General features: G+C 70.4%; 221 protein-coding genes (1 of these 221 running past the window's edge). 60 read left to right on the top strand and 161 right to left on the bottom strand.

All coding sequences use genetic code 11. The annotated features are described in order from the left end of the window. Positions 1 to 285: 285 nt before the first annotated feature. The 8 genes from ABD987_RS22930 to ABD987_RS22895 all read right to left on the bottom strand — a co-directional run bounded on the left by ABD987_RS22930 (position 286) and on the right by ABD987_RS22895 (position 12,326). Positions 286 to 1,575 carry a thymidine phosphorylase gene (locus tag ABD987_RS22930; RefSeq protein ID WP_345397132.1) on the bottom strand — a complete coding sequence of 430 codons (1,290 nt, stop codon included), beginning with the start codon at positions 1,573 to 1,575 and terminating at the stop codon, positions 286 to 288. Between the two features lie 71 nt (positions 1,576 to 1,646). Next, positions 1,647 to 2,051, bottom strand: coding sequence for a cytidine deaminase (locus tag ABD987_RS22925; RefSeq protein WP_345397129.1), 405 nt, complete (start codon positions 2,049 to 2,051; stop codon positions 1,647 to 1,649). After that, entirely contained in the window at positions 2,051 to 3,319 is a 1,269-nt protein-coding gene (locus ABD987_RS22920; protein ID WP_345397127.1) for an ABC transporter permease, read from the bottom strand. The genes ABD987_RS22925 and ABD987_RS22920 overlap by 1 nt, the downstream gene beginning before the upstream one ends. Next, positions 3,316 to 4,413: an ABC transporter permease gene (locus tag ABD987_RS22915; protein ID WP_345397125.1), complete on the bottom strand. Its 1,098-nt coding sequence runs from the start codon at positions 4,411 to 4,413 to the stop codon at positions 3,316 to 3,318. The genes ABD987_RS22920 and ABD987_RS22915 overlap by 4 nt, the downstream gene beginning before the upstream one ends. Then, positions 4,410 to 6,014 (bottom strand): ABC transporter ATP-binding protein, encoded by a 1,605-nt coding sequence (locus ABD987_RS22910; protein ID WP_345397122.1) that lies wholly within the window; start codon positions 6,012 to 6,014, stop codon positions 4,410 to 4,412. The genes ABD987_RS22915 and ABD987_RS22910 overlap by 4 nt, the downstream gene beginning before the upstream one ends. Positions 6,015 to 6,093: 79 nt before the next feature. Beyond that, on the bottom strand, positions 6,094 to 7,233 hold the full coding sequence (locus ABD987_RS22905; RefSeq protein ID WP_345397119.1) for a BMP family lipoprotein: 1,140 nt from the start codon (positions 7,231 to 7,233) through the stop codon (positions 6,094 to 6,096). Between the two features lie 266 nt (positions 7,234 to 7,499). Further along, positions 7,500 to 9,377: a glycoside hydrolase family 97 protein gene (locus ABD987_RS22900; protein WP_345397116.1), complete on the bottom strand. Its 1,878-nt coding sequence runs from the start codon at positions 9,375 to 9,377 to the stop codon at positions 7,500 to 7,502. A gap of 66 nt (positions 9,378 to 9,443) precedes the next feature. Continuing rightward, positions 9,444 to 12,326 (bottom strand): glycosyl hydrolase family 95 catalytic domain-containing protein, encoded by a 2,883-nt coding sequence (locus ABD987_RS22895; RefSeq protein ID WP_345397113.1) that lies wholly within the window; start codon positions 12,324 to 12,326, stop codon positions 9,444 to 9,446. A gap of 468 nt (positions 12,327 to 12,794) precedes the next feature. On the opposite strand from ABD987_RS22895, the gene sdhC reads away from it, so the two are divergent. The 5 genes from sdhC to ABD987_RS22870 all read left to right on the top strand — a co-directional run bounded on the left by sdhC (position 12,795) and on the right by ABD987_RS22870 (position 17,366). Beyond that, positions 12,795 to 13,238 (top strand): succinate dehydrogenase, cytochrome b556 subunit, encoded by a 444-nt coding sequence (gene sdhC, locus ABD987_RS22890; protein ID WP_345397111.1) that lies wholly within the window; start codon positions 12,795 to 12,797, stop codon positions 13,236 to 13,238. 2 nt (positions 13,239 to 13,240) lie between these two features. Further along, positions 13,241 to 13,654, top strand: a complete 414-nt coding sequence (locus ABD987_RS22885; protein ID WP_345397108.1) for a succinate dehydrogenase hydrophobic membrane anchor subunit — start codon at positions 13,241 to 13,243, stop codon at positions 13,652 to 13,654. 32 nt (positions 13,655 to 13,686) lie between these two features. Beyond that, entirely contained in the window at positions 13,687 to 15,441 is a 1,755-nt protein-coding gene (sdhA, locus tag ABD987_RS22880) for a succinate dehydrogenase flavoprotein subunit (protein WP_345397105.1), read from the top strand. Further along, the gene (locus tag ABD987_RS22875; protein ID WP_345397102.1) at positions 15,441 to 16,211 is read left to right on the top strand and encodes a succinate dehydrogenase iron-sulfur subunit; all 771 of its coding nucleotides are present in this window, start codon (positions 15,441 to 15,443) and stop codon (positions 16,209 to 16,211) included. The genes sdhA and ABD987_RS22875 overlap by 1 nt, the downstream gene beginning before the upstream one ends. A gap of 264 nt (positions 16,212 to 16,475) precedes the next feature. Next, positions 16,476 to 17,366, top strand: a complete 891-nt coding sequence (locus ABD987_RS22870; protein WP_345397099.1) for a hypothetical protein — start codon at positions 16,476 to 16,478, stop codon at positions 17,364 to 17,366. A gap of 75 nt (positions 17,367 to 17,441) precedes the next feature. Here the strand turns inward: ABD987_RS22870 and ABD987_RS22865 are convergent, their stop codons facing one another. Both ABD987_RS22865 and ABD987_RS22860 read right to left on the bottom strand, forming a co-directional pair. After that, positions 17,442 to 18,854, bottom strand: a complete 1,413-nt coding sequence (locus ABD987_RS22865) for a S8 family peptidase (RefSeq protein ID WP_345397096.1) — start codon at positions 18,852 to 18,854, stop codon at positions 17,442 to 17,444. Positions 18,855 to 18,945: 91 nt separating this feature from the next. Next, the gene (locus ABD987_RS22860) at positions 18,946 to 19,191 is read right to left on the bottom strand and encodes an SCO4848 family membrane protein (protein WP_345397093.1); all 246 of its coding nucleotides are present in this window, start codon (positions 19,189 to 19,191) and stop codon (positions 18,946 to 18,948) included. 41 nt (positions 19,192 to 19,232) lie between these two features. Here ABD987_RS22860 and ABD987_RS22855 point away from each other — a divergent pair, with 41 nt between their 5' ends. Further along, complete coding sequence (locus ABD987_RS22855; protein WP_345397090.1) at positions 19,233 to 20,489, top strand: D-alanyl-D-alanine carboxypeptidase family protein; 1,257 nt, start codon at positions 19,233 to 19,235, stop codon at positions 20,487 to 20,489. On the opposite strand, the gene ABD987_RS22850 is transcribed toward ABD987_RS22855, so the two are convergent. Both ABD987_RS22850 and trpS read right to left on the bottom strand, forming a co-directional pair. Further along, positions 20,486 to 21,508, bottom strand: coding sequence for a YhjD/YihY/BrkB family envelope integrity protein (locus ABD987_RS22850; RefSeq protein ID WP_345397087.1), 1,023 nt, complete (start codon positions 21,506 to 21,508; stop codon positions 20,486 to 20,488). The two genes, ABD987_RS22855 and ABD987_RS22850, sit on opposite strands and share 4 nt — an antisense overlap. Before the next feature lie 45 nt (positions 21,509 to 21,553). After that, positions 21,554 to 22,582 carry a tryptophan--tRNA ligase gene (gene trpS, locus ABD987_RS22845; RefSeq protein ID WP_345397084.1) on the bottom strand — a complete coding sequence of 343 codons (1,029 nt, stop codon included), beginning with the start codon at positions 22,580 to 22,582 and terminating at the stop codon, positions 21,554 to 21,556. 163 nt (positions 22,583 to 22,745) lie between these two features. Here trpS and ABD987_RS22840 point away from each other — a divergent pair, with 163 nt between their 5' ends. Next, positions 22,746 to 23,489 carry a S1 family peptidase gene (locus ABD987_RS22840; RefSeq protein ID WP_345397081.1) on the top strand — a complete coding sequence of 248 codons (744 nt, stop codon included), beginning with the start codon at positions 22,746 to 22,748 and terminating at the stop codon, positions 23,487 to 23,489. A gap of 44 nt (positions 23,490 to 23,533) precedes the next feature. Here the strand turns inward: ABD987_RS22840 and ABD987_RS22835 are convergent, their stop codons facing one another. From ABD987_RS22835 to ABD987_RS22820, 4 genes are all read right to left on the bottom strand, one after another. Next, positions 23,534 to 23,959 (bottom strand): hypothetical protein, encoded by a 426-nt coding sequence (locus ABD987_RS22835; RefSeq protein ID WP_345397078.1) that lies wholly within the window; start codon positions 23,957 to 23,959, stop codon positions 23,534 to 23,536. A gap of 268 nt (positions 23,960 to 24,227) precedes the next feature. Beyond that, positions 24,228 to 25,046 (bottom strand): exodeoxyribonuclease III, encoded by an 819-nt coding sequence (locus ABD987_RS22830; RefSeq protein WP_345397074.1) that lies wholly within the window; start codon positions 25,044 to 25,046, stop codon positions 24,228 to 24,230. Positions 25,047 to 25,132: 86 nt separating this feature from the next. Beyond that, the gene (locus ABD987_RS22825; RefSeq protein ID WP_345397525.1) at positions 25,133 to 25,426 is read right to left on the bottom strand and encodes an SH3 domain-containing protein; all 294 of its coding nucleotides are present in this window, start codon (positions 25,424 to 25,426) and stop codon (positions 25,133 to 25,135) included. A gap of 229 nt (positions 25,427 to 25,655) precedes the next feature. Further along, positions 25,656 to 26,882 carry an NADP-dependent isocitrate dehydrogenase gene (locus ABD987_RS22820; protein ID WP_345397071.1) on the bottom strand — a complete coding sequence of 409 codons (1,227 nt, stop codon included), beginning with the start codon at positions 26,880 to 26,882 and terminating at the stop codon, positions 25,656 to 25,658. Between the two features lie 216 nt (positions 26,883 to 27,098). Here ABD987_RS22820 and ABD987_RS22815 point away from each other — a divergent pair, with 216 nt between their 5' ends. The 3 genes from ABD987_RS22815 to ABD987_RS22805 are packed head-to-tail and all read left to right on the top strand — an operon-like array spanning position 27,099 to position 28,863. After that, complete coding sequence (locus tag ABD987_RS22815; protein ID WP_345397068.1) at positions 27,099 to 27,461, top strand: DUF2203 domain-containing protein; 363 nt, start codon at positions 27,099 to 27,101, stop codon at positions 27,459 to 27,461. A 20-nt stretch (positions 27,462 to 27,481) separates the two neighbouring features. Then, positions 27,482 to 28,105, top strand: coding sequence for a class I SAM-dependent methyltransferase (locus tag ABD987_RS22810; protein ID WP_345397065.1), 624 nt, complete (start codon positions 27,482 to 27,484; stop codon positions 28,103 to 28,105). 23 nt (positions 28,106 to 28,128) lie between these two features. Then, positions 28,129 to 28,863, top strand: coding sequence for a hypothetical protein (locus ABD987_RS22805; protein ID WP_345397062.1), 735 nt, complete (start codon positions 28,129 to 28,131; stop codon positions 28,861 to 28,863). Between the two features lie 9 nt (positions 28,864 to 28,872). On the opposite strand, the gene ABD987_RS22800 is transcribed toward ABD987_RS22805, so the two are convergent. Further along, positions 28,873 to 29,007: a hypothetical protein gene (locus tag ABD987_RS22800; RefSeq protein WP_345397059.1), complete on the bottom strand. Its 135-nt coding sequence runs from the start codon at positions 29,005 to 29,007 to the stop codon at positions 28,873 to 28,875. 109 nt (positions 29,008 to 29,116) lie between these two features. Then, the gene (locus ABD987_RS22795) at positions 29,117 to 29,539 is read right to left on the bottom strand and encodes a DUF2000 family protein (RefSeq protein WP_345397056.1); all 423 of its coding nucleotides are present in this window, start codon (positions 29,537 to 29,539) and stop codon (positions 29,117 to 29,119) included. Between the two features lie 49 nt (positions 29,540 to 29,588). On the opposite strand from ABD987_RS22795, the gene ABD987_RS22790 reads away from it, so the two are divergent. From ABD987_RS22790 to ABD987_RS22780, 3 genes are read left to right on the top strand one after another with little or no spacing between them, the layout of a single operon-like run. Continuing rightward, a complete protein-coding gene (locus tag ABD987_RS22790) occupies positions 29,589 to 30,362 on the top strand; it encodes a helix-turn-helix transcriptional regulator (RefSeq protein WP_345397054.1) in 774 nt (257 codons plus the stop codon). A gap of 5 nt (positions 30,363 to 30,367) precedes the next feature. Continuing rightward, positions 30,368 to 30,865 carry a hypothetical protein gene (locus ABD987_RS22785; protein WP_345397052.1) on the top strand — a complete coding sequence of 166 codons (498 nt, stop codon included), beginning with the start codon at positions 30,368 to 30,370 and terminating at the stop codon, positions 30,863 to 30,865. A 39-nt stretch (positions 30,866 to 30,904) separates the two neighbouring features. Continuing rightward, positions 30,905 to 31,480 (top strand): HhH-GPD-type base excision DNA repair protein, encoded by a 576-nt coding sequence (locus tag ABD987_RS22780; protein ID WP_345397050.1) that lies wholly within the window; start codon positions 30,905 to 30,907, stop codon positions 31,478 to 31,480. Positions 31,481 to 31,539: 59 nt separating this feature from the next. Here ABD987_RS22780 and htpG read toward each other — a convergent pair whose 3' ends face one another. From htpG to ABD987_RS22765, 3 genes are read right to left on the bottom strand one after another with little or no spacing between them, the layout of a single operon-like run. Next, positions 31,540 to 33,450: a molecular chaperone HtpG gene (gene htpG / locus ABD987_RS22775; RefSeq protein WP_345397047.1), complete on the bottom strand. Its 1,911-nt coding sequence runs from the start codon at positions 33,448 to 33,450 to the stop codon at positions 31,540 to 31,542. 29 nt (positions 33,451 to 33,479) lie between these two features. Continuing rightward, positions 33,480 to 34,133, bottom strand: coding sequence for a spermine/spermidine synthase domain-containing protein (locus tag ABD987_RS22770; protein ID WP_345397044.1), 654 nt, complete (start codon positions 34,131 to 34,133; stop codon positions 33,480 to 33,482). Positions 34,134 to 34,146: 13 nt separating this feature from the next. Further along, positions 34,147 to 34,422 carry a TrmH family RNA methyltransferase gene (locus tag ABD987_RS22765; protein ID WP_345397041.1) on the bottom strand — a complete coding sequence of 92 codons (276 nt, stop codon included), beginning with the start codon at positions 34,420 to 34,422 and terminating at the stop codon, positions 34,147 to 34,149. Between the two features lie 425 nt (positions 34,423 to 34,847). On the opposite strand from ABD987_RS22765, the gene ABD987_RS22760 reads away from it, so the two are divergent. Next, positions 34,848 to 35,036 carry a DUF1918 domain-containing protein gene (locus ABD987_RS22760; RefSeq protein WP_345397038.1) on the top strand — a complete coding sequence of 63 codons (189 nt, stop codon included), beginning with the start codon at positions 34,848 to 34,850 and terminating at the stop codon, positions 35,034 to 35,036. Between the two features lie 6 nt (positions 35,037 to 35,042). Here the strand turns inward: ABD987_RS22760 and ABD987_RS22755 are convergent, their stop codons facing one another. Next, entirely contained in the window at positions 35,043 to 36,254 is a 1,212-nt protein-coding gene (locus tag ABD987_RS22755) for an MFS transporter (protein WP_345397035.1), read from the bottom strand. Positions 36,255 to 36,386: 132 nt separating this feature from the next. On the opposite strand from ABD987_RS22755, the gene ABD987_RS22750 reads away from it, so the two are divergent. Continuing rightward, on the top strand, positions 36,387 to 36,716 hold the full coding sequence (locus tag ABD987_RS22750; protein WP_345397032.1) for an ArsR/SmtB family transcription factor: 330 nt from the start codon (positions 36,387 to 36,389) through the stop codon (positions 36,714 to 36,716). 188 nt (positions 36,717 to 36,904) lie between these two features. Then, positions 36,905 to 38,080 (top strand): MFS transporter, encoded by a 1,176-nt coding sequence (locus ABD987_RS22745; RefSeq protein ID WP_345397029.1) that lies wholly within the window; start codon positions 36,905 to 36,907, stop codon positions 38,078 to 38,080. Positions 38,081 to 38,374: 294 nt separating this feature from the next. Here ABD987_RS22745 and ABD987_RS22740 read toward each other — a convergent pair whose 3' ends face one another. Together ABD987_RS22740 and ABD987_RS22735 are read right to left on the bottom strand one after the other, a co-directional pair. After that, on the bottom strand, positions 38,375 to 38,683 hold the full coding sequence (locus tag ABD987_RS22740; protein WP_345397026.1) for a DUF3017 domain-containing protein: 309 nt from the start codon (positions 38,681 to 38,683) through the stop codon (positions 38,375 to 38,377). Beyond that, a complete protein-coding gene (locus ABD987_RS22735; protein ID WP_345397023.1) occupies positions 38,683 to 39,537 on the bottom strand; it encodes a bifunctional methylenetetrahydrofolate dehydrogenase/methenyltetrahydrofolate cyclohydrolase in 855 nt (284 codons plus the stop codon). Before ABD987_RS22735 ends, ABD987_RS22740 begins: the two co-directional genes overlap by 1 nt. A 187-nt stretch (positions 39,538 to 39,724) precedes the next feature. Between ABD987_RS22735 and ABD987_RS22730 the strand changes: the two genes are divergently transcribed. Further along, positions 39,725 to 42,472, top strand: coding sequence for a glycohydrolase toxin TNT-related protein (locus ABD987_RS22730; protein WP_345397020.1), 2,748 nt, complete (start codon positions 39,725 to 39,727; stop codon positions 42,470 to 42,472). Between the two features lie 55 nt (positions 42,473 to 42,527). On the opposite strand, the gene ABD987_RS22725 is transcribed toward ABD987_RS22730, so the two are convergent. Together ABD987_RS22725 and ABD987_RS22720 are read right to left on the bottom strand one after the other, a co-directional pair. After that, a complete protein-coding gene (locus ABD987_RS22725; RefSeq protein ID WP_345397017.1) occupies positions 42,528 to 43,118 on the bottom strand; it encodes a pentapeptide repeat-containing protein in 591 nt (196 codons plus the stop codon). 79 nt (positions 43,119 to 43,197) lie between these two features. Further along, positions 43,198 to 43,581: a winged helix-turn-helix transcriptional regulator gene (locus ABD987_RS22720; RefSeq protein WP_345397014.1), complete on the bottom strand. Its 384-nt coding sequence runs from the start codon at positions 43,579 to 43,581 to the stop codon at positions 43,198 to 43,200. A gap of 125 nt (positions 43,582 to 43,706) precedes the next feature. Between ABD987_RS22720 and ABD987_RS22715 the strand changes: the two genes are divergently transcribed. Continuing rightward, the gene (locus ABD987_RS22715; RefSeq protein ID WP_345397011.1) at positions 43,707 to 44,507 is read left to right on the top strand and encodes an SDR family oxidoreductase; all 801 of its coding nucleotides are present in this window, start codon (positions 43,707 to 43,709) and stop codon (positions 44,505 to 44,507) included. A gap of 83 nt (positions 44,508 to 44,590) precedes the next feature. On the opposite strand, the gene ABD987_RS22710 is transcribed toward ABD987_RS22715, so the two are convergent. The 6 genes from ABD987_RS22710 to ABD987_RS22685 all read right to left on the bottom strand — a co-directional run bounded on the left by ABD987_RS22710 (position 44,591) and on the right by ABD987_RS22685 (position 53,310). Beyond that, the gene (locus ABD987_RS22710; protein WP_345397008.1) at positions 44,591 to 47,920 is read right to left on the bottom strand and encodes an error-prone DNA polymerase; all 3,330 of its coding nucleotides are present in this window, start codon (positions 47,918 to 47,920) and stop codon (positions 44,591 to 44,593) included. A gap of 3 nt (positions 47,921 to 47,923) precedes the next feature. After that, positions 47,924 to 48,070, bottom strand: a complete 147-nt coding sequence (locus tag ABD987_RS22705; RefSeq protein ID WP_345397005.1) for a hypothetical protein — start codon at positions 48,068 to 48,070, stop codon at positions 47,924 to 47,926. Between the two features lie 2 nt (positions 48,071 to 48,072). Beyond that, a complete protein-coding gene (locus ABD987_RS22700; protein ID WP_345397002.1) occupies positions 48,073 to 49,656 on the bottom strand; it encodes a DNA polymerase Y family protein in 1,584 nt (527 codons plus the stop codon). Continuing rightward, positions 49,653 to 50,369: a hypothetical protein gene (locus tag ABD987_RS22695; RefSeq protein WP_345396999.1), complete on the bottom strand. Its 717-nt coding sequence runs from the start codon at positions 50,367 to 50,369 to the stop codon at positions 49,653 to 49,655. The genes ABD987_RS22700 and ABD987_RS22695 overlap by 4 nt, the downstream gene beginning before the upstream one ends. Before the next feature lie 246 nt (positions 50,370 to 50,615). Next, positions 50,616 to 52,112: an alpha/beta fold hydrolase gene (locus ABD987_RS22690; protein WP_345396996.1), complete on the bottom strand. Its 1,497-nt coding sequence runs from the start codon at positions 52,110 to 52,112 to the stop codon at positions 50,616 to 50,618. 241 nt (positions 52,113 to 52,353) lie between these two features. Further along, entirely contained in the window at positions 52,354 to 53,310 is a 957-nt protein-coding gene (locus ABD987_RS22685) for an SDR family NAD(P)-dependent oxidoreductase (protein WP_345396993.1), read from the bottom strand. A gap of 105 nt (positions 53,311 to 53,415) precedes the next feature. Between ABD987_RS22685 and ABD987_RS22680 the strand changes: the two genes are divergently transcribed. Beyond that, complete coding sequence (locus ABD987_RS22680) at positions 53,416 to 54,015, top strand: TetR/AcrR family transcriptional regulator (RefSeq protein WP_378273080.1); 600 nt, start codon at positions 53,416 to 53,418, stop codon at positions 54,013 to 54,015. A 57-nt stretch (positions 54,016 to 54,072) separates the two neighbouring features. Here the strand turns inward: ABD987_RS22680 and ABD987_RS22675 are convergent, their stop codons facing one another. Then, entirely contained in the window at positions 54,073 to 54,603 is a 531-nt protein-coding gene (locus ABD987_RS22675; protein WP_345396987.1) for a pyridoxamine 5'-phosphate oxidase family protein, read from the bottom strand. A gap of 81 nt (positions 54,604 to 54,684) precedes the next feature. Here ABD987_RS22675 and ABD987_RS22670 point away from each other — a divergent pair, with 81 nt between their 5' ends. Next, on the top strand, positions 54,685 to 55,407 hold the full coding sequence (locus ABD987_RS22670) for an isochorismatase family protein (protein WP_345396984.1): 723 nt from the start codon (positions 54,685 to 54,687) through the stop codon (positions 55,405 to 55,407). Positions 55,408 to 55,412: 5 nt separating this feature from the next. Here the strand turns inward: ABD987_RS22670 and ABD987_RS22665 are convergent, their stop codons facing one another. Next, entirely contained in the window at positions 55,413 to 56,339 is a 927-nt protein-coding gene (locus ABD987_RS22665) for an aminoglycoside phosphotransferase family protein (RefSeq protein ID WP_345396981.1), read from the bottom strand. Between the two features lie 224 nt (positions 56,340 to 56,563). Here ABD987_RS22665 and ABD987_RS22660 point away from each other — a divergent pair, with 224 nt between their 5' ends. Further along, positions 56,564 to 57,433: a poly(ethylene terephthalate) hydrolase family protein gene (locus ABD987_RS22660; protein WP_345396978.1), complete on the top strand. Its 870-nt coding sequence runs from the start codon at positions 56,564 to 56,566 to the stop codon at positions 57,431 to 57,433. Positions 57,434 to 57,486: 53 nt separating this feature from the next. Here ABD987_RS22660 and purH read toward each other — a convergent pair whose 3' ends face one another. The 8 genes from purH to ABD987_RS22620 form a co-directional block, all read right to left on the bottom strand. Next, positions 57,487 to 59,070, bottom strand: a complete 1,584-nt coding sequence (purH, locus tag ABD987_RS22655; protein ID WP_345396975.1) for a bifunctional phosphoribosylaminoimidazolecarboxamide formyltransferase/IMP cyclohydrolase — start codon at positions 59,068 to 59,070, stop codon at positions 57,487 to 57,489. After that, the gene (gene purN / locus ABD987_RS22650) at positions 59,067 to 59,678 is read right to left on the bottom strand and encodes a phosphoribosylglycinamide formyltransferase (protein ID WP_345396972.1); all 612 of its coding nucleotides are present in this window, start codon (positions 59,676 to 59,678) and stop codon (positions 59,067 to 59,069) included. The genes purH and purN overlap by 4 nt, the downstream gene beginning before the upstream one ends. A 74-nt stretch (positions 59,679 to 59,752) precedes the next feature. Beyond that, complete coding sequence (locus tag ABD987_RS22645) at positions 59,753 to 61,420, bottom strand: cell division protein PerM (RefSeq protein ID WP_345396969.1); 1,668 nt, start codon at positions 61,418 to 61,420, stop codon at positions 59,753 to 59,755. Positions 61,421 to 61,590: 170 nt separating this feature from the next. Next, a complete protein-coding gene (locus ABD987_RS22640; protein WP_345396966.1) occupies positions 61,591 to 62,421 on the bottom strand; it encodes a DUF5336 domain-containing protein in 831 nt (276 codons plus the stop codon). A gap of 235 nt (positions 62,422 to 62,656) precedes the next feature. Continuing rightward, complete coding sequence (sucD, locus tag ABD987_RS22635) at positions 62,657 to 63,547, bottom strand: succinate--CoA ligase subunit alpha (protein ID WP_345396963.1); 891 nt, start codon at positions 63,545 to 63,547, stop codon at positions 62,657 to 62,659. Between the two features lies 1 nt (position 63,548). Continuing rightward, complete coding sequence (sucC, locus tag ABD987_RS22630) at positions 63,549 to 64,718, bottom strand: ADP-forming succinate--CoA ligase subunit beta (protein ID WP_345396960.1); 1,170 nt, start codon at positions 64,716 to 64,718, stop codon at positions 63,549 to 63,551. 117 nt (positions 64,719 to 64,835) lie between these two features. Then, complete coding sequence (locus ABD987_RS22625; RefSeq protein WP_345396957.1) at positions 64,836 to 65,216, bottom strand: hypothetical protein; 381 nt, start codon at positions 65,214 to 65,216, stop codon at positions 64,836 to 64,838. Then, a complete protein-coding gene (locus ABD987_RS22620; protein WP_345396954.1) occupies positions 65,213 to 67,303 on the bottom strand; it encodes a hypothetical protein in 2,091 nt (696 codons plus the stop codon). The genes ABD987_RS22625 and ABD987_RS22620 overlap by 4 nt, the downstream gene beginning before the upstream one ends. A gap of 552 nt (positions 67,304 to 67,855) precedes the next feature. Here ABD987_RS22620 and ABD987_RS22615 point away from each other — a divergent pair. After that, positions 67,856 to 68,542: a M23 family metallopeptidase gene (locus ABD987_RS22615; RefSeq protein WP_345397522.1), complete on the top strand. Its 687-nt coding sequence runs from the start codon at positions 67,856 to 67,858 to the stop codon at positions 68,540 to 68,542. 301 nt (positions 68,543 to 68,843) lie between these two features. Here ABD987_RS22615 and ABD987_RS22610 read toward each other — a convergent pair whose 3' ends face one another. Both ABD987_RS22610 and pcrA read right to left on the bottom strand, forming a co-directional pair. Then, entirely contained in the window at positions 68,844 to 69,038 is a 195-nt protein-coding gene (locus tag ABD987_RS22610; protein ID WP_345396951.1) for a hypothetical protein, read from the bottom strand. Positions 69,039 to 69,462: 424 nt separating this feature from the next. Further along, positions 69,463 to 71,880 (bottom strand): DNA helicase PcrA, encoded by a 2,418-nt coding sequence (pcrA, locus tag ABD987_RS22605; RefSeq protein ID WP_345396948.1) that lies wholly within the window; start codon positions 71,878 to 71,880, stop codon positions 69,463 to 69,465. A 107-nt stretch (positions 71,881 to 71,987) separates the two neighbouring features. Between pcrA and ABD987_RS22600 the strand changes: the two genes are divergently transcribed. The 7 genes from ABD987_RS22600 (at position 71,988) to ABD987_RS22570 (ending at position 79,155) form a co-directional block, all read left to right on the top strand. Next, positions 71,988 to 72,413 (top strand): DUF1707 SHOCT-like domain-containing protein, encoded by a 426-nt coding sequence (locus tag ABD987_RS22600; RefSeq protein WP_345396945.1) that lies wholly within the window; start codon positions 71,988 to 71,990, stop codon positions 72,411 to 72,413. 165 nt (positions 72,414 to 72,578) lie between these two features. Next, a complete protein-coding gene (locus tag ABD987_RS22595; RefSeq protein ID WP_345396942.1) occupies positions 72,579 to 72,875 on the top strand; it encodes a chorismate mutase in 297 nt (98 codons plus the stop codon). A gap of 209 nt (positions 72,876 to 73,084) precedes the next feature. Then, complete coding sequence (locus ABD987_RS22590) at positions 73,085 to 73,390, top strand: hypothetical protein (RefSeq protein WP_345396939.1); 306 nt, start codon at positions 73,085 to 73,087, stop codon at positions 73,388 to 73,390. A 326-nt stretch (positions 73,391 to 73,716) separates the two neighbouring features. Continuing rightward, positions 73,717 to 75,018, top strand: a complete 1,302-nt coding sequence (locus ABD987_RS22585) for a hypothetical protein (protein ID WP_345396936.1) — start codon at positions 73,717 to 73,719, stop codon at positions 75,016 to 75,018. Between the two features lie 257 nt (positions 75,019 to 75,275). Beyond that, complete coding sequence (locus ABD987_RS22580; protein ID WP_345396933.1) at positions 75,276 to 76,154, top strand: hypothetical protein; 879 nt, start codon at positions 75,276 to 75,278, stop codon at positions 76,152 to 76,154. A 207-nt stretch (positions 76,155 to 76,361) separates the two neighbouring features. Beyond that, positions 76,362 to 78,026 carry a serine/threonine-protein kinase gene (locus tag ABD987_RS22575; protein WP_345396930.1) on the top strand — a complete coding sequence of 555 codons (1,665 nt, stop codon included), beginning with the start codon at positions 76,362 to 76,364 and terminating at the stop codon, positions 78,024 to 78,026. Positions 78,027 to 78,039: 13 nt separating this feature from the next. Next, the gene (locus ABD987_RS22570) at positions 78,040 to 79,155 is read left to right on the top strand and encodes a serine/threonine-protein kinase (protein WP_345397519.1); all 1,116 of its coding nucleotides are present in this window, start codon (positions 78,040 to 78,042) and stop codon (positions 79,153 to 79,155) included. On the opposite strand, the gene ABD987_RS22565 is transcribed toward ABD987_RS22570, so the two are convergent. Beyond that, entirely contained in the window at positions 79,152 to 80,054 is a 903-nt protein-coding gene (locus ABD987_RS22565; protein ID WP_345396927.1) for a LysR family transcriptional regulator, read from the bottom strand. The two genes, ABD987_RS22570 and ABD987_RS22565, sit on opposite strands and share 4 nt — an antisense overlap. 103 nt (positions 80,055 to 80,157) lie before the next feature. On the opposite strand from ABD987_RS22565, the gene ABD987_RS22560 reads away from it, so the two are divergent. Next, positions 80,158 to 81,105 (top strand): DMT family transporter, encoded by a 948-nt coding sequence (locus tag ABD987_RS22560; protein WP_345396924.1) that lies wholly within the window; start codon positions 80,158 to 80,160, stop codon positions 81,103 to 81,105. Positions 81,106 to 81,287: 182 nt separating this feature from the next. On the opposite strand, the gene ABD987_RS22555 is transcribed toward ABD987_RS22560, so the two are convergent. The 3 genes from ABD987_RS22555 to ABD987_RS22545 all read right to left on the bottom strand — a co-directional run bounded on the left by ABD987_RS22555 (position 81,288) and on the right by ABD987_RS22545 (position 85,192). After that, entirely contained in the window at positions 81,288 to 82,910 is a 1,623-nt protein-coding gene (locus ABD987_RS22555; RefSeq protein ID WP_345396921.1) for an ATP-binding cassette domain-containing protein, read from the bottom strand. Between the two features lie 217 nt (positions 82,911 to 83,127). Beyond that, positions 83,128 to 83,835, bottom strand: a complete 708-nt coding sequence (locus tag ABD987_RS22550) for a response regulator (RefSeq protein WP_378214148.1) — start codon at positions 83,833 to 83,835, stop codon at positions 83,128 to 83,130. Between the two features lie 7 nt (positions 83,836 to 83,842). Beyond that, positions 83,843 to 85,192 (bottom strand): PspC domain-containing protein, encoded by a 1,350-nt coding sequence (locus ABD987_RS22545; RefSeq protein ID WP_378214149.1) that lies wholly within the window; start codon positions 85,190 to 85,192, stop codon positions 83,843 to 83,845. A 116-nt stretch (positions 85,193 to 85,308) separates the two neighbouring features. Between ABD987_RS22545 and ABD987_RS22540 the strand changes: the two genes are divergently transcribed. Both ABD987_RS22540 and ABD987_RS22535 read left to right on the top strand, forming a co-directional pair. Then, on the top strand, positions 85,309 to 86,631 hold the full coding sequence (locus ABD987_RS22540; protein WP_345396915.1) for a PspC domain-containing protein: 1,323 nt from the start codon (positions 85,309 to 85,311) through the stop codon (positions 86,629 to 86,631). Beyond that, on the top strand, positions 86,624 to 86,869 hold the full coding sequence (locus ABD987_RS22535; RefSeq protein WP_345396912.1) for a hypothetical protein: 246 nt from the start codon (positions 86,624 to 86,626) through the stop codon (positions 86,867 to 86,869). The genes ABD987_RS22540 and ABD987_RS22535 overlap by 8 nt, the downstream gene beginning before the upstream one ends. A gap of 82 nt (positions 86,870 to 86,951) precedes the next feature. Here ABD987_RS22535 and guaA read toward each other — a convergent pair whose 3' ends face one another. Further along, entirely contained in the window at positions 86,952 to 88,508 is a 1,557-nt protein-coding gene (gene guaA / locus ABD987_RS22530; protein ID WP_345396909.1) for a glutamine-hydrolyzing GMP synthase, read from the bottom strand. Positions 88,509 to 88,778: 270 nt separating this feature from the next. On the opposite strand from guaA, the gene ABD987_RS22525 reads away from it, so the two are divergent. Next, positions 88,779 to 89,351 (top strand): DinB family protein, encoded by a 573-nt coding sequence (locus ABD987_RS22525; RefSeq protein WP_345396906.1) that lies wholly within the window; start codon positions 88,779 to 88,781, stop codon positions 89,349 to 89,351. A 57-nt stretch (positions 89,352 to 89,408) separates the two neighbouring features. On the opposite strand, the gene ABD987_RS22520 is transcribed toward ABD987_RS22525, so the two are convergent. After that, a complete protein-coding gene (locus tag ABD987_RS22520) occupies positions 89,409 to 90,035 on the bottom strand; it encodes a rhomboid family intramembrane serine protease (protein ID WP_345396903.1) in 627 nt (208 codons plus the stop codon). Between the two features lie 155 nt (positions 90,036 to 90,190). Here ABD987_RS22520 and ABD987_RS22515 point away from each other — a divergent pair, with 155 nt between their 5' ends. Next, positions 90,191 to 91,636: an aldehyde dehydrogenase family protein gene (locus tag ABD987_RS22515; RefSeq protein WP_345396900.1), complete on the top strand. Its 1,446-nt coding sequence runs from the start codon at positions 90,191 to 90,193 to the stop codon at positions 91,634 to 91,636. Here the strand turns inward: ABD987_RS22515 and ABD987_RS22510 are convergent. Together ABD987_RS22510 and ABD987_RS22505 are read right to left on the bottom strand one after the other, a co-directional pair. Continuing rightward, positions 91,633 to 93,108, bottom strand: coding sequence for an FAD-binding oxidoreductase (locus ABD987_RS22510; RefSeq protein ID WP_345396897.1), 1,476 nt, complete (start codon positions 93,106 to 93,108; stop codon positions 91,633 to 91,635). The genes ABD987_RS22515 and ABD987_RS22510 overlap by 4 nt on opposite strands. A gap of 40 nt (positions 93,109 to 93,148) precedes the next feature. Further along, entirely contained in the window at positions 93,149 to 93,793 is a 645-nt protein-coding gene (locus ABD987_RS22505; RefSeq protein ID WP_345396894.1) for a TetR/AcrR family transcriptional regulator C-terminal domain-containing protein, read from the bottom strand. A 79-nt stretch (positions 93,794 to 93,872) separates the two neighbouring features. On the opposite strand from ABD987_RS22505, the gene ABD987_RS22500 reads away from it, so the two are divergent. Next, the gene (locus ABD987_RS22500) at positions 93,873 to 94,322 is read left to right on the top strand and encodes an ester cyclase (RefSeq protein WP_345396891.1); all 450 of its coding nucleotides are present in this window, start codon (positions 93,873 to 93,875) and stop codon (positions 94,320 to 94,322) included. 6 nt (positions 94,323 to 94,328) lie between these two features. Here ABD987_RS22500 and ABD987_RS22495 read toward each other — a convergent pair whose 3' ends face one another. The 4 genes from ABD987_RS22495 to guaB all read right to left on the bottom strand — a co-directional run bounded on the left by ABD987_RS22495 (position 94,329) and on the right by guaB (position 99,723). Beyond that, the gene (locus ABD987_RS22495; RefSeq protein ID WP_345396888.1) at positions 94,329 to 96,038 is read right to left on the bottom strand and encodes an FAD-dependent oxidoreductase; all 1,710 of its coding nucleotides are present in this window, start codon (positions 96,036 to 96,038) and stop codon (positions 94,329 to 94,331) included. Between the two features lie 258 nt (positions 96,039 to 96,296). Next, a complete protein-coding gene (locus tag ABD987_RS22490) occupies positions 96,297 to 97,430 on the bottom strand; it encodes a GuaB3 family IMP dehydrogenase-related protein (protein ID WP_345396885.1) in 1,134 nt (377 codons plus the stop codon). A 212-nt stretch (positions 97,431 to 97,642) separates the two neighbouring features. Then, the gene (locus ABD987_RS22485; protein WP_345396882.1) at positions 97,643 to 98,122 is read right to left on the bottom strand and encodes a DUF3574 domain-containing protein; all 480 of its coding nucleotides are present in this window, start codon (positions 98,120 to 98,122) and stop codon (positions 97,643 to 97,645) included. Positions 98,123 to 98,211: 89 nt separating this feature from the next. Further along, positions 98,212 to 99,723 (bottom strand): IMP dehydrogenase, encoded by a 1,512-nt coding sequence (guaB, locus tag ABD987_RS22480; protein ID WP_345396879.1) that lies wholly within the window; start codon positions 99,721 to 99,723, stop codon positions 98,212 to 98,214. A 144-nt stretch (positions 99,724 to 99,867) separates the two neighbouring features. Here guaB and ABD987_RS22475 point away from each other — a divergent pair, with 144 nt between their 5' ends. Further along, positions 99,868 to 100,263 carry a DUF5319 domain-containing protein gene (locus tag ABD987_RS22475; RefSeq protein WP_345397513.1) on the top strand — a complete coding sequence of 132 codons (396 nt, stop codon included), beginning with the start codon at positions 99,868 to 99,870 and terminating at the stop codon, positions 100,261 to 100,263. A gap of 69 nt (positions 100,264 to 100,332) precedes the next feature. On the opposite strand, the gene ABD987_RS22470 is transcribed toward ABD987_RS22475, so the two are convergent. The 5 genes from ABD987_RS22470 to ABD987_RS22450 form a co-directional block, all read right to left on the bottom strand. Then, on the bottom strand, positions 100,333 to 101,310 hold the full coding sequence (locus ABD987_RS22470) for an anti-sigma-D factor RsdA (RefSeq protein WP_378214150.1): 978 nt from the start codon (positions 101,308 to 101,310) through the stop codon (positions 100,333 to 100,335). Then, positions 101,311 to 101,883: a sigma-70 family RNA polymerase sigma factor gene (locus ABD987_RS22465; protein ID WP_345396876.1), complete on the bottom strand. Its 573-nt coding sequence runs from the start codon at positions 101,881 to 101,883 to the stop codon at positions 101,311 to 101,313. Between the two features lie 376 nt (positions 101,884 to 102,259). Further along, positions 102,260 to 102,856, bottom strand: coding sequence for a response regulator transcription factor (locus ABD987_RS22460; protein WP_003073605.1), 597 nt, complete (start codon positions 102,854 to 102,856; stop codon positions 102,260 to 102,262). A 140-nt stretch (positions 102,857 to 102,996) separates the two neighbouring features. Further along, positions 102,997 to 103,848, bottom strand: coding sequence for a hypothetical protein (locus ABD987_RS22455; protein WP_345396873.1), 852 nt, complete (start codon positions 103,846 to 103,848; stop codon positions 102,997 to 102,999). Positions 103,849 to 103,857: 9 nt separating this feature from the next. Next, positions 103,858 to 104,814 (bottom strand): MerR family transcriptional regulator, encoded by a 957-nt coding sequence (locus ABD987_RS22450; protein ID WP_345396870.1) that lies wholly within the window; start codon positions 104,812 to 104,814, stop codon positions 103,858 to 103,860. Between the two features lie 209 nt (positions 104,815 to 105,023). On the opposite strand from ABD987_RS22450, the gene ABD987_RS22445 reads away from it, so the two are divergent. Continuing rightward, positions 105,024 to 105,326, top strand: a complete 303-nt coding sequence (locus ABD987_RS22445) for a WhiB family transcriptional regulator (RefSeq protein WP_345396867.1) — start codon at positions 105,024 to 105,026, stop codon at positions 105,324 to 105,326. 56 nt (positions 105,327 to 105,382) lie between these two features. Here the strand turns inward: ABD987_RS22445 and ABD987_RS22440 are convergent, their stop codons facing one another. Further along, complete coding sequence (locus ABD987_RS22440) at positions 105,383 to 105,988, bottom strand: TetR/AcrR family transcriptional regulator (RefSeq protein ID WP_345396864.1); 606 nt, start codon at positions 105,986 to 105,988, stop codon at positions 105,383 to 105,385. 94 nt (positions 105,989 to 106,082) lie between these two features. Here ABD987_RS22440 and ABD987_RS22435 point away from each other — a divergent pair, with 94 nt between their 5' ends. Next, on the top strand, positions 106,083 to 106,826 hold the full coding sequence (locus ABD987_RS22435) for an SDR family NAD(P)-dependent oxidoreductase (RefSeq protein WP_345396861.1): 744 nt from the start codon (positions 106,083 to 106,085) through the stop codon (positions 106,824 to 106,826). Between the two features lie 255 nt (positions 106,827 to 107,081). Here ABD987_RS22435 and groL read toward each other — a convergent pair whose 3' ends face one another. The 3 genes from groL to ABD987_RS22420 form a co-directional block, all read right to left on the bottom strand. Continuing rightward, on the bottom strand, positions 107,082 to 108,698 hold the full coding sequence (gene groL, locus ABD987_RS22430) for a chaperonin GroEL (protein WP_345396858.1): 1,617 nt from the start codon (positions 108,696 to 108,698) through the stop codon (positions 107,082 to 107,084). 97 nt (positions 108,699 to 108,795) lie between these two features. After that, a complete protein-coding gene (groES, locus tag ABD987_RS22425; RefSeq protein ID WP_004559922.1) occupies positions 108,796 to 109,089 on the bottom strand; it encodes a co-chaperone GroES in 294 nt (97 codons plus the stop codon). 172 nt (positions 109,090 to 109,261) lie between these two features. Then, entirely contained in the window at positions 109,262 to 109,906 is a 645-nt protein-coding gene (locus tag ABD987_RS22420) for an HAD family hydrolase (protein ID WP_345396853.1), read from the bottom strand. 121 nt (positions 109,907 to 110,027) lie between these two features. On the opposite strand from ABD987_RS22420, the gene ABD987_RS22415 reads away from it, so the two are divergent. Further along, on the top strand, positions 110,028 to 111,950 hold the full coding sequence (locus tag ABD987_RS22415) for an N-acetylmuramoyl-L-alanine amidase (protein ID WP_345396850.1): 1,923 nt from the start codon (positions 110,028 to 110,030) through the stop codon (positions 111,948 to 111,950). Here the strand turns inward: ABD987_RS22415 and ABD987_RS22410 are convergent. Continuing rightward, positions 111,908 to 112,810 carry an alpha/beta fold hydrolase gene (locus ABD987_RS22410; RefSeq protein WP_345396847.1) on the bottom strand — a complete coding sequence of 301 codons (903 nt, stop codon included), beginning with the start codon at positions 112,808 to 112,810 and terminating at the stop codon, positions 111,908 to 111,910. The genes ABD987_RS22415 and ABD987_RS22410 overlap by 43 nt on opposite strands. A gap of 132 nt (positions 112,811 to 112,942) precedes the next feature. Between ABD987_RS22410 and wecB the strand changes: the two genes are divergently transcribed. Then, complete coding sequence (gene wecB / locus ABD987_RS22405) at positions 112,943 to 114,127, top strand: non-hydrolyzing UDP-N-acetylglucosamine 2-epimerase (protein WP_345396844.1); 1,185 nt, start codon at positions 112,943 to 112,945, stop codon at positions 114,125 to 114,127. A 225-nt stretch (positions 114,128 to 114,352) separates the two neighbouring features. Here the strand turns inward: wecB and tsaD are convergent, their stop codons facing one another. The 3 genes from tsaD to tsaB are packed head-to-tail and all read right to left on the bottom strand — an operon-like array spanning position 114,353 to position 116,540. Beyond that, positions 114,353 to 115,399 (bottom strand): tRNA (adenosine(37)-N6)-threonylcarbamoyltransferase complex transferase subunit TsaD, encoded by a 1,047-nt coding sequence (gene tsaD / locus ABD987_RS22400; protein ID WP_345396841.1) that lies wholly within the window; start codon positions 115,397 to 115,399, stop codon positions 114,353 to 114,355. After that, the gene (rimI, locus tag ABD987_RS22395) at positions 115,399 to 115,881 is read right to left on the bottom strand and encodes a ribosomal protein S18-alanine N-acetyltransferase (RefSeq protein WP_345396838.1); all 483 of its coding nucleotides are present in this window, start codon (positions 115,879 to 115,881) and stop codon (positions 115,399 to 115,401) included. Before rimI ends, tsaD begins: the two co-directional genes overlap by 1 nt. Continuing rightward, positions 115,878 to 116,540 (bottom strand): tRNA (adenosine(37)-N6)-threonylcarbamoyltransferase complex dimerization subunit type 1 TsaB, encoded by a 663-nt coding sequence (gene tsaB / locus ABD987_RS22390; RefSeq protein WP_345396835.1) that lies wholly within the window; start codon positions 116,538 to 116,540, stop codon positions 115,878 to 115,880. Before tsaB ends, rimI begins: the two co-directional genes overlap by 4 nt. 205 nt (positions 116,541 to 116,745) lie before the next feature. Here tsaB and ABD987_RS22385 point away from each other — a divergent pair, with 205 nt between their 5' ends. Next, positions 116,746 to 118,176 (top strand): acyl-CoA synthetase, encoded by a 1,431-nt coding sequence (locus ABD987_RS22385; protein ID WP_345396832.1) that lies wholly within the window; start codon positions 116,746 to 116,748, stop codon positions 118,174 to 118,176. Continuing rightward, positions 118,169 to 119,509, top strand: coding sequence for a carboxyl transferase domain-containing protein (locus ABD987_RS22380; RefSeq protein ID WP_345396829.1), 1,341 nt, complete (start codon positions 118,169 to 118,171; stop codon positions 119,507 to 119,509). The genes ABD987_RS22385 and ABD987_RS22380 overlap by 8 nt, the downstream gene beginning before the upstream one ends. Before the next feature lie 220 nt (positions 119,510 to 119,729). Here the strand turns inward: ABD987_RS22380 and tsaE are convergent, their stop codons facing one another. The 8 genes from tsaE to glmS form a co-directional block, all read right to left on the bottom strand. Then, positions 119,730 to 120,194 (bottom strand): tRNA (adenosine(37)-N6)-threonylcarbamoyltransferase complex ATPase subunit type 1 TsaE, encoded by a 465-nt coding sequence (gene tsaE, locus ABD987_RS22375; RefSeq protein ID WP_345396826.1) that lies wholly within the window; start codon positions 120,192 to 120,194, stop codon positions 119,730 to 119,732. Then, positions 120,191 to 121,291, bottom strand: coding sequence for an alpha/beta fold hydrolase (locus ABD987_RS22370; protein WP_345396823.1), 1,101 nt, complete (start codon positions 121,289 to 121,291; stop codon positions 120,191 to 120,193). Before ABD987_RS22370 ends, tsaE begins: the two co-directional genes overlap by 4 nt. Beyond that, complete coding sequence (gene alr, locus ABD987_RS22365; protein WP_345396820.1) at positions 121,288 to 122,406, bottom strand: alanine racemase; 1,119 nt, start codon at positions 122,404 to 122,406, stop codon at positions 121,288 to 121,290. Before alr ends, ABD987_RS22370 begins: the two co-directional genes overlap by 4 nt. A 29-nt stretch (positions 122,407 to 122,435) precedes the next feature. Continuing rightward, positions 122,436 to 123,527 carry an ABC transporter ATP-binding protein gene (locus ABD987_RS22360; protein WP_345396817.1) on the bottom strand — a complete coding sequence of 364 codons (1,092 nt, stop codon included), beginning with the start codon at positions 123,525 to 123,527 and terminating at the stop codon, positions 122,436 to 122,438. Positions 123,528 to 123,531: 4 nt separating this feature from the next. Continuing rightward, complete coding sequence (xylB, locus tag ABD987_RS22355; RefSeq protein WP_345396814.1) at positions 123,532 to 124,965, bottom strand: xylulokinase; 1,434 nt, start codon at positions 124,963 to 124,965, stop codon at positions 123,532 to 123,534. After that, on the bottom strand, positions 124,955 to 125,764 hold the full coding sequence (locus tag ABD987_RS22350; RefSeq protein WP_345396811.1) for a DeoR/GlpR family DNA-binding transcription regulator: 810 nt from the start codon (positions 125,762 to 125,764) through the stop codon (positions 124,955 to 124,957). The genes xylB and ABD987_RS22350 overlap by 11 nt, the downstream gene beginning before the upstream one ends. A gap of 362 nt (positions 125,765 to 126,126) precedes the next feature. Then, a complete protein-coding gene (locus ABD987_RS22345; protein WP_345396807.1) occupies positions 126,127 to 127,563 on the bottom strand; it encodes an NAD(P)H-hydrate dehydratase in 1,437 nt (478 codons plus the stop codon). Positions 127,564 to 127,580: 17 nt separating this feature from the next. Next, positions 127,581 to 129,443: a glutamine--fructose-6-phosphate transaminase (isomerizing) gene (glmS, locus tag ABD987_RS22340; RefSeq protein WP_345396804.1), complete on the bottom strand. Its 1,863-nt coding sequence runs from the start codon at positions 129,441 to 129,443 to the stop codon at positions 127,581 to 127,583. A 240-nt stretch (positions 129,444 to 129,683) separates the two neighbouring features. Between glmS and ABD987_RS22335 the strand changes: the two genes are divergently transcribed. Continuing rightward, on the top strand, positions 129,684 to 130,514 hold the full coding sequence (locus ABD987_RS22335; RefSeq protein WP_345396801.1) for a dienelactone hydrolase family protein: 831 nt from the start codon (positions 129,684 to 129,686) through the stop codon (positions 130,512 to 130,514). Positions 130,515 to 130,743: 229 nt separating this feature from the next. Here ABD987_RS22335 and ABD987_RS22330 read toward each other — a convergent pair whose 3' ends face one another. The 5 genes from ABD987_RS22330 to ABD987_RS22310 form a co-directional block, all read right to left on the bottom strand. Then, on the bottom strand, positions 130,744 to 131,283 hold the full coding sequence (locus ABD987_RS22330; protein ID WP_345396798.1) for a hypothetical protein: 540 nt from the start codon (positions 131,281 to 131,283) through the stop codon (positions 130,744 to 130,746). A gap of 35 nt (positions 131,284 to 131,318) precedes the next feature. Next, entirely contained in the window at positions 131,319 to 133,790 is a 2,472-nt protein-coding gene (locus ABD987_RS22325) for a hypothetical protein (RefSeq protein ID WP_345396795.1), read from the bottom strand. Further along, complete coding sequence (locus ABD987_RS22320) at positions 133,790 to 134,101, bottom strand: hypothetical protein (protein WP_345396792.1); 312 nt, start codon at positions 134,099 to 134,101, stop codon at positions 133,790 to 133,792. The genes ABD987_RS22325 and ABD987_RS22320 overlap by 1 nt, the downstream gene beginning before the upstream one ends. A gap of 138 nt (positions 134,102 to 134,239) precedes the next feature. After that, a complete protein-coding gene (locus ABD987_RS22315; RefSeq protein WP_345396789.1) occupies positions 134,240 to 134,539 on the bottom strand; it encodes an acyl carrier protein in 300 nt (99 codons plus the stop codon). A 66-nt stretch (positions 134,540 to 134,605) separates the two neighbouring features. Further along, positions 134,606 to 136,297 carry a fatty acyl-AMP ligase gene (locus ABD987_RS22310; RefSeq protein WP_345396786.1) on the bottom strand — a complete coding sequence of 564 codons (1,692 nt, stop codon included), beginning with the start codon at positions 136,295 to 136,297 and terminating at the stop codon, positions 134,606 to 134,608. A 9-nt stretch (positions 136,298 to 136,306) separates the two neighbouring features. Between ABD987_RS22310 and ABD987_RS22305 the strand changes: the two genes are divergently transcribed. After that, positions 136,307 to 137,257, top strand: coding sequence for a cytochrome P450 family protein (locus ABD987_RS22305; RefSeq protein ID WP_345396783.1), 951 nt, complete (start codon positions 136,307 to 136,309; stop codon positions 137,255 to 137,257). Positions 137,258 to 137,444: 187 nt separating this feature from the next. Here the strand turns inward: ABD987_RS22305 and ABD987_RS22300 are convergent, their stop codons facing one another. The 6 genes from ABD987_RS22300 to rplM form a co-directional block, all read right to left on the bottom strand. Beyond that, the gene (locus tag ABD987_RS22300; RefSeq protein ID WP_345396780.1) at positions 137,445 to 137,927 is read right to left on the bottom strand and encodes a hypothetical protein; all 483 of its coding nucleotides are present in this window, start codon (positions 137,925 to 137,927) and stop codon (positions 137,445 to 137,447) included. A gap of 33 nt (positions 137,928 to 137,960) precedes the next feature. After that, entirely contained in the window at positions 137,961 to 140,444 is a 2,484-nt protein-coding gene (locus ABD987_RS22295; protein WP_345396777.1) for a hypothetical protein, read from the bottom strand. Beyond that, positions 140,444 to 140,752: a hypothetical protein gene (locus tag ABD987_RS22290; RefSeq protein WP_345397507.1), complete on the bottom strand. Its 309-nt coding sequence runs from the start codon at positions 140,750 to 140,752 to the stop codon at positions 140,444 to 140,446. The genes ABD987_RS22295 and ABD987_RS22290 overlap by 1 nt, the downstream gene beginning before the upstream one ends. Before the next feature lie 151 nt (positions 140,753 to 140,903). Further along, positions 140,904 to 142,238: a phosphoglucosamine mutase gene (glmM, locus tag ABD987_RS22285; protein WP_345396774.1), complete on the bottom strand. Its 1,335-nt coding sequence runs from the start codon at positions 142,236 to 142,238 to the stop codon at positions 140,904 to 140,906. A gap of 258 nt (positions 142,239 to 142,496) precedes the next feature. Beyond that, complete coding sequence (gene rpsI, locus ABD987_RS22280) at positions 142,497 to 142,991, bottom strand: 30S ribosomal protein S9 (protein ID WP_345396771.1); 495 nt, start codon at positions 142,989 to 142,991, stop codon at positions 142,497 to 142,499. 14 nt (positions 142,992 to 143,005) lie between these two features. After that, positions 143,006 to 143,458 (bottom strand): 50S ribosomal protein L13, encoded by a 453-nt coding sequence (gene rplM / locus ABD987_RS22275; RefSeq protein WP_345396768.1) that lies wholly within the window; start codon positions 143,456 to 143,458, stop codon positions 143,006 to 143,008. Positions 143,459 to 143,732: 274 nt separating this feature from the next. Between rplM and ABD987_RS22270 the strand changes: the two genes are divergently transcribed. After that, positions 143,733 to 144,623, top strand: a complete 891-nt coding sequence (locus ABD987_RS22270; protein WP_345396765.1) for a hypothetical protein — start codon at positions 143,733 to 143,735, stop codon at positions 144,621 to 144,623. A 48-nt stretch (positions 144,624 to 144,671) separates the two neighbouring features. After that, positions 144,672 to 145,391 (top strand): DUF4333 domain-containing protein, encoded by a 720-nt coding sequence (locus ABD987_RS22265; protein ID WP_345396761.1) that lies wholly within the window; start codon positions 144,672 to 144,674, stop codon positions 145,389 to 145,391. 87 nt (positions 145,392 to 145,478) lie between these two features. Here ABD987_RS22265 and ABD987_RS22260 read toward each other — a convergent pair whose 3' ends face one another. The 5 genes from ABD987_RS22260 to eccCa all read right to left on the bottom strand — a co-directional run bounded on the left by ABD987_RS22260 (position 145,479) and on the right by eccCa (position 152,875). Further along, positions 145,479 to 145,766, bottom strand: coding sequence for a WXG100 family type VII secretion target (locus ABD987_RS22260; protein WP_345396758.1), 288 nt, complete (start codon positions 145,764 to 145,766; stop codon positions 145,479 to 145,481). Between the two features lie 56 nt (positions 145,767 to 145,822). Next, positions 145,823 to 146,143 (bottom strand): WXG100 family type VII secretion target, encoded by a 321-nt coding sequence (locus tag ABD987_RS22255; protein WP_345396755.1) that lies wholly within the window; start codon positions 146,141 to 146,143, stop codon positions 145,823 to 145,825. Between the two features lie 254 nt (positions 146,144 to 146,397). Further along, positions 146,398 to 146,769 (bottom strand): hypothetical protein, encoded by a 372-nt coding sequence (locus ABD987_RS22250; protein ID WP_345396752.1) that lies wholly within the window; start codon positions 146,767 to 146,769, stop codon positions 146,398 to 146,400. Between the two features lie 12 nt (positions 146,770 to 146,781). Then, entirely contained in the window at positions 146,782 to 148,818 is a 2,037-nt protein-coding gene (locus ABD987_RS22245; RefSeq protein ID WP_345396749.1) for a type VII secretion-associated protein, read from the bottom strand. Between the two features lie 43 nt (positions 148,819 to 148,861). Further along, complete coding sequence (gene eccCa, locus ABD987_RS22240) at positions 148,862 to 152,875, bottom strand: type VII secretion protein EccCa (RefSeq protein ID WP_345396747.1); 4,014 nt, start codon at positions 152,873 to 152,875, stop codon at positions 148,862 to 148,864. A 564-nt stretch (positions 152,876 to 153,439) separates the two neighbouring features. Here eccCa and eccD point away from each other — a divergent pair. Together eccD and ABD987_RS22230 are read left to right on the top strand one after the other, a co-directional pair. Further along, positions 153,440 to 154,804, top strand: a complete 1,365-nt coding sequence (gene eccD / locus ABD987_RS22235) for a type VII secretion integral membrane protein EccD (protein WP_345396745.1) — start codon at positions 153,440 to 153,442, stop codon at positions 154,802 to 154,804. Between the two features lie 26 nt (positions 154,805 to 154,830). Continuing rightward, positions 154,831 to 156,483, top strand: coding sequence for a type VII secretion-associated serine protease mycosin (locus ABD987_RS22230; RefSeq protein WP_345396742.1), 1,653 nt, complete (start codon positions 154,831 to 154,833; stop codon positions 156,481 to 156,483). 245 nt (positions 156,484 to 156,728) lie between these two features. Here the strand turns inward: ABD987_RS22230 and ABD987_RS22225 are convergent, their stop codons facing one another. The 3 genes from ABD987_RS22225 to eccB form a co-directional block, all read right to left on the bottom strand. Then, the gene (locus ABD987_RS22225) at positions 156,729 to 157,850 is read right to left on the bottom strand and encodes a WXG100 family type VII secretion target (RefSeq protein ID WP_425551089.1); all 1,122 of its coding nucleotides are present in this window, start codon (positions 157,848 to 157,850) and stop codon (positions 156,729 to 156,731) included. Between the two features lie 8 nt (positions 157,851 to 157,858). Then, positions 157,859 to 158,173 (bottom strand): hypothetical protein, encoded by a 315-nt coding sequence (locus ABD987_RS22220; protein WP_345396736.1) that lies wholly within the window; start codon positions 158,171 to 158,173, stop codon positions 157,859 to 157,861. Positions 158,174 to 158,243: 70 nt separating this feature from the next. Then, complete coding sequence (eccB, locus tag ABD987_RS22215) at positions 158,244 to 159,896, bottom strand: type VII secretion protein EccB (RefSeq protein WP_345396733.1); 1,653 nt, start codon at positions 159,894 to 159,896, stop codon at positions 158,244 to 158,246. Positions 159,897 to 160,158: 262 nt separating this feature from the next. Between eccB and ABD987_RS22210 the strand changes: the two genes are divergently transcribed. The 4 genes from ABD987_RS22210 to ABD987_RS22195 all read left to right on the top strand — a co-directional run bounded on the left by ABD987_RS22210 (position 160,159) and on the right by ABD987_RS22195 (position 163,562). Next, positions 160,159 to 160,467 (top strand): hypothetical protein, encoded by a 309-nt coding sequence (locus tag ABD987_RS22210; RefSeq protein ID WP_345396730.1) that lies wholly within the window; start codon positions 160,159 to 160,161, stop codon positions 160,465 to 160,467. Then, the gene (gene eccE / locus ABD987_RS22205) at positions 160,431 to 161,666 is read left to right on the top strand and encodes a type VII secretion protein EccE (protein WP_345396726.1); all 1,236 of its coding nucleotides are present in this window, start codon (positions 160,431 to 160,433) and stop codon (positions 161,664 to 161,666) included. The genes ABD987_RS22210 and eccE overlap by 37 nt, the downstream gene beginning before the upstream one ends. After that, positions 161,663 to 162,385, top strand: a complete 723-nt coding sequence (locus ABD987_RS22200) for a hypothetical protein (protein ID WP_345396723.1) — start codon at positions 161,663 to 161,665, stop codon at positions 162,383 to 162,385. Before eccE ends, ABD987_RS22200 begins: the two co-directional genes overlap by 4 nt. A 265-nt stretch (positions 162,386 to 162,650) precedes the next feature. Further along, positions 162,651 to 163,562: a DUF559 domain-containing protein gene (locus ABD987_RS22195; protein WP_345396720.1), complete on the top strand. Its 912-nt coding sequence runs from the start codon at positions 162,651 to 162,653 to the stop codon at positions 163,560 to 163,562. 14 nt (positions 163,563 to 163,576) lie between these two features. On the opposite strand, the gene ABD987_RS22190 is transcribed toward ABD987_RS22195, so the two are convergent. From ABD987_RS22190 to ABD987_RS22000, 39 genes are all read right to left on the bottom strand, one after another. After that, on the bottom strand, positions 163,577 to 164,413 hold the full coding sequence (locus ABD987_RS22190; RefSeq protein WP_345397504.1) for a tRNA pseudouridine synthase A: 837 nt from the start codon (positions 164,411 to 164,413) through the stop codon (positions 163,577 to 163,579). A 72-nt stretch (positions 164,414 to 164,485) separates the two neighbouring features. Beyond that, positions 164,486 to 165,055, bottom strand: coding sequence for a 50S ribosomal protein L17 (gene rplQ / locus ABD987_RS22185; RefSeq protein WP_345396717.1), 570 nt, complete (start codon positions 165,053 to 165,055; stop codon positions 164,486 to 164,488). 41 nt (positions 165,056 to 165,096) lie between these two features. Next, entirely contained in the window at positions 165,097 to 166,173 is a 1,077-nt protein-coding gene (locus ABD987_RS22180) for a DNA-directed RNA polymerase subunit alpha (protein ID WP_345396714.1), read from the bottom strand. 130 nt (positions 166,174 to 166,303) lie between these two features. Next, positions 166,304 to 166,909, bottom strand: a complete 606-nt coding sequence (gene rpsD / locus ABD987_RS22175; RefSeq protein ID WP_345396711.1) for a 30S ribosomal protein S4 — start codon at positions 166,907 to 166,909, stop codon at positions 166,304 to 166,306. Positions 166,910 to 166,932: 23 nt separating this feature from the next. Continuing rightward, positions 166,933 to 167,340, bottom strand: a complete 408-nt coding sequence (rpsK, locus tag ABD987_RS22170; protein WP_004558885.1) for a 30S ribosomal protein S11 — start codon at positions 167,338 to 167,340, stop codon at positions 166,933 to 166,935. An 18-nt stretch (positions 167,341 to 167,358) separates the two neighbouring features. Beyond that, the gene (locus tag ABD987_RS22165) at positions 167,359 to 167,544 is read right to left on the bottom strand and encodes a hypothetical protein (RefSeq protein WP_345396707.1); all 186 of its coding nucleotides are present in this window, start codon (positions 167,542 to 167,544) and stop codon (positions 167,359 to 167,361) included. Next, positions 167,541 to 167,921 (bottom strand): 30S ribosomal protein S13, encoded by a 381-nt coding sequence (gene rpsM / locus ABD987_RS22160; protein ID WP_345396704.1) that lies wholly within the window; start codon positions 167,919 to 167,921, stop codon positions 167,541 to 167,543. The genes ABD987_RS22165 and rpsM overlap by 4 nt, the downstream gene beginning before the upstream one ends. A 205-nt stretch (positions 167,922 to 168,126) precedes the next feature. Further along, a complete protein-coding gene (gene rpmJ / locus ABD987_RS22155; RefSeq protein ID WP_004558882.1) occupies positions 168,127 to 168,240 on the bottom strand; it encodes a 50S ribosomal protein L36 in 114 nt (37 codons plus the stop codon). Positions 168,241 to 168,277: 37 nt separating this feature from the next. Then, the gene (gene infA / locus ABD987_RS22150) at positions 168,278 to 168,499 is read right to left on the bottom strand and encodes a translation initiation factor IF-1 (protein ID WP_005166804.1); all 222 of its coding nucleotides are present in this window, start codon (positions 168,497 to 168,499) and stop codon (positions 168,278 to 168,280) included. 464 nt (positions 168,500 to 168,963) lie between these two features. Beyond that, positions 168,964 to 169,740 carry a type I methionyl aminopeptidase gene (gene map, locus ABD987_RS22145; RefSeq protein WP_345396699.1) on the bottom strand — a complete coding sequence of 259 codons (777 nt, stop codon included), beginning with the start codon at positions 169,738 to 169,740 and terminating at the stop codon, positions 168,964 to 168,966. A 44-nt stretch (positions 169,741 to 169,784) separates the two neighbouring features. Further along, positions 169,785 to 170,339, bottom strand: a complete 555-nt coding sequence (locus tag ABD987_RS22140; RefSeq protein ID WP_345396696.1) for an adenylate kinase — start codon at positions 170,337 to 170,339, stop codon at positions 169,785 to 169,787. Beyond that, a complete protein-coding gene (gene secY, locus ABD987_RS22135; RefSeq protein ID WP_345397501.1) occupies positions 170,336 to 171,643 on the bottom strand; it encodes a preprotein translocase subunit SecY in 1,308 nt (435 codons plus the stop codon). The genes ABD987_RS22140 and secY overlap by 4 nt, the downstream gene beginning before the upstream one ends. Positions 171,644 to 171,936: 293 nt before the next feature. Continuing rightward, positions 171,937 to 172,521, bottom strand: a complete 585-nt coding sequence (locus ABD987_RS22130; RefSeq protein ID WP_345396693.1) for a hypothetical protein — start codon at positions 172,519 to 172,521, stop codon at positions 171,937 to 171,939. Positions 172,522 to 172,959: 438 nt separating this feature from the next. Then, the gene (rplO, locus tag ABD987_RS22125) at positions 172,960 to 173,406 is read right to left on the bottom strand and encodes a 50S ribosomal protein L15 (RefSeq protein ID WP_345396690.1); all 447 of its coding nucleotides are present in this window, start codon (positions 173,404 to 173,406) and stop codon (positions 172,960 to 172,962) included. After that, a complete protein-coding gene (rpmD, locus tag ABD987_RS22120) occupies positions 173,403 to 173,588 on the bottom strand; it encodes a 50S ribosomal protein L30 (RefSeq protein ID WP_345396687.1) in 186 nt (61 codons plus the stop codon). The genes rplO and rpmD overlap by 4 nt, the downstream gene beginning before the upstream one ends. Before the next feature lies 1 nt (position 173,589). Then, entirely contained in the window at positions 173,590 to 174,234 is a 645-nt protein-coding gene (gene rpsE, locus ABD987_RS22115) for a 30S ribosomal protein S5 (protein ID WP_345396684.1), read from the bottom strand. Between the two features lie 43 nt (positions 174,235 to 174,277). Next, complete coding sequence (gene rplR, locus ABD987_RS22110) at positions 174,278 to 174,676, bottom strand: 50S ribosomal protein L18 (protein ID WP_345396681.1); 399 nt, start codon at positions 174,674 to 174,676, stop codon at positions 174,278 to 174,280. 2 nt (positions 174,677 to 174,678) lie between these two features. After that, entirely contained in the window at positions 174,679 to 175,218 is a 540-nt protein-coding gene (gene rplF / locus ABD987_RS22105) for a 50S ribosomal protein L6 (protein ID WP_345396678.1), read from the bottom strand. Between the two features lie 18 nt (positions 175,219 to 175,236). Next, a complete protein-coding gene (rpsH, locus tag ABD987_RS22100) occupies positions 175,237 to 175,635 on the bottom strand; it encodes a 30S ribosomal protein S8 (RefSeq protein WP_345396675.1) in 399 nt (132 codons plus the stop codon). Positions 175,636 to 175,734: 99 nt separating this feature from the next. Beyond that, the gene (locus tag ABD987_RS22095) at positions 175,735 to 175,920 is read right to left on the bottom strand and encodes a type Z 30S ribosomal protein S14 (protein WP_345396672.1); all 186 of its coding nucleotides are present in this window, start codon (positions 175,918 to 175,920) and stop codon (positions 175,735 to 175,737) included. A gap of 4 nt (positions 175,921 to 175,924) precedes the next feature. Beyond that, positions 175,925 to 176,488, bottom strand: a complete 564-nt coding sequence (rplE, locus tag ABD987_RS22090) for a 50S ribosomal protein L5 (RefSeq protein ID WP_345396669.1) — start codon at positions 176,486 to 176,488, stop codon at positions 175,925 to 175,927. Further along, the gene (gene rplX, locus ABD987_RS22085) at positions 176,488 to 176,802 is read right to left on the bottom strand and encodes a 50S ribosomal protein L24 (protein ID WP_345396665.1); all 315 of its coding nucleotides are present in this window, start codon (positions 176,800 to 176,802) and stop codon (positions 176,488 to 176,490) included. The genes rplE and rplX overlap by 1 nt, the downstream gene beginning before the upstream one ends. Then, on the bottom strand, positions 176,802 to 177,170 hold the full coding sequence (gene rplN / locus ABD987_RS22080; RefSeq protein ID WP_004558867.1) for a 50S ribosomal protein L14: 369 nt from the start codon (positions 177,168 to 177,170) through the stop codon (positions 176,802 to 176,804). Before rplN ends, rplX begins: the two co-directional genes overlap by 1 nt. A gap of 76 nt (positions 177,171 to 177,246) precedes the next feature. Continuing rightward, entirely contained in the window at positions 177,247 to 177,525 is a 279-nt protein-coding gene (gene rpsQ / locus ABD987_RS22075; protein ID WP_345396662.1) for a 30S ribosomal protein S17, read from the bottom strand. After that, positions 177,522 to 177,770, bottom strand: a complete 249-nt coding sequence (rpmC, locus tag ABD987_RS22070) for a 50S ribosomal protein L29 (protein WP_345396659.1) — start codon at positions 177,768 to 177,770, stop codon at positions 177,522 to 177,524. Before rpmC ends, rpsQ begins: the two co-directional genes overlap by 4 nt. Next, positions 177,770 to 178,189, bottom strand: coding sequence for a 50S ribosomal protein L16 (gene rplP, locus ABD987_RS22065; RefSeq protein ID WP_004558864.1), 420 nt, complete (start codon positions 178,187 to 178,189; stop codon positions 177,770 to 177,772). The genes rpmC and rplP overlap by 1 nt, the downstream gene beginning before the upstream one ends. Positions 178,190 to 178,192: 3 nt before the next feature. Next, positions 178,193 to 179,044, bottom strand: coding sequence for a 30S ribosomal protein S3 (gene rpsC, locus ABD987_RS22060; RefSeq protein WP_345396654.1), 852 nt, complete (start codon positions 179,042 to 179,044; stop codon positions 178,193 to 178,195). Beyond that, positions 179,044 to 179,454 (bottom strand): 50S ribosomal protein L22, encoded by a 411-nt coding sequence (gene rplV / locus ABD987_RS22055; protein ID WP_345396651.1) that lies wholly within the window; start codon positions 179,452 to 179,454, stop codon positions 179,044 to 179,046. Before rplV ends, rpsC begins: the two co-directional genes overlap by 1 nt. A gap of 31 nt (positions 179,455 to 179,485) precedes the next feature. Continuing rightward, positions 179,486 to 179,767, bottom strand: coding sequence for a 30S ribosomal protein S19 (gene rpsS, locus ABD987_RS22050; RefSeq protein ID WP_345396648.1), 282 nt, complete (start codon positions 179,765 to 179,767; stop codon positions 179,486 to 179,488). Between the two features lie 18 nt (positions 179,768 to 179,785). Further along, positions 179,786 to 180,619, bottom strand: coding sequence for a 50S ribosomal protein L2 (gene rplB, locus ABD987_RS22045; RefSeq protein WP_345396645.1), 834 nt, complete (start codon positions 180,617 to 180,619; stop codon positions 179,786 to 179,788). 15 nt (positions 180,620 to 180,634) lie between these two features. Then, complete coding sequence (gene rplW, locus ABD987_RS22040) at positions 180,635 to 180,946, bottom strand: 50S ribosomal protein L23 (protein WP_345396642.1); 312 nt, start codon at positions 180,944 to 180,946, stop codon at positions 180,635 to 180,637. Further along, the gene (gene rplD, locus ABD987_RS22035) at positions 180,943 to 181,632 is read right to left on the bottom strand and encodes a 50S ribosomal protein L4 (RefSeq protein WP_345396639.1); all 690 of its coding nucleotides are present in this window, start codon (positions 181,630 to 181,632) and stop codon (positions 180,943 to 180,945) included. Before rplD ends, rplW begins: the two co-directional genes overlap by 4 nt. Continuing rightward, positions 181,629 to 182,285: a 50S ribosomal protein L3 gene (gene rplC, locus ABD987_RS22030; protein ID WP_345396636.1), complete on the bottom strand. Its 657-nt coding sequence runs from the start codon at positions 182,283 to 182,285 to the stop codon at positions 181,629 to 181,631. The genes rplD and rplC overlap by 4 nt, the downstream gene beginning before the upstream one ends. 31 nt (positions 182,286 to 182,316) lie before the next feature. Then, positions 182,317 to 182,622 carry a 30S ribosomal protein S10 gene (gene rpsJ / locus ABD987_RS22025; RefSeq protein ID WP_003102098.1) on the bottom strand — a complete coding sequence of 102 codons (306 nt, stop codon included), beginning with the start codon at positions 182,620 to 182,622 and terminating at the stop codon, positions 182,317 to 182,319. Positions 182,623 to 183,036: 414 nt separating this feature from the next. After that, a complete protein-coding gene (tuf, locus tag ABD987_RS22020; RefSeq protein WP_345396631.1) occupies positions 183,037 to 184,230 on the bottom strand; it encodes an elongation factor Tu in 1,194 nt (397 codons plus the stop codon). Between the two features lie 127 nt (positions 184,231 to 184,357). Further along, on the bottom strand, positions 184,358 to 186,457 hold the full coding sequence (fusA, locus tag ABD987_RS22015; RefSeq protein ID WP_345396627.1) for an elongation factor G: 2,100 nt from the start codon (positions 186,455 to 186,457) through the stop codon (positions 184,358 to 184,360). 63 nt (positions 186,458 to 186,520) lie between these two features. Beyond that, positions 186,521 to 186,991, bottom strand: coding sequence for a 30S ribosomal protein S7 (gene rpsG / locus ABD987_RS22010; RefSeq protein WP_003102106.1), 471 nt, complete (start codon positions 186,989 to 186,991; stop codon positions 186,521 to 186,523). Then, a complete protein-coding gene (gene rpsL / locus ABD987_RS22005; protein WP_003102113.1) occupies positions 186,991 to 187,365 on the bottom strand; it encodes a 30S ribosomal protein S12 in 375 nt (124 codons plus the stop codon). Before rpsL ends, rpsG begins: the two co-directional genes overlap by 1 nt. 344 nt (positions 187,366 to 187,709) lie before the next feature. Then, entirely contained in the window at positions 187,710 to 187,865 is a 156-nt protein-coding gene (locus ABD987_RS22000) for a hypothetical protein (protein ID WP_345396622.1), read from the bottom strand. Between the two features lie 160 nt (positions 187,866 to 188,025). On the opposite strand from ABD987_RS22000, the gene ABD987_RS21995 reads away from it, so the two are divergent. From ABD987_RS21995 to ABD987_RS21965, 7 genes are read left to right on the top strand one after another with little or no spacing between them, the layout of a single operon-like run. Further along, positions 188,026 to 188,586 carry a YbaB/EbfC family nucleoid-associated protein gene (locus tag ABD987_RS21995; protein WP_345396619.1) on the top strand — a complete coding sequence of 187 codons (561 nt, stop codon included), beginning with the start codon at positions 188,026 to 188,028 and terminating at the stop codon, positions 188,584 to 188,586. Next, positions 188,586 to 188,942, top strand: a complete 357-nt coding sequence (locus tag ABD987_RS21990) for an ESX-1 secretion-associated protein (RefSeq protein WP_345396616.1) — start codon at positions 188,586 to 188,588, stop codon at positions 188,940 to 188,942. The genes ABD987_RS21995 and ABD987_RS21990 overlap by 1 nt, the downstream gene beginning before the upstream one ends. Positions 188,943 to 188,953: 11 nt before the next feature. Then, positions 188,954 to 190,207, top strand: a complete 1,254-nt coding sequence (locus ABD987_RS21985; RefSeq protein ID WP_345396613.1) for a WXG100 family type VII secretion target — start codon at positions 188,954 to 188,956, stop codon at positions 190,205 to 190,207. Between the two features lie 2 nt (positions 190,208 to 190,209). Continuing rightward, positions 190,210 to 190,932: a hypothetical protein gene (locus tag ABD987_RS21980; protein WP_345396610.1), complete on the top strand. Its 723-nt coding sequence runs from the start codon at positions 190,210 to 190,212 to the stop codon at positions 190,930 to 190,932. A 13-nt stretch (positions 190,933 to 190,945) separates the two neighbouring features. Further along, positions 190,946 to 191,602 (top strand): hypothetical protein, encoded by a 657-nt coding sequence (locus ABD987_RS21975; RefSeq protein ID WP_345396607.1) that lies wholly within the window; start codon positions 190,946 to 190,948, stop codon positions 191,600 to 191,602. Positions 191,603 to 191,618: 16 nt separating this feature from the next. After that, positions 191,619 to 192,239, top strand: coding sequence for a hypothetical protein (locus ABD987_RS21970; RefSeq protein WP_345396604.1), 621 nt, complete (start codon positions 191,619 to 191,621; stop codon positions 192,237 to 192,239). A 32-nt stretch (positions 192,240 to 192,271) separates the two neighbouring features. Continuing rightward, positions 192,272 to 192,790 carry a GNAT family N-acetyltransferase gene (locus ABD987_RS21965; protein ID WP_345396602.1) on the top strand — a complete coding sequence of 173 codons (519 nt, stop codon included), beginning with the start codon at positions 192,272 to 192,274 and terminating at the stop codon, positions 192,788 to 192,790. Positions 192,791 to 192,950: 160 nt separating this feature from the next. Here ABD987_RS21965 and ABD987_RS21960 read toward each other — a convergent pair whose 3' ends face one another. The 22 genes from ABD987_RS21960 to rplJ all read right to left on the bottom strand — a co-directional run bounded on the left by ABD987_RS21960 (position 192,951) and on the right by rplJ (position 222,896). Next, on the bottom strand, positions 192,951 to 193,439 hold the full coding sequence (locus ABD987_RS21960; RefSeq protein ID WP_345396600.1) for a hypothetical protein: 489 nt from the start codon (positions 193,437 to 193,439) through the stop codon (positions 192,951 to 192,953). Positions 193,440 to 193,507: 68 nt separating this feature from the next. Next, positions 193,508 to 193,753: a hypothetical protein gene (locus tag ABD987_RS21955; protein WP_345396597.1), complete on the bottom strand. Its 246-nt coding sequence runs from the start codon at positions 193,751 to 193,753 to the stop codon at positions 193,508 to 193,510. A gap of 37 nt (positions 193,754 to 193,790) precedes the next feature. Then, on the bottom strand, positions 193,791 to 194,003 hold the full coding sequence (locus tag ABD987_RS21950; RefSeq protein ID WP_345396595.1) for a hypothetical protein: 213 nt from the start codon (positions 194,001 to 194,003) through the stop codon (positions 193,791 to 193,793). 54 nt (positions 194,004 to 194,057) lie between these two features. Beyond that, the gene (locus ABD987_RS21945; protein ID WP_345396591.1) at positions 194,058 to 195,815 is read right to left on the bottom strand and encodes a hypothetical protein; all 1,758 of its coding nucleotides are present in this window, start codon (positions 195,813 to 195,815) and stop codon (positions 194,058 to 194,060) included. Between the two features lie 62 nt (positions 195,816 to 195,877). Next, positions 195,878 to 197,677 (bottom strand): hypothetical protein, encoded by a 1,800-nt coding sequence (locus ABD987_RS21940; RefSeq protein WP_345397498.1) that lies wholly within the window; start codon positions 197,675 to 197,677, stop codon positions 195,878 to 195,880. Positions 197,678 to 198,732: 1,055 nt separating this feature from the next. Continuing rightward, positions 198,733 to 200,478: an SdrD B-like domain-containing protein gene (locus ABD987_RS21935; protein WP_345396588.1), complete on the bottom strand. Its 1,746-nt coding sequence runs from the start codon at positions 200,476 to 200,478 to the stop codon at positions 198,733 to 198,735. A 247-nt stretch (positions 200,479 to 200,725) separates the two neighbouring features. Then, positions 200,726 to 201,364, bottom strand: a complete 639-nt coding sequence (locus ABD987_RS21930; protein WP_345396585.1) for a zinc ribbon domain-containing protein — start codon at positions 201,362 to 201,364, stop codon at positions 200,726 to 200,728. Between the two features lie 173 nt (positions 201,365 to 201,537). Beyond that, positions 201,538 to 205,449 (bottom strand): DNA-directed RNA polymerase subunit beta', encoded by a 3,912-nt coding sequence (locus ABD987_RS21925; RefSeq protein WP_345396582.1) that lies wholly within the window; start codon positions 205,447 to 205,449, stop codon positions 201,538 to 201,540. 90 nt (positions 205,450 to 205,539) lie between these two features. Continuing rightward, positions 205,540 to 209,043: a DNA-directed RNA polymerase subunit beta gene (gene rpoB, locus ABD987_RS21920; protein ID WP_345396579.1), complete on the bottom strand. Its 3,504-nt coding sequence runs from the start codon at positions 209,041 to 209,043 to the stop codon at positions 205,540 to 205,542. 668 nt (positions 209,044 to 209,711) lie between these two features. Then, on the bottom strand, positions 209,712 to 210,566 hold the full coding sequence (locus ABD987_RS21915) for a hypothetical protein (protein WP_378214153.1): 855 nt from the start codon (positions 210,564 to 210,566) through the stop codon (positions 209,712 to 209,714). A gap of 364 nt (positions 210,567 to 210,930) precedes the next feature. Next, positions 210,931 to 211,557 (bottom strand): hypothetical protein, encoded by a 627-nt coding sequence (locus tag ABD987_RS21910; protein ID WP_345396576.1) that lies wholly within the window; start codon positions 211,555 to 211,557, stop codon positions 210,931 to 210,933. 36 nt (positions 211,558 to 211,593) lie between these two features. Continuing rightward, entirely contained in the window at positions 211,594 to 212,859 is a 1,266-nt protein-coding gene (locus tag ABD987_RS21905) for an MlaD family protein (RefSeq protein ID WP_345396573.1), read from the bottom strand. Beyond that, on the bottom strand, positions 212,859 to 214,106 hold the full coding sequence (locus ABD987_RS21900) for an MCE family protein (protein ID WP_378273079.1): 1,248 nt from the start codon (positions 214,104 to 214,106) through the stop codon (positions 212,859 to 212,861). Before ABD987_RS21900 ends, ABD987_RS21905 begins: the two co-directional genes overlap by 1 nt. Next, complete coding sequence (locus ABD987_RS21895) at positions 214,106 to 215,290, bottom strand: MCE family protein (protein WP_345396567.1); 1,185 nt, start codon at positions 215,288 to 215,290, stop codon at positions 214,106 to 214,108. The genes ABD987_RS21900 and ABD987_RS21895 overlap by 1 nt, the downstream gene beginning before the upstream one ends. Next, a complete protein-coding gene (locus ABD987_RS21890) occupies positions 215,287 to 216,273 on the bottom strand; it encodes an MCE family protein (protein WP_345396565.1) in 987 nt (328 codons plus the stop codon). Before ABD987_RS21890 ends, ABD987_RS21895 begins: the two co-directional genes overlap by 4 nt. Beyond that, the gene (locus tag ABD987_RS21885) at positions 216,270 to 217,301 is read right to left on the bottom strand and encodes an MCE family protein (protein ID WP_345396562.1); all 1,032 of its coding nucleotides are present in this window, start codon (positions 217,299 to 217,301) and stop codon (positions 216,270 to 216,272) included. The genes ABD987_RS21890 and ABD987_RS21885 overlap by 4 nt, the downstream gene beginning before the upstream one ends. Continuing rightward, positions 217,298 to 218,632 (bottom strand): MCE family protein, encoded by a 1,335-nt coding sequence (locus ABD987_RS21880; protein WP_345396559.1) that lies wholly within the window; start codon positions 218,630 to 218,632, stop codon positions 217,298 to 217,300. Before ABD987_RS21880 ends, ABD987_RS21885 begins: the two co-directional genes overlap by 4 nt. Then, on the bottom strand, positions 218,629 to 219,465 hold the full coding sequence (locus tag ABD987_RS21875; RefSeq protein WP_345396556.1) for an MlaE family ABC transporter permease: 837 nt from the start codon (positions 219,463 to 219,465) through the stop codon (positions 218,629 to 218,631). The genes ABD987_RS21880 and ABD987_RS21875 overlap by 4 nt, the downstream gene beginning before the upstream one ends. Before the next feature lie 3 nt (positions 219,466 to 219,468). Continuing rightward, positions 219,469 to 220,221, bottom strand: a complete 753-nt coding sequence (locus tag ABD987_RS21870; RefSeq protein ID WP_345397492.1) for an MlaE family ABC transporter permease — start codon at positions 220,219 to 220,221, stop codon at positions 219,469 to 219,471. 38 nt (positions 220,222 to 220,259) lie between these two features. Continuing rightward, positions 220,260 to 221,444, bottom strand: coding sequence for an ABC transporter ATP-binding protein (locus ABD987_RS21865; protein WP_345396553.1), 1,185 nt, complete (start codon positions 221,442 to 221,444; stop codon positions 220,260 to 220,262). Positions 221,445 to 221,912: 468 nt separating this feature from the next. Continuing rightward, positions 221,913 to 222,299 (bottom strand): 50S ribosomal protein L7/L12, encoded by a 387-nt coding sequence (rplL, locus tag ABD987_RS21860; RefSeq protein WP_345396551.1) that lies wholly within the window; start codon positions 222,297 to 222,299, stop codon positions 221,913 to 221,915. A 48-nt stretch (positions 222,300 to 222,347) separates the two neighbouring features. Beyond that, positions 222,348 to 222,896, bottom strand: a complete 549-nt coding sequence (gene rplJ / locus ABD987_RS21855; protein WP_345396549.1) for a 50S ribosomal protein L10 — start codon at positions 222,894 to 222,896, stop codon at positions 222,348 to 222,350. Positions 222,897 to 223,291: 395 nt separating this feature from the next. On the opposite strand from rplJ, the gene ABD987_RS21850 reads away from it, so the two are divergent. Next, positions 223,292 to 224,227, top strand: coding sequence for a hypothetical protein (locus ABD987_RS21850; RefSeq protein ID WP_345396546.1), 936 nt, complete (start codon positions 223,292 to 223,294; stop codon positions 224,225 to 224,227). A 73-nt stretch (positions 224,228 to 224,300) separates the two neighbouring features. On the opposite strand, the gene ABD987_RS21845 is transcribed toward ABD987_RS21850, so the two are convergent. The 4 genes from ABD987_RS21845 to nusG all read right to left on the bottom strand — a co-directional run. After that, on the bottom strand, positions 224,301 to 225,101 hold the full coding sequence (locus tag ABD987_RS21845) for an alpha/beta fold hydrolase (protein WP_345396543.1): 801 nt from the start codon (positions 225,099 to 225,101) through the stop codon (positions 224,301 to 224,303). A gap of 81 nt (positions 225,102 to 225,182) precedes the next feature. After that, positions 225,183 to 225,902 carry a 50S ribosomal protein L1 gene (gene rplA / locus ABD987_RS21840; RefSeq protein ID WP_345396540.1) on the bottom strand — a complete coding sequence of 240 codons (720 nt, stop codon included), beginning with the start codon at positions 225,900 to 225,902 and terminating at the stop codon, positions 225,183 to 225,185. Between the two features lie 78 nt (positions 225,903 to 225,980). Next, on the bottom strand, positions 225,981 to 226,415 hold the full coding sequence (rplK, locus tag ABD987_RS21835) for a 50S ribosomal protein L11 (protein WP_013222525.1): 435 nt from the start codon (positions 226,413 to 226,415) through the stop codon (positions 225,981 to 225,983). Positions 226,416 to 226,492: 77 nt separating this feature from the next. Beyond that, positions 226,493 to 226,789, bottom strand: the final stretch of a protein-coding gene (gene nusG / locus ABD987_RS21830; protein WP_345396531.1) for a transcription termination/antitermination protein NusG. It continues 507 nt past the right edge of the window; the window shows 297 of its 804 coding nt (coding positions 508-804); its start codon lies beyond the right edge, outside the window; it ends in the stop codon at positions 226,493 to 226,495.

Raw genomic sequence — 226,789 nt, 5'->3', positions numbered from 1 at the left:
TTGTCCGCGCAACTCTGCGGGAACCCACACGGAGTTCTCAGTGGGTGGCCCGGCCTGGCCGGAGGTGCCGAGGGACGCCTTCGGTGCGCCCGACGCACCGAGGGACGCCCTCGTCGCACCCAACGCACCCAGGGCGTCCCTCGGTGCCCGTCCCGCCTAGCCCTGCCCCGCCGAGCTGAAGGACGCCTTCAGTGCACTGGGCGAGCTGAAGGACGCCTTCGGTGCGGCCAACGCAGTGAAGGACGCCTTCAGCACATCCCGCCGCGCGAGGTGCGCCCGGCGGCCTCAGGAACTACGCACCGTGTCGAAGACCAGCGGCGATCGCTCCGCCACCGCGTCGGCGACGGAGTACGCGCCGTCCAAGGCGGCCAGCGCGGCCGGGACGGCGTCCGGGGTGTCGGTGTGCAGTTCCAGCAGCGGCTGCCCGGCCGCCACCGGCTCCCCCGGCTTCACCAGGCAGCGCACGCCCGCGGCGGCCTGCACCGGGTCCTCCTTGCGCGCCCGCCCGGCACCCAGCCGCCACGCGGCGATGCCGACGGCGTAGGCGTCCAGCGTCGCCAGTACGCCGTCCTCGCGAGCCGAGACGACGTGCATGTGGGCGGGAGAAGGCAACGGCGCTTCCGGGTCACCGCCCTGCGCGGCGATCATCCGGCACCAGGTCTCGTACGCGCGGCCGGAGGCCAGCACCTCCGCGGGGTCCACAGAGGACAGTCCGGCGAGCGCGAGCATCTCACGGGCCAGCGCGACCGTCAGCTCGACGACGTCGGCGGGACCGCCACCGCGCAGCACCTCGACCGACTCCGCGACCTCGATCGCGTTCCCGACCGCCTGCCCGAGCGGCACGCTCATGTCGGTCAGCACGGCCGTGGTCGCGACGCCGTGCGCGGCGCCGATATCGACCATCGTCCGCGCCAGCTCCCGGGAGTCCTCCAGCGTCTTCATGAACGCGCCCGATCCGGACTTCACGTCCAGCACCAGCCCGGCCGCGCCCTCGGCGATCTTCTTGCTCATGATCGAGCTGGCGATGAGCGGGATCGACTCGACGGTGCCGGTGACGTCGCGCAGCGCGTAGAGCTTCTTGTCGGCGGGCGCGAGCCCGGAGGTGGCCGCGCAGATCACCGCGCCGACCTCGGACAGCTGCCGGGTGATCTCCTCGGTCGAGAGCGCGGCCCGCCAGCCGGGGATGGACTCCAGCTTGTCCAGCGTGCCGCCGGTGTGGCCGAGCCCGCGCCCGGACAGCTGCGGCACCGCCGCGCCGCACGCGGCCACCAGTGGCGCCAGCGGCAGCGTGATCTTGTCCCCGACACCGCCGGTCGAGTGCTTGTCGACGGTCGGCCGGTCGACCTTCAGCGCCAGCCGCTCCCCCGAGCCGATCATCGCGCCGGTCCACCGGGCGATCTCGGCGGTGTCCATGCCCCGCAGGAAGATCGCCATCGCCAGCGCGGACATCTGCTCCTCGGCGACGACGCCGCGCGTGTAGGCGTCGATCACCCAGTCGATCTGCTCGTCGCCCAGCCGGCCGCCGTCCCGCTTGGCGCGGATGACGTCGATGGCCGCGAAAGCCTCAGTACTCACGAAATCTCCTCAAAGTCTCTGAAGGCCACCTTGAGGGCACTCAGGTCCCTCAAGGTGGCCTTCAGAGGCGGTCAAGCGGGCAGGTCGGCGGGGCCGAACGCGTCGGGCAGCACCTCGGACATCGGCAGCACGCCCCGCGGCGTGTCCACCAGGCACTCGGCGCCGCCGAGTTCGAACAGCACCTGACGGCACCGTCCGCACGGCATCAGCAGCTCACCCGCGCCGCTGCGGCAGGCGACGGCGACGAGCCGTCCGCCGCCGGACAGCCGCAGCTGCCCGGCCATCGTGCACTCGGCGCACAGCGCCAGCCCATACGAAGCGTTCTCGACGTTGCAGCCGGTGACGATCCGACCGTCGTCGACGATCCCGGCGACACCGACGTGCAGCCCCGAGTACGGCGCGTACGCGTGCGTGGACGCCTCGACGGCCCACCCCCGCAGCGCCTCCCAGTCCACAGTGGACTCGAAATCGGACATCAGTCGCCCTCACCCCGCCGGTACGGGACGCCGTCCGCGCGTGGTGGCCGTAGCCGTTGCGAGGCGACCGCGAGCACGATCAGCGTCACGAAGTGCGCGGTGTAGGGGATCAGGTCGCTCGGCAGCGTGTCGTTCGTCCAGTAGATCGCGTACAGCACCCCAGCACCGACGACGCCGATCGCCGCGGCGATCCACTGCCGCCGGATCAGCTGCACGACCACGATCACGCAGAGCAGGATCACCGCGCCGTAGAGCAGCGCGAGCACCGCCTTGCCGCCGCCGGACAGCTGGAGCCCGTCCGCGTACCCGAACAGCGCGGCGCCGCCGAGCAGCCCGCCCGGCCGCCAGTTCCCGAAGATCATCGCCGCGAGGCCGATGTACCCGCGCCCGTTGGTCTGGTTCTCCAGGTAGTCGGCGCCACCGGAGAGCAGCACCAGCGAGGCGCCGCCCATCCCGGCCAGCCCGCCGGAGATGGCCATCGCGACGTACTTGTGCAGGTACACGTTGACGCCCAGCGACTCGGCCGCGACCGGGTTCTCCCCGCAGGACCGCAGCCGCAGGCCGAACCTGGTGCGCCACAACAGGAAGTAGCTCAGTGGCACGAGCAGGATCGCGATCATCGTCAGCGGCGCGACCTGGGTGACCAGCCCGCGCAGGATCCCGGCGACGTCGGAGATGCCGACCCGCTGCGCGTTCTCCAGATCGCCCAGCCAGTCGCCGAGGCCCGACGCCGAGTAGGTGTCGAACTTCGGCACCGGCGGCGACTGCCGCGGGTTCCCGGAGATCGGCGCGAACACCAGGTTCGACAGGTACTTCGCGACCCCGAGGCCGAGCAGGTTGATCGCCACACCGGAGACGATGTGGTTGACGTTGAAGGTCACCGTCGCGATCGCGTGCAGCAGGCCGCCGAGCGCGCCGAACACGACGGCGGCGATCAGCCCGGCCCAGACGCCGCCGTAGAAGGCGCCCCAGGCCGCGCCCCAGGTCCCGAGGATCATCATGCCCTCGAGGCCGATGTTGACCACGCCCGCGCGCTCGGCCCACAGCCCGCCGAGCGCGCACAGCAGGATCGGCAGCGCCAGCCGCAGCGCGGTGTGCGCGGTGTTGCTCGAGGTCAGCGTGTTGACACCGGTGGCGTAGGAGGCCATGGACAGCACGGCGATCGCCACCACCGCCCAGATGACGCCCTTGAGCCAGCCCGGGATCCGGGTTTTGCGGCGTACCGCGACGGTGACCGGCGCGGCCGAGGGGTTCTCGGTGATCGTCACACCGCACCCCCTTCCGCGACGCTGGATCCCTTGCGGCCGTTGCCGGCCAGCGCGCGTCCGACGCGACGCTGTTCAGCGGCCAGGTCGGCCCGTCGCACGACCTCGTAGGCCACGACGACCGAGAGCACGATGATCCCCTGCATGATCGTGGCGATCTCCTTGGACACGTGGATCTGTTCCAGCGACACCGCGGACTTGTCGAGGAACGCCCACAGCAGCGCGCCAAGCGCGATCCCGCCGGGGTGGTTCCGGCCGAGCAGCGCGACGGCGATCCCGGTGAAGCCGTACATCTGGGTCGAGGTGATGCCGTAGTTGTAGTCGCGGCCGAGCAGCTCGGGCATCGCGATCAGACCGGCCACCGCGCCCGAGACGAGCATCGCGACCAGCGCCATCTTCTTGGCGTTGACCCCGCCCGCCGCGGCCGCCGTCGGCGATTCGCCGCTGGCCTTCAGCTCGAAGCCGAACCGGGTCCGGTTGAGCATGAACCAGTAGCCGACGCCGATCAGCGCCGCGATGACCACGAACCCGAACAGCGTCGCCGAGCCCAGCGGGATGCCGGGGACGTGCCCGGAGGGCGCGATCGGCTTCGTGGCGAGGTTGTTGCCGGTCAGCACCCCGAACATGTCGGGGTTGATCAGGAAGGCGACGATGCCGCCGACGATCGAGTTCAGCATGATCGTCGAGATGACCTCGCTGACGCCGCGCGTCACCTTGAGGATCGCCGGGATCGCCGCGTACGCGGCGCCCGCGACCAGCGCGACCAGCAGGATCACCACGGTGTGGATGACCGGTGGCAGGTCCAGCGCGCCACCGGCGATCGCGGCGGTCACCGCGGCGAACCGGTACTGGCCCTCGACCCCGATGTTGAACAGGTTCATCTGGAAGCCGATGGCCACCGCGAGCCCGGCCAGGTAGTACACCGTCGCCAGGTTCACCGTGTCGACCGCGGTCGACCCCTTGAACAGCTGGCCGACCATGGTGCCGTACGCGGTCAGCGGGTCCGCGCCGGAGATGATCAGCGCGATCGCCGACAGCAGCAGGGCGAACACGATCGCCAGCAGTGGCGGCAGCACCTTCGTGCGCCACGAACTCATTCCGTCGCACCCCCTTCCGCGTCGGTGTCCTTTTCGGACTCTTCGGCACCGGCGCCGGTCATCGCCGACCCCAGCTCCTGCGGGGTCACCGTCGCCGGGTCGGCGCTGGAGACCAGCCTGCCCCGGAGCATGACCCGGATGGTGTCCGAGAGCCCGATCAGCTCGTCGAGGTCGGCGGAGACGAGCACCACCGCGAGCCCGTCGGCGCGGGCCTGCCGGATCTGCTCCCAGATCAGCGCCTGCGCGCCGACGTCGACACCGCGGGTGGGGTGCGAGGCGACGAGCAGCACCGGCTCGCCGGACAGCTCCCGCCCGACGATCAGCTTCTGCTGGTTGCCGCCGGACAGCGCGGCGGCGGGCACGTCGATGCCGGGCGTGCGGACGTCGTACTCCTCGACGATCCGCCGGGTGTCCTCACGCACCGCCGCGATGTCGAGCAGTTGCCCGTTCGAAACCGGTTTGCGCGACTGGTAACCGAGGATCCGGTTCGTCCACAGTGGCTGGGTGAGCAGCAGGCTGTGCCGGGTGCGGTCCTCGGCGATGTAGCCGATCCCGGCCTCGCGGCGGGCGAGCGTGCCCAGCTTGGTGAGGTCGTGCGCGACGCCGTCGTGCTCGACCAGCTCGATCGTGCCGCCGGTGGCCTTGCGCATGCCCATGATGGTCTCGACCAGTTCGGTCTGCCCGTTGCCCTCGACCCCGGCGATGCCGAGCACCTCGCCCGCGTGCACGGTCAGGCTGATGTCGTCGAGGATGTTTCGCTCCGAACCCTCGACCGAGAGCCGGATGTCCTTCAGCCGCAGGACGTCCCGATCGGTCACGGTGGACTCGCGGGTCTCCGGGCTTGGCAGCTCGGAGCCGACCATCATCTCGGCGAGCTGCCGCGAGGTGATCGTCTTCGGGTCGGCGGTGCCGACCGTGGTGCCGCGCCGGATCACGGTGACCGTGTCGGCGATCGCGCGGACCTCGTCGAGCTTGTGCGAGATGAACAGGAACGTGTAGTCCTCGGCCTGCATCGCGCGCACGGTGTCGAACAGCGCGTCGACCTCCTGCGGCACGAGTACCGCGGTCGGCTCGTCGAGGATGATGATCTTCGCGCCGCGATAGAGCACCTTGACGATCTCGACGCGCTGACGGTCGGCGACGCCGAGTTCTTCGAGCAGTGTGTCCGGGGCGGCGCGCAGGCCGGTCCGCTCGGCGAGCTTCGCCAGCCTGGCGCGGGCCGCGCGGCCGATGCCGTGCAGGTTTTCCGCGCCGAGGAAGACGTTCTCGCCGACGGTGAGGTTGTCGGCCAGCATGAAGTGCTGGTGCACCATGCCGATCCCGGCCTTGATGGCGTCCTGCGGGTTGCGCAGTTTCACCGGCTCGCCGTTGATGGCGATGCTGCCCTCGTCCGGCTGCTGCATGCCGTAGAGGATCTTCATCAGGGTGGACTTGCCGGCGCCGTTCTCGCCGCAGAGGGCGTGCACCTCGCCGCGCGCGACGGTGAGGTTGACGTCGGAGTTGGCCACCACACCGGGAAACCGCTTGGTGATCCCGGTCAGCTCGACGGCCGGTACGCCCCGGTCGGGGGCCGCCTCGGCCGGAGACTCGGAAGTACTCATGAGGTGAGGGAGTCCAGTTCTGGGAAAACGGCTCAGGGCCCGGAAGGGGGATTCCCTTCCGAGCCCCGTGCGCGGCGAGCTACTTCTGCGGTTTGTCCGAAACGGTGATCTGACCGGCGACGATCTGCGCCTTGTAGCCGTCGAGGACGTCCTTGATGTCGTCGACCTTGCCACCGGAGGTCGAGTAGCCGACGCCGTCGACCTTGAGGTCGAAGCGCTTCGGCACCGAGCTCAGGTCGCCCTTCGCGACGGCCTTGACGTAGTCGAACACGGCGACGTCGACCCGCTTGAGCATGGACGTGATGATCACGTCCTTGCTGTCGGCGACGGTCTTCTGGTTGTACTGGTCGGAGTCGACACCGATGGCGGAGACCTGCTTGGCCTTCGCGGCCTCGAACACGCCCTTACCGGACGCGCCCGCGGCGTGGTAGATGACGTCCGCGCCGTTGGCGATCTCGGCGGCGGCCTTCGCGTTGCCCTTCGGCGGGTCCTGGAAACCGGAGATGTCGCCGGCCGGGGTGAGGTACTCGTCGTCGATCTTGACCTTGGTCGACGCGGCCTTCGCGCCCTGCAGGAAGCCCGCCTCGAACTTCTGGATCAGCGGGGTGTTGACGCCGCCGACGAAGCCGACGTGGCAGGTCTTGCTCTTGTAGACCGCGGCGACACCGGCGAGGAAGGAGCCCTGCTCCTCGGCGAAGACCAGCGGGGTCACGTTCGGCGCCTTGACCGAGTCGTCGTCGATGATCGCGAACTTGGTGTCCGGGTGCTTCGGGGCCACCGCGCCGACGGCCTTCGCGTAGGCGAAGCCGACCGCGACGATCGGGTTGAAGCCCTGCGCGGCGAGCTGCTCCAGACGCTGCTGCTTCGCGGCCTCGTCCTCGTTCGCACTCGCGGTGCTTTCACTCACCTGGGTGACACCCAGCTCGCTCTTGGCCTTGTCCACACCCGCGGCGGCCGCGTCGTTGAACGAGGCGTCGCCCCGGCCGCCGACGTCGTAGGCCAGGCCGACCTTGAGCTTGCTGCCGTCGACCTTCTCCCCGGTCTGGTTGGCGCTCGACGACGGCGGGGCCGCCGGCGGCTTCGGCGCGGTCACGCAGTTGCCGGCCTGGTTGTTGCCCGAGCCGGCGTTGTTGGTGCTGCTCCCGCCGGAGTCCTTCGCGCACCCGGCCAGGGTGAGCACCCCGGCCATGGCCGCGGCGGCCAGCGCGGTTCCACGCATGCGACGCAACGTGTGTCTCCCTCCCCGCCAATCCAGCGGATGTCCAGGCACGACCCGGCCCCAGTGCCGGGTTCGACCGCCAGACCGTACCTAACGGCCAGGAAGGCTCCATAGGAAAGGCACGCTACGTAACACAAACGTTTACTCGACAGGCGATCTTCGCGATCACTCGTGCACCGACCGTGATCAGCGCAAAGGTCCGTGGGGGCCTCCCCGAGGGACTCCAGCTCCCTCGGGGAGGCCCCCACGGACCGTGAAAACGCGCGCTACCCGCAGGAGGCGGCGCCGGGCGGGGCGTGACAGAACCGCGCCGAGTAGCCGCCGTTCGCGGCGACCGGGACGGTCAGGGTGTTACCCGGCGTGACCCGCTGAGTGGTCTGGACGAGCTTGCCGTCGGCCCCGTCGCCGTAGATCTCGGCCAGCCAGTCGTCCCCCGGCGGCAGGAACGTCAGCGGTGTGTCCAGGCGTTTCGCGGGCCCGGCGGTGATCGCGCCGACGTACCACTCGGCACCGGACCGCCGGGCGAACACAGCCAGCCCGCCGGGGTCGCCCGCGACCAGCCGGGTCTCGTCCCACACCGTCGGGACGTGGCTGAGCAGGCGTTCGGCCACCGGATGCGCCTGGTAGCTCTCGACGCTGTCCGCGAAGTGCTGGACACCCGATTCGTACACCACGGCCAGCGCCAGCTCGCCGCCCTCGCTGTTCGGCCGCACCCCGCTGAAGGTGACCGGCGTGAAGTCCATCGAGCCGGTCAGGTTCCGGGTGAACGGCAGCGTCGCGTAGTGCTCGATCGGGAACGGCTCGCGGCCCGGCTTCGGTTTGGTGCCTTCGGCGCCCTTGACCGCCTCGACCGACATCACCTGCGGCCAGGTGCGTTCGATGCCGCGCGGGATCGGCGCGCCGTGGAAGTTGAGCATCAGGTGGTACTTCGCCGACGCCGCGAGCACGTCGTCGTACCAGCGCGTCCGGTCCTGCCGGTCGGACTCCACGAAGTCGATCTTCAGCCCGACGACGCCCCAGTCGCGGTACTGCTTGAAGTTCTTCTCCCGCTCACTGTCGGTGTCGGTGATCTTCGCGTCCGCCCACAGCCAGATCCCGACGTGCCGATCGGCGGCGTACTTCACCAGTTCGGGGATCCAGCTCGCGTTCCAGCCGGAGTCGACGAGCGTGTACTCCCAGCCCATCTTCGCCGCGTAGTCGACGAACTGCTTCTGCTTCTCCAGGCTGCCCGCGCTGGGCCCGTCCGACCACCACGACCAGGCGCCGACGCCGGGTTTGATCCACGACGTGTCGGCGAGCTTCGACGGGCTCGCCAGGTCGGTCACCAGCGTGCTCTCGGTGACCGTGGCCAGATCGCCGACGATCATCGCCCGCCACGGTGTCCGCAGTGGACCCTTCGCGACTTCGGCCGGGTCGGGCAGGACCAGTCCGAAGCGCTTGGACGCCGCGTCCAGCCTGAGCCGCGAACCGCCGTAGCTGCCGTTGAGGTCCGACTCCAGCACGGTCAGCCACGAGTCGCCGACGTGGAACAGCGACGGGTAGCCGTATTCGACGGGATCCTGCTGCGCCACCGGGCGGTGCGCGTGGATGCTCTCGTAGTCGCTGCGGCCGTTGTCGTAGGGCAGCAGGAACGAGTCGGCGGTCGGCGGCACCGCGAACTCCGAGGCCTCGCGGACCACGGTCGTCCACTTAGGAGTGTCGAAAACGTACCGGTAGGCGACGCCGTCCGCCGACACCCGGAGCACCACCGCGAACGTCTGCCCGCCCGCACCGCGCAGGCTCAGCGTCGTCTCGGCGGCGTCGACGGTGTGGTGCAGCCGCCGCCCGACCTTGGTGTCGTACGTTTCGTGGACGGGCCGCTGGGAGAACCCGGTGACCGACAGTCCGCCGGTCAGGTCCCCGTTCGCGGTCTCGACGCCCAGCGCCGAGGGCTCCAGCACGGTCGTCGCGCCGCGGGTGACCGACAGCGTCAGCCGTCCGTGCTCCAGCGCGAGGTGGGCCTCCGGGGTCGCGCCCGTCCTGGCCGACATCCCGGGCGCGGTCAGCGTCCACCGCGTCGCGGACGACGCCTGGCCCGAGGCGGGCAGCCCGACCACCACCGACGTCACGGCCAGCGCCGCGGCCAGCACAGCTCTCTTCCTCAATGCCGTCCCTTTCTCCGTGGTCCGTGAAGGCCTCCTTCACCGCGCTCAACGCTGTGAAGGAGGCCTTCACGGACCTTTGGGCTTCTCCAAGGTGAGGGCGAACAGGTGGGGGCGGGGGCCGGTCGCGGCGGGCAGGGTCACCGAGACGACCTCGCGCGCGGCGTCGAGCGGGACGCGCTGGTGGAAGATCGCCAGCCGCGTCGCCTGGATCCCGGCCCGGGTGTGCATCTGCGTGGTGACCACGGCCTCGGTCTCCCCGAACGACGCCGCCGAGCGCCAGTCGGTGAGCCGGAGCGGTACCTGCGCGCTGGTTCCGTCCCGATAGGACACTGTCAGCGTCGTGGTGGCCTTGCCGGTGTCGGCCGCGCCGAGGACGTGCAGGGTGGCGTACTTCCCGGCGGGCAGCGGGATCGCCTGTCCGGTCCCGAGCACGTTGTTCGGCGTACCCTCGGCCCCGTTGACGAACAGGAACGGGACGCCGTCGTCGGTGAGCTGCCCGGTCTGCGGCAGCGCCGCGGCCGGGTAGGTGTTGCCCGCGCCGTCGAAGTCGCCGTCCCCGAGGTAGAACTCGCTGGTCACGCCGTCGGAGTTGAGGACACCGGCGAGTTCGACCGTGACCTGCTGCCCGCTCGGCGGCAGCATCGGCAGTCCCCACGGCGGCGCCGGTTCGCCGATCGGGACCGGCGCGATCGTGGTGTCCGGGCGCCGCCCGCGCGGGTACACGAGCACCTCGCCGCCGCGGGCGAGGTCGATCTCGAGTGTCCCGTTCGGACCGTGCCGCCAGCGCCGCGTGCCCTCGACCGTCACCGGCCCGTCGATCGACGTCTTCAGCTTCAGCGGCTCCCCGGCCAGGCTGCGTACCCGGACGAAGGTCGTGGCCCCGGCCCTGCGGACCGCGCTCACCAGGAACGCGCCCTGGGTGCGGAAGTCGTGCAGGGTGACGTCCCGCCACTGCGCGGGAAGCGCGGGGAAGAGCCGGATCTCCTCGCCCCAGCTCTGGCACAGCATGTCGTGCACCGACTGCGCCGCCGAGAGCGGTGTTTCGATCACCGGCCCCGCTTCGTAGTACATGGTGTTGGCCTGGGCGAACCGGGCGACGAACTCGCGGAGGTGCTTACGCGCGTCGTCGCCCCGGCCCAGCGCGGCGGACAGCGACGACGCGCCGGTGAAGCTGAACCCGCGCAGCGCGCCCTCGAAGCTGATCCAGTGATCCAGCGACTTCGCGACGAGCGCGGCCTGCGCCGGATCGTCCACATTGAGCAGATACAGCGGATACGCCGCCAGGATGTGCGAATAGTGCCGGTGCGATTTCGCGAACGGGACGCCGGTGCCGATCATCAGCCCGTGCTCGTCGACCGGGTAGTCGACGAGCTTGGCGAGCACCTCGCGCCACTTCGGCGCGAGCGGGTCGTCGACGCCGAGGGTCTTCGCCGCGTCGAGCAGGGTCCGGCAGCTCCAGCGGATCAGCGCGAGGTCGTAGTTGCAGTCGGGCGCGCGGCCGTACTCGGGCGAGAACGTCGGCGGCAGGTGCAGCCTGCCGTCCGCGCCGTAGGCCAGGAAGTGCAGGTAGTAGTTCATCGCCTTGCGCAGCACCGGGAACAGGTCGTCCCGCAGGATCGCGACGTCCATCGTGTGCCGGTAGCTCAGCCAGACGTTGTGCAGCAGCCACGGCAGGTCGCCGATTTCGGCGTCGCTGTCCGGGTTCGGCACGCCGACGTACCCGGCGTCGGCGAAGCGCGCGTCGGTGCTGCGCCGCAGCCCCATCGAATCGGCGCGGTATTCGGGTCTCAGACCGTCGACGAGCGTCTGCTGGTTTTCACGGACCGTGCGCGGGATCGGGTCGAGTTCGAGGTGGTTCGACCCGTGGACCGGCCAGTACTCCAGCTGCGCGTTGAGGTTGAACCACGCCGAGGGCCACGGCGTCGGCTCCAGCCACGGCCCGGTGGTGGCCATGATCGGCGCCTCGGCGCGAGCCGCCGACGCGAGTTTGTACAGCTGGATCCAGTAGAAGCTCTGGAGCTTCGCGTCCGGGATGGACAGGAAGCCCCGCCGGTAGAACTCGTGCCACCACCGCCGATGCGTCACCCGCAGCGCGTCGACGGTGCCCGCCGCGCCGACCGCCCGCCGCACCGACCGCTCGGCCTCGGTGCCGGGAAAGCTGTGCGCCGTCGAGAGCACGAGCGTGCGGCCGCCGTGCGTGGCCCGGCGCGACCGGTACGCCGTCGCGTTCTGCCCGCCCGCGAACAGTGGCTGGGTCACGAAGGAGACGTCCCCTTCGGTGTGTGTCACCCACGCCGGATTGGGGTCGAAGCCCTTCGGCGGCTGCTCGCGGACGATGCGCGGGCTGACCGCGGGCAGCGGCTCGAAGGTGAGCGAGAAGCCGCGCTCCCCCGCGCTCGGGCGGACGTCGATCACCAGCAGCGGCAGGGTGGAGTGCACGAACGCGTGGATCTCCAGCGTCCCCCGGTCGGTGGAGACCGTTCCGGAGAGTTCCGCGTTCCACAGGTCGAGCCGCAGGTCCGCGCCGGTGAACTCGCCGACGGGAGTGAGCAGCGCCTTGCCGATCGGCAGCCGGGCGACGCCCCACTCGTTGCCGAAGGCCGGCCGGTGGTCCTGGCTCTCGCTGTGGTCGACGGTGAACTTCAGCGCGTCCCTGTTCGACGGCGTCCGCTCCCGGTACACCTGGGTGCCGACGAAGCCGTTGCCGAGGAAAGCACCCTCGTACCAGGTCCGCGGCACGCGCTGCCAGCGGAGATCCTGCCCCGAGAGGAAGCGCGCCCACTGCTCGTCGCTCATCCCCCTGACGCGGGGCGACGCCGCTTCGACCAGGGCGTCCGGCGGTGTCTCGGCCGCCGAAGCGGGCGCCGCGGCGGCGAACGTGGTGGCGAGAATCCCGGCCATCGTGCCGCCGAGCAGGTCGCGCCGAGGGAAACTAGCGGGCTGCGTCATCGTCACCCCATCGTGAGTCCCGACGATTGGTCGGATGTTTGACGTGAAATCAACGTAAGAGTCCGCGAAGAAGCCGTCAACAGCCCAGGGCGCGAAACTCGCCTTTCAGCGGGATAGCTCCCGATGGCCGGGAACGGCCAACCCCGAGGTGATCTCGACCACAGGCAAGTAAAGATCGGATGTACGTCGCTTCACGCGGACCGCACAACCCGCCGTGCGCGTGCCCTGGGCCACACGACCGGGCGATACCCCCTGGTCGAGGGTGTCTGGTCCATCACAGAGACGAACCCGGAGGTGAGCCGCACACCGGTGCCGGGTCTAGCATCCCTTTCATCCACGCTCGATGACCTTTGTGCTCGGCATTGTCGCCGGAGTTGTGTCCCCAGTGGACGCCGATCTCCCGGCGGCGAGCGCCGGCCCCAGTGGTCAGCCGGGCAACACAGCCATGACGTTGGAGGCCGTTCACCGATGTCCACCACGGCGAGCACCGCCCCTGAGGCGGCGGCGAGCGATCGGGCGGGTGCCTCACGCCAAAAGGGAACCTTCTACCGGGGCGACCCCGGTATGTGGTCCTGGGTGCTGCATCGCATCACCGGCGTGCTCACTTTCTTCTTCCTGTTCGTGCACGTGCTCGACACCGCGCTGGTGCGCGTGTCGCCGAACACCTACGACCAGGTGATCGAGACCTACAAGACGCCGCTCGTGAACCTCCTGGAGGTCGGGCTGGTCGGCGCGGTGCTCTTCCACGCGCTGAACGGCCTGCGGGTCATGCTGGTCGACTTCTGGTCGAAGGGGCCGCGGCTCCAGAAGGCCATGCTGTGGGTCATCGGGATCGTGTGGGTCGTGGTGATGGTTCCCGGCGCGTTCTTCATGATGAAGCGCACCGTCGAGACGATGTTCGGGGGTAACTGACGATGGCCGACCTCGTTCTCGACCGCCCGCGCGCGCCGCGGCGTCCGGCCGCGCGGCGCAGCAACTTCGAGCTCTACAGCTGGCTGTTCATGCGGATTTCCGGCCTCGCGCTGATCATCCTGGTGCTCGGCCACCTGCTGATCATGAACATCCTCGACGGCGGTGTGCACCGGATCAACTGGGGTTTCGTCGCCGGCCGCTGGGCCTCGCCGTTCTGGCAGTTCTGGGACCTGGCGATGCTGTGGCTCGCGCAGATCCACGGTGGCAACGGCCTCCGCACGATCATCGACGACTACGCCCGCAAGGACACCACGCGGTTCTGGCTGAAGATCGTCCTCTACATCTCGATGGCGCTGATCCTGGCCGTCGGCACGATGGTGATCTTCACGTTCGACCCGAACATGACCGCCAACTGACGTCCACCACACGCACTTAAGCGGAGAACCTGATGCAGTTCCACAAGTACGACGTGGTGATCGTCGGCGCCGGCGGCGCCGGGATGCGCGCGGCCATCGAGTCCGGCCAGCGCGCCCGCACCGCGGTACTCACCAAGCTCTACCCGACCCGGTCCCACACCGGCGCGGCACAGGGCGGCATGTGCGCCGCGCTGGCGAACGTCGAAGAGGACAACTGGGAGTGGCACACCTTCGACACGGTCAAGGGCGGCGACTACCTCGTCGACCAGGACGCCGCGGAGATCATGGCCAAGGAGGCCATCGACGCGGTGCTCGACCTGGAGAAGATGGGCCTGCCGTTCAACCGGACGCCCGAGGGCAAGATCGACCAGCGGCGCTTCGGCGGGCACACCCGTGACCACGGCAAGGCCGCGGTGCGCCGCGCCTGCTACGCCGCGGACCGCACCGGGCACATGATCCTCCAGACGCTGTACCAAAACTGCGTCAAGCACGGCACCGAGTTCTTCAACGAGTTCTACGTGCTCGACCTGATCACGAGCGAGGACGAGGACGGCAACCCGATCGCCTCCGGCGTCGTCGCCTACGAACTGGCCACCGGCGAGCTGCACGTCTTCCAGGCGAAGTCGATCGTGTTCGCCACCGGCGGCGCGGGCAAGATCTTCAAGACGACGTCGAACGCGCACACCCTCACCGGTGACGGCCTCGGCATCATCTTCCGGAAGGGCCTGCCGCTGGAGGACATGGAGTTCTTCCAGTTCCACCCGACCGGCCTCGCGGGCCTGGGCATCCTGATCTCCGAAGCCGTGCGCGGCGAGGGCGGGATCCTGCGCAACGCCTCCGGCGAGCGGTTCATGGAGCGCTACGCGCCGACCATCAAGGACCTCGCGCCGCGTGACATCGTGGCGCGTTCGATGGTGCAGGAGGTCCTGCAGGGCCGCGGCTGCGGCCCGAACAAGGACTACGTCGTCCTCGACGTCACGCACCTGCCGGTCGAGGTGCTGGAGACCAAGCTCCCCGACATCACCGAGTTCTCGCGGACCTACCTGGGCGTCGACCCGGTCAAGGAGCCGGTGCCGGTGTTCCCGACCTGTCACTACGTGATGGGCGGGATCCCGACCAACGTGCACGGCGAAGCGTTGCGGGACAACGAGAACGTCATCCCCGGCCTGTTCGCCGCCGGCGAGGTCGCGTGCGTGTCCGTGCACGGCTCGAACCGGCTGGGCACGAACTCGCTGCTGGACATCAACGTGTTCGGCCGCCGCGCGGGCATCGCCGCCGCCGAGTACGCGCTGGGACGTGAGCACGTCGAGCTGCCGGAGAACCCGACCGCGATGGTCGAGGAGCAGCTGGCCGGCCTGCTTTCCGAGCACGGTGACGAGCGCGTCGCCGACATCCGCAAGGAAATGCAGCAGACGATGGACTCGCACGCTTCGGTGTACCGGACCGAGGACACGCTGAAGCAGGCGCTGACCGACGTCCAGGCGCTGAAGGAGCGCTACGGCCGGATCACCGTGGCGGACAAGGGCAAGCGGTACAACACCGACCTGCTCGAAGCCGTCGAGCTCGGCTTCCTGCTGGAGCTGGCCGAGGTCCTCGTGGTCGGTGCGATCGCGCGCAAGGAGTCCCGCGGCGGGCACGCGCGCGAGGACTACCCGAACCGCGACGACACGAACTTCATGCGGCACACCATGGCCTACAAGCAGGGCACGGAGCTGTCGTCCGACATCCGGCTGGACTACAAGCCGGTCACCTTCACCCGCTACGAGCCGATGGAGCGGAAGTACTGATGACTGCGGCAACCACCGAAGAGGCCCCTGCTTCGTCGGACGAGCACACCCCGATCACGGTCACGCTGAAGATCCTCCGGTTCAACCCGGAGGTCGACGAGGAGCCGCACTGGGAGTCCTACGACGTCCCGGCGCAGCGGACCGACCGGCTGCTGAACCTGCTGTTCTACGTCAAGGACTACATCGACGGCACGTTCTCCTTCCGCCGCTCGTGCGCGCACGGCGTGTGCGGGTCGGACGCCATGCAGATCAACGGCATCAACCGGCTGGCCTGCAAGGTGCTCATGAAGGACCTGCTGTCGTCGTCCGGCAAGCCGACCGTGATCACGATCGCGCCGATCAAGGGCCTTAAGACGCTTAAGGACCTGTACGTCGACATGGACCCGTTCTTCGAGGCGTACCGCGCGATCAAGCCGTACCTGATCTCGTACGGGAACGAGCCCTCGCGCGAGCGGATCCAGTCGCAGGCCGACCGCGACCGGTTCGACGACACGACCAAGTGCATCCTGTGCGCCTGCTGCACCTCCTCGTGCCCGGTGTACTGGAACGACGGCTCGTACTTCGGGCCCGCCGCGATCGTGAACGCGCACCGGTTCATCTTCGACTCGCGCGACGAGGCGGCCGAGGAGCGGCTGGACATCCTGAACGACTCCGAGGGCGTCTGGCGCTGCCGGACGACGTTCAACTGCACCGACGCTTGTCCTCGCGGCATCCAGGTCACAAAGGCCATCCAAGAAGTGAAGCGCGCCCTCCTCTTCAAACGCGTCTAACCCACTCCGCCGCCTCCCTGCACGCGGCTCCAAGGTCCGTGGGGGCCTCCTCGAGGGACTCTAGCTCCCTCAAGGAGGCCCCCACGGACCTTTTCCCGAGTTATCCACAGCCGAACCGGGCAGCAGCAGTTATCCACAGTTCGCGTTGCGGGCCTGGCAGTGCCCTCGGCGAGGGCACACCATGGGCATATGACCAAACGGGGGAGATGGGCTGAGCACCCCGAACTGCTCAGGAAGAGGAGCCGGGAAGGCATCATCAAAGCCATGACCCTGGAATCCCTTGAGATGGGAAGCAAGGTCATCTACAACAGATGTCTTCCCGGAGGCCCATGGCAGCGCCTGCTTCCTGGAATCATTCTTCTGCACAACAACACACCTACAGCTCGGGAGCGGGCTCTCGCCGCGTTGCTCTACGCGGGACCGATGAGCATGATCACCGGCATCGAAGCTTGCCGTCGATACGGCTTTCGGCTTCCAGCGCTCCCCACCAACGACTTGCTGATGCTGGTTCCACATCATCAGAAGGTGCTGAGTTCCGAGTTCGTGACCATAGAACGCACTAGGCGACTGCCGCCACCGTGGTCCCGGGACGGCCTACCGCTAGCGCCTCCCGTACGCGCGACTACAGACGCGGCCAGACGACTCCGTACGACCGAACCGATAGAGCAACTACTTATTGAGGCCGTACAGCGCGGCCGCTGCTCACCCACCGCACTCGCCACCGAACTCGACCGCGGCACCAAAAAAGGAACTGCGATCCCACGTCGCCTGCTCAGCGACTGGACCAATCTTCGCTCGATCGCCGAAGCCAGAGCAAAGGCGGTCGCCCGTGGATTGCCGGTCTTGCCCAGTCACTGGAATACCGATGTGTACGACTCCAACGGAGACTACGTAGGCTGCCCGGATGCTTGGTGGGACGACATAGCCCTGGCTTGGGAAATCGATTCGATCGAATTCCATTTCTATCGAGAGGGCTACGCGCGAACACTAAAACGCAACACTCGCTACGCCGCCGCCGGTATCACCGTTGTGCAAACACTCCCGTCAAGGCTCAAAGACGATCCGAAGAGCGTCCTCGCCGAACTGCGAGCCGCATACCGCGCGGCTGCCTCCCGCCCGCGCCCTGCCGTCACCCTCACCCGTAACGCAGCCTGATAGGTCCGTGGGGGCCTCCTTGAGGGACTCTAACTCCCTCAAGGAGGCCCCCACGGACCTTGAAAACGGACAGGGTTATTTGACGGCGTGGAGGGCGTTTACTCGGCCGTGGCCGTAGTAGGAGTTGTCGCGGTCCGGGCCCGAGCAGGTCGGGGCGCCGGAGCCGCACGGGACGGCGTCCGAGCCCGCCGCCAGGAGGCGGGTCAGCACCGAAGGCGACGCGCCCCGGTGGGTGGAGGCCAGCAGGGCCGCGACACCGGCCGCGTGCGGCGACGCCATCGAGGTCCCACACTTCGTCCCGTAGGGCCCGCCGAACACGGTCGTCGACAGCGGGCAGCCCGCGCCCTGGCCGGGCGGCGGCGCCTGCGCGGAGTCACCGCCCGGCGCGGTTACCTCGATCGCGTGACGGCCGTAGTTGCTGTACGCCGCCTTCGTCCCGGCGTAGCCCACCGAAGACACCGTCACGACACCGTCGAGCCCGCCCGGCAGGATCGCGCACGAGCGGTCGACCTGGTGCGGCCGGTTCGGGTCGGTGGTCTGCTTCGGGATGTCGAAGCCCGCGTTGCCCGCGGCCGCCACGGACAGCACCCCGCGCCCGGTCGCGAAGGACACCGCGCGCCGCACGGCCTCGAACGCCGCCGCGTCGCCTGGCTCCTTCGCGCAGTAGAACATGCCGGGGTCGATGTAGTAGCTGTTGTTCGTCACCGCGAACTTGTGCTGCGCGGCCCACATGAACCCGCACACCGCCGACTCCGGGAAGATGTACCCGCCGTCGCTGACCACCTTCACCGCCGCCAGCCGGACGCCGGGCGCGATGCCGGTGAACCCACGCGCGGGGTCCTTGCCCGCGATGGTCCCCGCCACGTGCGTCCCGTGGTCGGAGTTGGTCGGCGCCCACGACGCCGGGGCCGGGTCCGCCGCACCGGTGACGCAGCCCGCGGACGCCTTCGGGTCCACCGCCGCGGCGAGCGCCGGGTGCTTCGCGTCGATGCCCGAGTCCAGCACGCCGACGGTCACCGAGCCGCTGCCCGGGTTGACCTTGTTCGCCTCGGGCGCCTTGATCGCCCGCATGTCCCACTGTTCCGCGGAAAGATCGCCCTCGCCCGCGGGCGTGCTCGTGGTCTCCTCCAGCCTGCCCACCGCGGCGCGCGACGCGGCGGCGCCCTTGGCCGCGATGTCCTTACCGCCCGAGTACGCCCGGTTCACGCCGATCCGCTGCGCGAAGTCCGCGTTGCGCGAACTCGCCACCGCCACGCCGATCTCCGGGTGGTACGCCACCTTCGCGCCGCACTTCGCCTTCAGTTCCGAGTCGACCTGCCCCACCGGCTGCCCCGGCTTGTACAGCACGACATACGTGTACGGCGCGCTCGTCGTGTCGCAGGCGGCAGGCCCGGCGGGCGCGGCAACAGCAGCGGCGGGCGCCGCGAGCACCCCGGCGGCCACCGCGACGCCCAGCGCGGGGACGAACCATCGTCGTGAACGGGACATTCCACCTCCAGAAGTCGGTGGCGTGAACGTTAGGGTCCGCCGCGCCCGCCCGCCACCGACCAAAGGACGGTCACCACATGGGGCGAACGGGTCAAGCGCTCGCCCGCTCCTTGGCGTGCGCGCGAAGACCCCGCCAGCCGAGCACGCCGATCGCGGTGCCCAGCAGGAACGACACGACCGTCAGGATCGCGTGCACGACGAAGTACCCGGTGGCCGATCCGTCCGGCGCCCACGCGCGATCGCTCTCCCAGAGGTTCTTGGCGAACGTGATCCAGATGATCCAGGACCACACCCCGAAAGCGAGCAGGAACACCGAGGTACCTCGCGAAATGCGCATGCCCCGAGTATGCGACGGGCCCTCGGCGCTAGCCTGCGTGGGTGCACAGCGCATCACGCCGGTCGCTCAAAGTCCTCGCCACGTCGCTCGCCGCCGTCATCGCCCTCGCGATACCGGCGTCCGCCGCGTTCGCCGCGCCGAAGCCCCCGGCGCCGAACCCCGACGCGGGCTGCGCGAGGAGCGCCACCCCGCCCGCCCCGGTGGACACGTCCGAAAAGCCGGCGCCCGGCCAGGCCTCGCCGGCGCCGCTGCCGGTGCCCACGAGCCCGGTCGGCGGCTCCCGGATGGGCGAGTGCGGGATCGTCGCCCCGGCGGACGCGGCAGCCCCGCCGGAGGGCGTCACCGCCGCGTCGTGGGTCCTGCAGGACCTCGACACCGGTGGCGTCCTTGCCGCGAAGAACCCGCACGTCCGCGAGCGCCCCGCCTCGCTGATCAAGACGCTGCTGGCGCTCGTCGCCGTCACCGAGCTCAAACCCGAGCAGCCGGTCACGATCACCAAGGAGGACGCCGAGCAGGAGTGCACCTGTGTCGGCGTCGAGGCGGGCGAACAGTACACAGTGGACCAGCTGATGCACGGGCTGCTGATGCACTCGGGCAACGACGTCGCGCACGCGCTCGCCGCCACGCTCGGCGGCGTCGACGCGACGCTCGCGAAGATGAACGCGCTTGCCACCCGCATCGGCGCGACCGACACCCGCGCGGCGACGCCGTCCGGCCTCGACGGCCCCGGCATGTCGACCTCGGCGTATGACCTGAGCCTGATCTTCCACTACGCGATGAAGCAGCCGGAGTTCGCGAAGGCCGTCGGCACCAAGCAGTTCGAACTCCCCGGCGCGAACGGCAAGCCGCCGATCAAGATCCTCAACGACAACCGGCTGCTCGGCGTCTATCCCGGGTTCCTCGGCGGCAAGACCGGGTTCACCGACGACGCCCGGCACACCTACGTCGGCGGCGCGCAGCGCGACGGCAAACGGATCGCGGTGGTGCTGGTGCGGACCGAGCAGCAGCCGACTCCCGTGGTCGGCCAGGCCTCGAAACTGCTGGACTACGGTTTCGCGCTCCAGAAGGCCCAGGCCGCCCCGGTCGGGCGGATCGACTACCAGCCGCCCGCCCCGCCCGCCGTGGAAACCCACGGCAAGGCGGGCGGCACCAACGTCGCCAACGCCGCCGGGACCGTCCAGGCGGAGGACGCCTTCGGCACCACCGGCTGGATTCTCACCGTGGTGGTGTTCCTGATCATCGTCGGCGGTTTCGTCGTCGGTTACCAGCGCAAGAGGACGCAGGCGGAGGAACGCTAGGAGCGGCGGCGGCCCAGCCAGCCAAGCAGCGCGCCGACCCCGAAGGCGCCGGCGACCGCGCCCATCCCCGGGCCGGACTCGACGACGACCCGCTGCTCCAGTCGCACCGGCGGGGGCGGCTGGACGACCGTGCGCTGGTTCTCCCGCGCGGTCGCGGTCCACGCGGTGACGAACAGCAGGAACCGCGAGACGAGGTTCGCGAACACGAGCAGGCCGATCACCGGCCCGAGCAGCGCCGCCGCCGGGGACTTGAGGACGCTGTTCAGGTAGATCGTCGCGACCTGTTGCAGGATCACGAATCCGACCGCCGCGAAGATCGCGCCCTTGACCGCGCTGCGCAGGGTCGCTCGTTCGCGGGGCAGCCGGGCGATCACCCAGAGGAACACCAGCGTGTTGGCGGCGATGCCGAGCACGATGGTCGCGGCCGTCAGCAGGAACACCGCCCAGCCCTCGTGCTCCAGCCCCACCAGGCGCAACAGCAGCCGCCCGACACCACTGCCCGCCGCGGTCAGCGCGAAGGACACCACGAGCGCCAGTCCGAGGCCGATCAACGACACCAGGTCCTTGAGCGTGGTGGACACGAGCGGTAGTGACTTCTTCTCCAGGCCCCACTGGGCGGTGAGCGCGTCACGCAGGTTCGACATCCAGCCGATGCCCGAATACAAGGCGAGCAGCAGCCCGAAGATCCCGATCCCGCCACCGGACTCCAGCGCGCCCTTGACGATCCCCATGACGAGGTCCTGCAACCCCTCGGGCACGGACTTCCTGATGCCGTCCTTGATCTGCCCGATGACCACCGGGTCGTTGTTCACCACCTTGCCCACGACGGCGAACGCGACCAGCAGCAGCGGGAACACCGCGAGCACGCTGAAATAGGTGATCGCCGCCGCGTAGTGGTTTCCGTACCGCTCGCCGAACGCCTCGTTCGCGCGGAACAGGTGATCGAGCCAGGGGTACTTCCGCCGCAGGCGGGGGATCAACTTTTCCTTGCCGGGGCTGGTTTCGCGTGCGTTCGCCACCCGGGAAACGCTAACCAGCCCCGGTGACGCCCGCAATGCGAACGCTCAGGCCGGGGGAAGGAACCCGATTCGCTCGTACACCCGCGCCAGCGTCGCCGAGGCGACCTCACGGGCCTGTTCGGCACCGGCGGCGAGGATCTTGTCCAGCTCCGCCACATCGTCCAGATAGGACTTGACCGCGGCCTGCAGCGGGGTGACCCACTCGACGAGCACCTCGGCGAGGTCCTTCTTGAGATCGCCGTAGCCCTTGCCCTCGTACGCCGTTTCCAGCTCGGGGATCGCGCGCCCGGACAGAGCCGAGTAAATGGTGAGCAGGTTGGAGACCCCGGCCTTGTTCTCGGCGTCGAACACGACCTCGCGGCCGGTGTCGGTGACCGCGGAGCGGACCTTCTTCGCCGAACGCTTCGGCTCGTCGAGCAGTTCGACGAGCCCGTTCGCGGTCGCCGCAGACTTGCTCATCTTCGCCGTCGGGTCCTGCAGATCGTAGATCTTCGCGGTGTCCTTGAGGATGTAGGGCTCGGGCACCGTGAACGTCTTGCCCAGCCGGTTGTTGAAGCGCTGCGCGAGGTTGCGGGTCAGTTCGAGGTGCTGACGCTGGTCCTCGCCGACCGGCACCGAATTCGCCTGGTACAGCAGGATGTCCGCGGCCTGCAGCACCGGGTAGGTGAACAGCCCGACGCTGGCGCGGTCGGTGCCCTGCTTGGCGGACTTGTCCTTGAACTGCGTCATCCGCCCGGCCTCGCCGAACCCGGTCTGACACTCCAGCACCCAGCTCAGCTGCGCGTGCTCGGGCACGTGGCTCTGCACGAACAACGCGCTGCGCCGCGGGTCGATGCCGATCGCGAGCAGCTGCGCGGCGGCGACGCGGGTTCGCTGGCGCAGCACCTTCGGATCCTGTTCGACCGTGATCGCGTGCAGGTCGACGACCATGTAGAAGGCCTCGTGCGTGTCCTGCAGCCGCACCCACTGGCGCAGGGCGCCGAGGTAGTTGCCGAGGTGGAACGAGTCGGCGGTCGGCTGGATCCCGGAAAGCACCCGGGGACGGGCGGCGGGCGCGGTCTGTTCTTCGGACACGCCCGGATTCTTCCAGGCCGTCGTGGCCCGCGGACGGCGAGGTCCGGTGGACCATTCGGACGAATCCGTGAAATACCCCATACTTCCGAAGGTTCTCCGCGCACACCTGGCGTTTCTACCCTTCGTGATCACCGGATCACCGGTCGAGACGAAGGAGAACCCGATGAAGGCAAGATCCCTGCTCGCGGGCATGGCCGTGGCCGTCGCGGCAGTCTTCTCCCTGCCCGGCGTGGCCGCGGCGTCGGCGGAGCCCACGGGCGTGCAGCCGAACATCGTGGGTGGCACCAACGCCACCGAGGTCTACTCGTTCATGGCGTCGCTGCAATCGGGCAGCGGCAGTCACTCCTGCGGCGGCTCCCTGATCAAGGCGAACTGGGTGGTCACCGCGAAGCACTGCGGACAGCCCGCGCAGGTCCGCGTCGGCACCACCAACCGCACGAGCGGCGGCACCGTGGCCAGGGTGACGCAGCGGATCGCCCACCCGAGCGCGGACCTCGCGCTGCTGAAGCTCGGCACCTCGGTCGGCCAGGCCCCGATCGCGATCGCGGCGCAGTCCGGCGCCAACGGCACGGCCACCCGCATCATCGGCTGGGGCCAGACCTGTCCGACCCGGGGCGGCTGTGGCGCGCCGATCGCGCTGCAGCAGCTGGACACCTCGATCGTGGCGGACAACCGCTGCTCCGGGATCAACGGCCCCAGTGAGATCTGTACGAACAACCCCGGCGGAAACAAGGGCGCCTGCTACGGCGACTCGGGCGGCCCGCAGGTCAAGAAGGTCAACGGCGTGTGGCAGCTGATCGGCGCCACCAGCCGGGCCGGGAACAACAGCTCCACCTGCGCGACCGGTCCGTCCATCTACGTGGACGTCCCGTACTTCGCCAGCTGGATCGCCTCGAACACCCGGTAGGCATCCCCCGTCGAGCGCGTCCGGCCCACCGGGCGCGCTCGGCGTCAGGGGCGGCGGTGCGGGGTGAGCGCGGGGCGGGTCGGCTTGTCCGCCTGGGCCAGCTCGACCTCGGCGAGGTCCGCTTCGGCGAGGACGGCCTCGGCCATGGCCGTGACGTCCGTGCCCGCGACAGCCGCGTCGGCGACGGCGGTGGGCTCCGGTGCCGCGGCGACCGCCGCGGCACGGGCCTTACGGCGCTGACGAAGGACGCCGAGTGCCATCCCGACGATGCCCAGTGCCACGGCCACCACGCCGACCGGCCCCAGCAGTCCGAACGAGACCACGCTGGTCTCGACCCGCGCTTCGGGGTCGTCGGCCAGCGCCGCACCGCCCGCGGCGAGCAGCAGCGCGGCCGGGACGGCGACGAGCACGGCCGTGACCCGCGTCCCGCGCAGGACGGACCGCGTCAGGGGATGACCTGGGTTGCGCACCGGGGTGCCTCCCACGTAGTAACGGTTCTGAGCGAGCTCTCACCCACACGAGTGAGACTCAACGTGCCACCGGTCAAAAAACTACCGAGCGTGTCAAGACCTGCTGGTATTGATCAACTCGGGGGCAGAGACTAGCGCCCACACGGGGAGCGACGACGCCTACCCCCACTCTGCGCTACTCACCGTGGTAGTGGCCTCACCGCCGGCACGCGCCGTGACCGCGCGGGGCCTCGCCCGCCCTCGCCGGCCGCGGAACCGCCGCCCCGGGTCAGCCGGGGAACTCGATGTCGTAGGCCGCGGTCACCGGAGCGTGATCGGACCAGCGCTGGTCGTAGGACGCCGCCCGCTCGACCTCCACGGAGACGACCTTCGCCGCCAGCCCCGGGGTGGCGAGCTGGCAGTCGATGCGCCAGCCCGAGTCGTTGTCGAAGGCCTGGCCGCGGTAGGACCACCAGGTGTACGGGCCGGGCCCCGCCGGATCGAGCACACGCTGCACGTCGACGTAGCCCGCCTTCTCGTACACCTCGCCGAGCCAGGCCCGTTCCTCCGGGAGGAACCCGGAGTTCTTCCGGTTACCACGCCAGTTCTTCAGGTCCACGGTGTCGTAGGCGATGTTCCAGTCGCCCACCACGACCACCTCGCGCCCGGCCGCCGCGGCCTTGGCCCGCAGTTCGCCGAGGTAGGGCAGGAACGCGGCCATGAAGCGTTCCTTCTCCGCCTGCCGCTCGGTGCCGACGTCCCCGCTGGGCAGGTACAGGCTGGCCACCACGACCCCCGGCAGATGCGCTTCGAGGTAGCGGCCGCTGTTCTCGAACTCGGGCTCGCCGAAGCCGATCCGCACCTCCTCGGGCTCGACCCGGCTGTACAACGCGACGCCGTTGCGGCCCTTGACCTCCGACGGCGCGTGCACGGCGTGCCAGCCCTCGGGCGCGACGACCGACGCGGGCAGCTGCTCCCGCTCGGCACGCACCTCCTGGCACGCGACGACATCGGCCTTCGTCGCGGCGAGCCACTCGACGAAGCCCTTTTTCACGGCGGCCCGCAGGCCGTTGACGTTCACGGTGGAGACGATGAGCACGCCGGGCACGCTACCTCCCGGGACCGACAATCCCGTGGGCGTGGTCCGGCGAAGCGCTCGTCGCCGAGGCGGGGCCAGCCGTCAGGCGCCGGCCGTCAGCACTTGGCGCCCTGTTCGGGCTTGGTGAACTCGGCGGAAACCCATTTGGTGTCCGAAATCTTGCGGAACCCGTTCTGCGCACCGGGAAGCACGTCGACCTTCGCGTCCTTGACGTACTTGCCGACGATCTTCGCGTTGCCGTCGGGCGCCTCGCGGACGTTGAGCACATCCGCGGTGACACCGACCTTGCACCCGGTCGTCGAGCTCGCGTCCGCGGACTGCTTGTTCAGCGCGTAGATGATGACCACCGCGGCGATCACGCCGATGATGATCCACGTCTTCTTCGCCATGCCCAGGATCACGTCAGCTCCTCAGAACAAGAAACCCACCTCGACCAGGTTAGGTAAACCTTGGCGAGGCGGACAGGGCCCGCGGGGCCAACCACCCGGAGGCGCCAGCGCCGTCACTCGGCGGTGACGCCAGGTGACTGTCGGGTGGCGGATCCGAAACAGCGGAAAGCCCCCTTTCCGGGCATTTCGGCCCGGAAAGGGGGCTTTCCGTGAAGCGGCGTCCGGTCGATCAGCCCTGCGAGGCGATCTTCTTCGCCAGGTTCTCGTCCAGTGTGCCGAGGAACTCCTCGGTGGTCTGCCACGCCTGGTCCTTGCCCACGAGCAGGGCGAGGTCCTTGGTCATCTTGCCGCTCTCGACGGTCTCGATGACGACCTGCTCCAGCGTGTTCGCGAAGCCGACCAGCTCGGCGTTCGAGTCCAGCTTGCCGCGGTGCTCCAGGCCCCGGGTCCAGGCGTAGATCGACGCGATCGGGTTGGTCGAGGTCGGCTTGCCCTGCTGGTGCTGGCGGTAGTGCCGGGTGACCGTGCCGTGCGCGGCCTCGGCCTCGACGGTCCTGCCGTCCGGCGTGCGCAGCACCGAGGTCATCAGGCCGAGCGAGCCGAAGCCCTGCGCGACCGTGTCGGACTGGACGTCACCGTCGTAGTTCTTGCACGCCCAGACGTAGCCGCCCTCCCACTTGAGCGACGCGGCGACCATGTCGTCGATCAGCCGGTGCTCGTAGGTGATGCCCTTGGCGTCGAAGGCCGCCTTGAACTCGGCGTCGAAGATCTCCTGGAACACGTCCTTGAACATGCCGTCGTAGGCCTTGAGGATCGTGTTCTTGGTGGAGAGGTAGACCGGGTACTCGCGGTCGAGACCATACTGCAGCGACGCGCGCGCGAAGTCCTCGATGGACTTGCGGTAGTTGTACATCCCCATCGCGACGCCGCCGCCCTCGGGGAACTTCGCGACCTGGAACTCCATCGGCGCGGAGCCGTCTTCCGGCGTGTAGGTCATCGTCAGGGTGCCCGGGCCGGGGACCTTGAAGTTGGTCGCCTTGTACTGGTCGCCGTGCGCGTGACGGCCGATGATGATCGGCTTCGTCCAGCCCGGTACCAGCCGCGGGATGTTCCGGATGACGATCGGCTCGCGGAAGATGACACCGCCGAGGATGTTGCGGATCGTGCCGTTGGGCGAGACCCACATCTTCTTCAGGCCGAACTCCTCGACCCGCGCCTCGTCCGGGGTGATGGTGGCGCACTTGACGCCGACGCCGTGCTTCTTGATGGCGTTCGCGGAGTCGATGGTGATCTGGTCGTCGGTGCGGTCCCGCTCCTCGATACCCAGGTCGTAGTAGTCCAGGTTGACGTCCAGGTACGGGTGGATCAGCTTGTCCTTGATGAACTGCCAGATAATGCGGGTCATCTCATCGCCGTCGAGTTCGACGACGGTGCCCTGGACCTTGATCTTGGCCATGAGCAGCGGTGCTCCTTCCGCGGATCTTCGCGTTACTTCTTTGTCTCGCCGGTAGCGGTACAAGCGTACTGCTTAGCGGAGCTGGATGGTTCCAGTAGTGGTCAGGATCAAGTCTCCACCACTCCCGCCCCGCCCCGCTGACCGGCCACGCGGCGAGGACGGCGCGACGACGCGGGTAGCGGCGGGCGGGCGCGTGCCCGGTGGGACCATCGACCCATGGGACTGTTCACCGTGTCGGAGGCGCGCGCCGAACTCGCCCGGCTGAGACCCGTGCTCAACGAACTGGTGCGGGTGCGGGCCGACGCCGCCGAGCTCGCCGCGGCGCTCCGGGTCGGGGGACGCGACACCGCGCTCGGCGGACTGCCCGAGTGGAAGGCGGCGCAGGCCCGGCTCGACGAGCTGATGACCGCCGTGCAGGTCACCGGCGCCGAACTCAAGGGATTCGCGCCGCTGCTGGTGGACTTCCCGGCCGAGATGGACGGTGTGGACGTCCTGCTGTGCTGGTTGGAAGGCGACCGGGAGCTGGCCTGGTATCACCGCACGGACCTGGGTTTCGCCGGACGCCGTCCCCTGCCCTGAAACCCGGCTAGGGTGAGCGGGTGAGCGACTCCACGATGGCCGCACTGCACGACGAACTGGCCGGGACCTACGACGAAAACACCTTCCACGCCACTGTCGCGGACGCGGTGGTCGACGGGCTCGCCGCCGAACCGGCGCCCGGCCTCCTGCTCGACGTCGCCACCGGCACCGGTCACGCCGCGTTCGCGGCGCTGCGGCTGGCCCCGGCCGCGGTGCTCGCGGTGGACATCTCCCCCGGCATGCTCGCGCGCGCGGAGGCCAAGGCGGCCACCTTGGACCCGGCGGGGCGGATCACCTGGCGCGTCGGCCCGGCGGTGCCGATGCCCGCCGAGGACGGCAGCGCCGACGGCGTGCTCTGCGCGTCCTCACTGCACTTCCTGGGAGCGGCCGCGCTGCGCGACTGGCTGCGGGTGCTGCGGCCGGGCGGCGTCGCGGGCTTCAGCCTGCCGGTGGCGTCGCGGTTCTCCCCCTCCCGGACGTTCACCATGCACGTCCCCGCCGACCTGACGCTCCCGGACTCGGCCGAGGAAGCCGTCGCGGTGGCCACCGGGGCGGGCTTCACCGACGTCGTGGCACGCCGGCTGGACACCGACGACGACCGCCCACGCTCCGCCTTCGTCGTGCACGCCCGCGCCCCACGGTGATCCGGCTCGCCACACTGTCCGATGTGGACCGCTGGCTCGAGCGGCACGACTGGTTCGAAGGCGGGCACCTGGCCCTCGCCGAGCGCGCACCGGACGGCACGGTGACCCTGGAACTGGAGTACTACCGCACCTTCCGGCCCGAACCCGGCGAGTACTCCGCGGTGGAGACCCACCGGCTGACGGCCCGGCCCGCCGAGCTGGCGATGGCCGCGCCCGCTGTCTCCGGCCACGGCCTGGAAGAGGTCGAGAGCGGCACGACCGGCGACGGACGGCTTTTCGTCGAGCTGTACGCACCCGGCACGATCCGGGTCGAAGCCGCCGAATTCACCGCCGAGCGGATCGCGGTGGAGCGCAGGCGGACCGCCGCGGAACCCTTTTTCGCCGAGTTCCGGGTCGAGCTGGCCGTACCGGTGCCCGCGGCGTCGTGGTCGGCCCGCGTCTCGGAGCTGTTCGGCGAGACCGTCGTGTGGCGTGTTCTCGGTTCTCCCACCGGAGACCCGGCGCCCGCCGACCCGGACGGCCGGTTCCTGCAGGAACTGTCCTGTTTGGACAGTACGGACCACGGCGCGCTGTGCCTGGCCTGGTCCGGTGGCACGGCCCTGGTGTTCCGGCACTACCAGGTGGACGACGCGCTGTGGTCGGCCGTCCGGCGCGCCGCGGCCACCTTCGCGACGCGAATCCGGTGCGGGAACTGTGTTTTCACCCCGGACGGCTGGGCGGAGTACCTCGCCACCGGGGTCATCCGGCTCGCGGCCTGAGCGGCCCGGTCAGGCCCGGAACCGGATCTGCGCGCGGAACGCGGGCCTGTCCTGGCCGCCGCAGTGCTGCTCGACGTCCGCGTCGAACGCCGTGACGATCGCGGCGTTTTCCCAGACGTTGATCTCCTGGCGGGCGAAGTCCACCGCGCACTGCGGCCGGGTACCGGCCAGACGCCGTCCTCGGCGGTGAACGACAGACTCGTCGCCGGATCGGCGGAAGCGGCCGGGGCCCTTTCGGCGCAACGGTTTCCGGCTACCGATGCAGGGTGGTGCCCTTGAGGATCTTGTCGACGGCGTTCTTCGGGCCGTGCACCGCCAGCCCGGCCAGCGCGAGCTTCTCCCCCGGCACGGCGCGGACGGCGGCACGGTTGTCGCGATCGTTGCCGGTGTGGAACAGCTCGTCGGTGAAGATCGAGATCCGCAGGCCACGCCCGAGCGCCCGCTGCCGCGCGGCGGCGAGCACGTCGGCGGTCCCGGCGAAGACCAGCACGGGCTGGCCGAACATCGGCAGGTAGCCGGTGTCGTCCCCGTCCTCGTACGGCTCGCCGAGGATCTCGGGGGTGGCGTGCGCGATACCGCTGACCAGGAACGCGGTGACGTTCAGCCGTTGCCAGGAGGCCAGATCGTCCCGCAGCAGCACGGCGATCTTCGTGGGGAAGCGAATCGGTTCGGACATGGGGCAAGACTCACCGACGCACGACCTCGGCGTCTTGTACGTTTTGCACATGGGGATCTCCGCATGGCGGCCACCGGTGCCGGGCATCGCCGAGGTCTTCCACGCCCGCTTCGTCGACCACGCCTACCCGCCGCACACCCACGACACCTGGGCGCTGCTGATCGTCGACGACGGCGCGATCCGCTACGACCTGGACCGTCACCACCACGGCGCGCTCGGCACGGCGGTGACGCTGCTGCCGCCGAACGTCGCCCACGACGGGCGGGCCGCGACAAGTCACGGCTTCCGCAAACGCGTGCTGTACCTGGACACTTCGGTGCTGGGCGAGGACCTGACCGGCGCCGCGGTCGACCACCCGAGCATCGCCGACCCGCTGCTGCGGGATCGCGTCCACCGGCTGCACGAGACGCTGGCGGCCCCGGCGGACACACTCGAAGCCGAAAGCAGGCTCGTCCTGGTCGCCGACCGGCTGCGCGATCACCTGGGCCACCCGGCGACCGGCGCCCCACCCGCCCGTGGCGTCGCCGACGACCTCCGCGACCTGCTGGACGCGCGCCTGCCCGATGCGCTGACCCTGCGGGAGGCCGCGGGCACCCTCGGTGCGCACCCGGCGCACCTCGTCCGCGCCTTCGGCCGCCGGTTCGGCCTGCCCCCGCACCGCTACCTGACCGGCCGCCGCGTCGACCGGGCCCGCCGCCTGTTGCTGGCGGGCACACCGGCCGCGGAGGCCGCCGTGCGAGCCGGGTTCGTCGACCAGGCCCACCTGACCCGGCACTTCAAGCGTTATCTCGGCACGACACCCGGCCGTTTCGCGGCAGGATGAGCGGCATGCCCGACCTCGACTGGTGGCGTGCCGATCCGACCCGCTGGACCGGCCTCGCCTATCTCCGCGACGAATCCGAAGACGGCCCCGGCGATCACCACGCGGACGTGCGGGCCGAGGTGCTCGAAAGGCTCGCCGCCGATCACCGTGCCACCGACGCCGAATTCCTCCGGTTCCTCCTCGCCGAGGAAACCCGCTGGCACGCGGCCTCGTGGGGGATCAGCGAAAGCCTGCGCCTCGCCGCGCTGCTGCTCCACAAGTGCGGGCAGGTCGAAGACGTCTGGGCGATCTGGGACGCCAAGAACACGAACATGGACACCTCACTCGGCATGAACACGAGCGTGCTGTTCATCGCCGGGCTGGCCGGAACGCTCGAGTTCATCCGGAACAGCGCGCACCCCGACCGTGACGAGCTGCTGGAGTACCTGGAGACCGAAACGCCGCCGGACGAGGAGTGGCTCCGGGAATCGCTGGAGTTCGAGCACCGGTACCACCGGATGTGAGCGAAAGCGTCGCGGCCCGGCTCGTGAGATGCTGTGCCCATGGCACGCGCACTGCACCTGACCGGCGACAAGGAAGCCGACGCCCTGCTGTCGAAGGACCCGTTCGCCCTGCTGACCGGGATGCTGCTCGACCAGCAGATCGCGATGGAGGTCGCGTTCATCGGCCCGAAGAAGATCGCCGAGCGCATGGACGGGTTCGACGTCCGCAAGATCGCCGAATCCGACCTCGACGAGTTCGTGGAGCTCTGCGTGACGCCCCCGGCGATCCACCGCTACGGCGGCTCGATGGGCCGCCGCGTGCACGCGCTCGCGCAGCACGTCGTCGAGCACTACGACGGCAAGACCGACCGGATCTGGAAACAGGGCAAGCCCGACGGCAAGGAAGTCCTCAAGCGGCTCAAGGCCCTGCCCGGTTACGGCGACCAGAAGGCCCGGATCTTCCTCGCCCTGCTGGGCAAGCAGCGCGGCGTCCAGCCCGAAGGCTGGCGCGAGGCGGCCGGGGCGTACGGCGACGAGGGGTCGCACCGCTCCATCGCCGACGTCACCAGCCCCGAAACGCTCGCCGAGGTCCGCGCCTTCAAGAAGGCCGCCAAGGCGGCCGCCGCCGCGAAATAACGCCGGTTCCCACGTCCCGCCGGTGTCCACTGTGGACAGCGGCGGGACGCGGGATCAGGTCACAGCGCGTTCTGCAGCCGCTGGGACAGCAGGGTGACGAACCGCGCGGGATCGGCCAGCTCGCCGCCCTCGGCCAGCAGCGCCATCCCGTAGACCAGCTCCGCGGTCTCCTTGAGCCCGGCGTCGTCCGGTCGCGCCTCGTGCGCGGTGCGCAGGCCGGCCACCAGCGGGTGCTCGGGGTTGAGTTCGAGGATCCGCTTGACCGGCGGCAGCTCCTGGCCCATCGCCCGGTACATCTTCTCCAGCGTCGGCGTCATGTCGTAGCTGTCACCGACGATGCAGGCCGCCGAGGTGGTGAGCCGCGAGGACAGCCGCACCTCCTTGACGCTGTCCTCCAGCGCCGAGGACATCCAGGTGAGCAGATCGGCGAAGTCCTTCTGCCGCTGCTCGCGCTCGGCGGTCTTCGACTCGTCGTCGTCGGCGTCCAGGTCGACCTGCCCCTTGGCGACCGACTGGAACTGCTTCTCCTCGAACCCGGAGACGGCGTCGACCCACATCTCGTCGATCGGGTCGGTCAGGATCAGCACCTCGAACCCCTTGGCGCGGAAGGCTTCCAGGTGCGGCGAGTTCTCGATGGCCTGCCGCGACTCGCCGGTGAGGTAGTAGATGTGCTCCTGGCCGTCCTTCATCCGCTCGACGTACTCACGCAGCGTGGTCGGCTTCTCCGCGTCGTGCGTCGAAGCGAACGAGCAGATGTCGAGGATGGCGGTGCGGTTCTCGGTGTCGTCGAGCAGCCCCTCCTTGAGCGCACGGCCGAACTCCTGCCAGAACGTCGCGTACTTCTCCGGCTCGGCCGACATCATGGTCTTGACCGTGGAGAGGACCTTCTTGACCAGACGCCGCCGGATGAGCTGGATCTGGCGGTCCTGCTGCAGGATCTCGCGCGAGACGTTGAGCGAGAGGTCCTGCGCGTCCACGACACCCTTGACGAAGCGCAGGTACTCCGGCATCAGCGCTTCGCAGTCGTCCATGATGAACACGCGCTTGACGTAGAGCTGCACGCCGCGCTTGCGCTCCCGCATGAACAGGTCCATCGGCGCGCGCGAGGGCAGGAACAGCAGCGCCTGGTACTCGAACGTGCCCTCGGCCTGTAGCCGGATCGTCTCCAGCGGGTCCTGCCAGTCGTGGCTGACGTGCTTGTAGAACTCGTGGTACTCGTCCTCGCTCACGTCCGAGGACGGGCGGGCCCAGAGCGCCTTCATCGAGTTCAGCGTTTCCACCGCGGGCTCGGCGCTCTCCTCGCCCTCGGCGGGCTCGCCCGCCATCCGGATCGGCCAGGTGATGAAGTCCGAGTACTTCTTGACGATCTCCCGCAGCTTCGCCGCCGAGGTGTAGTCGAAGAGGTGGTCCTCGACGTCGACCGGCTTCAGGTGCAGGGTCACCGCGGTGCCCTGCGGGGCGTCGGCCACCGGCTCGATCGTGTAGGTGCCCTCGCCCTCGGACTCCCACCGGACGCCCTCGTCGGCCCCGGCCCGCCGGGTCACCAGCGTGACCTTGTCAGCCACCATGAAGCTGGAGTAGAAGCCGATGCCGAACTGGCCGATCAGGTCGCCCGAGGCGGCCGAGTCCTTTGCCTCCTTGAGCTTGGCGAGGAACTCGGCGGTGCCGGACTTCGCGATCGTGCCGATCAGGTTCACCACGTCTTCGCGCGACATCCCGATGCCGTTGTCGCGCACGGTGAGCGTGCGCTGTTCCTGATCGGTTTCGAGCGTGATGTGCAGGTCGTCGGTGTCGGCCTGCAGGTCCTTGTCACGGAACGCCTCCAGCCGGAGCTTGTCCAGCGCGTCCGAGGCGTTGGACACCAGCTCCCGCAGGAACGTGTCCTTGTTCGAGTAGATCGAGTGGATCATCAGCCGCAGCAGCTGCCGCGCTTCCGACTGGAACTCCAGCGTCTCCGCCGACGTCGTCACCTACGTCCCCTCCCAGCACTAACCAGGTATTACCGGCCCGACATCTTAGCGAACCAGACCACGTCCGGTTCGCCGCGCGGGACCGGTACCTCGGTCACCCGGACGTCGGGGAAGCGCGACCGTAGCCGCTCGGTGAACGACGGCGCCGTGCCGGCGCTCCACACCGCGAGCACGCCGCCGGGCCGCAGCCGCTCGGCCAGCCCGTCCACGCCGGAGTCGCCGTACAACGCCGCGTTCCCGTCCGTGACCGTCCATTCAGGACCGTTGTCGATGTCCAGGCACAGCGCGTCGAAGGTTTCGCCGGTTTCCCGGAGCCAGGCGACGAGATCCGCCTCGACGACGGTGACCCTGACGTCGGCGAGCGCGTCGCCGTGCACCGCCCGCAGGGGACCCTCCCGGTTCCAGGCGAGCACCGCGGGCTCCCGCTCCACCACGACGACCTCTCCCACGTTCGGGTGATCGAGGGCCGCCCGCAGCGAGAACCCGACGCCGAGGCCACCGATGAGGATCCGCGCGCCCGGCCCCAGCCGGTCCGCGGCACCGGTCACCAGAAGCCGCTCCGACTCGCCGTTGCGGGTGTCCATGAGGAACACCCCGTTCGCGATGACCTCGAACTCGTCCCCGTCGCGCCGCAGCACCAGTTCCCCGCCGCGGCCGGAAACCACATCGACCACTTCCGCCACGAACCGCACCTTCTCACAGCAGCCCGGTGAGCTTGTACAGCACCAGACTCCCGGCCACCGCGACGTTCAGGCTGGCGCCGGTGCCCGCCATCGGGATCTCGACCACGGTGTCGAGCAGGTCCAGCGCCTCGGGCGGGATGCCCGGCTGCTCGTGCCCGAGCACCGCGATGGTGCGGCCCCTGGCGGCGGGCAGGTCGGCGAGCCGCACCGCCTCCTCGGCCAGCTCGACGCCGACCACGCGAGTGCCCGCCGCGCGCTCCCGCGCCAGCCAGCCGGGCGGATCGTGCACCCAGTGCACACAGGCCGGACGGCGCAGGACGTCTTGTCACGGCGCAGTGCCGCGGCGCAGTGCCTCCGGGACCCACGGAAACCGTGGTACCGCGAGGCAGGCGCCGACGGCGTCGCACGTGCGGAGCAGGCTGCCGAGGTTCGCGCCGTGCAACGGCCAGAGCGGCGCCGCGACCAGATGTCCCCAGCAGGAATGGGCTCGTGTCCGCCGGGACTTCCGCAGTTCCTTTCACGCGCGAGGCACTCTTTCCCGCCGAGAGCGCATCAGCAGAGTCGGACCCGGATCGACGGGCTCACCGGCGTCGAGGCTCGACGCCTCCAAGCTGTTTCGCTGTCATGGAGCCACTCTAACCGGCCAGGCGACCCTTCGGGCCTGTACGGACTCCACGCCCCCTCTTAACCTGGTACACGCGGAGGTGAAGCCCCATGCACGCGATGGTAGGAGACGAGATCCAGGTCCACGGCCGCACCGTGGGATCCGCCGAACAGCGTGGCGAGATCCTCGAGGTGCGGGGCGAGAACGGCGAACCGCCGTACGTGGTCCGGTTCAGCGACGGGCACGAAGCACTGGTGTACCCCGGCCCCGACTGCCAGGTACAGGCGCATACCGGATAACCGGCGTCAGCTCGATACCGCCACCTCCTTCCGGGTGGCGGTACGGGCGCGCCAGCCCACCAGCACGACCGCGGCGGCCAGCGCGGTCAGCACCGCGGCGACCTCGGGCAGCAGCAGCGGGCCGCCGACGTCCAGCACCACGCCGCCGAGGACACCGGACAGCCCGACGCCGAGATAGATCGCCGACGCGTTGAGCGAGAGCGCCAGGCCCGCGTGGACCGGCGAAAGCTCGATCAGGCGATGTTGCACCGGCGGGTTGAACGACCAGGTGCACAGGCCCCACAGGAACATGACGATCCCGGCGCCGACGGCCGTGCTCGCGACCACCGGCAGCACGGCCAGCACCACGGTGAGCCCGGCCACCACCACGAGCAGTGGCCGCCGCGCGCCCCAGCGGTCGGTGACGCGGCCACCGGCGAAGTTTCCGATCGCGCCGCCGATGCCATAGCAGAACAGCAGCACCGTGACGGCCGTGCCGTGCAGCCCGGCGGTGGTGGCCAGCACCTGTGAAATGAACGTGTACACGGTGAACGCCGCGAGGCAGGCGAGCACCGTGGTCACCAGCATCGCGAGGACGCGGGTGTCCCTGGCGACGGAGAACCGCTCGGCGAAACGGACCGGCGGCGGGGGCGCGACCTTGGGCAGGGCGAGCCGGACCGCGACCGCCCCGGCCAGCGAGAACGCCGCGACCAGCGCGAACACCATCTCGTACCCGAGGCGCTGGGACAGCAGGCTGCCCAGCGGCACACCGAGGATGGTGGCGACGGTGAGGCCGCCGAACACGAGCGCCACCGCGCGGCCGCGCCGCTCCGGCGCGGTGAGCTCGGCGGCGACCGCGCTGGCCGCCGGGGTGAACACGGCGGCCCCGATCGCGGTGACGACCCTTGCCGCCAGCAGGGTGTAGTACTCCGGCGCGAGGGCGGCCATCGCGTTGCCCGCCGCGGTGACGACGAGCGCGCCGACCAGCACGGCACGCCGCTCCCAGCGCCCGGTGAGCGCGGCGAACAACGGCGAGCCGATCGCGTACGCGACGGCGAAGGCGGTGACCAGCTGGGCCGCGGTGGCGGCCGAGACGTGCAGCTGCGTGGTCAGCGCCGGGAGCAGCCCGGCGACGACGTAGCCACTGGTGCCGACGGCGAACGTGCCGAGCGCCAGCACGGACGTGCGCGCCTGCTTCGCCGGTGATCCCGGCGGTGCTGCCGCGGAGACGGTGGTCATGAGGTGGATCCCCCAACAGAGAGCGGTGACCGACAGCGGTGGCCGAACCACGTTGTTCGATGGCTGTCGTAATACGAAGATCACCGTACTACGCGGCACCGACAATTTCGACGGCTGTCGTACTATGGGAGCGTGAACAGCGCCGTCCCCCTCACGCCGATCGTCCACCCCGATCGCGGCGAACTGACCATCGAGGCCCTGCTCCGCGCGCTGGCCGACCCGGTCCGCCTGGCGATCGTCCGCCAGGTCGCGAACACCGAAGGTGAGGTCGCGTGCGGCGCGTTCGACGTCCCCGTGACGAAGTCCACACTGACCCACCACCTGGGCATCCTGCGCCAGGCAGGCGTCCTCGCCAGCCGCCAGGACGGCACGACGCGCTACAACTCGTTGCGGCGCAACGATCTTGACGTCGTCTTCCCCGGGCTGCTCGACGCGGTGCTGGCGGCGCCCCACAACGCCTGACTCGGCACGTGGGCGGGCTCACGCGAAACCGGGATGACAAAGGCACCCCGCGTCGGTTGAACTAGGCGAAGGACAGCGAGGCGGCGCCGGAGCCGCAGAGGCTGTCTTCCTTTTTGCCAGCCTACTAAATCGATTCAGACACCGTGGCGAAGCCTGGTCTGAGAAATCGTTTACCCGGAAGGAGAGCCGTGCCCGTCGCGCTGCTCGCGCTCGCCATCGGTGCCTTCGGCATCGGGACAACCGAGTTCGTCATGATGGGTGTGCTGCCCCAGACCGCAGCCGACTTCGGCGTGTCCATCCCGACCGCCGGCTACCTGATCACCGGCTACGCGCTCGGCGTCGTGATCGGCGCGCCCCTGCTCACCGCGGCCGCCGTCCGGCTGCCGCGCAAAACGATGCTACTGGCCATGATGGGCCTGTTCACCCTGGGCAACGCGCTGTTCGCGCTGGCACCGAACCAGGAGTTCGGGGTGGCCTTCCGCTTCCTCGCCGGCCTGCCGCACGGCGCGTTCTTCGGCGCGGGCGCGGTGGTCGCGTCGAGCCTGGCCAAGAACGGCCAGCGCGCCAAGGCGGTGTCGATGATGTTCCTCGGGCTGACGCTGGCCAACGTCATCGGTGTGCCGCTGGGCACCCTGCTCGGCCAGCGGGTCGGCTGGCGGGCGACGTTCGGCGTCGTCGCGGTGATCGGCCTGGTCGCGATCGCCGCGATCGCGAAGCTCGTGCCGCACCAGGGCCGCCCGGCCGAGCCGTCGCTGCGCAACGAGCTCGGCGCGTTCCGCCGCCCGCAGGTGTGGCTGGCGCTGGCGATCGTCATGTTCGGGCTCGGCGGCGTGTTCGCGTGCCTGTCCTACATCGCGCCGATGCTGACCGACGTGGCCGGCTACTCGCCGTCGAACGTCACGGTGCTGCTCGCGCTCGCCGGGGTCGGGATGACGATCGGCAACCTGCTGGGCGGGCGGCTCGCCGACCGCGCGCTGATGCCGAGTCTGTATGTCGCGCTGCTCGCGCTGGCCTCGGTGCTGGGGATCTTCACGGTGACCGCGCAGGGCAAGGTCGGCGCCGCGATCACGATCTTCTTCGTCGGCGTCGCCGGGTTCATGATCGGCCCGATGATGCAGGCGCGGATCATGGAGAAGGCGGGCGGGACGCCGTCGCTGGTGTCGGCGGCGGTGCAGTCGGCGTTCAACATCGCCAACTCGATCGGGGCCTACCTGGGCGGGCTGGTGATCGCGGGCGGTCTCGGCCTGGTCGCCCCGAACTGGGTCGGCGCGCTGCTGGCGGTCCTCGGCCTGTCGCTGGCGGCGGTGTCCGGCGGTCTCGACCGCCGCGAGTCCCGCGCCGCCGCCCCCGCGATGGCCTCCTGACCCGGCGGCTCCCGAACGCCACATTGGGGCGCATGAAGGCTGGGAAGCGCCGCGCGGAACTCGGGTGCCCTACCCCGGAAGTACGCCGTGGTCCGTGAATGCCACATTGAGGGACTCTGAGTCCCTCAATGTGGCATTCACGGACTTGAGGTGGACTCTGCTGGAGCCTTGGGTGCCACCGCCTGAGGCCCGGCATTGGCGCCGGATGACCGAAGGCGTCCCTCGGTGCGTTGAGCGCACTGAAGGCGTCCTTCGGCACGGCGACGGCCACAACGTCGAGGCGCCGCGCGGACGCTAAGAAGAGCCGCCGAAGGGGCCGCCGACGATCGTGAACGCGACGAAGAGGATGAGCACCGACAGCGCGGTGTAGGTAAGGACGTCGACGGGCTTGCCGCGGATGGCCAGCAGCCCCGCCTTCGGCGCGGGCAGGATCGCGCGGAGCAGCCCGGCGAGCAGGAGCGCGCCGCCGATGAGCACCGCGCCCTCCCGCCAGTGGTACTGGAAGATCCGCAGCGCGGCGACCGCGACGACGAGCAGGACCAGCGCGAACGGCAACTGCTCCCGCAGCGCGCGGCGGTCGCTCCGGTGTCCGGCCACGGTCATCAGCCCGCGACCGTACGTTCCGCGGCCTCGACCACGTTGCTGACCAGCATCGCCCTGGTCATCGGGCCGACACCGCCGGGATTGGGCGACAGCCAGCCCGCCACCTCGGCGACGCCGGGGGCGACGTCGCCGGTGAGCTTGCCCTCGACGTGGGAGACGCCGACGTCGAGCACGGCGGCGCCGGGCTTGACCATGTCCGGGGTGATGATCCCCGGCACGCCCGCGGCGGCGATGACGATGTCCGCGCGGCGGACCTCGGCGGCGAGGTCGCGGGTGCCGGTGTGGCAGAGCGTCACCGTGGCGTTCTCGCTGCGCCGGGTGAGCAGGAGGCCGAGGGTGCGGCCGACGGTGATGCCGCGGCCGATGACGGTGACCTGCGCGCCGGCGATCGGCACGTCGTGCCGCCGGAGCAGCTCGATGATCCCGTACGGGGTACACGGCAGGGCGCCCTGCTCGCCGAGCACGAGGCGGCCGAGGCTGACCGGGGCGAGGCCGTCGGCGTCCTTGGCCGGGGCGATCCGGTCGAGCACGCGGCCGGGATCGAGGTGCTTCGGCAGCGGCAGCTGGACGATGTAGCCGTGGCACGCCGGGTCCGCGTTGAGCTCGTCGATGACGGCTTCGAGCTTGTCCTGGGTGACGTCGCCGGGCAGGTCACGGCGGATCGAGTTGACGCCGATCTTCGCGCTGTCGGCGTGCTTCATCTTCACGTACGCGTGGGAGCCGGGATCGTCGCCGACCAGCACCGTGCCCAGCCCGGGGGTCACCCCCCGCGCGGCGAGCGCCGCCACCCGCGGGCGCAGCTCCGCGAAGATGGCGTCCTTGGTGGCCTTACCGTCGAGAACCTTGGCCGTCATGGGCATCATTCTGGCAAAGCGCTCCCGGGGGTGTCCCCGCGCGTCGCTCCCGGCTTTCGGCGGGACTCTCCCGTATCGTGACGCGGACACCACGTTCACCCGGGCGCGATCATGACGTGATGTAGGCCACTCCGCATCCACCGAGGTCAGCGGGCGTGTCGGGTTGGCGGAGGGCGGCAAAACCCACATGCGGGGTGCACGCGCGCGCCCAAGCAGTCAAAATGTCCCCGTGGCACAACCGACGACGCAGTTGAACGCGACGGAGCAGGACACCCTGGTCAAGCAGATCGGCCTCGCCCTGCTCCGCGCCGCCCCGCGCGATTGGCGCAAGGTGACCGCCGAGTACCGGGCTGTCGGCAGGTACCACGAGCTGACCGGGGAGATCATCACCGAGGACGGCACCGCGCAGGAGTGGGTCGCCACCCACGACATCGCGACGCTGTTCGGGCGCCTGCGTGCCGGGATGTACCGCGACGGCCGTGGCACCTGGTTCAACGCGCGCTACCAGCTCGATCACCCGTCCAGTTACAACCTCGAATACAACCGCGACGAACCGCAATGGGGTCTCGCGCCGCCGCCGCAGGCCTACTCCGACGAGCTGCGGATGTTCCCGCGGTCCGAGGAAAACGTGCCGGACTGGCTGATCCGCCGGATGTCGGGCCTCGGCCCCGAGCAGCCCGGCCCGCACTTCCGCATCGCCCGCATCTTCGACACGATCGGCCCGGCGGGCCGCCCGGTGCTCAACCGCCCCGAACTCGAGGTGGAGGAGCAGGACCGGCTGCTGGAGTACCTCGACCACGCGCCGCTGGTGGTCACCGAGCGCGGCTACGACATCGACCGGCTCGCGCAGACCCCGGAGGCCACGGTCCCGGTCGCGTTCCACAGCGACGGGCAGTGGATCTGGCCCGCGGCGGTCAACTTCTACCTGCGCACCTACGGTGTCTCGCCGGAACCGGACCTGATCGAGCACGTCCGGTCCGTCGGCTTCGCACTGCCGCCGGTCGACGACGCGACGCTGCAGGCCGCGGGCGGGTACCTGACCCGGGGCAACCAGCCGCCGCAGCAGCGTCCCGGCGGACCGCCCCCGCAGGCCGCGCCGCCGCCTCCGCCGGTGGCCCCGCAGGCGTTCGCGCCCCCGGCCCCGCCCTCGCCGGACGGCCCGCCGCCCGGTGAGCCGCCCGCGCCGGTCGTCGACAGCCCGCTCGCCGTGCACGCGCCGCCCGCCGAGCCCGCCGCCGCACCGCAGGCCGAGCCGCCGTTCGAAGAGTCCTTCGAGCAGCACCAGTACGCGGAGCCCGCGCACGACGAGCCCACCGGGGACTACGCCGAGCAGCGCTACGAAGAAGACGACGCGTACCGGCACGACGAGTTCGACGACCGGTTCGCCGACGAGCCGGGGCACGAGGAGCAGGCGGAGCCGGTCGCGCACGCGGCACACGGCGCCGAGAGCAACGGCACCTCGCCCGAGCCGGGTCACCACCCGGACCTCGACGAGACCGAGGAGTACTCGCCCGCCCCTGCCCACGAGGACGGGGACACCGGGCCGGTCCAGCAGGTGCCCGCGGAATCCCCGGTGGCCGCGCACGAGGAGCCCGAGCCGTACGAGCCCGAGCAGCAGTACCAGGCCGAGCAGTACGAGTCCGAGGCCTATGAGCCGGAGCCGTACGACCCCGGCCCGCCGACCATGATCGCGACCGAGCCCGGCATCCCCGGGGTGCCGCCGGTGCCCGGCGCGCTGCCGGTGGCCGAGCCGGAACCGCACCAGGACCCGCCGCCCGCTCCCCCGGCCCCGGCGCAGCGCGAACAGCCGTCCGGTCCGCGCCGGGCGCTGCGCGAGGAACCGCGGCGCGAGGACCGTCATCCCGAGCCCGCGCTCGCGGATCTCCAGGACAAGCTGGACGACCTCGGCGTCCCGGCGGAGGGCTACCGGCTGGGCGCGCCCGCCGACCTCGGCTGGAGTGTCGAACAGGTCGACGAGGGCTGGCGGGTCGGCTGGTACGACGGCGAGCTGAGCAACCCGGCGGTCTTCGGGGACGCCGAGGACGCGGCCGCGTTCATGCTGGGCAAGGTCCTGCTCAACCCGCACGGTCACGTGGCCGCCCCGCCGCCGCCCGCCGAGCCGGAGCCCGCGCGGCCGGATCCGGCGGACGCCCCGGCGCCCCCGGTGCTGGCGACGCTCTCGCCGGAGATCGCGACCGGCGCGCACCCGATCCCGCCGCGTGAGCCCGCCCCGGTGCGGGAGTCCGTCCCGCCGCGCGAGCCGGTCCCGCCCCGTGAGGCGATTCCCGCGCAGGAGCAGACGGCGTTCACCACGGCCGAGGAACTGCTCGGCGACGACCCGCTCGACGAGCAGGCGCCGCCCGCGCGTGGCCCGCAGGCGCCCCCGGCGCCGCCGGTTCCCGCGCTGAGCGGCCAGGTGACTCCGCCGCCACCGCCCGCGCCGCCGCGCCGGGAACCGCCCGTGGCGGCACCGACGACGGTCGTCCCGGTGCCCCCGCCGCCCGCGCCGCGCCGCGAGGCACCCGTGCGGGCCGCGCAGGGCGCTCCCGCGTCCGGCGGTGGCGGAGGCGGCGGGAACCAGCAGTGGCCGATCGTGCCGATGTCCGGGGAGCCGCCGCTGACGTTGTTCCGCGGCAAGGAGCTGCGGGAGCTGCCCGCGGGCAGCGAGCTGGACCGGTTCGGCGGGCCGAGCGGCAATCTGACCTACGCCGCGGGCACGCCGTTCGAGGAGCGTTCGCTCGTGCCCGAGTGGGTCAACCGCCCGTACCACGTGTACCGCGTGCAGCGTCCGCTGGAGACGCTCGCCGGTGTCGCCATCCCGTGGTTCAACCAGCCCGGCGGCGGCTCGGCGTACCTGCTGCCCGCGTCCATCGAGGAACTGCTCGCCGAGGGTGACCTGATCGAGCTCGACCCCGGCGAACCCCCGGTGGACTGACCAGCCAGGCGAAAACGGGGCACGCGAGTTCTCGCGTGCCCCGTTTTTCTTTGCCCTACTTGACGATCAGGCCGTGCGCGGCGGCGTAGGCGACCGCCGTCTCGGCGTCGACGTAGGCACCGGCGAGATCGGCCTGGACGAGCCCGTTGGCGTCCAGGACCGCCCCGCGCAGATCCGCGCCGGACAGCTTCGTGCCGCCCAGCCGCGCGCCGGTCAGGTCGGCGCCGCGCAGGTCCGCGCCGGTGAGATCGGTGTCGGCGAGGTTGACCTCGCGCAGCCGCAGCCCGGACAGGCCGAGCCTGCGCAGCCGGGCCCTGGTCAGCGAAGCCAGCGACAGATCGCATTCGGTCAGCGCGATCCCGGTGAACCCACAGTCCACAAAGGACGAACCGAGCAGCGAGCAGGAACTCCACCTGCTCTCGCCGAGCGCCGTCCTGTCGAACACGCACGAGCGGAAGGCCGACGCGTCGTGCCGGGAGCCGCCGAGATCCGCGCCGGAGAAGTCACACTGGTCGAAGGTGCAGCCCCTCGTCCGCAGGCCCCGCAGGTCCGCCTCGGTGAAATCGCATCCGGTGAAGTGGCGTTTTTCCCACCACTGTCCGGAAAGCACGGCCTCGCGGTAGTCCTCGGCGGTTTCGGTGGTCACCCGGCAAGGATGACACACCCGGCTCCGGCGCGGTCAGGCCTTGCGCACCTCGGGTGCCACAGCGGCTCACGAGGCCGCGTCAGCCGGTGCGGGCCCGGTCGTGCCGCTCCTGCGCGGCGAGCACGGCGCTCCCGTTGTCCTCGATCCACCGCACGAGCGCGCCGAGCGGCCGCAGCACCCCGTGCCCGAGGTCGGTGAGCGCGTAGCTCACCTTCGGCGGCGTGGACGGCTCGACGGTGCGTTCGACGAGGCCGTCGCGAACCAGCGTCCGGAGTTTCTGCGCCAGCACCTTTTCGCTGATGCCGTCGATCTTGTCGCGGAGCTCGTAGAACCTTCGCGGACCGTCCCCCAGCGCGGCGAGGATGAGCGTCACCCACCGGCCGGTGAGGTTCTCGACGATCATGCGTCCGGGACACACGCTGTTGAACACGTCACCCACGGGTGTGGCCGGACCCTTGCCCATCTGCGCGCCTTCCTGCCGGTCCCGAGCTTACCTGGAGGTATGCCCTTACAAAAAGTAAGCTTATCTGGTTGCCTGGACCCCGCCGGTGAAAACCGCCGGATTTCCTTGGCACGAGGGAGGAATCCATGAACCAGTCAGTACCGGTCGCCGTGGTCAGTGGGGCGAGCCGCGGGGTCGGCGCGGCGACGGCCCGGGAGCTCGGGCAGCGCGGGTACCACGTGATCGTCAACTACCACAGCAACGCCGAGGCCGCCGACGGTGTCGTCAAGTCGATCGAAGCGACGGGCGGAAGCGCGGAGGCGATCCAGGCGGACGTGCGGGAGGAGGAGCAGGTCGCGGCGATGATCGACCGGGTCACCACCGCCCGCGGTCGCGTCGACGCGCTGGTGTGCAACGCCAACACCGCGCAGCCGCCGCTGGAGCCGCTCCTTTCGCTGCCGTGGGAAACCTTCGCCGCGAAGGTCAACAGCGAGCTGGCCGGCGTGTACTTCCTGACCCAGCGTGTGCTGGCGATCATGCGGGAGCAGCGGTCCGGGCGGATCGTGTACGTGTCGAGCACCGCCGCGGACGTGGTGGGCAGGCTCGCCGCGCATTCCACCGCGAAGGCGGCGCTCAACACCTTCAGCCGGCACGTCGCCGCCGACGCCGCCCAGTACGGCGTCACGGTGAACACCGTCGCCCCCGGCGCCGTGGACACCGACGCGACCGCGGACGTCTTCACCGACGGCGTCCGGCAGTACCTGCGGGAGCGCTCGGTGTTCGGCAGGCTGCTCACGCCCGAGGACCTCGCCCGCACGATCGCGCTGGTGGCCGACGACGGCTTCGGCGCGGCGACGGGGCAGATCATCCGCGTCGACGGCGGCTACAACGTGCTGGAGCAGCAGCTCGGCGGGGTGAGCGTCGCACTGGCGAAGCCCACGGCATGAGACGGGGGCCATCCGGCGCCGGAGACCGGGGGCGATTGCCTGACAGGTAATGGTTCCCGGCCTTCTCCGGCCCGGGGAAACGCTCAGCGGAAGTCCCGGGACTTCGACGGGATCCGCGTCGGCAGCGGCTCGAACCGCTCGGCGAGCACGTTGATCACCCCGTCGACCTTCTCCACCATGCCGTGCACCAGCAGCGCGGCACTGGACCGGGCGACCCGGTGGTAGCGCTGCCAGACGTGGCGGGTACAGACGATGTTGACCATGCCGGTCTCGTCCTCGAGGTTGAGAAAGGTGACCCCGCCCGCGGTCGGGGGCCGCTGGCGGTGGGTCACCGCGCCGCCGACGAGGACGTGACTGCCGTGCGCCTGGTTCGCCAGCCGCGCGGCCGAAAGCACGCCGAGCTCGTCGAGCCGTTCGCGGACGAACTGGATCGGGAAGCTGTCCGGGGACAGTCCCGTCGCCCAGACATCGGCGGCTGCGGTGTCCATTTCGGACATTCCGGGAAGGGTCGGGGCGTGCACGCCGGTCGAGGTGCCGGGGAGCTTCTCCGGCCTGTCCTCGGCCGCCGCGCCCGCCGCCCAGAGCGCCTCGCGGCGTTCGAGACCGAAGCAGGCGAACGCCCCGGCCGTGGCCAGCGCCTCGACCTGTGGCCGGGTCAGCCGCACGCGGCGCGCGAGGTCGGACATGCTGGTGAAGGGGCCGGCGTCCGCGCGTTCGGCCACGATCGCCTTGGCCAGTTCCTCGCCGATCGTGCGGACGGTGCCGAGGCCGGTACGGACGGCGTGGAGATCTCCCCCTTCCGGCAACGGTTCCAGCGTCGCACCGGACAGGCTGAGGTTGATGTCCGGTCCGTGCACGGTGACCCCGTGCCGCCGCGCGTCGGCCACGAGCGACTGCGGCGAGTAGAACCCCATGGGCTGCGCGCGCAGCAGGCCGGCGCAGAACGCGTCCGGATGGTAGAACTTGAAGTAGGCGCTGGAAAACACCAGATGCGCGAAGCTCAGCGCGTGGCTTTCCGGGAAGCCGAAGTTCGAGAACGCCTTGAGTTTCAGGAAGATCTTCTCGGCGAGTTCGAGTCCGACGCCCTTCGCGGTCGCGCCGTCGAGGAACCGCCGCCGCAGCCGTTCCATCTTCTTCTCGGATCGTTTGGCGCCCATGGCGTGCCGCAGCTGGTCGGCCTCGGCCGCGGTGAAGCCCGCGGCGTCCAGGGCGATCTGCATCATCTGTTCCTGGAACAGCGGGACGCCCTTCGTCTTGTTCAGCGCGTTGGCCAGCAGTGGGTGGTCGTGCTCCCACTTCTCCTTGCCGGTCTTGCGGCGGATGTAGGGATGGACCGAGCCGCCCTGGATCGGCCCCGGCCGGATCAGGGCGACCTCTACGGCGAGTTCGTAGAAGTTTTCCGGCTTCAGGCGGGGCAGGGTGGCCAGCTGGGCCCGGCTTTCCACCTGGAACACGCCGATCGCGTCGGCGCGCTGGAGCATCTCGTAGACGCGCTTGTCCTTGAGATCCAGCTGCGCGAGGTCGATGTCCCTGCCCTTGTGGTCCCGGACCATTTCCTGCATGTAGTGCAGTGCCGAAAGCATGCCGAGGCCGAGCAGGTCGAACTTGACCAGTCCCGCGACGGCGCAGTCGTCCTTTTCCCACTGCAGCACGCTGCGGTTCTCCATCCGCGCCCATTCGATCGGGCACACCTGGCTCACCGGTTCGTCGCAGATCACCATGCCGCCGGAGTGGATGCCCAGATGCCGGGGGAAGTCTTCGAGCGCGCAGGCGAGCTGGACGACCTCCTCCGGGATGTCGTGGTCGTGGTCGGATTCGGTGTCGTGCAACGGTCCCCAGCGGTCGATCTGCTTGCTCCAGGCGTCCTGCTGCCCCGGCGCGTACCCGAGTGCGCGCGCGGCGTCCCGCACCGCCGAACGCGCGCGGTAGGTGATCACGTTCGCGACCTGCGCGGTGCGCAACCGGCCGTATTTCCGGTAGACGTACTGGATGACCTCCTCACGCCGGTCGGACTCGATGTCGATGTCGATGTCCGGGTAGCCGTCCCGGTCTGGGGCCAGGAAGCGTTCGAAGAGCAGGCCGTTGTCGACCGAGTCGACCTTGGTGATCCCCAGCGCGTAGCAGACCGCCGAGTTCGCCGCCGATCCCCTGCCCTGGCAGAAGATGTCGTTTTCCCGGCAGAACCGCACGATGTCGTAGACGATCAGGAAGTACCCGGGGAACTCCCTTTCCTCGATGATCTTCAGCTCGTGCTCGATCTGGTCGTACGCCTTTTCCTGGTGGGCCTTTCCCTCGTAGTACTCCTCCGCCCCGGCGGCCACCCGATCCCGCAGGTAGGTCGTTTCGTTGTGCCCCGCCGGGACGTCGAACGGGGGCAGCTTCGGCGCGAGCAGTTCGAGGGCGAAGGCGCATTCCTTGCCCAGCAACGCGGAGCGTTGCACCGCGCCGGGGTAGCGTGCGAAGATCTCCGCCATTTCCGCGCCGGAACGCAGGAACGCCGTGGTGTCCGGGGGAAGCCAGCCCGCCATCTCCTCGATACCGCGCCTGGCCCGGATCGCCGCGAGCGCGGTGGCCAGCTTTCCGCGTTCCGGCCAGGGGTAGTGCGCCGCGGTGGTGGCCACCGTCGGCAGGCCGAACTCCGCCGCCATCCGCCAGAGCAGATCGTTGTGCTCACTGTCCAGCGGGAGCCCGTGATCGGTCAGTTCGACGTAGACGCTGTCCCGGCCGAAGAGGTCGACGAGGCGGGCGAGTCGCTCCGCCGCCGCGGCCGGGCCCTCGGTTTCCAGTGCCGCGCGGACCGATCCCTTGCGGCAGCCGGTGAGCACGACGCAGTTCCCGGCGACCTCTTCGGCGACCGTCTCCAGCCGGTAGACCGGTTTTCCTTTCTCCGCACGGAGTTCCGGGGGCAGCTTCGCGTCGTCGTGCCCGTGGAGCTGGCCGGCGGTGATCGCCCGGCACAGGCTGCGGTAGCCGTCGGTCCCCCTGGCCAGCAGCAGGAGATGCTCGCCATCGGGGTCGGCGATCCCGTTCTGTGGCCCGGAAAGCCCGATGCTCAGCTCCGATCCGTACACCGTGGCCATGCCGAGTTCCTTGGCCGCCTCGGAGAAGCGCACCACCCCGTACATGCCGTCGTGGTCGGTGAGCGCGATCGCGTCCAGGCCGAGCCGGGCGGCCTCCTCCACCAGTTCCTCGGGATGGCTCGCGCCGTCGAGGAAGCTGAAGTTGGAATGGCAGTGCAGCTCGGCGTACGGGACCCGGACCCCGCTGCCCCCGTCCTCGGCCCCGCGCAGGGGCGGCGGATCCTGGGGCCGCCGCCGGTTTTCCCCGCGCCCGGCCGCGCCGTCGACGGTGGTGTCCCCGGAAAGCGCGCCGGCGAGGTCCTTCCAGGGCACGGGCGGGTTGTTCCAGCCCACGGGTCACCGGTTCTCCGGCGAGACCCGGGGCACCGGGATCGGCAACGACGGCGCGGCCTCCTCGGGGAGTTCCCATGCCTGCCACCGCGCCGGTGTCCCCGGCTCCGCCCGCAGCCAGTCCCGCACGCTCCGCCGGTATTCCTCGTCCATGCTCAGTCGTACATCCCTTCCACTGTCCACACGGGATTCTCGGTGCCGACACACAGCGCCAGCACCGCTTCTTCGTTCTCGTCCCGGCCGCCGGCGAGCAGCAGCGGGACCCGCGCCCGGCGATCGCCCGCGTACCACGCGGCCCAGCCGAGGATGTCCCGGTCCTCCCCGCCCAGGCTGATCCGGTGCGGTGGCGCGGTGACCCGACGCCGCGCGGTGACGCCCACCGGATTCCCTTCGGCGTCGAAGACCTGAGCGGGCAACGGGCGTTCCAGCACCGTCGCCGGGGACGGCGAGGGCAGCCTGCCCCGCCACCGCGCCTCCTCCGCCGGGCCCGGCTCGTGCCGGTCTCCCCATGGCACCTTCCTGGCCCGTTCGGCCGGGCCGAAGCCGCCGCCGAGGCCGGCGGTGAGCACGCCCTCCGGGCCGAGCAGGCCCTGCACCCTGGCGAAGGCCCGGCCCGCCCGCTCGGTGGCGACGACGTCGTCCTCTTCCAGCCCGGTGCCCCCGGACCGGCCCCGCCACAGCCCGAGTTGCAGGGAGCGCCCTTCGACGAGTTCCTCCGGCTCCAGCCGCAGCCGTGCCACGCCCGCCGTCGGACGCTCTCCCGGCGCGGCGCGCAGCCAGCTCTCGAACTGCCAGCGCACCCGGTCGGCGACGCCGTGCGGCGTCAGCGGTTCGGCGCAGCGCCACACCCGGCCGAGCTGTTCGCCTTCCTCGGTGACGGCGTAGACGCCGAGCCGGGTGCAGGCGAACCCGCGGTCGGCGAGGCGGGCGTGGAACTTCGCGCCGAGCCCCTTGGCCCGGAACGCGGCGACGTCGATCCGGTCGAGCGGCGGGTCGAAGATCTCCGCCACCGCCAGGTCCTCCGGCGACGCGCGGCGCAGCGGCGGGCGTTCGGACCGCCCCCTGGCCAGCCGGTGCGCGAGCACCCCGTCGAGGCCGAACCGCGAGGCCACGTCCCGCTCGGCGAGCCCGGCGAAGGCGCCGAGTGTCCGGAGGCCGAGCCTGCCGAGCAGGTCGGCCAGACCGGCGCGCTCGGTGCCGGGCTGGTCCAGCTCCCGGATGGGCAGCGGCGCCAGGAACTCCGCGCCTTCGCCGGGTTCGACCAGCTCGCCGTACCGGGCGGCGAGGGTGGCGGCGAAGAGCCCTTCGGAAACACCGACCTGGCACTCCACGCCCGCGTCCGCGGCCACCTTGTCGACCAGCGTCTCGACGAGCCGGTGCTCACCGCCGAAGTAACCGGCCGCCCCGGACACCGGGACCGCGACGACACCGGGCCGCACCACCTCGACGCCGACCACCAGCTCCTCGACCGCGCGCGCCACGGTCTCGAAGAGCCGGGCGTCGCGTCCGTCGTCCGCGGTGAACACGGCAAGGTCCGGGCAGCGGGACTGCGCCTCGCGCCGCCGCATTCCCCGGCGCACCCCACGCCCCCGCGCCACCGCGGAGCAGGCGACGACCCGGTTGGCCGAGAACACCGCGACCGGCCGCACCAGCGGCACCCCTGCGGTGGCGGCCGCGGCGACCGCCGGCCAGTCGGGGCACCACAGCACCAGCATCCGGGCGGGCAGCGGGCCGGTCATCCGGTGGCCTCCTCGCACGCCACCGGCTGCGTGACGGGGGCCGGGGACGCCGCCGTGTCCGCACCGACGACGGCGCCTCCCGGCCCCGGCAGCAGCAGCTCCGCCGATGCCGGGCGGGTGGCCGCGCCCCGGCCACGCACCCGCACCGACATCCGCCGCGCCCGTAAGGAGCCGTGACCGCGAGCCAGCCCCTGCCAGCGGTCACGGCTGCTCGAGAGCTCCACCTCGGCGCCCGGCCAGGGGCCGAGGGAGAGCAGCACCGCACCCCGGTGCCGGGCCCGCGCGGACAGCCGCCGCGCCACCGCGGGCGGCACCACGGTCCCGTTGACCGCGACGAGGTCGACCCCGTCGAGCAGGGCCGCCACCACCGCGGCGAGTTCCGTGCCCGGCCGGGGGACCAGCGCGAGGCGGGACAGGTCCACCCCGAGCTCGTCCGCCGCGGCCAGCCCGAGTGAAGGCACGCCGACCACCGCCGCCCACGACCCGGCGGCGGTGGCCCCGGCGAGCAGGGCGAGCAGCAGCGAGGTCGATCCGTGCACTGCCACGGTGCTCCCGCGCCGGAGCCCTGTGGCGGGGAGGAGACCGGCCAAGGCGGGCAAGACCGGGAGCACCCTTCCCGGCGTTCTCGCCTGCGCACGGCTGGCCGTGCTCACCCCTGGCAGCGCCGCGAGCCGCGCCACGGGCGCGACCGGCGTTTCCACCACGGCCGTCACTGCTGCACCTCCCCACTGCGGACACGCGCCCGCCCGCCACGCCCGGAAACGTGGCGGAGGGCAACGGAGCGCCGCGGGGAAGGCGGCTTCACTCGGTGTTGCACTCTTCCAAAGCATCGAACATCTGTTCGACATGTTCAGTCAACCCGGATCCGCCCCGGTTGTCAAGCGCGGCGTGACGGACAGCCGTGTTTGTCGTGTGTCGGACCGGTTTGTCGTCCGTGCCGGGCACTGGGACGGCGTGGTTCAGGGCATCGACACCGGTTCCGGGACCGGTGCCCCGTCGCAGCCGCCGATGGCGGGCACCCCGGTCTCGAAGAACCGGACCACCTTGCTCGCGCAGGGCAGGTTCGCCAGCGAGCCGTGGACGTCGTCCCGCACGGTCAGCACCGCACCACCGATGCGCTGACGCATTTCCCACGCCCCGGCATAAGGGGTCACGGGTTCGTACTGGTGCCCGATGATCTGCAGGTCGCTGTGGCCGGGGCGGTAGTCGAAGGCCTTCCCGGCGTACGGCCACCGCACGCAACTGCCGGCGTAGACCGGCACATCCGCGGTGGACATCGGGTACTGCTCGCGCAGTGCGCTGAACTCCTGCCACACGCGGTCCAGATCGCGGGTTCCGGTGGTGTCGGCGCAGTTGATTCCGTGCTGCACGAACCGGTTGAGCGTGTACGGGCGCTTCTCGTCCCAGCCGAACCCGGCCGTGGTCGCCGCCTTGGGCTGCCGCGCGGGCGGGTTCTTCCCAGCCCGCACAGCGGCCAGCGCCGAGGCGCCGTAGCCCCAGTCCGGCGAAAGGGACAAGGCCATGTTCTGCACCCAGGTGTCGTTCAGCTCGAGCGTCTGGCCGTTCACCACGACCGTGCGCGGATGGGCCTTGAGTTCGGCACTGAGCGCGAGTTCGGTCGCGTACACCTGGTCCCCGGTCGCGCCGAGGTGGAGCACGGCGTCGCGTTCGGCCATCCAGCCGGCGAACCGGAGCAGGTTGTCGTTCTGGGCTTTCGTCTCGTCCGCCTCGAAGTGGTCGAGATCCAGGTCCGGGGGCAGCACCGAATCGATCGCCATCCGCCCGACATGGTCGTCGAACAGGCTTCGGTAGGCCGCGCCGAGGCCGGTGCCCCAGGAAATGCCGAAGTAGTCGAGCTTCCGCTCGCCGAGGGCTTCCCGGACCCGGTCCAGGTCCCGCGCGATGGTCTCGACGCCGAGGTGGGCGGCGAACTCCGGGTCCTTCGCCGCGCAGCCGCCGTAGAGGTCCGAATGCCACGTGATCCAGGTGGCCAGATAGTCCTTTTCGGACTGTCCGGGCCGCGGCCGCGGTGCACCGCCGAGGCCCTGGCAATCGACCTGCCCGCTGAACCCGGTACCACGCGGATCGAAGCTCACCAGGTCGTAGTACTTGCCCAGCTCGCCGAGCTTGCTGGTGCGGACGAGTTCGGGCATCGACATCCCGGTGCCGCCCGGCCCGCCCGGGTTCAGCATCAGCACCCCGCGCCGGTGCGCCGGATCGGACGCCGGGATCCGGTCCACCGCCAGTTGCAGCGACCGACCGTCCGGCCGGGCGTAGTCGACCGGCACGGTCACCGTCGCGCATTCGGCGCTCGTACCGGCCTGCTTCGGCCACGACGGTGCAAGTTGCGTGCACGGCGTCCAGGTCGGCGACGCCTGCGCCGCCTCGGCCGGCACGGCGAGCCCGAGAGCCGCTACAGCCGCGCCGGCTATCGCCACCATCTCCCGCAGGACCATTTCCATCCTCCTCGACTCGAACCCACCACCGATACGGCACCGCGAACTGCTTGCGCGCCAAGGAACCGGAAATCCGGCAGCCGACCCCGGCCCACGGTTTCGCCGGGGTAGTCGAGGGAGGCAGGGCGCCGGGTTTCCCTCCGGCGAATTCGTGACCGAGGACACATTCACGGTGGTGCGCAGTGGGGCACCCCCGGCATGCTTACGACAAGTAGCAGCGGTGCGACGGCAGGCGTCGCGGTCAGGCGCGGATCGCGGGCCCGGGGTCCGGATCGACCCCGGTGGCGGCGCTCGTGATCCGCCAGAGCTCGTTCGCGAGCCCCCGGTCCCTGGCAGCCGCCGAGCGACGCGCCGGACCGGCCGGGCCGCGGATCTCGAACGGTCCGGCCGGGCCCAGGTAGTCGCCGCCATCAGCCGGTCCCGTGGCGGCGACGAGCTGGGGTGCGATACCGGCGGCGACCGGCTGCGAGAGGTATCGGTCCGGCAGCACGAGAAGGCGGGACCTCCACGTGCTCCCGCGGGCCAGGGCGTTGGCCAGCAGCTGTGACGTCGTCAGTCCCGGGTGCGCGGCGATCGACAGCACCGGGTCGCCGGCGGCGCGCAGCCGGCGATCGAGCTCCGCGGCGAACAGGAGGTTCGCGAGCTTGGAGGCTCCGTAGGCGCGGGTTGGCGAGTAACGCCGGCGCTCCCAATGCAGGTCGGCGAGGTCGAGTCCACCGGTGCGGTGGCCGAGGCTGGACGTCGTCACGACCCGGGCGGGCCGCCCGCGATCTCCGGCCGCCCGCAGCGCGGGCATCAGCAGCCAGGTCAGCGCGGCCGGGCCGAGGTGATTGGTGCCGATCTGCAGCTCGAACCCGTCCGGGGTCCGGCTGTGCGGCCCCAACGACACCGCGGCGTTGTTGATCAGCACGTCGATCCGGTCCCCGGCGCGTTCCCGGATCTCCGCGGCGGCGGCCCGTACCGAGGAGAGGTCGGCCAGGTCGAGCAGAACGGGCTCGGCCGACCCGGTGCCGTCGATCCCGGCGCGCACCTGGTCGACGGCCGCCGCGCCACGCTCGGCGTCGCGAACGGTCATCAGGATCCGGGCACCGGCCGCCGCCAGCGCACCGGAGAGGGCGAGGCCGAGGCCGGAGGTCGTCCCGGTCACGACGATGGTGCGGCCCGTCAGGTCGGGCAGGAGTTCTTGCGGAGACGGCATGGATCGATCCCTCCCGATTCAGTCAGCCGGGCCCAGTGCCCGGCAACTCATATGACACTGTCATATGGAATAGCCTGCCCAGTTCGGATGACACTGTCAACTAGAATGGCCGCTGTGACACGCACCGAGACCGCCGAGGCCACGCGGCAAGCTCTTGTCCGCGCCGCTTCCGAGCTGCTCGACCAGGGCGGTCCCGACGCGGTGACCCTGCGCGCGGTCGGAGCTCGGGCCGGAGTCTCACGAGGTGCGCCCTACGGGCACTTCGAGAACAAGGGACATCTGCTGGCCCAGCTCGCCATCAACGCGTGGAGTTCACTGGCGGACGACGTCGAGCACCTTCGCGCGAACCTCGAGTCCACTTCGGACATACGGCTGGAGCGAGCCGTTCTGGCGTTGATCGACGTCGCTCGCCGGCGGCCACACCGGTACGCGCTGATGTTCAGCGCTCCGGCTGACACGCCTGCGGCGCTGAAGGCCGCGGGCCGTCTCGAGGGCGTGTTCCTGGCCCTGGTCGCGGATGTGGTCGGCGAATCCGACGCGCCTCGGTACGGCGCGCTGCTGATGTCGAGCGCACACGGCATCGCGGGCATGGAACTCAGCGGTCATCTGGCGAAGGACACGTGGCGGGTCAGCGTGGAGCAACTCGTGCACATGCTGATCGACGCGATCCGGCACGGGATCCCCGCGGCAAGGGACAGCCCGTGAGTCGCGGGGTTTTCGCCGGGCACACGAGGGGCCGACCCGCCCGGGTTCCGACGGTGCTCAGCGGCGGAAGTCCCAGCGGGTGGCGCCGTACGGCTCGGCGGTGGCCACGCCGACGGCGGTGTCCAGCGTGAGCCGGTAGAGGTGCCATGGCGCGGGTCCCGCGCTGGGCGCGCTGTAGGAGGCCGTGAGTCCGCCGTCCGCCGCCGAAGCCGGCCAGCCGCCCGAGCGGTAGACGGCGGCCGCTCGCTCCAAAGTGGACACATCGGTGACCCGGTGGGCCGTGCCTTCCAGCACCAGGTCGATGCCGCGCAGGCGCACCGAAACACTACAGGCCGGGTTCGCCGCCAGGTTGCGCGATTTGCGGGTGCCCGGCCCGCTCGTGAAGTACAGCGCGCCGTCCAGCCAGACGGCGCCGACGCCCGCCGAATGCGGCCGTCCGTCGGGGCGCACGGTCGCGAGGAAGAACGTCAGGTCGACGCCGGGGGTGTCCTCGACGAGGACGTCACGCGGGCGGCTCCACGGAAGTTCCGGGGACCCGTATCGGTCGAGGTTGGTGGTCGAGGCCGGTGCGAAATCTTTGTCAGTCATACCAGTGCGTCGAACGGGGTGCGCCCGGTTCGACAACCGGGAGCCGGTTTTTTGTCGGGGTGCCCGGCTACTGTCGCCGACGTGGCAACCGAGGGCGGGACCGACCGGGCCACCGGCGGAAAACAGCACAGCTGGCGGATCGAGCCGCGGGAGTACGCCCGGCACGAGGCGCGCCGCGGCAGGCGGTTCGCGTTCCCCCGGCTCGTCCCGGCGCGGACCGCGCTGGTGGTGATCGACATGATCCCGTTCTTCGTCGAGGAAAACCCGTACTGCCGGGGCACCGTCCCCGTCGTCGACCGTCTCGCGGGCGCGCTCCGCCGGGCGGGCGGCACGGTCGCCTGGGTGGTCCCGGCGGTGCCGGCGCGGGCGACGGCGGCGGCCGTGGCGTTCTACGGCCAGGAGGTGGCCGAGAAATACCGTGCCGGGGGCGGCGCGGGTCCGCCCCCGGCACGGCTCTGGCCGGGTTTCCAGGTCCACGAAGGTGACGTGGTGGCCGAGAAGTCGGCGGCCAGCGCCTTCTTCCCCGGCCGCTGCGTGTTACCGGAAGTGCTCGCGCGGCAAGGGATCGACACCGTGCTGATCACCGGCACCCTGACCAACGTGTGCTGTGAGTCCTCGGCGCGGGACGCGAGCACCCTCGGCCTGCGTGTCGTCATGGTCGCCGACGCGACCGCGGCGGTCGGCGACACCGAGCACAACGCCACCCTGCACACGATCTACCGGTCGTTCGGCGATGTCCGTCCTGCCGAGGAGGTGCTGACGATGATCGCCGACGGCGGTGCCCGCGCGGCCGGTCCGCCGTGAACGGCTCAGCCCGCCCGGTGCTCCAGCAGGGTGGTGGCGATGGCGAGCTGGACCGGTTCCAGCGCGGTCTTGCCGTCCTCGATGTCCCACAACGCGTTCTGCAGCACCCGGCCGAGCGTCCAGCCGGTGGCGCGCCGCCGGTCGAGGTCCAGCGTCTCGGTCAGCAGGTCGAAGCGGCGGAGCACCGCGCGGGGCACGTCGCCGGTCGCGACCACGTCGTCCCAGCGGTTGTCCAGCGCGGGCAGGAGATCGAAACCGGGATCGCCGGCGAGCGGTTCGGGATCGATGGCCAGCCAGGGTTCCCGGTGCCCGGCAAGGATGTTGTCGTAGTGCAGGTCCCAGTGCAGCAGGCGGTCGCCGGGCTCGGTGATCAGCTCGGCCACGGCGGACGCGCAGGTGCGGACCAGGCGCCGCTCGGCCGGATCGCGCAGCGCCGGGACCGCGCGCGGCGCCTGCCGGAGCATCGCCCCGGCGATGTCGGCCAGCCCGCGCAGGCCCGCCGGCGCGGGCACGGCGGTCAGGCGCGTGAGCAGGTCCGCGAGGATCACCATCGCGGCGCCGTCGTCGGGCAGCGCGGACAGCGGGCGGGTCTCGTCCAGCCGTTCGAGCAGCATCACGCCGGTGTCCTGGTCGAGGTCGAGCAGCCGGACGACGCCGTCGCCGTTCCACGTCCGCAGGCCCAGCGGCGCGCCCGCGTTGTCCTCGCTGGCCTGCTGGAGCTTGAGCACCGCGCGGACGCCGTCTGCGCGGATCACCGGCAGCACGAGCGAGGCCATGCCGTGGGTGACGGGGCCGTCCGGGCGCAGCGCCCAACGTTCGAGGAACTCCTCCGCCTGCCGGGGCAGCGCGGCGAGCCACGCGCGGCCGCTGTCGTTCCCGCTGTGGATCGCGGCCAGTGCTTCGGGGACGTCGATGGGTGTCGACGTGTTCATGGGTTCTCCTTCGTGACTTCCGGTTTCGGTGGTGGCACGAAGGAGTGCTGGGGGTGCCCGGCAGCCGGGCAGGCGTCAACGCATGTCCCCGACGGTACCCGAACCGGCCACTGTGCTCCGTCACGATCGATCCGGGGAAATGCCGAGCGGGTTCCCCATGGTGACGAACCGGTCACCGCGCGATCATGGGCTGGTCCGCATCCGCGTCACCAAGGAGTGATGGCATGGCGCGCACGTCGCATCGGGCCCGGTGGTGGGCCGGGCTCCTCACGATCATCACCGCGGTCGCGCTGCTCACCGCGCCGGCCGCGGCCGCCTCGCAGGCCGGGTTTCCCCCGGTCGACGGCCACTGGGCCGATCCTGGCCCGTTCCCGGTCACGACCGAGGCGCTGGACGCGGCCCACACCGTGTACCGGCCAACGATCCTCGGCGAGAACGGCCTGAAGCATCCGGTGATCGTCTGGGGCAACGGCACCGGGGCGACGCCGCCGGTCTACGGCGCGCTGCTGCGGCATCTGGCGTCGCACGGGTTCGTCGTCGCGGCGGCCGACACGATCAACGCCGGATCGGGGCGGGAAATGCTCGACGGCGCCGCCACACTCATCGCGGAGAACGGCCGCGCGGGCAGCGAGTACCACCAGAAGATCGACGTCGGACACGTCGGCGCGACCGGGCATTCACAGGGCGGCGGCGGGGCGATCGCGGCGGGCGCCGACGCGCGGATCTCCACGACGGTCCCGATCGAGCCGGGGCCGCAGGGCCGCATCAGCGCGCTGCACGGCCCGATGTTCATCCTCGGCGGCCAGGCCGACCTCATCGTCGCGCCACCGCTGCTGGTGATCCCGCGCTACAACCAGGCGACGAAGATCCCCGCGATCTACGGTGAGCTGGCCGGTGCCACGCACTTCACGCCGGTCGGCGACGGCGGGGGCTTCCGCGGCGCGATCACCGCGTGGTTCCGGTTCTGGCTGATGGGCGACGAACAGGCGAGGCCGGTGTTCTTCGGCCCGGCGACGAGCTGTCGGCTGTGCGACGACCACGCGTGGTCGAGCGTCCGGCGCAACGCGCCGGCCCAGGCCATTCCCGGTTCCTGACCCCGGCCCGCGCGAAGTGCGTTTAGCGGGCTAAACGCACTTCGCGCGGCAGGTCAGTGGGCGAAGTGGCGGGTGCCGGTGAGGTACAGGGTGATCCCGGCGGCCTCGGCGGCGGCGATGACCTCGGGGTCGCGGATCGACCCGCCGGGCTGCACCACCGCGCGGACCCCGGCCTCGATGAGCACCTCGAGGCCGTCCGGGAACGGGAAGAACGCGTCGGACGCGCCGACCGAGCCCTTGGCCCGGTCCCCCGCCCGCGACACCGCGAGCCGCGAGGAGTCGACGCGGTTGACCTGGCCCATCCCGACGCCGACGGTGGCGCGGTCGTGCGCGAGCAGGATCGCGTTGGACTTCACCGCACGCAGCGAGCGCCACGCGAACTCCAGGTCGGCGAGGGTCTGCTCGTCGGCGGGCGAACCGGTGGCGAGCTGCCAGTTCGCCGGGTCGTCGCCGGGCGCGTCGATCGCGTCGACGGTCTGCACCAGCACGCCACCGGAGATCGGCCGGAACTCGATCGGGTCGGGGCTTTCGATCGCGGGCAGCTTCAGCAGCCGCACGTTCTTCTTGCGCCGCAGGATCTCCAGCGCCTCGTCATCGAAGTCCGGGGCCAGCACGACCTCGGTGAACACCTCGGCGATCTGCTCGGCGGCCTCGCGGCTGACCGGCCGGTTGGTGGCGATCACGCCGCCGTAGGCGGAAACCGGGTCGCAGGCGTGGGCCTTGCGGTGGGCCTCGGCGACGTCGACGCCGACCGCGATGCCGCACGGGTTGGCGTGCTTGATGATCGCGACGGCGGGCTCGGCGAAGTCGAAGGCGGCGCGACGCGCGGCGTCGGTGTCGACGTAGTTGTTGTACGACATGGCCTTGCCGTGCAGCTGCTCGGCGTGCGCGAGGCCCGGCCGGTGGTGCCGGTAGAGCGCGGCCTTCTGGTGCGGGTTCTCGCCGTAGCGCAGGACGTCCGCGCGTTCCCAGGTGGCGCCGGTGAAGTCGGGGAAGCCGGAGTCGTCCGCCGGGGCGTACACGTTGGCGAACCAGGACGCGACGGCGGTGTCGTAGGCGGCGGTGTGCGCGTAGGCCTGCGCGGCGAGGCGCCTGCGGTCGGCGAGGTCGAAGCCGCCCGCGGCGACGCGGTCGAGAACCCATTCGTAGCGGGCCGGGTCGACGACGACCGCGACGCTGCCGTGGTTCTTCGCGGCGGCGCGCACCATGGCCGGGCCGCCGATGTCGATGTTCTCGACACAGTCCTCGGGGCTCGCGCCGGAGGCCACGGTCTGCGTGAACGGGTACAGGTTGACCACGAGCAGGTCGAACGGCGCGATTTCGAGCTTGCGCAGCTGCTCGACGTGGTCGGCGTTGTCCTGGTCGGCGAGCAGCCCGGCGTGCACGCGCGGGTGCAGCGTCTTGACCCGCCCGTCGAGGGACTCGGGGAAGCCGGTGACCTGCTCGACGGGAGTGACCGGGACACCGGCGTTCGCGATGACCTTGGCGGTGCCGCCGGTCGACACGATCTCCACGCCCGCCGCGTGCAGGCCGGTGGCGAGCTGGAGCAGGCCTGCCTTGTCCGAGACGCCGATCAGCGCCCGGCGGATCGGGCGGCGCCCTTGGCCGGTACCGGTCTCGCTGCCAATCTCGCTCACGAAAAACTCACCTTTCGTCCGTCGACGGCGCAGCCACCACGGCCCAGTCGCTCGATCGTTTCCACCAGGAGCCTGCGTTCCACGGCCTTGATCCGCTCGTGCAGGACGTCTTCGTCGTCTTCGGGCTCCACGATCACCGCTTCCTGCGCGATGATCGGCCCGGTGTCCACCCCGGCGTCCGCGAAGTGCACGGTCGACCCGGTGACGCGCACGCCGGCGGCGAGCGCGTCGCGCACCGCGTGCATCCCGGGGAACGACGGCAGCAGCGCCGGGTGGGTGTTCACCACGGTGAACCGGCCGAGGAATTCGGCGCCGAGGATCTTCATGAACCCGGCGGAGACGACCAGGTCGGGCTGGTAGGCGCCGGCGGCCTCGGTGAGCGCCTTGTCCCAGGCGGCGCGGTCGGGGTGGTCGGCGACCCGCACGGTGAACGACGGGACGCCCGCGCGCTCGGCTCTGGTGAGCGCCTCGATGCCGGTGCGGTCGGCGCCGACGGCGACGATCTCCGCCGGGTAGCCGGGCTGGGCGGCGGCGTCGAGCAGCGCCTGCAGCAGCGTGCCAGAGCCGGAGGCGAGCACGACGATCTTCACCGGAGTGGGCAGGTCCAAGCGGCTGGCCAGAACGGGCTCCTTGCTCGGCGGTACGCCCCGGGCGCACGGCGCTTCAGCAGGTCGCGTCAACCCTAACGGTCGGGTCCCGCGGGCGCGTCGTCGCCGGACCCCTCGGTGGACTCGGTCACAGGGCCCGGCCGCTCCGGCCGCGGCGCGGACTCGTCGACGGGCTGGTCGGGCGCGACGTCCTCGGGCAGCTCGAGACCGAGTTCCGCGTCGGCCTCCGCGTCGAACTCCTCGTCGTATTCGGCGTCGTACTCGACCGCGGCCCCGGCCCCCGCGCCGTCATCCCGGCCTTCGTCGTCCCCGTTTTCGTCGTCCCCCACCTCTAGGCTGTCCGGTAGGGGGCCTTCGAACGGAGCGAACGGTCCATTCGCTCCGTCGCCGTCGACGTCCTCCGCCTCGGCATCGAGGTCTTCGCCCTCGTCTCCGTCCTCTTCGGACGCTTCTTCTCCCGCGTCAGCGGTGTCAGCGGTGTCGCCAATGTCCGCGGCCTCGTCCGAGTCGTCGGCGGTTTCGGCGGTTTCGGGCAGCTCCTCGGCGAGTTCCGCGGGCGGTCGGGCCGGGGCGTGCGGCCCGGCGAAGAACGTCACGAACCCGCCGGGGATGACGATCCAGCAGAAGGCCACGATCGAGGCGACGCCGACCGGGATGCTCACCGGGTCGAACGGCCCGTCGGCGAGCCGCCCGCCGGCGAGGGTGCCGAGTACGACGCAGCCGAAGCCGACCACCGCGCCCGCGACGGCGACGGTGCGCACCCGTGCCGCGGGGTCCTCGTCGATCCGGCGGACCGACCAGCCGACGAGCGCGCCGGCGAGCGCGGGCAGGACGAGCAGCACGGGCCACCACGACGCCGGGTGCTCGGGGAAGCCACCGAGCAGCGGCACTCCCGGCACCGGCCCGCCGGAGGAGCCGAAGATACCCGAGGTGGCCGTGCCGACGGAGAACCCAGGACCGGTCATGAACGACAGCGCGGCCACGACCGCGTTGGGCAGGTAGAGCAGCGAAAGCAGCAGGAGCCCGAAACCGCTCCCGGCGCCCGTCCCGAACAGTTTGTCCACTGTGGACACCGAGAGCACGGTGGCGAGCGCGAACACGAGCGCGCCGCCGAGCACCAGCGCGGCGAGACCGAGCGCGCCGGCGCGGAGCCCGCGCACGGCGAGCGGGTCGAGCCGCCCGCGCACGACGTCCGGCAGGCCGCAGCGGCGGACGACGCCGACCGTCGCGGACAGCCCGGCGAACAGGCCGGGCACCACGAAGGCGGTGAACGGGTTCGCGGAGACCGGGGCGCCGAGCGAGAGGAGGGCGACGAGCAGGCCGAAGGTGGCGTGCGCGCCGGCGATGGTGGCGATCACCGGGACCGCCCGGCGGGCGCTCCGGCAGCCGAGCCGTCGCGCGGCGCGGGAGGCGGCCCGCGCCGTCAGCAGGACCACGCCGATGGTGGGCAACAGCGGCAGTACTCCGAGTGGGTGACCGCCGAGGTCGAGCCGCACCTGGTGCGCGGCGAGCCAGCCGGGGCCGGCGGCGAGCAGGGCGCCCGCAGCCGAGAACGTCGCCCGTTCCGCGGTCAGCGTGACGAGCGCGAGCAGCGTGGCGACCACGGCATAGCCGGTGACCAGCGGACCGAGGGCGGCGGCGAGCAACACCCGCGCCCGCTTCGCCGGGGTGACCGTGCCGGGCCCGGGGTCGCTCACCGGCTCGTCGCCCGGCGGGCGTTCGGGTCGGGTGAGCAGCTCCATGATCGCCACCCTGACATCCGGACTGGGCCGTCCGGGTGAGCCACGCCGCCCGTCCGGGGCGTGGGGAACCTAACCCACCCGGTCGGGGCAAGACCCCGAAAAGACCGACACCCACTGTGACATCGCCGGAGCGAGGGTCACAGTGGGCGCGGGTGTTGCCGGTCGGTGGCTCAGCCCTGTTTGCCGAACCCGCCGGGCGGGGTGCCCGGGTTCTGCTGCTCGCCCGAAGACGAGGAGGGCTGCTGGAAGAACTGGCCCTGCTGCGGCGCGTAGGTCGTGGCCTGGGACGGCGGCGGGGTGGGCGGCGTCGGCGGGGTGTAGCTCGCCGGCTGGGAAAACGGCGCGGACGGCTCACCGGCCGCGGCGACCGGGCCCTGCGGCGCCTGCGGCTGCCCCGGCTGCTGGGCGTACTGCTGCGGCGAGGGCTGGGCGAACTGGGTCGTCCCCTGCGGCTGTCCCGGCTGGCCGAACTGCTGGCCGTACGGGGCCTGCGGCGCGGCGGGCTTCGGCGCGGGCGGCTTGATGACACCGTGCTCGAGCAGCAGCGCGCCGACCGCGAGCAGCATCTGCAGGATGCCGAGGATGAAGATCACCGTGACGATGCCGGGGACGGAGACACCTTCGCGGACACCGATGATGTCGTCCAGCGTCTCGAACGCGCCGAGCAGGCTGAACAGCGCGGCGAACGGCAGCGCCTTCGGGCCCTTCGGCAGCACGTAGAGCGCGGCGAGCAGACCACCCACGAGCAGGAAGAGCGTCTCCTGCCCGACGACGCTCGCCTCGTCGGAGAAGCCGATGAAGTACTGCACGACGCCGAGCACCGTCACGGCGAGCGAAAGCAGCATCGGCAGGTTCTGCGGGATCGCGACGCCCGCCGCCGCGGGCGGCGGGGGCTGCGGGGGCGCCTGCGGCGGGAAGGCGCCCGAGTGGGGCGGGGTGCTGGGCGGCTGCTGGCCGCCACCCTGCTGGGGGTAGCCAGGCCCACCACTGGGGAAGGTCATCGATGCTCTCCTGTCGCTCGACCGGCAACCCCGGGGCGCGCCGGTACTCCGGGGACGGAACGTGGCGGCTGTGCGCACCGGACGCTAGCGCACCCGGGGGCAAGCCTCTGTACGGGCCGTGAGACGTCCGGTTCACCCGATCGGTTCACATGGGCCAGGACACAGACGAGGGCCGGGCACCCATTGTGGTGCCCGGCCCTGTCGGTTCGCTGTGTGGAAGCGGCTTTTGCTCCACTCAGTGGAGGGAGTTGTACAGCTCCCGCGCGAGTACGGCGGTCTCGCTCGGCGTCTTGCCGACCTTGACGCCCGCGGCCTCGAGGGCCTCCTTCTTCGCGGCGGCCGTGCCGGAGGAGCCGGAGACGATGGCGCCGGCGTGGCCCATGGTCTTGCCCTCGGGCGCGGTGAAGCCCGCGACGTAGCCGACGACCGGCTTGGTGACGTTGGCCTTGATGTAGTCGGCCGCGCGCTCCTCGGCGTCGCCGCCGATCTCGCCGATCATCACGATGACCTCGGTCTCGGGGTCGTTCTGGAACGCCTCGAGCGCGTCGATGTGCGTGGTGCCGATGACCGGGTCGCCACCGATGCCGACGGCAGTGGAGAAGCCGATGTCACGCAGCTCGTACATCATCTGGTAGGTCAGCGTGCCGGACTTGGACACCAGGCCGATCTTGCCCGCGCCGGAGATGTCGGCCGGGATGATGCCCGCGTTGGACTTGCCGGGGCTGATCACGCCGGGGCAGTTCGGCCCGATGATGCGGGTCTTGTTGCCCTTGGCGACCGCGTGCGCCCAGAAGTAGGCCGAGTCGTGCACCGGGATGCCCTCGGTGATGACCACGGCGAGGCCGATCTCGGCGTCGATCGCCTCGATGACCGCGTCCTTGGCGAACTTCGGCGGCACGAAGATGACCGACACGTCGGCGCCGGTCTCCTTCATGGCCTCCTCGACCGTGCCGAACACGGTGAGTTCCTTGCCCTCGATGGTGACCTTCTGGCCGGCCTTGCGGGCGTTCACGCCACCCACGATGTTGGTGCCGGACTTGATCATCTTGGTCGCGTGCTTCGTGCCCTCGGAGCCGGTGAGGCCCTGCACGATGACCTTGCTGTTCTCGGTGAGGAAGATCGACATGTCACGCACCTGCCGCGGCGAGCTCGGCGGCCTTGTCGGCCGCGTTGTCCATTGTGTCCACCACGGTGACCAGCGGGTGGTTCGCGTCGGCGAGGATCTGGCGGCCCTCGACGACGTTGTTGCCGTCCAGGCGGACGACCAGCGGCTTGGTGGCCTCGTCGCCCAGGATCTTCAGCGCCTCGACGATGCCGTTCGCCACCGCGTCGCAGGCGGTGATGCCGCCGAAGACGTTGACGAACACGCTCTTCACGTCGGTGTCGTTGAGGATGACGTCCAGCCCGGCCGCCATCACCTCGGCGGACGCGCCGCCGCCGATGTCGAGGAAGTTGGCGGGCTTGACGCCGCCGTGCTTCTCACCCGCGTAGGCCACGACGTCCAAAGTGGACATCACGAGGCCCGCGCCGTTGCCGATGATGCCGACCTCGCCGTCGAGCTTGACGTAGTTGAGGTCCTTGGCCTTGGCCTTGGCTTCGAGCGGGTTCTCGGCCTGCTTGTCGACGAGCTCCTCGTGCGCCGGGTGGCGGAAGGAGGCGTTCTCGTCGAGGGTGACCTTGCCGTCGAGGGCGATGATCTTGTCCTGCGGGTCACGGACCAGCGGGTTGACCTCGACCAGGGTGGCGTCCTCGGAGACGAAGGTCTCCCAGAGCTTCACGACCACGTCGGCGGCTTCGTCGATGATCTCGGCCGGGAAGTTTCCGGCCTTCAGGATCTCGAGCGCCTTCGCCTTGTCGACACCGGTGATCGCGTCGACCGGGATCTTCGCGAGCGCGTCGGGGCGCTCGACCGCGAGCTGCTCGATCTCCATGCCGCCCTCGGAGGACGCCATCGCCAGGAACGTGCGGTTCGCCCGATCCAGCAGGAAGGAGAAGTAGTACTCGGACGAGATGTCCGAGGCTTCGGCCACGAGCACGCGACGCGTGATGTGGCCCTTGATGTCGAGGCCGAGGATGGCTTCCGCCTTCTCCTTCGCCTCGTCCGGCGTCTGGGCCAGCTTGACGCCGCCCGCCTTCCCACGGCCGCCGACCTTCACCTGCGCCTTGACGACGACCTGGTTACCGATCTGCTCCGCGGCGGCCTTGGCTTCTTCGGGGGTGCTAGCCACCGAGCCCGGCAGAACCGGTACTCCGTGGGCGGCGAAGAGATCCCTCGCCTGGTACTCGTAGAGGTCCACTACTCCAGTCTCCTGACGACACGCCACTGTGGTGGTCCGTTGCCGGACCGCGCTGTCGGACCAGTCGAGGTTAGCGACCTGCGCAGACGCAGGGGACTCCGCACCTGGTGAAGTCGGTCACCGTACGCGGTCAGGTGGTGCTTCACCGGTGTGAGAACGCACACCGGAGAGCCAGCCGACGACTTCTTCCGCGGTCTCGAAGGCCCGCACAGGGCGGCGCTCGACACCGTCGGGTGCGGCGCCGAGCACGAAAAGGTGCACCTCGGGCGACAACGCGTCCAGCCCGGCGAGGGCGGCGCCGGCGCCGGGCGCCACCACGACGCCGAGCACGTCGGGGTCCTCCTGGTCGGCGGTGCGGACGAGCTGCTCGGCGGTGCCGAGCGCGCCGGCATGGACGACCTCCATGCCCTCGTCGCGCAGCAGGCGGCCGAGCAGCGCCGCGTCCGGCCCGCCCTCGCCGATCTCGGCGAGCAGGACCCGCGGCGGCGGTCCGCTCACGACCGCCGCCGTGCGCCGCCGAGGGCCGTCCCGGCCGCGACGAGCGCGGCCGCCAGCGTCCCGAGGGCGAGCCAGAATCCGGTCGCCGGTCGCGCGTCCGCGAGCGCCGAGCCGACGAGCGGGTACTCGGCCGCGTGCGCCGCGGCCAGCAGCGCCACGCCGAGCAGCCCGGCCGCGGCCGGGCCGGGGCGGGAGCGCGGCGCCAGCGCCAGCGAGCCGAGGACCACCGCGAGCGCGGTCAGCAGTCCCCCGGACGCGGTGCCGAAGTTCGTCCACAGTCCCGGCGGGGTGTATCCGGAGGCGGTGAAGACCGGCAGGCCGAAGGCCGCGACCGCGAGCACCGCCGCCGCGACCACCGGCGTCAGCACCGCGCCGCCCGCCCGCGGGGCCTCGGTTCCGGTGTCCTCGCGTTCCACGACTCCGGCGGCCACCGTGGCCGCGGCCGTGCACAGGGCGAGCACGAGCGCCGCGACGGTCCACCCGACGCCCGCGCCGAGGTCGTACCCGATCACCGTCTGCCCGGCGTCCGCGCCGAACCCGGTGAGGTTGCTCGCCTCGGTGGCGGTGACCGCCGTGCCGAGCACGGCCGTGCCCGCGAGCACGACCGCCGCCCACCCCACCGCGAGCACCGGGCGGACGGCACCCGCGACGGACGGGACCAGCATGAGCAGGCCGAGCACGAGCAGCAGCACCGCCACCGCCAGCAGCAGCCAGCGGGCAGGACTCTCCGGCGGCGGGCCGGTGAGCACGGCCCCGGCCCTGCTGACCAGCTGCGGGGCGAACGCGCCGATCGCCGCGGCGATCGCCGTCAGCACCGCCAGTCCGCCGGACGCGCACCGCCACCAGAAGAGACCGGGCAGCCGCGCTTCCCCGGCCAGATCGTCCCCGGCCTCCCGGCCACCCTCGGGCACGGTCAGGCGGGTGCCGGACAGCAGCAGCACGGCGAGCGCCGCGACGACCGCGAGGGCGGGGCCGAAGGCGAGGTGCAGGTTCGCCACCACGAGCCCGGACGCCACCGCGGGCAGGGCGACGCCGAGCACCGCCGCCGCCGCGCCGATCAGGCTGCCCCTGGCGACGCCGTCGGAGGCCGAGGCGAGACCGAGCGCGATCACCAGCGGGAGCGCGCCCGCGAGCAGCAGGAATCCGCCCAGCGCGGGCCACGGGCCCTCGAACGCCGACCGCGCCAGCAGGTAGACGTCGTCGGACCGCACGGGTGCCATCAGCAGCCCGACCGCGGCGGCGACGGCCAGCAACGGCGCCACGAGCCGCCACCGGCGCCGCCCGCCGACGGCCCCGGCGATCTCCGCCCGCTGCCGGGCGGCCCGCGCCGCGGGCACGAGGGCGATCAGGGTGAGCGCGTGCCCCGCCAGCAGCAGCCACAGCCCGGACCCGGCGGCGGTCCGGTCCAGCAACCGCGACGGCAGGTACAGCTCCGGCCGGATGGCCAGCGGTCCCCCGGTCAGCAGCTGCAGGTCCAGCAGCAACCGCCCCGGGGCGAGCGCGGCGAGGCCGAGCACCAGTCCGGCGGCCGTTCCGGGCCGCCCGGCGCGGGCACACCACGTCGCGGCACCCGCCGGGACCAGCGCCAGCACCACGAGCAACGGCCAGGCGGCGAATCCCCGCGACACGTCGGGCGACACCGGCAGCAGCGCCCCGGCCGTCAGCGCGAGCGCGCCGGCGACGACCAGGACCAGCGCCGCGACCAAGGCCGGCGAAGGGCGCCGATCCTCCAGCTCCGCACCAGGCATGGAGGCCGGAGTCAAGCCGCCGTTCGTGGCCGCCGGTTCTCCCGTCGCGGGACGCCGGGGCCGGGCACCGCCCGGACCACGGGTCCCGGACCGGGGTTTCCCGGTCGGGCGGGGCGCGGACGCGGCGGGTGCCGCCGCGGAACGCCCGGCGGTGGTCGTCGCCGCGGAATCCGCCGCACCCGGCTCTTTCTTCTCCGCGTCGGCGCCCTTGATCGGGTCGTCACCTGCGGATTCGTCACTGGACAGCGGATCGGCGGATTCGTCGCCGGAAGGCTCGGCCCGGCCGGACGCGGGGTCCGGCGGCGAGTCCTTCGACGGGGGCCGTGCGCGCGAAGTCATCGCCCGCGACGCTAGCAAGCCGGGCGGTAAGGGCTGTGAGGCCGTGCCGCCGGGGCATTAGCGACCGTCAACATCGCGTGTCGAACGTTTATTCCTCCTCTCCGCCCCGTCAAAGGCCGTTCCACGCCTCCGGAACCGCCGAACGGCCTCTACAGAGCTGTAACCGACGTCACATTCAATGAAGTAGGCGGCGGTTAACTTTGGGTAGTTCCCACAGCTAGCCGCGAGATCGCCGCCGCTCGTTCGGCCCAGACAGGGGACAGATCTTGCCGACAACGGTCTCCCTTCGTTACTGTCCCCCGGTCCCCATTACAGTCAGGTCACAAAGCAGGACACGAGCGAACCACCCCCGAGGTTGGCTCACCGGGTTCCCCCGCCCGAGTCCTCAGGTCTGGCTCCCCGACGATGGAAGGCCCCGTCTTGGCTTCACACCGCTCCCCCGGCGGCCAAGCTCCTTCCCCGGCATTGCAGGACGCACTAGATGGTGCTGTCGTGCGCGTCCGGGGCTCGCATCGGCTCCCCGCGCCGTCCTCGACCCTTCGTGGCCGGGTAGTGGTCGGAGCCGTCGCCGTCGGCGCTTTCGCCGCCGCGGCCGCGGGCCAGACCCTGAAGTCCACCAGCGGGACCGACTCCGAGGCGAAGGTGACCCCCCTGGCCAGCAGCCAGGACGCGAGCGCCGCCTTCACCGCGGGCGGTGCCGCCTCGGGTGGAGCACCCGAACTGCTGCCCACCGGTCACGCCGCCGACGCCTCCACGGAGGCCGCGAAGCTGACCGACAGCGAGCAGGTCACCCAGGCCCGCGAGAAGCGTGAGGCCGACGCCGCCAGGAGAGCCGCCGAGGAAGCCGCGCGCCCCAAGACCTGCGCGCCCGCACACGGCACCTTCAGCTCCGGTTTCGGCGCCCGGTGGGGCACGAGCCACATGGGCGTCGACATCGCCAACGCGATCGGCACCCCGATCTACGCCGCCTCCGACGGCACCGTGATCGACGCCGGGCCCGCCAGCGGCTTCGGCCTCTGGGTCCGCGTGAAGCTGTCCGACGGCACCATCCACGTCTACGGCCACATGAACAGCTTCTCCGTCTCGGTCGGGCAGAAGGTCAAGTGCGGCCAGCAGATCGCCGAGATCGGGAACCGCGGCCAGAGCACCGGCCCGCACCTGCACTTCGAGGTGTGGAAGAACGGGACGACGAAGATCGACCCCCGCCCGTGGCTCGCCGAGCGCGGCATCGAACTCTGAACCGGCGCGCTTCGCATCACGCGGGCGCCTGATCGCCCGCGACACTTCCGAACGACTTGCCACCACGCCCGGTCGCGTCCGGCCAAGGCCTTCCGCGGCCTGAAACGGCCGTAGCGCGCTTGACCGCCGAGGGATGACCCTCGCGACCTCCGGTGGGGCCTCCGGCCTTCTCAGCGCTTTTCCGCGTGCCCGCCGCCGGATCGGTGCCATGACGAGCCGGGCGAGCACCGCCCGCGACGTTTCGCCGGGACGCCACTCTCGTGATCGCCCCCTCGGCACCGCGCCACGCGTCCGATGGGCGCTACCACCGCCCGCCCGGCAACCGCCGGACGAAGTAGCCCACGGCGACCTGCCAGACCGTGCACAGCGACGCCTGCCGCCGAACCGGCCACCAGCCGAACCAGCCGTGCCGCGTCGTTCCCGCCGCCCGTGCCCTGGTGGTCCACCGGCGGCCTCCGCAGGCGACACACCGCCCGTCGCCGCCCAGCTCGTGCATGCGCAACAGCGCTCGCCAGGCGGCGGCCAGGCGGCACGCCTCCGCAGGAGCCTGCCCCGAGCAAGCAGGCCCTCGTGGCGTGGACTCCCCGTGCCCCGGACCCCGATCCGGAGCACCTGTCCCCACCACACCCCGCAAGTACTCCTGTACCCCGCCGGCCAGGAGCCCAAACAAAACCGCGTCCACACCCCGTCTCCCCTCCGGGGTGGCGGACACTGCCAGCCTACCCCATTTCGTCGAACTCGTGTTCGATGAATTCAGGTATAGCGGAGGGGTACGACAGTTCGGGGGACGGTGGGGACGGGGCCGTCGTCACCGGGGGCGGGCCGCCGCCCGGGGGACGGCGGATCGCCTTGGGAGAGCAGGAAAACGTGAACATGCCCGGCGGATGAGCCGCCGGGCATGGTTCACACGGACGAGGGAATCAGAGCTTCACCATCGGCACGCTGCCGATCAGCATCAGCCGGACCTTGCCCGCCGCGCCGAAGTCGATCGTCGCGGTCGCCCTCGGCCCGGTCCCGTCGCAGGAGACGACGGTGCCGAGCCCGTACTTGTCGTGGCTGACCCGGTCGCCGACGTCCAGCTTGAGCGCCACGGTGTCCTTCCAGCCCTTGCCGAACGGGCTGGTGCCCGAAGCACCACCACCCGGCGACGAGAAACCGCCGCCGCCACGACGGCCCCAGGTGGTCGCCGCGCGCGGTGTGCCGCCGCCGGACGAGCCGAAGCCGCTGCCCGAGGGCTCCAGCCGCCGCCAGTCGACGAGCTCCGCCGGGACCTCGTCCAGGAACCGGGACGCCGGGTTGGACTGTGGCTGGCCCCAAGCCGAGCGCACCAGCGCGCGCGAGACGTACAGCCGCTGCCGCGCGCGCGTGATCGCGACGTAGGCGAGGCGCCGTTCCTCGGCGAGCTCCGCCGGATCGCCCAGCGCCCGCATGTGCGGGAAGACGCCGTCCTCCCAGCCGGTGCAGAACACCACCGGGTACTCGAGACCCTTCGCGGTGTGCACGGTCATCAGGGTGACCACCCCGGCGCCGCCGTCGCCCTCGTCACCGCCGTCCGGTGACGGGATGGAATCCGCGTCCGCCACCAGCGAAACGCGCTCCAGGAACGCGGGCAGCGACCCGGGCGCGGGAGTGCCCTCCTCCTCGGCGACGAGCTCGGCGTTCTCGTCGGAGAGGACCTCCGCGGTGAACTCGGCGAACTCCCTGGCCACGGTGACGAGTTCGGTCAGGTTCTCCACCCGCGACGCGTCCTGCGGATCGTCCGACTCCTCCAGCTCGACGCGGTAGCCGGTCCTGTCCAGCACCGCCTCCAGCACGTCGTGCACCTCCGCGCCGGACGCCACGACCTCGCCCAGTTCGTCGAGCAGGGCCACGAAACCGGTGATCGCCTTGGCGGAGCGGGGATTCAGCAGCGGGACCCTGCCCTCGACCGCGTCCCGCAACGCGGCCGCGAAAGAGATCCGCTCCCGCTCCGCGTGGGTCGCGACCACGGCCTCCGCGCGGTCGCCGATCCCGCGCTTGGGCACGTTGAGGATCCGGCGCAGGCTGACCGTGTCCTCCGGGTTGGCCAGCACCCGCAGGTACGCGACCATGTCGCGGACCTCGCGCCGCTCGTAGAAGCGGACGCCGCCGACCACCTTGTACGGCAGCCCGAGCCGGATGAAGATCTCTTCGAAGACCCGGGACTGGTTGTTGGTGCGGTAGAAGACGGCGATGTCGGAGTACTCCGCCTCGCCCTTCTCGGCGAGCGCGTCGATCTCGCCCGCGATGAACGCGGCCTCGTCGTGGTCGTTGTCCGAGACGTAGCCGACGATCTTCGCACCGTCGCCCGAGTCGGTCCACAGCCGCTTCGCGCGCCGGTTCGGGTTGCGCGCGATCACCGCGTTGGCCGCGGACAGGATCGTCTGCGTGGAGCGGTAGTTCTGCTCCAGCAGGACGGTGCGCGCGTTCGGGAAGTCCCGCTCGAACTCCTCGATGTTGCGGATCGTCGCGCCGCGGAAGGCATAGATCGACTGGTCGGCGTCACCCACGACGACCAGCTCGGCGGGCGCGATCCCGGACTCGCTCGGCTCGGTCCCGGCCAGCTCGCGGACCAGGGTGTACTGCGCGTGGTTGGTGTCCTGGTACTCGTCGACCAGCACGTGCCGGAACCGCCGCCGGTAGTACTCGGCGACGTCGGGGAAGGCCTGCAGCATCTCGACCGTGCGCATGATCAGGTCGTCGAAGTCCATCGCGTTGGCCTGCGTGAGCCGCCGCTGGTACTCGCCGTAGACCTCGGCGACGCGCCGTTCCAGGTCGTTGCCCGCGTCGGCGGCCGCCCGCTCCGGATCGACGAGCTCGTTCTTGAGGTTCGAGATGTGCACGGCCAGCGTCCGCGCGGCGTAGCGCTTCGGATCGATGTCCAGATCACGCGCGACGAGGGTGATCAGCCGCTTGGTGTCGTCGGAGTCGTAGATGGAGAAGTTCGACGACATCTCCAGTGTTTTGGCTTCCCGGCGCAGGATCCGCACGCACATCGAGTGGAACGTCGACACCCACATCGCGTTCGCGCGCCTGCCGACGAGCGCGGCGACGCGTTCCCGCATCTCGGCCGCGGCCTTGTTGGTGAAGGTGATCGCCATGATCTCGCCGGGATGCACGCGGCGGGCCGCGAGCAGGTAGGCGATCCGGCGGGTCAGCACCCGGGTCTTGCCCGAACCCGCGCCCGCGACGACCAGCAGCGGCCCACCGGCGTGGGTGACCGCTTCGCGTTGTGCCGGGTTGAGATCCTCGAGCAGCTCGGCGGGCCCGTCCGCGACGGGTGCGGGGCTTTCGGCGGGGAGTTCGAAGAGGGTGTCCATCGCCTGTCCACGCTACCCCGGTGGCGGGAGCTACCGCGCCGGGCGTAGGCGTGGGTGTCGCCTGGTGTCCGACGCGCGGGGCGGTGCCCGCAAGGAGCATCGGGAGCATGGACGAGAAGAAGATCCCCGCGCGGCTGCGCGCCGCGGACGGCGACCGTGAACGGGTCGCCACCGTCATCCAGGCCGCTGGCGCCGAAGGCAGGCTCGGCCTCGACGAGGTCGAGGACCGGCTGACCGCCGTCTACGCCGCCCGCTACACCGACGAACTCGCCGAGCTCACCGCGGATCTGCCCGCACCGGAGCCGAAGCGTCCCCGTCTGCCGCTGACCGCGGACGCGCTGCGCCATCCCGCCCTGCGGGTGCACCTGGCCGCGGTGGTCGCGCTGAGCGTGCTGCTCGTCATCCGCTGGGCGATCTCCGGCGCGCCGTTCTTCTGGCCCGCGATGCCGATGTGCTGGCTCGTGGTCAGTCTCTTCGTGCACGCGCGGATCCGCGGTTTCCGCTCGAGGGGACGCGGTGCTGTGCCATACTGATTCTCGTGCGGCGCTACGCGGAGCGATTTTTTTACGGGACCCGGACTCCGGCTCCCGTGATCGCGTAGTGCCCGAAACCGCAGTCACATCCAGCCCCGGAGTCCTCGGACCCGGGGCTTCGCCGTCCCAGGGACGAGCGAGGTTCCGGACTTCAGAGAGGTCCCCATGAACACGCAGGCCCAGAACGCCGGAGAGCCGACCGAGGCCGAGGTCCCCCCGGCCGACGACATCTCGTCGCTCCGCGAGGAGATCGACTGGCTGGACGCGGAGATCCTGCGGCTGGTCAAACGCCGCGTGGAGGTGTCGAAGACGATCGGCGCGGCCAGGATGGCGGCGGGCGGCACCCGCATCGTCTACAACCGCGAGATGGACGTGCTCGCCCGCTACCGCGAGCTGGGCCCGGAGGGCCGCCAGCTGGCGATGGCGCTGCTGAACCTCGGCCGCGGCAGGCTGGGCCGCTAGGTCCGGAGAACTCAGGGTCTTCCCCGAGCCACGTGCCGCCGCGCCCGGGCACACTGGTGGTGACCGGTGACCCCCGCCGGGGCCGCGGCGGCCGGCGTCGCCCCTGTGACGTCACTTTCCGGCGGTGGCCGCACGGCGTGCCCTGGCGGTCCGATCGCGGCGGACGCGATAGACAAACCAGGCAAACGCGGCAGACAGGCAGGAGAGCCATGATCAACATCATCGCCGTCGTCATCGCGATCGCGAGCGTGCTCGCCACACTGGGCCATCTGGGTTACCTGGCCCTGCTGAACAACGCGGCGGGTAAGCGAGCGGGCGGCGCGCCGATCGCCCAGTACGTCCGCAGCCGGTGGGCGCTCGCGGGTGGCACCACCGCCGCCTCGCTGTTCGCCTGGCTGCTGACCAGCGGCGGACCGTTCCTCGACGTCGTTTCCATGATCATCGCCGTCGGCAGCGGCGCGGTCGCGACGAAGGCGCTTCAGTCGACTCAGGCGAAGTACCGCAGCGGAGGGTAAGGAGCGGGAGCAGGTGTTATAGCACTCCGTAGCGTTGGTCGCGCCCATTTGGCCGCGCCCGGTCGGGTGAATCATCTGCAACTTGCAGGATCGGAGGAGACTTCGGCCGCCGGTCCTCTTAGGGTGGTCCGCGTGAGGACCCTTGCGTCTGGGTCGGGCGATGCCCGAGAGGCGCGCGGGGACAATGTCCCTGCGCGCCCCCTCTCGTATGCGCGTGCAGATGCTCAGGAGTCCGCCCGTGATTCCGCGCGTGAGCACAGTGCTCCGTTCGGCTTAACCGTGGCCGCGGCGGCGTCAGGGCGGACCGCCGGAAGGGTCGGTCCGATATGACCGTCGGGGCGGAACACCCAGGACACGGCAGGGCGACAGGCGGCGCGCATCCGGGCAGGCACCGGGCGGGCGCGGCGGGCACCTGGACACCACCGGTGCAGCCACGTCACGGTGGCACGCGGCACCGCCGGGCCGCCGAGCCGATCGATCCGCCGGCGACCGGTTCCCTCCCCCTGCCGCCGCAGCGCACACCCGACCCCGGCCGGGGATCGACGTCCGGTTACCTCGGCGCGCACGGGAGCCTGCCGCTTCCCGCGCCGCTCCCCCAGCCACAGCGGGTCCGCCAGGCGCGTCCCGTTCCCCCGCCTCCGCCCGCGGCACCCGCCGACGAGCCGCCCGCCCGCGTCCAGGTCTCGTTCGCGGCGCCGGCCAGGGAGCGCGAACGGCAGCAGGCCCCGCGCGCCCTGGTGAAGCTGACACCGCCGCCCCCTCGGCCCGCGGTGCCGGAGGAGGACGACGTCCGGGTCTACCTCGCCCCGCCCGCCGACGGGCTCGGCACCTTCGACCTCGGTTCGGTGCCCGCCTCGGTCACCCCGCCGAAGACCTGGCGCAAGGCGGCGTGGTTCGCCACCGGCGCGTCCGGGGCCGTCGTGATCGGCCTGCTGTTCGCCGGGACGCTGCTGGTCGGCAAGCCGGAGACCGAGCAGGCCAGCCAGGGCGGCTGGCCCGGTTACCGCGGCGGCGCCCCGGTCGTGAGCGAGGACCCGTCGTCCCAGACCTCGTCGGGACAGCGCGGCGGCACCGGCGGGCACCCGAGCAGCGGACGCCCCGGGCAGGCGGTCGGCAACACGAGCAACGTGCCGGGCGGCGCCACCCCCGGCACGTCGGGCACCTCGGAGAGCCTGGGCAGTCCGGTCGCCGACCCGGCGGGCACACCGCTGGGCACGTCGACACCGAGGCCCGGCAGCCCGTCGTCGCCGTCGGCGAGCCGTTCGCCGCAGAAGCCGCCGATCACCGACGCCGAGCGGACCACCACGCCGCCGCCCGTCTGGTACACCGCGCCGCAGAACGCGCAGGCCATGGGGGACAACTCCGAGAAGTTCTTCAACACGGTCACCACCAATCCCGCCGAGGCCTCCTCGGTGACCACCGGCGAACTCCACGACCAGGGACCCCAGCGGCTGTCCGAGCGCTACTCCGACGTCGCCTACTTCGAGGTCAAGAAAGTCGCCATCGACCAGCGGAAATCGCAGACGGTCAACACGGTCGAGGTCACGCACAAGGACGGCACCAAGACCATCGAGCAGCACACGCTGAAGTTCGGTGACGGAGACAAGATCACCAGCGACGGCCGGTAACCGTTACCTGCAAGTGCACGCTTCCCGTTCCGATGCACGTGCGGTGCGCCGAACGGTATCCCCTGGTCCGGGTGGGTGACATAAGCTGCCGTTCGTCGTATCGCGACGGCATCCCGGCGACAGGCTCTGGTAGTTGCCGTCCGCGCAGGGTTACCTGACGACAGCGGGTCCGGAACCGACCACAAATCGGCCATCCGGCCCAGCGGCGGCGGCCGAACGGCCCACCGTCGTTCCCCGGAACCCAGAGCGAGGACTTCGTGCTTGACCGACAGCGCACACGGCGTGAACCGGACGCCGTCCGCGTCGAGGACGTGATACCGGCCGAGATCCTCGGCGATGTCGACGCCGCCGACCGTGCCTATCTCGAGCAGGTGTTCCGCGAGCCGCAGAAGTACCTGCCGCCGCGCAAGCAGCCCGACGCCGCGGCCGAGGCCGCGCGGGAGGCCACCGGCGACGTACCGGAGAACCGGTTCGCCCGCCGCGCGAAGCTGGCCGGGCTCGCCATGGCGGGCGGGCTGGTCGCCGCCGCGGTGGTCGTCGCGCCCTCGCTCACCGGGTCGCTCCGTCCCGCCACCGTCTCCGACACCCCCACCATGCCCGCCGGGTTCAGCGGGGCCGCCGCGCTCGGTGGCCGCGCCGTCCCGCAGCAGCACCACGCCGACGGCGGCACCACCTCCGGTCAGCTGGACACCACGAGCCGCGGCTCCCGCCCCGAGCCCTCGTCGTCCGCGCCGGCACCGGGAACGGGGCGGCCCCCGACGGCCACGCCGTCGAGCAGTTCCGCGCCCACCAGCTCCGCCACGCCGTCCGCGCCGAAGACACCGGCCGCCAAGCTGGAAGCGGTGAAGCGCTTCTACGCGACGATCGGCCGGGACACGCAGGGCGCCCTCGCCCAGCTGACACCGGCACTGGCCGGCGGCGAACCCGGCGATCTCGTGCGGGCCTGGAGCGCGATGGACGCCATCGACGTGCAGGAAAAGGACACCCAGGTGCAGCCGGACGGTTCCGTGCTCGCCGTCGTCACGCTGCGCCAGCCCGACGGCAGCCTGCTGCGGGTCACCCAGCTGCTCCGGTTCGCCGAGAACACCGCCGGTCTGATCGCCGACGCCAGGGTCCTGTCGGCCCAGTACATGTGAGTCCGCGGGGCCAGGACAGGTCGTTCGGACTGTGCCGAGTGTGTGTGCACAGAGTGAACACCTAGCCTTGTCACGGGCCGGTCTCGGTGAAACCGGCACACAGCCCACAACATGTGCATACGCTCCGGAGATGCGACGTACCCATGGTCACGTCGCCGGGACGGGTGAACACCGTCTCGCCGAGTCGGAGCCCCAAAGGGAGGTCGCGTGAGCGACGAGGGTCGCCTGGTCGCCGACCGATACCGCATTGTCCAGCGGATCGGGACGGGCGCGATGGGTGCCGTCTGGCAAGCGCACGACGAGGTACTGGGCCGCACAGTGGCGATCAAGCAGCTGCTGCTTCAGCCGGGACTCGAGGCACACGACGCGGAGGACGCCCGCCAGCGCACGATGCGCGAGGGCAGAATCGCGGCACGGCTGCATCACCCGAACGCCATCTCGGTGTTCGACGTCGTCACCGACAACAACGGCCAGCCCTGCCTGATCATGGAGTACCTCAACTCCACGAGCCTGGCCCAGGTCCTGCAGGAGCGCCGCACGCTGCCGCCCGTCGAGGTGGCGCGGATCGGCGCGCAGGTGGCCGCGGCGCTGCGCGAGGCGCACGCGGTGGGCATCGTGCACCGGGACATCAAGCCGGGCAACATCCTGCTCGCCGGGAACGGCACGGTGAAGATCACCGACTTCGGGATCTCCCGCGCCAAGGACGACGTCACGGTCACCAAGACCGGCATGATCGCCGGGACACCGGCCTACCTCGCGCCCGAGGTCGCCATCGGCGGCGACCCCGGCCCCGAGTCGGACGTGTTCTCGCTCGGTTCCACGCTGTACGCCGCGTGTGAGGGCCAGCCACCGTTCGGTCTCTCCGAAAACACGCTGAGCCTGCTGCACGCGGTCGCCGCCGGGCAGATCAACCCGCCGCGTCAGTCCGGACCGCTGGCCAGTGTCCTCGCGGTGCTGCTCCACCCCGAGGTCGAGCACCGGCCGACCGCCGAGGAGTGCGAAGAGCTGCTCGACGCCGTCGCGCGCGGGGAAACGCCGCTCGGCGGGCCCGCGGACGATACCCTGCACGCGCCGACGGCCGGGGTGCTCGGCGCCGCCGCGGCCGGTGCGGGAGCGGGCGCGCTCGGCGCCGCGGCGCTCGCGGGCGAGGACGAGATCCCGGCCGGGCACTCGGGCACGCTGCTCGACGGCCCGGCACCCGAGGGCCAGTACTACGACGACGAGGACGACTACGCGCCCGCCTCCGGCTACCCGGAGGACGACTACGACCGGCAGGGCTATTACCCGGACGAGCACTACGACGACGGGCACGGCCAGTACGACGACGGGCACGGCGCCCCGCGCACCGCGCTGATGGCGGCGGGTACCGCGCCCGAGCGGACCGAGCTGATCGGCGACCCGTACGACGACTACGACCAGCCGCCGCCTCCCGCTCGCGGCCGGACCACGCCCGAAGACGACGAGAACGACGAGAAGTCCGGCGCGTGGAAGAAGCCCGCGATCATCGGCGGCATCGTCCTGGTCGCGCTGGTCGGGCTCGGGGCGTGGCTGCTTGGCTCGAACAACCCGGAGACCCCGGCGGCGCCCCCGCGGCCGGCGCCCAGCTCCGCCCCGCCGTCGACCTCGGAGTCCGCACCGTCCACTTCGGAGAGCCCGACGACCACGGAGTCGTCCGTGGTGCCCTCGACGAACGACAACACCCCGACACGGCGCACGACCCCGCGGAACACGCCGACCAACAACAACCCGCCGCCCACCAGGGAGACGACCCCGACGCCGGAGACGACCCCGACGAAGCAGACCACGCCGACCACTCCCACCACTCCGAAGACGACGCCGCCGACGTCGCCGACGTCATCAACCACGCCCTAACCTGGAGTTCGTGGTGAGTTCTGAAGGCAGCATCGTCGGGGGCCGGTACCGGCTGGATCAGCCGATCGGCCGGGGCCGCGCGGGCATCGTGTGGCTCGCGTTCGACACCCGGTTGTTCCGCACCGTGGCGATGAAGCGGATGTACCTGCCCGTCGGGCTGCCGCCCGAGCGCGCCGAGCAGGCGCGGGCGGCGGCGATGCAGGAGGGCAAGGACGCGGCGCGGATCGAGCACCCCTGCGCGATCAAGGTGTTCGACGTCCTGCCCGACGGCGAGGACATCTGGCTGGTGATGGAGTACATCCCCTCGCGCAGCATGTCGACGTTCCTGACCGAGCACGGCACGCTCACCCCGGAACAGGCGGCGTCGCTCGGCATCCAGCTGGGCAAGGCGCTGACCGCGATCCACGCGGCGGGGATCGTGCACCGCACGCTCGAACCGGGCACGGTGCTGCTGGCCGACGACGGCGGGGTCAAGCTGACCGACATCGGCATCACCGGCGGTGGCCCGACCCCGGCCTACCGCGCGCCGGAGGTGACCCGCGGTCTTCCGCCGTCCATGCCCGCCGACGTCTTCTCGCTCGGCGCGACGCTCTACGCCGCGGTCGAGGGGCTCGCGCCGTTCGGTGAGGACGGGCAGTCCTCGGAACGGCCGCCGCAGCGGGCGGGTGTGCTCAGCGGCGCGCTGCGCAAGATGCTGCGGGCGGATCCGCTGGTCCGGCCGACCATGGCCGACACCGTCCACTCGCTGAGCGCGATCACCGAGGGCAAGGAGACGGCGTTCATCCCGCCGACCGCGCCGGCGATGCCGACCGTGCCCGCCTCGTGGCCGGTCACCGCGGCGCAGGTCCCGCAGCAGCTGCCGGTCTCCCCGGTACCGCTCCCGCAGCAGCAGGTCGCGCCACAGCAGGCGGCGACCCAGCAGATGCCGCACCCGATGGCGACGCAGCAGTACGCGCCGCCGACGGCTCAGGCGGCGCCGCCGTCGGCCGCGGCGCCGGTGCGGCCGTCCCCGGCCGGGTCGTCGCGACCCGGGATGTCCCCGACGACCCGGAAGTGGGTGCTCACGGTGGCCGCGATCGTGGTCGCGGTGCTCGTCGGCATCGGCATTTCGGAGCTGCTCTTCCTCTAGGACACCTTGCCCGTCGCCTCGCGCAGCGCGTCGAGCAGCGTGCACACGGCCGGTCGGCTGCGGGCGCGTTCGGCCACCGCCGCGTGGATGGAGCGGAACGGGCCGGGGTTACGGACCCTGCGCGTCACGACGCCGGGATGCGGGGTGCCGAGCCCGAGGTCGGGGATGAGGCCGACGCCGAGACCGGCGGCGACGAACCCCTGCGCGGTCTGGTAGTCCTCGGACTCCACGACGAAGTTCGGCGCGAAACCCGCCGACGCGCAGGCGTCGAGCAGGATGTTGCGGCAGATCCCGGGTATCCCGTCGATGCCGACCCATGGCTCGTCGGCCAGTTCGGCGAGGTCGACCACGCGTTCACGGGTCAGCGGATGTGCCTTCGGCAGCACCGCCCGGTACGGATCGTCGAGCAGGTGCACGAACTCGACGCCCTTGGCGTCCGAGCGTTGGTGCGGGGTCACCACGATGGCGACGTCGGCGTGGCCCCGCTCCACCTCGGGCAGCGGGTCGTCCGGTTCGACGAGCTTGAGGTCGAGCCGGACGCCAGGGTGCTCGCGGCGCACCGCGGCGATGGCGGGCGGCACCAGTGCCGCGCCCGCGGTCGCGAAGTAGCGGATGCCGAGACTGCCCGTGCGGCCCGCCTTGAGTTCGGTGAGCGCCGCTTCGGCACGGGCGAGCTCGGAACTGAGTGTCTCCGCGTGCTCGGACAGCAGCGCGCCCGCCGGGGTGGGCCGCACACCGCGGCCGACGCGCTCCAGCAGCTCGACCCCGGCCTCACGCTCCAAAGTGGACAGCTGCTGGCTGATCGCGGACGGGGTGTAGCCGAGGTTGCGCGCCGCGGCGGTGATCGATCCGCTGGTGATCACCGCGCGCAGCACCTGCATGCGCCGCACGTCCAGCATGCCTCAATACTACAGATCTCCTTAACTGTTCGTGTAGTTATATTCGCTTGTCCTTACGTCTTCTCGCGGCGAGGCTGGGGGTGATCGTTTGAGGAGGACTGGGGTGAGTGAGACCAAGACCCTGCTGCGGATCGCCGCGCTCGCGCTGATGTGGGGGTCGAGTTTCTTCTGGATCAAGCTCGGGCTCGAGGCGTTGTCACCGGTGCAACTGGTGCTCGCGCGGGTCGCGCTCGGGGCGGTGGTGCTGATCGCACTGTGCCGGCTGTTCGGGGACCGGCTGCCCGCCGACCGCCGGACCTGGGGACACCTGGCGGTGGCCGCGTTCTTCCACAACGCGCTGCCGTTTCTCCTGTTCGCGATCGGCGAGACCACTGTGGACTCCGGCATCACCGGCGTGCTGAACTCGACGACCCCGCTGTGGGTGCTGGTCGTGGCGCCGATGCTCGGCGTGCCGAGCCGGATGACGCCGGTCCGGGTCGCCGGGCTGATCGTCGGGCTCGCCGGGATCCTGCTGATCTTCGCACCGTGGCAGGCGTCCGGGCTGCTGAGCTGGGGCGCGCTGGCCTGCCTCGCGGCCGCGGCGAGCTACGGGTTCGCGTTCGTCTACGAGGGCCGCTACCTGTCTGGAGCCGGGGTGTCGCCCTACGCGCTTTCCGGCGGCCAGATGCTGCTGGCGACCGGGTTCCTGCTGCTGGCGCTGCCGGTCGGCGGGCTCGGCCCGATCCACCTTGGCCCGGTGCCGGTGATCGCCGTGCTCGTCCTCGGCATCGGGTCGACCGGGATCGCGTTCGTGCTGAACTACCAGCTGCTGGCCAGTGAGGGCGCGGTCGCGGCGTCGGTCGTCGGCTATCTGCTGCCGGTGGTGTCGGTGCTGCTCGGGGCCGTGTTCCTGCACGAGCGGCTCGACCTCAGGGTGATCGCCGGGATGCTCGTCGTCCTCGGCGGCGTGGCCCTCACCCGCCTCCGCAAAAGGGAGCAAGGGACCTTTGCTACCGCCCGGCCCGACGGGTCCGAAACGGAGCGGAAGTCCCTCGCCTCCGCCACCGAATGACCTCGCCCCTCCCCGCAATCGCCACACCAGCCCCACCCGCCCCACCAGAGTGCATTTAGCGGGCTAAACGCGCTCTTTAGGGTGCGCACGCAAGTTTTCGGAAACGGAGCGGTACGGGGCCAGAGCCGGTCACCTTGGGGCGCTGGGGGTCCCAAGGTGACCGGCCCGGCACGGGCGGCGGGTCAGAGGCGGAGCCGGGGCCAGTCCGCGGTGTCGCGCAGGAGCTGCCGGTCGTGCGTGGCGAGCACGACGGCCGCGCCGGTCGCGGTCAGCGCCTCGGTCAGTTCCTCGACGAGCGTCATCGACAGGTGGTTCGTCGGCTCGTCGAGCAGTACGACGTGCGGTCGCGACGCCAGCAGCAGCGCGAGGTCGAGCCGTCGTTGCTGGCCGATCGACAGCTCGGACACCCGGCGCCGGGCGTCGGCCGCCGACAGCACACCCAGCCGAGCCAGGGACACGACCTCCGCTTCGCGCAGCCGCCCCGCGACGACGAGTTCGCCGACCGCCGCGGCGTGGACGTCCCGCGCGGATCGCCGTGACGACACGGGCGACTCCTGCGCCAGCAACGCCACCCGGGCGGCCCGCGCCCGGCGCACCGTCCCGGACGCCGGCGCGAGCGCACCCGCGAGCAGCGACAGCAGCGTCGACTTCCCGGCGCCGTTCGCGCCCGTAACCACCAGGCGGTCCCCCGACCGGAGCGACACCGAACACGGCCGGGTCAGCCTGCCGCCGACCGTGACGTCCTCGGCCGCCAGCACCGTCACGCCCGGCATCACCGGGAGTTCGGGCACCTCCAGCCGCAACGGCGGTTCGGGGACGGCGACGACGTGCGCTTCCAGATCCTCCTGCCGACGGTGCACCGCCCGCACCAGACCCGGTGCCCGCGTCGCCCGGGTGTGCCTGCCCGTCCCCTTCGCCGGGCGCCACCCGGTCGAGAGCCGGTCCTGCGCCGCGGCGAGGTCCCCGGCCAGCCGCTGGTGCTCGGCCTGCTGCTCCCGGTACTCGGCGAGCCAGCGCTCACGCTCGGCACGGCGGCCCTCGCGGTAACCCGCGTAGCCACCGCCATAGGTGCGCGGACGCCCGTCCCGGGTCGGGTCGAGGTCGAGCACCGCCGTGACGACGTCGCTGAGCAACGCCCGATCGTGGCTCACGAGCACCACTCCACCGGGGTACTCCCGAAGCCGCGTCGTGAGATGCGCGAGACCGCCGGCGTCCAGGTGGTTGGTGGGCTCGTCGAGCAGGAGCAGGTCGTGGCCGGCGCCGAGCAGGCACGCCAGCCGGACGCGGTACCGCTGGCCGACCGACAGCGTCGCCAGCGGCCGTGACCGATCGGCGACGGCACCGAGCGCGGCCAGCGAAAGGTCGACACGGCGGTCCGCGTCCCACGCGTCCAGCGATTCCGCCGCCGCGAGAGCGGTGGCGTAGCGCTCTTCCGCGCCGGGCCGTTCCTCGGCCAGTGCCTCGGTCGCGGCGTCGAGTTCCGCCACGGCGAACCGGGCGTCGGCCAGTTCGACGTCGATCAGGTCCCCGACGGTGCGGTCGTCCGCGATCGGCATTTCCTGGTCCGCGACACCGAAGGTGCCGACCAGCCGCACCGAGCCGCTGTCCGGTGCCAGCGCACCCGACAACGCCTGCAGCAGCGTGGTTTTCCCGCGTCCGTTCTCCCCGACGACGCCCAGGCGGATGCCCGGGGAAACCGTCAGGTCGACGCCGGTGAGCACGGGTTTGCCGCCCCGGGCGACGTGCAGGTCCGACGCGGTGAGATGCGCCCGATGGCGCGCGGGTACGACTAAAGAGCGAGTCATGACTTCCTCCTGTGACGGACACCCGCGCACTGCCACCGGAAATCCGGGAGCGCGCGGCGGTATCCGTGTAGTCCGAAATGGACAGTGGTCACCGGGAACAGGGACCCCGGAACACCCACGGGCCCTGTTGGTGCCATCAGAGGAAGTAGTGGTACATCACGGCATCGACGGTAACGGAGCCGCGAACGGCACCGCAAACGCTTTTACCGTACGGTGGCTACACCAGGCGGCGGTCGGAAGCCCAGCGGGAAAGCTCGTACCGGTTGGACAGCTGGGTCTTGCGCAGCACGCTCGACACGTGCGTCTCGACCGTCTTCACCGAGATGAACAGTTCGGCGGCGATCTCCTTGTAGGCGTACCCGCGGGCGAGCAGGCGCAGGACATCGCGCTCGCGTGGCGTCAGCAGGTCCAGCTCGGGGTCGTTGATCGGCGCCGACCCCGGCCGGTCCGCGAAGGCGTCCAGCACGAACCCGGCCAGCCGCGGCGAGAACACCGCGTCGCCGTCGGCGACCCGGACCACCGCGCGCACGAGTTCCTTCGACGAGATCGTCTTGGTGACGTAGCCGCGCGCCCCGGCCCGGATGACCGCGATGACGTCCTCGGCCGCGTCGGACACCGAGAGCGCGAGGAACACGACGTCCGGCAGCTCCGGGCGCACCCGGCGCAGCACCTCGGCGCCACCGCCGTCGGGCATGTGCACGTCGAGCAGGACCACCTGCGGCTTCACCCTGGCGATCCCGGCGACCGCCTCGCCGACCGAACCCGCCTCGCCGACCACCCGGACCTCGTCGGTGATGGCGTCGAGCTCGGTGCGCACCCCGGCGCGGAACAACGCGTGGTCGTCGACGAGGAAGACCTTCACCGGCTCCCGCGCCTGCTGGTTCTCCGTCACGTTGCTCCCCTCGTCGGCCGCGTCTTCGAGCATAGCGGCCTCAGGCGACACCCTTGCCCGCCTTCACCGGCATGGCGAGCTGGACCTCGGTGCCCTCTCCCGGCGCGGTACGCAGTTTGCACGTCCCGCCGTGCCGGTCCATCCGCCCGCGGATCGAATCGGCGAGTCCGTGCCGGTCGGCCGGGACGACGTCCGGGTCGAAACCCTTGCCTCGGTCACGCACGAAGACCGTGACCTCGGTGGGCTCGACCTCCGCGTAGACGCTGACCTCTTCGACACCGGCGTGCTTGGCGGCGTTCACGATCGCCTCACGCGCGGCCTGCACGAGCGCGGTCAGCGACTCGTCCAGTTCGGCCTCGCCGACGACGACCTGCCCGACCGAGATCGCGAAGGTGTCCTCGACCTCTCCGCACGCGGTGGCCAATGCCTCCGACAGCGATCCGGCGCTGACCGAGGCTTCGTCCTTCTTCCCGCTTTCCGCGCTCTTGCCGTACCCGGACGGCCCGTAGAGCCAGCCGCGCAGTTCCCGTTCCTGGCCACGTGCCAGCCGCGCCACCTCACGCGGGGAGTCGGCCTGCTTCTGGATCAGCGCAAGCGTTTGCAGCACCGAGTCGTGCAGGTGCGCGGCGATCTCGGCGCGCTCGTCGGTCCGGATGCGGGCCTTGCGCTCGTCGCTGAGGTCGCGGACGAGGCGGATCCAGAACGGCACGGTCAGCACCGCGACCCCGATGAGCGTCGCGAGCACCGCGATCAGCGCGAACTGGACCTGGTCGAAACTGCCGGACCGCAGGACGACCACGCCGATGCCGGTCATCACCAGCGCGACGCCCGCGACGACGCGGATGACCGCCTTCCAGCCGCCCCCGCCGAGGAACGCCCCGGCGACGCTGTCCTTCGCGCCGGTGCGCCAGCGGCGCCGCTGCGACTCGTCGGCCTCCCGCCAGACGACCGCGGCACCGATCATCGCGACCGCGAGCGGTACCGCGACCCAGCCGCTGATGAACCCGGTGAGCGTGCCGCTCGCGACGGCGAGCCCGACCCCGAGCGCGACCAGGCCGAAGGCCTGCTGCCGTTCCTTGCCGGTGGTCTCGGGCTGTTCGGCGTCCTCGGCGCGCTGCTGGACGAACACCCACAGCAGGCCGTAGGCCAGTAGCCCGGCCCCGTTGACCGCCGCGAGCAGCGCGAACGCCGTACGGACCCAGACGACCGGTACCCCGAGGTGGTCGGCGAGGCCGCCGGCCACCCCCGCGATCGCGCGGCCGGACCGGCGCCGGAACATCTTCGGCGGCCCGGCGGGCGCGACCGGCACGATGGGCATGGCCGGCGCCGCGGCCTGCGACGTCACCTGCTCGGCGGTGTCCTGGTCGTGGGAGTCCTGCACACCGTCCATCGTCACACGCCGCGACGTGGTGATCCATCAGGGAAACCCCTGACCCTGGGACTCTGGGGAAACCTCAGGGTCCATCCCGGATGTCCGGGGCGCGCGCGTGCCCCATGCTTTGCGGTATGAGTGGTGCGAGTGAGTCGCGGACCTCGAAGCCTCGGCTGGTGAACGACTTCGAAGAGACCGTGAAGGACTTCTGGGTGAGCAGGCCACGACGGCCGTTCTCCGGGCGGAAGTTCGCGGGCGTGGCCGCCGGCCTGGGAAACCGCTACGGCATCGACCCGGTCGTGGTGCGGGTGGCGCTGGTCGTCGCGACCGTCTTCGGCGGCTTCGGCGTGGCCTTCTATCTCCTCGGCTGGCTGTTCTTCCCCGGCGAGAGCGACGAGGTCTCCGGGTTCGAGGCGCTCATCGGGCGTGGCCGTTCGTCGGTGTCGCCCGCGTTCGCCGTCCTGCTGTGCGTGGCCCTGCTCCCGTCCGTGTTCACCGCCTTCGGCGGGGGCGGCTGGTTCGACGGCGGCGGTCTGCTCGGGCTCGCGCTCACCACCGCGACGCTGTACCTGCTGCACCGGGGCCGCGGCAGGTTCAACCGGCCCGATCCGGTGACGCCGCGGGGCAAGCACGCCACCACACCCTTCGCCACCGCGGGGTTCGCGGAGACTTCACTGGGGAACGGAGCTTTCACGATGACCGACACGACGACCGCGCAGGCGCCGTCGTCCACGGGTTTCGACCCGCTGGCGGCCGACCCGGCGGGCTGGGACCTGCCGGAGGCCGCGCCGCCGCCGGAGCCGCCGCGGCCGGGACCACCGCCCGGATCACCCGCGCCGAGGGGGCGCCGGTCCCGGATCGGCTCGGCGGCGTTCGGGCTCGCCGTCCTCACCGGCGGCGCCGGGGTCGCGCTGAGCCTGGACGGCAACAGCTGGTTCACGCTGCCGCACATCATCGGCATGATGCTCGCCGTGGTCGGGGTCGGGCTGGTGGCCGGGGCGTTCCGCAACGGCGGGCGCGGGCTGATCGGTCTCGCGGTGCCGCTGGCGATCGCCGGGATGGTGCTGACCACCGTGCCGTTCGACAACTTCACGCTGCGCGGCGGCGTCGGTGACCTGAAGGCCACGCCGCGGACGGCGGCCGAGGTGCTGCCGAGCTACCAGCACACGGCGGGAGACATCCGCCTCGACCTGACCGGGCTGCCCACCGGGGAGCCGATCACCACGACGGTCACCAACGGCGCCGGCGACACCAAGGTGATCGTGCCCGAGACGGCCGACGTCACGGTCACCTGCAAGTCCGACGCGGGCCAAGTGGACTGCCTCGACCACGGCTCCTCCGGCGTCGGGCAGAGCCCGACCGTGGTGACCGACGACGGCACCGACGGCCCCGGCGGCCAGAAGATCACCCTGACCGTGACGAACACCCTGGGCGATGTGGAGGTGCGCCGTGGCTGAGGACAACCCGTACGCCTACGACGAAGGTCCGGCCGAGACCACGGCCAAGCCCGCGAGCCGCGGTGTCGACGCGTTCACCCTGATCATCGGGATCGCGACGCTGCTGGTGTCCGGCTACGTGCTTTCGGACGGCGCGACCTGGCTGCCCCGCTTCGACTTCCGCTGGATGATCGCGGGAGCCGCGGTGTTCGTCGGGGTGCTCCTGCTCGGCGCGTCCTTCCGCAAACGCCGCCACTGACCACTTCTCACACGGAGGCCCCGGGTCCCCTCACCCGGGGCCTCCCCCTTTTGGTGTCCGTGGTGTCACGGGAGCGCGCGGGTCACTCCCACTCGATGGTGCCCGGCGGCTTGCTCGTGACGTCGAGGACCACGCGGTTGACCTCGGCCACCTCGTTGGTGATCCGGGTCGAAACGCGCTCCAGCACCTCGTACGGCAGGCGGGTCCAGTCGGCGGTCATCGCGTCCTCCGAGGACACCGGCCGCAGCACGATCGGGTGCCCGTAGGTCCGGCCGTCGCCCTGGACGCCGACACTGCGGACGTCGGCGAGCAGCACCACCGGGCACTGCCAGATGCTCCGGTCGAGACCGGCGGCGGTCAGCTCCTCGCGGGCGATCGCGTCCGCCGCCCGCAGCGTCTCCAGGCGCTCGGCAGTCACCTCGCCGATGATCCGGATGCCCAGGCCCGGCCCGGGGAACGGCTGGCGCTGCACGATCGTCTCCGGCAGGCCCAGTTCGAGGCCGACCCGGCGCACCTCGTCCTTGAACAGCAGCCGCAGCGGCTCGACCAGCTCGAACTGCAGGTCGTCGGGCAGGCCGCCGACGTTGTGGTGGCTCTTGATGTTCGCCGCGCCCTCGCCGCCGCCGGACTCGACGACGTCGGGGTAGAGGGTGCCCTGCACCAGGAACCGGTAGTCGCCTTGGGCCTTGAGGTCGCGCTCGGCCTGCTCGAACACGCGGATGAACTCGCGGCCGATGATCTTGCGCTTCTCCTCGGGGTCGGTGACCCCGGCCAGCGCGCCGAGGAAGCGCTCCCGCGCGTCGACGGTCACCAGGTTGACCCCGGTGGCGGCGACGAAGTCGCGCTCGACCTGGGTGCGCTCGCCCGCCCGCAGCAGCCCGTGGTCGACGAACACGCAGGTCAGCCTGTCGCCGATGGCGCGCTGGACCAACGCGGCGGCGACCGCGGAGTCGACGCCGCCGGACAGCGCGCAGATCGCGCGCCCCTCGCCGATCTGCGCGGCGACACGGGCGACCTGCTCGTCCACGATCGACGCTGTCGTCCACTGTGGACGGACACCGGCGATGTCGTGCAGGAAGCGGCGCAGCACCTCCTGGCCGTGCGGCGAGTGCGCGACCTCGGGGTGGTACTGGACCCCGGCGAAGCGGCGCTCGACGTCCTCGAACCCGGCGACCGCGGCCCCCTCGGAGGACGCGGTGACGACCGAGCCCTCGGGGGCCTTGGTGACGCTGTCGTTGTGGCTCATCCAGGCCGTCTGCCTGCTGGGCAGCCCGGCGTGCAGGACACCGCCCTCGCCCTCGACCCGGACCTCGGTGCGGCCGAACTCGCGGATGCCGGTGGGCTCGACGGTGCCGCCGAGCGCGCGGGCGAGCACCTGGTGGCCGTAGCAGATGCCGAGGATCGGGACGCCCGCCTCGACGAGCTCGGCGTCCATGTTCGGCGCGTGCTCGGCGTAGACGCTGGCCGGGCCACCGGACAGGATGATCGCGGACGGGTTCTTCGCCATGATCTCGGCGGCGGTCGCGGTGTGCGGCACGACCTCGGAGTAGACCTGCGCCTCGCGCACCCGCCGGGCGATCAGCTGCGCGTACTGCGCCCCGAAGTCCACGACGAGAACCGGACCGGTGGGACTGGGCACCTACGACCTCCTGGCGACGGCGAGCACGCTACTGCTCCTATCGTCCCAGGTGGGCCGGGTCACCCGGGACCCAGCCCCCGCCCGCTCCCCACGCTCTCCCCCACCTCGTCCCCACCTCGTCCCCGCCCCGGTCCCACCGCCCCATCAGCCCCACGCGCCCCAAGTGAGTGCATTTAGCGGGCTAAACGCGGCGCTTAGCGGGCGCAAGCAATCAAATCGGCGGGTAACGAGGACTGTGGCTGACCTCGATCGGCCCTACCGTCGGAGGACATGAGCATCGACTGGCCGGCCCAGCTCGCCGAGCAACTCGACTGGCACTGGCACAACCACCTCCGCCCCAAACTCGCGGACCTGACCGACGACGAATACCTCTGGGAACCCGTGGACGGCTGCTGGACCGTGCGCCCGCGCCGGGACGGCGACGACGCCGGGCTGGGCGGTGAGCGCGTCATCGACTGGGCCCACCCGGCGCCGGAGCCGCCGCCGGTGACCACCATCGCCTGGCGCCTCACCCACGTCATCGTGGGTGTCCTCGGCCTGCGCGCCGCCTCCCACTTCGGCGGTCCGTCGATGGACTACAGCACGTTCCCGTACGCGCTCACCGCGGCCGACGCGCTGAAGCAGCTGGACGATGCCTACGCGAACTGGATCACCGGTGTCCGGGGGCTCGACGACGAGCGCCTCGCCCAGCCCTGCGGCCCCGCCGAGGGCCCCTACGGCGACCTGCCGATGGCCACCCTCGTCCTGCACATCCACCGCGAGACCATCCACCACGGCGCCGAGGTCCTGTTGCTCCGCGACCTCTACCGGAACCGCCACACCAGTCACTTCAGCCCCAGCTGAGTGCAGTTAGCGGGCTAAACGCGGCGCTTAGGCACGCTAAGGAGCGCGTTTAGCCCGCTAAACGCGCTCCTCGGCGGAAGCGGGGCGAGGCAGCAGGAGGAAGCCGAGGGCCATGCCGAGGAGCGTGGGCAGGCCGTGGTTGTCGTGCAGCAGGGTGCCGACGATCGCGAGCGCCGGGATCACGAGCGCGCCGAGCCGCAGCCGCGCTTCCACCGGGACCCCGCACCGGGACGGCGCCAGCAGCACCGCCGTCGTCAGCGCCCCGAGCAGCCCGGCGACGCACATCGAGTTCCCCGCCCCGACGGGGTTCAGCCACAGGTAGCTCATCGTCTGCCCGAACAGGCCGCAGCCGAAGTAGAGCACCAGCCACCGCCACCGGCCGAACACCCGCTCCGCGGCGAACCCGAACAACGCCAGCACCGCCAGGTTGAACACGAGCCCGAGCGCCCAGCCGTCCTGGAAGAACATCCCGGTACCCAGCCGCCACCACTCGCCGGCGTCGATCGCCGCCGCGTCGCGCCGCACGTGGTCGTACAGGGCGGGGACGAGGAGCTGCACGACACCGGTCAGCGCCGTCACGACGAACACCACCGCGGTCAGCACCGGCCGCCGGGGCGCACCGATCCGGGCGAAGACGGCGAAGTACGGATTCCGGGCCGCCAGGCGGGACTCGACAGTGCGCATGGGGAAAAGGTAATTCGGCGACGCGGGACCCACCCACGACGTTTGTCACCACTCCACCCGGCGAAGTGTCGCCGGGAACCGGCCGCGACCCGCCGGGTGACCCGGTCGGGTGGGGATGCGCACCGGCGGGACCGGCGGCGAATACCTTGGTGCGCATGGACATGATCACCCCGGATCCCCGCCCCTCCTGGATCGCCGGACGCCCCGAGCAGGGCGCCTCGACACTCGTCGTGCGGCACCCGTACGACGGCAGCGAGGTCGCGACCGTCGCGGTGCCGGGTCCGGACCAGGTCGAACGCGCGGTCGCCGCGGCCGCGTCGGCGGCGAAGGAGTTCCGGCGCACCCCGGCGCACGTCCGCGCCACCGCGCTCGACCACGTCTCCCGCGCGCTCGGGGCCCGCGCCGAGGAGATCGCCGAGGTGATCACGGCGGAGAACGGCAAGCCGCTCAAGTGGGCCGAGGCGGAGGTGAACCGCGCGGTCTCGGTGTTCCGGATCGCCGCCGAGGAGGCCCGCCGGTTCAGCGGGGAGGTCCAGCGGCTGGACGCCGACCCGTCCGGCGAGGCGCGGCTGGCGCTGACCCGCCGGGTGCCGCGCGGGCCGGTGCTCGGGATCGCGCCGTTCAACTTCCCGCTCAACCTCGTGGCGCACAAGGTCGCCCCGGCGCTGGCCGTCGGCGCCCCGATCATCGTCAAACCGGCCCCGCGCACCCCGCTGTCCGCGCTGGTGCTCGGCGAGATCCTGGCCGAGACGGAACTGCCGGAGGGCGTGTTTTCCGTGCTGCCGCTGGGAAACGAGGAGACCTCGGCGCTGGTGGCCGATGCCAGGCTGCCGGTCGTGTCCTTCACCGGCTCCGGCCCGGTCGGCTGGTCGCTCGCCGACGCCGCGCCGCGCAAGCACGTCGTGCTCGAACTCGGCGGCAACGCGGCGGCCGTCGTGCTGCGGGACTGGCCCGACCCCGAAGGCGCCGCCCAGCGCATCGCGACGTTCGGCAACTACCAGGCGGGACAGTCGTGCATCGCGGTCCAGCGGGTGATCGTCGACGCCGCCGTCGCCGACGAATTCCTTCCGGCGCTGCGGGAAGCCGTCGAGGCACAGCGGACCGGTGATCCCTACGACCGCAACACCGACGTCGGCCCGGTCGTCGACGAGGCCGCCGCGGAGCGGATCGAGGCGTGGATCGGCGAAGCCGTGGCGGGCGGCGCGAAGGTGCTCACCGGCGGAACCCGCGAGGGCGCGAGCGTGGCGCCGACGTTGCTCACCGACGTGCCCCCGGACGCGAAGGCGTGGGCGGAGGAGATCTTCGGCCCGGTGCTCGCGGTGTCCGTTGTGGACGGTGTGGACGAGGCGTTCGCCGCGGTCAACGAATCCGCGTACGGTTTGCAGGCCGGGGTGTTCACCACCGACGTGCAGCTGGCCTTCCACGCCTCCTCGGAGCTGGAGGTCGGCGGCGTGATCATCGGCGACGTGCCCTCCTACCGGGCCGACCAGATGCCTTATGGCGGCGTCAAGGGCTCCGGCGTCGGCCGCGAAGGCGTGTTGTCGGCGATGAACGACCTCACCGAGGAGCGGGTCACGGTGTTCACCGGGATCGAGCTCTAGGCGGCCACTCCCTGGGCGAAACGGAACACGCCGTCCGGGTCGTAGGTCTTCGCGACCTGCTTGAGCCGGGCGGCGTTGTCGCCGTAGTACGCGGTGGCCCAGTCGGGCAGGTCGGGATCGATGTAGTTGACGTAGCCGCCGCGCGCCCCGGCGGTGGCGAGCCCCGCGACGACCTCGCCGACCGACCGGGTCACCGCGTCCCGGTTCCCCGCCGTCGCCCGCGCGTAGACCTGCACGCTGGCGATCGCCTTGCGGTGCCAGAAAGCGGTTTCCGTCGGTGCCACGTCACTCACCGCGCCACCGAGGCTGTCGATGAGCAGATCCGTTCCGGACCGCCCCGACGCGAGCTCGGTGATCTTGCCGCCGTCCACGGGTTCGGTGATGATCCGCGAAGAGGCCACAAAGGACTCACGGTCCTCGCTGCCGGAGAAGTAGTCCATCGCGGCCGCGTAACCCATGCCGCGCGCGCTGCGCGAGGTCGGCGTCGCCCCCGACCGGGACACCAGGTCGTTCAGCAACGGGGCCAGCGCGGCGGAACCGCCGACGTAGCACCCGCCGACGCGGCACTGCACCGGGGAACCGCCGGAGATCGTGAGGGTCGACCAGAGTTCCCGCGGCGCGGCCGAAACCCAGGACTGCCAGGCGTTCAGCACGTCGTCCGCCGCACCTGACGGGAACTTCAGCGAGAACGTGGTGACACTCGGCGCCGGGTCGGTCCGGAAGGTGAACGAGGTGACCACACCGAAGTTCCCTCCGCCGCCGCCCCGCAGCGCCCAGAAGAGATCCTGTTCGGACTGGGCGGACGCCGTACGCAGTTTGCCGTCCGCCGTCACGATCCGCGCGGACTCCAGGTGGTCACAGGTGAGGCCGTACTTCCGGGTGAGCACACCGATCCCGCCGCCGAGGGTGAGCCCGGCGATGCCGACGCTCGGGCAGGAACCGGCGGGCAGGCTGCGCCCCGCCCTGCCGAGCGCGGCGTAGACGTCCTTGAGCCGGGCACCGGCCCCGACGACGACCCGATCACCCTGTACGTCCACAGTGGACATCTTGCCGAGGTCGAGTACCAGACCGCGGTCGGGCACCGAGTATCCGGCGTAGCTGTGCCCGCCGCCGCGCGCCGCGATCGGGAGCCGCCGCGCGGCCGCGGTGACGCACGCCTGGACATCCTCCGCGCTCACGCATTTCACCACCGCGGCGGGTGTGTGCCCGTCGAAGAGCGGGTTGTAGCCGCGCTTGGCGGTGTCGAAACCACCGTCGCCGGGAAGCACGAGCCCGCCGGAAAGCTTGCCGCGCAAGGCGTCCCAGTCGGGCGGACCCGACGGCGGCGGACTGGCCGATGTGGACGGTGTGGCCGGCGGCCGCGCGGGCGGGACCGACGGCGACGTGCCGCGGCCCGGCGAGCACGCGACAGCCACCGCGCCGACGGCCGATGCCCCGGCCAGCCGTAGGAACGTCCTTCGTCCGACACTCATGCCCTGATAGACGTCCGTGGCGCGGCACGGTTGCGCGGCCTCACCCACCGACGGCATCCGCCACCAGCCCGGCCAGCAGCGCGGTGAGCGCGAACTCGAACCGTTCGCCGTGCCGCGCGCCCTCCGCCAGCGCCCGCGCCAGCAGCGGAAACTCCGTCGCGTCGAGCTCGCCGAGACTATCCACATCGGACATTTCGGCGCCGGGCGTGCGCCCCGCCTCGGCGAGCGTGTGCCCGAGCACGAACGTCATCACGGTGTTCAGCACGTCGAGCGCGCGGACCGGCCCGAATCCGGCGTCGACGAGCACCCGGAGCGCGGCCTCCACGTGCCCGAGCGCGACCCGGCTGGTCACCGGCCGGGTCGCGGCGAGGGGCAGCACTCCGGGGTGTGCCAGCAGCTCGGCGCGGTACGCGCGGGCGAGCCGCCCCAGCCACCGCTCCCACCGCTCCCCCGGCTCGGGCCGTACCCCGCCCATCGGCACGGTGAGCCGATCGACCAGTGCCTCGAACAACGCGTCCTTGCTGGGCACGTAGTGGTAGAGGGTCATCGCCTCGACGTCCAGCGCGGCGCCGAGCTTGCGCATCGAAAGCGCGGCGACCCCGTGCTCGTCGACGAACTCCAGCGCGACGTCGACGATCCGCTCCCTGGTCAGGCCCGCGCGCGGCCGGGCCCGTCGATCGCTCATGACACCCCCTTGACGTTTCTTACACCGTAAGAGCAGACTAGCCGGACAGCTACTCTTACAGCGTAAGAAACGAGGAGACATGAGCACACCGGGCAAGGCCGTCCTCCGGCGATTCCTGGATCACCTCAACGCCCACGACCTGACCACGATCGACGAGGTGGTCGCGGACGACGTCGTCGAGAGCGGGCCCATCGTCGTCGACGCGCCCAGCGGCGGGATCGAGAACTTCCGGACGGGCTGGGCGCGGATGCTCACCGCGTTCCCGGATCTCCGTGTCGAAGCCGAGACGATGCTCGCCGAGGGCGACCGGGTGGCGGCGACCATCTCGCTCTCGGCCACCAACACCGGGTACTACCGGCGCGGCGAGGCGACCGGCAGGCACGCGACCTGGCGCGGCTTCGTCGTGGTCCGCGTGCGCGACGGCAGGATCGCCGAGATCGACGCGCAGACCGACCGTTTCGGCATGCTGCGCCAGCTCGGCATCATCGGCGACGACGACGAGCTCGCGGCGCCTCGCCAGGCGTCGTGATCCGGGCTAACGGCGCAGCGCGGCGGGCGCGTTCGCGGGGACGGCCGGGTTCTTCGGCGCGATCGGCGCCAACCGGACGTAGCCCGCTTCCTGTCCCGGCCGCGCGTCCGCCTCGCCCTTGTTCGGCCAGAACGAGAACGCGCGCTCGGCCTGCGCGGTGATGGTGAGCGACGGGTTGACCCCGAGGTTCGCCGTGATGGCCGCGCCGTCCACAACGGACAGTCCGGGGTAGCCGTACACCCGGTGGTACGGGTCGATGACACCCTCCTCGGCGGTGGCGCCGATCGGGACGCCGCCGATGAAGTGCGCGGTGAGCGGGATGTCGAAGATCTCGCCCACCGTCCCGCCCGCGATGCCGCCGATGTGCGCCGCGGTCCGCTGGTTGGCCTCGTACCCGGCGGGGATGAAGCTCGGGTTGGGCTCGCCGTGCCCCTGCTTCGAGGTGTACCGGCGGCGCCCGAACAGCCCGCGTTTGGTGTAGGTGGTGATGGAGTTGTCGAGGCTCTGCATCACCAGCAGGATCACCGTGCGCTCGCTCCAGCGGTACCCGTTGAGCAACTGTGCCGTCTGGATCGGGTGCCGGAGGACGAACTTGAGGGCCTGGCGCCAGCGCGGGACCGGCAGGGAGCCGTTGGTGGCGATGGTCTGCAGCAGGCTCATCGCGTTGCTGCCCTTGCCGTAGCGGACCGGCTCGATGTGGGTGTCCTCGTCCGGGTGAATGGACGAGGTGATCGCGACGCCGCGGCTGAAGTCCCGCTCCGGGTCGACCCTGGTGCGCCCGGCGCCGATGATGGCCTCGGAGTTGGTGCGGGTCAGCTCGCCGAGCCTGCGGGACAGCTTCGGCAGCGTGCCGGTGTCCTTCATCCGGTGCAGCAGGTTCTGCGTGCCCCAGGTCCCCGCTGCGAGCACCACCTGGCCCGCGGTGATGGTGTGCCGGAACCTGCGCGAGGTCGTCCCGGTCTTCCGCAGGCTCACCTCATAGCCCTGACCTGCGTTTAGCGGGCTGATCGCGGTCACGGTGGTGAGCGGGATGACCTTGGCGCCGTCCTGCTCGGCGAGGTAGAGGTAGTTCTTGACCAGCGTGTTCTTCGCGCCGACGCGGCAGCCGGTCATGCACGAGCCGCATTCGGTGCAGCCGACGCGGTCGGGCCCGGCGCCGCCGAAGTACGGGTCCTTCACCTGTTCGCCCGGCTTGCCGAAGTACACCCCGACCGGGGTCGGGTGGAAGCTGTCGGCCACGCCCATGTCCTTCGCGACGTCACGCATGACGACGTCGGCCGGGGTGATGGTCGGGTTGGTGACGACCCCGAGCATGCGGCTGGCCTGGTCGTAGTGGGGGGCGAGTTCGGCCTCCCAGTCGGTGATGTGCGCCCACTGCCGGTCGGCGTAGAACGGCTTGAGCGGCCGGTAGAGCGTGTTGGCGTAGACCAGCGAGCCACCGCCGACGCCGGCGCCCGCGAGCACCATGACGTCGGAGAGCATGTGGACGCGCTGGATGCCGAAGCAGCCGACCTGCGGCGCCCACAGGTAGCGCTTGAGATCCCAGGACGTCTTCGCGAACTCGTCGTCGGCGAAGCGGCGGCCCGCCTCGACGACGGCGACGCGGTAGCCCTTCTCGGTGAGCCGGAGCGCGGCGACGCTGCCGCCGAATCCGGATCCGACCACGACGACGTCGTAGTCCAGCTCTTGCCCGGTGGTGGTGTTACTGGCAGTCACACCTTGAGCGTAACCCCGCCCACGCCACCTGACCAGAGGTAAGTTACCCGCCGGTTACCTCGGCGCCGAAGCGCGTTTAGCCCGCTAACTGCACTCTGCTGGGGCGCATGGGGCTCCTGTGACACATCACCGGGGCAGGTGCGCACCGCGAGACACCGCCACCCCGCCTCCGGCCCCAAATGCGTTTAGCCCGCTAAACGCACTCGCGCCGGAGGCGGAGAGGACGTTGAGCGGGCTGAACGCGTCGAGCGGGACGGATCAGGCGCGGACGGTGAGGCCGACGCGCTGGAACTCCTTCAGGTCGGAGTAGCCGGTCTTCGCCATCGCCCGGCGCAGCGCGCCGAAGAGGTTCACGACGCCCTCGGCGTCGGACGAGGGGCCGAACAGCAGCGTCTTGAGGTCGACGGCGTAGTCCGGCCCGGCGGCGACGCGGGAGCGCGGCAGCGACGGGTGCGCGGCGGCTGCCGTCCAGTACAGGCCCTGGCCGGGCGCGTCGGACGAGGCGGCCAGCGGCGCGCCGAGCATGACGGCGTCGGCCCCGCACGCAACCGCCTTCGCGATGTCGCCCGAGGTGCCGATCCCGCCGTCGGCGAGTACGTGCACGTAGCGGCCGCCGGTCTCGTCGAGGTAGTCGCGGCGCGCGGCGGCGGCGTCGATGATCGCGGTCGCCATCGGGACACCGATGCCCAGCACCCGGTCGGTGCTGGTCACGCCCGGGGTGGCGCCGTGGCCGACGATGACGCCCGCCGCGCCGGTCCGCATGAGGTGCATCGCGGTGCGGTAGTCGCTGACCCCGCCCGCGATCACCGGGACGTCGAGACGCCCGATGAAGTCCTTGAGGTCCAGCGGCTCGGCGTCGCGCTGGACGTGCTCGGCGGAGATGATCGTGCCCTGCACGACCAGGATCTCGACGCCGGCCGCGAGGAGATCGGGCGTCAGCTCGGCGGCGTGCTGCGGGCTCACCCGCGCGGCGACCGTGACCCCGGACTCGCGGACGGTCCTGATCGCCTCGGTCAGCAGGTCGAGCCGGATCGGTGCCGCGTGCAGTTCCTGCAGCACCCGCACGACGGCGGTCGGGTCCTCGGTGTCCTCGGCGGCGCGCACGAGCCGGAACATCGCGTCCTCGACGTTGGCGTGCCGCGCCCAGAGCCCCTCGGCGTTGAGCACGCCGAGACCACCGAGCTCGCCGACGGCCACCGCGGTGCCCGGCGAGACGATCGCGTCGGTCGGGTGGGTGATCAGCGGCAGGTCGAACCGGTACGCGTCGATCTGCCACGCGGTGGACACCACCGAAGACGACCGGGTGCGCCGCGAGGGCACGATCTCCACGTCGTCGAGGCCATACGCCCGCCGCGCGGTGCGGCCCATGCCGATCTCGACCAGATCCCGCACGGTAAGTCCCTTCTCGTGGTCACACCCCAGTCTGCCGCTCCATTGTCGCTAGGCCGCGTGGGTGACCTGCGCACGGGGCACCCCAACCCGCCCCACCTCTCCGCGCCCACCCGCCCCGAAGTGCAGTTAGCGGGCTAAACGCGGCGCTTAGGCATGCTAAGGAGCGCGTTTAGCCCGCTAAACGCGCTCCGGGGTGTGACGGGGTCAGGGGGTCAGAAGGAGACCTTTTGGACGGAGTCGGCGCGCATGACGGCCTCCTGCCGGAACTCCTTCTTGTAGTCCGCGCGGATCTGCTCGATCTCGGTGTTGGCCTTCGCGGCGTCGGCGAACGAGTACACGATGACGATCACGTGCGAGCGCTCGTGCACGATCTGCCCGTTCGCGCCCTTCCACTGCCCCTTGCCGGGCAGCTCGGTGAAGCCGTTCGGGAAGGCGCGGGTGAGCTCCTTGTCCGAGAAGATCCCGAACTCGGTGTCCGTCACCTCGGTGCCGTCGGGCTTGCCGGTGCCGAAGTACAGCTCGGTGCGCTTCCACACGTCACCGGGCGCCGCCGAAGCGTCCGAAGCGGCCGAACCGCCGGAGGGCGCCGCCGTCGCCGAGGACGCCGCGAGGCCCCCGCCGACTCCCAGCACCGCCGCCGCGGCCACCGCCGCCACCGTCCGCCGCGAAACCACCCGCCGTGAAACCGACATCCGTCCGTCCCTCCTGGAAAACCGAAACCGGTCGACACCCGGGAGTCTTCCGGGTGCCGACCGGTGGAAGGAACGGCTGAACGGGCTGTCTACCGGGTCGTGTAGTTCGGCGCCTCGACGGTCATGGTGATGTCGTGCGGGTGGCTTTCCTTGAGCCCGGCCGCGGTGATCCGCACCAGCTGCGCCTCCTGCAGCTCCGGGATCGTGTTCGCCCCGGCGTAGCCCATGCCCGCGCGCAGCCCGCCGACGAGCTGGTGCACGACGTTGGCCAGCGGACCGCGGAACGGGATCCGGCCCTCGATGCCCTCGGGGACCAGCTTGTCCTCGTTGAGCACGTCGTCCTGCGCGTAGCGATCCTTCGAGTACGACTTCGCCTCGCCCCGCGACTGCATCGCGCCCAGCGAGCCCATCCCGCGGTAGACCTTGAACTGCTTGCCGTTGACCAGGATCAGGTCGCCCGGCGACTCCGCGGTCCCGGCCAGCAGGCTGCCCAGCATCACCGTGGACGCGCCCGCGGCGATCGCCTTCGCGATGTCGCCCGAGTACTGGATGCCCCCGTCGCCGATCACCGGGACCCCGGCCGGACGGCACGCCTGGTCGGCCTCGTAGATCGCGGAGATCTGCGGGACGCCGACCCCGGCGACGATCCGGGTGGTGCAGATCGAGCCCGGCCCCACGCCGACCTTGACGCCGTCGACACCCGCGTCGACCAGCGCCTGCGCGCCCGCACGCGTCGCGACGTTCCCGCCGACGACGTCGACCGCCTCGCCGAGCTCCTTCTTCAGCAGCGCCACGGCGTCCACGACGGCACGCGAGTGGCCGTGGGCGGTGTCCACCATCAGCACGTCGACCCCGGCGTCGGCCAGCGCCATCGCGCGCTTGTGCCCGTCCACGCCGACACCGACCGCGGCGCCGACGACCAGCCTGCCGTCCGGGTCCTTGGTGGCCCTCGGGTACTGCTCGGTCTTGACGAAGTCCTTGACGGTGATCAGCCCGCGCAGCTTGCCCGCGCCGTCGACGATCGGCAGCTTCTCGATCTTGTGACGGCGCAGCAGCCCGAGCGCCGCGTCCGCGGTGACACCGACCTGCGCGGTGACCAGCGGCGCCTTCGTCATCACGTCGCCGGCCGGGCGGGTGTGGTCGACCTCGAAGCGCATGTCGCGGTTGGTGATGATGCCGACCAGCGTCCCGGACGCGTCGGTCACCGGGACACCGGAGATCCGGAACCGCGCGCACAGCGCGTCGACCTCGGCCAGCGTCGCGTCGGGCGCGCAGGTGACCGGGTCGGTGACCATGCCGGCCTCGGACCGCTTGACCACCTCGACCGCGGCGGCCTGCTCGTCGATCGGCATGTTGCGCTGCAGCACCCCGATACCGCCCTGACGGGCCATCGCGATCGCCATCCGCGCCTCGGTCACGGTGTCCATCGCGGCGGAGACCAGCGGGACCCCCAGCGTGATGTTGCGGGTCAGCCGCGTACTCGTATCGACCCCGCTCGGCACGACGTCCGATTCGGCGGGCAGCAGCAGCACGTCGTCGAAGGTCAGCCCGAGCATGGCGAACTTGCTCGGCACGGGTGCGGTCACGCTGTCGCTGGTCATAACGTGCGAAGGGCCTTCCTGGCGGGGGATGATCAGGGCCGCGATACGACGCTGTGGGCCTTCCCCTCATGATATCCGGGCCGGACACCGCTCCCGGGCGGGTGGGGCCGGGCGGGTGGGGTGCTCCCCGGTCCGACCGGTACCGTGCAGGCCGTGCCGCACGATGTGTTGCCCCCAGACCCCTTCGCGGATGATCCGGACGACCCGGCCCGCGCCTTCCTCGACAGCGACGACAGGCTGGACGAACCGATCACCCCCGACGAGCGCACCGAGCTGCTGGCCGACCTCTCCGATCTGGCCGTCTACCAGGCACTTCTCGAGCCGCGCGGGGTGCGCGGCATCGTGGTGGACTGCGGCGAGTGCGACGAGCCGCACTACCACGACTGGCACCTGCTGCGGGCCAGCCTGGAGCAGCTGCTCGCCGACGGCCGGATGCGGCCGCACGAGCCCGCGTTCGACCCGAACCCCGGCGACTATGTGAGCTGGGACTACTGCCGCGGCTTCGCGGACGGGGTGACGGCGAACGAAAGCGCCTACTGACGCTGCTGACGCCGAAAAGGGCCTTGGTGAGATCGCTCACCAAGGCCCTTTTCTTCGGCTGTGCGCCGGTTACGGCGTCGATTCGACGGCTTGCCCCTGCTGGCCCTGACCGCCCGCGCCCGTTTCGCTGCGCGGTGTGCCGCTGCCGCCCGGGTTGTTGCCGGTGGCCGGGGTGGTCGTGGTGACCGGGGGCGGCGGGGTCGTGGTCGGCGTGACCGGCGGCGGTGGCTGCGACGAGGACGAGCTGGTCACCGGGAGGCTGGTGCTGCCCCCGCTGCCCGGCAGCGTCGACGGGGCCCCGCTCGCTTGGTTCGACGGGGTCGTGGACGGGTTCGACGGCGGCTGAGCGGGCGGCTGGCCCGGTGGCTGCGCGGGTGCCGTCGGGTCGTCGAGCTGGGCGGACAGCTGACGGTGCTGCTGGATCAGCTGGTCACGGTTCTCCGCGTCGGTGACCTGGCTGAGCGCGGCCTGCGCGTCGGCGAGCGCCTTGCGCGCGAGGGCGAGGTTGCCCCCGGCGAGCGCGAGGTTCGCCTTCTCCAGGTCCAGCTTCGCCGCGGCGGCGGCCTCGACCGACCGCGCGTGGTCGGCGTAGAGCACCTTGGTGAGTCCCCAGAGCGTGTCCCCGGGCTGCGCGTCGCGCGCGGCGAGCCCGGTGCCGGTGAAGGCGATGGCCAGCACGGCGGCGGCGGCCGCGACCGGCACGAGCATCCTGCGCCGGCCCCGGCCGGACTTCCGGCGGCGGGCCAGTGTCGCGGCGCCGACCGTGCGGACGGCGGTGTCGACGTCCACGAGCTCGGCGAGCGGCTCGCTGTCGATGTCCCGTCGCCAGGCGACGAGAAGTGCGTTGAGTTCCTGGTCGCCGAGGCTGTCGGCGATCGCCGGGTCCGAGCCGCCGAGGGCGTCCAGCAGGGCATCGTCGGCCTGTACGGCGGACAGGTCGGCGGCGAACTCCGCTTCGGAGGCCGTCATCCCGTTGCCCCACGCTGCCGAGCCCGCGGTCTGCTCGTGCTCGGCGCCCGGTCTGTTCTCACGCTCACGCCCGGTCACTCAGATCACCTCCTCGGCGGCGAGGACCTTGCGTAGGCGCGCCAGCGCCCGGTGCTGGGCGACCCGGACCGCGCCGGGCGTCGAGCCCACCGCGTCCGCCGTCTCCTCGGCGGAAAGCCCGACGACCACCCGCAACACCACGATCTCCCGCTGTTTGTCCGGCAGCACCTGCAACAACTGCGACATCCGCTCGTTCAGTTCACCTTGCAGCGCGCGCTGCTCCGGACCGACCCCGCCCTCGACCTCGTCGGGCACCTCAGCCACCGGTTCCGCGCGGTTGCGGGCCGCGGCCCGATGCGCGTCGGCGACTTTGTGCTGGGCGATACCGTAGACGAACGCCAGGAACGGGCGCCCCTGGTCACGGTACGAAGGCAACGCCGTGAGCACCGCGAGACACACCTCCTGCGCGACGTCGTCTGCCGAAGCGAACGAACGCTCCTGCCTGCCAACCCTGGCCCGGCAATACCGCACGACCAGTGGACGGATGGCCGCCAACAACCGCTCGACCGCCTGTGGATCACCCTCGACGGCAGCGGCGACCGGCTCATCCAGTCCATCCCCCACATTGGCCATCGCAGACAACAGTCCCAGTGTTACGTGTAGGCGTGCAAAGAACCCGGCGCATGGTTACTCTCCCCGTGCGCCGGTCACATCTACCGTACCTTCGGCCGGTCGACGTCGTCCGCTCACGGTCCACCCCGGCGCGCCGTGGCGGCACCGGGGCGTGCGGTCCGGCCCCACCTGGCCGTTCCGCGCAAAACATCTGTTCAACGAGCAAGCGGCCAGACAGGTACGTGGCCCGGTTTCGGCCGGGCCGGGAAAAGCGTGCCCGAGTTAACGGATGGATAACACCCAGGGTGATCGGAAACACAGTTACGGGCCAGGGCTGGCGTGCCCTGGCCCGTCGTCACCCGTACTGCCGTTCAGGAACGAGGTGCTCGTTCCGGGGTCAGGAGACCAGGCCGCGACGGAAGCCGTGCGCGACGGCCTGCGCGCGGTCGCGCACGCCGAGCTTGCGGAACAGGCGCCGGGCGTGCGTCTTCACGGTGTCCTCGGACAGGTACAGCTCGCGCCCGATCTGCCCGTTGCTCTTGCCCTGGCTCATCCCGCGCAGCACCTGGAGCTCGCGTTCGGTGAGCTGGACACCGGGGTCGGACGGCTGACGCGGCGCCGGTACCGAGGTGCTGGCCAGCGTGTGCGCCAGCGCGGCGACCAGCTCCGGACGGGAGGCGTCCCACCGGAGGTAGCCGCGGGCACCGCCGGCGATCGCGGCGGCGATACTGCCCGCGTCGTCCGGGGCGCCGAACACGATGACGTTGGCCTGGGGGTTCGCGGAAACGAGCCGACGTGTGGCCTCGACACCCGTCGGGACGGCGCGTTGCGTCCCGACCAGCACGACGTCCACCGGCTGGCGGGAGTACCGGGCCAGCAGCTCGTCACCGTGCGCTACGCAGTCGATGCGACTGACCCCAGGGACCGCGGACATCACACGGGTGAGCCCTTCACGGACACTGCGTCGGTCGTCGCAGATCAAGACCGTCGTCACGGGGTTTCCTTCCTGCAGCCGGGTGACATTCCACTTCCCCTATCGGACGCTTTAGCCCGAACCTTGACACGATCCGGTGGCTTTTTTTGAAACTTCTTAGCCCGGATGCCGGAACGACGTTTCCCAGAGGCTCAACCCGGTCAAGTCGGAACCCACGGCGACCCCCTCGCGATACGCCTCCCGCCAGGATCTGCGCGCCGTAACACTGCGTGCAACACCTGGGCGGCTCTGAATCGATACTCTTCGGCGTGTTCCGCCCGAAGGTCCGCCAGCACCCCGGCCACCACCCAAGAAAGTGAATGCAATTCGCTTTCTTGGGTGGCCGTCAAGGCGTTTTCGAGAAGGTCCCGCGCATTGTCCCGCTCGCCGGGATCCCCCTCGGCCACCAGCGCCACGCCGAGCACGATGCCGGACTTGACCTCGTGCCGCCGGGCACCGCGTTCACGCGCCGCCGCCAGTGCGCGGCGCGCGGGGGCGAGGGCCGCGGCGGCCCGGCCGGCGGCGAGCTCGATCTCCGCCCCGACCCAGCCGCTACGCACCGTGGCCCGCCAGCCCGCGTCCTCGGCCCGCGCGCGGGCGAGCAGCCCGCGAGCGGCACCGAGCCTGCCGAGCGCGAGGTTGTCCGCGGCGAGGCCCAGCAGCGCGTCGGCCCGCGCTCCCGCGGCGTCGAGCCCGTCGGGATCGGGCGCGGCCGAAGGGAGCGTGACGGCCAGTGCGTACGCCTCGCCGTCGAGCGGGCGGGCCCGGGTGTGCCCGCCCAGCTGACGCCGGTGGGAGGCCAGCGTGCTCGCCGCGAGCGACGCGACCAGCGGGCTCGCCGAGCCACGGAGCGCTTCCAGGATCGTCATGGCGGCGGCGTACCGGCCCTGCGCGCCGAGGACGACCGCCGCGAGCAGCCGGGCCACCGGCGGGGCGGACGGCGGCACGGCGATCGGACCGGCGGGCAGCGGGTCACCGCCGAAGGCGGCGATCCGCAGGGAGCGTTCCTGCACCCGTCCTTTCTATCGCCTCGCACCGACAAGAACATGCTCGATGCGATCGGCGGCGGTGGAAAGGTCCGTCAGCAGTTCGACCTTGCCGGGCAGCGCCGCGCGGTCCCAGCCGGGGCCGCAGGCGAACAACCTGCCGCGCTGACGGCCGCGGGACACCCTGGCGAACAGCCGGGGATCGGCGGCGGCGCGCCGATGGGCCCAGAGCACGACCGCGGCGGGCGCGCTGCGGCGCACCGCGACCGCGAGCACCTCGGCGGGCAGCGGGACGCCGAACAGCTGGGCGCCGACGCGCCGTTCCGCCAGTGAGGCGGCCAGCGCGTACATCGGCATGCTGTCGCGTTCCTCCGGTACGCAGCCGAGCAGCACCGGACGGGTGTTGCGGGGCTCGTCGAGCACCGGGGTGGCGCGGATGAGCGCGGCGAACACGCATTCGGCGAGGAGGTACTCGACCTCGGCGCCCGCGCTGACCCCGCGCCAGCGCGTGCCCAGCGCGCTCAGCACGGGTTCGAGCACGCCCGTCCACGCGGGCAGGACGCCGAGTTCGGCGATGATGTCGACCAGCATCCGTTGCACGGCGCCGACGTCCATCGCGAGCGCCGCGGTGCTGAGGCGGCGCGCCAGCCGTGACGGGACCTCGTGCCCGTCCGGTTCCCGTTCCTCCGGTGGCTCGCCGGTCAGGGTCCCGGTGACCTCCCGGAGCACCGGCGGACCGGACCGGGGCATCTGTTCGAGCGCGTAGCGGGCGGCTTCGGCCGTCGAAGCGCCGCGGAGCAGCGCGCGCTGCATGAGTTCGAGCCGTCCGATGTCGGAGCTGCCGTACCGGCGGTGCCTGCCGTCGGTGTGCCTGCTCGGGCCGAGCCCGTAGCGGCGGTCCCAGGTACGCAGGGTGGACGGCGCGACCCCGAGCCGGCGGGCGACCGAGGCCACCGGCAGGGTGGGTTCTTCGGTGCCCGACCCAGCTCCCACGCGGCCCAATATCCCGGGCGTCCCGGCAGCGGGCAACCGGAGCCAAAAGCCCAGCTCACACATCCGGGGGATGCCTAACGGCTGAATCGGGGTGAATCTCTTGAACAAGTATTGGCGCGCTTCTAACGTTACCGCCGTTGCACCGAATGGAGTAGCAGCACCACAGCGGAGCAGCTAAAGGCATCGACCGGATGACGGAGGCGGTCAGGATGGCAGACACGCGCAGGCTCCCTGGTCCCAACGCGGACATGTGGGACTGGCAGCTGGAGGGGTCATGCCGGGGGATGGACAGCGCGTCCTTCTTTCACCCGGACGGCGAGCGTGGCCCGGCGCGAGCGCGCCGTGAAGCCAGGGCCAAAGCCGTCTGCCTGGCCTGCCCGGTACTCCAGATGTGCCGGAGCCACGCACTCGCCGTACACGAGCCGTACGGGATCTGGGGCGGGCTCTCGGAATCCGAACGGGAACACATCATCAAAGCCGACAAACGCGCCATGAGCATGTCGAACGGCTAGGCCCTCCCCCGCCTGCCGTTCCGGAGGGCGGCGTCCACTGTGGACGCCGCCCTCCGTCATTCCCGGGCGCCGGCGGGCCAGGCGACGAGCGCGACGTCGATCGACGCGGTGAGCTCGGGCAGGGTCGCGCCGTCCCGCGCCTGCACGGACAGCCCGTTGAGCACCGTCGTGAAGAAGCCGCCGAGTGCCTCGACGTCGGTGTCCTCGGGCAGCTCGCCGTCTTCGACGCCCTCGCGCAGCCGCCGCGTGATCGACTCCTGGGTTTCCCGGCGCAGTGCGCGGAGGTGATCGTGGACGCCCTGGTTCGCGGGCGTGCAGTTGGTCGCGGCGAGGACGACCATGCACCCGCTGGGATGGGCCGGGTCGACGTAGTCGCGCGCGTTGTCCCGGAGTACCGCCTCGACGGCGGCGCGCGCGGTGGGCTGCTCCCGCAGCGCCCGCTCGGTGAAGCCGCCGTACACGGCGCAGTAGTGCTTGACGGCCTCGCGGAACAGCGCCTCCTTGCCGCCGAACGCGGCGTAGAGGCTCGGCGGGTTGATGCCCATCGCCGCGGTCAGGTCCGCCAGGGACGCGCCTTCGTAGCCGCGCGCCCAGAAGACGTACATCGCCTTGGTCAGCGCGCCCTCGCGGTCGAAGGCCCGGGGCCGTCCTCGCGGTGACATGGACCACCTTCTGTAGTGACTCTTACAAAAACCCTTGACCCCCGGATCCTACTTCCCCTTTTATTGTAGCGACCGCTAAAGAAAGGGATTTCGGATGAGCACACCGCTGAAGGGCAAGGTGGCGCTGGTGACCGGCGGGGGCCGGGGCATCGGCGCGGCCATCGCGACCCGCCTCGCCGAGGACGGCGCCGACGTCGCGATCACCTACGAGCGTTCCCGGGACCGGGCGGAGAAGACCGTCGCGGAGATCGAGGGGCTCGGCCGCCGCGGCGTCGCGATCAAGGCCGACAGCGCGGACGCCGGCGCGGTGACCGCCGCCGTCGACCGCGCGGCCGCCGAGCTGGGCCGGCTGGACATCCTGGTGAACAACGCGGGCGTGTTCCTCATCGGCCCGGTCGACGAGCTGACCGTCGAGGCGATCGACCGCACGCTCGCCGTGCACGTCCGGGCAGTGCTGGTGGCCACGGGCGCCGCAGTGCGGCACATGGGCGAGGGCGGGCGGATCGTGTCGATCGGGAGCAATCTCGCGGAGCGCGCGCCCTGGCCGGGGCTGAGCCTGTACTCGGCGAGCAAGTCGGCGCTGACCGGGCTGACGCGCGGGCTGGCGCGCGATCTGGGGCCGCGCGGGATCACCGCGAACGTCGTGCAGCCGGGGCCGACGCACACCGACATGAACCCGTCCGACGGGCCCCACTCGGCGAGGCAGCTTGAGCACGTGGCGCTCGGCGGCTACAGCGACGCCGCCGACGTCGCGGCGACCGTCGCCCATCTCGCGGGGCCGGGCGGCCGGCGCCTGACCGGCGCCACGATCACCATCGACGGCGGCTTCAACGCCTGACCCCCGCCGAGTGCGTTTAGCCCGCTAAACGCACTCGGCCCCGGGCCCGCGAGTGCAGTTAGCGGGCTAAACGCGGCGCTGAGCATGCCTAAGCATCTGGGCGCGCCCAGGCGGCTCGCGTTCCACCGGCCCACCCGGTCTCGACGCCCCAAGTGCGTTTAGCCCGCTAAACGCACTTGGGCGGGGAGGGGCACAAAAGAAGCGGGGCGGCACTCCGGTGGGAGTGCCGCCCCGCTTCGGGACGTACGGGTGGAGCTAGTGCGCGTGGCCGTGACCGGCCCCGGCGTCGGGCTCCTCCTCGGCCGGCTTCTCGACCACGGAGCTTTCCGTGGTGAGCACGAGCCGGGCGATGGACGCGGCGTTCGCCACCGCGGACCGGGTCACCTTGACCGGGTCGACGATGCCGGCACCGATCAGGTCCGTGAGCTCGCCGGTGGCGGCGTTGAAGCCGTGCCCCCACTCCTGCTCCTGGACCTTGTTCACGATGACCGCGCCCTCGTGGCCCGCGTTCGCCGCGATCCAGAACAGCGGCGCGGTCAGCGCGTCGCGGACGATCCGGACACCGGTCGCCTCGTCACCGGTGAGGCCGAGGCCGCCTTCCAGCTCCTTGACCGCGTGCACCAGCGCCGAACCACCGCCGGGCAGGATGCCCTCCTCGACGGCCGCCTTGGTCGAAGCCACGGCGTCCTCGATGCGGTGCTTGCGCTCGTTCAGCTCGGTCTCGGTGGCCGCGCCGACCTTGATCACCGCGACACCGCCGCCGAGCTTCGCGAGCCGCTCCTGCAGCTTCTCGCGGTCCCAGTCGGAGTCGGTGGTCTCGATCTCCTTGCGGATCTGCGCGATCCGGCCGTCGATCTCGTCCTTGGTGCCCCCGCCGTCGACGATCGTGGTGTCGTCCTTGGTGACGACGACCCGCCGCGCGCGGCCCAGCGAGCCGAGATCGGTCTCGGCCAGCTTCAGACCGATCTCCGCCGAGATGACGTTGCCGCCGGTGACGACCGCGAGGTCGTCCAGGAACGCCTTGCGGCGGTCACCGAAGAACGGCGCCTTGACGGCGACCGCGGTGATCGTCTTGCGCAGCGAGTTCACCACGAGGGTGGACAGCGCTTCACCGTCGACGTCCTCGGCGATGATCAGCAGCGGCTTCTTGGCCTCGACGACCTTCTCCAGCACCGGGAGCAGGTCGGCCAGCGCCGAGATCTTCTCGCGGAACAGCAGGATGTAGGCGTCCTCGAGGACGGCCTTCTGGTCCTCGGGGTCGGTCGCGAAGTGCGCCGACAGGAAGCCCTTGTCGAACTGCACACCCTCGGTGACCACGAGCTCGGTCGCCAGCGTGGACGACTCCTCGATGGTGATGACACCGTCCTCGCCGACCCGCTCCACGGCCTCGCCGAGCAGGGCGCCGATGGCGGCGTCACGCGAGGTGACCGTGCCGACCTGGGCGATGTCCGCGCGGCCCTTGACCGGGGTCGCCTTGGACTTGAGAACCTCGATGACCTTCTCCGCGGCGGCCTCGATGCCGCGGCCGACCGAGGTCGGGTTGGCACCGGCGGCCACGTTGCGCAGGCCGACCTTCACCAGCGACTGCGCCAGGACGGTCGCGGTCGTGGTGCCGTCACCGGCGACGTCGTTGGTCTTGGTGGCGACGCTCTTGGCGAGCTGGGCGCCGAGGTTCTCGAACGGGTCGTCCAGCTCGACCTCGCGGGCGACGGTGACACCGTCGAGCGTGATGGTCGGGCCGCCGAACTTCTTGTCGAGCACGACGTGCCGCCCGCGCGGGCCGAGGGTGACCTTGACCGCGTCCGCGAGCTTGTTCACCCCGCGCTCCAGCGCGCGACGAGCGTCCTCGTCGAAACTGATCTGCTTGGGCATAGCGTGTTCCGCTTACCTTTCGGTGTCTCTTGGACGCAAGAACGCCCCGTCCCCCGGCTTGTGCGGGGCCCGGGGCGTCATGCGCTGCGAGCGGACGTCAGTTGATGACGGCCAGCACGTCGCGAGCGGACAGGATGAGGTAGTCCTCACCGTTGTACTTGACCTCGGTGCCGCCGTACTTCGAGTAGATGACGACGTCGCCGACGTTCACGTCCAGCGGGACGCGGTTGCCCTTGTCGTCGATCCGGCCCGGGCCCACGGCCAGAACCTTGCCCTCCTGGGGCTTCTCCTTGGCGGTGTCGGGGATGACGAGGCCGGAAGCGGTCGTCTCCTCGGCCTCGCTCGTCTGGACAACGATCTTGTCCTCGAGCGGCTTGATGTTCACGCTCACCGGGTTGACCTCCACGGTCGTCGAAAGCGTTGGCAGGTACGTAATGACTTACGGCTCTACCACCCCCGCCGTCGCGGGTGCCGGGGCGTGTTCGGGCCGTGCGATTAGCACTCTAGCCATGGGAGTGCCAGCTTCGCAAGGAGGGTGCCCTCACGCGGGGCCCGAGCCGCGTTCAGCCTGCTAGACGCAGCTCAGCGAGGTCGGCCACGACGACATCCGGCGGCGGGCGGAGCTTGCCGGGAGCGAGTGCGATGGTGGCGACCCCGGCGGCACGCGCGGCCTGGAGTTCCTGGGGTGTGCGCCCGATCAGGACACATCGCTCCGGTGACGCGCCGACGCCCCGGATGGCGGCGTCGACGAGCGCCGTGCCGGGCAGGAGCTGGTCCGGGTCGCCGGACGCGCGGGCACTGATCCGCTTGGCCTTGTCCTGCAGCTCGTGCAGTGCGAGATGGTTCCGGACCGCGTCCACCGACTGGTTGGCCACCACGGTGACCGTGAACCCACGCCAGGCGAGCGCGCCGATCAGCTCGGTGGAGCCGGGTACCGGGCCGGCGACGAGCTGCGCCTCGAGTTCCAGCCTGGCCAGCTGCCGGTGGACGGCGTCGGCGGTGTTCGGCCCGCAGCTCGCGGCGTAGGCCAGCACCGCGAACGGGTCGCCGGAGGCCGCGACTTCGTCCGGCAGGACGGGCCCGACCAGCGGTCTGAGCCGGTCCGCGGCGCCGCGCGCCCGCTCGTTGTCGAACACCGTGCAGACCGCCCCGTCGAACCCGACGAGCACATGATCCCGATCCGCCAGCAGTTCCGCCGCCCCCACCATGCCTCCACCTTGCCACGCGAAGTGCGTTTAGCGGGCTAAACGCGCTCGGGGGACTTACCCGGAGCGCATCCGTCTGCTTAGGTTTTCACCATCGGGTGCCCGACTTCTGGGGAGTGCCGCCATGCAGTCACGTCTGTCGCGCCGGACCGCCGCCGCGATCGCCGCCACCACACTCCTGACCGGGCTGGCCACCGCAGCCCCGGCCCACGCCGCGCCCGCCGACCAGCAGCGTCAGCGCGAGTTCGCCGCCGCGGCGAGCGAGTTCGGTGTGCCGCTCGGTGTGCTGCTCGGCGTCTCCTACCTCGAGTCCCGCTGGGACAGCCATCACGGCACGCCCAGCACCGCGGCCGGCTACGGCCCGATGCACCTCACGGACCTGCGCGCGGCGGGCGGCGGGCGCTCCCACCACGACGAGGGCGCCGAGGACCCGCGCGGCGACGACGCCCGCGGCCCGCTGCACCCGAACCCGCCCGCCCCGGCCGCTCCCCCGCCGGGCGTGCAGACGATCGACGACGCGGCGGCGCTGACGCACGTCGACGCCGCGACGCTGCGGACCGACCCGGCCGCCAACATCCGGGGCGGCGCCGCGCTGCTCGCCCGCTACCAACGCGAGCTCGGCGTCCGCGGCGGCAACCCGGCGGACTGGTACGGCGCGGTCGCGCGCTACAGCGGCGCCGACGGCACCGCGGCCGCGCGGGCCTTCGCCGACGAGGTCTTCGACACCATCACCGCCGGGACGTCCCGCACCACCGACGACGGCCAGCGCGTCGATCTCGCCGCCACGCCGGGACTGACACCGGCCCGCGCCCAGCTCGGCACGCTCGGGCTCCGTGCCGACGCACCGCCCGCGCCGGAGTGCCCGAAGCGGGTCGCCTGCGAGTCGGTCCCGGCGCCCTACCAGGAGCTGCCGGGCGGCGGTTACGGCAACCACGACGTCGCCGACCGCCCGAACGACCAGAAGATCGACCACATCGTCATCCACGACACCGAGGGCTACTGGGACTCGGTGCTCAAGCTGGCCCAGGACCCCGCCTACGTCAGCTGGCACTACACGATCCGGTCCGCTGACGGCCTGATCGCGCAGCACGTGCCTGCCAAGGACGTCGCGTGGCACGCGGGGAACTGGTACCTCAACGCGAAGTCCGTCGGCGTCGAGCACGAGGGCTTCGCGGCGAAGGGCGCCTGGTACACCGAGGCGATGTACCGCGCGTCGGCGAAGCTGGTCGGCTACCTGGCGCGCAAGTACGACGTCCCGCTGGACCGCGCGCACATCATCGGCCACGACAACGTCCCCGGCACTACCCCGGCCACGATCAAGGACATGCACTGGGACCCGGGCCCGTACTGGGACTGGTCGCACTACTTCGACCTGCTCGGCGCGCCGCTGGACGGCGTCGGCAGGCCGGGCTCGCCGCTGGTCACCATCAACCCCGACTTCGCCACCAACCAGCCCGCGTTCACCGGCTGCGAAGGCGCCGGAAAGCCTTGCCCGGCAAGGGGTTCCGAGGCCGTCGTGCTGCACTCCGAGCCGAGTGACACCGCGCCACTGCTGCGTGACGCCGGCCTGCACCCGGACGGCTCACCCTCCACAATGGACGTCGCCGATGTCGGGAGCAGGGTCGCGACCGGACAGCGTTACGTCGTCGCCGAGACCCGCGGTGACTGGACGGCGATCTGGTATCTCGGTCAGAAGGGCTGGTTCCGCAACCGGCACGGCGACACGGCGGAGCCCGCGTTCGGTTTCGCCGTGACCCCGAAGCCCGGGCTCGCGTCGGTGCCGGTCTACGGACGGGCCTACCCGGAGGCCTCGGCCTACCCGTCGACCGTGCCGCCGCAGGACCTGGTGCCGCTGCCCTACACGTTCGCGGCCGGGCAGCGGTACTCCTCGGGCGGGGTCGTCGGGTCCGAGTACTTCTCGGCCACGACGTTCGACCCGGCGCAGCACGTCGTCGTCCGCGGCGAACTCCGCTACGTCCAGATCCAGTTCGGGCACCGGATCGCCTACGTCAAGGCCGACGACGTCCGGCTCTCGCCCGTCTGGTGACCGCCGCCGGTCAGCCGGCGCAGGATGTCGGCGGCGTGCGTCCACAGCAGCGCGCCGCCGATGTCCGGGACGAGGTGGCGGACCGCGCCGGGGATCCGCGCGGTCAGTGTCACGCCGTTGTCGGGTGAGTGGCTCGTGTCCAGCTCGCCGTACCAGACGTCGACGGATGTGGTGATCCGTGCGAGATCCATCGGCCACCGCCCCATCGCGAGAACGGTGTCACGCGCGTAGCCAGCGCTTCCCTGCTGGAATGCTTCGGCGAGCGCGCGGCGATAAGCGGCGTCGAAGGCTGGAGCGGTGTACACCGCGACGTCGACTTCGGGGCTCGAAGCCAAGACGTGGTCTCGCATCGCTTCAGCGCTGAAACCCGCGAAGAAGGCTTCAGCACTGGCGGGATCTTCAGCGACCTGACGTACCAACGATGTCAACGAGTCCGGCAGCGCCTCGGCGAACTCGGGCGCGGCGACCTCGTCCGCGGCCGACACCAGTGCGAGCGGACCGGCCACTCCCTCGGTGACGCACGCCAGCGCGAACGGCGCGCCCTGCGAGTTCCCGACCATCGCGGGCACACCGAACCCACGCTCCGCGCACAGCACGCCGACGTCCCGCGCGAAGTCGGCGAAACCGCGACCGGGGTCCACTGTGGACACACCAAGCCCCGGCCGGTCGAGGGAAACGAGCCGGACGCCGAGGTCTTCGACCACATCGGCGCCGAAGCCCAGTGTCCTGCTAGTCGCCGCGCCGGGACTGAACAGGACGGGGACGCCGTCGGCGGGACCCCACTCGGCCCAGCCGAGCACCCGCCCGCCGGGCAGCGTCGTTTCGCCGAGCCGGGCGGGCGGTTCGACACACACGGTCATCCGCCGATCATCGCCGAGTCCACTCCGGACCGCATTCGGGTTTCCGCCGTCCTTCACCCAGCCGGGCCCGGGGTTTGCGCGGACACTCGAACCCGAGGGTGTCCCGCACCACGCGGAGGGAGCGCCGAACCCATGGATGTCATGTTGCTGGCCGGGACACGCCCGGAAGCCGTCAAGCTGGCGCCGCTCGCGCTGGCACTGGGCGCGCGGCCGGGGCTGCGGCCCCTGCTGGTGCACAGCGGCCAGCACGAGGGCATGGTCGAGCAGGCCCTCGCGCCGTTCGGGGTCGGCGTCGACGCCTTTCTCGACGTGCCGCCGAGGATCACCGGAAGCCAAGCAGAACTCGCCTCGGGGCTGCTCCCTGCCGTCGACGACGCGCTGCGGCGGCACACTCCGGCCGCCATGGTCGTCCAGGGTGACACGACGACGGGGCTGGCCGGCGCGCTCGCCGCGTTCTGGCTGGGTATCCCGGTCGTCCATCTGGAGGCGGGGCTGCGCACCCGGGACCTCGCCGCCCCGTTCCCCGAGGAGGGGACGCGCCAGATGATCGCCAGGATCGCCGCGCTGCACCTGGCGCCTACCAGTCGCGCCGCGGCCGCGTTGCACGCGGAAGGCGTTGCGCGGCAACGGATCGTGCTCACCGGGAACACCGTGGTGGACGCCGCGCTCACCATCGCGGGACGGGATCTTCCCGCCCGGGACACCGCTCTGGCGCTGCTGGAGATCGAGATCGCCGAGGCCGGCGAGCGGCTCGTCCTGGTGACGTCACACCGCCGTGAATCGTGGGGCGCGCCGCTCGCCCGCGCCCTTGCGGCGGTGCGGCTGATCGTCGCCGAACACCCCGACGTCCGGGCGCTGCTCCCGGTGCACCCGAACCCGGCGGTCCGCGCGCAGGTACGGTCCACTTTGGATGGTCTGCCGCGGGTGACGATCACCGAACCGCTGGAGTATCCGGACCTGGTGCGCGCGCTGCGGCTGGCGTCGCTGGTGCTCACCGATTCGGGCGGCATCCAGGAGGAGGCGCCGACCTTCGGCACGCCGGTGCTGGTGCTGCGCGACGTGACCGAGCGGACCGAGGCGATCGAGGCCGGCTGCGCGTGGCTCGTCGGTACCGACACGGCGCTGATCGCCGACACCGCGGCACGGCTGTTACGCGGGGAAATCCGGCCCACACAAGTCGAAAACCCTTACGGCGACGGCAATGCCGCCGAACTCGCGGCGGCGGCCATCGCCGAGCTGCTCGGCCTGCCGAAAGGCACCGGAACCGATCCGCGGTCGTGCCCGCGCACGGTTAGCCCGGCGGTCCGGGCGTGCTGATCTCGGGTCTCGGGTCTTGTCAGGATGTAGCGACCAGGTGGGGGCGAACGGTCCGGTCGCGCCGTTCGCGGTGCGAGAACGGACGATCACAGACGTCACACCAGCCCCTCCCGCCACTCCTGGTGAGAGCAAGGGACCTTTGCTATCGCTCTACACGCGATGTATACCGACCGTGCCGGAACGAAAACTCCGTTCGCGCACCAAAAAACTTGACGGCGCGACGGCTCAGATCGAGACGATCTCGACCGGCAGCGCCGGATTGGCCGAGAAGTCCAGCGACGTCACCGGGCGCCGGGCGGCGACGACGTGCGCGCCCAGCGCGGCGATCATGGCGCCGTTGTCCGTGCACAGCCGGGGCCTCGGCACCCGTAGCTCGATCCCGGCCTCGGCGCACCGCTCGGCGGCCAGCGCGGAAAGCCGCGAATTCGCCGCCACACCACCGGAAATCACCAGGGTGCCGATGCCCTGTTCCTTCGCCGCACGGATCGCCTTCGCGGTGAGCACGTCGGCGACGGCCTCCTGGAAGGACGCCGCGACGTCGTCCACGGGGATTTCCTCACCACGCCGTTCGGCGCCCTCGACCCAGCGGGCGACCGCGGTTTTGAGACCGGAGAAGGAAAAATCGAATTTGGCGTCCCTCGGTCCGGTCATCCCCCTCGGGAACGCGATGGCTCGCGGGTCCCCGTTCTTGGCGGCCCGGTCGATCGGCGGGCCACCGGGGTAGGGCAGCCCCAGCACGCGGGCGACCTTGTCGTAGGCCTCACCGGCCGCGTCGTCCACAGTGGACCCGAGTTCGGTGATCTTCGAGGCGATGTCGTCCACCCGCAGCAGTTGCGTGTGACCACCGGAAACCAGCAGCGCCAGGCACGGCGTGGGCAGCGGGCCGTGTTGCAGGCTGTCGACGGCGATGTGCCCGGCCAGATGGTTCACGCCGTACAGCGGAACACCCAGCGCCGTGGCGTACGCCTTCGCCGCCGCGACTCCCACCAGCAGCGCGCCCGCGAGACCGGGTCCGGCCGTGACCGCGATGGCGTCCACATCGGACAGTTCGAGGCCTGCCGTCGCGAAGGCCCGTTCCGCGGTCGGGACCATCGCTTCGAGATGCGCGCGGCTGGCGACCTCGGGCACGACACCGCCGAAGCGCGCGTGCTGGTCCACGCTGGAGGCAACCTCGTCGGCGAGCAGCTCGACAGTGCCGTCGTCGTGCAGGCGGACCAGCCCGACGCCGGTCTCGTCGCACGAGCTCTCGATGCCCATGATGATGCGCGACATCAGCCCGCCACCTCGTCCGCTCGCGTCCGCGCCGGGCGGACCATCGTGTAGGCGTCGGCGCCGGAAGGCCGGTAGTAGCGCTTCCGGACGCCGATCCGCTCGAAACCGTGCCGTTCGTACAGCGCGATGGCCGACTCGTTGTCCGTGCGGACTTCGAGGAACACCGGCGCGTCCAGCTCGTCGGCACGTTCCAGCAGCGCGCGCAGCAGTGCCTTTCCGTAGCCCTGTCCCTGCGCCTCGGGAACGACGCCGATGGTGTGCACGCTCGTCTCGTACTCACCACGCTTGCGACCGACGACGGCGAGCCCGGCGTACCCGACGAGTTCGTCGGAGTCGTCCGGGCGGGCGGCGAGATAGAAGTTCCCGGCGTCCAGTTCGGTCTGGAACGCCCAGGCGCTCCACGGGTCGTCGCCAGGAAAGAGGATCTTCTCGATCTCCACGCAACGCGCGATGTCCTTGCGGCGCAACGGTTCGAGTCTCATGGCGCGGTCACTCGCTTGCGACCCGCAGGCTCGGCGGCGTCGGGGCGGCGCAGGTAGAGCGGCGTGAGCGCGGCGGGTGGCGCCCCGGCGAGCAGATCCTCGCGGGCGACCGCGACCAGACCGGCGGGCGAGGGGAAGCGGGGTTCGACGGGCTGGACGCCGAGAGTGTCCGCGTAGAGCCTGGCACCGTCGCCCGCGGCGACCGCCGCGGTGACGTCGAGTTCGGCCGGGCGCTGGACACGCGGCCCGTCCACGCGAGTGCCGCCCGCCTCGTAGCTCGCCCAGTAGACCTCGCGGCGGCGCGCGTCGGTGAACACGAAGAACGGGGTGTCGCCGTCGACGTCCGCGGCGATGGCGTCGAGGCTGCACACCGGGTACGCCGGGACGCCGAGCGCGTGGGCGAGCGCGGCGGCGGTGGCCATCCCGGCACGAAGGCCGGTGAAGGGGCCGGGGCCGACACCGCACACGATCGCGTCGAGGTCCTTGAGGGTGACACCGGCTGCCTCGGCGGCGGCCAGGGCGTGCGGGGTGATGAGCTCGCCGTGGGCCCGCGCGTCGATGGTGACCCGCTCGGCCCGCGTGCTCAGCCCGGCGTCGTCCAGTGCGACGACACCCGCGGTGACCGCCGGGGTCGAGGTATCGATGGCCAGTACCAACACGGTGCCCCAGCCTACGGCCCGCGCCCTGAAGTGCAGTTAGCGGGCTAAACGCGGCGCTTAGGCATGCTAAGGACCGCGTTTAGCCCGCTAAACGCACTTGGCCGGGCCCGGCGGCGGGTGTGAACCAGGTCTCAGCGAGGGGAGGGTCGCGCGGGGTACGGTGCGATTTCGGGGGACGGCAGAAGTGGTCGACAGGAGGTCCGCGGTGCCCGACCGGTTGTTCCCCGCACTCGCGAGCGGTGCCCACAAGCAGGCTCTCCACTTCGGCGAGCGGACGCTGACCTACGACGAACTCGCCGCCACCGCCGGCGCGCTCGCCCGTGACCTGCCGAAGGGCCGCGTGGCCGTCTGGGCGACGCCGACCCCGCACACCAGCGTCGCGGTCGTCGCCGCCCTGCTCGCCGGGGTCCCCGCGGTCCCGATCAATCCCAAGATCGGCGAGCGGGAACTCGCGCACATCGTGTCCGACAGCGAACCCGCGTTGGTCCTCGCCGAACCCGGCGTCGGCCTTCCGGACGGTTTGTCGACAATTCCCCGCCGGGACATCGACCTCGACGAGAAAGCCGCCCCTCAGGACCCGCTGGACGAACCCGGGGCCGAAGCACCCGCGCTGGTCGTCTACACCTCCGGCACCACCGGCCCGCCGAAGGGCGTCGTCCTCCCGCGCCGCGCGCTCGCCGCGACGCTCGACGCGCTCGAAGACGCCTGGCAGTGGACCCCGGACGACGTCCTGGTGCACGCGCTGCCGCTGTTCCACGTGCACGGGCTGATCCTCGGCATCCTCGGGCCGCTCCGGCGTGGTGGGTCCGTGCGTCATCTCGGCCGGTTCTCCCTCGACGGCGTGGCCCGCGAGCTGGGCGACGGCGCGACGATGCTTTTCGGCGTACCGACGATGTACCACCGCATCGCCGGTGAAGTCGCCGAAAACGAGGCGCTCGCGAAGGCGTTACGCGGCGCGCGACTGCTCGTGTCCGGCTCCGCCGCGCTGCCGGTCCACGACTATCAGCGCATCACCGCGGCCACCGGCCAGCAGGTGGTCGAGCGCTACGGCATGACCGAAACGCTCATGAACACCAGCGTCCGCGCCGACGGCGAACGCAAGCCGGGCACCGTCGGTGTCCCCCTGGCGGGAGTCGAGCTGCGGCTGGTCGGCGAGGACGGGGAGCGGATCGACGAGCCCGGCACCGTCGGGGAGATCCAGGTCCGCGGCCCGAACCTGTTCACCGAATACCTGAACCGGCCGGACGCGACGTCCGCCGCGTTCGACGACGGCTGGTTCCGCACCGGCGACATGGCGACGCGGGACGCCGACGGATACGTCCGGATCGTCGGGCGCAAGGCGACGGACCTGATCAAGAGCGGTGGCTACAAGATCGGCGCCGGCGAAATCGAGAACGCCCTGCTGGAACACCCGAACGTCGCCGAGGCCGCGGTGACCGGCGAACCGGACGACGACCTCGGCGAGCGGATCGTCGCGTGGATCGTGCCGGACGGCGAACCACCGGCGGCGGCCGAGCTGGCCGACCACGTCGCCCGGCTGCTCACCCCGCACAAACGGCCGCGAGTGGTCCGGTATCTCGACGCCTTGCCCCGCAATGACATGGGGAAGGTCATGAAGCGAGCGCTCGGTGGCTAGGCTGCCCGCGCGCGAGATCATCGACCTGGTCTCGGCCGACTTCCGCGAGCTGGTGGTGGAGCACGCCGCGGAGCCCGAGGACGGGCCGATCGGCTGGCCGGGCTACCGCGACGCGCGCGACGCCGCGGCCGGACGCAGTGGCGAGTCCGAGTCCGTCGTGTGCGGGACGGCGAAGCTCGGCGGCGTCGAGGCGATGCTGATCGCGTTCGAATTCGGCTATCTCGGCGGCTCGCTCGGCCAGCGCACCGGGGACCGGATCGAAGCGGCGTTCGCGCGGGCCCGCGCGCTGCGGCTGCCGGTGGTGTCGCTCATCGCGACCGGGGGCAGCCGGATGCAGCAGGGCATGCGGGCGCTCACCCAGCTCCAACGGCTCGCGCGGGCGGCGGCGCTGGCACGCGCGGCGGGCATCCCCCAGATCTCCGTGCTGCGCGATCCGACGACCGGTGGCGGCTGGGCGACGCTCGGCGCGGGCGCCGACGTCGTGCTCGCGCTCCCCGGCGCGCAGGTGGGTTTCGCCGGGTCACGGGTTCGGCCCGCGGACGCACCTGCGGAGGCGTACACCGCCGAGGCGAAGTTCGCGGCGGGCCAGGTGGACCAGATCGTGCCGCCGGAGCAGCTGGCCGGGGCACTGGAGCGTTGGCTCCTTCTGCTGACGTCGCGCTCGGACGCCCCGGCCGAGCCACCCGCGGCGCTCCGGGCGACGACCTCGCCGAAGACGGGGTGGGAAGCCGTCCAAGCGGCGCGGGACGGGTCGCGCCCTCGCGCCGGCGAGTACCTCGACGCCTACTTCGACTGGCGTGAGGAGATCAGCGGAGACCGTTGCGGCGGTGTCGACACCGGGGTTTCCTGCGGATTCGGCCGGCGCGACGGCCGGGCGATCGCGTTCGCCGCGCAGTGCGGCACCGCGACGACCCCGGCCGGGTTCCGGACGGCGGCGCGGCTGGTGCGGCTCGCGACGCGGCTGGGGGTGCCGGTACTGACGCTGGTGGACACCCCCGGCGCCGCCAACGACGCGGCGGCGGAACACGCCGGGGCGGGCCCCGCGATCGCGGACCTGTTCGAGGCGATCGCGACGGCCGACCCCGGGTCGGTGACGACGCTGGTGATCGGCGAGGGCGGTTCAGGCGGCGCGCTCGCCTTCGCGGCGCCGGGGTCGACCTGGGTCACGCCCGACGCGTACTTCTCGGTGACGTCGCCGGAGGCCGCGGCGTCGATCCTCAAGCTCCCGGCGGCCGAGGTCCCCGCCCTCGCGGACCGGCTCCGGCTGCGCCCCCAGGACCTCGTCGACCTCGGCGTCGCCCGTGCCGTCGTGGGCCCGGCCAAGTGCGTTTAGCGGGCTAAACGCGGTCCTTAGCATGCCTACGCAACACGTTGACCAGCGCGAATGCATTTAGTCCGCTAAACGCGCTCGCGGTGAGGCCGCGCGCGGTCAGCACAACGCCCCTGGTTACTTAGCCTTGCTCAGCGCCGCGTTTAGCCCGCTAACTGCACTCGGGGCACGAGGGCGCGACAGGGCGAGGAGAGGGCACGGGTGGGAGCGGGGCGGAGTGCGTTTAGCCCGCTAAACGCAGGTCGGGGACGCGGGCCGCCCACGTGCCGTGCGGCTCCAGCGCGACGATCCGGACGTCGTCCTCCCGGCGCTCCAGCCGGACGACGAGGTAGTCCGCCGACAGCCGCTCCGCCGACCCCTCGCCCCATTCGACGACGACGGCCGAGCGTTCCAGATCCGCGTCCAGGTCCAGGTCGTCCAGCTCGGACAGGTCCCCGCCGAGCCGGTAGGCGTCGACGTGCACGAGCGGCACGCCGGGGACACCCGCCGGGTGAACCCGCGCGAGCACGAACGTCGGCGAGCTGACCCGCCCGCCGACCCCGAGCCCGTCGGCGATCCCCCGCGTCAGCGTCGTCTTCCCCGCGCCGAGCGGCCCGGACAGCAGCACCAGGTCACCGGCACGCAGCGAGGAGCCGAGCGCCCGCCCGAAGGCCATCGTCGCGTCAGGAGTCGGGAGTTCGTACTTCACGCGCGTTTCCACCACCAGTTCCGTCCGGAGGACGACTCGCCGTCCACCCCGGCACACCGTTGCACGAGATCGATGAGATGGCTGTTCACCAGTTCCGGCTGCTCCAGCTGCACCATGTGCCCCGCGCCGCGCACCCGCACCAGCTCCGCGTCCGGCAGTTCGCCCGCGATCCGCTCGGCGTGCGAGAACGGCGTGAACCGGTCCGCGTCACCCCCGACGACCAGCACGTGCGCGTGTTTGAGCCCGGCCAGCGCCGCGTACCGGTTGTGACTGCCGAGGGTGTCGACGAAGTTGACCAGCCCCCGTACCGGCGTCACGGCGAGCATCTCCAGCATGAAGTCGACCAGCCGCGACGACACGTCGCGGCTGCCGAACGCCAGCCGCCGCACCGCCTGCCGCGTCAGCTGCCCGCCCGCCGCGCGGACGAACTCGACGAGCCCCGGCTGCCAGCCAGCCAGCCCGCCGACGCCCCTCGTGAGCGGGTTGTACTTCGACAGCAGTGAGCGCGGCAGCCCGCGGGCACCCACCTCACCGGCGGCCGTCGCGATGAGCGCGACCCCGCGGACCCGGTCGGCGAAGATCGCCGGGAACTCCGCGGCCAGTTCCATGATCACCATGCCGCCCATGGAGTGCCCCACCAGCACGAGCGGCCCGTCGGGCACCACCGCCCGCAGCACCGCGTCCAGATCCCGCGCCAGCTGCTCGATCGTGCTCGCCTCGGCCGACGCCTCGCCGGACTGGCCGTGCCCGCGATGGTCGTAGTACACCTGCCGCACCCGCGGCAACGTCAGCGACGCCAGGTCCCGGCGCTGGAAGTGCCACGACTTCCGCGACAGCGCGAACCCGTGCACGCCGACCACGGTCAGCTCCGGCTTCCCCCCGTCGGCCGGATCGACCTCCTCCACCGACAACGGCGTGCCGTCCTCGGCCGCGACCGTCGACACGCGGTCCGGCTTCAGCTCCCCCAGCGGCTCGTCCACGAGTACGTCCTCACTGTGCCGCCGCTGTTGCGCGGCGACCGCGATGGCGGCGGCGGTCCCGGTGGCCACGGCACCGACCCCGCCCACGATGGCCAGCAGTCGTCGTGAAGGTGTCACGAGCGGTCCCCCAGATACCGGCGGCGCACCCGCGGCCGGTACATCGAGGTCACGACCTCGTAGTCGATCGTGCCCAGCTTGTCCGCCCACTCGCGCGCGGTCGGCGCGCCCCCCGCACCAGCCCCGAACAGCACGACCTCCGCGCCGAGTTCGGGTTCGGTGTCCCCGCAGTCCACCACCAGCTGGTCCATGCACACCCGCCCGGCGACCGGACGCCGCCGCCCGCCGAGCCAGACGTCCAGGCGACCGGACAACACCCTCGGCACACCGTCGGCGTAACCACACGGCACGAGCGCCAGCGTGGTGTCGCGGTCGGCGGTCCAGCTGTGGCCGTAGGACACCGACTCCCCCGCCGGGACCCGCTTGGTCAGCACCACCGAGGACCGGAACGTCATCGCCGGACGGAGATCCTCGCCGGTGGGCACCGGGTTCAGCCCGTACGTCGCGATCCCCGGGCGCACCAGGTCGAAGTGCAGGTCGGGACGGGTCAGCAGGGCGGCGGAGTTCGCGAGGTGCCGCATCGGGTCGAGCCCGGCCGCCCGCGCGGCCTCGTAGGCCTCGTCGAAACGCTTGGCCTGCAGGTCGACCGACGCGTGCCCCGGCTCGTCCGCGCAGGCCAGGTGCGACCAGACCCCGACGACCTCGATCAGGGGCTCCGCTGCCGCCGCCTCGACCAGTTCCGCCCACAGCGGGGGCGGGCAACCGTTGCGCGAAAGGCCGGTGTCGATCTTCAGATGCACCCTCGCGCGCGCCCCCACCCGGCGCGCCGCGTCCGCGATACGCCGCAGCTCGCCGATCGAGCTGGCGGCGAGATCGACGTCCGCCTCGATTCCGGGGGCGAAGTCGACGTCGGGCATGTCGAGCCAGCTGAACAGCCGCGCGGTGATCCCGGCGCGGCGCAACTCCAGCGCCTCGTCGAGGGAGCAGGCGCCGAGCCAGGTCGCGCCCGCTTCGAGCGCGGCGCGCGCGACCGGCAGCGCGCCGTGCCCGTACGCGTCGGCCTTCACCACCGTCATCAGCGCCGCGCCGGAGGCGCGTTCGGTCAGCAGGGCGACGTTGTGGCGCACGGCGTCGAGGTCGATCACGACCTCGGCACGCGGGAAACTGGGAGTCATAACGACCCCCAGTTTCCCATGTGTCCAGGTCAGGACAGGCGCGACCCGGTGGTGGCGGAGAACACATGCAGCTCGTCGGGACGGATCCGCAGGTGCAGCGTGTCGCCCATGGCGGGCGGTGTGCGCGGATCCACACGGGCGACGACGTTCGACTTCGTGCCCTCGGCGTCCGTCTCGGCGAGCTTGCCGTAGACGTAGGCGTCCGAGCCGAGTTCCTCGACGAGGTCGACCTTGATCGGCAGGGTGCCCTCCTCGGTCCCGGCGACCTCCAGCGACTCCGGCCGGAACCCGACGGTGACGGTGTCGCCGTCGGCCGCGGCGATGACGTCGCGGGGCAGCGGCACGCGCGCACCGCCCAGCTCGGCACCGTCCTGGGTGAGCTTGCCGGTGACCAGGTTCATCGCGGGCGAGCCGATGAACCCGGCGACGAACGCGTTCGCGGGCTTGTCGTAGAGCGCGCGCGGGGTGTCGCACTGCTGGAGCAGACCGTCCGACAGCACCGCCACGCGGTCGCCCATCGTCATGGCCTCGACCTGGTCGTGCGTGACGTAGACCGTGGTGACGCCGAGACGCCGCTGCAGCGCCGCGATCTGCGTACGAGTGGACACCCGCAGCTTGGCGTCCAAATTGGATAGTGGCTCGTCCATCAGGAACACCTGGGGTTCCCGCACGATCGCCCGACCCATCGCGACGCGCTGCCGCTGACCGCCGGAAAGCGCCTTCGGCTTACGGTCGAGAAACTGTTCGATATCAAGCAGTTTCGCCGCGTCGAGGACCTTTTGCTTGATCTCCGACGCGGGCCGCCCGGCGATCTTCAGCGCGAAACCCATGTTCTGCGCGACCGTCATGTGCGGGTAGAGCGCATAGTTCTGGAACACCATCGCGATGTCGCGGGAGCGCGGCGGCAGCTGCGTGACGTCGCGGTCGCCGATCCACACGGCACCCTCGTCGATGTCCTCCAGCCCGGCGAGCATGCGCAGGCTGGTCGACTTGCCACAGCCGGAAGGCCCGACCAGCACGAGGAACTCGCCGTCGGCGATCTCCAGTTCGAGCGCGTCGACGGCGGGCCGCTCGGCGCCGGGATAGCGCCGGGTCGCCTTGTCGTAGGTGATGCTGGCCATCGGTTCAGTCCTCTCCGATCTTCACGGGAATTCCGTGCGCGGCTTCGGCCGCTTCGAGATGTCGATGCCGGACGCGGCGGCCCTCGGCGCGCTGCGCTTCGGTCGGCTCGTCCAGCGCGAGCCGCGTCTTTTCTTGCCAGGCAGGCGGTTCTCCGGTGTTCGCGAGCGCCCACGCGGCCTGCCGCGCGGCGCCGACGGCGACGTACTCGGCGACGGGCGGGACGGCCACGGGAACGCCGAACACGGCCGGCGCGACCGCGCGCACGGCGGCGGACCGCGCACCGCCCCCGATGAGCAGCACGCGCCGGACGTCGAGCCCTTGCCCGCGCACCGCGTCGAGCCCGGCCGCGAGCCCGCACAGCATGCCTTCGACGGCGGCGCGCGCGAGGTTCTCCGGAGTCATGTTCGCGCGCGTGAGGCCGAGCAGAGAACCGTTGGCGCCAGGGAGGTTCGGCGTGCGCTCACCGTCCAAATAGGGCAGTAGCGTCAGGCCGCCCGCACCCGGTTCGGCGGCCAGCGCGAGCCGGTCGAACCCGTCCTGGCCGACGCCCAGCATCGCGGCGCTCGCGGTGAGCACCCGCGCGGCGTTGAGCGTGCAGGCGAGCGGCAGGAACTCCCCGGTGGCGTCGGCGAATCCGGCGACGATGCCGGTGGCGTCGGCGGGCGCGGTGGCCGACCTGCCGAACACCGTGCCGCTGGTGCCGAGCGACACGACGACGTCGCCGGGCCCGAGTTCGAGGGCGAGCGCGGCGGCCATGTTGTCGCCGGTCCCCGCCGAAACGAGCATGCCGTCCCGGGTGTGCCCCGCGGCTTCGGCGGGCCCGAGAACCCTGGGGAGTTCAGGAGTCCTGCCACCGAAGGCGTGCTCGAGAAAGTCGATCCGGTAAGCGCTTTCCGCCGCAGAGTAGTAGCCGGTGCCCGACGCGTCGCCCCGATCGGTCACCGGCGTACCGGCCCCGCCGAGGATGCGCCAGGTCAGCCAGTCGTGCGGGAGCAGGACGCGGGCGACACGGTCGGCCAGCTCCGGTTCGTGCTCGGCCAGCCAGCGCAGCTTGGTGACGGTGAAGCTCGCGACCGGGACCAGACCGACCGCCTTCGCCCATTCGCCGGGGCCCCCGAGCTCGCCGCGGAGCTCGTCGGCGGCCCCGGCGGATCGGTTGTCGTTCCACAGCAGGGCGGGGCGGACGATGTTTTGCTCGTCGTCGAGGGTGACGAGCCCGTGCTGCTGCCCGGCCACCCCGATCGCCTCGACGCCGTCGAGCAGGCCACGCGCCGCCTGGGTGAACGCGTCCCACCAGGCGGCGGGGTCGACCTCGGTGCCGTCCGGATGCGCGGCCCGCCCGGTGCGGACGATCTCGCCCGTGCGCGCGTCGCACACCACGACCTTGGTGGACTGGGTCGACGAATCGACACCGGCGACCAGCTGGTCAGCTGTCATACGGCTGCCCCTCCTCGACGTAGTCGACGAGTTCGACCGCGGTGCTCGCGTTCAGCGCGGCCTCGATCTCCTCGGTGGGTGTGGCCTCGTCGGTGATGAGCAGGTCGTAGTCGCCGACTACGCCGTGCGCGAAGGTCGCGGTGCGGCCGAACTTCGAGTGGTCGACGACGAGGACGTTCCGGTTGCTCGCGCGCAGGGCGGCCTTCTTGAGCTCGGCGTAGTCCTGGTCGGGGTGATACAGCCTGCCGACGGCGACCGCGCTGACCGAGGCGAACCCGACGTCGGCGTGGATGTGGTCGAGCAGGGTGAGCACGCCGGGGCCGATGCAGGAGTCGAACTCGTGGTGGAACCGGCCACCGGCGAGGACGACCTCGACCTGGGGGCCCAGCAGTCGCGCGGCGTGCAGCGAGTTGGTGATGACGGTCAGGCCCTCGACCTCCGCCAGCCTGCGGACCAGCGGGAACAGCGTTGTGGAGTCGTCGACGAAGACGGTCTGGCCGGGCTCGACCTGGCGGATCGCGGCGTCGGCGAGGGCTTCCTTGACGGCGAGGTTGACGGTGCCGCGGAAACGGGCGGCGTTCTCCATGGTGAAGGCCGGGTAGGCCGCGACGCGGCCGCGGAGCTTGCGCAGGAGACGCCGGTCGGCGAGGTCGTCGAGGTCGCGGTGCATCGTCATCAGGCTGACGCCGAAGTGCGCGGTGAGGTCGTCGATACGTGCCTCGCCGCGTTCGATGACGTGGTCGAGGATCTCCCTGCGCCGCTGCTCGACGGAGGCGTCCGAGGGCCGGGTCCTAGACACGCCACCCCCAGCTCACGACACCAGTGTCACCGCTCACACCCCCTTCTTACCAGATATCTCCCGCCGACTTAACACCCAACGCGATAACTCCTCCCACCCCTCCCCTGCCGCCCCCCAAGTGCGTTTAGCCCGCTAAACGCACTCGCCCACCCGCCCCGAGCTGCAGTTAGCGGGCTAAACGCGGCACTGAGCATTGCTAACCATTCGCGACACCTCCCCCGGCTCACCGCGCCACGCACCCCGCCCACCAGCGCCCTGAAGTGCAGTTAGCGGGCTAAACGCGGCGCTTAGGCACGCTAAGGACCGCGTTTAGCCCGCTAAACGCACTTGGCCGGGTGCGGGGCAGGAGGAGCGGGGTGGGATCAGGAACGCAGCGCGCGGAGAGCGTCGGGGATGGCGGTGACCAGAGCCGAGGCGGACGTCGGCACCCCGCCGGCGGCGAGCGACCCGGCGAGCGCGTGGACGTGGGCCGCCGACGCCGCGGCGAGCCACGGGTCGAGACCGGCGGCGAGCAGCGCGCCGAGAAGACCGGTCAGCACGTCACCCGAACCCGCCGTCGCCAGCCACGACCCGCGCGGGGTGTTCACCGCGACCCGCCCGTCCGGCGCCGCGACCACCGTGCAGTGCCCCTTCAGCAGGACCACGGCGTCGTACCGGCGCGCCGCGTCACGCGCGGCCGCGACCCGATCGGCGCCGGGCGCCTCGCCCATCAGCCGCGAGAACTCGCCCGCGTGCGGCGTCAGCACGAGCGGCGTGCCCGGATCGCGGGCGTCGAGCACCTCGGGCGAACGCGCGATGATCGTCGTCGCGTCCGCGTCGGCACACACCGGCACGCCCTGGCCGAGTACGTGCCGCAGCACGTCGCGCCCTTCCTGGCCGGTACCGATCCCCGGCCCGACCGCCCACGCCTGCACGCGGCCGGCGTCACGCACCGATCCGGTGGCGACGATTTCCGGCCAGCGCGAGCGCACCACGTCGGCGGCGTGCCCGGCGTAGCGCACCAAACCGGACGTCGCCCGCACCGCCGAGCCCGCCGCCAGCACCGCCGCGCCGGGATAGGTGGCCGACCCGGCCGCGATACCGACGACGCCCTGGCTGTACTTGTCGTCACCGGGCCCCGGCACCGGCCACGCGGCGGCGACGTCCGGCGAGTCCAGCCGCACCAGGTCCGGCTCGCCGAGTTCGGGCCGCAGCCCGATGTCGACCAGCACGACCTCCCCGCAGGCGTCCGGCGCCAGGGCGTGCACCGGTTTGAGCGCGCCGAACGTCACGGTCAGCGCGGCACGCACGGCGGGACCGTCCACCGCGCCGGTGTCCGGGTCGACGCCGCTGGGCAGGTCGACCGCGACGATCGGCGCGCTGGCGCGTTCCACCAGCGCCGCGGCGTCCGGCCGCAGCGGTCCACGGGCCGAGATACCGACGATCCCGTCGACGACGACGTCCGCCCTGTCGATCCACTGTGGACCGTCCTCGGCGGACACCACCCGGCCGCCGGACCGGCGCAGCGCCGCCAGCCCGGCGCCGTGTGCGCGTTCGGGTTTCAGCAGGACCGCGGTGACGGCGACGTTGCGGCGGCGCAGGAAGGCCCCGGCCCACAACGCGTCACCGCCGTTGTTCCCGGACCCGACCAGCAGGACGGCTCGGCGCCCGGACACCCCGCTCGTACGCCCGGCGAGCAGCGCCGCCGTGTGCGTCGCCAGCCCGAAGGCCGCGCGGCGCATGAGTTCCCCGTCCGGGGTGACCGCGAGCAGCCGGTCTTCCGCCGCGCGAATCCGTTCCGTGGTCCAGATTCCCTGCACGGCGGCGCCTCCGGGATTTACTCGACGGTGACCGACTTCGCCAGGTTACGCGGCTTGTCGACGTCGTACCCGCGAGAGCGCGCGATCTCGGCCGCGAGCACCTGCAGCGGGACCGTGGACACCAGCGGCTGCAGCAGCGTCGGCACCGCGGGCACCTCGATCAGCTCGTCGGCGAACGGCCGGACCGTCTCGTCGCCCTCTTCGGCGATGACGATCGTGCGGGCGCCGCGGGCCTGGATCTCGCTGATGTTCGACACGAGCTTGGAGTGCAGGACCGCCCGTCCCTTCGGGGAGGGCATCACCACGACGACCGGCAGCCCGTCCTCGATCAGCGCGATCGGGCCGTGCTTGAGCTCGCCGGCGGCGAAGCCCTCGGCGTGCATGTAGGCGAGTTCCTTGAGCTTCAGCGCGCCTTCGAGCGCCACCGGGAACCCGACGTGACGGCCGAGGAACAGCACGGCCTTCGAGTCCGCGATCCGGCGCCCGAGGTCCCGCACCTGGTCCACAGTGGACAGTACTTTCTGCACCGCCGCCGGCATGGCCTCGAGCTCGGCGAACTCGCGCGCCACCTCGTCCGGGTACTTCGTGCCACGGGCCTGCGCCAGCGCCAGGCCGACCAGGTAGTTGGCCGCGATCTGGGCGAGGAACGCCTTGGTCGAGGCGACCCCGATCTCCGGGCCCGCGTGCGTGTAGAGCACCGCGTCGGACTCCCGCGGGATCTGCGCGCCATTGGTGTTGCACACCGCCAGGACGCGGGCCTTCTGCTCGCGGGCGTGCCGGACCGCTTCGAGCGTGTCCGCGGTCTCACCCGACTGGGACACCGCGACGACCAGCGTCGCGCGGTCGAGCACGGGGTCGCGGTAGCGGAACTCGCTGGCCAGCTCGACCTCGACCGGCAGGCGGCACCAGTGCTCGATCGCGTACTTGGCGACCAGCCCGGAGTGGTAGGCCGAGCCGCAGGCGACGACGAAGACCTTGTCGACGTCGCGCAGGTCCTGGTCGGAGATGCGCTGCTCGTCCAGCATGATCCGGCCGGACTCGAAGTGCCCACGCAGCGTGTTCGCCAGCGCCTCGGGCTGCTCCTCGATCTCCTTGAGCATGAAGTACTCGTGGCCGCCCTTTTCCGCGGCCGAGAGGTCCCAGTCGACGGTGAACGGCTTGGCCTGCGCGGCGTCGCCGTGGAAGTCGGCGACCTCGTAGCCGTCGCGGGTGATCACGACGAGCTGGTCCTGGCCGAGCTCGACGGCCTCGCGGGTGTGCTCGATGAACGCGGCGACGTCGGACGCCACGAAGGTCTCGCCCTCGCCGACGCCGACGACCAGCGGCGAGGAGCGCCGGGCGGCGACGATGGTGTCCGGCTCGTCGGCGTGCGTCACGACCAGGGTGAACGCGCCTTCGAGGCGGCGGCACACGGCGGCGACACTGGCGGCGAAGTCGCCCTTGGTCTCGCCGGAGTTGTAGGCGCGCGCGACGAGGTGCGCGGCGGTCTCAGTGTCGGTGTCGCTGGCCATCTCGACGCCGTCGGCCTCGAGTTCGGCGCGCAGGGAGGCGAAGTTCTCGATGATGCCGTTGTGCACGACCGCGACGCGCTGGGTGACGTCGCGGTGCGGGTGCGAGTTCCGGTCGACCGGGGCACCGTGGGTGGCCCACCGGGTGTGCCCCATGCCGGCGGTGCCCTTGAAGGCGTCCCTGCCGACGGAGTCGAGCCGGGCCTCCAGGTTGGCGAGGCGCCCGGCCTTGCGCTCGACGTTCAGCGCGCCGGCGCCGTCCAGCACCGCGACGCCCGCCGAGTCATACCCGCGGTATTCCATCCGCTGCAGTCCGCCGAGAACGACGTCCAGGGCCGGTCGGTGTCCGACATATCCCACGATCCCACACACGGGCACCAGCCTAACGAGGGACATCGCGCCCCCACGCGCGGCTCCATCGCCACGCCCCGGAGCTGCAGTTAGCGGGCTAAACGCGGCGCTGAGCGTGGCTAAATATCCGGACCGCGCGGATGTTCGCGAACGCCGTTCCCCGATCCCGCCCCACCGGCCCCGAGTGCGTTTAGCGGGCTAAACGCACTCGCCGGGGCGGCGGGCGGGCTGGGCGGGGGTGCGGGCAGTAAGGTCACGGCCATGGCCAGCAAGCCCAAGCAGCTGCTCGCGGAGTTGACGCACCCGGGCCCGCACGAGGTCCTGCGCGGCAACCTCGCCCTGGTCGGGCTGCCCGGCGTGGTGTTCACGCCGCGGTCGGGCCTCGGCCTGCCCGCCATCGCGTTCGGCCACGGCTGGCTCCAGCCGACCGGGCGCTACCACCAGCTGCTGCGGCACCTCGCGAGCTGGGGCGTCGTCGCGGCGGCCCCGGCCACCCAGCGCGGGCCGTTGCCCTCGCACCGGCTGCTCGCCTCGGACCTGCTGAGCACGCTCGACCTCGTCACCACCGTCCGGCTCGGCCCGGACGGCATCAGCGTCGACCCGGACCGCCTCGGGCTCGCCGGGCACTCGACCGGCGGCGGCTCCGCCGTCCTCGCCGGCGCGCAGGCCGCGGCCACCGAACCACCGAAGCCCCGGGTCCGCGCGATCGCGACGATCACCGCCGCGCAAACGTTTCCACCAGCGACCGAGGCCGCCAAGACGATCACCGCGCCGGGCCTGCACCTGGCCGCGGGCGGCGACCTCGTCGCGCCCGCGGTCGGGCACGCGGAGGCGATCGCCGACGCGTGGGCCGGTCCCGTCCAGTTGCGCACGCTGGGGAAGTCGTCGCACCTGGCGGTCACCGAGGGGCGACACTGGAGCCAGCTGCTCCTGCAGGGGAAGCCGCGTCGCGGCACTCAGCAGCTGACCCGCGCCCTGTTCACGGCGTTCTTCCTGACCCATCTGACGGGCACCGACAAGTACCTGCCGCTGCTCGACGCCGACGTCAAGCACGCCCCGATCGAACTCACCGACGACGAAGCCGCCGCCTGACCCTCCCGGCCTCCGGCTCATTCCGCCCTTCCCACCCCGAGTGCGTTTAGCGGGCTAAACGCACTCGGCTCGTCGCGCGCGGATGCAGTTAGCGGGCTAAACGCGGTCCTTAGCGTGCCTAAGCGCCGCGTTTAGCCCGCTGACTGCACTTCAGGGCGGTGGGCGAGGCATGAGAAGGGCCCCGGCTCCGGGAGGAGACGGGGCCCTTCGGGACGGGTCGCCGGACGGGTCAGTCGACCATCCAGCTGTTGTTCGAGAAGTCGTCGTCGTCGAACGCGTCGCTGCGCGCGTGACGGCCACGCCGCCGCGCGGACGGCGGCGGTGAGGCCGGCTCCGGCGCGGGCGGCGCCTGCTCGGCCGGAGCGGGCGGCGCGTAGGACGAGGGCAGATCGCCGGGCACGCCCGGCACCGAAGGCGCGATCGGTGGCGGCGGCGCCGTCACGTCACGCTGCGCGGACGCTCCCCGCGCGTACTGGCCGAACTGGTCGGCGGGCTTCTCCTCGTCCTCCGGCCCGAACTGCATGGTGTGGCTGCGGTCGGCGAGCGCCTTCTCGGTGAGCCAGCCACCGGACTCCTTGTGCCGCTTCGCCAGCTCCTGCATGTGCTCCATGTACTTGCCATGGACCGCGGCGTCCCGCTCCATCGTCTTCATCGCGGTGGCCTTCGCCTCGGCGACGTGCCGCTCACGGAGGTCCCGCTGCTCCTGCTGTTCCCTGGTGGCGGTGTCCAACGCGGACATCGCCGCCCGCAGCCTGTCCACAGCGCTCATCGCCGCTCCCTCGTCCGCTCGTTCACGCCGACGCCCTACCGCTCATAGCTGATCGACCGGTCGCCGTCGTCGTCCAGCGATCCGCTGATCCGCCCACCGGCACCGCTGGTCTCGAAGACGCCGCCCTCGATGCGGTACTGGCTGGGACCACGCTGCTGGTCGCCACCGCCGCCACCGCCCGGCGCGCCGCCCATGCCACCCATCATGCCCATGCCACCCATACCGCCCATCCCGCCGGCGCCCGCGCCCGTACCACCGGCCGCACCGGCCATCGGCCCGGCCGTCGCCGGGTGATCCATGCCGCCCGGCGCGGCGCCGAGCCCGACATCACCCGACATCTGTGACGACGCGCCCGTGTGCGCTCCGGCGTCCAGCGAGTTGCCGTCACCGGCGAGGTCGAACCGGGCGTCCGTGCTGGCGGCCGCGGTCGCGTCCGCCGCTGGCGTCGCGGAGGCCGCGTCGGCACCGCCGCCGGCCGGGGCACCGGTGTCCGCGCCGGCGGGCGCTCCCCCATCGGCGGCCGCACCGGTGTCGGCCGCTCCCGCGTCGACGCCGCCGGGTGCGCTGAAGCCGCCCTCGGCGGGCGCGGAGATCGGGTTGACCTGCCCGTCCGCCGGGGCGGGCATGGTACGGACGTCGTCCAGCTTGCCCTGCTGCGATCCCGAATCCGGCGCCCGGTCGTCGGGGATCCCCGGCTTCTGCGGATCCTTCGCCGCACCGCCGGACGGGTCGGTTTCGCCGGGCTTGAGCTCGTGCTTCTCGCCCTTCTCGTCCAGGGTGTACGAGGTCGGCTCGCCCTTGCCGTCGTCGACGGTGACCACTGTCGGGCCGTCCGGGCCCTGCGGCTGTTCGGCGGTGATCTTGAGGTTGCCGTCCTGGATGTGGATCTTGCCGTCCGGCCCGGGGTGATAGGCGCCGTCCGCGCCCGGCTTCCCGTCCTGCTGGGCGCCCTGCGGCCCGAAACCGGCCTTCGGGTCCTGACCGGGAGCGTCGGGCAACGGCTTCCCGTCGGGGCCGACCTTCGGATTGTCGAAGTCGAGCTTGTAGTCCTTGTTGTGCCCGTGACCGTCGTCGACCGAGACGTCCATCTTGCCGTCCTTGTCCGGCTCGGACATCGAGATCTTGTTGTCGCCCTTCTGGACGGTCATGGTGTCCTGATCGTCGCCGGCGTCCTTGATCGCCTCACCGGTCTTCGGATCGATCGGGTAGGGCTCGCCGGTCTTCGGGTCGACTTCCAGCGGCTTGTGGGTGATCGGGTTCATCCCGTCTTCGGGCTTCTTGTCCTCCGGCTTCGGCTCGGCCGACGACGGCGGGGTGCCACCGCCCCCGCTGCCGCTCCCGCCGCCGGTGCTGCCTCCGCCGCTCCCACTCCCGCTGCCGGAGCCGTTGCCCGAACCGTTCCCGTTCCCGTTGCCATTCCCGTTTCCGTTACCGTTTCCGTTGCTGGACGGATCGGTCTTGCCCGACGACGGAGCCGGGAACGGGTTGGTGTACTCCTCCATGTAGCGCGACAGCGTGTGGTAATGCTGGTTGATCGTGTCGGTCGCGTTCTTGCAGGCACCTTTGAAAGCGTTATAGCGACCTCCGAAGTCATCGGAGAAGCCGCCTTTCAGCCATTGTTTGGCCGCGCCGATCGCATATTCCTTGTTCTCGTCGTTCAACCCGCAGTCGTCGTCCGCGAGCCGCTCGGCGAGATTGTTTCCAGGACACACCGAATCGAGCCAGCCGGCGATGTCCTTCAGTTTGTCCTTCGAGTCGACCTTCCCCAGCGCGACCTCGATGACCTGCTTCGCGATGTACAGCGGGGCCTGCCCCACCGTGTCGGAGCGCATCCTCAGCACTTCGTCGACCTTGGTCTTGAGCGCGGTGTAGATGTGCGTCATGGTCTCGGGGACCAGCTTCACGACGCCGTCCATCTGGGCGATGAGTTCTTGGGCGTCGGGCTGGATCCGCTGCTCGTACTTGACCTTCGCCGCGGTCGCGCCCTCGCCCTTCCAGTCGTGGAAGAGCGTGGTCAGCGCCGACGTCGCGTCCGTGCGGGTCTCGTCGGTCGTCTTGCGAGCGCCCCCGAGGTCCTCGACCTCGTCGAGGAACTTCTGGAAGTCGATGTCAGCGTTCTCGTGGAACTTGTCCCAGATATCCGACTTGTAGTTGATCGCGCCGGGACACTCCGGCATCTTGTTCCAGATCTGGTCGGACCACTGGGAAAAGAAGTCGAGCGCGGGTTTGGCGATATCGAGAATCTCGTTGGACTTCTTGGCGCCGACACCGCCGGGGGCCGGCGCCTGCGTCGCGTCGAGATCGTTTTTCGCCTTCGTGGCCTCCGCGTTGGCGGCCTTGTCCGACTGCGCGTTGGCGTCGCGCTCCGCCACGGCCTTCTTTTTGGCCTGCTCGAAGTCGGCGCCGAAGAGCACCGCCTGCAACAGATCTCGTTTGGTACCCGCGGTGATGTACGGGTCGTTCTCGAGCCGTTCGAGTTCGGCCTGCTGGGCATCGGTGAGCGCCATCAGTTGCCTGCCTTCTTCGCGGCGTTGGCCTGCTGTTCGTCGGCCGAGGAGTACCTGGTCGCGGCGGTACCGACACCTCCGCCGAGCTGGGTCAGCTGCCCCGCGTAGCCCTTCATGGCCGCGCCGATGGCCTCGATGCCCTTCTGGTACCCGGTGAACGCGTCGCCGTGCACGCGGCCGAAGTCCTTCGCGGTCAGGGGCGTGGGCGCCACCTTGTCAGCCTTGCCCGACGTCTTCTCCGCGGCTCGTTCCAGCGCGGTCTGCGCCGTGAGCATCGCCTCTGAATTCGCCTTGTAGCCACCGTCCGGCATGACCGGTGCCCCCTTACGTCCGAGCTGTCCCCGTGGTTGTCCTGGGTACGACGCACGCGACCGGCCGCGGGTGCCATCGCATATGCACACAAAATGTACCCAGCGGTCCGGCGGCCCGCAGCGAGTTCGCCGGGTTTGCTAACCCAAACGATGGCGCCGCAGCAGGCCGGGCAGACCCCGCTTGCGCGGCTTGCCGCCCGCCGCGATCGTCTCGTCGAGCAGTTCCGCGGCGCTGCGGATGTCGACCAGCCGGTCCAGCTCGTCCAGGTCGATGTCGACCCCGAACTCCACCTCGACCGTCGCGAGCAGCCGGACCCGTCGCCGCGAGTCGACTCCCATCTCGGCGAACGGCGTCGTGTCGTCGATCGTCGCCGGGTCGACGTCGAACGTCTCGCACACGATCGCCTTGATCTTCCCGACATGCTCCTCAGCGGCCATGCCCCGAATTCTCGCCTACTCCCGCCAAGTGCGTTTAGCGGGCTAAACGCACTTGGGCGCGAGGGCTCAATCCGTGACGGGGGCCCAGAACCGCGTTCTGGCCGCGGAACGCGCCACCTTGCCGCTGGAGGTCCGGGGCAGCGCACCCGGCTTGACCAGCAGAAACGAACGCAACGCGACATCATGCGCCGTCGCGACGGCACGCGTCGCGGCGCGGGCGACCGCGGTCTCGTCGACCTCGGCGGCGGCCGCGCCCCGCGCTCGCTCGGCGACGACGACCACCGCCTCCCCCGCCTCGCCCTCGACGGCGAAGGCGGCCACCCGGTCGCGGCCGAGCACGGGGTGCGCGCCCGCGACGGTGTCCTCGATGTCCTGGGGATAGTGGTTCCGGCCGTCGATGATGATCAGGTCCTTGCGCCGCCCGGTCACGTACAGCCGCGAGCCGTCCCACCAGCCGAGGTCACCGGTCCGCAGCCAGCCGCCCTCGCCGTCGATTCGCGCGTCGAAGACCTCGGCGGTGAGAGCGGGCCGACGCCAGTACCCCGCGGCGACGTTCGGTCCGCGCACCCAGATCTCGCCGGTGGTGCCGTCCCGAACGGGGCGGGCGGTGTCCGGATCGACCACCCGGACCCGCTGGCCGCGCGGATGGCCGACCGCGACGAGGGATCGGTCGCCGACCGGTGTCACGACCGGTCCGTTCGCGTCGCCGCTGGCGACGTAGACGGTGGCCTCCGCCAGCCCGTACGACGGCCGGTAGGCACCGCGCGGGAACCCGTGCGGCTCGTAGGCGTCCAGGAACGCCTCGACCGTGGCCGCGCGAATCGGCTCGCTGCCGTTGAGCGCGACGTGCACGCCGGACAGGTCGAACTCCCGGCGCCGTGCTTCCGGCACGGCCTCGACGAGCAGGTCGTACGCGAAGTTCGGCGCCGCGGTCAGCGTTTTCGGATACGCCGACATCAGCGTCAGCCAGCGCTCCGGGCGGCGGATGAACTCCAGCGGGGCGAGGAACACCGACCGGCCGCCGCCGTGCATCGTGCCGGTCAGCAACTGGACGAGACCCATGTCGTGGAAGAACGGAATCCAGCCGACGCAGGTGGTTTCGGCGTCGACGGCGTAGGCGTCGCAGACCTGCCAGCACGCCGCGGCGAGCGCGCGGTGGGTGATCACGACGCCCGCGGGCGAGCGCGTCGTACCGGAGGTGTACTGCAGATAGGCGGGGGTGTCGGGGGTGACAGGAGCCGGTTCCGCCGCGACGGCGGGCAGGGTGTCGACGCTGAGAATCGCCCGGGGCCTCGGGACGTCTCCGGCGTCGGCGAACTCCCGCACCCGGTCCGCGATCGCGTCGGCGGTCAGCCAGACCTGGGCGTCGCAGTCACCGAGCACCCCCACCAGCCGCTCGCGCTGCGCTCCCAGGTCCGGCGCGGACAGCGGAACGGCGACCACTCCCGCGTACAGCGCCCCGAAGAACGCGACGACGTAGGAAAGATCCTGGCGGGCGACGATCGCGACCCGGTCACCGGGCCGGGCGTGCTCGCGCAGCCCCGCCGCGACCGCCTGGACACGGACCAGCAGCTCGGACCAGCTCAGCGTCCGCTCGATCATGTCCTGTCCGGCGGAGCAGTCGAGGTGCGTGAAGGCGGGGCGCTCGTCGTCGGCGCGGCGGAGCAGCCGCCACACCAGCGGTGTTCGCAGTACTTCTTCGGGTACCTCGTCCGGCACGGCCGCATCCTCCCGACGATCCGGTCGCGGTGTGGGCATCATACGAACGTGAACGACTTCTTCGTGGTGGACGCGCGGGCGGACCGGGTCGGTGTCCTGCGTGACGCGCGGCTCAGCTCCGATCCGGACGGCGGCGCGGCCGGGCAGGCCAACCTGCTGCTCATGGACGGGGCCGCGCACCGGCGGCTGCGCGAGGTCGTCAAGGAGGTCATCGCGCTGGTGGAGCCGCTGCCCGCCGAGGTCAGCACCGACATCGAGGACTTCGTCGCCGGGCTGGCGACGGCGTCGTCGTTCGATCTCGTCGCGGACTTCGCCAGGCCGGTCGCCGCGCGGGTCACCACCGCGGTGCTCGGCGCCGTCGAACCGCTCGACGGCCGGCTGCTCACGGCCCTCTCGGAAACGGCGGCGAACCTCGACGTCTGGTCGGGTGGCGCGCCGCCGGGCGCGGACCTCGCGGCGCTGCGGGTCGCGATGTTCTTCCTGAAGGCGACCGCCGTCGAAGGCGGTGGGCTGGCGTTGCTGCGCGAAGCACACGACGCGGGCCGGGTCACCGAGGACGAGCTCATGCTCACGCCGGTGATGCTCGCGCACGCCGCCTACGAGAACTCGATGAACTTCCTCGCGCTCGCCGGGCTGGGCCTGGTGCGCAGGCCCCGGCGGCCGGACGGCGCCGAGGTGCGACGGCTCGTCCAGGACATCGCGCCGACGCGGTACGCCGCGCGCCGGGTGACCGGCCCGCTCACCGTGTCGGAGGTCGAGTTCGGGGCGGGCGACAAGCTCGCCGTCCCGCTCGGCGACGGGCTCGCGTTCGGCCTCGGGCGGCACGCCTGTCCCGGCTCGCGGGTCGCGGTCGCGGAGGGGGAGGTCGCCCTGCGCGCGCTGTCCGAGGTCCTCACCGCCTCCCATGTCGTGGGCGAGGTGCGCCACAAGACCCACCCCGTGTTCCACGGCCTCGAATACGCCCAGGTCACCCGCACCTCCGCCGCCAAGTGCGTTTAGCCCGCTAAACGCACTTGGCCCACGGCACCCGAGCGCGTTCAGCGGGCTAAACGCGGTCCGGCCGTCGAGGCAGCACAGCAGGGCGCCCCCATTGCTTAGCAACGCTCAGCGCCGCGTTTAGCCCGCTAACTGCGCTCGGCCGAGGGCGCCCAGGTGCGTTTAGCGGGCTAAACGCGCTCGGGCCGGGTCAGGTGGCCAGCCAGTCGGTGTTGGCGAAATCGTCGTCGTCGGCGTGGGCGGCGCGGCGGTGGCGCCCACCACCACGGGGCTGTTCGGAGGCGGCCTCGGCAGGCGGCGTCACGGGCACCGGAGGAGGGGGCGCAGGCGCGGGCGGGTGGTCGGCCGGGGGTGGCGGCGCGTCGGCGGCGCGATAGCCGGCCCGGCGTTCGTTCTCCGCTTCGTCCTCCTCGAAGCCGAAATCGTCGTCCTCGGCCTTGTCACCGACCGTCGCCTCGGTGACCCAGCCACCCGCGGCTTCCGCCCGCCGCTTCTGCTCAAGCGCCGTCGCCAGCGCTTCGTCGGTTTCCCGGCGCAGCTTGTCACCGGCTTCCCGGCTCTCCTCCAACGCCATGGCGGCACGTTTGTCGACCAGGTACATGCGGTCGCCGTTCTCCCGCTCCAACCCGGCGAGCTTGTGTTTCAAGGCTGCGAGATCCTCTTCGGGACTCACGAGTCCGTCCTCCCCATCACCGCGGCGATCGCGCTATCGGGAACCGATCACACCATCGTCGTCGATCGACCCGCTGATCCGGTCCCCCGTCGGTGCCGTCTCGAACAACCCGCCGTCGAGGCGGTAGCCGCCGGACGAGCGCTGCTGGTCCTCGCCACCCCCGGCCGAACCACCGCCAGTCCCGCCACCCGGCATTCCGCCGCCCAGCATGCCCATGGACGCCGGCATCGGCTGAGCACCGTCCGGCGCGGAGCCGAGTCCCGTCTCCGTCGGCATCCCGGAACCACCCCCGGCCGTGCCCGCCGGATCGGACGTCTGGCCGAGACCGTTGTCCGGCCGCACCCCGACACCGTCGTGACTGTCCGACAGATCCGAAATGGACTGGGCGGTCGTGGCCTCGCCCGACGCCGTCGCGGCGTGACCCGCATCGGCCGAAGACGCGGCGGGCACCGGAGCGGCTGGGGCCGCGTCGGTCGCGCCACCACCGGCACCACCGTCGGTCACCACCGGGTGGCGGCCCCCGGCCGCGCCGTCCGCCAGGTCACCGCGGCCATGCTCGACGCCCGGTGCCTCGTGCCGGGGAGCGGGCTGGGCAGGACCATCCGGCTGCGCGCCGGGGCCCGCGGCGGCGGGATGCCTGCCCACGGCGTCGGCCGGGCCGTCTTCACCGAGGGTGTACCTGGCCGGCTGGCCGGAACCGTCGTCGACGGTGACCACCGTCGCCCCTTCGGGACCGTCCGGACGCTCGGCGGTGAGCTTGAGGTTCCCGTCCTCGATGTGGATCTTTCCGTCCGGCCCCGGCCGGTACGCCTGGCCCGCGGCCTCCGGCTGCTGTTGCTGGGCCAGGCGCGCCGCCGTGTCGTGGTGGACGGCGCCCGCCGGCCCCTCCGGCGGCCCGTGCCGCTTGCCGTCCCCGAAGTCCAGTTCGTAGTCCTTGTGCCCGGCTCCGTTGTCGACGCCGATCCCCATCCTGCCGTTCTGGCCGGGTTCGGCCAGGGAGATCCGGTGGTCACCCTGCTGGACGGTCACCGTCTCCGGCTTGTCCACATCGGACTTGAGCGCCGCGCCGGTCCTCGGGTCGATCGGATAGGGCTTGCCGGTTCCGGGGTCCACTTCGAGTGGCTGGTGGGTGACGGGGTTGGTGTCCTGCGCCGGCGCCTCGGGCGGCTTGGGCAACTCCGGCGGCTTCGGCGGCTTCGGCATTTCCGGCGGTTTCGGCATGGGACCGACTTCCGCCTGCGCACCGGTGTCCCCACCACCGCCGAAGTTCTTCTCGCCACCACCGGTGACCCGCACTCCGCCGGTCTCGGGCTTCTTTCCCTCTCCGGTCTGTTTCCCGAGATCGGCGTACGGATTCTCGGCGACATTCCCGAGCGACTCGAAGTACTTTCCCCACGCGCCATTGACCGCGTTACGGGTATTGGCACAGACCAGCTGGAAGTTCTCGATGTGCTTACCGAACCACGCGACGAAGATCTCGGCGAGCCATTTCTTCGCCTGGGGCGTGATGACCTGGTCGATCGTGCTCTGGTCCAGGTTTCCCCAGTCGTCGTTGAACGCGTTCTTGGCGTCGATGCTCAGAAACCGGATGCAGTGCTTGATGTCGTTCTGACTGCAACTGCCGTCCGCGATACGGATGATGCGCTCGATGTCCTGGGCGGTCGCTTCACCGACCTTGTCGGTGTACCACTTCTGCAGCCAGCCCACCTTGTCCTGACAGAACCGGGCGATCGAACCGAGCACCCGCAACTGGCCCTCACTGGCGGCCTTGAACGCCTCCGCGACGAGTTTGTTCTTCTCCGAGTAGGCCTTCTGGTATTCACGGGCCTGATCCGCCGCGTCCCCTTCCCAGGTACCGAGCGAATTCCGCAGTTTTCCCGCGACATCCTTCGACGAGTTGTCGACGGCGGCGCCGACCGCCGCCAGCTCGTCGGCGCCGGCCTTGAACAGAGCGAACGGGATGTTGTCCTGCTCGTGGTAAAGGCGCCTCAGTTCGGTGATCGAGACGACCGCCCCGCCGGCGTCCGCGGCGCGCACGGCGGCGACGTACAGCGGATGGAAAACCTCGTAAACCTTGAAGGCCGAGAGCCCCCGGTCGAAGATTTCCTTCGAGTTGGCACACCCGGGATCGGTTTCGGTGGCCCGCCCGGCGATCGCCTGTGTCCGCGCGGCGTCGTCGTTCAGCGCCTTGCGATCGTTGTCGCGAGCGCCTTGCCGACTGCGGTCGTACTTCTCCTTCGCGTCCTTGTAGGCGCTTTTGACGTCGTTGACTCCTTTACCCGGCGCACTGTGCGCCCCTGCGGAGTAACGTCCCAGATATGCCGAGAAATCACCCATGGCCCCGTAATCGGGGAAGCCGCACTTCTGGGGGTCGGCTTGGACGATGAAGCTGTTGTAGTCGGCGGCGAGCTTTTGTTTCGCCGTCCGATCCACATTCGGGTCGTCGAGGATCTGCCTGACTTCGGCGGGGCTGGGGAGGTCGTAACCATTGTCGCTGCCGACGCCTGCCAGCCCCATCAGCGCTTCCTCACTTCTGCGGCGGTCTCGTCCTCATTCGACTGGTAGAGGTTCTTCGACGCCGCCAGCTTCCGGCCGAACTCGTCCGAAGCCGCCAGATAACCGCGCGCACTCTTGACCAGCTTGTGGATGCCCTCGGAATAGCCCTTGAAGCACTCCTTGTGCGCCGCCCCGAAACTGTCCGGGGTCAGCACGACCTGTTCGACCACCGCGATCGGCTGCTCGCAGGCCTGCCTGGGCAGGTCCTCCAATGCCTTCGCCGCCTCGTTCAGCTGAGCCGGATCGACCTTGTGGCCGTTGCCCGCCATCACGCCCCCTCACCCTGAGCATCCGCGTCCGTCCCCTACTGGGACGCGGCGAATGCCCGTTCGGTGCCACCTCCCGCCTACGCAATGTACCGGGCAGGTAACGCAGGCGCAGTAAGTCGGCCGGATCACCCGGCGACGGCACGGCGGGAAGCTACGAGGCCGCGGACACCACTCCGGCGAGGCGGTCGGCCGCGGCCTGGGCGGTGGACTGCGCGGGGGCTTCGACCATCACGCGGACGAGCTGTTCGGTACCCGACGGGCGCAGCAGCACCCGACCTTCCTCGCCGAGCTCGGCTTCGACGGCGCCGACGGCGTCGCGCACGGCAGCCGAACCGGCGACCGCGGCCTTGTCCGCGACGGGCACGTTGACCAGCACCTGCGGCAGGCGGTTCATGACCGCGGCCAGCTCGGCCAGCGGCTTGCCGGTCGCGGCCACGCGGCTCATCAGACGCAGCGCGGTGAGCAGGCCGTCGCCGGTGGTGGCGTGCGTGGGCAGCACGACGTGCCCCGACTGCTCGCCGCCGAGCGCGAATCCGCTGGCCCGCAGCTCCTCGAGCACGTACCGGTCGCCGACCGCGGTGGTGACCACGTTGATGCCGTGCGCGCGCATGGCCAGGTGGAGGCCGAGGTTGCTCATCACGGTCGCGACCAGCGTGTCCTTGGTCAGCTCACCGGACTCGGCCAGTGCCAGCGCGAGGACGGCCATGATCTGGTCGCCGTCGATCAGCTCGCCCCGCGCGTCCACCGCGACGCAGCGGTCGGCGTCACCGTCGTGGGCGATGCCCAGGTCGGCACCGTGTTCCACGACGGCGGCGCGCAGCAGCTCAGGGTGGTTGGAGCCGCAGTGCTCGTTGATGTTGATGCCGTCCGGTTCGGCGTGCAGCGCGACGACCTCGGCGCCGGCGCGGCGGTACACCTCGGGGGCGGCGGCCGACGAAGCGCCGTTCGCGCAGTCGACGACGACCTTCAGGCCGGCGAGCGGGTGCGGGGTCGCCGCGACGAGGTGGTCGGCGTAGCGGTCGAGCGCGTCCGGGACGTCGGTGACCCGGCCGACACCGACGCCGGTCGGACGTGTCGCCTGCGTGGCGAGACCGGCCTCGATCTCGTCCTCGATGCCGTCGGGGAGTTTGTGGCCGCCCGCGGCGAAGAGCTTGATGCCGTTGTCCGGCATGGGGTTGTGCGAGGCGGAGATCATCACGCCGAGGTCGGCACCGAGCGCGCCGACGAGGTGGGCGACGGCGGGCGTGGGCAGGACGCCCACACGGCGGACGTCGGCGCCCGCGGAAGCGAGGCCGGCGACGACCGCGGCCTCGAGCATCTCGCCGCTGGCACGCGGGTCCCGTCCGACGACGGCCACCGGGCGGTGGGAGCGGTCGTGGGCGGCGAGCACGCGCGCCGCGCTGGCCGCCAGCGAGAGGGCGAGCTCCGGGGTCAGGTCAGCGTTGGCGAGACCCCGCACGCCGTCGGTACCGAATAGGCGAGCCATCTGTCGACCTCCATGTGCGACCAACCACGAGACAAGGTAGCCCCCTCACCTCGCCGCTCCGTTCCGGGGCCCGAGTGCGTTTAGCCCGCTAAACGCACTCCGCCGGGCCGCGCCAAGTGCGTTTAGCCCGCTAAACGCGCTCGGCCGGGGCGGGCGGGTGGTGAGGTGGGGATGCAGGGGCGGGCGGCCCCGGAAAACACGGGAGCGCCCATCCGATGGACGGATGGGCGCTCCCGTGGGTTGCGCCTGGGGCGCGAATCAGCGCTTGCTGTACTGCGGGGCCTTACGGGCCTTCTTGAGGCCGTACTTCTTCCGCTCCGTGGCGCGCGCGTCACGGGTCAGGAAGCCGGCCTTCTTCAGGGCCGGGCGGTCATCGGCGTCGACCTCGACCAGCGCACGGGCAATCGCGAGGCGCAGCGCGCCCGCCTGGCCCGAGATCCCGCCACCGTGCAGGTTGGCGAAGATGTCGAAGGAGTCCGGCTTCTCCACCGTCACCAGGGGCTCACGGATGAGCTGCTGGTGCACCTTGTTGGGGAAGTACTCCTCGAGGGTGCGGCCGTTGAGCTTGAACACGCCGGTACCGGGAACGACGCGCACCCGGACGACGGCCTCCTTGCGGCGGCCGACGGTCTGGGCGTTGCCACCGGCGGCACGCGAGGGACGCGGCGTGGCCGGCGTCTCGCTCGTGGCGACGGCCTCGTCGACCGCGGGAGTCTCGGTGACCGCGGGGGTCTCGGTCTCGGTGCTGGTCACAGACTGTTCCTCACTCACTGCGCGACCTGCGCGATCTTGGTGATCTCGCGCGCCTGCGGCGACTGCGCGGCGTGCGGGTGCTCCGGGCCGGCGTAGACCTTGAGCTTCTTCGCCTGCGCGCGGCCGAGCTTGTTCTTCGGCAGCATGCCCTTGACGACCTTTTCGACAAGGTGCTCGGGCTTGGTGTCGAGCAGTTCACCGAACGAGCGCTTGCGCAGACCGCCGGGGTAGCCACTGTGCCGGTACGCGAACTTCTGCTCGCGCTTGTTACCGGTGAGGGCGACCTTCTCGGCGTTGACGATGATGACGAAGTCACCGGTGTCCACGTGCGGGGCGTAGGTCGGCTTGTGCTTGCCGCGCAGCAGCGTGGCGACCTCGGTCGCGAGCCGGCCGAGCACGACATCCTCGGCGTCGATCACGTGCCAGGCACGAGTGACGTCGCCGGGCTTGGGGCTGTACGTGGGCAAGGGTCTACCTCGTCGTCAACATTGCGTGTGGGTTCTGTGCGGGCCTAGCGCTTACGCGCCGCAGCGCACAACGACATATGAAGATACCCGCACGCCCGGCGCACCTACACAGCGGGGGTCGCTCCAGCCTCGCATACTAAGGTCCCGGCTGGGCGAACGCAGCAGAACTCTACCGACCGGACCTCGCGAACCGCCCGCACCGCCGTCCGCGACACGCGAGAATGAGACGATCCGGATGCACCCGGAGCGGGTGGACTCGAGCAGGGGAACGGCGATGAGGAAACGGCCAACGACGATCATCTGCGCGCTGGGCGCCGTGCTGGTGCTGGCCACCGCGTGCGGCCAGGCCCGCGCGGGCACGGCGCTGCCCAAGGGGGACGACGCCGCGGCGTACGTCGGCGGCAAGTTCGAGGCCGCCATGAACAAGCTCCAGGACGTGATCGACAACCAGCGCGACGTCACCACGTCCTCGGACAACTACTTCCGCTTCGACGAGAAGTACGCGCACAGCCTCATCACCGCGGCCCGCACCGGCTCGCCGGAGAGCCGGGTCGTGCACAACCGCTCGCAGAAGAATCCCGACGATGTCCTCGACACGTTCACCCCCGCCGACGGCCCCGTCGAGTACATGTACCTCGGCCCGGCGTTCAAGGCGGCCGCCCCGACTTCGTGGGTGTCGATGGCCAAGTCGGAGGTCGGGCAGCAGCTCAAGTGCGGGTTCGCCGGGGTCTACACCGCCTGCAAGATGGCCGACGCCGTCGCGATGTCCGCCAACGCGGACAAGAAGACGGTGAAGGGCGCGAAGGTCGGCCGGGACGGCAAGACCGAGCTCACCGCCGACGTGACCTTCGACGCGTTCCTCACCCGCCCGGTGGAACAGCTCCCCGAGTCGATCAAGAGCCAGATCACCCCCGAACTGCGCAAGGCCGTCATCCCGACCAAGATCCTGCTCAACCCGGACGGGACCCTCGACCAGATCGTCATGGAGGCCAAGTTCGAGGGCAGCGGTCACAAGGTCGAGCTGCGGTACGACTTCCGGTTCACCGGAAAGGCCAGCGCGCAGGACCTGCCCAAGCTGCCCGACCCCGCACAGGTCACCGCGCTCCCGGACAGGGCGGCGAAGGACGCGCTGTGGGCGAAGATCGCCGAAGCGAGGGGCAACTGACGTGGCCGACGACGTGAAGACCGACCGCGCGCCCCGAGGGGATCTCCGATGAACCAGCCGTCCGACCCGCAGTGGTGGCAGCCGAACGCCGGCGGCGCGCAGCAGCCGTGGCAGCCCGAGCAGCAGGCCACCGGCCCGCACGCCGGGCAGTGGCAGCAGCAGAACGCCGAACCCGGCGCGTCCACCGGCTCCTACACCGGGCAGTGGCAGCAGGCATCGCAGCCCGGTGGCACCGGCTCCTTCTCCGGACCGTGGCAGCAGCCTCCCGCGCCGCAGTCGCCGGCACCACAGTCCCCGGCGGCACAGCCCGGCCGGCAGTGGCAGCCCCAGCAGGCACCGGCCCCCGAGGCGGGCTCCGGCACGCCACCGCGGGGCCAGCAGTTCGGCGGCGGTTTCCAGCCTTCGCAATACGGGGGTCTCGGTGCCTTTTCGGCCGAGGACGGCGAGAAGCCGGAACGGTCGAAGAAACCGTTGCTGTTCGGCGGGATCGCCGTACTCGTGATCGTGGCCGGCGGGGTCGCCGCCTGGCTGCTCGGCGCGTTCCGCGGTGACGTCCTCGACCAGAAGTCCCTTCAGGACGGCGTGACGCGGGTGCTGAACGAGAGCTACGGCGAACCCGACGTCCAGAACGTGCAGTGCCCGGCGAACCAGGTCGCCGACAACGGCACCACCTTCGACTGCACTCTGCAGATCGGCGGCCAGCCGAAGAAGGTGACCGTGCGGGTGCTCAACGACAAGCCGGAGTACGAGGTCGGCGCTCCGCACTGAGGCTGATTTTTCCTTGTCCCCCAACGGAAACGGCGGGCCCGCACCGAAAGGTGCCGGGCCCGCCGTGGTTATCCGGGGCGGGGTAGCTCAGAACAGGTCCTTGACGCCCTGCTCGGTGCCCTGGTAGCCGTCCGCGATCTGCGGCAGCGCGGTGGCGATCTGCGCCAGAACCTGCTTGAGGTCCTCGAACTTCTGGTCCCAGACGCGCTGCGCCTCGTCGTACTGGGTGCGCGCGGCGCCTTCCCAGTCGTGGGTCAGCGGACGCAGGTCGTCCTTCAGCTTGTCGAACGCGGCCTGCAGTTCCTTGCCGGTCGAGTTGCAGTCGTCCGCCGCGGCGTTGATGACGCCATAATCGACAACGATGCCGTCAGCCATGGTGCACTCCCTTTATTGCCGAAAAGAATGTGGGTGGAAAGGTCAAGAGGTGGTACTCAGCCGAGAACGTCGAAGCCCTTGTTCACGGCGCTCATGATCTCCGACTGCTGCTCTTCCGAGCGCTTGTACTTGGAACCGGCTTCCTGGAGCAGGTTCGCGATGTTCTGCAGGGACTGGTTGATCCCCCGGCCGTCCTCGTCGAAGCGCTGCATCACCTTGTCGAAGGCCTTCTGCGCGTCACCCTGCCAGCCGGCGCGAGTGGCCTCGATGCGGTCGCGCAGCGTCGACAGGTTCTGGTCCATCGCGACGCGCACCTCGGTGACGCGCTGCTCGGCCTGGGTGAACTGCTCCGGAGTTCCCTTGAAACCGCCAGCCATGGGAGCTACCCCCTTCGTTAGTGGTTGTCCGCACTAGGTCGTGTTTGTTTGTACGGACCTACGACGGAGACATTGCCATGTCCGGTTCCCCTGTGTCGCCGTTTGCCCGCAAGTAGTTGCTTGAGTGAACGCCGGGGGTGGGAACCCGTCGCCCGCGGTATTCCACCGGCTTGCGCCATGGTCCGGCTTTTCCCCGAAAAGGTGACCTCCACCAGGTGACTTAACATACGCACAGTGGTCATGTGCGCCTTCGTTCACTGATCACGGATCATGATTCGCGACTCGGAAAAGTCCGCTTCCTCCTCGACGGGAGGCTGCCTGCGTGCCGGGGACGGCGCCGGTTCCGGCTTCGGGGGAACCAGTTCGGCCGCCGCCGGAAGCTGCGGAACCGGCAGTCCCCTGGCGGCGCGGAAACGTTTCGCGGCCCCGCGCAGCGCGCCCGGTGTGGGATCGGTGGCCCGGCCCGCGAGCCTGCCGCGGCCGAACTGTTTGATCAGCGCCGCGTTCTCCCCGCGATGACGCTCGTTGCGCGCGAGGGCGTCACCCGCGACGCGGCGGGCGTAGGTCACCGCGTCCTGCCCCGCACGGGTGAAGGCCGCGGCGGCGGTCTCGGGTTCGGACGGCACGAGGCCCTCCTTTCAGTTGACGACCTCGAGCGTGCGGACGACCTGCTCGCAGGCCGCGCTTACCCGCTGCTGGAACGCGGGCGCGCCGTACTGGCAGCCGACGTGCACCCGGATGCGGCCCTGGGCGACGACATACCAGTACACCTTCGCCTGAGCCTTGGTCTCCTGATAGGCGATCACCGGACGGCCGGCGTAGGAGGCGTTGGGGTCGTATCCGCTGTACCGCTCGGGGTAGCGGGCGGCCGATCCGCGCAACTCCTCGACGAGCTGCTGGCGGTCGGCAGTGGCGTCGTAGTTCATGACGTACTCCTGGGCGACCACGAGGTCGGCGCCCGTCAGGGAGTCCTGGGGGTGGATGACGACCTGCTTCTCGCCGACCCGGTCCTCGGTCTGGTCCCAGCCCGGCGGCGCGATGAAGCGGTAGTCGTACTGGGCGCGAGTGCGTCCCGCGGGCTTGTCGTCCGCGCCGCCCTTGGTCAGCAGCACGACGCCGGTGGCTCCCAGCGCCACGACCACCACGGCCGCGACGATCCAGAGCAGCTTGGCCCGCTTCGAGCGCCCTGCTCGCTCCGTCCGCTTGTCCGCACTTCCGTGCTCCGGCGCCGACTGTCCCCACGGCGCCGCCGGCTGACCGCGGGGCGGCGAAGGCGGCGGCCCCTGGCGCGCCGCGTTTAGCGGGCTAAACGCACTCGGCGCGGGCCGGGCGGGGTAGCCGGGGGGTGGCTCCACCTGCCGGGGCGGGGTGACGCGTGGGTCGCCGGGACGCGGCGGAGGCGCGGCGGGGCGGGGCGCCTCGCCGGGGCGGACGACCTCGGTGCGGTGCTCGACCGTGGGTGCGCCGCCGGGCACGGCGCCGAGCCGGGCCATGGCGGAGCCCGGCAGCGAACCGGTGCGATCGGGGTCGACGAGCACCGCGCGGAGCGCGCCCCGCGCGACGACCGTCTCCGGCTGGTCCAGGCTCGTCGGCACGAGGCTGGTCCGCTCGTGCACCAGCCGCGAGATCATCGGGATCCGGCTCGACCCGCCGACCAGGAAAATCCCGGTCAGCTGTTTCGGCCGCAGCCCGGCGTCGGCGATGGCGGCGCTCGTCAGCTCCACCGCGCGCCCGAGCGGCGCGCCGATCAGCCGTTCGAGGTCCTCGCGCGTGACATGGGCGTCCGCGAACGGCGGCGGCATCGGGACGTCGGTGTAGGCGTGCCGGGACAGCGTCTCCTTGGCGCCGCGGACGTCCTGCCGGAGCACGCGCCTGCGGCGCCGGTCCGCGAGTTCGCGGCCTTCGACCAGTTGCCGCCAGGCGTCCGGGTCGGCCGACGAGACGAGCGAGCCGACGTGTTCGAGCAGCGCCTGGTCGATGTCCGCGCCGCCAAAACTCGGGTCCCCCCTGGTCGCCAGCACCTGGAACCCGCCCCGCTGCGGGCGCCCCGGTGCGTTTAGCCCGCTAAACGCACCGGGCGGGGTGGTGCGGGTGACGACGCTGACGTCGACGGTGCCGCCCCCGAGGTCGAGGACGGCCAGCGTGTCGCCGGGGCGCCCGCTGAACTCGACCGTGCGATCGGACTTCAGTTCCGCGGGGGCGAACGTCGCGGCGTGGTACACGGCCGCCGCGACCGGCTCCGGGACGAGGGCGACCTCCTGGGCCAGCCGCCCCGCCGCCTGGCGCAGCAACCGGGTCCTGATCGCGCCCCAGTCGGCGGGATGGGTGAGGACCAGCAGATCGACCTCGGCCTCACCGGCCAGTCTGCGCGCCTCGGTCACCGCGCGCGCCAGCACGGCGTGCACCACGTCGGTCACCCGGAGCACCTGCTCGCCGAGCAGCAGATCGCCCTCGTCGATGCGGCGCTTCGGATGCGGTTCGTAGCGCGACGGGTCGACCGCGGCCTGCCGCTCCGCCTCCTGCCCGACGAACAACGTGCCGTCGGGTGCCGCGTAGACGGCCGAGGACATGAGCGGCTGACCGTCGATCACCGCGACCTGCGGTTCGCGCCCGTTCACGGAAGCGACGACACAGGTACTCGATGTCCCGAAGTCCACCGCTACCCGTAACGTCACCAGCCACTCCCGCAGATCGTCGTTCCCCTGTTCTTCGCGCGGGTCACTCCGGCGGGATCCACGAGACCTGGATCAGCTGCTTGCCCCACTTGCGGGTGAGCATGTTGCCCCGGCCGGGAGGCATCGGGCCCGCCTTGATGTTGCCCACCAGGGTGCCCTCGTCCTTCGAGCCGTTCATGACCATGCCCGGCGCCGACAGTTCCTTCAGCTTGCCGAGGATCGGGTCGTACATCGCCCGGCCGGCACCACCGGTACGGCGGACGACGATGACGTGCAGGCCGACGTCCTTCGCCTGTGCGAGGAACTCCGACAGCGGCTTGAGCGGGTTGCTGCTCTGCGTCGCCACCAGGTCGTAGTCGTCGACGAGGATGAACAGCTCGGGGCCGGTCCACCAGGAGCGGTTCTTCAGCTGCTCCTGCGTGACGTCCGGGCCGGGCAGCCGCCGCGTCATCGACCCGTAGACGTCCTTGACCATGCTGTCCAGCTGGGTGGCCGACACCGCGTAGCCGAGCAGTGAGTCCCCGCTGAGGAACCCGAGCATCGTGCGCCGGTAGTCGACCAGCAGCATGACGGCTTCCTTCGGCGAGTAGCGCTCGGAGATACCGCGCGCGATCTGCCGGAGCAGGTTCGTCTTGCCCGATTCGCCGTCCGCGAACGCGTAGAAGTGCGGCTCCGCGTCGAAGTCGAGATAGATCGGCTGGAGGTCCTCCTCGTTGACGCCGATCGGCACGAGCTTCGTCGCGCGCTTGCTGTCCAGCCGGAGCACGTCGTCGTAGGTGATCATCTCCGGCAGCAGGCGGACCTGCGGCGCCGGACGGCCCCGCCAGGCACCCTTGATCTTCGCGACCGCGTCGGCGACACCGGCGGCGATCGTCTCCGGATCGCTGGAGCCGTCGATGCGCGGGAGCCCGGTGAGCATGTGCAGCTTCTCGCGGGTCATCCCGCGTCCTGGCCGCCCGGCCGGGACGTTCACCGCGGCCCGGCGGTCCACTTCGGACTCGCTCGGGTCACCGAGGCGCAGCTCGAACCGGGTACCGAGCATGTCCTTGATCGCCGGGCGGATGTCGGCCCACCGGTTGGCGCCCACCACGACGTGCACGCCGTAGGACAGACCCTGCATCGCGAGCCGGGTGATCGAGCTTTCCAGCTCCTCGAAGTCCTCTCGCAGCGCCTTCCAGCCGTCGACCACGAGGAACGCGTCACCGAAGGCGTCCTGCTCCGGCTTGATCTCGCCGCGGCGCTTGCGGTTGCGGAACTCCGTCATCGAGTCGATGCCCATGGCGGCGAACCGGCCCTCCCGCTCGGTGAGCAGGGTGGTCAGCTCGGCGACGATCCGGCGGGCCTTGTCCGGCTCGCGCCGCGCCACCGCGACACCACCGACATGCGGCAGGTCCGCGAGCCCGCCGAGCGTGCCGCCACCGAGGTCGAGGCAGTAGAACTGGACCTCTTCCGGCGTGTGCGTCAACGCCATCGACATGATCAGCGTCCGCAGCATCGTCGACTTGCCCGACTGCGGGCCGCCGACGACCAGGCCGTGCCCGGCGGCACCGGAAAAGTCCGCCCACAGGCCGTCACGCCGCTGCTCGTACGGCCGGTCGACGATGCCGAGCGGGACCTGGAGCCTGCCGTTGCCGAAGAAGCCGACCGGGGACAGGCCACGGTCGTCGGTCGGGTTGAGGTTCGGCAGCAGCGTGTCGAGCGAGTTCGGCTCCTTCAGCGGCGGCAGCCACACCTCGTGCGCCGGCGGGCCCTGGCCGACCAGCCGCCCGACGATGACGTCGAGCTCGCTCGGCTCGACCGCCTCCTCCGACTGGCGTTCCTGCTTCGGTGCCTCTTCCTCGATCTGCTGCGGCTCCGGCTCCTTCGGCAGTTCGACGAAGTCCGGGACGAACAGCTGCGGGCGCTTGTCCGCCCGCACGACCGTCGCCGCGGGCCCCGCGGCCTTGATCCCGGCGGGACGGTACGGGCCCGAGACATAGGACGCCTTGAACCGCACCAGCGTCGAGGTGTCGTACTTGAGGTACCCGCCACCGGGGACCGACGGCAGCTCGAACGCGTCCGGCACGCCGATCGCCGCGCGGGACTCCGCCGCGGAGAACGTCTTCAGGCCGATCCGGTAGGAAAGGTGGGAGTCGAGCCCGCGGAGCTTTCCTTCTTCCAGCCGCTGCGAGGCGAGCAGCATGTGCATCTGCAGCGATCGGCCCAGCCGGCCGATGGCGACGAACAGGTCGATGAAGTCCGGTTTCGCCGCCAGCAGCTCGGAGAACTCGTCACAGACGATGAAGAGCGCGGGCAGGGGGTCGAGGTCGGCGCCGTTTTCCCTGGCCTTCTCGTATTCCCAGACGTTCTTGAAGTTACCGCCGTTCTTCAGCGCCTCCTGGCGCCGGTTCATCTCACCGGCCAGCGCGTCCTTCATCCGGTCGACCAGCGTGACCTCGTCGGCGAGGTTGGTGATGACCGCGGACACGTGCGGTGCCTTGTCCAGGCCGAGGAACGTCGCGCCACCCTTGAAGTCGACCAGGACGAAGTTGAGCGTGCTGGACGAGTGCGTCGCGAGCATGCCGAGCACCAGCGTCCGGAGGAACTCGGACTTACCGGAACCGGTCGCGCCGATGCACAGGCCGTGCGGCCCCATCCCCTCGGCCGCCGCCTCCTTGATGTCCAGCTCGACCGGCTGGCCGTACTCGCCGACCCCGAACGGCACGCGGTAGCGGTCGCGGATCGGACGGGGGCGCCACGCCTGCTGGACGTCGAAGGTCATCGGGTCGCCCGGGATGCCGAGCAGTTCGAGCAGCGACGGGTTGGACAGCAGCGGTTCCTCGTCACCCACGTCCTGGCCGGCGGAACCGCCGACGCGGTACGGCGCGATGAGGCGGGCCACCGCCTCGGACTCGACCACCGAGAGGCGGTCCGGGCGGCCGAACCACTCGACACCGCCCGCGCTGCGGGCACCGAGCCGGGTCTCCTCCACGACCAGCCGGAGGCCGCGGCGGGCGGCGAGGTTGCCGGTGGAGTCGGACAGGTCGATCAGCGTGACGCCGACCAAGCCCTCCTCCAGGATGATCTGCTCCTCACGGGTGACCTCCGCGTCGTCGACGATGATCACGACGTGCGGCTGGTCGGGCGCCGGGGTGGCGTTGCGGGAGAAGCGCTGGCGGTCCCGTAGCTCCTCGTCGAGCCACTGTTCGATCTGCGCGAGCGAACCGGCCATCATGCGGAGCTGGCCGATGCCGTCGGCCAGCGTCGGGTGCTGCACGTGCGGCAGCCACTTCGCCCATTCCCACTCGGCCTTCGCGCGGCCCGCGGTGGCGACGGCGATCAGGACGTCGTCGGGGCTGTGGAACGTGACCAGCTGGCAGAGCAGGGCCCGGGTCAGCGAGCGGGTCAGCGCGCGGTCGCCCTGCATGCTGACCGCGGCGAACCCGCGCAGGGTGATCTGCGTCGGCAGGTCGGGGACGATCGAGTGCGCGCGCACGAACCGGCGCAGCGCGAGGGTGGCGATCGGCTCCAGCTCGTCGACCGGGCCGGTCTGCGGCGGTACCAGCCGCGTCGCGAGCCGGTGCGAGCTGCGGCCGACGCGCAGGTGCAGGAAGTCCTGGTCGTTCTGGCGGCGCTCCCACATCCGGCGGCTGGCCGCGAGCGACCACAGCGACTGCGGGTCGGGGTGCACCCACTCGAGGGCGGCGCGCTGGTCGACCATCGCCTCGCGGGCGCGGTCACGCATCTGGCCGAGGTAGCGGAGGTAGTCCTTGCGGTCCTCGTCCATCTCGGCCTTCTTGGCCCCGCCGCCCTTGCCGCCACCGCCGGCCATCATGCCGACGGTGCCCATGACCATCATGCCGCCCATCATGAGCATCATCGGGTTCTTGCCACCCGCGGTGAACATGAAGACCATCATGCCCAGCGAGGCCACGATCATGACCGCGGGCAGCAGCTTCATCACGATGTTGCCGGGGATGGTGCGGGGCACCTCCGGTGGCGGTTCAAGGTGCACCTCGCCGCCCGGCGGGCGCGGCGCGGCCAGCCGTGGCGACTTCTTGAACTGCAGCGTGCTCATCGAAGGACCCCTCTTCAAACTCGACGATGGCGGCCACCGTTTTGTGCGCCCAGGTGCGCGGAACAACCTATCGAACGTCGGGCGGGAAATCCGGCCAATGCCAGGAACGGCCGGAGACCTCAATGATCGACTCGATGAGCTTGCCCGCCGAGTGTAGGGGGAGGCACCGACACCAGCGACCGAACCCGCTGCCCACCCCACCCCGGCGCCAAGCGCGTTTAGCGGGCTAAACGCACTCGCCCGGCCGCCCCGGAGCGCGTTTAGCGGGCTAACTGCACTCGGGGCCGCGCCGATCGCCCCATGCGCACCGCTCCGTCTCCCCCGCCCCCGGTGGCCACGTCGACCTGGGGCCGAGTGCGTTTAGCGGGCTAAACGCGCTCGGCGGCGAGGTCAGGGGCACGGCGGTCGACGCGCTGGACCGGCCCCGCGCAGGCATACTTTTGCCGGTCAATTTCGGACAGTCGATGAAAACGGCACCCGGGTTCGGTATAAGTTCCCCCCGGGAGCAGTCTCATCAGAGCGGGGGCACCAGCAGTGGCGACGGGCACGACAGTTTTCAGCAGGGTGACGGTGGTGGCACCACGCACCCGGATCGACGTCGCGCTGCCCGCCGACGTCGCGGTGGCCGACTTGCTGCCCATGCTGCTGGACATGGCCAAGGAAACGACGCCGGACGGCGGCGCCCGCCACGGTGGCTGGGCACTGGCCAAGCTCGGCGACGCGCCGCTCGACCCCAGCCGCACGCTCGCCTCGCTCGGCGTCGTCGACGGCGAGCTGCTGCAGCTGCGCAAGCGCAACGAGAACCCGCCTCCCCCGCTGTACGACGACGTCGTCGACGCGATCGCCGAGTCCTCACCGGACAGCTTCCGGCCGTGGACAAAGGAGACCGCTCGCCGGTTCGGCCACGTCGCGGGCGGTATCGCGCTGGTCGCCGCCGCCCTCGCGCTGTTCCTGAGCGGTTCGTTCTACGGCGGCAGCGCGCTCGCCGCCGCGATCGCGGGCGGTATCGGCGCGATCGCGTGCGTCGCGGTCGGCGCGACGCTGGCCAAGGCCTACCAGGCCGAGGCGACCGGCGTCCTCGTCGCCGCCGCGGGTGGCCTGCCGCTGGCCTTCGTCAGCGGGTTCTACATCGTGCCGGGCCTGTCACTACGGGCGAATCTGCTGCTGGCCTGCGCGCTCGTTCTCATCGTCGCGTCCGTCTGCATTCTCGTCATCGGCGCCGGGATCACGACGTTCATCGCGGCCGCGACCGTGGGCGCCTTCGGCGCCCTGGCCTTCCTCTTCGGCACGTTCATCGCGCACCCGATCCCCGGCATCGCCGCCGGGACCGCGGCCGTCGCGCTCGCCTGCATCTCGATCCTGCCGAGGGCGACGATCTGGCTGGCGAAACTCCCGCTGCCGCACGTCCCCGGCAGCGCGGAGGAGCTGAAGGAGGACTCGGGCTTCCCCGACTACCGCGCCATCGAGCGGCGGACGGCGGTCGCGCACAACTACATGACCGGGCTCATGGTCGGCTGCGGTGTCACCACGGCGATCTCCGCGATCATCGCCTCGACCGCGCCGGGTCCCTTCGGGATCATCCTCGGCGTCGTCGCCAGCCTCGTCCTGCTGCTGCGCGCCCGGGCCTACGCCAACGGCAGCCAGGCGATCGCCCTGCTCACGACCGGCATGGTGTCCGCGGCGGGCATCCTGCTCGGCTGGATCTGGACGGCCACCCCGCAGTCGCGCGTGCTGTACATCTTCGGCGCGCTGATCCTGGTGGCCGCGGGTTCGCTGGTGGTCGGTGTGATCTTCCCGAACCAGCGGTTCTCCCCGCCGCTGCGGCGGACGGTGGAGATCATCGAGGCGATCTGCATCGCCACGGTGCTCCCGCTCGCACTCGGCGTCATGGACCTTTACACCACGCTGCGTCACCTCAACTTCAAGTGACGTCGACCCGATCGGATGATGTTCAGATGGTGGTAGCGCGGAACGACGGCCAGCCGCGCCGACGGTTCGGCCGCGCCGGGCGGACCGCGACGGTCGCACTCGTGGCGAGCATCGGGGCGCTCTCCCCGATGATGGCGATCCCGGTGTGGGCGCAGCAGCCCAGCGTGCCACCGGCCTCGGGCGGTTACTACGCGGCGCCTCCGCCGGTCGACCCGTCGGCTCTGCCCGCCGACTCGGGCAAGCCGGACGAGAACTACGTCCAGACGAAGCAGTGCGTGCAGCGCAGCCTCGGCAAGAACATCGTTCCCAAGAACCGGCCGTGGGGCCAGGAGTACCTGCAGATCGACAAGCTGCACGAGATCGTGAAGGCCGCCGCGCAGGATCACAGTGTCGGCGGCGGGCAGAAGGTCGCGGTGATCGACACCGGCGTCACCAAGCACCCCTGGCTGAAGAGTGTGGAAAGCGGCGGCGACTACGTCGCGAACCCGAAGAACGGCGTGGCGCCCGGCCTCGAAGACTGCGACGGCCACGGCACCGAGGTGGCGGGGATCATCGCCGCGAACACCCCGGAGGACATCGGGTTCAAGGGTGTCGCCCCGGACGCGACGATCCTGTCGATCCGGCAGTCCAGCCAGAACTACGGCAAGGACACCAAGGCGTCCGCTCCGTCCTCCCCTCCCGCGTCCCCACCGGCTTCGTCGGGCGCGCCGCCGTCGTCGGGTGGCGCTTCGAAGTCACAGCTCCCGCCTTCGAACGGCGGTGGCAGTGGCCAGGGCGTGCTGCCGGGCGACGCGACCTGGCCCGAGCAGAAGGGCACCGGCCGCGAGCAGGAGGCCGCCGGTACCGCCGGGAAGCTGACGACGCTGGCGCAGGCCGTGGTGCGCGCGGTGAACCAGAAGGCCACCGTGATCAACATGTCGGTCGACAACTGCCGCACCTCGGACGGGCGCATCTCCGACGGGGAACGCCAGCTGCAGGCCGCCGTGCACTACGCGGTGCAGCACAACGTGGTCGTGGTCGCGGCCGCGGGCAACACCACCGACACCTGCCTGCAGAACGACCAGACGAACCCGAACCAGCCGCGGTCGATCGTCACGCCGCCGTGGTTCTCCGAAGACGTGATTTCCGTGGCCGCGATCGACGTCACCGGTGGCGTCGCGAACTTCAGTGTCAACGGCCCGTGGACCACCGTCGCGGCGCCGGGCACGGACATCATTTCGCTGGATCCGGCAGCCGGCTCCGGAGGCCTCGCCAACCTGACGATCGAGGGCAACGGCGAGCCGGCCGCGATCCAGGGCACGAGCTTCGCGGCGCCCTACGTCGCCGGGGTGGCGGCGCTGGTACGGGCGAAGTACCCGCAGCTGGACGCCAAGGCGGTGATGCGGCGGATCGTCAACACCGCGCAGCGGCCCGCGGCGCCGGGCGGGCACGACAACTTCGTCGGCCACGGCGTGATCGACCCGATGGCCGCGCTCACCGCGAGCGTGTCGTCCGAGGAAGGTGTGCCGTCCGTGCGGCCCGTCCAGCAGGTCGCGACCCTGCCGCCGGCCAACAACCGTGACGAGTCCGCGATCATCATCGCGCTGGCGGGCACCGGCGGCGGGCTGGTGGCGCTGCTGATCACCCTGTTCGTCATGCACACCATCCGGCGCAACCGCTCCGGCGGCGCGAACCGGTAGGTCCGCCGACCGCGGTCGGCAGGCCACCGGCGTCAGTCATCTCCCCGCGTATCGCGAACCGACGACCGAGAGCGGCGCCGAACCGCCATGCGGTCCAGTGCGCCCGGTCGCCCTGTCCGCCATGGACACCGCCCGATGTGACCGCTCCGGCCGCCCGGGCCCGCGAGCGCGTTTAGCCCGCTAAATGCGCTCGCCGTGCCAGCGCCGAGTGCGTTTAGCGGGCTAAACGCACTCGGGGCCGCAGGCTACTTCGGTGGTGGGGGTTTCGGAGTCGGCTTGGGCTCCTCCTCGCCGATCACCGGCGGGACGACCTGGGCGGGCTCGCCGAAGACGTCCGAGACCTTGGCGGCGGACCGCTGCTTCGGCTGGCGCTGTTTCGCGCCGCCGCCCGCCCCCATGCCGCCGAGTCCCATCGGCACCATCGGCATCCCCATGGTGTTGTGCCCCGGTTCCGCGCTCGGCGCAGCGGGCGCCGGGCCGAGTGCCGTCACCCCGGCCCCGGTGGACTGTCCCTGCTCGATCGCCTGGTCCCGGGCACCGGTGTGCCGCCCTTCCGCCCCGTCGTGCGCGGCCGACGGCGTTGTGGAACCCGCGTCGGATCCACCGGTCCGAGCCTGCGGTGCAGGCTGGGCCTCGGCGGCCGGGCCGCCGTCGGCGTCGTGCAGCCGGAAGCGTTCCTGCGGGTATCGATGCGCGATCTCGATGCTGCGAGACGCGACGTCCGGGTCATCGACGCCGTCGCAAAGGCGCCCGAACGCCTCCATGACGTCACGCGCGGCCTCATACAGGGCCTTCGCAGTCTGCTGTGCCTCCTGTACCTGGGCGCGGGTCCGCGTGGTGCCGCCGACCGGGAGCAGCGCCGACTCGGACGCGACCTCGGCCGTGTCGACCAGCACTTCGGCCAGATCGACGACGATGTGCCGCACGGCCGAGACAAGCTCGTCCAGCGCGCCCGCGAGTGTGGACAGCGCGTCCCCGACGTCACCCCCGGCCGCCCCAACCTCACCCATGTAGGTGATAAAAGCGTCGGCGTCCGCACCCGACCAGCCCGCGTCCAGCCGTCCGAGGTCATCGGCGAGCTGATCGGACACCGCGCCGGCCGCGCCGGCTGCCTGGCGTAGTCCGTCGGCCTCGGCGCCGAGTACGTCCCACTGGCCGACCAACGGACGGAAGTAGGCCTCCACCGGATCGATCAGGCCCAGCTCGTCGGCCAGTTCCGACAGGAACGCCAGATACGGCCCCGCCGCCACCTCGATCTCCGCGGCTCCGCCGAGCGCGTTTAGCCCGCTAAACGCACTCGGCCGGGACGGGAGTGCACTGGCCAGGGGATGGGCGATGGACTCGGTGGCGCCTTCGCGTTCGGACATCATCGGGCTCAGAGCTCCCCGGCCCGCTTGATCAGTTCCGCGGACTCCGCGTCCCGATCGGCGTGCCGGGAGGTCACCCGATGCAACGCCTCGGCCGCCGAGTGCAGCGCGGCCGCACCGGCCACGAGCTGCTGCCGGAGTGCCTCGATCGCGCGGCCGTAGGACTCCCCCACCCCCAGCTGCGCACCGAGGCCTCCGAACGCCTCCGGCGCGACCGCGTCCGTGCCGAACTCACCCACGGCGGAATCCAACCGCCCCGCGGCGCCGTCCACCTTCCTGGCGTACTCGGCGACGACGACCTCGTCGATCTTCACTCCGGCCATCGCATTCCTCCGCTCGCCGATGGTGCCCGAGCGTGTGACGTCCCGCCGGGAGGACCGGTTCCGGCCCCGGCTATCCGGCGGGCTGCGGTGTCGCCGAGGGGTAGGAACCCGCGTTGGGATCGATCGGCACCGTGTCGAACTCCCTCAGCACGTTCTGGGTGTTCAGCGACGCGCCCGGCGGGAGCAACCCGATGATCGACTCGGGCGCGGGGAGCCGGTTGTTGAGGCCGATGGCGTCCGCGGTCTTGGTGTCGGGGACGCCGTACCGGATGCCCCGGTCGGAGATGAGCTGGATGGGCCCCTTGCCGAAGGTGGCCTTCGTCGTGGCCGACTGCACCACCGCGGCGAACCCCGGCTGCATGTAGAAACCGGTGATCGGCAGCCCGTTGGGGCCGGGCGTGGTCATCCGGATCGCGGTGGACGTGCCGTTCGGGTTCTTCGGCCCCGGCAGCTGGTTGCCGACGAACACGCTGGTGTGCGCGTCCTGGTTGGCGCCCTCGCCCACCAGCGACCAGCCAAGGCAGGCGACCGGGGAGTTCTTCGTGGCGTCGAGCACGGTCGGCACCGAGCTCGGGAAGTCGTCGACGGCCAGGTAACCCTGGTCACCGGGCTGCAGCTGCTTGACGGTGCGGGTCTTGTCCAGGCCGAGCTGCATCACCCTGCCGGAGTCGCCATTGTTCGCCGTCCGCATGATGTCCGCCACGACCGGCGACACCTTCTGGATGCCGTTCTGCACGATGGCCCAGTACTCCATGGGCGCGCCGGCGGGCGCGGTGGAGAAGACGTCGCCGACGCTCAAGCCGTCGAAGTCTGCGGGCGCTCGGCCGTTCTTGCCCGCGACAGCCGGTGCCGCCAGCCGCGAGACCTCGGGAATCGCGTTGAGCAGGGCCTGCGAGACCTTGCGCCCCTTCGCCGGCAGGTGGAGCGCGGCCATGACCGGGGTGCCGGGGCTCAGGTCGACCTCGGCGCGCACGGTGTTGGTGTTGGGCCGGTTCGGGTTCGACGGCACGCGGTAGATCAGGTAGCTCTTGCCGTTGTCGGCGGTCGCCAGCAGCGCCTGGTCGACGCCGAGTTCGGTGCCGAGCCGGTCGACCCCGGCGAACACCGTGGTGTCGGTCTGGTTGATGCTGTCCGGCTGCGGCAGCTGCGGGTTCAGCTTGACCTCGTCGCAGACGGCCCAGTTTGCGGAAATCCGCTGCGTGGCCGACGGGATCAGCTGCGGCCCGTCGGGGATGCCGGTGAGCTTGCCCCGCGGGATGTCCTTCAGCTGTTCGTCCGAGACGACCGTCGCGTCGACGACGTTCGGCGCCGCGCCACCCGGTGCCGCGGGCTGCCCGGCCGACGCCGGGGCGGCCTGACCGCCCGACGACTGCTTCTGCTGCTGTTGCTGCTGCGCGATGATCAGCAGCCGCGCCGAAGCGAGGTTGAAGGTGGGGATCAGCTTTTTCGGATTCCCCATGACGACATACACGGTGCCGGACTGCTGGCCGATGACGATCTTGCCCGCTTCGGGCACCGCCGGCGCCGGGCTCAGCAGGCCCCAGACGATGAAGACGATCATGCCCAGCGCGCCGAGCACGACTCCCACGATCGTGGCCCGCGTGTGGGTCCGCATCGGGTCGTGCAGCATCACCGCGTCCCGCCGGACCAGCGCGGATTGCATGCGGCGGAGGACGAACTGATAAGCCTGAACCTGAGACTTAGTCGTGGGTGTTGATGGCATTCTCGACCTACAGTCCTCCCCGTCGCGGTACGGTTCCGCAGGATAGCCGTACGGGGACCGTCTGGTGTGGGGTTTCTACCAACTCAAACCAGGGTCAGGCACCTCGGGATCGGCTTTCCGGGTACGCAGCACGCACGAGGGGAAGAGAAAGCGCGGATGTCCGTCAACACTCCTCCACGTCCGCCTGGCCCACCACCAGGGTCACCACCACCGGGCCGTCCCCCGGGGCCGCCGCCGCGGCCGGGGAGACAGGGCGGTCCGGGTGGGCCCGTCGGCACGCCGCCGGGTGGTCAGGGAGCGCCACGTCGCCCCGGCCCGGGCGGACCCGGTGGAGGGCCCGGACGTCCTAGTGGCCCCGGCCCCGGTGGGCCGGGCGGGCCTGGCGGGCCGGGCGGGCCCGGGGGACCTGGTGGTCCCGGAGGGCCGGGTGGCCCAGGAGGGCCGGGTGGCCCAGGAGGGCCCGGTGGCCCAGGCGGCCCCGGTGGTCAAGGAGGTCCTCCGCCGCAGCAGCCTTCCGGTCCGGCACCGGTCCGGATGGCGGCTCCCGCGCGCCGGCGTTCGGCCGGGGTGAACCTCGGCCCGCTTCCGGTCGCGAACCTCGTGGTGCTGGAACTCGGCCTCGCGGTCGGCCTCGTCCTGCTCGCGATCAACATGTCGCTGAAGTACGTCGGCATCGGCGTGCTGGCTGTCGCGCTGGTCATCGCGTTCCTGCGCTGGCGTGGCCGGTGGTTCACCCAGTGGGTCGGGCTCACCATGCGCTACACCTTCCGTTCACACGATCGTGTGGCCACTCCGCTGCCGCCGAGCAGCATCGAATCGCTGGCGGCGGAAGAGACCACGGTCACCGGGCCGGACGACGCGCGGGTGAACCTGTTGCGGATCGCGGTGCCGGATCTCGTGGTGGCACACGGTGTCGACCACGAGCGTCAGCAGGTGGGCATCGCGTGGAACGACGGCACCTGGACCGCCGTGCTGCTGGTCGAGCCCGCGCCGGCGCTGATCACCCAGGCGGGTGGCGCGCCGAGCCTTCCGCTGGCCGCGCTCGCGCCGTGCCTCGAGGACAGGGGCGTGGTGCTCGACTCGATCCAGATGATCTGGCACTGCTACCCGGGCAGCGCCGCGCTGCCCGCAGACTCCCCCGCGCTCAGCTCGTACATGGAGGTGCTGGGGCCGCTTCCCGCCGCCGCGCGGCGGACGACGTGGGTGGCCATCCGGCTCGACCCGCGACGCTGCCCGGCCGCGATCCGGGAACGCGGTGGCGGTGTCGTCGGTGCCCATCGCGCGCTGATCGGTGCGTTGTCCCGCGTGCGCAACGCGTTGGAGTCGCAGGGTGTGCCGACGCGGCCGCTGGACCCGGACGAGCTGCTGCGCGCCAGCATTTCGGCCGCGGAACTCACCGCGGTCGCGGGCGCGCCGACGAAGGTGACGCTGCAGGAGCGGTGGACCGGCGTCACCGCCGCCGGCATCGGGCACGCGAGCTACGCGATCACCGGGTGGCCCAAGAGCAAGATCACCGGGAGCCTCAACGCACTCACCAGCGTCCGGGCGCTCTCGGCGACAGTCGCCATGTCGATCGCGCCGGCGGCCGACGAAGGCAAGATCGGGCTTCGCGGCGTCGTGCGGTTGAGCGCGCGGAACCCGCGTGAACTCGACACCGCCGACCAGCGGCTTCAGGGCATTTCGGAACGTATCGGGGTAACGCTGACGCCGTTGCGTGGTCTTCAGGTCTCGGCGTTCGCCGCGACGCTGCCGATCGGAGGTACGGCATGAGTTCCCGCCTTCGCGACTCCGGGCAGAGCACCGGTGTGGCGCCGGAGTTCACCGTGGACCCGGCGATGCTCGACGCGATCAGCCCGTCGGGCGACCGTGGCGGGATCGTGCTGGGCTCCGGGCTCAAGGGCGAGCCGCTGACGATTTCGGCGCTGCGGTCGACGCCGACGAGGATCGTGCTGGTCGGCGGGCTCTACCTGGCACGACAGGTCGCCATGCGCGCGATGGCCGTCGGCGCGTGGGTGGTCGTGGCGACCGGGCGTCCGGCCGCCTGGCAGGTGCTTCCGCAGGCCGCGGGTAACCAGCGTGACGGCCGGCCGTCGCCGCTGGTGCAGATCCGGCGGCTGTCGCCGGTGGAGCTGCCGCGGCCGTCCGAGGACGCCCCGCTGCTGGTGGTGACCGACGGCGGCCCGACGCCGCAGGACCTGTTCCCGCCGCGGTCGCCGTGGCAGACGACGGTGTACGTCCTCCCGTATCTGCACCCGCAGGCGGGTGCGACGGCGAACGCGGCCGACCTGGTGCTGATGCAGCGTCTCCCGGCGGGCCAGGCCGAGCTGGCGGCGCGTATCTGGCGGCTCCCGCCCCAGATGATGCGTCAGCTCACGACGTTGAAGGACGACCAGGTGGTCGCACTGGGCCGCAACCTGTGGCGTCCTCTCCGCCTCGTCACCACCGCCAAGGAACAACAACTCCTCGGCCCCGTCCGCCGCGGCGACTAACCCCGCCCGGCGCCGCGTTTAGCCCGCTAAACGCACTCCCCTGCCCACCCCGCGCGCGTTTAGCGGGCTAACTGCACTCGGCGCGGGCTTGTGCGTTTACCGGGCTAAACGCACTCGGTCGAAAGCGGAAGCAGGGAGCTGGGAATGGGGAGGGGTGTCAAGTGGAAAACGACGAGGTTGTGGATAACAGGGGCCTTGTGGACAGGTTGGCCTATTCGAGGCTTGTCCGGCCGAAGTTGTCGGTCTCGAACGTCACAGTGTCATCGTGGCTACTGTCCTCGACACCCAGCACCTCCCCGACGTCTTTCGCGGATCGGAAGCACGAAGAGCAGGCCTGATCACCGCCGGCCAGCTCAGAGGGCCCGGCGTCCGCCGTCTCTTCCAGGACGTCTACGCGCCAGCACACGTCACGGTCACGCACGAACTACGTTGCCGTGGCGCGGCCTTGTTGGCGCCTGAAGAAGCCGTACTCACCGGGCGGTCCGCCGCCACGGTACGAGGCGTAGAACTGGCGAAACCCTACGATCCGGTCGAGTTCGCGGTACCGGAGAAGCACCGGTTCGGGCCAATCGTGGGTATCCATATACGTCGAACGGAAGTACCCCGCGCAGAAACGCGCAGCTGGCATGGCATTCGAATCGCCCGTCCCGCGCGGATCGCCCTCGACCTGCTGCTCCGGCTTTCCCCACGGAAACGCAGCTGGGTGCGACGTCTCCGGATCGGTGTTCCGGACCTGGACGCCTTCCTCCGGGCCAAGCTGGTCAGACGACGTGAGCTGGAAAAGCTGTTCATGGGGAGGCGAAATCGCGGAATCCGCCTGGCCAGACACGCCCTCCTGCTCTCGGACCGGCGTGCGGAGTCGTTGCCCGAGTCGGAGCTACGAGTAGTTCTTGCCGCTGGCGGATTCGCAGTCGTGCCTCAGTACAACGTGCGTTCAAGACGAGGACGTCTTCTCGGTCGGCTCGACTTGGCGATGGAGGAGTGCAAGGTCGCCATCGAGTACGACGGCCGTTGGCATGAGGAGCCATCACAACGACAGCGCGATCACGAACGTCGACGACGGATAACCGGGGAGGGCTGGCGATTCGTGGTCGTGACAGCCGAGCAGCTGGCCACTGACTTCGCGAGCATCCTCGAAGCCGTTCGCACCGCGCAGCGAGCGCAGTTAGCGGGCTAAACGCGCCACGCCGGTCAGGGGAGAGGAGTGCGGATGTTGCGGGTTTGCTCGGCGCGGGCGGCGAGTTCGTCGTCCGGTGGGTAGTCGACCGCGGTCAGGATGAGACCGTGGGCAGGAGCCACCGCGCTGTCCCGAACACCGCTCGCGAGCACGCCTGACGGCCAGTCCAGTGCCCGTCGGCCATCGCCGACGAGGAGCACAGCACCCACCAGGCTCCGTACCATCGAGTGACAGAAAGCATCGGCCGATACGACGGCTTCCACAGCGTGAGTCGCCGTCCGTCGCCACTCGAACCGCTGCAGTTCGCGAATCGTCGTGCCACCTTCCCGCTGTTTGCAGAAGGCCGCGAAATCCTGCAGGCCAAGCAGTTCGGCCGACACCTCGTTCATCACGTCGATCGACAGTGGACGGCCCCACGCGAGCGTGTCCTTACGCCGCAACGGGTCCACACCCCATGGCGCATCGGAGACCTGGTAGCGGTAGTGCCGACGAACTGCCGAAAACCGCGCATCGAAGCCCGGTGGCGCCACGCGGGCTCCCAGCACACGAACATCTCCAGGCAGGATCCGGTTCCACCGATGACACATCCGCGCCAGGTCAGGAATCCCCCACTCGTCCACCGCGATCCGACTCGAGCGCGTTTTGCCCGCTAAAGGCGCTACGTCGACGTGGAGGACTTGGCCGGAGGCGTGCACACCGGCATCGGTGCGGCCGGCGACCACGACGGATTTCGGGACGGCGGAGCCGGGGGGCTGCTTGGCGAGGGCGTCTTCGAGTACACCTTGGACGGTCCGGCGCCCCGGCTGGCGGGCCCAACCGGAGAAGTCGGTCCCGTCATAGCTGACATCCAGACGCAGACGGACGAGCCCGCCCTCCCCAGCGGGAGTGGCGGGCTCGTCCGGTGTACGTGCAGCCGTCAGGACTCAGTCCTTCTTGGCGTCGGCGTCCGCGTCGGCAGCAGCCTCGGCGGGGGCCTCGGTGGCCTCCTCGGCCGCCGGAGCCTCAGTAGCGGTCTCGGTCGCCTCAGCGGCGTCGGTGACCTCGGTGGTCTCCTCGGCAACCGGAGCGGCCTCGACGGCCTTCTCGTCCTTGGCGAACTTCGTCTTGCGAGCCCGCTCGGCTTCGGACGTCACGGTCTTCTCCGCCACCAGCTCGATGACCGCCATCGGGGCGTTGTCGCCCTTACGCGGCATCGTCTTGGTGATGCGGGTGTAGCCGCCCGCGCGCTCCGCGAAGTGCGGACCGATCTCGGCGAACAGCTTGTGCAGAACGTCCTTGTCACGGACGACGCGCTGCACCTGGCGGCGGTTGTGCAGGTCGCCCCGCTTCGCCTTGGTGATCAGCTTCTCGGCCAGCGGGCGCACGCGCCTGGCCTTCGCCTCGGTCGTCGTGATCTTGCCGTGCTCGAACAGCTGCGTGGCCAAGTTGGCCAGGATCAGCCGCTCGTGCGCGGCGGACCCGCCGAGCCGGGCTCCCTTGGTCGGGGTGGGCATTGGTTCTCCTAGTTCAGCTCACAGCGTCCGGGCCGACGGCCTCAGAGCTGCTCGGTCTCTGCGTAGTCCTGGCCGTCGTCGTGGCCGTCGTCCGAAATCCCGCCGGTCAGGCCGCCGACAGTCTCCGAAGACCAGCCCTCACCGTCGTAGCTGGCCGCGGCCGCGGTCGGGTCGAACCCGGGCGGGCTGTCCTTGAGCGCGAGGCCGAGGCCGACGAGCTTGAGCTTGACCTCGTCGATCGACTTCGCGCCGAAGTTGCGGATGTCGAGCAGGTCGGCCTCGCTGCGCGAGACCAGCTCGCCGACCGTGTGGATGCCTTCGCGCTTGAGGCAGTTGTACGACCGGACCGTGAGGTCCAAGTCCTCGATCGGCATCGCGTAGGCGGCGATGGTGTCCGCCTCCTGCGGCGAGGGGCCGATCTCGATGCCCTCGGCGTCGACGTTCAGCTCGCGAGCGAGACCGAACAGCTCCACCAGCGTCTTACCAGCGGACGCGACAGCGTCCCGGGGCGTGATCGACGGCTTGGTCTCCACGTCCAGGATCAGCTTGTCGAAGTCGGTGCGCTGCTCGACACGGGTCGCCTCGACCTTGTACGTCACCTTCAGCACCGGCGAGTAGATCGAGTCGACCGGGATCCGGCCGATCTCGGCGCCCGCCTGCTTGTTCTGCAGGGCCGGAACGTAACCGCGGCCGCGCTCGACGACGAGCTCGATCTCGAGCTTGCCCTTGCCGTTCAACGACGCGATGTGCAGGTCCGGGTTGTGCACGGTGACGCCGGCCGGGGGCACGATGTCGGCGGCGGTGACCTCACCAGGGCCCTGCTTGCGCAGGTACATGGTGACCGGCTCGTCCTCCTCCGAGGACACCACGAGCTCCTTGAGGTTCAGGATGATGTCGGTGACGTCTTCCTTCACCCCGGGAACGGTGGTGAACTCGTGCAGCACGCCGTCGATGCGGATGCTCGTCACGGCCGCGCCCGGGATGGACGACAGCAGCGTGCGCCGCAGCGAGTTGCCGAGCGTGTAGCCGAAGCCGGGCTCCAACGGCTCGATGGTGAACCGGGAGCGGGTTTCGTTGACCGTCTCTTCGCCGAGAGCCGGCCGCTGGGAAATCAGCATTCTTCCTTGTTCCTTTCCAGACGGCGCCCGCCATATGACGCCGAAAGGGATGGCGCGGCGGCGGCGCACCCTGGGCGCCGCCGCCCTGATCCGCACCGGGCCCCGGGAGAACCCGAAGCCCGGTGGAGGATCACTTCGAGTAAAGCTCGACGATCAGCTGTTCCTGAACCGGAACGTCGATCTGCGCACGCTCCGGGAGCTGGTGGACCAGCACACGGAGGCTCGACGAGACGACCTGCAGCCACGCCGGGACCGGACGCTCGCCGAAGGACTCCTTCGCCGCGACGAACGGCAGCATCGACAGCGACTTCGGCCGCACGTCGATGATGTCCCACTTGCTGACCTGGAAGCTCGGCACGTTGACCTTGACGCCGTTGACCACGAAGTGGCCGTGGCTCACCAGCTGACGCGCCTGACGGCGCGTGCGGGCGATGCCGGCGCGGTAGATCACGTTGTCCAGCCGCGACTCGAGGATCTGCAGCAGGTTCTCACCGGTCTTGCCAGGACGCCGGACGGCTTCCTTGTAGTACCGGACGAACTGCTTCTCGAGCACGCCGTAGGTGTAGCGAGCCTTCTGCTTCTCCTGCGACTGCAGAAGGAACTCGGACTCCTTGATCCGGCCGCGGCCGTGCTGGCCGGGCGGGTAGGGGCGACGCTCGAACGCCTGGTCGCCGCCGATGAGGTCAACCTTGAGGCGACGCGAAATACGCGTCGCGGGGCCGGTGTAACGAGCCATTTCTTCTTACTCCTCCCCGTTCCTCAGACCCGGCGCCGCTTGGGCGGGCGGCAGCCGTTGTGAGGCTGCGGGGTCACGTCCTGGATGGTGCCGACCTCGAGGCCGGCCGCCTGCAGCGAGCGGATCGCCGTCTCGCGGCCCGAACCCGGGCCCTTCACGAACACGTCGACCTTCTTCATGCCGTGCTCGGCGGCCTTGCGGGCAGCGTTCTCGGCGGCCATCTGCGCGGCGAAGGGGGTGGACTTACGCGAGCCCTTGAAGCCCACGTGACCACTCGACGCCCACGCGATCACGGCACCGGTCGGGTCCGTGATCGAGACGATCGTGTTGTTGAAGGTGCTCTTGATGTGCGCGTGACCGTGCGCGACGTTCTTCTTTTCCTTGCGGCGGACCTTCTTGGCCCCCGCCGCAGTACGAGACTTCGGTGGCATGTTCTGAGGGATCTCCTGTTAGCGCGCGTTCTCTTGGTGAGCGGCTGCTGCTTCACGCTGCCCGCGCCGGATGACGGACCCGGCGTCGGTGTACAGGTTGCGCAGCGCCATCGGGCGGGCGTAGAGCGCCTTGGGCGAGACACAAGCCGTGCCGCGACGCTGGGCGCCGCCCATCCGCACGACCTTCTTGCCCTGGACGCTCACTTCTTGCCAGCCTTCTTCTTGCCGGCGACCGTCTTCTTCGGACCCTTGCGGGTACGGGCGTTGGTCTTGGTGCGCTGACCACGGACGGGAAGTCCGCGGCGCCACCGAAGGCCCTCGTAGCACCCGATCTCGATCTTCCGACGGATGTCGGCGTTCACCTCGCGGCGAAGGTCACCCTCGACCTTGTAGTTCTCCTCGATGTAGACACGCAGCTTGGCGAGGTCGTCATCGGAGAGGTCCTTGACGCGGGTGTCCGCGTTGAGCTCGGCAGCCGCGATGAGCTGCTTCGAGCGGGTACGGCCGATGCCGTAGATGTAGGTCAGCGCGATCTCCAACCGCTTCTCGCGGGGGAGGTCTACGCCAGCGAGTCGTGCCATTGGCGCTGGTGCTCCTTCTTCTGGTCGCTCTTCAGGTCTGCTCCCCGTCCGGTCCCGGGACCGACTCGCCTGTCGTGCCCTCTGCTCGCGCTTCGGGTGTCCCGGCCCCGGCCTGAAGTCCGGGGGTGAACCGGGCCGCTCACACGGCCCGGCAGGTGCGGGGAGGTTGTGTAGCCGTCAATCCACTCTGGTCGAGTGCGGGCGATCAGCCCTGCCGCTGCTTGTGCCGCAGGTTCTCGCAGATCACCATGATCCGGCCGTGACGGCGGATCACCTTGCACTTGTCGCAGATCTTCTTGACGCTCGGCTGAACCTTCACGTCTCCTGCTCTCCTGCTTGTGCTCTACTCTCAGTGATCACTTGTAGCGGTAGACGATGCGACCACGAGATAGGTCGTAGGGCGAGAGCTCCACGACAACCCTGTCCTCGGGCAGGATGCGGATGTAGTGCTGCCGCATCTTGCCGCTGATGTGTGCAAGGACCTTGTGGCCGTTCTCCAACTCGACGCGGAACATCGCGTTGGGGAGCGGCTCGACTACGCGGCCTTCGACCTCGATGGCCCCGTCTTTCTTGCCCATGTCCTCCGCATTTCCTGTCGCTACGCTGTGTGATCGCTGAGCTTGAGTGCTTGGCTGGGTGGTGCGTCGGCATACTCCTCCCCGACTCCAATGTTCGCGAGATTCACGAGCGCGCTGGAACCGGGCGCGATGAGTACGCCGACTTGACAGTGTACGCAACCCGTGTCGCGCCCCCCAAACTGGGGGTGAGCGTGCTACGGCCCAAGTCGTCTCCCCGGGGCCGCGCGCTGCGTTTAGCGGGCTAAACGCACTTGGGGCCACAGCGGAGGACGGCCGAGCCCGGGCATCGTCGTCGAGTGCGTTTAGCGGGCTAACTGCACCAGCGCCGGGAGCGGGTCCATCGGAGGCCGCCCGCCTGCTCGTTCAGCCCCCCAGCCGAGGCCGAGTGCGTTTAGCCCGCTAAACGCACTCGGCGCGGGGCAGGTGGGTGCGTTTAGCGGGCTAAACGCGGCGCGTGCGGTGGGTCAGGCGCCTTCGGGGGCGGTGAGGACCCAGGGGCCGTCTTCGGTGATGGCGACGGTGTGCTCCCAATGCGCGGCGCGCGACCCGTCGGCGGTGACGACGGTCCAGCCGTCGTCGAGTTCGCGGGTCTCCCCGCCACCGCCGGTCAGCATCGGCTCGATCGCCAGGGCCATGCCCGGCTTCAGCCGGGGACCCTTGCCCGGTTTGCCTACGTTCGGCAGGAACGGGTCCATGTGCATCTGGCGCCCGATGCCGTGCCCGCCGTACTCGAGGATCATTCCGTACTCGACGCCGTCGTCCCGGCCCGCCTTCTCAGCGGCGGACTGCACCGCGAACGAGATGTCGGTGAGCCGCCCGCCGGCGCTGACCGCGCCGACCCCGGCCCACATCGCGGCCTCGGTGGCCGCGGAAAGCGCGCGGCAAGCCTCGTCGACCTCGCCGATCTCGAGCGTCACGGCGGAGTCGCCGTGCCAGCCGTCGAGGATCGCGCCGCAGTCCACCGAGATGATGTCGCCGTCCGCGAGCACCTGGGACTTCGACGGGATGCCGTGCACGATCTGCTCGTTCACCGAAGCGCAGATCGACGCCGGGAAGCCGTGGTACCCCTTGAACGAGGGCACCGCGCCCGCGTCCCGGATCGTCTGTTCGGCCAGCTCGTCGAGCTCCGCGGTACTCACTCCCGGCCCGGCGGCCGCGCGAACTGCCGCCAGCGTGCGCGCGACGACGAGACCCGCCGCCCGCATCGCCTGGAGCTCGTCCTTGGTCTTGATTTCGATCATGCGTCCACGGCGAAACACTTGCAGAACACGTAAACCTCCGAGATTCACGTGCGGTCGCGCAGCGCTTTCAGCACCCGGGACGAGATCTCGTCGACCTCGCCGACCCCGTCGACCTTGACCAGGATGCCGGCGTAGTACTCCAGAAGCGGCGCGGTCTCCGAGACGTAGATCTGCTGGCGGCGGCGGATGACATCCTCGGTGTCGTCGGTACGGCCCCGCGACATGAGCCGCTTGACCACGACGTCCTCGGGGACCTCGAGCTGGATGACCGCGTCGAGACCGGTGTCCGCGTCGTTCAGGATCTCGCCGAGCACTTCGGCCTGCTTGGTGTTCCGAGGGAACCCGTCCAGCAGGAAGCCGACCTTGGCGTCGGGCTCGGCCAGCCGCTCGCGCACCATCTCGTTCGTGACCGAGTCGGGGACGAGCTCGCCGGAGTCCAGGTAACGCGAAGCCTCCTGGCCCAGTGGCGTGCCCTGGCCGACGTGGGCGCGGAACAGATCACCCGTCGAGATGTGCGGAATACGCAACTGCTCGGACAGGGCAACTGCCTGTGTACCTTTGCCCGCACCGGGCGGGCCGACGAGAACCAGGCGCGTCACTTCAAGAACCCTTCGTAGTTGCGCTGCATCAGCTGGCTTTCGATCTGCTTGACGGTGTCGAGACCGACACCGACCATGATCAGCACAGCCGTGCCACCGAACGGGAAGTTCTGGTTGTTCCCCGATCCGGTCACCGACAGGAAGAAGTTCGGAAGAATCGCGATGATGCCCAGGTACAGCGAGCCCGGCAGAGTGATCCGGCCGAGGACGTAGCTCAGGTACTCCGCGGTCGGCCGCCCGGGCCGGATGCCCGGGATGAAGCCACCGAACTTCTTCATCTCCTCAGCACGCTCGTCCACGTTGAACGTGATCGTGATGTAGAAGTACGTGAAGAAGATGATCAACGCGAAGTACAACAGGATGTGCACCCAGTTGCCCTGGTTGACGATGTAGTTCTGGATGAAGACCTGCCACCCGGAGTTGCTGTTCTGATTGCCCACCAGGCGGCTGATCAGATCCGGCAGGTACAGCAGCGACGACGCGAAGATGACCGGGATGACACCGGCCTGGTTGACCTTGATCGGCAGGTACGTCGACGTGCCGCCGTACATCCGGCGGCCGATCATGCGCTTGGCGTACTGCACCGGGATCCGGCGCTGCCCCTGCTCGACGAAGATGACGCTGGCGATGATCACCAGGCCGAACACGCAGATCATCGCGAGCGCGACGCCACCGCCGTTGCTCAGGATGTTGCCGCCCTCGACCGGGATGCGGGCCGCGATGTTCAGGAAGATCAGGACCGACATGCCGTTGCCGACGCCGCGCTCGGTGATCAGCTCACCCAGCCACATCATCACTGCGGTACCGGCGGTCATGGTGACCACGATCAGGGTCAGCGAGTAGACGCTGTTGTCCGGGATGATCGGGTTCGGGCAGTCGGGGAAGAGCTGCTTGCGGTCCGCGAGCGCGACCACGCCGGTGGCCTGCAGGATCGCCAGCGCGATCGTCAGGTACCGGGTGTACTGGGTCAGCTTGCCCTGGCCGGACTGGCCTTCCTTCTTCAGCTCCTCGAACCGCGGGATGACCACGGTGAGCAGCTGGATGATGATGCTCGCCGTGATGTACGGCATGATGCCGGTCGAGAAGAGCGACAGCTGCAGCAGCGCACCGCCGCTGAACAGGTTCAGCAGCTGGTAGACGCCCTCCTGCTGTGCCTGGGACGAGCACGCCTGCACGGCGGAGAACGAGATCCCGGGGGCCGGAATGGCCGCACCGATTCGGTAGACCGCGACAATGGCTAGCGTGAACAGGATCTTCTTGCGTAGATCCGGCGTCGCGAGAGCCGAGCGGAAGGCGCTGAGCACGCGGGGGACCTCCTCGGCGTCGTCGGCTGTCGTACCGACGATCGGCTTGGCCGGCACGGTGACCGGCGGGAACACTGCTCACTGGCACGCAAGCCAGGAACGCTTCGGGGCACACTCGTCCCGAAGCGTGCCGCCGACTCTAACAGCTTCACAGGGCGTGTCCGCAGTGTGTGTGCGTTATTCGCCGCAGGTTGCTCCGCCGGGATGATCCACAACGGCCGCTCGGCCGGATTCCTTGACACGTGAGTACGTCTCGATGCAGTGCTCCAGCGCGGCCGAGTGCGTTTAGCGGGCTAACTGCGCTCGCCGTGCTCCGGGGCCCAGGGCGGAGTGGGTGGTGGCTCCGGCGGGAGGACGGTGATCGAGACGCCGGTGCTCGGCGTCGGGGTATCGGCGAACGCGAGGTGCGGGTCGGCCCAACCGGCCGTGGGCGCCGGGCCACGGAGATGGATCATGACCGTGGCGGCGGCAGCGACCACGACAGCGGCGACGAGAAGCCACATCCCCGGTTCCGGTGAAGTCTCCATGTCGACGTTGGTCGACCAGTCGATCCCACCCACGCCGATGGTGCACACGACCCCGGCGAGGAAAACGGCCCCGGCTGCGGTCAACCGCCTGGCGAGTACGCCCGCGGACCCCCTCAACGCGTATCGGACGCCGACGGCAACGGCGACCACCAGGAGGAGCGTCGCGATGATCAGCGGAATACCCACCGGCGCGGCCGGCTGAGTCGCCGCCGTCCGTCCCCCGACCGTGAACCTGGTGTCCCAGGCAGTCCGCAGGAAGGCCGCACTGCCGAACCCATCGCCGGACAAGCGGTGGCGGCCGAGGCCCGGCTCAGTACGGAACAGGTCCAGCGAGGCTCCCGCGACCGTCAACACCACCGCGAGGAGGGCCAGGGCCGGTGGGACGAACGCGCGTGGCCGCGATGGCCGGGCGGGAGCCGCGACCTGAGGCGGCACGACAGCGGCGGGTGGCGCATCCGCTGGTCTGCCGGACTGTGGGACCGATGGCTCAGGTGCCGGAGGCGTGTCCACCTGCTCGATCGTGGCACCCGGCGGCCGGCCCGACAACCCCGCTCCCCAGTCAGGGCAGGCCACCGGCAGCATCGGCCGACTGCGTTTAGCGGGCTAAACGCAGTCGGCGGCCGGGGCGCGAGTGCAGTTAGCCCGCTAAACGCGCTCGGCGGCGGGGGTGCGGGTGCGTTTAGCGGGCTAAACGCGGTCCCGGGGAGGGGGCGGTGGGTGGGAAAGGCGAAGGGCCCGCCTGACCGGGTGGTCGGGCGGGCCCTTCGGGGTGGAGCGGGTGAAGAAGGCTCAGAGGGTGGTGGCGGAGCCACCGGCCGCGGCGAGCTTCTCCTTCGCGGAAGCCGAGAAGGCGTCCGCGGTGATGTCCAGCTTGACGCCGTTGAGGTCGCCGTTGCCGAGGACCTTGACGAGCTTGCCCTTACGGACGAGGCCGTTCGCGGCGAGCTCCTCCGGACCGACCTTGCCACCGTCGGCGAAGACGCGGGCGATGTCGCCCACGTTCACCGGCTGGTACTCGGTGCGGAACCGGTTCTTGAAACCACGCAGCTTCGGCAGCCGCATGTGGATGGGCATCTGCCCACCCTCGAACCCGGCGGGCACGTTCTTCCGGGCCTTGGTGCCCTTCGTACCGCGGCCCGCCGTCTTGCCCTTCGAGCCTTCACCACGGCCGACGCGGATCTTGTCGGTCTTCGCGCCCGGGGCCGGACGCAGGTGGTGGATCTTGATGGCCGTCATGCCTTGACCTCCTCGACCTCCACCAGGTGGCGGACGGTGTGGATGAGGCCGCGCACCTCGGGAGTGTCTTCACGCACGACGCTCTGGCGGATCTTGCGCAGCCCGAGGGTGCGCAGCGACTCGCGGTGAGCGTGCTTCGTGCCGATCTTGCTCTTGACCTGGGTGACCTTGACCTGAGCCATGTCAGACCCCCTGACCCGCACGCTGACGCAGCATCCGGGCCGGAGCGACGTCCTCGAGCGGCAGGCCGCGGCGGGCCGCGACCTCTTCGGGACGCTGCAGACCCTTCAGGGCCGCCACGGTCGCGTGCACGATGTTGATCGCGTTGTCGGAGCCGAGCGACTTCGACAGCACGTCGTGGACACCCGCGCACTCCAGCACCGCGCGCACCGGGCCACCGGCGATGACACCGGTACCGGCGGACGCCGGGCGGAGCAGCACGACACCGGCGGCCTCCTCACCCTGGATCGGGTGCGGGATGGTGCCGGCGACGCGAGGAACGCGGAAGAAGTTCTTCTTCGCCTCTTCGACGCCCTTGGCGATGGCCGCGGGAACTTCCTTGGCCTTGCCGTAGCCGACGCCGACCTGACCGTCGCCGTCACCGACGACCACCAGTGCGGTGAAGCTGAAGCGACGACCACCCTTGACGACCTTGGCGACGCGGTTGATCGTCACGACCTTCTCGAGGTGCGGGGTCTTGTCCTGGGCCGCCCCGCCACGGCCGCTGTCGCGCCGGTCCCGGCGGTCGCGACGGTCACCGCGGTCGTTGCCGCCCTGCCCGCCGGGTCCGCCCTGGCCGCCGCCGAATTGCCGTGTACGTCCCGGCATCAGGCTTTCCTTCCATTCTTCACGAGGTACTCCTGCGCCGCCATCAGAACTCCAACCCCGCTTCGCGAGCGGCGTCGGCGAGCGCGGCGATGCGGCCGTGGTAGGCGTTGCCGCCACGGTCGAACACCACGGCCGAGATCCCGGCGTCCTTGGCACGCGCGGCGACCAGCTGGCCGACCTTGGCGGCCTTGGCCTTCTTGTCGCCTTCGAGCCCGCGGACGTCCGCCTCGACGCTCGAGGCCGCGGCCAGCGTGTGGCCGGCGAGGTCGTCGATCACCTGGACGGCGATGTGCCGCGAGGAACGCTTGACGACCAGCCGCGGGCGGACCGGAGTCCCGTTGACCTTCTTGCGGAGCCGGAAGTGACGGCGGGCCTTCGCAACGCGGCGGCGGGTCGAGATGTCCTTGCCCACCGGCTTGCGCTTCGTAGTCGTGTCGCTCATGATCACTTACCCGTCTTTCCGACCTTGCGGCGGATCTTCTCACCCTCGTACCGCAGGCCCTTGCCCTTGTACGGGTCCGGGCGCCGCAGCTTGCGAATGACCGCAGCCGTCTGGCCGACCTTCTGCTTGTCGATACCGGAGACCGAGAACCGGGTCGGGCTCTCCACCTTGAAGGTGATGCCTTCCGGGGCCTCGATCTTCACCGGGTGGGAGAAGCCGAGGGCGAACTCGAGGTCCGAGCCCTTGGCCTGCACGCGGTAACCGACGCCGTGGATCTCGAGCTTCTTCTCGTAGCCCTGGGTCACGCCCACCACGAGGTTGTTCACCAGCGTGCGGGTGAGACCGTGCAGGGCACGGCTCGTGCGCTCGTCGTTCGGACGCTTCACCTGCAGCGTGCCGTCCTCACCGCGCTCGACGGTGATCGGCTCGATGACGGTGTGTTCCAGGGTGCCCTTGGGCCCCTTGACCTTGATCAGCTGGCCGTCGATGGTCACCTCGACCCCGGAAGGGACGGCGACCGGCAGCTTTCCGATGCGTGACATGCCTAGTACTCCCTTCCCTTACCAGACGTAGGCGAGGACTTCGCCGCCCACGCTGTTGCGCTTGGCCTGCCGGTCGGTCTGCAGACCACCGGACGTCGAGATGATCGCGACGCCGAGGCCACCCAGCACGGACGGCAGTTCGGTCGATTTTGCGTAGACCCGCAGACCCGGCTTGGACACGCGCCGGAGACCGGCGATGCTGCGCTCACGGTTGGGGCCGTACTTGAGCTCGACGACGAGGTTCTTGTGCTTCTCGCCCGGCTCGTCGCGGTACCCCGAGATGTAGCCCTCGCGCTTGAGGATCTCGGCGATGTTCGCCTTCAGCTTCGAGTGCGGGAGCACGACCTCGTCGTGATAAGCCTGGTTCGCGTTACGCAGACGAGTCAAGAAGTCTGCGATCGGGTCGGTCATCGTCATGGTGACCTGTCAACCTTTCTCGCCTGGTTCCCCGCTTCCCGTGTCCGAAGTGGACGCCGGGAGCGGGGCCTGTGGCGAAGTGGAATTTGTTTCGAGCTCTTACCAGCTGGACTTGCGGATGCCGGGCAGTTCGCCCGCGTGTGCCATCTCGCGAAGGCAGATCCGGCAGAGCCCGAACTTCCGGAACACCGAGTGCGGCCGACCGCACCGCTGGCAGCGGGTGTAGGCACGCACCGCGAACTTGGGCTTCTTCGCGGCCTTGTGGACCAGTGCTTTCTTGGCCATCGGCTCAGTTCTCCTTGAACGGGAAGCCGAGCTTGCGCAGCAGCGCCCGGCCCTCGTCGTCGGTGGTGGCGGTGGTGACGACGGTGACGTCCATCCCGCGGGGACGGTCGATCGCGTCGGGGTCGATCTCGTGGAACATCGACTGCTCGTTGAGACCGAAGGTGTAGTTGCCGTTCCCGTCGAACTGCTTCGCCGAAAGACCGCGGAAGTCGCGGATACGCGGCAGCGCGATGTTCAGCAGCCGGTCGAGGAACTCCCACATCCGGTCGCCGCGCAGCGTGACGCGCGCGCCGATCGGCTGACCCTCACGCAGCTTGAACTGCGCGATGGACTTGCGGGCCTTGCGGACCTCCGGCTTCTGGCCGGTGATCGCCGACAGGTCCCGCACGGCGCCCTCGATCAGCTTGCTGTCGCGGGCCGCGTCACCGACACCCATGTTCACGACGACCTTCACGACGCCGGGAATGAGGTGCACGTTCGGGATGGAGAACTCCTTCTGGAGCTCCGGCTTGATCTCGTCGCGGTAGCGCGTCTTCAGACGCGGCACGATCTTCTCTGCGGTGGTCATCAGATGTCCTTACCGTTCCGGCGCGAGATCCGGACCTTCTTGCCGTCCTCGCCGATGCGGTAACCCACCCGGGCCGGCTTGCCGTCGGAGTCGACGACCATCACGTTCGACACGTGGATGGGCGCCTCCTGCGTGACGATGCCGCCGGACTGCGCGCCGCGCTGGGTCTGGGTGATCCGCGTGTGCTTCTTGATCCGGTTCACGCCCTCGACCAGCACGCGCTCGCGCTCCGGGTAGGCCTGGATGACCTTGCCCTTGGCGCCCTTGTCCTTGCCGGCGATGACGACGACCGTGTCGCCCTTCTTCACCTTCATCACAGCACCTCCGGCGCGAGCGAAATGATCTTCATGAACTTTCGGTCGCGCAGCTCGCGGCCCACCGGGCCGAAGATGCGGGTGCCCCGGGGCTCGTTGTCGTTCTTGATGAGCACGGCGGCGTTCTCGTCGAACCGGATGTAGGAGCCGTCCGGACGACGACGCTCCTTGACCGTGCGGACGATGACGGCCTTGACGACGTCGCCCTTCTTCACCCCGGCGGCCGGGATGGCGTCCTTCACGGTGGCGACGATGATGTCGCCGATGCCGGCGTAGCGCCGCCCGGAGCCACCGAGAACCCGGATGCAGAGGATTTCCTTCGCACCCGTGTTATCGGCTACCCGAAGCCGCGACTCCTGCTGGATCACGTCAACTCCTGTATGTCGCGCTGGTTCTGGGGGCTACCCAGCCTTGCGGAACCAAGAAACTCCGAAGAGTCTCTACTTACTTGGCCTTCTCCACGATCTGCACCAGGCGCCAGCGCTTCGTCGCCGACAGCGGGCGGGTCTCCATCAGGGTGACCCGGTCGCCGATTCCCGCCTCGTTGTTCTCGTCGTGCACCTTGACCTTGGTGGTGCTGCGGAGAACCTTGGAGTAACGGGGGTGCTTCTTGCGGTCCTCGAGCTCGACCACGATCGTCTTGTTCATCTTGTCCGAGACGACGTAGCCCTCACGGACCTTGCGGTCGTTACGGGGCGCCTTCTCGGTGGTGGGCTCGCTCATGCGGCACCTTCACTCTCGGCGTCGGGGGCAACGGACAGGCCGAGTTCGCGCTCGCGCATGACCGTGTAGATCCGGGCGATGCCACCCCGCACCGAACGCAACCGGCGGTTGTTGTCGAGCTGCCCGGTCGCCATCTGGAAGCGGAGGTTGAACAGCTCCTCCTTGTATTCCTTCAGACGCAGGACGAGCTCTTCCGCGGTGAGCTCACGAAGCTCTGATGCCTCAGCGGCTCCGGCCTTCGCCATCAGAACTCACCACCTTCACGGGTCACGATGCGGCACTTCATGGGCAGCTTGTGGATCGCGCGGCGCAGCGCCTCGCGAGCCGTCTCCTCGTTCGGGAAGCTGATCTCGAACATGACACGGCCGGGCTTCACGTTGGCGATCCACCACTCGGGCGAACCCTTACCGGAACCCATCCGGGTCTCGGCAGGCTTCTTGGTCAGCGGGCGGTCCGGGTAGATGGTCGTCCACACCTTGCCGCCACGCTTGATGTGACGGGTCATGGCGATACGAGCGGACTCGATCTGCCGGTTCGTCACGTAGCTGTGCTCAAGCGCCTGGATGCCGTACTCGCCGAAGCTGACCTTCGTGCCGCCCTTGGCGGCACCGTGGCGCTTCGGGGAGTGCTGCTTCCGGTGCTTGACCCTGCGCGGGATGAGCACGTCTCAGCCCTCCGTCTTTTCTGCGGTCTCCGCCGGCGCCGCCTCGGCGGCGGGGGCGGTGCCCGCGTCGGTCTTCGCCGCAGCGGCCGCGCGGCCGGCTTCGGTCGAGGTGGCCGTCGTGCCCGAGGCGCCGGAGCGGCGCGGGCGGGACGGACGGTCACCACGGTCGCGGCGCGGGGCACGCTCGGCGGCCGCGGCGGCGTCACGCGCCTCCTTGGCCTTGAGGCCACCCACGAGCTCGCCCTTGTAGATCCACACCTTGACGCCGATGCGGCCGAACGTCGTCTTGGCCTCGAAGAAGCCGTAGTCGATGTCGGCGCGCAGCGTGTGCAGCGGGACCCGGCCGTCGCGGTAGTGCTCGGAACGGGACATCTCGGCGCCGCCGAGACGGCCACCGCACTGCACGCGGATGCCCTTGACCTGCGGCGAGCGCATCGAGGTCTGGATCGCCTTCCGCATCGCGCGGCGGAACGCCACCCGGTTGGACAGCTGCTCCGCGACACCCTGCGCGACGAGCTGGGCGTCGGCCTCGGGGTTCTTGACCTCGAGGATGTTCAGCTGGACCTGCTTCTTGGTCAGCTTCTCCAGCGCGCCACGGATCCGGTCGGCCTCCGCGCCGCGGCGGCCGATGACGATGCCCGGCCGGGCGGTGTGGATGTCGACGCGGACACGGTCACGGGTGCGCTCGATCTCGACCTTGGAGATGCCCGCGCGCTCCATGCCCGTCGAGAGCAGCCGGCGGATCTTGACGTCCTCGGCCACGTACTCGGCGTACTGCTTGTCGGCGTACCAGCGCGACTTCCAGTCCGTGGTGATACCCAGGCGGAAACCGTGCGGGTTGATCTTCTGGCCCACTACCGGCCACCTGCCTTCTTCTTGCTCTTCGCCTTGTCCGCGGGACGGGACTCCACGACCACGGTGATGTGGCTGGTCCGCTTGCGGATCCGGTAAGCACGACCCTGGGCCCGCGGCCGGATGCGCTTGAGGGTCGGGCCCTCGTCAGCCGTCGCGGACTTGATCCAGAGCGTCTCCGGGTCGAGGTCGAGGTTGTTCTCGGCGTTGGCCGCCGCGCTGGCGATCACCTTCGCGAGCGGGGTGCTGGCCGCCTGCGGCGCGAACCGGAGCAGGGCCAGGGCCTCGCTGACGCTACGTCCCTTGACGAGCTCGATCACCCGGCGCACCTTCGTCGGCGAGTCCCGGACGAAGCGAGCCCGCGCGTACGCCGTAGGCAGAGCCTCGACGGTCGCGTCGTTCTGGGCGTTCATCGCTACTTCCCTTGTCTCTCTTCGTGCCCGCTCAGCGGCGGCGCGACTTGCGGTCGTCCTTGATGTGACCCTTGAAGGTCCGCGTCGGGGCGAACTCGCCCAGCTTGTGACCCACCATCGCCTCGGTGACGAACACCGGGATGTGCTTGCGGCCGTCGTGCACCGCGAACGTGTGTCCCAGGAAGTCCGGGATGATCGTGGAGCGGCGCGACCAGGTCTTGATCACGGTCTTCTTGCCCGACTCGTTGAGCGCGTCCACCTTCTTGAGCAGGTGGTCGTCCACGAAGGGGCCCTTCTTAAGGCTGCGTGGCATGTTCTTCTACCTCCCTGCTCAGCGCTTCTTGCCGGTACGCCGGCGGCGGACGATCAGCTTGTCACTCGGCTTGCGGCGCCGCGTGCGGCCCTCGGGCTTGCCGTTCGGGTTGACCGGGTGGCGACCACCGGAGGTCTTGCCCTCACCACCACCGTGCGGGTGGTCGACCGGGTTCATGACGACACCACGGACGGTCGGGCGCTTGCCGCGCCAGCGGTTACGGCCCGCCTTACCCCAGTTGATGTTGGAGTGCTCGGAGTTCCCGACCTCACCGACGGTGGCGCGGTTGCGCACGTCCACGTTGCGGATCTCGCCCGAGGGGAGACGCAGCTGGGCGTACGGCCCGTCCTTGGCGACGAGCTGCACCTTCGCACCGGCCGACCGCGCCATCTTCGCGCCGCCACCGGGGCGGAGCTCGATCGCGTGGATCACGGTACCGACCGGGATGTTGCGCAGCGGCAGGTTGTTACCCGGCTTGATGTCGGCGCGGGGGCCGTTCTCGACGGTGTCGCCCTGCTTCAGCTTCTCCGGCGCGATGATGTAGCGCTTCTCGCCGTCGGCGTAGTGCAGCAGCGCGATACGAGCGGACCGGTTGGGGTCGTACTCGATGTGCGCGACCTTGGCGGGGACGCCGTCCTTGTCGTGCCTGCGGAAGTCGATCACGCGGTAGGCGCGCTTGTGCCCGCCACCCTTGTGCCGGGTGGTGATCTTGCCCGAGGAGTTGCGGCCACCGCTCTTGCTCAGCGGACGCAGCAGCGACTTCTCCGGCGTCGTCCGGGTGATCTCGGCGAAGTCGGAGACGCTCGAACCGCGACGACCCGGGGTCGTCGGCTTGTACTTGCGGATGCCCATTGTCAGCTCAGTCCTTTACGCGGTGGGTCCGCCGAAGATCTCGATCGCCTTGCTCTCGGGCGAAAGAGTCACGATGGCGCGCTTGGTGTCCTTGCGCTTGCCGAAGCCCGCGCGAGTCCGCTTCCGCTTGCCCTGACGGTTGGCCGTGTTGACGCTGACCACCTTGACGCCGAACACCTTCTCGACCGCGATCTTGATCTGGGTCTTGTTGGCGTCCGGGCGGACGATGAACGTGTACTTGTGCTCCTCGAGCAGCCCGTAGGACTTCTCGGAGATCACCGGCGCGAGCAGGATGTCGCGGGGGTCCGGAATGGCGACCGAACTCACTTCTCGTCACTCCCTTCCGTGACCTCGCCCGACCGCGCGGAAGCCTTGACGGCCTTGCCGCGGACGGGGCCTGCGACGAACACGTCGTACGCGGCCTTGGTGAACACGACGTCGTCGTTGACCAGCACGTCGTAGGTGTTGAGCTGGTCGGCCCAGATCAGGTGGACCTGCTCCAGGTTCCGCAGCGAAACCCAGCTGAGCTCGTCGTCCCGGTGCAGCACCACGAGCACGCGCTTCGCCTGCGTCACCGCGGCGATGGCGTTCTTGGCGGTCTTGGTCGACGGCTTCTCACCGGTCACCAGCTCGGTGACGATGTGCAGCTGGCCGGCGCGCGCCCGGTCGGAGAGGGCGCCACGCAGGGCGGCGGCCTTCATCTTCTTCGGGGTGCGCTGGGTGTAGTCGCGCGGCGTGGGCCCGTGCACGGTCCCACCGCCGGTGAACTGCGGCGCGCGGGTCGAACCCTGGCGGGCGCGACCGGTGCCCTTCTGCCGGTACGGCTTCTTGCCGCCACCGGAGACCTCACCGCGGGTCTTCGTGTCGTGCGTGCCCTGGCGCGCGGCGGCCAGCTGGGCCACCACGACCTGGTGCAGCAGCGGCACGTTGGCCTGCACGTCGAAGATCTCCGAGGGGAGCTCGACGGTGCCGTCGGCTTTACCGGCCGGGGTCTTCAGCTCGACGTTCGTCATTCGGGGTTACCACCCTTCGCGGCGCTGCGCACGAACAGCAGGCCGCCCTTGGGACCGGGCACCGCGCCCTTGATCAGCAGCAGGCCGTCCTCGGCACGCACGGCGTGCACGGTCAGGTTCTGCGTGGTGACCCGGTCGTTGCCCATCCGGCCCGCCATGCGCAGGCCCTTGAAAACGCGGCCCGGGGTGGCGCAGCCACCGATCGAACCCGGCTTGCGGTGCACGGCCTGCGCACCGTGGCTGGCGCCCTGGCCCTTGAAGCCGTGACGCTTCATGACACCGGCGTAGCCCTTGCCCTTGCTGGTACCGGTCACGTCGACCTCGGTGCCCGCGGCGAACACCTCGGCGGTGATCTCCTGGCCCACCTCGTAGGTGCCGGCGTCGGTGGTCCGCAGCTCGGCGAGGAACCGGCGCGGGGTCACACCCGCCTTGTCGAAGTGGCCGGTGCGCGGCTTGTTGACCCGGCGCGGGTCGACGGCGCCGAACGCCAGCTGCACGGCCGCGTAGCCGTCGTTGTCCTGGGTCCGAACCTGGGTCACCACGTTCGGCCCGGCCTTCACGACGGTGACCGGGACAACCCGGTTCTGCTCGTCGAAGACCTGGGTCATGCCGAGCTTGGTGCCCAGGATGCCCTTCACTTGCCTGTCAGACATGAGTCTCTTACTCTCCGCCGCTCGCCAGCCGCTACTGGATGTTGACGTCGACGCTCGCCGGCAGGTCGATGCGCATGAGCGCGTCGACCGTCTTCGGCGTCGGGTCGAGGATGTCGATCAGACGCTTGTGCGTACGCATCTCGAAATGCTCGCGCGAGTCCTTGTACTTGTGCGGCGAGCGGATGACGCAGTAAACGTTCTTCTCGGTGGGCAGCGGCACCGGCCCGACAACACGGGCGCCGGTGCGCGTGACCGTCTCCACGATCTTGCGCGCCGAGGTGTCGATCGCCTCGTGGTCGTAGGCCTTGAGCCGGATGCGGATCTTCTGTCCCGCCATGGTGGCTGCTCGTTCCTTGTCGTCTCGTGCCGCTATCTCACAAACCTGGCTCGAGTGTTCCCACCCGAGCCGGGTTTTCGCAGTTCAACGGCCCTGTCCCCGGTCCACGCGGTCGGGCGTGTCGTGCCCGCCGCACAGACGGATCCCGTGGGATCGTCGTCTTGCCTGGTCTTCCTCAACGTGAGGGGGCCGCGCGATGAGCGTTTTACCGCCATCGGCGTCCCTTGCCCGCTACCCTCACCCGAAGGAAGAGCTCCACGGACCGTGGCCACTCGCACCAGGGCGGCCGGAACCCCTGCCAGTCGAACCAACAGTGGGATTCGGCCGCCCTTCAGCGAGCAACCTGAATAGTGTCGCACACGTGATTTGACGCCCCGGACCCGGGGGTGTAGTACCCCCGGGCGGGACGTGAAATCACTTGTTGATCTTGGTGACCTGGCCGGCGCCGACGGTGCGGCCACCCTCACGGATGGCGAACCGCAGGCCCTCGTCCATCGCGACCGGCTGGATCAGCACGACGCTGATGTCCGTGTTGTCGCCCGGCATGACCATCTCGGTGCCCTCGGGGAGGGTCACGACGCCGGTCACGTCGGTGGTGCGGAAGTAGAACTGCGGGCGGTAGTTGTTGAAGAACGGGGTGTGCCGACCACCCTCGTCCTTGGACAGGATGTAGACCCGGCCCTCGAACTCGGTGTGCGGGGTGGTGGTGCCCGGCTTCACGACGACCTGGCCGCGCTCGACGTCCTCACGCTTGATGCCGCGGAGCAGGAGGCCGACGTTGTCGCCCGCCTGGCCCGAGTCGAGCAGCTTGCGGAACATCTCGACACCGGTGACGGTGGTCTTGGTCGACTTCTCGCGGATACCCACGATCTCGACCTCTTCGTTCACGTTGACCTGGCCGCGCTCCACACGACCGGTCACGACGGTGCCGCGGCCGGTGATGGTGAAGACGTCCTCGATCGGCATGAGGAAGGGCTTCTCGAGCTCACGAACCGGGTCCGGCACGTTGTCGTCGACGGCGGTCATGAGCTCGAGGACGGCCTCGGCCCACTTCTCGTCGCCCTCGAGGGCCTTCAGGCCGGAGACGCGCACGACCGGCGCGTCGTCGCCCGGGAACTCCTGCGAGGACAGCAGCTCGCGGACCTCGAGCTCGACGAGCTCGAGGATCTCCTCGTCGTCGACCATGTCGGCCTTGTTCAGCGCGACCACGATGTAGGGCACGCCGACCTGGCGGGCGAGCAGCACGTGCTCACGGGTCTGCGGCATCGGGCCGTCGGTCGCGGCGACCACCAGGATCGCGCCGTCCATCTGGGCGGCACCGGTGATCATGTTCTTGATGTAGTCCGCGTGACCGGGGGCGTCGACGTGCGCGTAGTGACGCTTCTCGGTCTGGTACTCGACGTGCGAGATGTTGATCGTGATACCGCGCTGCTTTTCCTCGGGCGCGTTGTCGATCTGGTCGAACGCACGCGACTCGTTCAGCTCGGGGTACTTGTCGTGCAGAACCTTGGTGATCGCCGCGGTCAGAGTGGTCTTACCGTGGTCGACGTGACCGATGGTCCCGATGTTGACGTGCGGCTTGCTCCGCTCGAACTTCGCCTTCGCCACTGGAATGTCCTCCTGGACTGATTTCGCTTTGTGCTCACGGGGCGGCGTGGCTGCCGCCCCGTGAATGTTCCTTCGTCGGTGCTGCGGACGTTCAGGAGTGTTCCTTATGCCCGCGAGCGCTGGGGAATTACTCCCCCGTCGCCTTCGCGATGATTTCCTTCGCGACGTTCGCGGGAACCTCGGCGTAGGAGTCGAACACCATGGAGTAGTTCGCCCGGCCCTGGGTACGGGACCGCAGGTCACCGACGTAGCCGAACATCTCCGACAGCGGAACCAGTGCCTTCACGACACGGGTACCCGACCGCTCCTCCATGGCCTGGATCTGACCACGGCGGGAGTTGAGGTCACCGATGACGTCACCCATGTAGTCCTCGGGCGTGGTCACCTCGACCGCCATCATCGGCTCCAGAATCACCGGGCCGGCCTTCTTCGCGGCTTCCTTCATCGCCATGGAACCGGCGATCTTGAACGCCATCTCCGAAGAGTCGACCTCGTGGTACGCACCGTCCAACAAGGTGAACTTCAACCCGACGAGCGGGTATCCGGCAAGCACGCCGTACTGCATGGCGTCCTGCGCACCGGCGTCCACCGACGGGATGTACTCCCGCGGCACCCGGCCACCGGTGACCTTGTTGTCGAACTCGTAGAGCGCGCCGTCGGTGCGCTCAAGCGGCTCCAGCTTCACGATGACCTTCGCGAACTGGCCGGAACCACCGGTCTGCTTCTTGTGGACGTAGTCGAGCTTGTCCACGGTCCGCTTGATCGTCTCGCGGTAGGCCACCTGCGGCTTACCGATGTTCGCCTCGACCTTGTAGTCGGACTTCATCCGGTTGACCAGCACCTCGAGGTGCAGCTCACCCATACCGGCGATGATCGTCTGACCGGTCTCCTCGTCCAGCTTGACCTGGAATGTGGGGTCCTCTTCGGCCAGCTTCTGGATCGCCAGGGAGAGCTTCTCCTGGTCGGCCTTGGTCTTCGGCTCGATCGCGACCCGGATGACCGGCTCGGGGAACGTCATCGACTCGAGCACGATCGGGTTCTGCGGGTCGGCCAGGGTGTCACCGGTGGTGGTGTCCTTCAGGCCGATGACCGCGTAGATGTGACCGACCTGGGCGTCGTCGACCGGGTTCTCCTTGTTGGAGTGCATCTGGAAGATCTTCCCGATGCGCTCCTTGCGCTCCTTGGTCGCGTTGACGACCTGGGCGCCGGAGGCGACCTTGCCCGAGTAGACCCGGATGTAGGTCAGCTTCCCGAAGAACGGGTGCGCGGCGATCTTGAACGCCAGCGCCGCGAACGGCTCGTCCACCGACGCCGAACGGGTGGCCACGGTCTCGCCGTCGGGCAGCAGGCCCTCGACGGCCGGGACGTCCAGCGGCGACGGGAGGTAGTCGATGACCGCGTCGAGCATGGGCTGCACGCCCTTGTTCTTGAACGCGGAACCGGCCAGCACCGGGAACGCCTCGCGGGTGATCACCAGCTTGCGGATGCCGGACTTGATCTCGTCCTCGGAAAGCTCCTCGCCCTCGAGGAACTTCTCCATCAGCGCGTCGTCGGTCTCGGCGACGGCCTCGATGAGCTTCTCGCGGTACTCGGCGGACCGGTCGGCGAGCTCGGCCGGGATGTCCTCGACCGCGTAGTCCTCACCCTTCTGGACCTCGCCGCGCCAGACCAGGGCCTTCATGCGGACCAGGTCGATGACGCCTTCGAAGTCGTTCTCCGCGCCGATCGGCAGCTGGATGGCCAGCGGCTTGACGCCGAGACGCTCCTCGATGGTCTTCAGGGTGTAGTAGAAGTCCGCACCCAGCTTGTCCATCTTGTTGACGAAGCAGATGCGGGGAACGTCGTACTTGTCCGCCTGGCGCCAGACCTGCTCGGACTGCGGCTCGACACCTTCCTTGCCGTCGAAGACGGCGACCGCGCCGTCGAGCACCCGCAGGTTGCGCTCCACCTCGACGGTGAAGTCGACGTGCCCGGGGGTGTCGATCAGGTTGATCTGGTGGTCGGCCCAGTAGGTGGTGGTCGCAGCCGAGGTGATGGTGATACCCCGCTTCTGCTCCTCCTCCATCCAGTCCATGGTGGCGGCGCCGTCGTGGACCTCGCCGATCTTGTAGTTGATCCCGGTGTAGAACAGGATCCGCTCGGTGGTGGTCGTCTTACCGGCGTCGATGTGGGCCATGATGCCGATGTTGCGGACCTTGTTCAGGTCGGTCAGCACTTCACGTGCCACGAGAATGTTCCCCTGTCTCAAGCGTGGGGCCCGGCAAGGCTTCCATCGATTGCCGGGCGGTCATCACCAGCGGTAGTGCGCGAAGGCCCGGTTGGACTCGGCCATCTTGTGGGTGTCCTCACGGCGCTTCACGCTGGCACCGAGGCCGTTGGAAGCGTCGAGGAGCTCGTTCTGCAGGCGCTCGATCATGGTCTTCTCGCGGCGAGCCTGCGAGAACGACACCAGCCAGCGCAGCGCGAGGGTGGTGGAGCGGCCGGGCTTGACCTCGATCGGCACCTGGTAGGTGGCGCCACCGACGCGGCGGCTCTTCACCTCGATGGTGGGCTTCACGTTGTCGAGCGCGCGCTTCAGCGTGACGACCGGGTCGGTGCCGGTCTTCTCGCGCGCGCCCTCGAGCGCGCCGTAGACGATGCGCTCGGCCAGGGACCGCTTGCCGTCCTTCAGCACCTTGTTCACCAGCTGGGTGACCAGCGGGGAGGCGTAGACGGGGTCGGAGATCAGCGGCCGCTTCGGCGCCGGACCCTTGCGAGGCATTAGCTCTTCTCCTTCTTCGCGCCGTACCGGCTGCGCGCCTGCTTACGGTTCTTCACACCCTGGGTGTCGAGCGAACCGCGGATGATCTTGTACCGAACGCCGGGGAGGTCCTTCACACGACCACCGCGCACGAGCACCATCGAGTGCTCCTGCAGGTTGTGGCCCTCACCGGGGATGTAGGCGGTGACCTCGATGCCGCTGGTCAGCTTCACACGCGCGACCTTGCGCAGCGCCGAGTTCGGCTTCTTGGGGGTCGTGGTGTACACGCGAGTGCACACGCCACGCCGCTGCGGGCTCCCCTTGAGGGCCGCGGTCTTCTGCTTGGCAGCCTTGTCCTGGCGGCCCTTGCGGACCAGCTGCTGGATCGTGGGCAATGGACCAGCTTTCTGTCGCGATCTTGCTTACTTCGTGTCTTCACCGGCCCCCGCGGTCGGGCGTGTCGGCCCGCGTCACGGTCTGTCGACCGGTAACTTCCCGGAGGGATTTCCGTCGGCCCCCGCGGTGCGGAGCCGGTGACCGGATGCGACGAGCGCACCGATCATGCCGAACGGCACGCGGAGCGGCCCGACGCCTGCCGGGCACGGTCTCCAAAGATACCCGGCCGCCTCCCGGGTGACCGAGGCGGGGGGTCTGAACGGGCAGGATCGGTCATCCTACCCACTGCGCACCGCGGTGGGGCGGTGTTTCCACACCGTGTTTCCACACCGCGTGCCGCGCCTCAGTCCTCGTCGGGCTTCGCGTGGTCGGGCTTGCCCGGGCGCGGGTCCCGGGAAAGGTCGACCAGCGGGTGCACGCCCGCGCCGTCCGGCGCCGCGTGCCGCCCCCGGCGCTCCTCGACGGGCTCCGCCTCCGTCGTCCACCCCGTGGTGTTCATAACGCTGTCCTCCTGCTCGCGATTCCCCTTACCGCCGGGCAACCTACCCATTCCCCGAACGGGTGACGCAGGGGGATCCATTCCCGTATTCGGCGCGTCCAAGCGGGCGAACGGGTCACCATGACATACGTCACGAGGTCCAGCACCGGAGGAATATTTCATGTCGGCGGAGTTCGACCAGCTGGTCGCGGAGTTCGAACGGTTCCAGTCGAGGCTGCGGAACGTGGACGACCGGGCGGCCGGTCTCGACGGGATGCGGGCCGAACTGAGCACGCTGGAAGCGACCGCGACTTCCCCCGACCGGGGGGTGACCGTGGTGGCCGGCCCCGGCGGCGCGGTACTGGACGTCCGGTTCACCGAGGACGCGCTCCGGCAGTCCCCGCAGGCGCTGTCGGCCGCGCTGATGTCGACGCTGCGCCAGGCCGTCGGCGAGGCGGCCCGGCGTCAGGTCGGCATCGTCGAGGAGCACATGGGCGACGATCTCGGGCTCACCGACCAGGTGCTCGAGGCGCAGGCCGAGCTGTTCGGCACCAGCGTCGAGGAGCTGCGGTCCCGGATGGCGGAGGAGAACCCGGCGGCGCCCGCCCCCGCGGAGGACTTCTCCGAGCAGTCGTTCGTGCGGCGCGCGGAGGAGCCGCCGCCCGCCGCCCCGCCCCCGGCACAGCCCGGTTCGGCAGGCGACACCTTCCTGCGCAAGCTGTTCGACGAGGAGGACCACTGATGCCCGAGGGCACCACCCCCGGCGCGGGGTACCAGGTGCGGGTCGACGCGCTGCACAAGTACGTCGGTTCGCTGGGGAACTACAAGGACCAGACCGGGAAGATCACGGACCTGGTCGGCAACGCGGACGTCGGCGACAAGTCGTGGGGAGTTGTCGGACTGTTCACCAAGCACGGCTACACCGAGACCCTGCACGAGCTGCGGGACCTGCTGCGCTCGATGAGCGAGGGCCTCGCCTCCGCGCAGGAGAAGTTCACCGACGCGGCGAACGTCTACCAGGGCACCGAAGACGACCACAAGGCGGTGTTCGGGCAGATCGAGACGCTGCTGGACGGCCCGCGCGAAGAGAAGCACTGAGGGGAGACGTCATGGCGGAGGTCGAGGACGTCGCGGGCAAGATCTCGATCAAGTCCGACGACCCGAAAACGGTCGCCGGGATCAACGTCGACAACGCGGTCAAGGCGACCCCGTTCGTCGGGCAGGCCGTCACGGTCGGCAAGGACGCCGGGGCGGTGTTCAAGGCCTTCGGCGCCCCGCACCCGGACGGCGCGGACATCACGCTCGGGCTGACCACGATCGCGACCGACACGACCGGGTTCATCCAGTCGAGCTCGCAGGCCATCGTGGACATCGCGACCGACCCGCTGGGCTGGCTGATCGGGCAGGGGCTCAACTTCCTGATCAGCGCGGTGCAGCCGATCCAGGACGCGATCCACTTCGTCAGCGGCGACGGCCCGGCGCTGGGGATCGCCGCGGAGAACTTCGGCGCGATCGCGAAGGGGCTCCAGGACCTCGCGAAGAACTTCGCCGAGGTGGCCACGTCCACGCTCGAACAGTGGCAGGGCGACGCCGCGACGGCGGCGAAGACCTCGCTCGGGGAGTTCGCGCACGGCGTGGACGGGGTGGCCGCCAAGTCCGGCGACCTGGCGCAGATGTTGCAGCTGAGCAGCATGCTGATGACGTTCGTCGAGGAGCTCGTCAAGGCCATCCTCACCGAGCTGATCACCTGGCTGATCATGATCTGGATCCCGGCGCTGGCCGCCGCTGTCCCGACCGCGGGCGCGTCGACGGCGGCCGCGGGCACCGCGTCGGAGGTCAAGCTGGCCACCACGTCGGCGAAGACGACGCAGAAGGTGAACAAGCTGCGCAAGATCCTCCAGGACGTCCTGGAGTGGCTCAAGAAGCTCATGGCGAAGCTGAAGGACACCCGGTTCGGCAAGGCGCTGATGGAGGGCAAGACCGCGAAGGGGCTCAAGGAGGCCAAGGAGCTGACCAAGGGCCAGGGCGCCGTGGAGAAGCTCTTCGGTGAGAAGGGCATGCTCGGCAAGCGTTTCGAGAAGGCATGGGACAACCCCGTGCTGAACGAGGACGGCGCGATCCGGTACACCCCGACGCTGCTGAAGAACGGCGCCAAGGAAACGCTGAAGAAGGGCGGCGAGGCGGCGGTCAAGGGCGTGCTGGGCTACAACCCGGCGAATCCCGGGGAGAATCCGGCGAAGACGGTCAACGACCACCTCGGCAAGCTGAACGGTCACGTGAAGAACGCCAAGAAGGCCAGTGACTACGGTGAGACCGGTACCGAGCAGTCGGACGAGGAGACCCGGAAGGACCTGGACTTCTGACCATGACGGCCCATCTCGCCGGTGTCACCGGCAGCCCCGTGCTCGACAACGTCCTGGCCGGGGCGGCGATCGTCGCGGTGCTGGTGGTGATCGGCGTGGTCATGCTGGGCCGCGGCCGTGGCGCCCGCGTGGCCGCCGCGGAGCACTGGTTCCGTGCCTTCGCCGCCGAACGCGACGGGACGTTCCACAGTGGACAGAGTGGCGTCTCCGCGGTGCCCTCCTTCGGGGTGCGGCACCCGACCGGACGGCCGCTCGGCGAGTCGGGCGGGCATCCGTGGGTCGAGTTCCGGCACCGTGACCACGCGGTGCTCGGCGCCGACGGCAGCGAGCTCTACCGCGCGTTTTCGGATCACATCGAAAGGCGCGACCAGCACTACGTCCAGGTCTCGGTGCCGCCGTCACCGCTCCTGTGCGTCGGGAAGGCGCAGGCGGTCCCGGCGGAGATCCGCGACCGGTCGACGCGGTTCAAGACCATGGACAAGGCCTTCGACGCGGTGTACGTCGTGTACACGAGCGACACGGCGGTGGCGGACGACGTCCTCGACGCGGACCTGCGCGCGTGGTTGCTTCGCGGCCTCGGTGACCGGCCGTTCGCGGTCGAAGGGGGCTCGGTGCGTACCTGGGGCGCCGGTCACCTGAGCAGGCCGACGCTGATCGCCGAGGCGGACTTCCTCCTCGGCCTCACCGACCAGCTGCCCGCCCGGTTGTGGCAGCGGTCCACCTGAGGGGAGCCGGACCGTGATCGCACTCGTGCTGATCGTCGGCGTCGTCGTGATCGTCCTGATCGGACTGGCCGTGGCGCTCGCGAGCCGCAAACGGGGCCGGGACGACCTCCGCGCGTTCGTGGCGGCACAGGGCGGCCGGTGGCACGACTCCGGCAGCGGTACCCGGCCCGGTTTCGGTGTCCGGCCGGACGAGCGGTACACGTTCGCGCTCGAGTTCGGCCGCCACGGCGTGCCGGTGGTGGCGTTCCAGGGCATGGACACCGTGGGCGGTGACACCACGGTGTGGCACCGGGTGCGGGTCGCGGCGCCGATGACACCCCGGCTGTGCCTGTACAAGACCGGGCCCGTGGACCGGCCCGATTCGCCGACGCACCGGATGATGATCCGCACGTATCTCGCCTCGGTGAGCGGTGAGCTGGCGGAATGGTCCGTGCCCGATCCCGCGCTGCGCCCGCTGATCACCGTCCACACCGCGGACCCCGGCTTCGCGAACGCGGTGCTCACCCCGGCGTTCCTGCACTGGTACGCGGGCGCGGTGCCGCCGTTGTCGCCGGGGATCGACCTCGGCGACGGGATCGCGTCGAGCCGGATCACCGGGCCGATGTCGGTCGCGTCGGTCACCCAGGTCGCCGACCGGCTCCTCGCCGTGGCCCACGGCATCGCCCGCTGAGGCCTACGATCCGTCCATGGCGCGGCGGCGGGCGGGCACACCGGCGGAGTGGGCCGCGAAGCACGGCGCCGTGCTGTACGTCGCGGGTGACGGCCGCGCGCCGGCGTTCGGCCACTTCCCCAACGCGCGGCAGCGGACGACGTTCGCGCATCTGACGCCCCAGGCCGCGCCGTACGAGTACGCCGTCGAGCTGCGGCTGGGTGAGCACGCGGTGCTGGCGTTCGAGTACCGGACCGCCGAGGAGGCCGCTGGGATCGGGTACATGGTGCAGGTGTGGACTCCCCCGGTGCCCGCGCTGAGCTTCGACACGACGTTGAAGAGCATGTTGACGTCGATCAAGGGGCGGCCCGCGGCGTTCCGGGCGGCGGGGACGGTGCTGACCGGGCACCCGGCGTTCGACGCGCGGTTCACGGTGTACTGCGAGCATCCGGACTTCGCGCGGGGTGTGCTCACGCCGCCCGTGCTGGAGCGGCTCCTCGGCGATCCGCGGACGCCCGCGCAGTTCGGACTGCTCAATTCCGTCGCGCTGGTTTCGGGGCCGCGGGCGCTTTCGCTGGAGGACGTGCCCTCGCTGGCCGGGTTCCTCGTCGACTTCGTGCGGACGCTGCCGGGCTACACCTGGCGGTACCGACGCTGAAAACCGGTGGACGGGCGAGTGAGGATGACCGGGTGAACGAACGCTGGACCATCACCGCGACGGCCATCGACCACCCGGACGCCGTCGCGCTGGTGCGGGAGTACATCACCGACATCGCGTCCCGGTACTGGGGGCGGCCCGCGACGTCCTCGGAGGTCGACACCGCGCTGGCCGAGGACCCGACCGACGACCTCGCGCCGCCCACCGGGGCGCTGCTGCTGGCCCGGCTGGACGACGCCGTCGCCGGCTGCGCCGGGGTCCGGCTGGTGGCGCCGGGGGTCGCGGAGCTGAAGCGGGTGTACCTCCGCCCGGCGAACCGCGGGCAGGGCGGCGGCGTCCGGCTCGTCGGCGCCGCGGAGGAGTTCGCCGTCGGCATGGGCGCGACGCTGATGCGGCTGGACACCCGCGACGACCTCGTCGAGGCCCGCGCCCTCTACGCCCGCTGCGGTTACGCCGAGGTCGCCCCGTTCAACTCGGACAAGTACGCCGAGCACTGGTTCGCCAAGTCCCTCACCCCCGACCTGCGCCCCGACGCGCATTTAGCGGGCTAAACGCGGTCCGGCACCGGGCGCCCCGCTCCTCCCCTCTCGCCGTCGCCACCCCCGAGCGCGTTTAGCCCGCTAAACGCACTCGGGTCCCCTGGACACCGTGGGGGACGCCGACCAGGGGCCTGAAGTGCAGTTAGCGGGCTAAACGCGGTCGGCGGGGCGGTCAGCCGAGGCGGCCGGCGCAGGTGGCGACCTCGCCGGGCGCCGACTTCTGCGTGGTCACGACCGCGCCGCGGACGGCGATCCGGCACTCGACGGGACCGTCGGCCTGCCCCATCAGCTGGACGGTCGGCGGCGCGCCGGTGTGCTTCCAGGTGAGCTCCTTGCGCCACGGCAGCGGCACGGCGAGCTCCTGGTGCACGAGCCCGAGCCCGTTCTCGTCGTAGACCACCGTCGCGGTCCCGCTGCCCGCCAGCTCGTAGGTGATCCGCCAGTCCTCCGGCACCGGCCGCGGCGTCACCGTCCGGGTGACCGGCGGCGGCGCCGGGACGCTCGACGGCGCCGCCATGGCCGACGACGGTTCGCCGACCACGGCGACCGCCGCCGCGGGTGGCGGCTCGTCCTCACCGCCGAGCAGGATCACCCCGGCCGTCCCGGCCGCGACGACGACCACCGCGACGCCGAGGCGCAGGAACACTTGCTTGTCGACCATCGGAATCTCCTCGACGGTTCGCGCCGAGGCGGCTCTCGCGTCACCGGGGAGCGAGAGCCGCCAGGCGCTCAGGAGGGCAGCAGCCTGCCCGGGACGCCGTTGAGCGACTGGATCAGGCCCAGCACCGGGACGCCGAGCGGCGCGAACGTCCAGATGTTGTGCAGGCCGCTCGTGTCGGGCTCGTCCACGACCGTCACGCCACCTGGCGTGTCCTTGGCGGACGTCGTGGTGGCCAGCGCCGGCGCGGCGGCGCCGAGCACGCCGACGCACGCGAGTGCGGCGATCGCGGCCGTACGGGCCAGGGATTTCTTCATCGGTTCCCTCCTTGGGGTGACCGTCGGATGGGTTAAGTCAGGAAATCGGCGTGATGAGCCCGAAGATCGGCGCGAGAAGCTGCGTCGGCGCCGGCACCGTGGGCCTGAGCAGACCGCCGAGGTCGAGGTCCGGCGTCACCCAGATGTGTGGGGTGTCGGCCGGGGCGGCATCGGCCACCCCGCCCGCCACGCCGGTCAGCGCTGCCGCCGCGGCCAGCGGGAGCAGCACCCTGGCTGCGATTCGCTTCATGAATTCACCTCCTTGACTGTGCTCGTTTTCCCCGCCTCCACGAGGAAGCGGAAATCAGCGTAGAACCGCGCTGATCGGCACAATGGTTCCGTCCGGAACCCATTGCCCCGCGTAGTCACGGTTCATCACCATTCCGGGAGCGTGCGGTTCGTTCGGGTACATCGGCATGGCATTCACCTGAGCGGCGGAGAAAATCTGTACGTCGCCGTTCGCCGAACGCGACTGGTCACCGAGCCAGGAACGGAAACCACCCAGGGTCGGGCTTTCCCCGCCGAAGGAGTTCCCCACCGCGACCGCGTAGCTGACGGCGAGTTGTTCGCGCGGGTCGAATCGCAACGGCAGCGAGGAACTCGCGACCGCGTTCACGATCGGACCGTTCAACAGCCAGGGCGCGAGGTACAGCCCGTACTGGTGTGTCGGTTTCAGCCGCTGGGACTCGGCCGCCCGGCTCATCGCCGTGTATCCCCCGGCCCAGCCGGAAACGACGAGCAGCGCCGTGTCCGGCCCGCCGTCGTCACGTACCGCGAGTCCGGTGCGCGCCGCGGTGTCGCGGACAAGTTTCGCCGCCGCGACGCCGCGTGGTGACTCGTCCCCGATCAGCGTGACCGCCGAGGGCTTCCGCCCGGCCAGGAATTCCACGAGCTTGACCAGGGCGCCACTGTCCTCAGGAGACAGTGCGTCGGCGGGACAGGCGGTGAGCACGTCACGACGACCGGCGATGACGCCACCGAGCGCGGCGCTCGCGCATTCGGGCGCGTCGGCGTCCACTATGGACGGCCCAGTGTCCTCGCCCGCGTCCACGTCGACCCTGGTTTCGTTGCCACCCTTGACGATCACGATCTCCCCGCGCCCCGGCGGAAGCTCGACCTCGGCCCAGCTCCCCTCCGCACCCGGCCGGGCCACGGCCTTGGTGATCAGACCGCCCGGCACCCCGGCGGACAGGTCGTCGCCGGCACTGGCCGGGAAGTGCACGAGGTTGCGACCCGGCCGCTGCGGGCTGAGCAGCACCGGGATCCGCGCGCCGCCGGCGACCGCGTCGGCCAGCAGCGGAACACCGGGCACCGGCAGCGCGGGCGGCCGGGGAATCGCCGCGAGCGCGCTCCAGGCGAGAAAGCCCACGGCGATCCCAGCGGCTCCGAACCGATAGATTCGCCCCCAATCCTTGTCTCCCAGGAAGATTCCCGCGAAGACGGACACCGCGACCGGGAGCGCGACGATCACCAGCAAGGCAACGCCGAAGAGTGTTTCGTACAGCCGCCGGTCCAGCCCGAGTCCGGACTGGACGAGCTGGACGGCACCGGCGACCGCCAGCAGGGCGCCGATCGTCAGCGCGAGCGGACCGAGCCGGAAAGCCGTGCTCCGCCACCGATCCGCGGGTACCGCCGTGGACAGCACGGTGACCCCGAACCACAACGCGGCACCGACCACGTACACCGTGTCGACGGCGAAGTCGACACCGGACCGGCCGAGCGAGGTCTCCAGCACCACCAGGGCGATCAGCGCGATCGACGCCCACCGGCCCCAGGACGGCCAGCGGACGAGGACCGGGATCGCCGCGGCGAGCACGATGTGGACGGCCGTCGCGAGCGCGGTGAGGTCGACGACGAACGCCGACACCACCGCGGACACGGCGGAGACGGCGCCGAGCACGCCGACGACGATGAGCAGCCGGCGGGGCAGCCGGTCGACGAGCGGCCGCAGGACGCCGGTACCGGCGAGGAAGGCGGAGCTCAGCAGGAGGACGAGCCTCAGCAGCAGCGCCGCGGTGTCCACTCCGGACGAACCGGTGGCCGGGGCGACGTGGTGATCCATAGGGACCTTCCGGGTGGGCATGCCGTGGCGGGAAGGATGCCTTCCCGCCACGGCAGGCGTGACTACTTGATGTCCGCGTCCGCGACGACGAACAGTTCGGAGTGCGGTTTGGCGTTGCCGAAGTCCCCGTGCGGCCAGGACTTGCGGTTGAAGTTGATGCCGACCTGACCGGTGAACTCGTCCCGGAAGTTCTGGTCGACCGCGATCTTCCCGTCCTGGCCGAGGTTCAGCAGGTTGACCTTGTGGTCACCGTCCAAACCGGACCGGGCGACGAAGTAGTTCGACACCGCGAGGTGCTGCGGACGGCTGGTTTCGTGGTAGAAGCCGTCGGTGCCGAGGACGAAGTTGTCGTAGGCGCCCCAGTGCGGGCCCGCGCCCGGCGTGCCGGGGTTGATCGCCGCGGCACCGGCGACGGTCGGCAGGTCACCGCCACCGCCCTGCTGGGCCTTTTCCTTGGTGTCGATCCGGCCCTTGATGTCCTCGATCCGGTCACCGGCGTTGACCAGCTTCTCGATGTCGAGGACGTAGACGCCGCCGGTGGTACCCGGATCGTCCGGCCCGAGCGCGCCCTTCTGCCGCCCCTGGATGGCGCGGTAGAGGAACTTGTCGTCCGGACTGGTCTGGATCCAGCCGCCGTTGGAGCTGCCGCCGTTGGAGTCGTTGTTCGGGTAGATCGACTTGTTCGCGGTGCCGTCGTCGAACACCTCGATCCAGTGCGGCTCCTTCGCGGTGATGTCCGGTGTGTAGAACACCGCACCGCCCTGCATGGTCTGGGCGAAGGCGCCCTTGTGGCCGGGCAGGTTGGTCACCGTGGTCTCCATGACCGCGCGGCTTTCCGCGTGCAGCGGGTCCTTCGGATCGGCACGGGGACCGTCCTGCAGGTAGGACACCGACTTCAGCTTCGGGTGGTTGCGGTCGGAGATGTCCCAGGTCCGCACGGTCGGGCGGCGCAGATAGGGCGAGGGCTGCTTGACCGGGTCGAGAATGATGTTCCTCGGCTCGGCGTAGTCGCTGGTGACCAGTGTGTTCAGGTCCTCACGGGCCTGGATGCCGTGCGGGTTGGCGCAGGTCGGTTTGCCCAGCTGCGGCAGGTTGTCGCACAGCTTCTGGTTGTCGCCCTGCGGTGTCGCGGCGGGCGACTCCGAGAGCACCTTGGCGTTCTGGTCGAAGCGGACCACTTCACCGGGGCTGCCGGCGAAGCCGTTGCCGATCTGGGTGGACCCGTCGGCGTAGGAATGCGGGCCCGGAACGACCGGACCGCCCATGTAGGTGCCGTAGGCGGTGCCGTCCTTGAGTACCCAGTAGGCGTCCGGCACCGAACCGCCGAGTGTCTGCGTCGGCAGGCTGACGCCCTTGAGCTTCAGCTGCGGCAGGGCACCGACGTCGAACGCGTACGTCGCGGCCGCGAAAAGCGCACCGGCGTAGATGGTGTCTCCCTTGTGCCACACGTACTGCATGTGGTGCGGCTCGTTCTCGACGAGCGGCCCGACGGTCGCGGTGTTGACCACCTTGCCGTAGGTCGGCGAGCCCTGGGTGGCGTCGATCACCGCCAGGAAGTCCGGGCCGGGAAGCGCGTTCTTGATCTTGTTCAGACCACCGCCGAGTGAGCCCGGCAGGTTCTTGATGTCCTTGACCAGCGTGTCGGCGATGTTCTCGTCGCCGGCCCAGACGAGCAGCCACTTCTTCGGCGTGCCACCGGAACGCGCCTGGGTGGCGAGATCCTTGGCCACCAGGTGGTTCTGCACCCAGTATTGCTTTCCGTCGGCCGCCGTCTTGGCGTCGGTGACGACCTGGACGTCGGCGTAGGCACTGGTCGTCGAGCCGGTGTAGGTGACCGCCGCGACGGCCAGTGCGGCCGCCATGGCGACGGTCACCACTTTTCGCCTTCGGGCCGAACCGGCCCGGAGCGAGGTGAATCGCATACGTACTCCCTGTTTGTCGAAAAAGCGCCACGAAAGGGCACATTCCTTCCCCTGTTTCGCGCACGACGAACTGCCCGATTGCGGCAGGGGAAGCCGGCGGCACCGCGGCCGCGCTCACCGGGTCGAGGAATCCGGGAACGCGCGCGATGCGGCGAAAAGTGAACGAGTCAAGACGAACCGGCGCGCACCGGGAACCGGGCGCGCGGATTCAGCGGGTCGTCCGCGGGGGAACCGTCAGGAATTCATACAGAGCGCGCTGGCCTGGTGCCGAAGGTCCACATGACGGCGGCAAACCAGGACGACAGGAGCGGACATGCGCGAAATAGTCGACCGAACCGGTCATCGTGTCAATCGCGTGATCAAAGAATGGGAACTAAGCCTGTCGGGTGATTTTCCGCCCCGCCGAACGGCGGACACTCCCTGCCGCTTACCCCGAACAGGTGACGGCTTCCCGGAGCATGAGAAGTAGGCCTCCCGGCGGCATCACAACTGGTCACAACGGCCCTGCCGAGGCCAGCCGACACCCGGAAATCCGTGATGATTTCGTTACCAAAGTCCGGGAACTCCACCTTCCCGCACCCCGACACCCAAACCTCGCTCCCCTCATTCCTTAGCATTGCTCAGCGCCGCGTTTAGCCCGCTAAACGCACTCGGAGGGGCCCCGCTGAGTGCGTTTAGCGGGCTAAACGCACTCAGCGCGGGGGTGTAGGTGGGTGCGGGAGGGGCGGGGCGGGGCGGGGCTCGGGCGGAGGGGGCGGCGGGGAGGTGGCTGGTTCTGGGCTGTCCAGCTGCGGGCCATTCGGGGGTGGGCGGCTTCGACGTGGGCGAGGTGGCCAGAGGGGCTGTCGCGGCTACCGTTCGCGACTGGCCGTCGGTCGTTTTGATCCACTCGCGCACACCGGCCGCCCCCGGGTCACCGAAGGTCATCTGGGGAACCGCCACACGAAAAAGCGCCCTCGGTCCGCGAGGGACCGAGGGCGCTGTCGGGCTACGACTCAGTCGGCCGACCGGTGACGTCGGCGCACGGCGAGCACCAGGCCCGCGCCGATCGCCAGGACGGCCAGGCCGCACGCGCCGAACGTGGCCGCGTCGACGCCGGTGCTCGCCAGCCCCGCGCCGCCGCCCTGGCCGCTGCCGGCACCCGGGTTTCCGGCCACCGGCGTGGTGCCGCCGGGCCGGCCGCACGTGGCGGGCTGGGCAGGCACGGCCGGCTGGGGCGCGTCGCCCGCCTCGGCCCGGATCCCCAGCCGCACGGGGTTCTCCTCCGGGCCGCGGACGTCGACCGCGGTCGGGTTCTCGCCCTTGATCCGCCAGCCCTGCGGCGTCAGGAAGAACAACCGGTACGCGAGCCCCGGCGTCAGGCCGTGGAATTCGAAGTGCCCGTTCGCGTCGGTCGTCTGCTCACCGACGATCGGGCAGTCCTGCTCGGCGACCAGCACGACCTTGACCCCGCCGACGCCCTGTTGCGGATGACCGGTGGCGTCGTGGACGGACACCTCGCCGATGACCGCGCCCTTGGCCCCGGGCACCGTGGCCCGGTCGTCGGCGTTCGCGTGGTTGAAGATGTCGACCTCGGCATAGCCGAAGTCACAGGCCACCTGCACATAGCCCCGGTTCACTGCGGCTTCCGGCACCGTCTCGGACACATCGAACGTGCGGGTCTGCCCCGGCGCGATCGTCACCCCGCGCGACGACGCGAGGTCTCCCCAGCCGGCGCCCCGGCCACTCAGCATGTACCCGTCGCCGACGCGGTTGCACGCGGCCACGATGCCGGTGAGCGGGATCGGACCGGAGTTGGACAGCGTCACGGTGACGTGCGCGAGGTCGCCCGCTTTGTAGCTGCGCTGGGTGAAGGCCATCGACGCGCGCAGCGCGCCGTTCAGCGGCGGGGCCCCGCGAACGAGGAGGTCCTTCGTGTCCGGTCCGATGTGGACGGTCTCGAACGGGATCAGCCAGCCGTTGACCACCTCGCCACCGAGGTAGTAGTCCGCGGCGGGGAGGTCGAAGGCGAACTTCCCGGCGGCGTCGCTCGTGGCCGAGTACGTGACGTTCCCGTGGATGTACCGCAGGGTGAGCTTGGCCCCGGCCAACTGCTCACCGGTGTCGAACGTGCCGTTGCCGTTCCGGTCACCGAACACGGTTCCCGCCGCGTGACCAGCCTCCTTGGTCACCGGAACGCTGTACTTGAACTCGCGGCTGACACCGAACCCGGTTTCGTCGAACACGACGCCGCGGACGACCGTGGTGTCCTTCTGGATGTCCCGGACCTTCCCGGAAACCCCCAGTTCGTAGGTCGCCCCCGGATCGAGCGACACACCGGGCTTGCCCTTGAGCGGCCCCCAGCCCGGGTCGTACGGGACCACCAGATCGGTCGGTTCGGTGATGCTCTGGGAAACCCAGAGACCGGCGGCGCGGATCTCGCCGGTGTTCTTCAGCTTGATGGTGAACCGGACGTCCTCGTCGGTCCGGTAGGACGGCTTGTCGAAGGCGAGCGACACCTCGACCTGCGCGCGCTGCGCGGGTTTGACGTCCGGTGCCGCCGGCTTCGGGCTCACGGCGGACGGCGAACTCGGCGGACCGGGTTCCGGCGCCGGAGCGGCACTCGACGACGGAGCCGTGGACGGCGCCGAGGAAGGTGCCGTGGAAACGGGTGCCGGATCCGCTCCGGCGGGCGCGGCGAACACACCGGTCAGTGCGGCCGCGGCGGTGAGCGTGACGAGGTAACTCGCCGCTCTCCGCACGATGGATCTATCGCCAGGTAAATCGTTCACGCAGGATCACCCCTGTTACCCGATGGAACGCGCAAAGCCCCCGAACCGCGCAGAACCGGATCAGCCTAGCGAGATCCGCGAAAGGCGAATGTCATTTTCCCGGCCAGCGGTGCAGGACCGTGACGTTGCCCGGCAACAGAAGGAGCCGCCGAGTTGCAAACACTTCACAGTGGCACTCGCGCCCCCAGAGAGTCCACAGTGGACTAATGCCGAGTGCTCAGAACCGCTGACCACACTCCGCGCAGAAGACCGCGCCCGCCTTGGACGGTGTGCCGCAACCGCCACAGTCGACGGTCGGGGACAGCGAACTGCCGCAGGCCGAGCAGAACTTGCCGCCGTCGACCTTCACCCCACAGTCGGGACAGGTGAGCTTCGCGCGGGTCCCCAGATCGAGGTCGCGGGTCCAGTTCTTCTTCCGGGTCTCGTCCCAGATCTGGTCGCGCTGCGCGGCCGCCTGGGCGCGCGAAACCTCCTCCGCCACACTCGGCGAACAGCGCAGGCACTGACCGACTTCCTCGTTCCAGCACTGTTCCGCACACATCCAGTCACCGCAGCCGCGGCACTGGCGGAAGCGCGGCGCGATCTCCTCGACCGCCTCGGTCAGCGCGCGGTCCTTCGCCGGCGAGTTCGTCGCGCGGTCCCATTTCCACTGCTCCGCCGAACTGCTCAGCTGCTGCAGCGTTCCGCCGAAGAACGAGCCGACCGCGCGCAGCATGCCACGCCCGGTTTCCATCGCGTCCCGCCGGAACGCCGATCGGTACCCGTTCCCGCACCGCTCACAGCGGAACTCGAACTGGTAGCCCTGGGTGTTGGAAAGGTCGGAGAAGTTGTCCGTGAACGGCACGACATCAGCCACGTGCGCGAATCTAAGCCACCGCGAGACCGCCCGGCGATGGCACAAGTACCGTCGACGGTTCCGTTACGGACCGTTGCGGCACAGGAAAAGGGCCCCCGGCCGGACAAACCGGTCGAGGGCCCTTTCCTTGCAGCTACACAGCTTTCGGCTGTACGGCGTCAGCTACGCGAGTTTCAGCGGAAGTCGCGGCCGAAGTCGTAGTCGTCCAGCGGCACCGCGGCGCCCGGCGTGGAGCCGAACACATCCGGGGTGTAGTAGCCGTCGTCGTAGGACGGGATCGCGTAAGCGGCGACCCGCGCCTCCTCGGTCGGCTGGACCTGGATGTTGCGGTACTTGTTGATGCCGGTACCGGCCGGGATCAGCTTACCGATGATCACGTTCTCCTTGAGGCCGACGAGCTTGTCCGAGCGGCCGTTGATGGCCGCGTCGGTCAGCACGCGCGTGGTCTCCTGGAACGACGCCGCCGACAGCCACGAGTCCGTGGTCAGCGAGGCCTTCGTGATCCCCATCAGCACCGGGCGGCCCGACGCCGGGTCGCCGCCCTCGGCGACCGCGGCCCGGTTCGTCGCCTCGAACTTGGTCCGCTCGGGCAGCTCGCCCGGCAGGAAGTCCGTGGCACCGGAGTCGATGATCGTCACGCGGCGCAGCATCTGCCGCACGATGACCTCGATGTGCTTGTCGTGGATCGACACACCCTGCGCCCGGTACACCTTCTGGACCTCGTCGGTGAGGTGCATCTGCGCCTCACGCGGGCCCATCACGCGCAGCACCTCGTGCGGGTCCGGCGTACCTTCGAGCAGCTGCTGGCCGACGTTGACGTGGTCGCCGTCGCCCAGTGGGCCGTTCGGGGTGTTCGCGAGCCGCTGGCGCTTGGACAGCTTGTCGAAGACGATCTCTTCGCCGCCGTCGTCCGGGACCAGCGTGATCTTCCAGAACCGCTCGCTCTCCTCGATGCGCACGCGGCCATCGACGTCGGCGATCGGCGCCTTGCCCTTCGGGACCCGGGCCTCGAACAGCTCCTGGACACGCGGCAGACCGGTCGTGATGTCGTCACCGGCGACACCACCCTGGTGGAAGGTACGCATCGTCAGCTGCGTACCCGGCTCACCGATCGACTGGGCGGCGACGATACCCACCGCCTCGCCGACGTCGACGAGCTGACCGGTCGCCATCGAGCGGCCGTAGCAGGTCGCGCAGATACCGACGGCCGACTCACAGGTCAGCACCGAGCGGACCTTGACCTTCGAAATGCCGCTGGAGAGCAGCTTCTCGATGGCCGGGTCGCCGATGTCGTCGCCGGCGTTGAGCACGACGTTGCCCTTGGCGTCCACCGCGTCCGTCGCGAGGTTCCGCGCGTACACGCTGGTCTCGACGTGCTGGTCGCGCAGCACCTTGCCGTCGCCGATGTCCTCGCCGATCGGCATGTTGATGCCGCGGGTGGTGCCGCAGTCGATCTCGCGGACGATGACGTCCTGCGAGACGTCCACCAGACGACGGGTCAGGTAACCCGAGTCGGCGGTACGGAGCGCCGTGTCCGCCAGGCCCTTCCGGGCACCGTGCGTCGCGATGAAGTACTCCGCCACCGACAGGCCCTCACGGAAGTTGGCCTTGATCGGACGCGGGATGTACTCACCCTTCGGGTTCGACACCAGACCACGCATCCCGGCCAGCGACCGGACCTGCGTCATGTTCCCCGCCGCGCCGGACTTCACGATCATGGCGATCGGGTTGTCGTCCGGCAGCGCCGTCTCCATGATCTTGTGGACCTCTTCGGTGGCCTGCGTCCACACCTTGACGAGCTCGTTGTTGCGCTCGGTGTGCGACAGCTGACCACGCTGGTAGCGCTTCTCGACCTGGTCGGCCTTGGCCTCGTACTCGTCGAGAATGGCCTTCTTGCCGACCGGGGTCAGCACGTCCGAGATCGCGACCGTCACGCCCGAACGGGTCGCCCAGTAGAACCCGGCGTCCTTCAGGCGGTCCAGGGTCTGCGCGACCTGGGTCATCGAGTACCGCTCGGCGAGGTCGTTCACGATCGCGGCCTGCCGCTTCTTCGGCATCGGCTCGTTGATGAACGGGTAGTCCGCCGGCAGCAGCTCGTTGAACAGCACGCGGCCCAGGGTGGTCTCGGCCAGCCACGCCTTGCCCGGCTCCCAGCCGTTCTCCGCGAGCCGCGCCTCGTCGGCCTTGGCGGGCTGACGGTCGGTGACCCGGATCTTGATCGGGGCGTGCAGGCTCAGCGCCTTGCGGTCGAAGGCCATGATCGCCTCGGCGGGCGAGGAGTAGGCCTGGCCGGCGCCTTCGGCGTTCTCGTTCAGCCGGGTCAGGTGGAACAGACCGGTGACCATGTCCAGACGCGGCATGGCGAGCGGGCGGCCCGACGCCGGCGACAGGATGTTGTTCGCCGACAGCATCAGGATCCGGGCCTCGGCCTGCGCCTCGGCCGACAGCGGCAGGTGCACCGCCATCTGGTCACCGTCGAAGTCCGCGTTGAACGCCTCACAGACCAGCGGGTGCAGCTGGATGGCCTTGCCCTCGACCAGCTGCGGCTCGAAGGCCTGGATGCCGAGACGGTGCAGGGTCGGCGCGCGGTTCAGCATCACCGGGTGACCGGTGATGACCTCTTCCAGCACGTCCCACACCTGCGGCCGCGAGCGCTCCACCATCCGCTTGGCGGACTTGATGTTCTGCGCGTGGTTCAGGTCGACCAGCCGCTTCATGACGAACGGCTTGAACAGCTCCAGCGCCATGTCCTTCGGCAGACCGCACTGGTGCAGCTTCAGCTGCGGGCCGACGATGATGACCGAACGGCCCGAGTAGTCGACACGCTTGCCGAGCAGGTTCTGGCGGAACCGGCCCTGCTTGCCCTTGAGCAGGTCGGACAGCGACTTCAGCGGGCGGTTACCGGGACCGGTGACCGGGCGGCCGCGGCGGCCGTTGTCGAACAGCGCGTCGACGGCCTCCTGCAGCATCCGCTTCTCGTTGTTCACGATGATCTCGGGCGCGCCGAGGTCGATGAGCCGCTTCAACCGGTTGTTGCGGTTGATGACCCGGCGGTAGAGGTCGTTCAGGTCGGAGGTGGCGAAGCGGCCACCGTCGAGCTGGACCATCGGGCGCAGGTCCGGCGGGATCACCGGGACGGCGTCGAGCACCATGCCGCGCGGGTCGTTGCCGGTGGCCTGGAAGGCCGCGACGACCTTGAGCCGCTTCAGCGCGCGGAGCTTCTTCTGCCCCTTGCCGTTGCGGATGGTGTCGCGCAGGCTGTCGGCCTCGGCCGCGACGTCGAACTCGGTGGCCAGCTTCTGGATGGCCTCCGCGCCCATGCCGCCGGTGAAGTACTCGCCGTAGCGGTCGATCAGCTCGCGGTAGAGCAGCTCGTCGGCGATCAGCTGACGCGGCTCGAGCTTGGTGAAGGTGCTCCAGACCTCGTCGAGACGGTCCAGCTCACGACCGGCGCGGTCGCGCAGCTGACGCATCTCGCGCTCGCCGCCCTCCTTGACCTTGCGGCGGACGTCGGACTTGGCGCCCTCGGCCTCCAGCTCCGCGAGGTCGGCTTCGAGCTTCTGCGCGCGGGCCTCGATGTCCGCGTCACGCTTGGTCTCGAGGTTCTTCTTCTCGACGCCGATCTCGTTCTCGAGGGTCGGCAGGTCGTTGTGCCGCAGCTCGGTGTTCACCCCGGTGATCACGTAGGCCGCGAAGTAGATGATCTTCTCGAGATCCTTGGGCGCCAGGTCGAGCAGGTAGCCCAGGCGCGAGGGAACACCCTTGAAGTACCAGATGTGGGTGACCGGGGCGGCCAGCTCGATGTGGCCCATCCGCTCACGGCGCACCTTGGCACGGGTCACCTCGACACCACAGCGCTCGCAGATGATGCCCTTGAAGCGGACCCGCTTGTACTTACCGCAGTAGCACTCCCAGTCCCGGGTCGGACCGAAGATCTTCTCGCAGAAGAGGCCGTCCTTCTCGGGCTTGAGCGTCCGGTAGTTGATGGTCTCCGGCTTCTTCACCTCGCCGTAGGACCACTGACGGATGTCGTCGGCGGTAGCGAGGCCGATCCGAAGCTCATCGAAAAAGTTGACGTCCAGCACGTCTTGTTCCCCTTGGGGTTGTTTCGGCTAGAGGGGTTCTGGCGGGCGAGCCGGGGTCTGCGGGAGGCCGACCCCGGCTCAGCTCGCGGGTCAGTGCACGACGTCGTCCACCGAGGGCGACTCGTTGCGGGACAGGTTGATGCCGAGGTTCGCCGCGGCGCGCTCGAGGTCCTCGTCGTCGGAGTCGCGCATCTCGATGGCCGCGCCGTCGCTGGAGAGCACCTCGACGTTGAGGCACAGCGACTGGAGCTCCTTGAGGAGCACCTTGAACGACTCCGGGATGCCCGGCTCGGGGATGTTCTCCCCCTTGACGATCGCCTCGTACACCTTGACGCGGCCGACCACGTCGTCCGACTTGATCGTCAGCAGCTCCTGCAGCGTGTAGGCGGCGCCGTACGCCTGCATCGCCCAGCACTCCATCTCACCGAAGCGCTGGCCACCGAACTGCGCCTTACCACCCAGCGGCTGCTGCGTGATCATCGAGTACGGGCCGGTGGAGCGGGCGTGGATCTTGTCGTCGACCAGGTGGTGCAGCTTCAGGATGTACATGTAGCCGACCGAAACCGGGTACGGGTACGGCTCACCGGAACGGCCGTCGAACAGCGTCGCCTTGCCGTTCTCCTTGACCATGCGCTCACCGTCGCGGTTCGGCCTGGTCGCCCCGAGCAGCCCGGTCAGCTCCTCTTCCTTCGCGCCGTCGAACACCGGGGTCGCGGTGTTCGTGCCCGGCTCGACGTCGTAGAGCTCCTCGTTGAGGTTCTTCGCCCACTCCGGGTTGTTCTCGATCTTCCAGCCCTGCGAAGCCAGCCACCCGAGGTGCAGCTCCAGGATCTGGCCGATGTTCATACGACGCGGGACACCGTGGGTGTTCAGGATGATGTCGACCGGGGTGCCGTCCTCCATGAACGGCATGTCCTCGGCGGGCAGGATCTTGCCGATGACACCCTTGTTCCCGTGCCGGCCGGCGAGCTTGTCGCCCGGCTGGATCTTGCGTTTCTGGGCCACGTAGACGCGGACCAGCTCGTTGACGCCGGGGGGCAGCTCGTCGTCGTCCTCGCGGGAGAACACCCGGATGCCGATGACCTTGCCGGTCTCGCCGTGCGGCACCTTCAGGGAGGTGTCGCGGACCTCGCGGGCCTTCTCGCCGAAGATCGCGCGGAGCAGGCGCTCCTCCGGGGTCAGCTCGGTCTCGCCCTTCGGCGTGACCTTGCCGACCAGGATGTCGCCGTCGCGGACCTCGGCACCGATGCGGATGATGCCGCGCTCGTCGAGGTCGGCCAGGACCTCCTCGGAGACGTTCGGGATGTCCCGGGTGATCTCCTCGGCGCCCAGCTTGGTGTCGCGGGCGTCGATCTCGTGCTCCTCGATGTGGATCGACGTCAGCACGTCGTCCTGCACCAGGCGCTCGGAGAGGATGATCGCGTCCTCGTAGTTGTGGCCCTCCCACGGCATGACCGCGACCAGGAGGTTCTTGCCCAGCGCCATCTCACCGTTCTCGGTGGACGGGCCGTCGGCGATGACCTGGCCCTGCTCGACCCGGTCACCCTCGTTGACGATCGGCCGGTGGTTGAAGCAGGTGCCGTGGTTGGAGCGGCGGAACTTGTACAGTCCGTAGCTCTTCCGCGTGCCGTCGTCGTGCATGATCGTGATCAGGTCGGCCGAGAGCTCCTCGACGACACCGGCCTGCTCGGCGACCAGCACGTCCCCGGCGTCCACCGCGGCACGCAGCTCCACGCCGGTACCGACCAGCGGGGCCGAGTTGCGCAGCAGCGGCACCGCCTGGCGCTGCATGTTCGCGCCCATCAGCGCGCGGTTCGCGTCGTCGTGCTCGAGGAACGGGATCATCGCGGTCGCGACCGAGACCATCTGCCGCGGCGAGACGTCCATGTAGTCCACGTCGAGCGGGTCGATCAGCTCGACCTCGCCGCCCTTCCGGCGGACCAGGACGCGGTCCTCGACGAAGTTGCCCTCGTCGTCGATCGGCGCGTTCGCCTGCGCCTTGACGTAGCGGTCTTCCTCGTCCGCGGTCAGGTAGTCGACCTGGTCGGTGACCCGGCCCTCGACGACCTTGCGGTACGGCGTCTCGATGAAGCCGAACGGGTTGACCCGCGCGTAGGAGCAGAGCGAGCCGATCAGGCCGATGTTCGGGCCTTCCGGCGTCTCGATCGGGCACATGCGGCCGTAGTGCGACGGGTGGACGTCACGGACCTCCATGCCGGCGCGCTCACGGGACAGACCACCGGGGCCCAGCGCCGAGAGGCGGCGCTTGTGGGTCAGGCCCGACAGCGGGTTGTTCTGGTCCATGAACTGCGACAGCTGCGAGGTGCCGAAGAACTCCTTGATCGCCGCGCCGATCGGGCGGATGTTGATCAGGGTCTGCGGGGTGATCGCCTCGACGTCCTGGGTGGTCATGCGCTCACGCACGACGCGCTCGGTGCGGGAGAGGCCGACCCGGATCTGGTTCTGGATCAGCTCGCCGACGGTACGCAGGCGGCGGTTGCCGAAGTGGTCGATGTCGTCGACCTCGATCGGGATCTCGGTGCCGTTCTGCGCGTCCATCTTCTCCTCGCCCGCGTGCAGGCGGACGAGGTACTCGATGGTGGTGACGATGTCCTCTTCGGTCAGCGTCCCGGTGTCGTACGGCGTGTCGATGCCGAGCTTCTTGTTCAGCTTGTACCGGCCGACCTTGGCGAGGTCGTAGCGCTTCGGCTTGAAGAACAGGTTCTCCAGCAGCGTCTGCGCGCTCTCCTTCGTCGGCGGCTCGCCGGGGCGCAGCTTGCGGTAGATGTCGAGCAGCGCTTCGTCGGTGCCGGCGGTGTGGTCCTTCTCCAGCGTCGCGAGCAGCGTCTCCGAGAAGTGGAAGCGCTCGCGGATCGCCTCGGTGGTCCAGCCCAGCGCCTTCAGCAGCACGGTGACCGGCTGGCGGCGCTTGCGGTCGATGCGGACACCGACGGTGTCGCGCTTGTCGACGTCGAACTCCAGCCAGGCGCCACGGCTCGGGATGACCCGGACGTCGAACACGTCCTTGTCGGTCGTCTTGTCGACGTTGCGGTTGAAGTACACACCCGGGGAGCGGACCAGCTGCGACACCACGACACGCTCGGTGCCGTTGATGATGAAGGTGCCCTTGTCGGTCATCACCGGGAAGTCGCCGAGGAAGACCGTCTGGCTCTTGATCTCACCCGTGTTGTTGTTGACGAACTCCGCCGTCACGAAGAGCGGGGCGGCGTAGGTCATGTCCTTGTCCTTGCACTCCTCGATCGAGGCCTTGACCTCGTCGAAGCGCGGGTCGGAGAAGGACAGGGACATCGAACCGGAGAAGTCCTCGATCGGCGAGATCTCGTTGAGGACCTCCTCCAGGCCACCGACGGGGTTCTCTTCCCCCTCCTCGACGCGGCGCTGGAACCACGCCTCGTCGCCGGTGAACCACTCGAAGGAGCGGATCTGGACGTCCAGCAGGTTGGGGGTGCTGAGGGGTTCGCGAATCTTTGCGAAGGAAACCCGCTTGGGCGCGCCGGGGATTCCCGTGGACTCCGAGCGAGATTCAGCCGAGGTGGTCGCAGCAGTGGCCTGGTTCGCGGGAGAGACTGCCAAGATGCGTCCTTCCGGGGACAATGAGCGGTGAGCAGCCGCCATAGCAACAGCTATCGCGGACTGTCAAGGGTGCCGTGTGCCCACTATCCTAACTACCGGCTCCGGGCAGCCTGAAAGAGGGCAGCGCAAAGAGGCAGTCTAGCCTGTATGACGCGATGTGTCCAGGGGGCGCTCCCGACGGGGCCCAGCCTGCATCTCAGCGTCTTCAGTTGCCTCCAGGCTTACCGGTTTCGTCCCTCCCGCAAGGGCTCCCGGTGTTGCCGTCGGGAGTAAGCGTGACCCCACGCGGCGCCGGAGTCAAGATGCCACACGGGGGTCGGCCCGGTTGGCGCAGTGTCGAAGAGGTTGCGCGGAGGGTGACCAGCAGGACGATCATCCTGGTTACCGCCGGGTACCCCGGAAAAAGCGCCGGACACGGCGGTGCGGTCCCCGGCTCCGGCCAGCGGGACACCCTCTCGGCCCGCTCCGCCGCCCCCGGTGAGAAAACTCATCCCCGTTCGCCGTGCGTCCCCCGCCGAGTGCGTTTAGCCCGCTAATTGCAGGTCGGGGCGGGGGCGGGCGGGAAGCGCGAAGGCCACCGCCCGGGGGGGGAGGAGCCGCGGGGGTGGCCTTCGTGGACGGTCGAGCACCCGGAGCGCGTTTAGCGGGCTAAACGCGCTTTGGGCGGGTTACTTGCTCGGGGGCGGCGCCGGGGCGGAGGACGCCGGGGGCTGCGACCCCTGCGGCGGCTGGGGCGCCGTGTAGGTGTCCATGTCGGTGATCTTCCACTTGTCACCCTGCAGCTGGGCGTTGACGTGCAGCTGCGCGCTGCCCGCCGTGGTCTTCTTCGTGTCCGCCCGCGTCGAGCTCTGGTCGACGAAGAGGATCACCTTCGCCAGCGACTCGTCGAGCATGATCACCGCGGTGCGGGTGACGTTGCAGGTGACGACCATCTTCTGCTGGGGGGCGAGCCGCTTCACCTCGCCCATCAGCGCGTTGTACTTCTCGCGGACCTCGTCGTTGGCCAGCAGGTCGTTCGCCGCGTCCTCGGTCTTCTTGATGTTGTTGTAGTCGTAGGAGAACAGCGCCCCGACCGCCTTCGACATCTGGTCCTTGACCTGCGCGGTCTTCGCGACGTCGAGCAGCGCGACGTTGTCCGTGGACTTCGCCGTCTCGTCCCCCTGGAGCTTGAAGACCACCGCCGCGGCCACGAGCAGCAGCCCGGCCACGACCAGCACCGCGGTGTACACGTACGCCTTCGGGAGGCCCGGCTTCGGCGGCTTGCCCGCGTCGACCGGCGTGCCGGCGGCCGCCGCCTCGGCCTCCTCGACGTCGGACGGCTTGGCCTCGCCCTCGTCGCGGGCCTTCCGCCGCGGGCTGGGCTTCGCGGTCCCGGCCGTGGTACCGGCCGCCTCCAGCTCGGCCGTCTCCGGCTCAGCGGGCTTCAACTCGGTGGTCTCCGGCTCGGCGACCTCGACCTCGGCCGTTTCCGGCTCCCCCGTCAGCGGGTCGGCCGTAATCGGCGCGGTGTCCGCGGCGCCCACCGGCTCAGCGGCCTCATCGGACCCAACAGCCTCGACCGAACCAACCGCCTCGGTCGGCTCGACAATCTCAGTGGCCTCATCGGACCCAGTAGCAGCCTCGGCCGTCTCCGCGGAGTCGACGGGCTCGGCCGTGCCGGCCAGCCCGGTGGTCGCGGGGACACCGGCCTCCGGGAACCGCGAAGGCCGCGGGGTCGGACGCGGCCGGGGCGCCGGTGACGCCGTCTCCTCGGTGGAGGCGGGCGAGGACGGAGCGGAGGGGCCGGGGGACGGCTTGCGCAGGCCCGCGACACGCGGCCGGCGGGCCGGCGGGGTCGAGCGGGGCTGACGACGAGAGGGGGGCAAAACAGGCTCCGTTCTGGTGCGGCTACTGACCGGCGGCGACGAGCGGCACGTTGTCGATGCCGGCCAGCTTCCAGTCCTGGCCGACCCTGGTCATCGAGACTTCGAGCCGCAGCGCCTTCCCGCTGGACTTGTCGCCCTGGGTGACCTGGGTGGTGATGGCGGCGAGGAAGCTGGCCTTGCCCTCGTGGTCGTCCAGCTCCTCCACGCCGATGTCCTGCACGGTCGTGGCGACCTTGGTCTTCGCCTCCGACAGCGCCTTGCGGTAGGTCGGCTCCAGCTGGGTCAGCTGCTTGGCCATCTCGTCGCTGGAGACGGCCTTCTGCCGGGCGAAGAACCCGTCCAGGTTCTGGTAGTCGACCTCGGTGTAGGCCTTGATCGCCGCCGTCCCGGCCCGGACCACCGCGTCCCGGGACTGCGCGAGGTCGACGTTGTCCCCGGAGGACACGACCCACCACCGGACGCCGAACACGGCCGCGGCGATCAGCGCGGCCAGCGCGAACGCCGCCGCGCCGTACACCAGCAGCGGCGAGGGAGGCCGCCGCCGCGCGACGGCGGGCTCGGGGGCGGGGTCGGCGGTGGCGACCGGTCCGGGCGCGGCGCCGTTGGGTTCGGTCCCGGCGGTCACGTCCGAAGGTTCGTCCACAGTCATGACACTCCAGCGTAGGTAGCGGTCATCAAATCGCTGTCAGGCGCCCACGCCCAGCAGCGAGGCGAGGCTGTTGAGGCTGACACCGGGGCTCCCGGCGATGCCCGGCACCTGGGCGTTGCGCTGATCGGCGAGCTCCTGGTCGGGACGGCCGGCGTTCGCCTTGACGTCGGCGTCCGATGGCGCCACCGGCACCCCGTTGTACGGCGCGTTCTGCGAACCGCGCACGTTGATCGGGCTGCCCTTCGGCTCGGCGCAGTAGGCGTTCTCCGCCCCCGGCCGCGGCGTCAGGTCCGAACCCGGCCGGTAGTCCTTATAGGGCAGGTAGCCCTTGGTGCACGCGGGCGGGTCGAACAGGTTCAGCACCAGCCCGAGGTGCGCGGTGCCGTCGCCGGGCGCGACGCTGCGAGCCGCGCCGACCAACGCCGGGTAGGTCACGAGGACCTGTTCGACGCCGTCGAGCCGGGTCGAAAGCAGGTTCGACGTGGTGAGCAGGTTCGCCGTCAGCGCGCCGAGCCCCGGTCCCGACTCGTTCAGCACCTGGCTGACCTGGTTCGCGACCTGCGGGGTGATGCCGATGAGCTTGCGCAGGTCACCGTCGGAGTTCTTCAGCGTCCCGGTCAGCTCGTTGAGGCTCTTGCTGAACGACGCCATCGAGCTCGACTCGGCGTTCTGGGTGTCCAGCACCTTCCCGCCCGCCTGGAGCAGTTGCACCGTCTGCGGCAGGTACTTCTGCGCGGTGCTGGTGAAGCCGCGCGCGGTGTCCATCAGCCGTTGCAGGTCGGGCCCGGTGCCGGCGAAGGCGTTGTACGACTCGTCGACGACCTTGCGCAGCGAGTCGGTCGGCACCGAGGTCGCGAGCGAGTCGAGGTCGCCGATCAGCTCGTTGGTGCTGACCGGGACCTTCGTCTTCGCCGCCGGGATGACGGCGCCCGACGCGAGGTACGGGCCCTTGTCCGCGGCGGGCTGGAGGTCGACGTACTGCTCGCCGACCGCGGACCGGTTCGCCACGACGGCCTTCAGGTCGCCGGGGATCCGCGGCGCCGACGGGTCGATGTTCAGATCCGCTTCCAGCCCGGTCTTGGTCAGCCGGAGGTCACCGACCCGGCCGACGTTGAAGCCGCGGTAGGTCACCTCGGCGTTGGTGAAGATGCCCCCGGACTCGTTGAGCTGGAGCTTCACCGTGTACCCGCTCTGCCCGAACACCTGGCCCAGCCCGGCGAAACGGATCAAGGCGTACACGATCGCCACGACCGCGATGATCGCGAAGGCGACGAGCTGGATCTTCGTCCTGCGGACCAGCATCAGCCGGCACCTCCCGACAGCAGCCCGAAGATCCCGGCGACGCCCGTCTGCTGCGGTGACGGCTGACCCGGTGTGCCCCGCACCGGCGCGGACTGGCCCTGTCCGCCGGGGATCGGCAACGGTGGCGGCTGGTTCGCGGGCGTGCCGGGCACCCCGCCGGTCAGGCCCGGCACCGGCACCAGGTCCTTCAGCCCGTTCTGCCTGCTGCGGCCCAGGTTGTCCATGATGTCCTTCAGGTTCAGGTCGACCTTCAGGAACAGGTTGAAGTAGTCGCCCTTGACGTCGTCGACCGCCTGGTCGCTGAACGGGAAGGTCAGCATCAGCTGCAGCGCCTTCGGCAGGTTGGTGCCCGCCTCGCCGAGCTTCTGCAGCGTCGGGGTCAGCGCCTTGAGGTCGGCGACGAGGTTCGCCTTGCTCTTGTTCACCGTGTCGGTCGCGACGCCGGAGAGGTTGTTGAGCGCGTTGAGCATGCTCACCAGCTGGCCGCGCTGCTGCTCCAGCACGCCGAGGCCCGGCCCGAGGTTGTCGACCGCGCCGACGAGCTTGTCCTTCTGCCCGCGCAACGTGCTCGACAGCCGGTTCAGCCCGTCGATGGCGCGGGTGATGTTCGCCGACTGGGCGTCCAGATTGGACACCAGCTCGTCGGCGTTGTGCAGCAGCGCCTTGATCTCCGGCTCCCGGCCGGCGGTGACGTTGTTGAGCTCCTTGGTGATCGTGTTCAGCTGCGCCACGCCACCGCCGTTGAGCAACATCGACAGCGCGCCGAGCACCTCTTCGACCTCGACGTCGCGCCCGGTGCGCTCCAGCGGGATCGTCGCGCCGTCGGCGAGCTTCCCCGCCGCGCCGTCACCCGGCGAGGACAGCGACACGTACTTCTCGCCGAGCAGGCTCGACTGGCGGACGCCCGCCATCGCGTTGGCCGGCAGCTTGACGTCGCCGTTGACCTTCACGGTGACCTGGGCGTGCCAGCCGTCCGGGGTCAGCCCGATCGACTCGACCCGCCCCACCGGCACGTCGTTGACCTTCACCCCGGACTGCGGGACGAGGTCGAGGACGTCGGAGAACTGGATCTTGACCGTGTACGGGTGGTTGCCGAGTTCGGCGCCGCCGGGCAGCGGCAGGTCGTAGATGCCGCTGAACCCGCAGCCGGACAACGTCAGCGCGGACACCACGGCCAGCGCGCCCGCCTTCACCGCCCGGGACCGCCGGGGCCGCTGAGACCGTCGAGACTGCTGAGACCACCGCATCACTTGGCCTCCGGAGAACCGTAGAGCTGGCCAGCCAGCGGGAGCGGCAACGGCGGGAGCTGACCGTTCTGCAGCGAGTGGATCACCTGCGCGACCGAGGGCAGCGGGACGAGCCCGTCGAGCACCCCGGCGATCGACTTGCACGCGTCGCCGAGCGAGGCGAGCGCGGCGGGCGACTGCTTGAGCAGGTTGCACACCATGACCAGCGGCGGCTGGGTCAGCTCGTTGAGCAACGGCCGCGCGTCGAGCGTGCCCGACGAACCGTTGTAGGTGTTGACCAGGTTGGACAGGCCGAGCGGGGCGACGTCGAGGGTTTCGGCGAGCGCGCTGCGCTGGTCCACCAGCACCTTCGTCACACTGGCCAGTTTGTCCACATTGGACTTGACCCGGCCGCGGTTCTGCTCGATGAACGACTGCACCGAGGTCAGCGTGTTGCCGAGCTGGCGGACCGTGGCGGCGAGATTGTCCTTCTCCCCCGCCAGATAACCGCTGACGTCGGCCAGCTGCCGCTCGAACTGGCGGACCTGTCCGTCGCTGTTGACCAGCGTCTGCGAGAACTGGCCGAGGTTCTCGACGGTCTTGAACAGGTCGCCGGAGTTGCCCTGCAACGTCCCGGCCGCCTGCCCGAGCTTCGTGATCGTGTCGTGCAGCGCCTGGCCGTTGCCGTCGACGTTCTTCGCCGCGGTGTTCAGCAGGTCCGACAGCGAGCCGTTCTTGTTCGCGCCGTTCGGGCCGAGCGACTTGCTGACCTTCGAGAGGCTCGACGCGAGCTGGTCGACCTCCAGCGGCACCTCGGTGCGGTCGAGCGGGATGACCGCGCCGTCGCCGATGCGCGGGCCGCCGGTGTAGGCCGGGGCGAGCTGGACGTAGCGGTCGCTCACCAGCGACGGCGACACGATCAGCGCCTTCGCGTCGGCGGGCACCGGGACCGACCGGTCGTATTGGAGGTCGACCTTCACCTGGTTGCCCATCGGCTGGATCTTCGTGATCGTGCCGACGTCCACGCCCAGCATCTTGACGCTGTTGCCCTCGTACAGGCCGACGGTCCCGGCGAAGTAGGCGGTCAGGTGGGTACGCCCGGCGTCCTTGAGCGTCCACCACAGCGCGCCGGCCACGACGAGCGCGAGCACGATGGCGACCGTGAAGCCGCGGATGAGGGCCTGTCCGAATCGGGTGTCACTCATTTCGCGTAGCACCCCTGTTCGTTGATCGGCCCGAACGAGGGCAGCACCAGACCGCAGATGTAGTTGTCGAACCAGTGCCCGTTGCCGACGGTGTTGGTGAACACCCGGATGAACGGCGCGAACTTCGCGATGCCCTGCGCGAGCGAATCCTGGTTGCGCTGCAGCATCGAGGTGAGCTGGTCGAGCTGGGTGAGCACCGGGTCGAGCTGCTTGTTGTTGTCGTCGACCAGCCCCTGCAGCTGGGTGGCGAGCTTCTTGGAGCCCTCCAGCAGCGCGGAGATCGCGGACTCGCGCCGCGAGATCTCGTCGAGCAGCTTGTTGCCGTCGCCCAGCAGCTTCTGCACCTCGGTGTCCCGGTCGACCAGGGTCTGGGACACCTGGCGGGTGTTGGCGAGCAGGTTCGACAGCTGCTGGTCGCGCGAGGCGATGGTGTCCGACAGCCGCGACAGCCCGGACAGCGCGCCCTTCACGTCCTTCGGGGTGTTGGCGAAGGTCTGCGAGATGGCGTCGAAGCTCTTCGCCAGCTGGCTCGTGTCGATGTTGTCGACCGTGGTGGACAGGCCGCGGAACGCGTCCAGCACGTCGAACGGCGACATCGTCCGGTCGCGGGGGATCGTCGCGGACGGGTTCTGCGTGCCCTGGCCCTGCGGGTCCAGCGCGAGGTACTTCTGGCCCAGCACGGTCTTGATCTTGATCGCCGCGTTGGTCTTGTCGCCGATCCAGGCGTCCTTGACCTTGAAGGACACCTTGACGTTGGCGCCGTCGAGCTTGATGTCGGACACCTTGCCGACCTTGACCCCGGCGATGCGGACGTCGTTGTCCTTCTGCAGGCCCGCGGCCTCGGCGAAGGACGCGCTGTAGGTGGTGCCGCCGCCGATGACCGGCAGGCTGTCGGAGTTCAGCGCGGCGATGAAGCCGAGCACGAGCACCGTGAGGCCGGCGAGGGCGATCGGGACCGGATTGCGCTTCTGGAACGACTTCATCCCTGACACCTCGACCGGTTGGCCGGCAGCAGCGGGACGTCGATCGGTTCGTTGATCAGCGGAGGCAGGGCCACGCTTCCCTTCACTTCACAGGCGAAGAAGTTGAACCAGGACCCGTAGTCCGCGGTGCGCGTCAGTGCGGAGACCTTCTTCGGCAGGAGCTGGATGAAGTGCTCCATCAGCGGCTCGTTCTCGTTCAGCTTTCCGGCGAGCGTGCCCAGCGCGGCGATGTCGTCCTTGAGCGGCGCGCGTGCCTCGGACAGCAGCCCGGAGGTCGATTCGGCGAGGGTGCCCAGGCCTTCGATCGCGTCCCCGATCGGCTTGCGGTCGGCGGCGAGCCCGGAGACCAGCTGCTGCAGCTTGACGATCAGGTCGTTGAGCTGCGGCGTGTGCGCGTTGACGGTGTCGAGCACCGAGTTGAGGTTATCGATGACCTCGCCGATCACCTTGTCCTTGTCGGCGATCGTGGTGGCCAGCGAGGCGGTGTGTCGCAGCAGGCTTTCCACCGTGCCGCCCTCGCCCTGGAGAACCTGGATGACCTCGTAGGACAGCTTGTTGATGTCGTCCGGGTTCAGCGCGGTGAACAGCGGTTTGAAGCCGTTGAACAGCTCGGTGAGGTCCAGCGCGGGCGTGGTGTGCTCCAGCGGGATGGTCCCGCCGGGCTGTAGCGAGCCGCCGCCCATCGGGCCGCCCTGCGACAGCGAGACGTAGCGCTGGCCGACCAGGTTGCGGAACTTGATCTGCGCGGTGACCCCGGCCGGGAGCTTGATCCCGGAGTCGACCTCGAAGTCGACCTGTGCCTGGCGCCGGTCGACGATCTTCACGTCCTTGACCTGGCCGACGCGGACGCCCGCGATGCGGACGTCGTCGTTGGGCAGCAGCAGCGTCGCGTCGGTGAAGCGAGCCTGATAGCCCTTGGTGCTGGTGTTGTTCATGTTCGCGATGCTCAGCCCGAGCACCGTGGTGAACAGCACCGTGACCACCACGAAGGCGCCCAGTTTGAGCAGCGGTGCGAGCAGTCCCCTCACTGGACGGTCACCTCCGCGCCCCGGTAGAGCGGGCCGACCAGCAACGAGCTCCAGCCGGGGACCGCCGCGGCGTCCATCCCGACCTGCGGGCCGATCAGCTGGGACAGGAAGTCGTGCTCGGCGCCGGTGTAGGCCGGGTTACCGGCCGGGGTGCCGCCGCCGTTGAGGCCGACGGCGTCGCCCTTGAAGTTCGCCGGGTTGAGGCCCTCGCTGACCGAACGCGGCGGCGGGGTCTGGGTGGTGCCGTCCTTGAACGGCCCGTCCGGCGGCTCCTGCGGAAACGGGTTCGGCGGGTTCTTGAAGTCGTAGCAGCGCGGCCCGCGCTTGTCCTCGAAGCGAGGCTCGTCCTTACCCGGCTTGTACGGGCCGCGGTTGACCACGACCTCGAGCGTCGCGTGCAGACCCGGTTTCCCGGTGCCCTTGCCGAGCGCCTGGTCGACCAGCGGCACGATGCCCGCCATCCCGTTGATCACGCACGGGTACTCGGGCGAGTACTTCGCGAGCAGTTCGGCGGTGGGCCGCGCCGACTTCGCCAGGCTGATCAGGTTCGCGGAGTTGTTCTGCAGGAAGGTCTGCAGGTCCACCGAGGCCTGGCCGAGGTTGTTGTACAGCGTGGACAGGTTCTGCCGCTGGTCGGCGACCGTGCGCGTGGTGGTGCTCAGGTTGTCCAGGCTCTGCACCAGGTCCGGCGCCGCGTTGCCGAGGTGACCGGAGAACTCGGTGAGGGCCTTGAGGTTGTGCTGCAACTCCGGCTCGTGCGGGTTCAACTGTCCGATGTAGTCACCCAGCTGGGACAGCGTCTGGCCGAGCTGGTCGCCGCGGCCGGAAAGCGCGGTGGAGATCGCGGTCAGCGTGCTCGACAGCTTCTGCGGCTGGACCGCCTGCAGCACCGGCATCAGATCGCCGAGCGCCTTGCTCAGCTCGATCGCGGTGGCCGAACGGTCCTGGGCGATCGTGTCCCCGCTGGCGATCGTCTTCGACGACGGATCGGCCGGGATCTCCAGCGACACGAACCGCTCGCCGAACAACGTCTTCGGCAGGAACCGCGCCGAGACGTTCGCCGGGATCAGCTTCGCCGACTCCGGCTTGAGCGCGAGCGTCAGCTCCGCGCCGTCGGTGGTGGCCGCGATGTTCTTGACCGAACCCACGATCAGCCCGCGCACCTTGACGTCGGACTCCTCCAGCAGCTGGTTGCCGACCGTGTCGGCCTTCAGCTTGACCGTGACCACGGACGTGAACGCCTTGTCGTAGAGCGCGATACTCAGCGCGACGCCGCCGACGAGGACGGCGACCAGCAGCAGACCCAGCAGCCTGCGCCTGATGGTGCTCATCCCGCGATCCTCACCGTGACGTCGGTTCCCCAGATGGCGAAACCGATGAAGAAGTTCATGATCGAAACCGTGACGATGGACAGCCGGACCGCCTTGCCGACGGCGACGCCGACACCGGCCGGTCCGCCCGTCGCCCGGTACCCGAAGTAGCAGTGCGACAGAATGATCAAGACGCTGAACAGCAGCACCTTGATGAACGAATACAGCACGTCCTGTGGTGGTAGGAACAGGTCGAAATAATGGTCGTAGGTTCCCGCTGACTGGTTGTAGATGTAGATAACGACCAAGCGTGACGCGAGATACGAGCTCAGCAGGCCGATGATGTAGAGCGGGATGACCGCGACGAACCCGGCGATGATCCGCGTGGTGACCAGGTAGGGCAGGCTCGGGATGCCCATGACCTCCAGCGCGTCGATCTCCTCGGAGATCCGCATCGCGCCGAGCTGCGCGGTGAACCCGGCGCCGACGGTGGCCGAGAGCGCGAGCCCGGCCACCAGCGGGGCGATTTCCCGGGTGTTGAAGAACGCGGTCAGGAAGCCGGTGAAGGCCGAGGTGCCGATCGAGTTCAGCGCCGAGTAGCCCTGGAGGCCGACCAGCACACCGGTGAACAGCGTCAGGCCGACCATCACGCCGACCGTGCCGCCGATGACCGCGAGCGAACCGGACCCGAAGCTGACCTCGGCCAGCAGCCGCAGGACTTCCTTGGTGTAGCGGCGCAGCGTCCGCGGCGTCCACAGCAGTGCCCTGCCGTAGAACGACATCTGGTCGCCCAGCGAGTCCAGTGTCTGCAAAGGACGGTTGGCGACGCGTTTCGCGCCTTGGAGGAACGTCATGCGCTAGTCCAGCTTTCCGGGCACGATCTGCAGGTAGACCAGCGTGATCACGAAGTTGACGACGAACAGCAGCAGGAACGTGATGACCACCGACTGGTTCACCGCGTCCCCGACACCCTTCGGCCCGCCGGAGGGGTGGAGCCCGCGGTAGCTGGCGACCACCGCGGCGATGAAACCGAAGATGAGCGCCTTGAGCTCGCCGACCCAGAGGTCGGGCAGCTGGGCCAGCGCGGAGAAGCTCGCCAGGTACGCGCCCGGTGTCCCGCCCTGGAGCACGACGTTGAAGAAGTAACCGCCGAGCACGCCGATGACGCTGACCATGCCGTTGAGCAGCAGCGCCACCAGCATCATCGCGAGCGTGCGCGGCACGATCAGGCGCTGGACGGCGGAGACGCCGAGCACCTCCATCGCGTCGATCTCCTCGCGGATCGTCCGCGCGCCGATGTCGGCGCAGACAGCGCTTCCGCCCGCGCCCGCGACGAGCAGCGCCGTCACCAGCGGGCTCGCCTGCTGCACGGTGGCGAGCACCGAACCGGCGCCGGTGTAGGACTGCGCGCCGAGCTGGCGCGCGAGCGAACCGAACTGCAGCGAGATGACCGCGCCGAACGGGATCGCGACGAGCGCGGTCGGCAGGATCGTCACGCTGGCGATGAACCACGCCTGCTGGATGAACTCACGCAGCTGGAACGGACGCTGGAAGACGCCCCGGACGATGTCCAGGCCGAGGGCGAACAGGTTCCCGGTCTGGCGCAACATGCCGAGACCGGGAATCTTCGCCGGTGTCGCGGTCGAACTCACCCGGACTCCTGATCACCACGCGGACGCATCCGGTGCGAACCCTGTCTGGGCTGCCCGCCGTCCCAGCCGTTGCCGGGCAGCTGGGCGACCTGGTCGGCCGGGAGCTGGCCCTGGTGGTGGCTCGGCATCGAGCCGGTGTCCGGCCCGCGTGTGCCCGCCGGGACCAGCATGTGCGGGTGGACGCCGTAGCGCTGTTGTTCCTCGGGGGACAGCGACTCGATGATGCCCTCCTGGGCGGCGGGCGGGAGGGTGTGCAGGATCTTCATGACCCGGTCCTTGCGGCGCCGCTCGCCGGTACGGGCGGGCACCCCGGGGCTGACCTGCATCTGCGGCACGACACCGCGGACGTCCTCGTCGATGCTGCCGTCGGCGACCCCGGCGGCGGCCTCGGCCTCCTCGCGGGCCATCGTGGCGCTGTCCTTCTCCTCGGACATGCCGATCGGGCCGCGCTTGCGGCCGTTGAGGAACTGCTCGACCACGGGTTCGTCGCTGGTCAGCAGCACCTCGCGCGGGCCGAACATGACCAGCTCCTTGCGGAAGAGCATGCCGAGGTTGTCCGGCACCGTGCGGGCCAGGTTGATGTTGTGCGTGACGATCAGGAAAGTCGCGTCGATCTGCGCGTTCACGTCGAGGAACAGCTGCGAGATGTAGGTGGTGCGAACCGGGTCCAGGCCCGAGTCCGGCTCGTCGACCAGGATGATCTGCGGGTCCAGCACCAGCGCGCGGGCCAGCCCGGCACGCTTGCGCATCCCGCCGGAAATCTCGCCGGGGAGCTTCTTCTCCGCGCCGGCCAGACCGGTCATTTCGAGCTTCTCGAGCACGATCTGACGGACCTCGGTCTCGGACTTCTTGGTGTGCTCGCGCAACGGGAACGCCACGTTGTCGAACAGGTTCATCGACCCGAACAGCGCGCCGTCCTGGAACAGGACTCCGAACAGCTTCCGGATCTCGTACAGCTTGTGCTCGGAACAGGTGACGATGTCCACCCCGTTGATCACACAGCGGCCGCGCTCCGGCTTGAGCAGCCCGATCATCGACTTGAGGAAGACCGACTTGCCGGTCCCCGACGGCCCGAGCATCGCCGACACCTCGCCAGGAGGCAGGGTCAGCGTGACGTCCCGCCAGATGGCCTGCTTACCGAAGGACTTCGTCAAGCCCTCGATGACCACCTCGGCACCCATCGCACCTCCAGGAGCTGTTCCGCGTCATTGCGCGCCCGCCGCCTCGCGCCACTGGCGGCGAAACCCGCGAACGCGCCTCGATCCCGCGTCAACCAGGTGCAACGAGCTGAGTGCGAACAGGTTACTCACCAGTTTTCTTTTCTGGCCAGCCCCAAGGTCATCGTCATCTCGCCGTGACCCGCCGGACCACACCCCCGGCGAGGACCCCGGCCGAGGCGCAGGACGCACCGTAGTCCACCTGTCCCCTCCCCGCAGATCGACCGCCCCGGCCGAGTGCGTTTAGCCCGCTAAACGCACTCGGCGAAGGCCCCTCGAGTGCAGTTAGCGGGCTAAACGCGGTCGTTGCCCGCGCGGGCAGTGAGCGTTGACAACGAATTGGCGTCGTGCCCGGACCATGACGAAGGGGCGGGCATCCGAGATGGATGCCCGCCCCTTCGGCGGAACCGCTAGGCGCTCACGCGCCCGAGATCACTTGATGGCGATCTTGGCGCCGGCGGCCTCGAGCTTCTCCTTGGCGGCCTCGGCGGCCTCCTTGTCGACCTTCTCCAGGAGGGCCTTGGGGGCGCTCTCGACGAGCTCCTTGGCCTCCTTCAGGCCCAGGCCCGAGACGACCTCACGGACGACCTTGATGACCTGGATCTTCTTGTCGCCGGCCGACTCGAGGACGACGTCGAACTCGTCCTGCTCCTCGGCGGCGGCCGGGGCGGCGGCACCCGGGGCGGCGGCGACGACCGCGGCCGGGGCGGCGGCGGTGACGTCGAAGGTCTCCTCGAACTCCTTCACGAAGTCCGACAGCTCAAGAAGGGTGAGCTCCTTGAAGGCGTCGATCAGCTCGGCGGTGCTCAGCTTCGCCATGATGGCTTCCTCTCAGAAAACGAACGAAACGTTCGGGGGTGGGGTGGTTCAGCTCTCGGCGGGTGCTTCGGCTGCGGTACCGGATTCGCGCTGCTTCTCCTCCAGCGCGGCGGCCAGGCGGGCGACCTGGGACGCCGGCGCCTGGAACAGCGCGGCGGCCTGGGACAGCTTCGCCTTGAACGCGCCGGCGGCCTTGGACAGCAGGACCTCGCGGCTGTCGAGGTCGGCGATCTTGCCGATCTCGTCGACGCTGAGGGCGCGGCCGTCCATGTAGCCGCCCTTGATGACCAGCGCGTTGTTTTCCTTCGCGAAGTCGCGAAGCGCCTTCGCGGCGTCAACCGGCTCACCCTCGACGAAGGCGATCGCGGTCGCGCCGACGAACAGGTCCTCGAGGCCCTCGACGCCGGCGTCCTCGGCGGCACGCTTGACGAGGGTGTTCTTCGCGACCCGGTACTTGGCGGTGGTGCCGAGAGCGCGGCGCAGCTGGGACAGCTGGGACACGGAGAGGCCGGTGTACTGGGTAACGACGGTGGCCGAGCTCTTGCGGAAGCTCTCCGCGATCTCGGCGACGGCCGCCACCTTGTCGGGCTTCGCCATGGTCGCCTCCTCTCTTGGCTAGTGTTTCCACTGGCCGAAGAGCCCTGAAACGACGAAACGCCCCAGCGCAGCAGACGCGGGGCGTGAACCACGGCGGATGACACCGCGGGGCGAGCCTCGTTCCTCCTGCGCGGGCCGCCCGCCATGCGGGGCCTTCGTTCCCCGCGCCCTGATGGGCGCCGGGAAGACCAGCGGTCTTCGGTAGAACCGTCAACGAGCATACGGCACCCCTCCACACCCCTTTCTCCCACCCCCACCTCCTCGGCGCCGTGACCTGCGGTTAGCGGGCTAAACGCGGTCCTTAGCGTGCCTAAGCGCCGCGTTTAGCCCGCTAACTGCACTTCACCGGGCGCCCAGGGGGTGGCGGAGGACACGCGGGGAGGCATCATGGTGACGTGGCGGAGCAGCGCGATGACGGACGGACGGGTGCCGAGCCCGGCACAGACCTCGAACCCACGGGCGCGGCACAACCGGCGCCGCCCGCCGCCGCACCGCAGCCACCCGCGCCCCAGCTCGACCCGCAGCAACTGCGCGAGTTCGAGCAGTTCAAACAGTTCCAGGACTATCTGAAGTTCACCCAGGCCCAGCAGGGAAACCAGCCCGCGCCGACACCGGAGGGCGGCCTGGTCCCCGCCCCGTCCCAGCAGCCGGCGGCCTACCAGGCCGCGCAGCCGCCCGCCCCGGTGGCGCCCCAGACCGGCCTACTGGTCCCCGCGGAGCGGTCAGGGCCGCGGACGCCACGCTGGCTGCGGCGGCTCGGCGGGAAGCTGCTCGGCTGGATTCTCGCGTTCGTGCTGCTCGCCGTCGCGGTCACCTGGGTCTACCACCAGTTCTTCCCGAGCGACGCCGGGAAGACCTCCGCGCAGATCGCTGCGGAGGGGGGCCACACCTATCACGCGACGCCGCTGCTCGCGAAGAACCCGTACGAGGCCGTGCGGTCGGTCTACGACGCGCTCGGCAAGGCGAACCCCAACCAACAGCAGCTGATGAGCCGGGCCTGCGGGCCGATGGACGAGGCGACCCAGCAGAAGTTCGCGCAGGACCTCGGCTTCCGGGACTGCGGCGAGGCGGCGGTGCGGCTCAGCGGCCAGGTCGAGCACGCGAGGATGAACGACTACATCAACTCCATCCCGCGCTACCAGTCGGACCAGCCGCTCGGCGAGCAGCTCACGATCAGCTCGTGCGCGTACCCCGTCAAGGGCGGCCCGTCGCTCGGCAGCTTCACGGTCAAGCAGGTCGAAAAGGGCCAGTGGCTCATCGTCGGCCACACCAACGAGCCGACCCCCTGCCCCGCCCCTGCCCCCAGCACCGCCCCACCCTCGACCCGCTGACCTGCATTTAGCGGGCTAAACGCACTTCCCGGGGCTCCGCCGAGTGCGTTTAGCGGGCTAAACGCACTCGGCGTCAGGCGCGGTGGGAGTGGGCGGGGTGATCGGCGGGGTGGGCGGAAAGGAAGTCCACCAGCGCCGTGGAGAAGGCGGGGTTCATCACCGCGGTCAGGTGATCGCCGGGGACCCGGACCAGTCGCGCGCCCGCGATCGCGGCGGCGAGGCGTTCCGGCTCGGCGGCGAGGGGATCCGACTCCCCGGCGAGCACGAGGGTCGGGACGCCGATCGCGGTCAGGTCCATCGGGACGTTCTTCGCGCCGCGCGCGACGGCGGCCAGCGCCAAGCGGTCACCTCGGACGAGATCGACCAGCGCGCGGAACGGCGCCGCGGCCGCCGGAACACCGGACGGATCGTCGGCCAGCATCGCCGACACGATCTCCTCGGGGTTCACGACCCGGGTGTCGACGCCGCCGAAATCGACGATCCCCGACCCGACGCCGCCGGTGGCCAGACACCGGACACGCTGGTCCGACGCGGTCGCCGCCAGCGCGATGATCGCGCCCATCGAATAGCCGACCAGCGACACCTCGTCGAGACCGAGCTCGTCGAGCAGCGCGGAGACGTCCAGCGCCATGGTGTCCTCGGTGTAGCGCTCCGGCTCGTGCGGCTTTTCGGACCGGCCGTGCCCGCGCGCGTCGAGCGCGATGACGGTGAACCCGGCCTCGCGCAGCGCCGGGACGACGCCGGGGCCGATCCAGTTCGCGTTCGTGTCGGCCGCGAAACCGTGCTGCAGCACCACCGGGCGCCGGTGCCTGCCATCGCCGTCCCACACCGTGTAGTGCAGCTGGAGCCCGTCGAACGTGGCGAATGTCGGCATGGGTCCATCAGACACGACGAAAGGGCGGCCCCGCGGAAAACGGGACCGCCCTTTCGCGTGATGTCCGACTCAGCCGGTGGATCAGACCGCCGCGTCCTCGCTGAGCAGGTTGCGCGTGCGCGCCGGGTCGACCGGGATGCCCGGGCCCATCGTCGTCGCGAAGGTGACCTTCTTCAGGTAACGGCCCTTCGCCGAGGACGGCTTGGCACGCAGGATCTCGTCCAGCGCGGCCGCGTAGTTCTCGACCAGCTTCTCGGTGTCGAACGAGGCCTTGCCGATCACCAGGTGCAGGTTGGCCTGCTTGTCGACGCGGAAGTTGATCTTCCCGCCCTTGATGTCCTGCACGGCCTTGGTGACCGCGGGGGTCACGGTGCCGGTCTTCGGGTTCGGCATCAGGCCACGCGGGCCGAGGATGCGGGCGATGCGGCCCACCTTGGCCATCTGGTCCGGCGTCGCGATCGCGGCGTCGAAGTCGAGCCAGCCACCCTGGATGCGCTCGATCAGTTCGTCGGTACCGACCGCGTCCGCGCCGGCGGCCTCGGCCTCGGCGGCCTTGTCGCCGACGGCGAAGACGATGACGCGAGCGGTCTTACCGGTGCCGTGCGGCAGGTTCACGGTGCCGCGGACCATCTGGTCGGCCTTGCGGGGGTCCACCCCGAGACGCATCGCGACCTCGACGGTCGCGTCCATCTTGGACTTGGAGGTCTCCTTGGCCAGCTTCGCCGCCTCGAGCGGCGCGTAGAGCCGCGCCTTGTCGATCAGCTCGGCGGCCTGGCGGTAGGCCTTGCTGTGCTTGGTCATGCTTCTGTCCTTAACTTCAGTGGATCAGTGTGGTGTCGAGCCAGCACCGGCTCTCCCACGTGGAGCTGCGAGAAGACGTCAGTCGACGACCGTGATGCCCATCGAGCGGGCGGTGCCGGCGATGATCTTCGCGGCCTGGTCGATGTCGTGCGCGTTGAGGTCGGTCTCCTTGGTCTTGGCGATCTCGCGGACCTGGTCCCAGGTGACCTTGGCGACCTTGGTCTTGTGCGGCTCGCCGGAGCCCTTCTCCACGCCCGCGGCCTTCAGCAGCAGCTTCGCGGCCGGCGGCGTCTTCAGCTTGAAGTCGAACGACCGGTCCTCGTACACGGAGATCTCGACCGGGACGACGTCCCCGCGCTGCGACTCGGTCGCGGCGTTGTAGGCCTTGCAGAACTCCATGATGTTCACGCCGTGCTGACCCAGCGCCGGGCCGACCGGCGGCGCGGGGTTGGCCGCACCCGCCTTGATCTGCAGCTTGATGATCGCCGCAAGCTTCTTCTTCTTGGGTGGCATTCCTGTTCCTGTCCTGTACTACGTTCCCCGCGCACCTGCCGTTGGCGCGGGGTGCTGCCGGCCGCGTACCGCGGTCGTCAGATCTTGGAGACCTGGGTGAACGACAGCTCGACCGGCGTCTCCCGGCCGAAGATCGACACCAGGACCTTCAGCTTCTGCCCGTCGACGTTGACCTCGGAGATCGTCGCGGGCAACGTCGCGAACGGGCCGTCCATGACGGTGACCGACTCGCCGACCTCGAAGTCGACCTCGACCGAGGACCCGCCCAGCGGCGCGGCGGCCGCGGCGGTCTCGCCCTTGCCGGCCTTGGCCGGGGCTTCCTTCTCGACCTGCGGCGCGAGGAACTTCAGCACGTCGTCGACGGTGAGCGGCGA

Source organism: Amycolatopsis samaneae (assembly GCF_039541975.1).
In the GTDB taxonomy this organism is placed as follows: domain Bacteria; phylum Actinomycetota; class Actinomycetes; order Mycobacteriales; family Pseudonocardiaceae; genus Amycolatopsis; species Amycolatopsis samaneae.
Note: the sequence above shows the minus strand (reverse complement) of the source record. Positions and strands in the feature narration are given on the sequence as shown.

Coding starts and splice junctions, on each gene's coding strand:
- ABD987_RS22925 (WP_345397129.1), bottom strand. CDS start 2,051: ATGTCCGATTTCGAGTCCACTGTGGACTGGGAGGCGCTGCGGGGGTGG.
- ABD987_RS22915 (WP_345397125.1), bottom strand. CDS start 4,413: ATGAGTTCGTGGCGCACGAAGGTGCTGCCGCCACTGCTGGCGATCGTG.
- ABD987_RS22910 (WP_345397122.1), bottom strand. CDS start 6,014: ATGAGTACTTCCGAGTCTCCGGCCGAGGCGGCCCCCGACCGGGGCGTA.
- ABD987_RS22905 (WP_345397119.1), bottom strand. CDS start 7,233: ATGCGTGGAACCGCGCTGGCCGCCGCGGCCATGGCCGGGGTGCTCACC.
- ABD987_RS22895 (WP_345397113.1), bottom strand. CDS start 12,326: ATGACGCAGCCCGCTAGTTTCCCTCGGCGCGACCTGCTCGGCGGCACG.
- sdhC (WP_345397111.1), top strand. CDS start 12,795: ATGTCCACCACGGCGAGCACCGCCCCTGAGGCGGCGGCGAGCGATCGG.
- ABD987_RS22885 (WP_345397108.1), top strand. CDS start 13,241: ATGGCCGACCTCGTTCTCGACCGCCCGCGCGCGCCGCGGCGTCCGGCC.
- sdhA (WP_345397105.1), top strand. CDS start 13,687: ATGCAGTTCCACAAGTACGACGTGGTGATCGTCGGCGCCGGCGGCGCC.
- ABD987_RS22875 (WP_345397102.1), top strand. CDS start 15,441: ATGACTGCGGCAACCACCGAAGAGGCCCCTGCTTCGTCGGACGAGCAC.
- ABD987_RS22870 (WP_345397099.1), top strand. CDS start 16,476: ATGACCCTGGAATCCCTTGAGATGGGAAGCAAGGTCATCTACAACAGA.
- ABD987_RS22865 (WP_345397096.1), bottom strand. CDS start 18,854: ATGTCCCGTTCACGACGATGGTTCGTCCCCGCGCTGGGCGTCGCGGTG.
- ABD987_RS22860 (WP_345397093.1), bottom strand. CDS start 19,191: ATGCGCATTTCGCGAGGTACCTCGGTGTTCCTGCTCGCTTTCGGGGTG.
- ABD987_RS22840 (WP_345397081.1), top strand. CDS start 22,746: ATGAAGGCAAGATCCCTGCTCGCGGGCATGGCCGTGGCCGTCGCGGCA.
- ABD987_RS22825 (WP_345397525.1), bottom strand. CDS start 25,426: ATGGCGAAGAAGACGTGGATCATCATCGGCGTGATCGCCGCGGTGGTC.
- ABD987_RS22820 (WP_345397071.1), bottom strand. CDS start 26,882: ATGGCCAAGATCAAGGTCCAGGGCACCGTCGTCGAACTCGACGGCGAT.
- ABD987_RS22815 (WP_345397068.1), top strand. CDS start 27,099: ATGGGACTGTTCACCGTGTCGGAGGCGCGCGCCGAACTCGCCCGGCTG.
- ABD987_RS22795 (WP_345397056.1), bottom strand. CDS start 29,539: ATGTCCGAACCGATTCGCTTCCCCACGAAGATCGCCGTGCTGCTGCGG.
- ABD987_RS22790 (WP_345397054.1), top strand. CDS start 29,589: ATGGGGATCTCCGCATGGCGGCCACCGGTGCCGGGCATCGCCGAGGTC.
- ABD987_RS22785 (WP_345397052.1), top strand. CDS start 30,368: ATGCCCGACCTCGACTGGTGGCGTGCCGATCCGACCCGCTGGACCGGC.
- ABD987_RS22780 (WP_345397050.1), top strand. CDS start 30,905: ATGGCACGCGCACTGCACCTGACCGGCGACAAGGAAGCCGACGCCCTG.
- ABD987_RS22760 (WP_345397038.1), top strand. CDS start 34,848: ATGCACGCGATGGTAGGAGACGAGATCCAGGTCCACGGCCGCACCGTG.
- ABD987_RS22755 (WP_345397035.1), bottom strand. CDS start 36,254: ATGACCACCGTCTCCGCGGCAGCACCGCCGGGATCACCGGCGAAGCAG.
- ABD987_RS22740 (WP_345397026.1), bottom strand. CDS start 38,683: ATGACCGTGGCCGGACACCGGAGCGACCGCCGCGCGCTGCGGGAGCAG.
- ABD987_RS22735 (WP_345397023.1), bottom strand. CDS start 39,537: ATGACGGCCAAGGTTCTCGACGGTAAGGCCACCAAGGACGCCATCTTC.
- ABD987_RS22730 (WP_345397020.1), top strand. CDS start 39,725: ATGCGGGGTGCACGCGCGCGCCCAAGCAGTCAAAATGTCCCCGTGGCA.
- ABD987_RS22720 (WP_345397014.1), bottom strand. CDS start 43,581: ATGGGCAAGGGTCCGGCCACACCCGTGGGTGACGTGTTCAACAGCGTG.
- ABD987_RS22715 (WP_345397011.1), top strand. CDS start 43,707: ATGAACCAGTCAGTACCGGTCGCCGTGGTCAGTGGGGCGAGCCGCGGG.
- ABD987_RS22705 (WP_345397005.1), bottom strand. CDS start 48,070: ATGGACGAGGAATACCGGCGGAGCGTGCGGGACTGGCTGCGGGCGGAG.
- ABD987_RS22700 (WP_345397002.1), bottom strand. CDS start 49,656: ATGACCGGCCCGCTGCCCGCCCGGATGCTGGTGCTGTGGTGCCCCGAC.
- ABD987_RS22690 (WP_345396996.1), bottom strand. CDS start 52,112: ATGGTCCTGCGGGAGATGGTGGCGATAGCCGGCGCGGCTGTAGCGGCT.
- ABD987_RS22685 (WP_345396993.1), bottom strand. CDS start 53,310: ATGCCGTCTCCGCAAGAACTCCTGCCCGACCTGACGGGCCGCACCATC.
- ABD987_RS22680 (WP_378273080.1), top strand. CDS start 53,416: ATGGCCGCTGTGACACGCACCGAGACCGCCGAGGCCACGCGGCAAGCT.
- ABD987_RS22675 (WP_345396987.1), bottom strand. CDS start 54,603: ATGACTGACAAAGATTTCGCACCGGCCTCGACCACCAACCTCGACCGA.
- ABD987_RS22665 (WP_345396981.1), bottom strand. CDS start 56,339: ATGAACACGTCGACACCCATCGACGTCCCCGAAGCACTGGCCGCGATC.
- ABD987_RS22660 (WP_345396978.1), top strand. CDS start 56,564: ATGGCGCGCACGTCGCATCGGGCCCGGTGGTGGGCCGGGCTCCTCACG.
- ABD987_RS22645 (WP_345396969.1), bottom strand. CDS start 61,420: ATGGAGCTGCTCACCCGACCCGAACGCCCGCCGGGCGACGAGCCGGTG.
- ABD987_RS22640 (WP_345396966.1), bottom strand. CDS start 62,421: ATGACCTTCCCCAGTGGTGGGCCTGGCTACCCCCAGCAGGGTGGCGGC.
- sucD (WP_345396963.1), bottom strand. CDS start 63,547: ATGTCGATCTTCCTCACCGAGAACAGCAAGGTCATCGTGCAGGGCCTC.
- ABD987_RS22620 (WP_345396954.1), bottom strand. CDS start 67,303: ATGACTTCGCGCGCACGGCCCCCGTCGAAGGACTCGCCGCCGGACCCC.
- ABD987_RS22610 (WP_345396951.1), bottom strand. CDS start 69,038: ATGCACGAGCTGGGCGGCGACGGGCGGTGTGTCGCCTGCGGAGGCCGC.
- pcrA (WP_345396948.1), bottom strand. CDS start 71,880: ATGGACACCCTCTTCGAACTCCCCGCCGAAAGCCCCGCACCCGTCGCG.
- ABD987_RS22600 (WP_345396945.1), top strand. CDS start 71,988: ATGGACGAGAAGAAGATCCCCGCGCGGCTGCGCGCCGCGGACGGCGAC.
- ABD987_RS22595 (WP_345396942.1), top strand. CDS start 72,579: ATGAACACGCAGGCCCAGAACGCCGGAGAGCCGACCGAGGCCGAGGTC.
- ABD987_RS22590 (WP_345396939.1), top strand. CDS start 73,085: ATGATCAACATCATCGCCGTCGTCATCGCGATCGCGAGCGTGCTCGCC.
- ABD987_RS22585 (WP_345396936.1), top strand. CDS start 73,717: ATGACCGTCGGGGCGGAACACCCAGGACACGGCAGGGCGACAGGCGGC.
- ABD987_RS22565 (WP_345396927.1), bottom strand. CDS start 80,054: ATGCTGGACGTGCGGCGCATGCAGGTGCTGCGCGCGGTGATCACCAGC.
- ABD987_RS22555 (WP_345396921.1), bottom strand. CDS start 82,910: ATGACTCGCTCTTTAGTCGTACCCGCGCGCCATCGGGCGCATCTCACC.
- ABD987_RS22550 (WP_378214148.1), bottom strand. CDS start 83,835: ATGCTCGAAGACGCGGCCGACGAGGGGAGCAACGTGACGGAGAACCAG.
- ABD987_RS22545 (WP_378214149.1), bottom strand. CDS start 85,192: ATGGACGGTGTGCAGGACTCCCACGACCAGGACACCGCCGAGCAGGTG.
- ABD987_RS22540 (WP_345396915.1), top strand. CDS start 85,309: ATGAGTGGTGCGAGTGAGTCGCGGACCTCGAAGCCTCGGCTGGTGAAC.
- ABD987_RS22525 (WP_345396906.1), top strand. CDS start 88,779: ATGAGCATCGACTGGCCGGCCCAGCTCGCCGAGCAACTCGACTGGCAC.
- ABD987_RS22520 (WP_345396903.1), bottom strand. CDS start 90,035: ATGCGCACTGTCGAGTCCCGCCTGGCGGCCCGGAATCCGTACTTCGCC.
- ABD987_RS22515 (WP_345396900.1), top strand. CDS start 90,191: ATGGACATGATCACCCCGGATCCCCGCCCCTCCTGGATCGCCGGACGC.
- ABD987_RS22510 (WP_345396897.1), bottom strand. CDS start 93,108: ATGAGTGTCGGACGAAGGACGTTCCTACGGCTGGCCGGGGCATCGGCC.
- ABD987_RS22505 (WP_345396894.1), bottom strand. CDS start 93,793: ATGAGCGATCGACGGGCCCGGCCGCGCGCGGGCCTGACCAGGGAGCGG.
- ABD987_RS22500 (WP_345396891.1), top strand. CDS start 93,873: ATGAGCACACCGGGCAAGGCCGTCCTCCGGCGATTCCTGGATCACCTC.
- ABD987_RS22485 (WP_345396882.1), bottom strand. CDS start 98,122: ATGTCGGTTTCACGGCGGGTGGTTTCGCGGCGGACGGTGGCGGCGGTG.
- guaB (WP_345396879.1), bottom strand. CDS start 99,723: ATGACCAGCGACAGCGTGACCGCACCCGTGCCGAGCAAGTTCGCCATG.
- ABD987_RS22465 (WP_345396876.1), bottom strand. CDS start 101,883: ATGGCCAATGTGGGGGATGGACTGGATGAGCCGGTCGCCGCTGCCGTC.
- ABD987_RS22445 (WP_345396867.1), top strand. CDS start 105,024: ATGGCAGACACGCGCAGGCTCCCTGGTCCCAACGCGGACATGTGGGAC.
- ABD987_RS22440 (WP_345396864.1), bottom strand. CDS start 105,988: ATGTCACCGCGAGGACGGCCCCGGGCCTTCGACCGCGAGGGCGCGCTG.
- ABD987_RS22435 (WP_345396861.1), top strand. CDS start 106,083: ATGAGCACACCGCTGAAGGGCAAGGTGGCGCTGGTGACCGGCGGGGGC.
- groL (WP_345396858.1), bottom strand. CDS start 108,698: ATGCCCAAGCAGATCAGTTTCGACGAGGACGCTCGTCGCGCGCTGGAG.
- ABD987_RS22420 (WP_345396853.1), bottom strand. CDS start 109,906: ATGGTGGGGGCGGCGGAACTGCTGGCGGATCGGGATCATGTGCTCGTC.
- ABD987_RS22415 (WP_345396850.1), top strand. CDS start 110,028: ATGCAGTCACGTCTGTCGCGCCGGACCGCCGCCGCGATCGCCGCCACC.
- ABD987_RS22410 (WP_345396847.1), bottom strand. CDS start 112,810: ATGACCGTGTGTGTCGAACCGCCCGCCCGGCTCGGCGAAACGACGCTG.
- wecB (WP_345396844.1), top strand. CDS start 112,943: ATGGATGTCATGTTGCTGGCCGGGACACGCCCGGAAGCCGTCAAGCTG.
- tsaD (WP_345396841.1), bottom strand. CDS start 115,399: ATGTCGCGCATCATCATGGGCATCGAGAGCTCGTGCGACGAGACCGGC.
- rimI (WP_345396838.1), bottom strand. CDS start 115,881: ATGAGACTCGAACCGTTGCGCCGCAAGGACATCGCGCGTTGCGTGGAG.
- alr (WP_345396820.1), bottom strand. CDS start 122,406: ATGACTCCCAGTTTCCCGCGTGCCGAGGTCGTGATCGACCTCGACGCC.
- ABD987_RS22360 (WP_345396817.1), bottom strand. CDS start 123,527: ATGGCCAGCATCACCTACGACAAGGCGACCCGGCGCTATCCCGGCGCC.
- xylB (WP_345396814.1), bottom strand. CDS start 124,965: ATGACAGCTGACCAGCTGGTCGCCGGTGTCGATTCGTCGACCCAGTCC.
- ABD987_RS22335 (WP_345396801.1), top strand. CDS start 129,684: ATGGCCAGCAAGCCCAAGCAGCTGCTCGCGGAGTTGACGCACCCGGGC.
- ABD987_RS22330 (WP_345396798.1), bottom strand. CDS start 131,283: ATGAGCGCTGTGGACAGGCTGCGGGCGGCGATGTCCGCGTTGGACACC.
- ABD987_RS22325 (WP_345396795.1), bottom strand. CDS start 133,790: ATGGCGCTCACCGATGCCCAGCAGGCCGAACTCGAACGGCTCGAGAAC.
- ABD987_RS22320 (WP_345396792.1), bottom strand. CDS start 134,101: ATGCCGGACGGTGGCTACAAGGCGAATTCAGAGGCGATGCTCACGGCG.
- ABD987_RS22315 (WP_345396789.1), bottom strand. CDS start 134,539: ATGGCCGCTGAGGAGCATGTCGGGAAGATCAAGGCGATCGTGTGCGAG.
- ABD987_RS22310 (WP_345396786.1), bottom strand. CDS start 136,297: ATGCCCACACCGCGACCGGATCGTCGGGAGGATGCGGCCGTGCCGGAC.
- ABD987_RS22295 (WP_345396777.1), bottom strand. CDS start 140,444: ATGGGGCTGGCAGGCGTCGGCAGCGACAATGGTTACGACCTCCCCAGC.
- ABD987_RS22290 (WP_345397507.1), bottom strand. CDS start 140,752: ATGGCGGGCAACGGCCACAAGGTCGATCCGGCTCAGCTGAACGAGGCG.
- glmM (WP_345396774.1), bottom strand. CDS start 142,238: ATGGCTCGCCTATTCGGTACCGACGGCGTGCGGGGTCTCGCCAACGCT.
- ABD987_RS22270 (WP_345396765.1), top strand. CDS start 143,733: ATGAGGAAACGGCCAACGACGATCATCTGCGCGCTGGGCGCCGTGCTG.
- ABD987_RS22265 (WP_345396761.1), top strand. CDS start 144,672: ATGAACCAGCCGTCCGACCCGCAGTGGTGGCAGCCGAACGCCGGCGGC.
- ABD987_RS22260 (WP_345396758.1), bottom strand. CDS start 145,766: ATGGCTGACGGCATCGTTGTCGATTATGGCGTCATCAACGCCGCGGCG.
- ABD987_RS22255 (WP_345396755.1), bottom strand. CDS start 146,143: ATGGCTGGCGGTTTCAAGGGAACTCCGGAGCAGTTCACCCAGGCCGAG.
- eccCa (WP_345396747.1), bottom strand. CDS start 152,875: ATGAGCACGCTGCAGTTCAAGAAGTCGCCACGGCTGGCCGCGCCGCGC.
- ABD987_RS22230 (WP_345396742.1), top strand. CDS start 154,831: ATGGTGGTAGCGCGGAACGACGGCCAGCCGCGCCGACGGTTCGGCCGC.
- ABD987_RS22225 (WP_425551089.1), bottom strand. CDS start 157,850: ATGTCCGAACGCGAAGGCGCCACCGAGTCCATCGCCCATCCCCTGGCC.
- ABD987_RS22220 (WP_345396736.1), bottom strand. CDS start 158,173: ATGGCCGGAGTGAAGATCGACGAGGTCGTCGTCGCCGAGTACGCCAGG.
- eccB (WP_345396733.1), bottom strand. CDS start 159,896: ATGCCATCAACACCCACGACTAAGTCTCAGGTTCAGGCTTATCAGTTC.
- eccE (WP_345396726.1), top strand. CDS start 160,431: ATGGCGGCTCCCGCGCGCCGGCGTTCGGCCGGGGTGAACCTCGGCCCG.
- ABD987_RS22200 (WP_345396723.1), top strand. CDS start 161,663: ATGAGTTCCCGCCTTCGCGACTCCGGGCAGAGCACCGGTGTGGCGCCG.
- rplQ (WP_345396717.1), bottom strand. CDS start 165,055: ATGCCCACCCCGACCAAGGGAGCCCGGCTCGGCGGGTCCGCCGCGCAC.
- ABD987_RS22180 (WP_345396714.1), bottom strand. CDS start 166,173: ATGCTGATTTCCCAGCGGCCGGCTCTCGGCGAAGAGACGGTCAACGAA.
- rpsD (WP_345396711.1), bottom strand. CDS start 166,909: ATGGCTCGTTACACCGGCCCCGCGACGCGTATTTCGCGTCGCCTCAAG.
- rpsK (WP_004558885.1), bottom strand. CDS start 167,340: ATGCCACCGAAGTCTCGTACTGCGGCGGGGGCCAAGAAGGTCCGCCGC.
- rpsM (WP_345396704.1), bottom strand. CDS start 167,921: ATGGCACGACTCGCTGGCGTAGACCTCCCCCGCGAGAAGCGGTTGGAG.
- infA (WP_005166804.1), bottom strand. CDS start 168,499: ATGGGCAAGAAAGACGGGGCCATCGAGGTCGAAGGCCGCGTAGTCGAG.
- map (WP_345396699.1), bottom strand. CDS start 169,740: ATGATCGAAATCAAGACCAAGGACGAGCTCCAGGCGATGCGGGCGGCG.
- rplO (WP_345396690.1), bottom strand. CDS start 173,406: ATGACGGCCATCAAGATCCACCACCTGCGTCCGGCCCCGGGCGCGAAG.
- rpmD (WP_345396687.1), bottom strand. CDS start 173,588: ATGGCTCAGGTCAAGGTCACCCAGGTCAAGAGCAAGATCGGCACGAAG.
- rpsE (WP_345396684.1), bottom strand. CDS start 174,234: ATGCCGGGACGTACACGGCAATTCGGCGGCGGCCAGGGCGGACCCGGC.
- rplR (WP_345396681.1), bottom strand. CDS start 174,676: ATGAGCGACACGACTACGAAGCGCAAGCCGGTGGGCAAGGACATCTCG.
- rplF (WP_345396678.1), bottom strand. CDS start 175,218: ATGTCACGCATCGGAAAGCTGCCGGTCGCCGTCCCTTCCGGGGTCGAG.
- rpsH (WP_345396675.1), bottom strand. CDS start 175,635: ATGACGATGACCGACCCGATCGCAGACTTCTTGACTCGTCTGCGTAAC.
- ABD987_RS22095 (WP_345396672.1), bottom strand. CDS start 175,920: ATGGCCAAGAAAGCACTGGTCCACAAGGCCGCGAAGAAGCCCAAGTTC.
- rplE (WP_345396669.1), bottom strand. CDS start 176,488: ATGACCACCGCAGAGAAGATCGTGCCGCGTCTGAAGACGCGCTACCGC.
- rplX (WP_345396665.1), bottom strand. CDS start 176,802: ATGAAGGTGAAGAAGGGCGACACGGTCGTCGTCATCGCCGGCAAGGAC.
- rpsQ (WP_345396662.1), bottom strand. CDS start 177,525: ATGAGCGAGCCCACCACCGAGAAGGCGCCCCGTAACGACCGCAAGGTC.
- rpmC (WP_345396659.1), bottom strand. CDS start 177,770: ATGGCGAAGGCCGGAGCCGCTGAGGCATCAGAGCTTCGTGAGCTCACC.
- rplV (WP_345396651.1), bottom strand. CDS start 179,454: ATGAACGCCCAGAACGACGCGACCGTCGAGGCTCTGCCTACGGCGTAC.
- rpsS (WP_345396648.1), bottom strand. CDS start 179,767: ATGCCACGCAGCCTTAAGAAGGGCCCCTTCGTGGACGACCACCTGCTC.
- rplB (WP_345396645.1), bottom strand. CDS start 180,619: ATGGGCATCCGCAAGTACAAGCCGACGACCCCGGGTCGTCGCGGTTCG.
- rplD (WP_345396639.1), bottom strand. CDS start 181,632: ATGACGAACGTCGAGCTGAAGACCCCGGCCGGTAAAGCCGACGGCACC.
- rplC (WP_345396636.1), bottom strand. CDS start 182,285: ATGTCTGACAGGCAAGTGAAGGGCATCCTGGGCACCAAGCTCGGCATG.
- rpsJ (WP_003102098.1), bottom strand. CDS start 182,622: ATGGCGGGACAGAAGATCCGCATCCGGCTCAAGGCCTACGACCACGAG.
- rpsG (WP_003102106.1), bottom strand. CDS start 186,991: ATGCCTCGCAAGGGTCCGGCGCCGAAGCGGCCGCTGATCTCCGACCCC.
- ABD987_RS22000 (WP_345396622.1), bottom strand. CDS start 187,865: ATGAACACCACGGGGTGGACGACGGAGGCGGAGCCCGTCGAGGAGCGC.
- ABD987_RS21995 (WP_345396619.1), top strand. CDS start 188,026: ATGTCGGCGGAGTTCGACCAGCTGGTCGCGGAGTTCGAACGGTTCCAG.
- ABD987_RS21990 (WP_345396616.1), top strand. CDS start 188,586: ATGCCCGAGGGCACCACCCCCGGCGCGGGGTACCAGGTGCGGGTCGAC.
- ABD987_RS21985 (WP_345396613.1), top strand. CDS start 188,954: ATGGCGGAGGTCGAGGACGTCGCGGGCAAGATCTCGATCAAGTCCGAC.
- ABD987_RS21980 (WP_345396610.1), top strand. CDS start 190,210: ATGACGGCCCATCTCGCCGGTGTCACCGGCAGCCCCGTGCTCGACAAC.
- ABD987_RS21970 (WP_345396604.1), top strand. CDS start 191,619: ATGGCGCGGCGGCGGGCGGGCACACCGGCGGAGTGGGCCGCGAAGCAC.
- ABD987_RS21960 (WP_345396600.1), bottom strand. CDS start 193,439: ATGGTCGACAAGCAAGTGTTCCTGCGCCTCGGCGTCGCGGTGGTCGTC.
- ABD987_RS21955 (WP_345396597.1), bottom strand. CDS start 193,753: ATGAAGAAATCCCTGGCCCGTACGGCCGCGATCGCCGCACTCGCGTGC.
- ABD987_RS21950 (WP_345396595.1), bottom strand. CDS start 194,003: ATGAAGCGAATCGCAGCCAGGGTGCTGCTCCCGCTGGCCGCGGCGGCA.
- ABD987_RS21945 (WP_345396591.1), bottom strand. CDS start 195,815: ATGGATCACCACGTCGCCCCGGCCACCGGTTCGTCCGGAGTGGACACC.
- ABD987_RS21940 (WP_345397498.1), bottom strand. CDS start 197,677: ATGGCGGCCGCACTGGCCGTCGCGGCGGTCACCTACACCGGCTCGACG.
- ABD987_RS21910 (WP_345396576.1), bottom strand. CDS start 211,557: ATGACTGTGGACGAACCTTCGGACGTGACCGCCGGGACCGAACCCAAC.
- ABD987_RS21905 (WP_345396573.1), bottom strand. CDS start 212,859: ATGCTGGTCCGCAGGACGAAGATCCAGCTCGTCGCCTTCGCGATCATC.
- ABD987_RS21900 (WP_378273079.1), bottom strand. CDS start 214,106: ATGCGGTGGTCTCAGCAGTCTCGACGGTCTCAGCGGCCCCGGCGGTCC.
- ABD987_RS21895 (WP_345396567.1), bottom strand. CDS start 215,290: ATGAGTGACACCCGATTCGGACAGGCCCTCATCCGCGGCTTCACGGTC.
- ABD987_RS21890 (WP_345396565.1), bottom strand. CDS start 216,273: ATGAAGTCGTTCCAGAAGCGCAATCCGGTCCCGATCGCCCTCGCCGGC.
- ABD987_RS21880 (WP_345396559.1), bottom strand. CDS start 218,632: ATGAGCACCATCAGGCGCAGGCTGCTGGGTCTGCTGCTGGTCGCCGTC.
- ABD987_RS21875 (WP_345396556.1), bottom strand. CDS start 219,465: ATGACGTTCCTCCAAGGCGCGAAACGCGTCGCCAACCGTCCTTTGCAG.
- ABD987_RS21870 (WP_345397492.1), bottom strand. CDS start 220,221: ATGTTGCGCCAGACCGGGAACCTGTTCGCCCTCGGCCTGGACATCGTC.
- ABD987_RS21865 (WP_345396553.1), bottom strand. CDS start 221,444: ATGGGTGCCGAGGTGGTCATCGAGGGCTTGACGAAGTCCTTCGGTAAG.
- rplL (WP_345396551.1), bottom strand. CDS start 222,299: ATGGCGAAGCTGAGCACCGCCGAGCTGATCGACGCCTTCAAGGAGCTC.
- rplJ (WP_345396549.1), bottom strand. CDS start 222,896: ATGGCGAAGCCCGACAAGGTGGCGGCCGTCGCCGAGATCGCGGAGAGC.
- ABD987_RS21845 (WP_345396543.1), bottom strand. CDS start 225,101: ATGCCGACATTCGCCACGTTCGACGGGCTCCAGCTGCACTACACGGTG.
- rplA (WP_345396540.1), bottom strand. CDS start 225,902: ATGACCAAGCACAGCAAGGCCTACCGCCAGGCCGCCGAGCTGATCGAC.
- rplK (WP_013222525.1), bottom strand. CDS start 226,415: ATGCCACCCAAGAAGAAGAAGCTTGCGGCGATCATCAAGCTGCAGATC.